This is a genomic window from Winogradskyella sp. 4-2091, assembly GCF_045765065.1.
Classification (GTDB): domain Bacteria; phylum Bacteroidota; class Bacteroidia; order Flavobacteriales; family Flavobacteriaceae; genus Winogradskyella.
The window spans coordinates 1-230686 of sequence record NZ_JBJKOD010000005.1 but is presented as its reverse complement, the minus strand read 5'-3'; the positions used below and the strand labels follow the sequence as shown (position 1 = coordinate 230686).

At 31.8% G+C, this 230686-nt stretch carries 225 protein-coding genes and 1 other RNA gene (1 of these 226 cut by a window edge); 121 read left to right on the top strand and 105 right to left on the bottom strand.

Features of this window, described 5'->3' with window-relative positions; all coding sequences use genetic code 11:
* From ACJBCC_RS08895 to ACJBCC_RS08875, 5 genes are all read right to left on the bottom strand, one after another.
* Window positions 1-317 carry the start of a GIN domain-containing protein gene (locus ACJBCC_RS08895; protein WP_407556984.1) on the bottom strand. Its footprint begins 520 nt before the window's first position, so only the first 317 of its 837 coding nucleotides appear in the window; it begins with the start codon at window positions 315-317; its stop codon lies beyond the left edge, outside the window.
* A 255-nt stretch (window positions 318-572) separates the two neighbouring features.
* Window positions 573-1301: a head GIN domain-containing protein gene (locus ACJBCC_RS08890; RefSeq protein WP_299101416.1), complete on the bottom strand. Its 729-nt coding sequence runs from the start codon at window positions 1299-1301 to the stop codon at window positions 573-575.
* 131 nt (window positions 1302-1432) lie between these two features.
* Window positions 1433-3244, bottom strand: coding sequence for a PspC domain-containing protein (locus tag ACJBCC_RS08885; protein WP_407556983.1), 1812 nt, complete (start codon window positions 3242-3244; stop codon window positions 1433-1435).
* Complete coding sequence (locus ACJBCC_RS08880; protein ID WP_020896132.1) at window positions 3241-3582, bottom strand: PadR family transcriptional regulator; 342 nt, start codon at window positions 3580-3582, stop codon at window positions 3241-3243. The genes ACJBCC_RS08885 and ACJBCC_RS08880 overlap by 4 nt, the downstream gene beginning before the upstream one ends.
* A gap of 90 nt (window positions 3583-3672) precedes the next feature.
* Window positions 3673-4119, bottom strand: a complete 447-nt coding sequence (locus tag ACJBCC_RS08875; RefSeq protein ID WP_407556982.1) for a DUF4870 domain-containing protein — start codon at window positions 4117-4119, stop codon at window positions 3673-3675.
* Between the two features lie 147 nt (window positions 4120-4266).
* Here ACJBCC_RS08875 and ACJBCC_RS08870 point away from each other — a divergent pair, with 147 nt between their 5' ends.
* From ACJBCC_RS08870 to ACJBCC_RS08840, 7 genes are all read left to right on the top strand, one after another.
* Window positions 4267-4722 (top strand): DUF4442 domain-containing protein, encoded by a 456-nt coding sequence (locus ACJBCC_RS08870; protein WP_299101421.1) that lies wholly within the window; start codon window positions 4267-4269, stop codon window positions 4720-4722.
* Between the two features lie 85 nt (window positions 4723-4807).
* Window positions 4808-5632 carry a TIGR00266 family protein gene (locus ACJBCC_RS08865; RefSeq protein WP_407556981.1) on the top strand — a complete coding sequence of 275 codons (825 nt, stop codon included), beginning with the start codon at window positions 4808-4810 and terminating at the stop codon, window positions 5630-5632.
* 222 nt (window positions 5633-5854) lie between these two features.
* Window positions 5855-6052, top strand: a complete 198-nt coding sequence (locus tag ACJBCC_RS08860) for a hypothetical protein (RefSeq protein WP_299101425.1) — start codon at window positions 5855-5857, stop codon at window positions 6050-6052.
* A gap of 91 nt (window positions 6053-6143) precedes the next feature.
* Window positions 6144-6521, top strand: coding sequence for a hypothetical protein (locus ACJBCC_RS08855; RefSeq protein ID WP_299101427.1), 378 nt, complete (start codon window positions 6144-6146; stop codon window positions 6519-6521).
* 65 nt (window positions 6522-6586) lie between these two features.
* On the top strand, window positions 6587-7387 hold the full coding sequence (locus ACJBCC_RS08850; RefSeq protein ID WP_407556980.1) for an MbnP family protein: 801 nt from the start codon (window positions 6587-6589) through the stop codon (window positions 7385-7387).
* A gap of 61 nt (window positions 7388-7448) precedes the next feature.
* Window positions 7449-8495 carry a cytochrome-c peroxidase gene (locus tag ACJBCC_RS08845; protein ID WP_407556979.1) on the top strand — a complete coding sequence of 349 codons (1047 nt, stop codon included), beginning with the start codon at window positions 7449-7451 and terminating at the stop codon, window positions 8493-8495.
* On the top strand, window positions 8473-9471 hold the full coding sequence (locus ACJBCC_RS08840; protein ID WP_407556978.1) for a hypothetical protein: 999 nt from the start codon (window positions 8473-8475) through the stop codon (window positions 9469-9471). The genes ACJBCC_RS08845 and ACJBCC_RS08840 overlap by 23 nt, the downstream gene beginning before the upstream one ends.
* A gap of 68 nt (window positions 9472-9539) precedes the next feature.
* Here the strand turns inward: ACJBCC_RS08840 and ACJBCC_RS08835 are convergent, their stop codons facing one another.
* Window positions 9540-10478, bottom strand: a complete 939-nt coding sequence (locus tag ACJBCC_RS08835; protein WP_299101435.1) for a LysR substrate-binding domain-containing protein — start codon at window positions 10476-10478, stop codon at window positions 9540-9542.
* A gap of 102 nt (window positions 10479-10580) precedes the next feature.
* On the opposite strand from ACJBCC_RS08835, the gene ACJBCC_RS08830 reads away from it, so the two are divergent.
* The gene (locus ACJBCC_RS08830) at window positions 10581-11060 is read left to right on the top strand and encodes a Dps family protein (protein ID WP_407556977.1); all 480 of its coding nucleotides are present in this window, start codon (window positions 10581-10583) and stop codon (window positions 11058-11060) included.
* 70 nt (window positions 11061-11130) lie between these two features.
* Here the strand turns inward: ACJBCC_RS08830 and ACJBCC_RS08825 are convergent, their stop codons facing one another.
* The gene (locus tag ACJBCC_RS08825) at window positions 11131-12450 is read right to left on the bottom strand and encodes a hypothetical protein (protein WP_407556976.1); all 1320 of its coding nucleotides are present in this window, start codon (window positions 12448-12450) and stop codon (window positions 11131-11133) included.
* Window positions 12451-12581: 131 nt separating this feature from the next.
* Here ACJBCC_RS08825 and ACJBCC_RS08820 point away from each other — a divergent pair, with 131 nt between their 5' ends.
* Genes ACJBCC_RS08820 through ACJBCC_RS08810 form a run of 3 tightly spaced genes read left to right on the top strand, consistent with a single transcriptional unit; the run spans window position 12582 to window position 16369 of the window.
* The gene (locus ACJBCC_RS08820) at window positions 12582-13094 is read left to right on the top strand and encodes an RNA polymerase sigma factor (protein ID WP_407556975.1); all 513 of its coding nucleotides are present in this window, start codon (window positions 12582-12584) and stop codon (window positions 13092-13094) included.
* A 57-nt stretch (window positions 13095-13151) separates the two neighbouring features.
* Window positions 13152-14066, top strand: a complete 915-nt coding sequence (locus ACJBCC_RS08815) for a FecR family protein (protein ID WP_407556974.1) — start codon at window positions 13152-13154, stop codon at window positions 14064-14066.
* A 29-nt stretch (window positions 14067-14095) separates the two neighbouring features.
* The gene (locus tag ACJBCC_RS08810) at window positions 14096-16369 is read left to right on the top strand and encodes a FecR domain-containing protein (protein ID WP_407556973.1); all 2274 of its coding nucleotides are present in this window, start codon (window positions 14096-14098) and stop codon (window positions 16367-16369) included.
* A gap of 71 nt (window positions 16370-16440) precedes the next feature.
* Here ACJBCC_RS08810 and ACJBCC_RS08805 read toward each other — a convergent pair whose 3' ends face one another.
* The 7 genes from ACJBCC_RS08805 to ACJBCC_RS08775 all read right to left on the bottom strand — a co-directional run bounded on the left by ACJBCC_RS08805 (window position 16441) and on the right by ACJBCC_RS08775 (window position 23275).
* Window positions 16441-16857 carry a DUF2141 domain-containing protein gene (locus ACJBCC_RS08805; RefSeq protein ID WP_407556972.1) on the bottom strand — a complete coding sequence of 139 codons (417 nt, stop codon included), beginning with the start codon at window positions 16855-16857 and terminating at the stop codon, window positions 16441-16443.
* Between the two features lie 163 nt (window positions 16858-17020).
* A complete protein-coding gene (locus ACJBCC_RS08800; RefSeq protein ID WP_407556971.1) occupies window positions 17021-18292 on the bottom strand; it encodes a DUF58 domain-containing protein in 1272 nt (423 codons plus the stop codon).
* A gap of 59 nt (window positions 18293-18351) precedes the next feature.
* Window positions 18352-19443, bottom strand: a complete 1092-nt coding sequence (locus ACJBCC_RS08795) for an AAA family ATPase (RefSeq protein ID WP_407556970.1) — start codon at window positions 19441-19443, stop codon at window positions 18352-18354.
* Between the two features lie 6 nt (window positions 19444-19449).
* Window positions 19450-20649: a DUF4350 domain-containing protein gene (locus ACJBCC_RS08790; protein ID WP_299101456.1), complete on the bottom strand. Its 1200-nt coding sequence runs from the start codon at window positions 20647-20649 to the stop codon at window positions 19450-19452.
* Window positions 20642-21370: a hypothetical protein gene (locus ACJBCC_RS08785; protein WP_407556969.1), complete on the bottom strand. Its 729-nt coding sequence runs from the start codon at window positions 21368-21370 to the stop codon at window positions 20642-20644. The genes ACJBCC_RS08790 and ACJBCC_RS08785 overlap by 8 nt, the downstream gene beginning before the upstream one ends.
* The gene (locus ACJBCC_RS08780; RefSeq protein ID WP_299101460.1) at window positions 21363-22283 is read right to left on the bottom strand and encodes a hypothetical protein; all 921 of its coding nucleotides are present in this window, start codon (window positions 22281-22283) and stop codon (window positions 21363-21365) included. The genes ACJBCC_RS08785 and ACJBCC_RS08780 overlap by 8 nt, the downstream gene beginning before the upstream one ends.
* On the bottom strand, window positions 22280-23275 hold the full coding sequence (locus ACJBCC_RS08775; protein WP_299101462.1) for a stage II sporulation protein M: 996 nt from the start codon (window positions 23273-23275) through the stop codon (window positions 22280-22282). Before ACJBCC_RS08775 ends, ACJBCC_RS08780 begins: the two co-directional genes overlap by 4 nt.
* Before the next feature lie 35 nt (window positions 23276-23310).
* Between ACJBCC_RS08775 and ACJBCC_RS08770 the strand changes: the two genes are divergently transcribed.
* Window positions 23311-24036: an RDD family protein gene (locus tag ACJBCC_RS08770; protein WP_407556968.1), complete on the top strand. Its 726-nt coding sequence runs from the start codon at window positions 23311-23313 to the stop codon at window positions 24034-24036.
* 94 nt (window positions 24037-24130) lie between these two features.
* On the top strand, window positions 24131-24739 hold the full coding sequence (locus ACJBCC_RS08765) for a trimeric intracellular cation channel family protein (protein ID WP_407556967.1): 609 nt from the start codon (window positions 24131-24133) through the stop codon (window positions 24737-24739).
* A 4-nt stretch (window positions 24740-24743) separates the two neighbouring features.
* Here the strand turns inward: ACJBCC_RS08765 and ACJBCC_RS08760 are convergent, their stop codons facing one another.
* The 3 genes from ACJBCC_RS08760 to ACJBCC_RS08750 form a co-directional block, all read right to left on the bottom strand.
* Entirely contained in the window at window positions 24744-25949 is a 1206-nt protein-coding gene (locus ACJBCC_RS08760; RefSeq protein ID WP_407556966.1) for an alpha/beta hydrolase-fold protein, read from the bottom strand.
* Between the two features lie 18 nt (window positions 25950-25967).
* The gene (locus ACJBCC_RS08755; RefSeq protein ID WP_407556965.1) at window positions 25968-26420 is read right to left on the bottom strand and encodes a DUF1569 domain-containing protein; all 453 of its coding nucleotides are present in this window, start codon (window positions 26418-26420) and stop codon (window positions 25968-25970) included.
* A gap of 268 nt (window positions 26421-26688) precedes the next feature.
* Window positions 26689-27243, bottom strand: a complete 555-nt coding sequence (locus ACJBCC_RS08750; protein WP_299101474.1) for a thioredoxin family protein — start codon at window positions 27241-27243, stop codon at window positions 26689-26691.
* Between the two features lie 34 nt (window positions 27244-27277).
* Here ACJBCC_RS08750 and ACJBCC_RS08745 point away from each other — a divergent pair, with 34 nt between their 5' ends.
* Window positions 27278-27613 carry a tRNA-binding protein gene (locus ACJBCC_RS08745; protein WP_299101476.1) on the top strand — a complete coding sequence of 112 codons (336 nt, stop codon included), beginning with the start codon at window positions 27278-27280 and terminating at the stop codon, window positions 27611-27613.
* Window positions 27614-27712: 99 nt separating this feature from the next.
* Here ACJBCC_RS08745 and ACJBCC_RS08740 read toward each other — a convergent pair whose 3' ends face one another.
* Together ACJBCC_RS08740 and ACJBCC_RS08735 are read right to left on the bottom strand one after the other, a co-directional pair.
* Entirely contained in the window at window positions 27713-28099 is a 387-nt protein-coding gene (locus tag ACJBCC_RS08740; RefSeq protein ID WP_407556964.1) for a PUR family DNA/RNA-binding protein, read from the bottom strand.
* 65 nt (window positions 28100-28164) lie between these two features.
* A complete protein-coding gene (locus ACJBCC_RS08735; protein WP_299101480.1) occupies window positions 28165-29919 on the bottom strand; it encodes an ABC transporter ATP-binding protein in 1755 nt (584 codons plus the stop codon).
* Window positions 29920-30053: 134 nt separating this feature from the next.
* Between ACJBCC_RS08735 and ACJBCC_RS08730 the strand changes: the two genes are divergently transcribed.
* The 4 genes from ACJBCC_RS08730 (at window position 30054) to yajC (ending at window position 33313) form a co-directional block, all read left to right on the top strand.
* Window positions 30054-31157, top strand: coding sequence for a Glu/Leu/Phe/Val dehydrogenase (locus ACJBCC_RS08730; RefSeq protein WP_299101482.1), 1104 nt, complete (start codon window positions 30054-30056; stop codon window positions 31155-31157).
* Between the two features lie 104 nt (window positions 31158-31261).
* Complete coding sequence (gene nusB / locus ACJBCC_RS08725) at window positions 31262-32206, top strand: transcription antitermination factor NusB (protein ID WP_407556963.1); 945 nt, start codon at window positions 31262-31264, stop codon at window positions 32204-32206.
* Window positions 32207-32420: 214 nt separating this feature from the next.
* Window positions 32421-32999, top strand: a complete 579-nt coding sequence (locus ACJBCC_RS08720; RefSeq protein ID WP_299101486.1) for a DUF1573 domain-containing protein — start codon at window positions 32421-32423, stop codon at window positions 32997-32999.
* Between the two features lie 23 nt (window positions 33000-33022).
* A complete protein-coding gene (yajC, locus tag ACJBCC_RS08715; protein ID WP_299101488.1) occupies window positions 33023-33313 on the top strand; it encodes a preprotein translocase subunit YajC in 291 nt (96 codons plus the stop codon).
* Window positions 33314-33392: 79 nt separating this feature from the next.
* Here yajC and ACJBCC_RS08710 read toward each other — a convergent pair whose 3' ends face one another.
* From ACJBCC_RS08710 to ACJBCC_RS08690, 5 genes are all read right to left on the bottom strand, one after another.
* Window positions 33393-33992: a YdeI family protein gene (locus ACJBCC_RS08710; RefSeq protein WP_299101489.1), complete on the bottom strand. Its 600-nt coding sequence runs from the start codon at window positions 33990-33992 to the stop codon at window positions 33393-33395.
* A gap of 18 nt (window positions 33993-34010) precedes the next feature.
* Window positions 34011-35612, bottom strand: a complete 1602-nt coding sequence (locus tag ACJBCC_RS08705) for a T9SS type A sorting domain-containing protein (protein ID WP_299101490.1) — start codon at window positions 35610-35612, stop codon at window positions 34011-34013.
* Window positions 35613-35683: 71 nt separating this feature from the next.
* Window positions 35684-36049, bottom strand: coding sequence for a DUF2200 domain-containing protein (locus ACJBCC_RS08700; RefSeq protein WP_299101491.1), 366 nt, complete (start codon window positions 36047-36049; stop codon window positions 35684-35686).
* 116 nt (window positions 36050-36165) lie between these two features.
* On the bottom strand, window positions 36166-37395 hold the full coding sequence (gene pepT, locus ACJBCC_RS08695) for a peptidase T (RefSeq protein WP_407556962.1): 1230 nt from the start codon (window positions 37393-37395) through the stop codon (window positions 36166-36168).
* 12 nt (window positions 37396-37407) lie between these two features.
* Entirely contained in the window at window positions 37408-38238 is an 831-nt protein-coding gene (locus tag ACJBCC_RS08690; RefSeq protein WP_299101493.1) for a universal stress protein, read from the bottom strand.
* A 137-nt stretch (window positions 38239-38375) separates the two neighbouring features.
* Here ACJBCC_RS08690 and ACJBCC_RS08685 point away from each other — a divergent pair, with 137 nt between their 5' ends.
* The 4 genes from ACJBCC_RS08685 (at window position 38376) to ACJBCC_RS08670 (ending at window position 41763) form a co-directional block, all read left to right on the top strand.
* Window positions 38376-39404 (top strand): quinone-dependent dihydroorotate dehydrogenase, encoded by a 1029-nt coding sequence (locus tag ACJBCC_RS08685; protein WP_299101494.1) that lies wholly within the window; start codon window positions 38376-38378, stop codon window positions 39402-39404.
* Window positions 39405-39482: 78 nt separating this feature from the next.
* Window positions 39483-40100, top strand: coding sequence for a LysE family translocator (locus tag ACJBCC_RS08680; RefSeq protein WP_299101495.1), 618 nt, complete (start codon window positions 39483-39485; stop codon window positions 40098-40100).
* A 4-nt stretch (window positions 40101-40104) separates the two neighbouring features.
* On the top strand, window positions 40105-40869 hold the full coding sequence (locus tag ACJBCC_RS08675) for a hypothetical protein (protein WP_299101496.1): 765 nt from the start codon (window positions 40105-40107) through the stop codon (window positions 40867-40869).
* A 30-nt stretch (window positions 40870-40899) separates the two neighbouring features.
* On the top strand, window positions 40900-41763 hold the full coding sequence (locus tag ACJBCC_RS08670; RefSeq protein ID WP_299101497.1) for a hydroxymethylglutaryl-CoA lyase: 864 nt from the start codon (window positions 40900-40902) through the stop codon (window positions 41761-41763).
* 59 nt (window positions 41764-41822) lie between these two features.
* Here ACJBCC_RS08670 and ACJBCC_RS08665 read toward each other — a convergent pair whose 3' ends face one another.
* The 3 genes from ACJBCC_RS08665 to ACJBCC_RS08655 all read right to left on the bottom strand — a co-directional run bounded on the left by ACJBCC_RS08665 (window position 41823) and on the right by ACJBCC_RS08655 (window position 46392).
* A complete protein-coding gene (locus tag ACJBCC_RS08665; RefSeq protein ID WP_407556961.1) occupies window positions 41823-43076 on the bottom strand; it encodes a T9SS type A sorting domain-containing protein in 1254 nt (417 codons plus the stop codon).
* 82 nt (window positions 43077-43158) lie between these two features.
* Window positions 43159-44241 (bottom strand): HmuY family protein, encoded by a 1083-nt coding sequence (locus tag ACJBCC_RS08660; RefSeq protein ID WP_407556960.1) that lies wholly within the window; start codon window positions 44239-44241, stop codon window positions 43159-43161.
* Window positions 44242-44253: 12 nt separating this feature from the next.
* The gene (locus ACJBCC_RS08655; protein WP_407556959.1) at window positions 44254-46392 is read right to left on the bottom strand and encodes a TonB-dependent receptor plug domain-containing protein; all 2139 of its coding nucleotides are present in this window, start codon (window positions 46390-46392) and stop codon (window positions 44254-44256) included.
* Window positions 46393-46495: 103 nt separating this feature from the next.
* On the opposite strand from ACJBCC_RS08655, the gene ACJBCC_RS08650 reads away from it, so the two are divergent.
* The 10 genes from ACJBCC_RS08650 to guaB all read left to right on the top strand — a co-directional run bounded on the left by ACJBCC_RS08650 (window position 46496) and on the right by guaB (window position 59995).
* Window positions 46496-47398 carry a DUF6607 family protein gene (locus ACJBCC_RS08650; RefSeq protein WP_299101501.1) on the top strand — a complete coding sequence of 301 codons (903 nt, stop codon included), beginning with the start codon at window positions 46496-46498 and terminating at the stop codon, window positions 47396-47398.
* 1 nt (window position 47399) lies between these two features.
* Window positions 47400-48878 carry an ankyrin repeat domain-containing protein gene (locus ACJBCC_RS08645; RefSeq protein WP_407556958.1) on the top strand — a complete coding sequence of 493 codons (1479 nt, stop codon included), beginning with the start codon at window positions 47400-47402 and terminating at the stop codon, window positions 48876-48878.
* Between the two features lie 13 nt (window positions 48879-48891).
* Complete coding sequence (locus tag ACJBCC_RS08640; RefSeq protein WP_407556957.1) at window positions 48892-49377, top strand: DUF2271 domain-containing protein; 486 nt, start codon at window positions 48892-48894, stop codon at window positions 49375-49377.
* Window positions 49378-49388: 11 nt separating this feature from the next.
* The gene (locus ACJBCC_RS08635) at window positions 49389-51572 is read left to right on the top strand and encodes a PepSY domain-containing protein (protein ID WP_407556956.1); all 2184 of its coding nucleotides are present in this window, start codon (window positions 49389-49391) and stop codon (window positions 51570-51572) included.
* An 11-nt stretch (window positions 51573-51583) separates the two neighbouring features.
* The gene (locus ACJBCC_RS08630; RefSeq protein ID WP_407556955.1) at window positions 51584-51946 is read left to right on the top strand and encodes a DUF6686 family protein; all 363 of its coding nucleotides are present in this window, start codon (window positions 51584-51586) and stop codon (window positions 51944-51946) included.
* 195 nt (window positions 51947-52141) lie between these two features.
* Window positions 52142-53335 carry a DUF4856 domain-containing protein gene (locus tag ACJBCC_RS08625; protein WP_407556954.1) on the top strand — a complete coding sequence of 398 codons (1194 nt, stop codon included), beginning with the start codon at window positions 52142-52144 and terminating at the stop codon, window positions 53333-53335.
* A gap of 97 nt (window positions 53336-53432) precedes the next feature.
* Complete coding sequence (locus ACJBCC_RS08620) at window positions 53433-54560, top strand: imelysin family protein (RefSeq protein WP_299101508.1); 1128 nt, start codon at window positions 53433-53435, stop codon at window positions 54558-54560.
* 59 nt (window positions 54561-54619) lie between these two features.
* Window positions 54620-55984, top strand: a complete 1365-nt coding sequence (locus ACJBCC_RS08615) for an HTTM domain-containing protein (RefSeq protein WP_407556953.1) — start codon at window positions 54620-54622, stop codon at window positions 55982-55984.
* Window positions 55965-58394: a TonB-dependent receptor domain-containing protein gene (locus tag ACJBCC_RS08610; RefSeq protein WP_407556952.1), complete on the top strand. Its 2430-nt coding sequence runs from the start codon at window positions 55965-55967 to the stop codon at window positions 58392-58394. Before ACJBCC_RS08615 ends, ACJBCC_RS08610 begins: the two co-directional genes overlap by 20 nt.
* Before the next feature lie 128 nt (window positions 58395-58522).
* Entirely contained in the window at window positions 58523-59995 is a 1473-nt protein-coding gene (gene guaB, locus ACJBCC_RS08605; RefSeq protein ID WP_407556951.1) for an IMP dehydrogenase, read from the top strand.
* A 136-nt stretch (window positions 59996-60131) separates the two neighbouring features.
* On the opposite strand, the gene folE is transcribed toward guaB, so the two are convergent.
* Genes folE through ACJBCC_RS08590 form a run of 3 tightly spaced genes read right to left on the bottom strand, consistent with a single transcriptional unit; the run spans window position 60132 to window position 62440 of the window.
* A complete protein-coding gene (gene folE / locus ACJBCC_RS08600) occupies window positions 60132-60785 on the bottom strand; it encodes a GTP cyclohydrolase I FolE (RefSeq protein ID WP_407556950.1) in 654 nt (217 codons plus the stop codon).
* Between the two features lie 34 nt (window positions 60786-60819).
* The gene (locus ACJBCC_RS08595) at window positions 60820-61170 is read right to left on the bottom strand and encodes a MerC domain-containing protein (protein ID WP_299101514.1); all 351 of its coding nucleotides are present in this window, start codon (window positions 61168-61170) and stop codon (window positions 60820-60822) included.
* Between the two features lie 43 nt (window positions 61171-61213).
* On the bottom strand, window positions 61214-62440 hold the full coding sequence (locus ACJBCC_RS08590; RefSeq protein WP_407556949.1) for a GTP-binding protein: 1227 nt from the start codon (window positions 62438-62440) through the stop codon (window positions 61214-61216).
* Window positions 62441-62531: 91 nt separating this feature from the next.
* Here ACJBCC_RS08590 and ACJBCC_RS08585 point away from each other — a divergent pair, with 91 nt between their 5' ends.
* Window positions 62532-62915, top strand: a complete 384-nt coding sequence (locus ACJBCC_RS08585) for a Fur family transcriptional regulator (RefSeq protein ID WP_407556948.1) — start codon at window positions 62532-62534, stop codon at window positions 62913-62915.
* Between the two features lie 9 nt (window positions 62916-62924).
* On the opposite strand, the gene ACJBCC_RS08580 is transcribed toward ACJBCC_RS08585, so the two are convergent.
* The 3 genes from ACJBCC_RS08580 to ACJBCC_RS08570 are packed head-to-tail and all read right to left on the bottom strand — an operon-like array spanning window position 62925 to window position 64773.
* Complete coding sequence (locus ACJBCC_RS08580; protein ID WP_407556947.1) at window positions 62925-63353, bottom strand: DUF4268 domain-containing protein; 429 nt, start codon at window positions 63351-63353, stop codon at window positions 62925-62927.
* Window position 63354: 1 nt separating this feature from the next.
* Window positions 63355-64032, bottom strand: a complete 678-nt coding sequence (locus ACJBCC_RS08575) for a ZIP family metal transporter (RefSeq protein ID WP_407556946.1) — start codon at window positions 64030-64032, stop codon at window positions 63355-63357.
* Window positions 64033-64041: 9 nt separating this feature from the next.
* Window positions 64042-64773, bottom strand: a complete 732-nt coding sequence (locus ACJBCC_RS08570) for a bifunctional 2-polyprenyl-6-hydroxyphenol methylase/3-demethylubiquinol 3-O-methyltransferase UbiG (protein WP_299101520.1) — start codon at window positions 64771-64773, stop codon at window positions 64042-64044.
* A 55-nt stretch (window positions 64774-64828) separates the two neighbouring features.
* On the opposite strand from ACJBCC_RS08570, the gene ACJBCC_RS08565 reads away from it, so the two are divergent.
* Window positions 64829-65989 carry a class I SAM-dependent RNA methyltransferase gene (locus ACJBCC_RS08565; RefSeq protein ID WP_407556945.1) on the top strand — a complete coding sequence of 387 codons (1161 nt, stop codon included), beginning with the start codon at window positions 64829-64831 and terminating at the stop codon, window positions 65987-65989.
* On the opposite strand, the gene ACJBCC_RS08560 is transcribed toward ACJBCC_RS08565, so the two are convergent.
* From ACJBCC_RS08560 to ACJBCC_RS08515, 10 genes are all read right to left on the bottom strand, one after another.
* On the bottom strand, window positions 65986-66462 hold the full coding sequence (locus ACJBCC_RS08560) for a hypothetical protein (RefSeq protein WP_299101522.1): 477 nt from the start codon (window positions 66460-66462) through the stop codon (window positions 65986-65988). The two genes, ACJBCC_RS08565 and ACJBCC_RS08560, sit on opposite strands and share 4 nt — an antisense overlap.
* Before the next feature lie 79 nt (window positions 66463-66541).
* Complete coding sequence (locus tag ACJBCC_RS08555) at window positions 66542-67990, bottom strand: hypothetical protein (protein WP_407556944.1); 1449 nt, start codon at window positions 67988-67990, stop codon at window positions 66542-66544.
* A gap of 5 nt (window positions 67991-67995) precedes the next feature.
* Complete coding sequence (locus tag ACJBCC_RS08550) at window positions 67996-69186, bottom strand: hypothetical protein (protein ID WP_407556943.1); 1191 nt, start codon at window positions 69184-69186, stop codon at window positions 67996-67998.
* 360 nt (window positions 69187-69546) lie between these two features.
* Window positions 69547-71958, bottom strand: a complete 2412-nt coding sequence (locus ACJBCC_RS08545) for a thiamine pyrophosphate-dependent enzyme (protein WP_407556942.1) — start codon at window positions 71956-71958, stop codon at window positions 69547-69549.
* A gap of 154 nt (window positions 71959-72112) precedes the next feature.
* Window positions 72113-74956 (bottom strand): metalloprotease, encoded by a 2844-nt coding sequence (locus ACJBCC_RS08540; RefSeq protein WP_407556941.1) that lies wholly within the window; start codon window positions 74954-74956, stop codon window positions 72113-72115.
* Window positions 74953-76227 carry an endonuclease/exonuclease/phosphatase family protein gene (locus ACJBCC_RS08535; protein ID WP_299101528.1) on the bottom strand — a complete coding sequence of 425 codons (1275 nt, stop codon included), beginning with the start codon at window positions 76225-76227 and terminating at the stop codon, window positions 74953-74955. The genes ACJBCC_RS08540 and ACJBCC_RS08535 overlap by 4 nt, the downstream gene beginning before the upstream one ends.
* Window positions 76228-76253: 26 nt before the next feature.
* Window positions 76254-76940: a TIGR00730 family Rossman fold protein gene (locus ACJBCC_RS08530; protein ID WP_407557022.1), complete on the bottom strand. Its 687-nt coding sequence runs from the start codon at window positions 76938-76940 to the stop codon at window positions 76254-76256.
* A gap of 91 nt (window positions 76941-77031) precedes the next feature.
* Entirely contained in the window at window positions 77032-79860 is a 2829-nt protein-coding gene (gene uvrA / locus ACJBCC_RS08525; RefSeq protein WP_407556940.1) for an excinuclease ABC subunit UvrA, read from the bottom strand.
* A gap of 112 nt (window positions 79861-79972) precedes the next feature.
* Window positions 79973-81697 carry a T9SS type A sorting domain-containing protein gene (locus ACJBCC_RS08520; RefSeq protein ID WP_407556939.1) on the bottom strand — a complete coding sequence of 575 codons (1725 nt, stop codon included), beginning with the start codon at window positions 81695-81697 and terminating at the stop codon, window positions 79973-79975.
* Between the two features lie 164 nt (window positions 81698-81861).
* Window positions 81862-82749, bottom strand: coding sequence for a phospholipase A (locus ACJBCC_RS08515; RefSeq protein ID WP_407556938.1), 888 nt, complete (start codon window positions 82747-82749; stop codon window positions 81862-81864).
* Window positions 82750-82907: 158 nt separating this feature from the next.
* On the opposite strand from ACJBCC_RS08515, the gene ACJBCC_RS08510 reads away from it, so the two are divergent.
* Window positions 82908-83522, top strand: coding sequence for a fumarylacetoacetate hydrolase family protein (locus tag ACJBCC_RS08510; protein WP_407556937.1), 615 nt, complete (start codon window positions 82908-82910; stop codon window positions 83520-83522).
* 164 nt (window positions 83523-83686) lie between these two features.
* Here ACJBCC_RS08510 and ACJBCC_RS08505 read toward each other — a convergent pair whose 3' ends face one another.
* A complete protein-coding gene (locus ACJBCC_RS08505; protein ID WP_407556936.1) occupies window positions 83687-83875 on the bottom strand; it encodes a hypothetical protein in 189 nt (62 codons plus the stop codon).
* Between the two features lie 98 nt (window positions 83876-83973).
* On the opposite strand from ACJBCC_RS08505, the gene ACJBCC_RS08500 reads away from it, so the two are divergent.
* Window positions 83974-84381: a DUF2452 domain-containing protein gene (locus ACJBCC_RS08500; protein ID WP_407556935.1), complete on the top strand. Its 408-nt coding sequence runs from the start codon at window positions 83974-83976 to the stop codon at window positions 84379-84381.
* Window positions 84382-84487: 106 nt separating this feature from the next.
* The gene (locus ACJBCC_RS08495) at window positions 84488-85249 is read left to right on the top strand and encodes an NYN domain-containing protein (RefSeq protein WP_299101537.1); all 762 of its coding nucleotides are present in this window, start codon (window positions 84488-84490) and stop codon (window positions 85247-85249) included.
* A gap of 86 nt (window positions 85250-85335) precedes the next feature.
* On the opposite strand, the gene ACJBCC_RS08490 is transcribed toward ACJBCC_RS08495, so the two are convergent.
* On the bottom strand, window positions 85336-85686 hold the full coding sequence (locus ACJBCC_RS08490; RefSeq protein ID WP_299101538.1) for a hypothetical protein: 351 nt from the start codon (window positions 85684-85686) through the stop codon (window positions 85336-85338).
* A 162-nt stretch (window positions 85687-85848) separates the two neighbouring features.
* Here ACJBCC_RS08490 and ACJBCC_RS08485 point away from each other — a divergent pair, with 162 nt between their 5' ends.
* Window positions 85849-86370 (top strand): hypothetical protein, encoded by a 522-nt coding sequence (locus tag ACJBCC_RS08485; protein WP_299101540.1) that lies wholly within the window; start codon window positions 85849-85851, stop codon window positions 86368-86370.
* A 90-nt stretch (window positions 86371-86460) separates the two neighbouring features.
* Here ACJBCC_RS08485 and ACJBCC_RS08480 read toward each other — a convergent pair whose 3' ends face one another.
* Both ACJBCC_RS08480 and ACJBCC_RS08475 read right to left on the bottom strand, forming a co-directional pair.
* Window positions 86461-87093, bottom strand: a complete 633-nt coding sequence (locus tag ACJBCC_RS08480) for a hypothetical protein (protein WP_407556934.1) — start codon at window positions 87091-87093, stop codon at window positions 86461-86463.
* Window positions 87094-87097: 4 nt separating this feature from the next.
* Window positions 87098-87592, bottom strand: a complete 495-nt coding sequence (locus ACJBCC_RS08475) for an RNA polymerase sigma factor (protein WP_299101542.1) — start codon at window positions 87590-87592, stop codon at window positions 87098-87100.
* A 136-nt stretch (window positions 87593-87728) separates the two neighbouring features.
* Between ACJBCC_RS08475 and ACJBCC_RS08470 the strand changes: the two genes are divergently transcribed.
* The 3 genes from ACJBCC_RS08470 to ACJBCC_RS08460 all read left to right on the top strand — a co-directional run bounded on the left by ACJBCC_RS08470 (window position 87729) and on the right by ACJBCC_RS08460 (window position 92155).
* Entirely contained in the window at window positions 87729-89000 is a 1272-nt protein-coding gene (locus ACJBCC_RS08470; RefSeq protein ID WP_407556933.1) for an NAD(P)/FAD-dependent oxidoreductase, read from the top strand.
* 193 nt (window positions 89001-89193) lie between these two features.
* Complete coding sequence (locus ACJBCC_RS08465; RefSeq protein WP_407556932.1) at window positions 89194-91344, top strand: TonB-dependent receptor; 2151 nt, start codon at window positions 89194-89196, stop codon at window positions 91342-91344.
* An 82-nt stretch (window positions 91345-91426) separates the two neighbouring features.
* Window positions 91427-92155, top strand: coding sequence for an energy transducer TonB (locus tag ACJBCC_RS08460; RefSeq protein ID WP_299101547.1), 729 nt, complete (start codon window positions 91427-91429; stop codon window positions 92153-92155).
* Between the two features lie 106 nt (window positions 92156-92261).
* On the opposite strand, the gene ACJBCC_RS08455 is transcribed toward ACJBCC_RS08460, so the two are convergent.
* Together ACJBCC_RS08455 and ACJBCC_RS08450 are read right to left on the bottom strand one after the other, a co-directional pair.
* Complete coding sequence (locus ACJBCC_RS08455) at window positions 92262-92786, bottom strand: GNAT family N-acetyltransferase (protein ID WP_407556931.1); 525 nt, start codon at window positions 92784-92786, stop codon at window positions 92262-92264.
* Window positions 92787-93737, bottom strand: a complete 951-nt coding sequence (locus ACJBCC_RS08450; RefSeq protein ID WP_299101549.1) for a hypothetical protein — start codon at window positions 93735-93737, stop codon at window positions 92787-92789.
* Between the two features lie 134 nt (window positions 93738-93871).
* Between ACJBCC_RS08450 and ACJBCC_RS08445 the strand changes: the two genes are divergently transcribed.
* Window positions 93872-94876, top strand: a complete 1005-nt coding sequence (locus ACJBCC_RS08445; RefSeq protein ID WP_407556930.1) for a sugar kinase — start codon at window positions 93872-93874, stop codon at window positions 94874-94876.
* Window positions 94877-94931: 55 nt separating this feature from the next.
* On the opposite strand, the gene ACJBCC_RS08440 is transcribed toward ACJBCC_RS08445, so the two are convergent.
* Window positions 94932-95456, bottom strand: coding sequence for a hypothetical protein (locus ACJBCC_RS08440; RefSeq protein ID WP_299101551.1), 525 nt, complete (start codon window positions 95454-95456; stop codon window positions 94932-94934).
* Between ACJBCC_RS08440 and ACJBCC_RS08435 the strand changes: the two genes are divergently transcribed.
* Window positions 95446-95610, top strand: coding sequence for a hypothetical protein (locus ACJBCC_RS08435; protein WP_407556929.1), 165 nt, complete (start codon window positions 95446-95448; stop codon window positions 95608-95610). The two genes, ACJBCC_RS08440 and ACJBCC_RS08435, sit on opposite strands and share 11 nt — an antisense overlap.
* A gap of 35 nt (window positions 95611-95645) precedes the next feature.
* Here the strand turns inward: ACJBCC_RS08435 and ACJBCC_RS08430 are convergent, their stop codons facing one another.
* The 6 genes from ACJBCC_RS08430 to ACJBCC_RS08405 all read right to left on the bottom strand — a co-directional run bounded on the left by ACJBCC_RS08430 (window position 95646) and on the right by ACJBCC_RS08405 (window position 102093).
* On the bottom strand, window positions 95646-96077 hold the full coding sequence (locus tag ACJBCC_RS08430; protein ID WP_299101552.1) for a DUF3995 domain-containing protein: 432 nt from the start codon (window positions 96075-96077) through the stop codon (window positions 95646-95648).
* Entirely contained in the window at window positions 96074-97207 is a 1134-nt protein-coding gene (locus ACJBCC_RS08425) for an FAD-dependent monooxygenase (RefSeq protein WP_299101553.1), read from the bottom strand. The genes ACJBCC_RS08430 and ACJBCC_RS08425 overlap by 4 nt, the downstream gene beginning before the upstream one ends.
* 163 nt (window positions 97208-97370) lie before the next feature.
* Window positions 97371-98138: a DUF4272 domain-containing protein gene (locus ACJBCC_RS08420; protein ID WP_299101554.1), complete on the bottom strand. Its 768-nt coding sequence runs from the start codon at window positions 98136-98138 to the stop codon at window positions 97371-97373.
* Between the two features lie 244 nt (window positions 98139-98382).
* On the bottom strand, window positions 98383-101052 hold the full coding sequence (locus tag ACJBCC_RS08415) for a BspA family leucine-rich repeat surface protein (RefSeq protein ID WP_407556928.1): 2670 nt from the start codon (window positions 101050-101052) through the stop codon (window positions 98383-98385).
* 190 nt (window positions 101053-101242) lie between these two features.
* Window positions 101243-101569, bottom strand: coding sequence for a hypothetical protein (locus ACJBCC_RS08410; RefSeq protein WP_299101558.1), 327 nt, complete (start codon window positions 101567-101569; stop codon window positions 101243-101245).
* 179 nt (window positions 101570-101748) lie between these two features.
* Window positions 101749-102093 (bottom strand): helix-turn-helix domain-containing protein, encoded by a 345-nt coding sequence (locus ACJBCC_RS08405; RefSeq protein WP_299101560.1) that lies wholly within the window; start codon window positions 102091-102093, stop codon window positions 101749-101751.
* 98 nt (window positions 102094-102191) lie between these two features.
* Between ACJBCC_RS08405 and ACJBCC_RS08400 the strand changes: the two genes are divergently transcribed.
* Window positions 102192-102929, top strand: coding sequence for an SDR family oxidoreductase (locus ACJBCC_RS08400; RefSeq protein WP_407556927.1), 738 nt, complete (start codon window positions 102192-102194; stop codon window positions 102927-102929).
* Window positions 102930-103084: 155 nt separating this feature from the next.
* On the opposite strand, the gene ACJBCC_RS08395 is transcribed toward ACJBCC_RS08400, so the two are convergent.
* The 11 genes from ACJBCC_RS08395 to ACJBCC_RS08345 form a co-directional block, all read right to left on the bottom strand.
* The gene (locus tag ACJBCC_RS08395) at window positions 103085-103459 is read right to left on the bottom strand and encodes a VOC family protein (protein WP_299101564.1); all 375 of its coding nucleotides are present in this window, start codon (window positions 103457-103459) and stop codon (window positions 103085-103087) included.
* Window positions 103460-103544: 85 nt separating this feature from the next.
* Entirely contained in the window at window positions 103545-104360 is an 816-nt protein-coding gene (locus ACJBCC_RS08390; RefSeq protein ID WP_407556926.1) for a DUF6597 domain-containing transcriptional factor, read from the bottom strand.
* Window positions 104361-104531: 171 nt separating this feature from the next.
* Window positions 104532-105050: a GNAT family N-acetyltransferase gene (locus tag ACJBCC_RS08385; RefSeq protein WP_407556925.1), complete on the bottom strand. Its 519-nt coding sequence runs from the start codon at window positions 105048-105050 to the stop codon at window positions 104532-104534.
* Window positions 105051-105238: 188 nt separating this feature from the next.
* On the bottom strand, window positions 105239-105409 hold the full coding sequence (locus ACJBCC_RS08380; protein WP_299101568.1) for a hypothetical protein: 171 nt from the start codon (window positions 105407-105409) through the stop codon (window positions 105239-105241).
* A gap of 140 nt (window positions 105410-105549) precedes the next feature.
* On the bottom strand, window positions 105550-105870 hold the full coding sequence (locus ACJBCC_RS08375; protein WP_407556924.1) for a hypothetical protein: 321 nt from the start codon (window positions 105868-105870) through the stop codon (window positions 105550-105552).
* A gap of 162 nt (window positions 105871-106032) precedes the next feature.
* On the bottom strand, window positions 106033-106614 hold the full coding sequence (locus ACJBCC_RS08370) for a YdeI/OmpD-associated family protein (protein WP_407556923.1): 582 nt from the start codon (window positions 106612-106614) through the stop codon (window positions 106033-106035).
* Window positions 106607-107569: an alpha/beta fold hydrolase gene (locus ACJBCC_RS08365; RefSeq protein ID WP_407556922.1), complete on the bottom strand. Its 963-nt coding sequence runs from the start codon at window positions 107567-107569 to the stop codon at window positions 106607-106609. The genes ACJBCC_RS08370 and ACJBCC_RS08365 overlap by 8 nt, the downstream gene beginning before the upstream one ends.
* A gap of 74 nt (window positions 107570-107643) precedes the next feature.
* On the bottom strand, window positions 107644-108333 hold the full coding sequence (locus ACJBCC_RS08360; protein WP_407556921.1) for a helix-turn-helix transcriptional regulator: 690 nt from the start codon (window positions 108331-108333) through the stop codon (window positions 107644-107646).
* A 172-nt stretch (window positions 108334-108505) separates the two neighbouring features.
* Window positions 108506-109339: a hypothetical protein gene (locus tag ACJBCC_RS08355; protein ID WP_407556920.1), complete on the bottom strand. Its 834-nt coding sequence runs from the start codon at window positions 109337-109339 to the stop codon at window positions 108506-108508.
* A 104-nt stretch (window positions 109340-109443) separates the two neighbouring features.
* The gene (locus ACJBCC_RS08350) at window positions 109444-111597 is read right to left on the bottom strand and encodes a M3 family metallopeptidase (RefSeq protein WP_299101572.1); all 2154 of its coding nucleotides are present in this window, start codon (window positions 111595-111597) and stop codon (window positions 109444-109446) included.
* Window positions 111598-111766: 169 nt separating this feature from the next.
* Window positions 111767-112480, bottom strand: coding sequence for a peptidylprolyl isomerase (locus tag ACJBCC_RS08345; RefSeq protein ID WP_407556919.1), 714 nt, complete (start codon window positions 112478-112480; stop codon window positions 111767-111769).
* A 2-nt stretch (window positions 112481-112482) separates the two neighbouring features.
* Here ACJBCC_RS08345 and ACJBCC_RS08340 point away from each other — a divergent pair, with 2 nt between their 5' ends.
* Both ACJBCC_RS08340 and ACJBCC_RS08335 read left to right on the top strand, forming a co-directional pair.
* Window positions 112483-113127 carry an NUDIX hydrolase gene (locus ACJBCC_RS08340; RefSeq protein ID WP_407556918.1) on the top strand — a complete coding sequence of 215 codons (645 nt, stop codon included), beginning with the start codon at window positions 112483-112485 and terminating at the stop codon, window positions 113125-113127.
* A gap of 49 nt (window positions 113128-113176) precedes the next feature.
* A complete protein-coding gene (locus tag ACJBCC_RS08335) occupies window positions 113177-113977 on the top strand; it encodes a 1-acyl-sn-glycerol-3-phosphate acyltransferase (protein WP_299101576.1) in 801 nt (266 codons plus the stop codon).
* A gap of 44 nt (window positions 113978-114021) precedes the next feature.
* On the opposite strand, the gene ACJBCC_RS08330 is transcribed toward ACJBCC_RS08335, so the two are convergent.
* Together ACJBCC_RS08330 and ACJBCC_RS08325 are read right to left on the bottom strand one after the other, a co-directional pair.
* Window positions 114022-114756, bottom strand: a complete 735-nt coding sequence (locus ACJBCC_RS08330) for a hypothetical protein (protein WP_407556917.1) — start codon at window positions 114754-114756, stop codon at window positions 114022-114024.
* Between the two features lie 14 nt (window positions 114757-114770).
* Window positions 114771-115373, bottom strand: coding sequence for an ACP phosphodiesterase (locus ACJBCC_RS08325; protein ID WP_407556916.1), 603 nt, complete (start codon window positions 115371-115373; stop codon window positions 114771-114773).
* Between the two features lie 182 nt (window positions 115374-115555).
* Between ACJBCC_RS08325 and glmM the strand changes: the two genes are divergently transcribed.
* From glmM to ACJBCC_RS08305, 4 genes are all read left to right on the top strand, one after another.
* Window positions 115556-116944, top strand: coding sequence for a phosphoglucosamine mutase (glmM, locus tag ACJBCC_RS08320; protein ID WP_407556915.1), 1389 nt, complete (start codon window positions 115556-115558; stop codon window positions 116942-116944).
* Between the two features lie 52 nt (window positions 116945-116996).
* Complete coding sequence (locus ACJBCC_RS08315; protein WP_299101580.1) at window positions 116997-118544, top strand: T9SS type A sorting domain-containing protein; 1548 nt, start codon at window positions 116997-116999, stop codon at window positions 118542-118544.
* A 68-nt stretch (window positions 118545-118612) separates the two neighbouring features.
* The gene (locus tag ACJBCC_RS08310) at window positions 118613-120121 is read left to right on the top strand and encodes an aminotransferase class V-fold PLP-dependent enzyme (protein WP_407557021.1); all 1509 of its coding nucleotides are present in this window, start codon (window positions 118613-118615) and stop codon (window positions 120119-120121) included.
* A 22-nt stretch (window positions 120122-120143) separates the two neighbouring features.
* On the top strand, window positions 120144-120593 hold the full coding sequence (locus tag ACJBCC_RS08305; protein ID WP_407556914.1) for a DUF1569 domain-containing protein: 450 nt from the start codon (window positions 120144-120146) through the stop codon (window positions 120591-120593).
* Window positions 120594-120597: 4 nt separating this feature from the next.
* Here ACJBCC_RS08305 and ACJBCC_RS08300 read toward each other — a convergent pair whose 3' ends face one another.
* Entirely contained in the window at window positions 120598-121488 is an 891-nt protein-coding gene (locus ACJBCC_RS08300) for a lysophospholipid acyltransferase family protein (RefSeq protein ID WP_407556913.1), read from the bottom strand.
* Between the two features lie 58 nt (window positions 121489-121546).
* On the opposite strand from ACJBCC_RS08300, the gene ACJBCC_RS08295 reads away from it, so the two are divergent.
* The 13 genes from ACJBCC_RS08295 to ACJBCC_RS08235 all read left to right on the top strand — a co-directional run bounded on the left by ACJBCC_RS08295 (window position 121547) and on the right by ACJBCC_RS08235 (window position 141807).
* Window positions 121547-122206, top strand: a complete 660-nt coding sequence (locus ACJBCC_RS08295; RefSeq protein WP_407556911.1) for a rhomboid family intramembrane serine protease — start codon at window positions 121547-121549, stop codon at window positions 122204-122206.
* A 76-nt stretch (window positions 122207-122282) separates the two neighbouring features.
* A complete protein-coding gene (gene mnmE, locus ACJBCC_RS08290) occupies window positions 122283-123689 on the top strand; it encodes a tRNA uridine-5-carboxymethylaminomethyl(34) synthesis GTPase MnmE (protein WP_407556910.1) in 1407 nt (468 codons plus the stop codon).
* Window positions 123690-123840: 151 nt separating this feature from the next.
* Window positions 123841-124779: a sterol desaturase family protein gene (locus ACJBCC_RS08285; RefSeq protein WP_407556909.1), complete on the top strand. Its 939-nt coding sequence runs from the start codon at window positions 123841-123843 to the stop codon at window positions 124777-124779.
* Between the two features lie 219 nt (window positions 124780-124998).
* On the top strand, window positions 124999-129711 hold the full coding sequence (locus tag ACJBCC_RS08280; protein WP_407556908.1) for a PAS domain S-box protein: 4713 nt from the start codon (window positions 124999-125001) through the stop codon (window positions 129709-129711).
* 42 nt (window positions 129712-129753) lie between these two features.
* Window positions 129754-131895, top strand: coding sequence for an ATP-binding protein (locus ACJBCC_RS08275; RefSeq protein WP_299101586.1), 2142 nt, complete (start codon window positions 129754-129756; stop codon window positions 131893-131895).
* A gap of 73 nt (window positions 131896-131968) precedes the next feature.
* Complete coding sequence (locus ACJBCC_RS08270) at window positions 131969-132349, top strand: response regulator (RefSeq protein WP_299101587.1); 381 nt, start codon at window positions 131969-131971, stop codon at window positions 132347-132349.
* Between the two features lie 2 nt (window positions 132350-132351).
* Window positions 132352-136068, top strand: a complete 3717-nt coding sequence (locus tag ACJBCC_RS08265) for a sigma 54-interacting transcriptional regulator (protein ID WP_407556907.1) — start codon at window positions 132352-132354, stop codon at window positions 136066-136068.
* 176 nt (window positions 136069-136244) lie between these two features.
* Window positions 136245-136673, top strand: a complete 429-nt coding sequence (locus tag ACJBCC_RS08260) for a hypothetical protein (protein ID WP_299101589.1) — start codon at window positions 136245-136247, stop codon at window positions 136671-136673.
* A 638-nt stretch (window positions 136674-137311) separates the two neighbouring features.
* Window positions 137312-137725, top strand: coding sequence for a hypothetical protein (locus tag ACJBCC_RS08255; RefSeq protein ID WP_299101590.1), 414 nt, complete (start codon window positions 137312-137314; stop codon window positions 137723-137725).
* Between the two features lie 471 nt (window positions 137726-138196).
* Entirely contained in the window at window positions 138197-138658 is a 462-nt protein-coding gene (gene msrB, locus ACJBCC_RS08250; protein WP_299101591.1) for a peptide-methionine (R)-S-oxide reductase MsrB, read from the top strand.
* Window positions 138659-138678: 20 nt separating this feature from the next.
* The gene (locus tag ACJBCC_RS08245) at window positions 138679-140241 is read left to right on the top strand and encodes a YdiU family protein (protein WP_299101771.1); all 1563 of its coding nucleotides are present in this window, start codon (window positions 138679-138681) and stop codon (window positions 140239-140241) included.
* A 92-nt stretch (window positions 140242-140333) separates the two neighbouring features.
* Window positions 140334-140828 carry a peptide-methionine (S)-S-oxide reductase MsrA gene (gene msrA / locus ACJBCC_RS08240; RefSeq protein ID WP_299101592.1) on the top strand — a complete coding sequence of 165 codons (495 nt, stop codon included), beginning with the start codon at window positions 140334-140336 and terminating at the stop codon, window positions 140826-140828.
* Window positions 140829-140850: 22 nt separating this feature from the next.
* Window positions 140851-141807 carry an aldo/keto reductase gene (locus ACJBCC_RS08235; protein WP_299101593.1) on the top strand — a complete coding sequence of 319 codons (957 nt, stop codon included), beginning with the start codon at window positions 140851-140853 and terminating at the stop codon, window positions 141805-141807.
* Here ACJBCC_RS08235 and ACJBCC_RS08230 read toward each other — a convergent pair.
* A complete protein-coding gene (locus tag ACJBCC_RS08230) occupies window positions 141804-142802 on the bottom strand; it encodes a metal-dependent hydrolase (protein ID WP_299101594.1) in 999 nt (332 codons plus the stop codon). The two genes, ACJBCC_RS08235 and ACJBCC_RS08230, sit on opposite strands and share 4 nt — an antisense overlap.
* Window positions 142803-142935: 133 nt before the next feature.
* Here ACJBCC_RS08230 and ACJBCC_RS08225 point away from each other — a divergent pair, with 133 nt between their 5' ends.
* From ACJBCC_RS08225 to ACJBCC_RS08160, 14 genes are all read left to right on the top strand, one after another.
* A complete protein-coding gene (locus ACJBCC_RS08225) occupies window positions 142936-143940 on the top strand; it encodes a DUF3365 domain-containing protein (protein WP_407556906.1) in 1005 nt (334 codons plus the stop codon).
* 12 nt (window positions 143941-143952) lie between these two features.
* Window positions 143953-144249: a thioredoxin gene (gene trxA / locus ACJBCC_RS08220; protein WP_299101596.1), complete on the top strand. Its 297-nt coding sequence runs from the start codon at window positions 143953-143955 to the stop codon at window positions 144247-144249.
* Window positions 144250-144599: 350 nt separating this feature from the next.
* A complete protein-coding gene (locus ACJBCC_RS08215) occupies window positions 144600-145931 on the top strand; it encodes a cytochrome ubiquinol oxidase subunit I (protein ID WP_299101597.1) in 1332 nt (443 codons plus the stop codon).
* Window positions 145932-145933: 2 nt separating this feature from the next.
* A complete protein-coding gene (gene cydB / locus ACJBCC_RS08210) occupies window positions 145934-147007 on the top strand; it encodes a cytochrome d ubiquinol oxidase subunit II (protein WP_299101598.1) in 1074 nt (357 codons plus the stop codon).
* Between the two features lie 10 nt (window positions 147008-147017).
* Window positions 147018-147329 carry a hypothetical protein gene (locus ACJBCC_RS08205; RefSeq protein WP_299101599.1) on the top strand — a complete coding sequence of 104 codons (312 nt, stop codon included), beginning with the start codon at window positions 147018-147020 and terminating at the stop codon, window positions 147327-147329.
* A gap of 70 nt (window positions 147330-147399) precedes the next feature.
* Window positions 147400-148857 carry an NAD(P)/FAD-dependent oxidoreductase gene (locus ACJBCC_RS08200; protein ID WP_407556905.1) on the top strand — a complete coding sequence of 486 codons (1458 nt, stop codon included), beginning with the start codon at window positions 147400-147402 and terminating at the stop codon, window positions 148855-148857.
* A 149-nt stretch (window positions 148858-149006) separates the two neighbouring features.
* Window positions 149007-149144, top strand: a complete 138-nt coding sequence (locus ACJBCC_RS08195) for a hypothetical protein (RefSeq protein WP_299101603.1) — start codon at window positions 149007-149009, stop codon at window positions 149142-149144.
* 3 nt (window positions 149145-149147) lie between these two features.
* Entirely contained in the window at window positions 149148-149618 is a 471-nt protein-coding gene (locus tag ACJBCC_RS08190) for a hypothetical protein (RefSeq protein ID WP_299101604.1), read from the top strand.
* A 180-nt stretch (window positions 149619-149798) separates the two neighbouring features.
* A complete protein-coding gene (locus tag ACJBCC_RS08185; protein WP_299101606.1) occupies window positions 149799-151106 on the top strand; it encodes a TolC family protein in 1308 nt (435 codons plus the stop codon).
* Window positions 151107-151160: 54 nt separating this feature from the next.
* On the top strand, window positions 151161-152240 hold the full coding sequence (locus ACJBCC_RS08180) for an efflux RND transporter periplasmic adaptor subunit (RefSeq protein WP_299101608.1): 1080 nt from the start codon (window positions 151161-151163) through the stop codon (window positions 152238-152240).
* A gap of 56 nt (window positions 152241-152296) precedes the next feature.
* Window positions 152297-155491: an efflux RND transporter permease subunit gene (locus ACJBCC_RS08175; protein WP_407556904.1), complete on the top strand. Its 3195-nt coding sequence runs from the start codon at window positions 152297-152299 to the stop codon at window positions 155489-155491.
* Between the two features lie 41 nt (window positions 155492-155532).
* Window positions 155533-155838 carry a hypothetical protein gene (locus tag ACJBCC_RS08170; protein ID WP_299101611.1) on the top strand — a complete coding sequence of 102 codons (306 nt, stop codon included), beginning with the start codon at window positions 155533-155535 and terminating at the stop codon, window positions 155836-155838.
* A gap of 17 nt (window positions 155839-155855) precedes the next feature.
* Window positions 155856-156065, top strand: coding sequence for a DUF2892 domain-containing protein (locus ACJBCC_RS08165; RefSeq protein WP_407556903.1), 210 nt, complete (start codon window positions 155856-155858; stop codon window positions 156063-156065).
* A 64-nt stretch (window positions 156066-156129) separates the two neighbouring features.
* Window positions 156130-156492 carry a DUF4870 domain-containing protein gene (locus tag ACJBCC_RS08160; protein WP_299101613.1) on the top strand — a complete coding sequence of 121 codons (363 nt, stop codon included), beginning with the start codon at window positions 156130-156132 and terminating at the stop codon, window positions 156490-156492.
* A gap of 186 nt (window positions 156493-156678) precedes the next feature.
* On the opposite strand, the gene dnaN is transcribed toward ACJBCC_RS08160, so the two are convergent.
* The 6 genes from dnaN to ACJBCC_RS08130 all read right to left on the bottom strand — a co-directional run bounded on the left by dnaN (window position 156679) and on the right by ACJBCC_RS08130 (window position 162046).
* Complete coding sequence (gene dnaN, locus ACJBCC_RS08155) at window positions 156679-157797, bottom strand: DNA polymerase III subunit beta (protein WP_299101616.1); 1119 nt, start codon at window positions 157795-157797, stop codon at window positions 156679-156681.
* A gap of 130 nt (window positions 157798-157927) precedes the next feature.
* Window positions 157928-159598 carry a gliding motility-associated ABC transporter substrate-binding protein GldG gene (gldG, locus tag ACJBCC_RS08150; protein ID WP_299101618.1) on the bottom strand — a complete coding sequence of 557 codons (1671 nt, stop codon included), beginning with the start codon at window positions 159596-159598 and terminating at the stop codon, window positions 157928-157930.
* On the bottom strand, window positions 159585-160082 hold the full coding sequence (locus ACJBCC_RS08145; protein ID WP_299101620.1) for a hypothetical protein: 498 nt from the start codon (window positions 160080-160082) through the stop codon (window positions 159585-159587). The genes gldG and ACJBCC_RS08145 overlap by 14 nt, the downstream gene beginning before the upstream one ends.
* 1 nt (window position 160083) lies before the next feature.
* Window positions 160084-160806, bottom strand: coding sequence for a gliding motility-associated ABC transporter permease subunit GldF (gldF, locus tag ACJBCC_RS08140; RefSeq protein WP_299101622.1), 723 nt, complete (start codon window positions 160804-160806; stop codon window positions 160084-160086).
* Window positions 160807-160885: 79 nt separating this feature from the next.
* The gene (locus ACJBCC_RS08135; RefSeq protein ID WP_299101624.1) at window positions 160886-161182 is read right to left on the bottom strand and encodes a putative quinol monooxygenase; all 297 of its coding nucleotides are present in this window, start codon (window positions 161180-161182) and stop codon (window positions 160886-160888) included.
* Between the two features lie 12 nt (window positions 161183-161194).
* Window positions 161195-162046: an S-adenosyl-l-methionine hydroxide adenosyltransferase family protein gene (locus ACJBCC_RS08130; protein WP_299101626.1), complete on the bottom strand. Its 852-nt coding sequence runs from the start codon at window positions 162044-162046 to the stop codon at window positions 161195-161197.
* A 122-nt stretch (window positions 162047-162168) separates the two neighbouring features.
* Here ACJBCC_RS08130 and ACJBCC_RS08125 point away from each other — a divergent pair, with 122 nt between their 5' ends.
* Entirely contained in the window at window positions 162169-163122 is a 954-nt protein-coding gene (locus ACJBCC_RS08125; RefSeq protein ID WP_299101628.1) for a PhoH family protein, read from the top strand.
* 140 nt (window positions 163123-163262) lie between these two features.
* Window positions 163263-164210, top strand: coding sequence for a phosphoribosylaminoimidazolesuccinocarboxamide synthase (locus tag ACJBCC_RS08120; RefSeq protein ID WP_299101630.1), 948 nt, complete (start codon window positions 163263-163265; stop codon window positions 164208-164210).
* A 124-nt stretch (window positions 164211-164334) separates the two neighbouring features.
* On the opposite strand, the gene ACJBCC_RS08115 is transcribed toward ACJBCC_RS08120, so the two are convergent.
* From ACJBCC_RS08115 to ACJBCC_RS08100, 4 genes are all read right to left on the bottom strand, one after another.
* Complete coding sequence (locus tag ACJBCC_RS08115) at window positions 164335-165093, bottom strand: DUF6048 family protein (protein ID WP_299101632.1); 759 nt, start codon at window positions 165091-165093, stop codon at window positions 164335-164337.
* The gene (locus tag ACJBCC_RS08110; protein WP_299101634.1) at window positions 165059-165661 is read right to left on the bottom strand and encodes a DUF6452 family protein; all 603 of its coding nucleotides are present in this window, start codon (window positions 165659-165661) and stop codon (window positions 165059-165061) included. Before ACJBCC_RS08110 ends, ACJBCC_RS08115 begins: the two co-directional genes overlap by 35 nt.
* A complete protein-coding gene (gene rlmD, locus ACJBCC_RS08105; RefSeq protein WP_407556902.1) occupies window positions 165661-167115 on the bottom strand; it encodes a 23S rRNA (uracil(1939)-C(5))-methyltransferase RlmD in 1455 nt (484 codons plus the stop codon). Before rlmD ends, ACJBCC_RS08110 begins: the two co-directional genes overlap by 1 nt.
* A 143-nt stretch (window positions 167116-167258) precedes the next feature.
* On the bottom strand, window positions 167259-168425 hold the full coding sequence (locus ACJBCC_RS08100) for a mechanosensitive ion channel (RefSeq protein ID WP_299101638.1): 1167 nt from the start codon (window positions 168423-168425) through the stop codon (window positions 167259-167261).
* Between the two features lie 165 nt (window positions 168426-168590).
* Here ACJBCC_RS08100 and ACJBCC_RS08095 point away from each other — a divergent pair, with 165 nt between their 5' ends.
* The 4 genes from ACJBCC_RS08095 (at window position 168591) to rocD (ending at window position 171542) form a co-directional block, all read left to right on the top strand.
* Window positions 168591-169097 (top strand): hypothetical protein, encoded by a 507-nt coding sequence (locus tag ACJBCC_RS08095; RefSeq protein ID WP_407556901.1) that lies wholly within the window; start codon window positions 168591-168593, stop codon window positions 169095-169097.
* The gene (locus ACJBCC_RS08090; protein WP_299101642.1) at window positions 169098-169640 is read left to right on the top strand and encodes an RNA polymerase sigma factor; all 543 of its coding nucleotides are present in this window, start codon (window positions 169098-169100) and stop codon (window positions 169638-169640) included.
* Between the two features lie 41 nt (window positions 169641-169681).
* A complete protein-coding gene (locus ACJBCC_RS08085; RefSeq protein ID WP_407556900.1) occupies window positions 169682-170074 on the top strand; it encodes a DUF6768 family protein in 393 nt (130 codons plus the stop codon).
* 190 nt (window positions 170075-170264) lie between these two features.
* The gene (rocD, locus tag ACJBCC_RS08080) at window positions 170265-171542 is read left to right on the top strand and encodes an ornithine--oxo-acid transaminase (protein WP_407556898.1); all 1278 of its coding nucleotides are present in this window, start codon (window positions 170265-170267) and stop codon (window positions 171540-171542) included.
* Window positions 171543-171623: 81 nt separating this feature from the next.
* Here the strand turns inward: rocD and ACJBCC_RS08075 are convergent, their stop codons facing one another.
* On the bottom strand, window positions 171624-171968 hold the full coding sequence (locus ACJBCC_RS08075; RefSeq protein WP_407556896.1) for a CCC motif membrane protein: 345 nt from the start codon (window positions 171966-171968) through the stop codon (window positions 171624-171626).
* A gap of 2 nt (window positions 171969-171970) precedes the next feature.
* The gene (locus ACJBCC_RS08070; protein WP_407557020.1) at window positions 171971-172243 is read right to left on the bottom strand and encodes a DUF2752 domain-containing protein; all 273 of its coding nucleotides are present in this window, start codon (window positions 172241-172243) and stop codon (window positions 171971-171973) included.
* A gap of 120 nt (window positions 172244-172363) precedes the next feature.
* Here ACJBCC_RS08070 and ACJBCC_RS08065 point away from each other — a divergent pair, with 120 nt between their 5' ends.
* Together ACJBCC_RS08065 and ACJBCC_RS08060 are read left to right on the top strand one after the other, a co-directional pair.
* Complete coding sequence (locus ACJBCC_RS08065; protein WP_299101651.1) at window positions 172364-172579, top strand: hypothetical protein; 216 nt, start codon at window positions 172364-172366, stop codon at window positions 172577-172579.
* Window positions 172569-173126 carry a Smr/MutS family protein gene (locus tag ACJBCC_RS08060; RefSeq protein WP_299101653.1) on the top strand — a complete coding sequence of 186 codons (558 nt, stop codon included), beginning with the start codon at window positions 172569-172571 and terminating at the stop codon, window positions 173124-173126. Before ACJBCC_RS08065 ends, ACJBCC_RS08060 begins: the two co-directional genes overlap by 11 nt.
* Here ACJBCC_RS08060 and ACJBCC_RS08055 read toward each other — a convergent pair.
* On the bottom strand, window positions 173123-174106 hold the full coding sequence (locus tag ACJBCC_RS08055; RefSeq protein ID WP_407556895.1) for a hypothetical protein: 984 nt from the start codon (window positions 174104-174106) through the stop codon (window positions 173123-173125). The two genes, ACJBCC_RS08060 and ACJBCC_RS08055, sit on opposite strands and share 4 nt — an antisense overlap.
* A gap of 35 nt (window positions 174107-174141) precedes the next feature.
* Here ACJBCC_RS08055 and ACJBCC_RS08050 point away from each other — a divergent pair, with 35 nt between their 5' ends.
* A complete protein-coding gene (locus ACJBCC_RS08050) occupies window positions 174142-175287 on the top strand; it encodes a cysteine desulfurase family protein (protein ID WP_407556894.1) in 1146 nt (381 codons plus the stop codon).
* Here ACJBCC_RS08050 and ACJBCC_RS08045 read toward each other — a convergent pair.
* From ACJBCC_RS08045 to ACJBCC_RS08035, 3 genes are all read right to left on the bottom strand, one after another.
* Window positions 175277-177076: a T9SS type A sorting domain-containing protein gene (locus tag ACJBCC_RS08045; RefSeq protein WP_407556893.1), complete on the bottom strand. Its 1800-nt coding sequence runs from the start codon at window positions 177074-177076 to the stop codon at window positions 175277-175279. The genes ACJBCC_RS08050 and ACJBCC_RS08045 overlap by 11 nt on opposite strands.
* Before the next feature lie 158 nt (window positions 177077-177234).
* A complete protein-coding gene (locus ACJBCC_RS08040; protein WP_407556892.1) occupies window positions 177235-179700 on the bottom strand; it encodes a carboxypeptidase-like regulatory domain-containing protein in 2466 nt (821 codons plus the stop codon).
* A gap of 11 nt (window positions 179701-179711) precedes the next feature.
* On the bottom strand, window positions 179712-181400 hold the full coding sequence (locus tag ACJBCC_RS08035) for a M23 family metallopeptidase (RefSeq protein ID WP_407556891.1): 1689 nt from the start codon (window positions 181398-181400) through the stop codon (window positions 179712-179714).
* 281 nt (window positions 181401-181681) lie between these two features.
* Here ACJBCC_RS08035 and ACJBCC_RS08030 point away from each other — a divergent pair, with 281 nt between their 5' ends.
* The 6 genes from ACJBCC_RS08030 to ACJBCC_RS08005 all read left to right on the top strand — a co-directional run bounded on the left by ACJBCC_RS08030 (window position 181682) and on the right by ACJBCC_RS08005 (window position 186560).
* The gene (locus ACJBCC_RS08030; RefSeq protein ID WP_299101665.1) at window positions 181682-181972 is read left to right on the top strand and encodes a hypothetical protein; all 291 of its coding nucleotides are present in this window, start codon (window positions 181682-181684) and stop codon (window positions 181970-181972) included.
* A 19-nt stretch (window positions 181973-181991) separates the two neighbouring features.
* Window positions 181992-182279, top strand: a complete 288-nt coding sequence (locus ACJBCC_RS08025; protein WP_186846899.1) for a cell division protein ZapA — start codon at window positions 181992-181994, stop codon at window positions 182277-182279.
* Between the two features lie 60 nt (window positions 182280-182339).
* Window positions 182340-182470: non-coding RNA, 6S RNA (gene ssrS, locus ACJBCC_RS08020), on the top strand.
* 57 nt (window positions 182471-182527) lie between these two features.
* Window positions 182528-184105: a ribonuclease Y gene (rny, locus tag ACJBCC_RS08015; protein ID WP_299101666.1), complete on the top strand. Its 1578-nt coding sequence runs from the start codon at window positions 182528-182530 to the stop codon at window positions 184103-184105.
* A 366-nt stretch (window positions 184106-184471) separates the two neighbouring features.
* Entirely contained in the window at window positions 184472-185839 is a 1368-nt protein-coding gene (gene tagD, locus ACJBCC_RS08010; RefSeq protein ID WP_367179569.1) for a glycerol-3-phosphate cytidylyltransferase, read from the top strand.
* A complete protein-coding gene (locus tag ACJBCC_RS08005; protein WP_299101668.1) occupies window positions 185832-186560 on the top strand; it encodes a phosphorylcholine transferase LicD in 729 nt (242 codons plus the stop codon). The genes tagD and ACJBCC_RS08005 overlap by 8 nt, the downstream gene beginning before the upstream one ends.
* Window positions 186561-186572: 12 nt before the next feature.
* Here the strand turns inward: ACJBCC_RS08005 and ACJBCC_RS08000 are convergent, their stop codons facing one another.
* From ACJBCC_RS08000 to ACJBCC_RS07980, 5 genes are all read right to left on the bottom strand, one after another.
* A complete protein-coding gene (locus ACJBCC_RS08000) occupies window positions 186573-187748 on the bottom strand; it encodes a PAS domain-containing protein (protein ID WP_407556890.1) in 1176 nt (391 codons plus the stop codon).
* Between the two features lie 67 nt (window positions 187749-187815).
* Window positions 187816-188724: a site-specific tyrosine recombinase/integron integrase gene (gene xerA / locus ACJBCC_RS07995; protein WP_407556889.1), complete on the bottom strand. Its 909-nt coding sequence runs from the start codon at window positions 188722-188724 to the stop codon at window positions 187816-187818.
* Window positions 188725-188993: 269 nt separating this feature from the next.
* Window positions 188994-189536, bottom strand: a complete 543-nt coding sequence (locus tag ACJBCC_RS07990; RefSeq protein ID WP_407556888.1) for a hypothetical protein — start codon at window positions 189534-189536, stop codon at window positions 188994-188996.
* Window positions 189520-190020, bottom strand: a complete 501-nt coding sequence (locus ACJBCC_RS07985) for a hypothetical protein (protein ID WP_407556887.1) — start codon at window positions 190018-190020, stop codon at window positions 189520-189522. Before ACJBCC_RS07985 ends, ACJBCC_RS07990 begins: the two co-directional genes overlap by 17 nt.
* Window positions 189995-190276 carry a TRL-like family protein gene (locus ACJBCC_RS07980; protein ID WP_299101680.1) on the bottom strand — a complete coding sequence of 94 codons (282 nt, stop codon included), beginning with the start codon at window positions 190274-190276 and terminating at the stop codon, window positions 189995-189997. The genes ACJBCC_RS07985 and ACJBCC_RS07980 overlap by 26 nt, the downstream gene beginning before the upstream one ends.
* Window positions 190277-190465: 189 nt before the next feature.
* On the opposite strand from ACJBCC_RS07980, the gene aroQ reads away from it, so the two are divergent.
* The 4 genes from aroQ to ACJBCC_RS07960 all read left to right on the top strand — a co-directional run bounded on the left by aroQ (window position 190466) and on the right by ACJBCC_RS07960 (window position 192628).
* The gene (gene aroQ / locus ACJBCC_RS07975; protein ID WP_299101682.1) at window positions 190466-190882 is read left to right on the top strand and encodes a type II 3-dehydroquinate dehydratase; all 417 of its coding nucleotides are present in this window, start codon (window positions 190466-190468) and stop codon (window positions 190880-190882) included.
* Between the two features lie 57 nt (window positions 190883-190939).
* The gene (locus ACJBCC_RS07970; RefSeq protein ID WP_407556886.1) at window positions 190940-191422 is read left to right on the top strand and encodes a hypothetical protein; all 483 of its coding nucleotides are present in this window, start codon (window positions 190940-190942) and stop codon (window positions 191420-191422) included.
* A gap of 220 nt (window positions 191423-191642) precedes the next feature.
* Entirely contained in the window at window positions 191643-192146 is a 504-nt protein-coding gene (locus ACJBCC_RS07965) for an outer membrane beta-barrel protein (protein WP_407556885.1), read from the top strand.
* A gap of 5 nt (window positions 192147-192151) precedes the next feature.
* Window positions 192152-192628, top strand: a complete 477-nt coding sequence (locus tag ACJBCC_RS07960) for a hypothetical protein (protein ID WP_407556884.1) — start codon at window positions 192152-192154, stop codon at window positions 192626-192628.
* 90 nt (window positions 192629-192718) lie between these two features.
* Here the strand turns inward: ACJBCC_RS07960 and lpdA are convergent, their stop codons facing one another.
* The 3 genes from lpdA to msrB (ACJBCC_RS07945) all read right to left on the bottom strand — a co-directional run bounded on the left by lpdA (window position 192719) and on the right by msrB (ACJBCC_RS07945) (window position 195363).
* Entirely contained in the window at window positions 192719-194095 is a 1377-nt protein-coding gene (gene lpdA, locus ACJBCC_RS07955) for a dihydrolipoyl dehydrogenase (protein WP_407556883.1), read from the bottom strand.
* Between the two features lie 131 nt (window positions 194096-194226).
* Window positions 194227-194781, bottom strand: a complete 555-nt coding sequence (locus ACJBCC_RS07950; protein ID WP_407556882.1) for a DinB family protein — start codon at window positions 194779-194781, stop codon at window positions 194227-194229.
* A 93-nt stretch (window positions 194782-194874) separates the two neighbouring features.
* Window positions 194875-195363, bottom strand: coding sequence for a peptide-methionine (R)-S-oxide reductase MsrB (gene msrB / locus ACJBCC_RS07945; protein ID WP_407556881.1), 489 nt, complete (start codon window positions 195361-195363; stop codon window positions 194875-194877).
* A gap of 165 nt (window positions 195364-195528) precedes the next feature.
* Here msrB (ACJBCC_RS07945) and ACJBCC_RS07940 point away from each other — a divergent pair, with 165 nt between their 5' ends.
* The 10 genes from ACJBCC_RS07940 (at window position 195529) to speD (ending at window position 207592) form a co-directional block, all read left to right on the top strand.
* Window positions 195529-196932 carry a glycogen synthase gene (locus tag ACJBCC_RS07940; protein WP_299101697.1) on the top strand — a complete coding sequence of 468 codons (1404 nt, stop codon included), beginning with the start codon at window positions 195529-195531 and terminating at the stop codon, window positions 196930-196932.
* Window positions 196933-197002: 70 nt separating this feature from the next.
* A complete protein-coding gene (locus ACJBCC_RS07935; protein ID WP_299101699.1) occupies window positions 197003-198268 on the top strand; it encodes a glucose-1-phosphate adenylyltransferase in 1266 nt (421 codons plus the stop codon).
* Window positions 198269-198271: 3 nt separating this feature from the next.
* Complete coding sequence (gene glgB / locus ACJBCC_RS07930) at window positions 198272-200269, top strand: 1,4-alpha-glucan branching protein GlgB (protein ID WP_407556880.1); 1998 nt, start codon at window positions 198272-198274, stop codon at window positions 200267-200269.
* A 78-nt stretch (window positions 200270-200347) separates the two neighbouring features.
* Window positions 200348-200755 (top strand): hypothetical protein, encoded by a 408-nt coding sequence (locus tag ACJBCC_RS07925; RefSeq protein WP_407556879.1) that lies wholly within the window; start codon window positions 200348-200350, stop codon window positions 200753-200755.
* Window positions 200752-201606 (top strand): hypothetical protein, encoded by an 855-nt coding sequence (locus ACJBCC_RS07920; RefSeq protein WP_299101705.1) that lies wholly within the window; start codon window positions 200752-200754, stop codon window positions 201604-201606. The genes ACJBCC_RS07925 and ACJBCC_RS07920 overlap by 4 nt, the downstream gene beginning before the upstream one ends.
* 220 nt (window positions 201607-201826) lie before the next feature.
* A complete protein-coding gene (locus tag ACJBCC_RS07915) occupies window positions 201827-204244 on the top strand; it encodes a glycoside hydrolase family 31 protein (protein WP_407556877.1) in 2418 nt (805 codons plus the stop codon).
* An 87-nt stretch (window positions 204245-204331) separates the two neighbouring features.
* Complete coding sequence (locus ACJBCC_RS07910) at window positions 204332-205159, top strand: M48 family metallopeptidase (RefSeq protein WP_407556876.1); 828 nt, start codon at window positions 204332-204334, stop codon at window positions 205157-205159.
* A gap of 67 nt (window positions 205160-205226) precedes the next feature.
* Window positions 205227-206570: an MFS transporter gene (locus tag ACJBCC_RS07905; RefSeq protein WP_407556875.1), complete on the top strand. Its 1344-nt coding sequence runs from the start codon at window positions 205227-205229 to the stop codon at window positions 206568-206570.
* An 89-nt stretch (window positions 206571-206659) separates the two neighbouring features.
* Window positions 206660-207199 carry a hypothetical protein gene (locus ACJBCC_RS07900; RefSeq protein WP_407556874.1) on the top strand — a complete coding sequence of 180 codons (540 nt, stop codon included), beginning with the start codon at window positions 206660-206662 and terminating at the stop codon, window positions 207197-207199.
* Window positions 207200-207226: 27 nt separating this feature from the next.
* Window positions 207227-207592, top strand: coding sequence for an adenosylmethionine decarboxylase (gene speD, locus ACJBCC_RS07895; RefSeq protein ID WP_407556873.1), 366 nt, complete (start codon window positions 207227-207229; stop codon window positions 207590-207592).
* 459 nt (window positions 207593-208051) lie between these two features.
* Here speD and ACJBCC_RS07890 read toward each other — a convergent pair whose 3' ends face one another.
* Both ACJBCC_RS07890 and ACJBCC_RS07885 read right to left on the bottom strand, forming a co-directional pair.
* Window positions 208052-209233, bottom strand: a complete 1182-nt coding sequence (locus ACJBCC_RS07890) for a glutathionylspermidine synthase family protein (RefSeq protein WP_407556872.1) — start codon at window positions 209231-209233, stop codon at window positions 208052-208054.
* Window positions 209196-209756 (bottom strand): hypothetical protein, encoded by a 561-nt coding sequence (locus tag ACJBCC_RS07885; protein WP_299101719.1) that lies wholly within the window; start codon window positions 209754-209756, stop codon window positions 209196-209198. Before ACJBCC_RS07885 ends, ACJBCC_RS07890 begins: the two co-directional genes overlap by 38 nt.
* Between ACJBCC_RS07885 and ACJBCC_RS07880 the strand changes: the two genes are divergently transcribed.
* A complete protein-coding gene (locus tag ACJBCC_RS07880) occupies window positions 209641-211323 on the top strand; it encodes a polyamine aminopropyltransferase (RefSeq protein ID WP_407557019.1) in 1683 nt (560 codons plus the stop codon). The genes ACJBCC_RS07885 and ACJBCC_RS07880 overlap by 116 nt on opposite strands.
* Window positions 211324-211334: 11 nt before the next feature.
* Window positions 211335-211724, top strand: a complete 390-nt coding sequence (locus ACJBCC_RS07875) for a DUF2750 domain-containing protein (RefSeq protein WP_407556871.1) — start codon at window positions 211335-211337, stop codon at window positions 211722-211724.
* 55 nt (window positions 211725-211779) lie between these two features.
* Here the strand turns inward: ACJBCC_RS07875 and ACJBCC_RS07870 are convergent, their stop codons facing one another.
* The 4 genes from ACJBCC_RS07870 to ACJBCC_RS07855 are packed head-to-tail and all read right to left on the bottom strand — an operon-like array spanning window position 211780 to window position 214746.
* Window positions 211780-212505 carry a head GIN domain-containing protein gene (locus ACJBCC_RS07870; RefSeq protein ID WP_299101721.1) on the bottom strand — a complete coding sequence of 242 codons (726 nt, stop codon included), beginning with the start codon at window positions 212503-212505 and terminating at the stop codon, window positions 211780-211782.
* A 49-nt stretch (window positions 212506-212554) separates the two neighbouring features.
* Window positions 212555-213643 carry a hypothetical protein gene (locus tag ACJBCC_RS07865; protein ID WP_407556870.1) on the bottom strand — a complete coding sequence of 363 codons (1089 nt, stop codon included), beginning with the start codon at window positions 213641-213643 and terminating at the stop codon, window positions 212555-212557.
* A complete protein-coding gene (locus ACJBCC_RS07860; RefSeq protein WP_299101725.1) occupies window positions 213621-214184 on the bottom strand; it encodes a hypothetical protein in 564 nt (187 codons plus the stop codon). Before ACJBCC_RS07860 ends, ACJBCC_RS07865 begins: the two co-directional genes overlap by 23 nt.
* 7 nt (window positions 214185-214191) lie before the next feature.
* Window positions 214192-214746, bottom strand: coding sequence for an RNA polymerase sigma factor (locus ACJBCC_RS07855; RefSeq protein WP_407556869.1), 555 nt, complete (start codon window positions 214744-214746; stop codon window positions 214192-214194).
* A gap of 229 nt (window positions 214747-214975) precedes the next feature.
* Here ACJBCC_RS07855 and lon point away from each other — a divergent pair, with 229 nt between their 5' ends.
* The 4 genes from lon to cmk all read left to right on the top strand — a co-directional run bounded on the left by lon (window position 214976) and on the right by cmk (window position 220009).
* The gene (gene lon, locus ACJBCC_RS07850) at window positions 214976-217429 is read left to right on the top strand and encodes an endopeptidase La (RefSeq protein ID WP_299101729.1); all 2454 of its coding nucleotides are present in this window, start codon (window positions 214976-214978) and stop codon (window positions 217427-217429) included.
* Window positions 217413-218198 carry a LysM peptidoglycan-binding domain-containing protein gene (locus ACJBCC_RS07845; protein ID WP_407556868.1) on the top strand — a complete coding sequence of 262 codons (786 nt, stop codon included), beginning with the start codon at window positions 217413-217415 and terminating at the stop codon, window positions 218196-218198. The genes lon and ACJBCC_RS07845 overlap by 17 nt, the downstream gene beginning before the upstream one ends.
* 73 nt (window positions 218199-218271) lie before the next feature.
* Entirely contained in the window at window positions 218272-219303 is a 1032-nt protein-coding gene (porQ, locus tag ACJBCC_RS07840; RefSeq protein ID WP_299101732.1) for a type IX secretion system protein PorQ, read from the top strand.
* A gap of 16 nt (window positions 219304-219319) precedes the next feature.
* Window positions 219320-220009, top strand: a complete 690-nt coding sequence (gene cmk / locus ACJBCC_RS07835; RefSeq protein ID WP_299101734.1) for a (d)CMP kinase — start codon at window positions 219320-219322, stop codon at window positions 220007-220009.
* 73 nt (window positions 220010-220082) lie between these two features.
* Here the strand turns inward: cmk and ACJBCC_RS07830 are convergent, their stop codons facing one another.
* Window positions 220083-220460, bottom strand: coding sequence for a LysM peptidoglycan-binding domain-containing protein (locus ACJBCC_RS07830; protein ID WP_299101736.1), 378 nt, complete (start codon window positions 220458-220460; stop codon window positions 220083-220085).
* Window positions 220461-220870: 410 nt separating this feature from the next.
* Between ACJBCC_RS07830 and rpsA the strand changes: the two genes are divergently transcribed.
* The 6 genes from rpsA to ACJBCC_RS07800 all read left to right on the top strand — a co-directional run bounded on the left by rpsA (window position 220871) and on the right by ACJBCC_RS07800 (window position 226197).
* Window positions 220871-222700 carry a 30S ribosomal protein S1 gene (gene rpsA / locus ACJBCC_RS07825; protein ID WP_299101737.1) on the top strand — a complete coding sequence of 610 codons (1830 nt, stop codon included), beginning with the start codon at window positions 220871-220873 and terminating at the stop codon, window positions 222698-222700.
* An 86-nt stretch (window positions 222701-222786) separates the two neighbouring features.
* Window positions 222787-223263, top strand: coding sequence for a hypothetical protein (locus ACJBCC_RS07820; protein ID WP_299101739.1), 477 nt, complete (start codon window positions 222787-222789; stop codon window positions 223261-223263).
* A 100-nt stretch (window positions 223264-223363) separates the two neighbouring features.
* Window positions 223364-223903 carry a bifunctional pyr operon transcriptional regulator/uracil phosphoribosyltransferase PyrR gene (pyrR, locus tag ACJBCC_RS07815; RefSeq protein ID WP_299101741.1) on the top strand — a complete coding sequence of 180 codons (540 nt, stop codon included), beginning with the start codon at window positions 223364-223366 and terminating at the stop codon, window positions 223901-223903.
* Window positions 223904-223969: 66 nt separating this feature from the next.
* A complete protein-coding gene (locus tag ACJBCC_RS07810; RefSeq protein ID WP_407556867.1) occupies window positions 223970-224899 on the top strand; it encodes an aspartate carbamoyltransferase catalytic subunit in 930 nt (309 codons plus the stop codon).
* Between the two features lie 3 nt (window positions 224900-224902).
* Complete coding sequence (locus ACJBCC_RS07805) at window positions 224903-225235, top strand: ribonuclease Z (protein WP_407556866.1); 333 nt, start codon at window positions 224903-224905, stop codon at window positions 225233-225235.
* A 56-nt stretch (window positions 225236-225291) separates the two neighbouring features.
* Window positions 225292-226197, top strand: a complete 906-nt coding sequence (locus tag ACJBCC_RS07800) for a ribonuclease Z (protein ID WP_407556865.1) — start codon at window positions 225292-225294, stop codon at window positions 226195-226197.
* Here the strand turns inward: ACJBCC_RS07800 and ACJBCC_RS07795 are convergent.
* Entirely contained in the window at window positions 226194-226607 is a 414-nt protein-coding gene (locus tag ACJBCC_RS07795; RefSeq protein ID WP_299101748.1) for a hypothetical protein, read from the bottom strand. The two genes, ACJBCC_RS07800 and ACJBCC_RS07795, sit on opposite strands and share 4 nt — an antisense overlap.
* Before the next feature lie 89 nt (window positions 226608-226696).
* On the opposite strand from ACJBCC_RS07795, the gene pdxH reads away from it, so the two are divergent.
* The 3 genes from pdxH to ACJBCC_RS07780 all read left to right on the top strand — a co-directional run bounded on the left by pdxH (window position 226697) and on the right by ACJBCC_RS07780 (window position 229076).
* Entirely contained in the window at window positions 226697-227344 is a 648-nt protein-coding gene (gene pdxH, locus ACJBCC_RS07790; RefSeq protein ID WP_407556864.1) for a pyridoxamine 5'-phosphate oxidase, read from the top strand.
* A 276-nt stretch (window positions 227345-227620) separates the two neighbouring features.
* Window positions 227621-228115, top strand: coding sequence for a CAP domain-containing protein (locus ACJBCC_RS07785; protein WP_299101752.1), 495 nt, complete (start codon window positions 227621-227623; stop codon window positions 228113-228115).
* Between the two features lie 109 nt (window positions 228116-228224).
* Complete coding sequence (locus ACJBCC_RS07780; protein WP_407556863.1) at window positions 228225-229076, top strand: T9SS type A sorting domain-containing protein; 852 nt, start codon at window positions 228225-228227, stop codon at window positions 229074-229076.
* Between the two features lie 80 nt (window positions 229077-229156).
* On the opposite strand, the gene ACJBCC_RS07775 is transcribed toward ACJBCC_RS07780, so the two are convergent.
* Window positions 229157-230059, bottom strand: a complete 903-nt coding sequence (locus ACJBCC_RS07775; protein ID WP_299101757.1) for a carboxypeptidase-like regulatory domain-containing protein — start codon at window positions 230057-230059, stop codon at window positions 229157-229159.
* Between the two features lie 105 nt (window positions 230060-230164).
* On the bottom strand, window positions 230165-230686 hold a 522-nt coding region (locus ACJBCC_RS07770; RefSeq protein WP_407556861.1), incomplete at its 5' end, for an OmpA family protein.

Genomic DNA, 230686 nt, shown 5'->3' with positions numbered 1-230686 from the left:
TCAGCGTAATTAACCGTAATATTCAGTTTCTTTTTAGATGAAATTCGCATTTTTTCAATAAAGGTAAGCACACCATCTACTACGTTAAAATCTATAACGTCATGCAGATTGTCGTCAGCTTCTACATTTACAGAAGGTTTACTGTTATAAACAATCTCTATAGAAAAATCGCCTTCAACTACAATGGAATGAAAATCGTCTATATAGGTTTGCCTTAGTGTAACATTTCTGTTACCCTTTATTTTTTCTTCAGATTGGGCTGTAATATTCGGTACTACAGTGATAAATAAAAGAAGAATGAGTAGTAATTTTTTCATATCTTAAAGTTTATTGTCATTTAAAAGACACAAAACATAGCGTAATAGTCACTCTTTATTGGTTTTGACTACTAAAAAAAGTTCTGAATGTCAATATTAACAATTTCTAATTAATATTGGTCAATTAAAATCTATTAAACTAAGATAAGCAAAAACCATCCCAAACTCTACAAAGAATTTGAAATGGCCTACAATTGATTGGTTATTAGTCTTTTGTTAAGATTGTTTTGTTCTACTTTATCAGTAAAACTAAATTTAGTCTTGTCGCACACGACCTGCCGACGAGTCTGCTGTTTCTATTTTTTCTGGGTTTCCTGAATATCTAATATCGCCACCACTTGTTGCTTTAGCAATTAACGTCTTGGAAGTGTTAACAGAAATATCAGCACCACTAGTGGCTCTAACATCTGAGGATTCAGCTTGTAAATCTGATGCATCAATATCACTTCCACTTGTTGCATTGGCATAAAGTGTTTCAGTAATTCCACTAACTTCTATTTCGCTTCCACTGGTCGTGCTACATTCTAACTTCTTAGTTTTTACATCTACTTTAATATGCGTGCCACTAGTTGTATGAAGCTCTAATTTATCCACTTCTAATGTATTCTTAGAATAAACACTGCTTCCGCTTGTACCTTTAATAGAAGATATGGTTTCAATATTTAATAATACTTTTTTTGAAGTTGCTCGTCTAATGTTTTCTGTAGAATAAATTCTTAATGTTCCGTCTACGACTTCAGTCATTATAAGATCCATAAGGTTTTCATCTGCCTCAACAGTTAATGCTATATTATTAGATTGTGTAATGTAAAGGTCTATACCTTGGCTAATTTTAATCGATTCGAAATCGTTAGAGATGCTACGCTCTACATTAATAACATTGCCATTGCCATCTACTCCTGGTCCTAAATTCATAGAAAAGTTGCAAGATAGAAGCATTAAACTAATAACACTTGTCACGATAATTTTGGTTAGTGTACTCATAATGATTGATTGTTTTTCTATATCATTTTGTAATTGATATAGATGATTGATGATTTTTATTTTTTTTGTAAATTTAAATGGATTAATATGTGCTATAAATTTTAATATGATGAATTGTAGATTGTTGATACTCAATTGTCAATAACTTCAATGTTAACACCATCGGTATCATTTATTTTATAATCTACTTTAGCTTTTTTACTTATTGCAGTTGTGTCCATTACAGCTGTAGTTGTTTCTGATTGGTCTTCTGTTTTTTCAGCTTCATTAGTCTCTTCTTCAGATTCAGTAAAGCAGTCTAAACATTCTACATCGTCTTCAATAACTTTTAGATATTGATTTCTCATATCTCTTTTAAGAATGTTGTTTGTAGATCTGTAATTTCTATAAAAGTTATGTGTATTATTATTAGCAAAAAACACTGAACCTTCAGGTAAATAAATGATGACTTCTATATGCTGATCGCTAAATTTATTTACGGCATCTGTAATTAAATAAGAATCTAGCTTCAATTCATTATTATCAATAGTATAATTATAATTAATGTCTTGAGCACGTTCTCTCGCTAAATCGTAATTACTTCCTCTTGCAAATCCATTTATTTTAATGCGAGCTATTGAATCTGTTGTTGATTTAACTATTAATCTAATATCAGTTGTAGATATAATACTATTATCATTATCAGTTGGCATAATTTTATAGCCGTTATAATCGCTGTACAAATGCTTGTTGTAGTCGTCATGACTTACCATTTTTATTTTTAATGTGTCGCCAGAAGTAATATTAAGAGGTGCTTCAACTTGTGTAAAATTGGCATCATAGGCATGTTCAGTTGCTTGCTTAACACCTGTAATGACTAAACCTATAATTGCCATAATCCAAAGTCCTAACAATGTAAATTTGGCAATGCTACCTATAGATTTTAGGTTGTTTACTAGAATTTTGAGACCTAAATAGAAGACAAAGAAAAACGGTATTCCTATTACAAAAAACAATAATAAGGACATTAACCAAATAGGAATATTCGCGGTATTAGATGCATGAATAAAATCCATACCAGGAAAATGAACTGCATTTGTTACACCTACCGTAAAAAAGGCTACGATTAAAGCAATAATTGCACTAAGCCCAATAATGATTAAGAGAACACCAATAAACTTGGCTATCACTTTTAGAAAAAACATAATTATTGTGCCTATAGTTTCAAAAAATGATTGAGAACTCGATTTTAGTTTATTACTCTGTTTCTGAAAATCGACACTTTTTACGGTTTCGGAAATATTATCAGAAACATGGTCAAAACCTTCCTTTAATTTGTCGCCATGTTTCTTTAAATCAACATTTTTTACGGTTTCTGAGACTGTATCAATGCCGTCTTTAATTTTTTTTTCAATGTTACTGATGTTAACCGGATCACCAGTCATGGTCAGTTTTTCTGCAGTAGACTTGGCTTCGGGTATTAAAGCCCATAAAATAATGTAAAGTAAAACACCTGTACCAGCACTAAAGAAAAGAATAACCCAAATAAGTCTAATCCATAATGCGTCAATACCAAAATAATGACCTAAACCTGCAGCAACTCCACCAACATAAGAATTGTCTGTATCTCTAAATAAACGCCTAGTTGAGGCAGATTTTTGTCTATATTGTTGTTTTGGTTCATCTTCAAAGATTTCATCATCTACGAGATAATCTTCTGGTTGTCCCATTATAGCAATAACCTCGTCAACGAGTTTAATACCAACCACTTGTTTTTCGTTTTGTATGCGTTCTGAAAATAGTTCAGCAATTCTTGCTTCAATATCTGCAATAATTTCTGAACGACCTTGAGAGTCTGTAAATGAACGTTTTATAGCCTCAAGATAGCGCGATAACTTAAGGTATGCATCCTCATCTATATGGAAGAATATACCTGCTAAATTTATATTGACTGTTTTATTCATTTCTTTGGTGTTTTTGTATTGGTGACTAGGTTAACGGCATTTTGTAAATCGCTCCATGTGGAGTTTAATTCATTTAGAAACAGTTTGCCTGTTTCCGTAAGACCATAATATTTTCTTGGTGGTCCTGATGTAGATTCTTCCCAACGGTAATTGAGTAATCCAGCATTTTTTAATCTTGTTAATAGTGGATAAATAGTACCTTCTACAACAAGCATTTTTGCATCTTTTAAAGTGCCCAGAATTTCTGCTACGTAAGCATCTTCATCTTTTAAGATTGATAGTATGCAATACTCCAGAACACCTTTACGCATTTGTGCTTTTGTGTTTTCTATTTTCATGTGTTATGAGTCTTTAATTCTATTAAACTGTTCATTTTTTGATTGATGATTTATTTTGATTTATTCAGCGAGTGATGAAGTCGCAAATTGTTATTTTAAAAAATTAATTGTGAGTGGATAGGTAAATTCTTGTCCATCTCTAGCAGATAAACTAGCTTTTACAATAAGTGCTAATTCAATTATAAAAGCAATAACTGCTAAAGCGCCTAAACCGCCTCCTATATATAATAGAGGTGAAGGTTCTCCTATGTTGATATGGAAATTGTTGAAACCATGAAAATCTAAGACATCCATATTTCTAAATACTTTGAATATAAAAAAGGGTACACTTATGGTTCCTATAATTATTGCATATAGTAAAACACTAATCTGAAAATTTATCGCCTGCTTTCCATGTTGATCAATAAAGGTTGATTTGTCTTTATTTGCTGCCCATAAAATTATAGGTCCTATAAAATTTCCAAAAGGAATAAAAAACCTTGAAAAGGTAGATAAATGAATAAATGTGGCTAAATTTTTATGATGTGTGTCTAACATAATATAAAAGTATATAATAGTTGCTTATACAAATATATGTCTTTAAAAAGGTATTATGTTACGCATAGTACTAAAAATTAACATTTTATTAACATTAGCGAAGTCGTTAATTTTAAATTATTTTAGTGCTAAATTTTAACTATATATATGAAAATTACACCATCAAAACTTAATAGCTATCTAATGTTTAAACTTCCTGCGGCTTATTTTACAGGTGTAAGAACTAAACAATTAGATGATAATACTTGTGTGGTAACGGTAAAACATCGTTGGGTAAATCAAAATCCTTTTAAATCTATGTTTTGGGCAGTGCAAGGTATGGCTGCCGAATTAACAACTGGTGCTTTGGTAATGAATAAAATAAGAGATAGTGGTAAAAAAGTATCGATGCTTGTGGCATCTAATAATGCGTCATTCTCAAAAAAAGCTACAGGAAGAATAACGTTTAGCTGTACTGAGGGAAACTTAATTGATGATGCCATTAATAAAGCCATTGAAACTGGAGAAGGGCAAACAGTTTGGTTAAATTCTAAAGGGATTAATGAAGAAGGTGTAGAAGTATCTACCTTCAATTTTCAATGGACGCTAAAAGTAAAAGCTTAAATTAATTAATACCTAAGGTGTTGTAACAAAGTTTAGAAAATATCTACATATAACTGAATCAATTAAATCATTTTAATAATTAGCTATGGAAAGATTACCAGACAATAATAATAGACAAGCACACGAAATAGATTATCGTATTTACGGAGAAGAAATGCAATACGTGGAAATAGAACTAGATCCACAAGAAGGTGTTGTAGCAGAGTCAGGAAGTTTTATGATGATGGATGATGGTATAAAAATGGATACCATATTTGGTGATGGATCTCAAAAGGATACTGGTTTTTTAGGTAAAATTTTAGGTGCAGGGAAAAGAATTCTAACAGGTGAAAGCTTGTTTATGACAGCGTTCTATAATGACTTAACGGGTAAACGAAACGTGTCTTTCGCCTCGCCTTATCCTGGAAAAATTATTCCAATAGATTTAACAGAGTTTGGAGGTAAATTTATTTGCCAGAAAGATGCATTTTTATGTGCAGCAAAAGGTGTTAGTATTGGTGTAGAGTTTTCTAAAAAATTAGGTCGTGGACTTTTTGGTGGAGAAGGCTTTATAATGCAAAAACTGGAAGGTGATGGTATGGCTTTTGTGCATGCAGGTGGCACTACAGCTGTTAAAACTTTAGCAGCAGGTGAAACACTGCGAGTAGATACTGGCTGTATAATTGGTTTTACTCAAAGCATAGATTACGATATAGAATTTGTTGGCGGAATTAAAAACTCCATATTTGGTGGAGAAGGGTTGTTTTTTGCAAAATTACAAGGGCCAGGAAAAGTGTATATTCAATCGTTACCATTTAGCAGATTGGCTGGTAGAGTTTTAGCGTCTGTTCCTAGAGGCGGAAAATCTAAAGGTGAAGGGAGTATTTTAGGCGGTATTGGAGATTTATTAGATGGTGATAATCGATTTTAATCACGGTGTAGATTGCTTTATATTAGCTATTTAAATTGTAAAAGTTCTCTTTTAAAATTTGAAGATTTAGTTGATAAATTCGAATAGTTTAACATAAAAAGCTGTTAAACTTTTTATGAACTAAATTCGATTCCATTTTTTTTGCTACCTTTAAAGTGAATTAAAAATCAAAGCCTATATTTAGAAATCTACTTTTGTTAAACCTAAAACTTAAAATATCCTATGGCAAGAGCAATGTATGAGTACACTAAGACAGTACTTGGCAAAGTCAGTTTTGATGCTGCTTTATTCTGCAAGGAAGTTCAAAAAGCAGTGAGACGATTATTACCTCACGAGCTTGAAGAACTTAGAATTTATATTCAGTCCCTAATCAATCAAAACCCAGAATTAGATCAATGTTTAATTTATTTGAAAGCATAACGAAAAAAGCGACTTACGAGTCACTTTTTTTATGATTTCTTTTTTTGCTTTCGTTGATTTTAAATCTACCTTTGTAAAAAAAATATTACACTTGAGACAAGTAGTAATCTTCATATTATTTTTATCTTTTGCTTTAAGACCATTATACTTTGTTGGTAACGTTATGTATTACCAACTAAATATCGATTACATCATTGAGACGTATTGTGTTAATACAGATAAGCCAGAATTACAATGTAACGGTAAATGTCATTTAGCAAAGCAACTTACTGCGCTAGACACTACAGACGATAGTGGTAAAGCTGTTTTAAGTTTGTTCGATTCGTTTTTTCCTGTATTTTCAGAAAATATAAGTCCTTTTGAATTTAATAGTCATAATTTATATATGGCTAAACAAAAAATAGCATTTAGCACTCAGAATTATATGTTTAATTTTGAATACTTCCACTTTAAACCACCTATGGTATAGTTTTATTTTTCGACTAGGATTTTCAATCCTAAACATCCTTAAATTATAAAATAAAACATATACAAATGAAATTACTAAAATATACATTTGCACTATTGGCGTGCGCAATACTGACTAATTGTTCTACAGACAATGATGATAATGAAGAAAATTTATCGGGTCAGAGTGGAGACTTAATACTTAAATTTGATAATTCTGTTGGAGATCAGGATTTTATCTTTGGTACAACGTATTCTAAATCTAATAGCGAAACATTTCAATTATCAAATCTAAAATACATTATCAGTAATGTAAGAGTAACGGATAATGAAGGCAATACGTTTTATTATCCTGAAGAAGACAACGTGTTTATAGTTAGTGAATCAAATGGTAACAATGCAGGCGAGATTTATGTTACTTTAAATGATGTTGATGCAGCCAACTACACTCAAATAACGTTTGGGATTGGTATAGATCAAGATCGTTTTGCATTAGGTGCTGATGGTCAAGGAGCGTTCTTAGAGTTAGCTTCAGACGAAGGTATGATGTGGAGTTGGGCTTCTGGCTACAAATTTGTTCGTATCGATGGCACATTTTCTACACCATCTGTTACTGATGAGCCGTTAAATGTTCATATGGGAAGTGTTGGTACATCTTTAGATAATTATAAGGAAGTAACATTAAATTTTCCCAATACTGTTTTAGTGAGAGAGGATAGCTCTCCAGAGGTTCATATTGTAGCAGATATTTCTAAGGTTTTTGATGGTGTGACGACTGCAAACTTCGCAGATGGTTATGATCAAGTACATACTGATGCTACCGAAACACCTATAATTGCTACAAATATTCAATCAATGTTTGAGGTTCATCACATACATAACGATTAATCAATATCGAATCATTGAGAGTTTTATTTAGCTCTCAATGATTTAATAAATTTTATTGATTATGAAAAAAGTAACCTTATTAATTGTTGCTATTGTCACTGTATTTTCTTGTTCAGAATCTTCAGAAATAGCAACATACGAACCTGTCAATTTAGATGTACAAGTGCCTTCAAATTTTCCTGATATTGTTTATAATTTAGACAATAATCAGGTTACAGAAGCGGGTTTTGAACTAGGTAAAGATCTGTTTTATGAAGGTAAACTATCTTCTAACAACGCCATAGCATGTGCATTTTGTCACGAGCAAGCTTTTGCATTTACACACCATGGTCATAACTTAAGTCATGGTGTTAATGGAGGAGTAGGTTTTAGAAATGCTCAACCTATTCAAAATTTAGCATACCAAACCTCATTTATGTGGGATGGTGCAGCCTCGCATTTAGATTTACAACCAATTATTCCTCTAACAAGTGAGGTAGAAATGGGAGAAACGTTAAGTAACGTTATTTCAAAATTAGAAGCGGATTCCTATTATCAAGAGCAATTTGCAAGAGCATTCGAAGGTGGTGAGGTAAACACCGAGAACATGCTGAAGGCCTTATCTCAGTTTATGATTATGATGGTGTCTTCTAATTCTAAATATGATAAATATGTGAGAAATGAGGACAACATCACTTTTACTCAATTAGAATCTGATGGCCTGAATACGTTTCAGAATAAATGTGCCACATGCCATGCAACTGATTTATTTACGGACCAAAGTTTTAGAAATAATGGTTTGTCTATAAATCCGCAACTAAATGATTTAGGACGTTACGATATATTAGAGAACACCGAAGATTTATACAAATTTAAAGTGCCTAGCTTAAGAAATGTAGAAGTAACGTATCCATACATGCATGATGGTAGATTTGCTACGCTAGAAGTTGTTTTAGATTTTTACGATTCTGCGATGGTCGACAACGGAAATGTAGATGATGAATTATTGAGAGGAGATGGCAGCTATGGTATAACACTTAGTGATTACGAGAAAGAAAGTTTAATCGCTTTTTTACAAACTTTAACTGATTATGAATTTTTAGAAGATGAACGATTTGCCGAATTTTAATTTTAGATATGCAATACTTGGTTTGTTATTGCTTTGTAATACAATGATGTACGCTCATCATCCCAATACCATTTGTAATAACCATAATCCTGAAGCTTGGTTTTGTGATTTATGCGGTTGCTCAACAAGTAGTGGGAGTTTTGGGTATGGTACACTAAGCAATGCAAATTTTGTAGGTTTACGATACATTTATCAAAACTTTGAATCGAAAGCTGGTATTTTTAGTAATTCACCAATTAGTAAAGAAACCTTCAATACCGTACAATTATGGGCTCAAGTACCCATTAGTGATTCGTTTTATGTTACGGCGAATGTGCCATATCAAGATTTGACTAGAAATTTTGAAGGCGAACGAGAAAACCTAAATGGATTAGGAGATATTAGCGCTATTGGTTGGTATAAAATTATGTTTTATAAGAAAAAGACAACCGACAGCACAGCTATTGATTATAATCTCACAAAAGAACCTTCTGGTCACTCTATTCAATTTGGCATTGGTGTTAAGCTGCCTACAGGCAAATTTGAAGAACGACTGGCAGATAATGTAAATCCAGGATTTCAAGTTGGTACAGGCAGTGTAGATGGTGTTTTCTCTGTTGGTTATAACTACGGAAGTGATAGAATAGGTGTAAATACATTATTCAGTTATTACCTAAAAGGTGAGAATAAAAATAATTACCAGTTTGGTAATCAATTCAGTTATTCAACTAACGTTTATACTGTTTTCTCAGGAGAAAAAATGAATGTTATGCCTTTTATAGGCTTGTCTGGTGATGTGTATAATTCAATAAAGCAGTACGACGAAACCTTGCAAGATACAGATGGTAGTATTCTAAATGCTTCGTTGGGTTCAGAGTTAGCAATAGATAAATTTATCTTTGGTGCTAATTATACCTTACCACTAAGTCAGAGTTTGTTTGGAGATAATGTAAAATCGAAACAACGATTTTCCGTTTACGTCAACTTTGCACTATAAGTAATGACGTTTTAATAGAATAAACCTCGTAATATGTATTTCTTATTACGAGGTTTTTTATTGATAGATTATTTAGCCTTAGGACTAATAATTTCTACATTCTGAAAAGCAATTGCACCACGAATAACACCAGAAATGACATCATGTAATGCATTAATTATTTGCATTTTTAGTTCACTTTTATGATAAATGATACTCACTTCTCTTGCAGGTGAAGGTTCTGTAAAATGCCTTAAATTAGAATTCATTTTTTCTTTTACATCTAATGTGTGCAGATAAGGCAATAATGTCATTCCCATACCTTCATCAGATAATTTTATTAAAGTTTCTATACTACCACTTTCTAATTGAAAGTTTTCATCCACTTGATTTTTAAATACCTTACAAAGATTAATAACACCATCTCTAAAACAGTGACCATCCTCTAAGAGCAGCATATCTTCAATATCTAAGTCTCTTACTTCAATTGTTTTCATATCCCTTAACCTGTGATTATTTGGAATGTAAGCAACAAATGGTTCGTAATATAAAACACGTTCTTTAATATTATCACTTTCTAAAGGTGTTGCGGCAATGGCAGCATCTAAATGTCCGTCACTAAGACGCGCTAAAATTTCTTCAGTGGTTAATTCTTCAATTTTTAATTTAACTTTAGGAAATTTCTTTATAAAATTCTTCAAGAACATTGGCAATAAGGTAGGCATCACTGTTGGTATAATACCTAATCTAAACTCGCCTCCAATAAACCCTTTTTGTTGATCTACAATATCTTGTATTCTATCAGCTTCATTTACAATATTTCTTGCTTGAAAAACTATTTTACGTCCAACATCTGTCAATTCAATAGGTTTTTTTCCTCTATCAAAAATTATAATGTCTAATTCATCTTCAAGCTTCTGAATTTGAGTACTTAGTGTAGGTTGAGTCACAAAACAATGTTCAGCTGCTTTTGTGAAGTTCTTATGTTCTGCAATGGCTAATGCATATTTAAGTTGTGTAATGGTCATAACTATTAATTTTGGCTATAAAAGTATTAAAAGTATTCATAAAAACTATACTATTTGTTGCTTATTTCAACCGTAAATTTGTGTAAACAAAAGAAATATATCATGACACTAAATAGCATAGGTTTAGATACCAAAAAAACAGAAAAATTAGCTGAAGAATTAAATCAGTTATTAGCAAATTTTCAATTGTATTATCAAAATTTGAGAGGTATTCATTGGAATATTAAAGGACGAGGGTTTTTTGATCTTCATGTTAAATTTGAAGAATTATACACAGATACCAACGTTAAGGTAGATGAAATCGCAGAGCGTATTTTAACTTTGGGAGCAACACCTTTACATACGTTTGACGATTATACAAAAGCAGCAAAAGTTCCTGTAGGAAAAAATATTTCTAAGGATGAAAAAGCAGTGCAGCTCATAGTAGACTCTTTAAGTCAGTTGTTAGAAATGGAGCGATCTATTTTAGAAATGGCAGGCGATGCTAATGATGAAGGAACAAACTCAATGATGAGCGATTTTATTACCGAACAAGAAAAAACAGTTTGGATGATGAAAGCGTGGTTAGGTGAAACTGTATAGAAATATACAATTAGAATTAAAAATCCCTTCAAATTTATGTTTGAAGGGATTTTTTTTGATATTATTTTAATTAATTACAAGATCTGCTTAGTTCCATTACGTCTCCATTGGTTAGTAGCAGAGAAATTGAGCAAGGTAAATCGCAATCTACAACCATCCATTGACCTGTTGCTTGTTGCAAGTCTGGGCCAGAAAAACTCAATGACAACATATTACCAGAAATAGGATTTTCTACTGCAGACCATGTGCCTGAAAACGTATTTCCATCAGATGTCCATTGTAAAGAGCCGTCAGCATTAAATGAAATTTCATAACCATTCAAATCTTGAGAACCATTAATATTACTTACTGTCCAACCTGAATTTTCTACTAGAGCAGTTGTGATTGCACTTGGTAAACATAATGGATTTCCAGAATTACAGGCCACAAAATCAGCTTCCGTATAACCATCACAAAGTGCTAAACAAGCATTGTTATATGAAATTGTTAGAATATTACCACTTGTATCGATTACTTCTACACATACAGGATCTACATTTGCAGGACAAGGACATCCAAAACAATTTGTTATAATATTTTCTAATTCTTCAGAACTTGTCACATCTACTATATTTCCGTTTTCTAAAGTAACTGAAATAGGATATATAAAATCAAAATCATAAACGTCATAAAGCGCAGTGTTCAATTCTGCTTCAGAGTTAACTTCAACTGTGGTATTGCCATCAATAATTATTGAAACCGGGAAATTTAAGCTAAAACACTGATTATTTGTGCTATTGTAGTCTTCTTCACAGTTTTCAACAAAATCATCTGAAGTAAAGCCATCACAAGCAGCAAAACATTCATTAGAATAAGTTACAATAAAAGTATCTCCATTAGGATTCGTGATTTCTACGCAAACAGGATCGTAAACTTCAAAACATTCACAAGGACCAGTTGTGTTAAAATCGCATGATTCAATTAATGATGTAAATTCACTTTCATTAGTTATTGTTGCAATCTCTATGCTATTGGTAGACTCATTATAAATTTCAACATTAAAAGGAAATGCAATACCGTTTATAAATAAATTATCATTAGAATTTAGCATTATATCTATTAAGCCATCTAAATCTGAAATTGAAACGGTAGTTCCATTATTATAGGCTAAGGTTAAAGGGTAGACAAAATCGAAACAAAAATCTAAGACAATATTTCCAGCCGGATTATTAAATTGAGAAACGTTGCCGTTATCATCAAATTGTGCTCGTAATTGATCTAGTGTAGTGGTAATTGACTCACTTTCTTCAGTGGTTTGTTGTTCCTCGATTACAGGTTCATTGTTGGTACAAGCTGTGAATACAAAAAGTATCATCGCAAGACTCAAAATAGTAAGTTTAAACGTTTTCATTGGTGTTAGAATTAAAAAGTTAAAATAAATTATCGAGGTCAATCAACCGTAAGACAACTCAAATTTTAAAAACCCTACTTTTTTCTAAAACTATTTTTTTTATAGTTTTGACACAGAATTAATTGTTTGCAATGTCTAAAAATAACTGTAATATTTGTCTTTCTAAAACCTTTGAGTTAATATACAATACGTATGCTAAATCCATTAGGCGATTTTTATTTTTTAAAACACAAGATGCAGACAAGGCAGAAGATATATTACAAGAAACCTTTGTGAAATTATGGAGCAATTGTAGTAATGTTAATTATGACAAGGTAAAAAGTTACCTTTTCAGTACTGCACATAATATGTTTTTAAATGACATAAAACATCAAAAAGTAAAAGACAATTACACAAAGCAATTTAATAAAATAGATAACAATGAGTCTCCTGAGTTTATACTGTTAGAAAAAGAGTTTATGGAGAAATTAGAAGCAACCATAGCAGCTCTACCAGATAAACAACGCGAAGTTTTTTTACTAAATAGAATTGAAAAGAAAAAATATAAAGACATAGCAGAGCAACTTAATATTTCGGTAAAGGCTGTTGAGAAAAGAATGCATCTTGCTTTAGTTGTAATGCGCGAAAAAATAGGAAATGTTTAATTTTTAATAATAGAAGTAGGGTTTTAGTTTTTAGAGTTGTCTTAGTTATAGAATATCATGGAAAAAGAAAATACAAATAAAGATGTTTATTTAGCAAAATGGTTAGCTGGTGATTTATCAGACAATCAGCTAAAAGAATTAGTTAGTAGTGTTGATTTTGATGCCTTTTCTAAAATTAGAAAAGGTATTGAAGTCTATGAGCAACTAGTAGCACCAACTGAAGCTTCTTTTTCTAAAATTCAACAACGTATAAATGCTAACTCACCTAAAGTAAAACCATTATATAAATATTGGTCAATTGCTGCAGCTGCATCTGTTATATTGTTTTTTGGTTTATTCTTCTTATTAGACAGTGGTAATGTGTCTATAGAAACAGGATTTGGCGAGCAAAAAACGATAGCATTATTAGATGGCTCTGAAGTGATTATTAACTCCAGATCAAAAGTATCTTACAATAAGGAAAGTTGGGCAGAACAAAGAATTGTCAACCTAGAAGGCGAAGCGTATTTTAAGGTAGAAAAAGGAAACACGTTTACAGTAAAAACAATAAATGGTAATGTAACTGTTTTAGGAACACAATTTAATGTTATATCTGATGGATCTTATTTTGATGTCGTGTGTTACGAAGGTAAGGTTGCTGTTAAAATTGATGTGTCAGAGCATGTGTTATTGCCATCGCAAACTGTACAGAAATTAAATGGGCTTCCTGCTACATCTAATTTTGTTCAACATATAAAACCAACATGGATAGAAGGCGAGAGTACATTTAGAAGTGTACCAGTAAAATATGTCATTTCAGCTTTAGAAAAGCAATATAATATAACTTTCAATACAATAGAAATTGACGATTCTGTAGTGTTTACAGGCGGTTTTCCACACAATAATCTTAAAGTAGCATTACAAACTGTTTTTGAAACTCTAGACATAAAATATTCTGAAAAAGAAAACCGTAACATTAATCTTAGATATTAAATATGAGGTTAATCAATATCTTTGTTTTAATGTTACTCCCATTACTAGCCTTTTCTCAAGAAGAGGCTTTTTATATAGCTTGTAATAACGAAGATGTTGCGGAGACGTTTACTAGAATTGAAGACACTTATAATGTTTTGTTATCCTATAAAGACGATGATTTCATAGGGAAACGAATAACAATTACCAGAAAAAAGCGAACGCTTTTAGAAGTTTTAGATGCTTTAAAAGAACACGTCGGTTTTGATTATAAGATTATTAATGATCGCTATATAATTATCAATCAGGTGGCAGAAGAAGATTTAAAATTTAATGCCCTAGATAAAGTATTAATTCGGAGTTATTTAACGCGAGGCATAGAAAAACGCAGTGATGGCTCATATATTATTAAACCTATAAAATTAGGTATTTTACCAGGTCTTACTGAGCCAGATGTTTTGGAAAGTATTCAATTATTACCAGGTGTTTTAAGTCCTAATGAAACCGCAACAAGCTTTTTTGTTCGTGGAGGTGCTTCCGACCAAAATAGACTTATTTGGGATGGCATTACCATTTATCACAGAGGTCATTTTTTTGGAATGATTTCGCCATTAAACCCAAATGTAACCTCTAATATAAAATTTATAAATAAAGGCAGTCATGCACGTTATGGCGAACGATTATCTAGCGTTATTGATATTACGTCTCTTTCTGAAATTCCAAAAAAGTTAAAAGCCGAAATTGGTTTTAATGGTATTGCTGGTGATGTTTTGATAGATATTCCTGTGGTTAAAGAGAAAATGAATATACAAGCGTCATTTAGGCGCAATTATACAAACGTTTATGAGACGTTTACATTCCGTCAATTAACAGACAAAGTTTTTGATGGTACTAAAATTGAAGATTCTAACAACGGAATTAATATGTTTTCCTTTTTAGATTATAACTTAAAACTGAACTATAAACCAAATAGAACTAATGCCTTTTATGCCAGTCTTATTTCAATTGAAAATGAACTTGATTACAGGTTTAATGATGCTGAAAATAATACCACATACAGTGATAAATTAAAAACGAGTAACTATGGTTATAGTTTAGGCTGGACAATACACTGGAAGAAAAAATTATCGCAAACCACAACCGCTTTCTTTTCTGATTATCAGTTCAACTATAATTACATAACAAGAGAAGATAGTGAGCAAGTGTCAGATTTTGATAAACGAAATATTATTTTCGATTCTGGTATCGCTTCAGAATTGAACTTAGACTTATCTCGTAAAAGTGCGATTTCTATAGGTTTTCAATATACTTTAAAGGATGTTGCTTTTGCTTTTTTAAATACCACAAATGTAGCCTTTATACTAGATGAAGAAAAAAGTGTTATCGAATCTCATAGTTTATATGGTAGCTACGCGTATAAAAACCCAAAACTTTTTGATGTCACTGTTGGTTTACGTTCTAGCTATTTTAAGCAATTAGATGCGGTAAGGTTAGAACCAAGATTACAGTTGGTAAAACCCATTTTTAAACATCTGAAATTACAAGCAACAGCCGAAATTAAAAACCAGATTATAAGCGAAATTGATGAAACGATTTTAAGTGATTTGTCATTAGAGAATAGACTTTGGCGATTAGCAGATGGCGATGAATTTCCAATAATTAATAGCAAACATATCTCTGCAGGATTAGTTTATAATAAAAGTGATTTCAGCATTGATGTAGATGCTTATTTTAAGAAACTTAAAAACATAACTGCGTTGTCTTTAGGATTTTTAAATCCAGAAAATAGTAATTTTAATATTGGTAAACAACGTGTTTTTGGTGTTGATATGTTTGCTAAAAAGCGCCTTAATAATTTTAATACTTGGTTGAGTTATTCTTATAATAGATCTCTAAGTAATTTTGAAAATCTAAACGATAGTCGAGATTTTAAGTCCAAATCTAATGTCACACACGCAGTCTCAACAGCTTTGAGTTATAATTTAAATAAGTTTCAATTGGCTTTAGGTTGGAAATGGCAAACTGGTAAACCATATACCAAATCAGAAGAAAGTGATGATGATTTAGTATTTAATGATGGTATTAATACAGGTGAATTGCCAAATTATCATCGTTTAGATTTTTCTTCAACGTATAGTTTTAAATTTTCAGAATACAATAATTTAAGAGGAAAAGTAGGTTTGTCAATTAGGAATGTTTACAATCACAAGAACCTTATTAGTAGAGAATACAGAGGGAATAATAGTTTAGATGATTCTATTGAACGTATTGACAAATATGCATTGGGTATCACGCCAAATTTAATGTTTAGATTGTATTGGTAGTAAGATTTAAAAAAAGCCATTAATTGCTTAATGACTTTTCCTTAAATTTTGATTGAATGATGTTGTGATTGTTAGAATCTAATATTTAACTCTAAATCTTTGTCTGCAACTTTAAATTTTGCGTCATCATAATTTGGTGGCCCAAAAGACATAGAGTTATTAGAAACGCCGTAAGATTCTAAAGGCATTCCATTATCTCTAAAATCCATTTTATCATTACTATTAGCATCATGAAATGCAATAATAGCATAATCTCCAGCTTCAACATTTTCAAAAGTAACTGAAATTTTTCCGTCTTTTATTTCAGATTCTGCGGTCATTAAACCTTTACCTTTCATAAATGTGTCAGCCGTATGTAACGATAATTTTACGGTTCCTTTATCACTTGTAACGTTATCTATGGTTACTGTGATAGTAGAACTGTTATCTTGAGCAAAACTGAATAATGTAGTTAATACTAGTGCGAATGTTAAAAGTAAATTTTTCATAATAAAATTGATTTGATGGTTAATGTGCAACTGTTCTTTTTCGTTGATGGTTCAAATGTCTAAAAAACATCTCAGTTTCTAAATTTCAAGTTACTGAATTGTATTTTTAATGGGATGAGATGTCATTTATTTTAAATCAAAACAATTTCAACCAACAAATGTTCTACAACAATCCTCTTGCCTTAATCTCTAAATACTTATTGATAGTATTAATTGTTAAATGTTCTGGTGCAGTTAAAATAGATTGAATACCATGTTTTTGAAGCTCGTTGACAATGAGTTTCTTCTCGTACATAAACTTTTCAGCAATGGTTTTCTGAAAAATATCAAACGTATTATCAGCTTCAACTTTAGTTAATTTTTGTAATTCGGTGTTCTCAAAAAAGATAACTACTAAGAGATGATTCTTCGCTATTGCTTTTAAATAAGGCAACTGTCGATGTAGTGCGTCTAAAGTTTCAAAATTAGTGTAGAGTAGAAGCAGACCACGTTGCGTAAGGCTTCGTTTTACATCAATATATAATCTTGAAAAGTCAGATTCTGAAAAATCTGTGTTTACGTTATATAAAGTTTCTAAAATTTTATTCATCTGCGATGGTCGTCTTTCCGCAGCTACTTTATTCTCAACCTTGCGCGAAAAAGTAAACATACCGGCTTTGTCTTGCTTTTTTAATGCCACATTACTAATAACTAATGTGGCGTTAATTGCATAATCCAATAAACTTAATCCATCAAACGGCATTTTCATAGCGCGACCTTTATCTATAACCGAATAAATAGGTTGTGAACGTTCGTCTTGAAACTGATTAACCATGAGTTGGTTGCGCTTAGCTGTCGCTTTCCAGTTAATATTTCTAATATCATCACCATTAACATAATCCTTAATTTGCTCAAACTCCATGGTGTGGCCAATTCTGCGAATTTTCTTCAAGCCGTATTCAAACAGTTTATTAGAAAACGCTAAGAGCATATATTTTCGCAATTGTAAAAACGATGGATAGTTAGGCACCATAGCATCTTTTGCAAACTGAAAACGTCGTGTTACTAAACTAATTGGCGAATTAACGTAAACGTTGAGATTGCCAAAGTAATATTCGCCACGTTCTAATGGTCTTAAAGTGTAGGTTATTTTCTTTTTATTGTGTTTACTGAGTTGTGTGTTAATTTCGAAATCGCGCTTTTGATACTGAAAAGGCATTTCGTCAATTAATTGTAAATCTGCTTTAAAATTATAGTCATTCTGAATGGTTAATTCTATAGGATTATCATCACCATTACTTAATTTTTCGGGCAGAATTCTAGACGCTGAAATCCCTTTCTGCTTGAATAACAAGATTAAATCAATAATGACTAAGCCTATAGCAATAAAAAATAGAAAAGTTACAACACTTAATAAACCAGGATATATATAAGCAAGGATGAAAAGTGCTACCATAATCATGGCAACAACAAAAAACCGAAAGGTTAAATAAGTATGTTTAAAAAAGCGTTTCACTATCTCGGAATCTCTATGGTTTCAAGGATTTGATCTACAACTTTATCTACGGTAAATGCTTCCATTTCGCGTTCTGGTGTTAGTACCAATCTGTGTTTTAAAACCGCTTTAGTACAACGTTTTATGTCATCTGGTGTTACAAAATCTCTACCATTAATTGCGGCATTTGCTTTTGCTGCATTTAAAATTGCAATAGACGCTCTTGGTGAAGCACCTAAATAAAGGTTTGCATTTGTTCTGGTATTATTTACAATTGCAGCGATGTAATTTATGAGGTTATCTTCAACAACTATTTGCTTAATTAGGTTCTGATAATTCTTTATGGCTTCAGCAGACAATACGGCTTTTATTGAATCAAAATCCATTTTGTCTTGACGTGAATGATTATCTACCAAAATCTGAATTTCATCCTCTAAAGATGGGTAATTCACTTCAATTTTAAATAGAAAACGGTCTAGTTGCGCTTCTGGTAAACGGTAAGTTCCTTCTTGCTCAATTGGGTTTTGCGTTGCGAAAACTAAGAATGGCAATTCCATGTCATAACGCGTACCATCCATGGTAATTTGTCGTTCAGCCATGACTTCAAACAAAGCTGCTTGCGTTTTTGCAGGTGCTCTGTTAATTTCATCAATTAATACAATGTTAGAAAAAATTGGTCCCTTTTTATATTCAAATTCACTCGACTTTACATTAAAAATAGAGGTTCCGAGAATATCACTAGGCATTAAATCTGGTGTAAATTGAATTCTGCTAAAATCTACAGCCATCGTTTTGGCCAACATTTTAGCTGTAACTGTTTTTGCAACACCAGGAACACCTTCAATTAAAGAATGCCCATTAGTTAAAATAGAAATGATTAAAAGCTCAATCATTTCATTTTGACCAACTATGAATTTTGCGATTTCTCTTTTAATATCTTCAACACTGGTTTGAAGCGGTTGCAAATCTATTCGGCTTTGAAAACCTTCAGAAACTGGTGCTGTTGTTTCTTCTTTTACATCGTTAATAGCATTAGTATCGTTAACTGCGTTTTCTTCACTTGGTACGTTGTCATCTAAATGTTCTGATGATGGTGTATTTTGATCTTCCATAATAACTTATGTTCGTTTAAAATGTTCTATTTTTTTATTCAATTCTATGAGCTCTTGCTCTGTATGCTGTTTTTTCGATTTTAAAAAGACAAGGTAATCTACCAATGCTTTTGTGTCTTCTTTTGAGTTGCTAGATTTTGCGGCCAATTTATCAATAAAACCAGAGTTAAATTGATTGGTTTCTAAGTAGTAATTGGTTCTTACAAAATCTAAAAAGTATTGAATTTTCTTTTCTATAATATTCGTAAAATCGCCATGTTGGTAATACAATTCGCCAATAGTTCTTGTAAAATCTACAGTTGCATTATCTAGTTTTTTAATCACAGGAATGATGCGTTGTGTGCGTTTTCCTCTAAAAACAACAAAAAGTATTAGTCCAAACATGCTAATATAAAATGCCCATTTTAAAGCCGTATTATTTAAAATATAACGCAACGGACTTGTAATTACCTTTCGACCAGATTTATAGTTGTTATCCCAAATAATTTGCTGTTTTGGTAAGTAAGATAAAACGGTTGCGGCATAATCTTCCTTATCGTTTAAAAGGTGATAATTGGTAAAAGCAAATGGATTAGTGTGTAAAATAAATTGACCATTATTTTCTCCGTAATCAACTTTTACGAAGTTTGGATGCGTTTCTCCAATATCGTCTTCGTTTTGCGTTGTCAATGTCCCTAAGACTGTAGTTTTTAATGTATCTATAGATTCAAAAAAACTATTTTCAATAACATCTTTGAATCTTCTGTTATTAGCTTGTAAACTTGGGCTTGTAAATTTATTATCGCCTTCTTTCTTATAAATATTGGTGTACTGACGCTGTACACTAACATTTAACGTATCTAATACATTACCATAGAAATAGATGCTACTTATAAAAACGGTATTACCATCTTCTACAAATTTTAATAAGGTTTTAGATTCTTCTCTTCCAAAATTGATGTGGTTATTGATAAAGATTAAAGACTTAGGTTGGGAGAATTCTTCGGTTTTTAGATATTCATAAATCGTATTTTTTGAAACCAGAACGTCATCTTCAGAAAATGTGTCTAATTCATTAAAAATCACATAACAACCTAATGGAATTTTATCTGCAGCCGAAAATGAATCTTGCCAATTTAATGCTTTTGGTTTGGTAATTTCTGCAATCATCATAAAAACAATCACAGCGCCAATGATATATAGCGCAATTTTAGAACGCTTATCCATGTTTTGTTGTTTTTATAAGTTGATTAAAATCGGCTTTGTTTTTATTATAACTAACCTCGTCAATAGGAAATTCTCCATACCAAACATAATCGTATATATAAGATACACGTTTAAATAATGATTTGAGTTGATTATCCTTTATTTCATTTAAATAATCGGTGTTTGTTTTCTCGTAATGCCATTCTATCACTTTTTTATTGCCTAGAGATTTTAATGATTTTAAGTACAGGTAACGTGTTGCAAGTCTATAATTATTGTTTTTTAATGCCTTTGAAATGAGCAGGTCAAAATCTATTTGTTCAATATTTTCTTCCACATAACTAAATCCATCTATGGCTGCAGTTTCTGTTTTAAATACGGAACGCACTGGGTTTTCTAGCAAGAATTTTATGAGAAGATACAATACAATGATGCCTAATAATCCGTAAACTATATATTCTAAGGTTTGATAATCGATAAAGTCAATATCAAATCCGAAGACATCACCTAACCAGTTGAAAAATTTTCTTAAAACACGTTGCATTAAATTAATACCACCTGTATCATTTATGGCATAGTTAAAATCATCACCAGTGTAATTTTCTTTGAAATTCTCCTTAAAATAGGTCACATCTATATTTGAAGAATCCTTTTTAACAACAGCGTCTTGAGCCCACAATAAAGTAGAACCAAAAGCGGATATTATAAATGTGCTAATATGTCTAAATTGATGTTTATTCATTAACACCAATTTGATCGATTTTCTTTTGAAGAAATAGGTTGTATTTTACTTCGTTAAGATTGTAGTATAAAACACCATAAGACAACTGTGATAAGGCTTGCGTATATATAAATGATAATAGAAATGCAGCAAAACCTAAAGTGAACACTAAAGTTGCAAATGTGCTTGTCATTAAATCTACATTGCTTTCTACTGTGAAATAGACGTATATACCAATTATAACACTAGGAATTGAGATGATAAGCATAGTAATCATAGTATTAAGAATACCAATTACCAAACCGTATAAAACAATACGCCAAAAATTAGACATGGTAAAACTAAATCCTTCAGATAATGCTTCACCAACACCTTTTCCTGTAGAAAATATAGACATAAATGTTAAGCCAAAAACGGCAGAAAGCGTAAAGTTTAAGCCATATTGAGCTAACATTCCAAGAAGTGGAATAAATGCTAATACCATAGAAATAATAAAATAGGCAAGGACAATGAGTCCTCCTATTAAAATAAAAACTATGATGGTTCCAATACTGTTTATTATACTTTTCCAGATGCGACTAGATTCTACTACACCATCGTTTTTAACGTAATCTGCTACGTAGGCACTAGAAAAACTATAATTAATTAAAGAGGTTATAAAAATGATTAAAAATAGAATAACTGCACCAGCAATTAAATAACTATCAGTGGCCACATTTGATCCCATACCAAATCTAAAATCTTGACTAGCCAATCCCATAAAGCCAGTCACTAATAAATAAGAGCTAATTAGTGTAAGTATGATGCTAATGGCATTATATCTTAAATAAAGATTAGTGTATGATTTAAAATTATGTTTTAGAAATAAAAAGTAAGTATTAATAATATCACCAAACGTACTTCTTGTTCTTAGTTCAATATATTTTTCGTTCACATTATTTGGGATTTGGGATTAAAATTAACAGATTTTATTCTACTAGCTTTGTTCAGCGCAATTGGATAAATTATATAATAATAAACGATTAAGAATAAAGATGAAAATATAATACCATAGGCAATATACCAAGGCATTTGTTCTCCATAGCGCGTTATAAAACCTTCAATAAAACCAGCGATGATAAAAAATGGAATGGTGCTAACTACTATTTTTAAGCCGTCTTTAGCACCTTTCATAAAAGCGACACGTCTGGCATAAGTTTTAGGAAATAAAAAACTATTGCCCATAACTAAACCAGCGCAGCCGGCAATTACAATTACAGAAATCTCTATAGTTCCGTGTAACCAAACAGTAGATGTTTTTTCTAAAATACCATGGTTGTAAAAAAAGGTAATAAATGCACCAAGCATAATTCCATTACTAAATAAAACATAAACAGTACCAACACTAAAAATGGCGCCACAGGCAAATGCTATTATGGCAACTCTAATATTGTTTATGGTAATACCCAAAAACGATCCTATATTACTTCCGCTTTTATAAACAGCCATTGGTTCGCCTTTTTCAATATTTTCTAAAGTCATATTTACGTAACCATCACCTAATATGAGTCTAATAAATGAATCGTCATTTAAGGTAGAAACAGCACCAATAGTAACGGCTGCCATAAAAATTAGAAACGTATATAATAACGTTTTATGATATTGATAAAAGAATAAAGGAAACTCATCGCGCCAAAACGCAATGATCTTATTTTTAGATTCTTTCTTGGTAATATATATTTTTTGATGCGCTTGTGAGGCTAATGAGTTTAAATACAATAAGGTCTTACTCCCAGGATAGTACGTCTGAGCATAAGACAAATCATTAGTAAGTTGAATATAGTAAGAAGCTAAGTCATCCGGATTTATTTTTGCATTATTTTCTAATGCGTTTTCAAAACCAATCCATTTTTCCTTATTTTGCTTCACGAAAGACGCTTCGCGCATAAATCATTTTTAATTAGAAACGAATATACATTTCCATGAGCAAATTAGCAATTAACACGGCACAAAATGTTAACTTAGATTATAAGTTAATTGGTTTAGGAGAACGTGTAGTCGCTTTCTTAATAGATGGCATCATTTTAATTACTTATATGACCATTATTGAGAATTTAATCTCAGTATCCGAAATCTTTGATGCAGATAGTTGGACAAGACGTGGTTTTCTTGGCTTATTTACTTTGCCAGCTTTATTTTATTCGGTGCTTTGCAATATATTTTTTGGAGGACAAACGGTCGGTAAAATGATTCTTAAAATTAAAGTGGTAAGTGTAGATGGTTCACCAACACAATGGTATAATTTTTTTGTTCGTTGGATGCTTAGAATTGTAGATTTGTGGATTTTTTCGCCATCTATAGGTGTATTAAGTATTCTATTATCAGATAAAAAGCAGCGTGTTGGCGATGCGGCCGCAGGTACTGTGGTTATTAGCGTAAAGAAAAAACACAGAATTACAAGCACAATTCTTGAAGATGTTAATGACGACTACGAGCCTGTTTTTAGTAATGTAACGCAGTTAACCGATAAGGATGTTAGAATAATTAAAGATGCGTTTACAATCTCTAAAAAGAATAATGATTTTAAAACGCTAACTATTTTAAAGAATAAGATTTGTGATACGCTTCAGATAGAATCTAAGTTGTATGATGTTCAGTTTATAGATACAATTTTAAAAGATTACAATTATTACACTCAAAATATGTAGTTAGACAATCACTTTTTCTATTTGTGAATTAGAGTTGAGTAAATATAATTCATTGCTAACAATGATAGAATAGTCTTAGTTAAATTTATAATTCATGTTTTTTCAAACCATAGACATTTTAGGAACCATAGCTTTTGCAATTTCGGGCGTTTTAATTGCTATGAATAAACGTATGGATCCGTTTGGTGTATTAATTATAGCATTTGTTACTGCAGCAGGAGGAGGCACGTTACGTGATGTAATGATTGGTATTGAGCCTGTCTCTTGGATGAAGAACATGACCTTTGTATATGTAATATTTGGCTCAGTTGTTTTTGCAGTGATCTTTAGAAAACAGATAGGCTATCTGCGTAAATCACTATTTTTATTTGATACTATTGGTATTGCACTTTATACTGTTGTTGGTATAGAAACAGGGCTCATTGCTGGTTTGCACCCTATAATATGTATAGCGCTAGGAACTATGACAGCTTGTTTTGGAGGTGTGCTTAGAGATATATTATGTAATGAAATCCCAGTGGTTTTTAGAAAAGAAATATATGCTACGGCTTGTATTTTGGGAGGATTAACCTATTTTATTTTAAGACGTGTTTTAGGGGATGAAAATTACTCTTTTATCATTGCAGGTTTGGTGGTCATTATTGTGAGATTAATTGCAGTAAAATTTAAAATAAGTTTACCAAGTTTATACAGAAAAGAGTAACGTATTATTCCTTTTCCAATTCTAATAATTTAGCTTTAGAATAGGATTTTTCATTTAGAGATACTGACTTTTTGAAATTCTCAATCGCTTTTTCTTTATTACCAATAGCCATGTATAAATCACCTATTGAATCGTAAACATTAAAACTATCTGGATAGTTTTTAATATTTAATTTAAAGATTTCTTCAGATTTTTTAAAGGCATTATTTTCCAATAATTGGTAGCCTAAGTTATTCACGTATTCCTCATCTGGTTTCATTTCTAGTCCAAAGCCTTCAGATAATGATTTGTAATATTCTTCGACTTTAGCAACGAGATCAATTTCAGGATTTAAGTAATCTGAACGATGAAGTTTAAATCTATGAAACTTAAAAATAAAACGTAATGCATCGTATTCTGTAATTAGTGGCACAGAACCATGATCATCATCTTCATAATATTTGCTTTTAAAAGTCAGGTTCTTTTCTGAATCCTTATTTAAAAACGTATTAAGTTTTAGAATAGCACGTATATGTCTAGTGGAAGTGGTTGTATCCTTTTTTACGAGAATAGTATCCATGTCTTTTTGCATTGTATTTGCAATGCCTAAAAAAAGCGTTTTGCTCTGGTAATTAGAATCAAATGGAGATGTTTTAATTTTATGAAGTAAGTTTTCATTGTTATACCACATGGAAGGATCAATAGCGACATAAGCATTGAACAATTCAGGTTGATGTAGTAAAGTATTCATTACGGTTAATCCGCCTAATGAATGCCCAATAATAGTTCGGTAATCAATGGTTGGATAATTTGAATCTATATAAGGTATTAATTCGTTTTTAATGAAAGACATAAAGTTTTCTCCACCTCCAGAATTTGGGCGTTCTCCTTTTGTAGGCGTTAGGTCTCTCATTCTATTGGTGTTTGAGATACCAACAATAATCATTCTAGGCAAAACGGTGTTTCCATTGACAGAGCTTAGTTGTTTAATCATACCAACCAAAGAATAAAAATGTGCATCACCATCTAAAAGATATACAACAGGATAAGATTTTTCTTTATAATTAGGATGTGTAAGGTCTTCTGGCACATGAACCAAGATTCTTCTTTGTTCATTTAAAATTTTAGATTCTATTATATCAATTTTACCAATGACAATATCATTTTTGCTTTGTCCATTTATATGAGAAGTAGAAAAGCAAAGAATAAAGATGATAATTAAATATTTCATTGGTTTTTATTAATTCCTTTAAACTCCAAATTGGGTTAAATGATGATCTAAATGTTTGTAAAACATATTGTTCCATTCTGTAACTGATAATTTCCCAAAGGAATGACTTTCTTTCTGGTCATAATGATTACTCCCTAAAGCTTGAACTTTAGTAATATAGCCTGTTAATCGTTCTTTCTCTGTATTAAACTCTTTTTCACTAGTGATAATAAATTCAGGAGCTGTACGGCTATTTTTCTTATATGGCTTTTCACTAACCACAACTTTTTTGATAAAGGTTTTTAGTACCCATTTCATCAGGCCTTTTGGTTTTGGGTGCTTGTCTTCAAAGTCTAACTCGTAAGTCACAGAACAGTGTGCTAACATTTGATCTACAGACATCTTTCCCCAATTGGGTTGAGTTTCTGGGCTAAGTTTATTTATTCGTTCAATTACTTCGTCTGTAACGGATTTGTCAAAAATATTCTTCATAATTGTGTTTGGTTTTCAGTGAGTTAAAATTAAAAAATATATCGAATACTATAGCTTAAAATTGGAATTTAAAAGGATGAGTTAATTAAAAATTAGAATAAAGAATCATTGTTAATTATTGAATCTAAACTATTTGAAGATATGTGTTTTTCGTTTGTTCCAAAGTATATTTCAGATTCATGATAGAACAATAATGCCCAATTAAGAGATTCATCTATTTGAAAAAAAAATTATTTTTAAAACAGACAGTATTTATTTTGTTTGGTCGTTATTTCCACTTAATGCCACAACCCATACTTGGTTTTTGGTTAGTGTCTACACTGTGATTATTTATTAAAGCTTCTATTGCGTTTCTAATGCCTTTTCCTGTTACAGGAATTCCGTTTCCTGGTCTTGAGTCGTCTAACTGACCTGTGTAAACGAGCTTTAAATCGTTATCAAACAAGAAGAAATCTGGAGTACAAGCGGCATCATAGGCTTTAGCGACAGCTTGAGTTTCATCATATAAATATGGAAAGATAAAATCGTTGTCTATGGCATTTTTTTGCATTAATTCCGGTCTGTCTTGCGGATAGTTTACAATATCATTACTAGAAATTGCGATACAGTTTACACCTTTAGAAATGTAGTCTTTAGCTAATTGAGCAAGTTCTCCGTTGATATGAATGACAAATGGGCAATGATTGCATATAAAAAACACCAAAGTTCCGTTAAGTCCTTTTAATTCATTTAATGATTTTTTGGAATTATCAACCGTATCTATAAGGGTAAAATCTGGTGCTTTTGTGCCAAGTGGTAACATATTGGATTCTGTACGAGCCATTTTTTTTATCAGTTATATTTATTAATTTTAAAGAATGGAAAAGATAATAACTTATGAAGACTTTACAAAGGTAGATTTGCGTATTGGCACAATTGTAGAAATCAAAGATTTCCCTGAAGCACATAGGCCTGCTTACCAATTGAGTATAGATTTTGGTGCATTAGGTGTAAAAAAATCTTCAGCACAGATTACATCACTTTACACAAAGGAAGACTTACTAAATAGGCAAGTTGTTGCGGTCGTTAATTTCCCTAAAAAGCAGATTGCAAAGTTTATGAGCGAATGTTTAGTGGTTGGAGCAGTGAAGGAAAATGATGTGTTTTTATTACATCCTGAAAATAAGGTTAAAAATGGAGCAGTCGTTTCTTAGTGATTACAAATTAATTTGAATGAAATATAGAAAGCTTAAAAACAAAAAAAACCTTAACTAAAGGAGCTAAGGTTTAATACTATTTATAAAGATTGTCTTCTAGATATCGTCAAAACTAATATCTGTAAAACTATCTGTATTTGTGTCTGCTGGAGTTTTAGCTTCTTGTGCTACAAAATCATCTTCACGTTTAAAGTCTTTTTGGTGACGTTCGCTAATGACTTCCTGACCTTTTTCGTTTATAATATAATCCGTCATTTCGGCTAAGATATCTCTAAACTCATTAAAATCTTCTTTGTATAAGTAGATTTTGTGCTTTTTATAATGGAATGAACCATCATCATTTGTGAACTTTTTACTTTCAGTAATTGTTAAATAATAATCACCAGCTTTTGTAGCTCTTACATCAAAGAAATAGGTTCTTCTTCCAGCACGTAATACTTTAGAATAAATTTCTTCTTTGTCCATCATTTCATAACCACTCATAACTCAATATTTTTTATAATTTCAATCCAAAAATCTAAAAAAAAAGTAACCTAAGCAACAAATAATTACATTTCTTTTTCTGAGCGTTGTTTGGTGTATATTTCTTTGTAGTATCCATTAGAACTGATAAGGCTTTCATGGTTACCAGACTCAATAATTTTTCCATCATCTAATACAATTATGTGATCAGCGTTTTTAGCTGAAGATACACGATGACTCACAATAATTGTAGTTTTATCCTTTGTGAGCTTTTTAAGATTTTTGAGAATCTTTTCTTCGGTTTCAGTGTCTACAGCAGATAGGCAATCATCAAACAAAAGTATATCTGGTTTCTTTATAATTGCTCTTGCAATAGATACACGTTGCTTTTGTCCTCCAGAAAGCGTTATTCCGCGTTCGCCCAAAATAGTATCATAACCTTTAGTAAAGCCAATAATGTTTTTATGGACTTTGGCGTTTTTGGCTGCTTCTATAACTTCAACATCGGTAGCATCTTCTTTACCAAATTTAATATTGTTTTTTATTGTATCTGAAAATAAAAAGGCATCTTGTGGCACATAACCAATATGCTCTCTTAAACTAAACACGTTTAATTCTGAAATAAGTGTATCATCTACCAGAATAGATCCTTTATCAATATCATATAATCGACCTATTAAGTCTAGAATTGTAGATTTTCCTGAACCTGTTTTTCCTAAAATGGCTAAGGTATTACCAGATTTTAAAGTAAAACTAACATCTTTTAAAGCCTGTATATTGGTGTCTGGATATGTAAATGACACATTTTTAAATTCAATATCGCCCTTTATCGGTGTGAGTGCTTCAGTATTGTTCTTAATTTCTGGTTCTGTTTTTAAAAACTCATTGATGCGTTCTTGAGATGCTTCCGCTTGTTGCACTAAAGATGTTACCCAACCTACAGTTGCAACTGGCCAAGTTAACATATTCACGTATATAATAAATTCAGCAATGGTTCCTATGTTTTCAATTTCCCCATTCATATATTTCATTCCACCAATGTAAATCACAATTAGATTACTAATACCAATAAGTAAAATCATCATTGGGAAGAACAATGCTTGCACTTTCGTTAAATTTATTTGTTTCTCACGGTTTTCAATAGACAGTTTCTCAAATTCATTATTCGTAGGGTTTTCTATGCCATAAGACTTTATAACAGATACACCACTAAATGTTTCTTGAGAATAGGTAGAAAGTGTAGAAAGTGATTGTTGTACAATAGTGCTTCGCTTATTTATTAATCGACTCAATTTATATATCGCAATAGATAGAATTGGTAGAGGTAGTAAGGTATATAACGTTAACGAAGGCGATCGGTCTACCATGTAGATTATTGCAACAGCAAATAAAGTAATGGTATTAATAGTGTACATTAATGCAGGACCTACATACATTCTTACTTTACCAACATCTTCACTGATTCTATTCATTAAATCACCAGTTCTATTAGACTTGTAAAAGTTTAGGGAAAGGATTTGGTAATGCTTATAGATTTCGTTTTTAAGGTCATATTCTATATAACGAGATACATTAATTATGGTCTGGCGCATTAAAAATGTAAAAATACCAGCCATAATTGCTGCGCCAACAATGTATAAAACGTTTGTTAAAATTTCGGTTTTAAAAACCTCTTGCGTAAGTTTTCCGTCTAAACGATCAGAAACAATATTGATGGAGGCTCCAACCAAACGAGGTGTAAAAAGCGCGAAAATCTTTGAAACTATGGTTATTATGACACCAATTATTAAGCGCGATCTGTATTTGTAAAAGTATTTATTGAGGTGTTTTAGTGCTTTCATGTTGTATTTAGTAGGTCAAAAGTATTACGATAATCGTATTTATTAGTTAATATTTTGCTAATCCTCTATTAATAATTTATTTTTGCACGCTGTTTTTAGAATATCTTGAAACACCCTTAAATCTAAATATCAAAATGACATCAGAAATTATAAATTCGAAAGATTTAAAGAAAATGGATCCTGTTTTTGGACAACATTCTTTTGACGATCATGAGCAAATTGTTTTTTGCAATGACAAAGATACTGGTTTAAAAGCTATAATCGGAATTCATAATACAGTTTTAGGTCCTGCTTTAGGTGGAACTAGAATGTGGAATTATGCCAACGAATGGGAAGCTCTCAATGATGTATTGCGTTTGTCGCGTGGTATGACGTTTAAGTCTGCAATAACGGGTTTAAATCTAGGTGGAGGTAAAGCCGTAATTATTGGTGATGCCAAAACTCAGAAAACTCCAGAATTAATGAGACGTTTTGGTGAGTTTGTTCATTCTTTAAGCGGACGTTATATTACAGCAGAAGATGTTGGGATGGCTACGGAAGATATGGATACGGTTAGAGAAGTAACACCATACGTAACAGGAATATCAGAAAGTAAAGGTGGTGCAGGTAATCCATCTCCAATTACTGCTTATGGTGTTTTTATGGGAATGAAAGCGGCTGCCAAATTTCAATTTGGATCAGATGTTTTAGAAGACAAGAAAATTATTGTTCAAGGCATAGGGAATGTAGGTGAAGGGCTTGTAGAGCATTTAATGAATGAAGGCGCAAACGTAATCATTGATGATATCAGCATGGAGCGTTTAGAGGAGGTTAGAGATAGATATGGTGTGTCTATATACAACGGAAACGATATTTACAGTGAAGATATGGATATCTACGCACCTTGTGCATTAGGAGCTACCATTAATGATGATACCATTTATAAGTTAAAAGCCAAAATAGTAGCAGGTGCTGCAAATAACCAATTGGCAGAAGAAAAGAAGCATGGCTTAATTTTAAAAGAAAGAGGTATTGTTTATGCGCCAGATTTTTTAATCAATGCTGGTGGAATTATTAATGTATATGCTGAATTAGAGAATTACGGTAGACAGGAAATAATGCGTAAAACGGAGAATATTTACAATACCACATTAGAGATATTAGATAATGCTAAAATTAATGACATTACTACTCATAATGCCGCATTTAATATTGCCAAAGACAGAATTGAAACAAGAAAGCAAGAAAATTCAAAATAGTCTTATTTTAATTCTGAAATAAAAATTAATTAATAGTACTTTTGCAAGGTGAATCTTAATAGGTTCACCTTTTTTAACAACCAAAATCAAGTAAGTTCTTACACATGCTAAACCGAAGACATATAAGAATAAAAGTTATGCAATCTATGTATGCTTTTAAAGGCACTGAAAGTGATAATTTATTAAAGGAACAAAAGTTTTTGCTTCACAGTTTAGATAGCATGTATGATTTATACCTTGCGCAATTAGCTTTATTTACTGAGTTACATAAAAAGAGTAAAGATTATAACGAAAAAATTAAAAATAAACTCGTTAAGACAGAAGCTGACAAGAACTTAAATTACAAGTTTCAAGAAAACCAATTATTACATCTTATAAGTAGTAACACTATGTTACAAGAAGCAATTGCTAATAGTAAACTCAATTATTGGCATTTGGATTTTGAATATGTAGACATTCTATTTAAAGAAATTTTAAAGAGTGAATTATATAGAGATTACTGTATTGATGAAGACAGTAGTTTTAAAAAAGACAAACACTTTGTTATTGATATTTTCACAGATATTATAGCACCCAATGAAAAACTTTTTGATTTTTTTGAAGATAAAAAGTTGACTTGGGTAGATGATATGCCAGTTGTAAATACTGCAATTCTTAGAATTTTGAGAAAGTTAAAGCTTACTTCACCAGAAACAGCTTTGTTACCAGACTTGTATAAAGATGACGAGGATTTAGAATTTGCAAAGGAATTATTTCAAAAAACATTTTTAAATAATACCAAATTTGCAGAAGAAATCTCTACCAAAACAACGAATTGGGATAGTGAGCGTTTAGCTAGTATTGACGGTTTATTACTGAAAATGGCTATTTGCGAGTTTCAGAAGTTCCCATCTATACCAACTAAAGTAACCATAAATGAATATTTAGAAATTGCTAAGGAGTATTCTACCCCAAAAAGTAGTTTGTTTATCAATGGTATTTTGGATAAAATCGTGAAGGAATATCAAGCAGATAACATTCATCTTAAATCAGGAAGAGGCTTAATGTAGTCTTTACAATGAATAATAGGGTTGGCTAATTGATGAGAATCTGATAAAAAAATTAAATAATTAAGCAATTTTTGAAGATTTCTAGGTTAAAATCACTTTTAAAGTAAGTTATTACGTACAAAATATTGTTAAGTAATACCTAAAAATTTTAATTGATTAAATTATTCATTAACTTCGCGTGCTTAAAATAAATTTTAATTTAAAAAATAAAATAATGAAAAAAGTAATCTTAGGACTTAGTGCATTATGTATGGTCGCTTTTACATCTTGTAAAGAAGATGCAGCAAGTAAAATTAAAACTGAAAATATTGCTGTTGCAGCAGAAAGAGATGCTAATGCAGGAGATTTTCCGGTAATATCATTAGATAAAAAGGAACATGACTTTGGTTCTATTGAAAACGGAACACCAGTTGAAACAACTTTTAAGTACACTAATACAGGTAATTCATTATTAGTTGTAAGTAATATAAAAAGTACATGTGGATGTACAGTACCATCTAACTGGACAAAAGAAGTTGCGCCAGGAGAAACAGGTGAGTTTGCTGTAAAATTCAACGGAAAAGGTAATGGTAAAGTATCTAAGTCAATTACAATGACTACCAATACAGAAAGTGGTAAAGAGATTGTAAAGATTTCTGCATCTGTACAAGCAGATCCAAATGCACCAGCTAAAGCAGCTACACCAGCTCAAAAAGCAGGTAAGGCAACTATTAACCCTTTGTCTACTGATGCATCTGCCGCTCCAAGAAAGTCGTCTACGCAGCCAGGTCACGAAGGTCATAACCACGATTAATAATTATTACTGATAATAACTAAATGGAATCATTAGGATCATTTTTACCAATCATAGGCATTTTTGCTGTCATGTATTTTTTTATGATAGCACCACAAATGAAACGTTCTAAACAAGAAAAAAAGTTCGCAGCTGAATTAAAAAGAGGCGATCGCGTCATAACAAAAAGTGGGATGCACGGAAAAGTTGTAGAGCTTAATGATAAAGATAACAGTTGTGTTATTGAAACATTAGCAGGAAAGATTAAATTTGATCGTTCTGCAATTTCTATGGAAATGAGTAATAAATTAAATGCACCAGCTTCTAAGAAGTAAGAGCGCATAACATATAATATATAAAAAAGACTGTTCGTTTAGAACAGTCTTTTTTTTTATAAAAACGTATTTCTGTAGTCTAACTCTTTTTATACTTATCATTCAATCCAGACCCATTAACAATCATAGGTATAATTTTCTCTAGACGTCTAAGCTTTGTTGCCTCGCGTTTAGCTTCAATTATATAGTTACAATATTCACGTTGATGCGAGAGCGAAAAAGCTTTGAATGCTCTTTCTAATCTAGGATCTTTATTAAAAGTTACTTTTAATTCTTCCGGAAGCACAATGGGTTTAATTTGGCGTTGTGGTTTCAGTTCTTTTCCCATTCTTTGGTTTTCTATAGCTTCTTTAATATAAGCCAAAACAGCCATCTCATTAATGTCTTCTCTTTTATTAAACCGCATTTGCCGCATTGCTTTCGTTTTTTCTTCTTGGGCATTATAAAGTAATTGATGTTTATCATTTAAGAACACACCTTGATGAAACCAAATGCAAAAATGATGTTTAAATGCTCCAATCCCTAAGACGTTCTTTCCGTTTAAACAGTAGGTTGGCATGCTCCATTTTACGGTTTCCTCTAATGGTGTTTTAATAATGATATTTCTAAGAATATTAATTTCTTCTGAGAACTGCGAATTCACTTCTATGTATTCTTCTACTGAGCTTACTTTTTTCATTTTATAAAATACTAGAAATTAATGTTTAACAACTTTTTTGGTTACTGTCGTTTCAGATGTTGTGACTTCAACAATGTAGTTGCCCGCAGGATAATCCTCAATATTTATCACTACAGTATTAGAATTGTCGTTATTCCTTATCGAATTAATTTCTTTACCAGCTAAATCATAAATTACTACTTTTTTTAAGGTATTACTCTCAACAAATATCTTAGAAGTTGCAGGATTAGGGTAAACAAAAATATCTGGCACATCTTCTGAAGAAATTTGACTTACAGATAATAGTGTACCATCTGTTGCCATACGTTGAAACCAAATATTTAGTTCGCCATCTCTGGTATCTCCCCAAGTTGCATATAAAATATCATTTTGGGTTTTAATAGACATAAAATCATTTCCGGCATATTCTAAATCTGTATTATGTATTGCAGATTGATTTGTGATTTGAAAATTAGAAGAGAATTCTGTTGCCGTGCTACTTCTATAAGCAGCCCAAATTTCTGTTGGGTTTTGAAAAGTGCCATCAGTTCCGTTTCTTCGATCTCTCCAACTGATTATTATATCGCCATCAGAGTCAAAATCTGCCCAAACTAAATCTTGCATTCGGTCATTACCAATAGGATCGTCATTTATTCTCGTAGGAGTAGACCAAGTGCTACCAGCATCGGTAGTTTCTATCATAAATACATCTAAATCGCCATTTTCTGCACTGAGATATATGTAAACCAGATGATTTTCATTTGATGGATTACAAAGTAAAAGACTAGCCTTTTTCGCATAAGTAAAGCTAGCATTATTGGTTGGTGTGCTATGCGTTATAACAGTATTATATGAAAAATTTGTACCAGCATCAATCGATGAAGCTAAAAACACTTGTGCATAGGCACTTTGTGATAAAACATAAGATGGATATGCACCATAAAAAGTACCTGTAGAACTAATAGTGGGTGAACATAAAGGTAAAGGATTGATACTGCCAGCTAACCAATTAGCTGAATCGATATAGGTAGTTGTAAAACTATTGCCAGAGTCATTGGAAACAGATAAATAAGGATTATAACTTGGGTTATCTCTATTCAAATTCATGCTAGTAACATAAATATGTCCTTGATTTACACTTGATGATTTATCAATAACCATCCAAGGCCTATCAATTGGCCATTTTGTACCATCGTAGTTACTATTTATAACTTCTAAAGGTGCATTCCAAGTTAAGCCACCATCTGTTGATTTACAGATATAAACACCACCAGTTACAGGCGCTTCTGTTCCGGTAAAATCAATATAACAAAGATAGACATCGCCATTATGGTCAAAATCTATAGATGGATCTGCAGATGTATAACCGCTAATGGTATGAGGTAATTCTGAAACAGCGCTCCAAGTTTCTCCACCATCGAAACTAGTCTTTGTTTTTATTTTAAATTGGTTAGATAAATTTACCCAACCCATCCAAGCTACAACGATATGTTGAGTATCTGATGGATCAATAGATAGGTAAGGTTCGCCATCAAAAACAGTTCCACTAGACAAGTTTTGATTTTGACTATACAAACCTATACTCAATAAAATAAGTAAGCTAAATAATGCTTTATTAAGTTTTGATGAGCTAATTATCATAATGTTAAAATTATTATCAGTTTAAAATACCTACCAGATTTGTTAAGTGCTACCGTGTAAGTTTACATGAATTAACTGCGTAAAATCTTTTCCATTTTTCTACCTCTAGCTAATTCTTCTACAAGTTTATCTAAGTATCTTGCCTCACGCGTTAATTGAGTTTCAATATCTTCTATTCTATAGCCGCAAATTACGCCTTTGATAAGGTGTGCATTAGGATTAAGTTTTGCGTTTTCAAAAAAAGTTTTAAACGTTACTTTGGTATTTATAAGTTTTGTTAGATGTGCTTCATCATAACCTGTTAACCATTCGATTACTTGATGCAATTCTGCAACAGTTCTCCCTTTTTTTTCAATTTTAGTGACATAATGAGGATAAACGCCTGCAAATGTTAATTTGGCAACGCGAGCGTCGTGAGCTGGTGTTGTGGTACTCATGTATTAATTTTTAGAAGAATGAAATATTATTTTTAAAATTAAGCACAAAAAAATAAGCAGCAAACTAAAACTATTTTTAATTCACTGCTTATTAAGAATATATACTTATGCTGTAGTTACTTTTTCACAGCTGTTAGTTCTGCAATTTTCACGATAACTTCTACTGCTTTTTGAATACTTTCTACTGGTACATACTCATAACGACCATGAAAATTATGGCCTCCTGCAAAAATATTAGGACAAGGTAAACCCATATAAGAAAGCTGAGAACCATCCGTTCCACCTCTAATAGCTTTTATTAATGGTGTAACACCAACCGCTTTCATGGCTTCTTCCGCAATATCTACTATATGCATTACAGGTTCTACTTTTTCTTTCATGTTGAAGTATTGATCTTTTACTTCTATTTTAAAAACTTCACTTTCATATTTAGTGTTTAAGTCTTCAACAATCTTAACCATTAAAGCTTTTCTTGCTTCAAATTTATCCTTATCATGATCACGAATTATATATTGAAGTATTGTTTCTTCAACTTCCCCTTCCATATTATGTAAATGGAAAAAACCTTCATAACCTTCAGTATGTTCAGGAGTTTCTAGTCGTGGTAAAATATTAATAAACTCAGTGGCATAATACATAGAGTTTATCATTTTGCCTTTTGCATAACCAGGATGTACAATCTTTCCTTTTACAGTGATTTTTGCACCTGCGGCATTAAAATTTTCATATTCTAACTCACCAACTTGGCTACCATCCATAGTATAAGCCCATTCAGCACCAAATTTTTCAACATCAAATTTATGAGCGCCTCGTCCTATTTCTTCATCTGGAGTAAAACCAACTTTAATCGTTCCGTGTTTAATTTCAGGATGATTAATAAGGTATTCCATCGCAGTTACAATTTCGGTAATTCCGGCTTTGTCATCTGCGCCCAAAAGGGTAGTGCCATCTGTTGTAATCAACGTCTGACCTTTGTACATCAATAGATCTTCAAAATAATCTGGAGATAAAACGATGTCTTGTTCAGCATTAAGAATGATGTCTTTACCGTCATAATTTTCAACAATTTGAGGCTTAATATTTGCACCTGTAAAATCTGGAGACGTATCAAAATGTGAAATAAAACCTATTGTAGGTACCTCATGGTCTACATTACTAGGCAAAGTAGCCATAATGTAAGCATTATCGTCTATAGTGACATCACTTAGACCAATAGCTTTTAGTTCTGCAACTAATTTATTAGCCAAATCCCATTGTTTTTCTGTACTTGGTGTTGTTTCAGAATTAGGATCAGACTCTGTATCTATTGTAATGTAACTAATAAAGCGATCTATAATATGCTGCATATTTTAATTTTATTAAAGTTTAAAAGTAATTACTGGTAATTTACTATGATTAACAACATCCTCAGAAATACTTCCACCAAAGAAATGGCTTAAACCTTTTCTTCCGTGAGTAATCATTGAAACTGCATCGGCTTGCTCTCTTCTTGCAAAACTTAAAACACCGTCTTCTACGTTGTGATCAGATATAATACCAATGTTTACCTCATTGGCATTTAATTTTGCTAATTCTAAAAAGTTAGCAATCTTATCATCTACTTCATCAGAACTTAAAAATCCTAAAGTAGGTGCATTAATATACAGTAATGTAGTTTTCTTTCCTAATTTTCCTAATAATTCTATAGCATGTTTAGCAGCAGCAATACTGTTTTCAGAGAAATCACATCCTAATACAATATGATTAAAGTCTACTGTTTTTAATTGAGATTTTACAACTAAAACAGGAGTTTCGCTATAGCGAACAACTTTCTCAGTGTTAGAACCTGTAAAAATACCATCGTGATCACTATGACCTCGAGAACCCATTATAATAAGATCTGCACGCTCTTCAGAGGCAACTTCAGCAACTTCTTTTAAAACTTTATGGTATTTTACTAAAGGTGTAACATTTACATCTTCTAAATAGGGTTTATCTAAAAACTCTTCAAATTTTTTGTTAGCAACCATAAGCATAAATGCATTTTCTTCGCCACGTTTATCGCTACTTGCAGATATAATTGACTCAGACATTTCTAACATATGCATTACAATCAATTCTGATTGATGTTGTTTTGCTAATGAAGCTGCTGTTTCTAGAGCATACTCAGAATACTCAGAGAAATCTACTGGGACTATAATTTTTTTCATGATTATTTTATTTTGATTCGTTGGTCAAAGTTAATCAAATAAGAAAGTACAAATAATGATAATGGACAGTTTATGATAAAATTAATACTTCGGTAATACGGAAGAGATGTGTATTTTTGCATTGCAAAATCCGAGCTATGTACAAAGCATTAATTAGACCTATTTTATTCCGTTTTGATCCTGAAAAAATCCATTATTTTACATTTTCATTAATTCGGAATTTATCTAAGTTACCCGGAATTAAAAGCTTGTTTAAAGCCATGTATGTCGTTGAAGACAAACGATTAGAACGAGAAGTTTTTGGATTAAAATTTAAAAACCCAGTAGGATTAGCAGCAGGTTTCGATAAGAATGCCGTGTTATATAATGAATTAGCTAATTTTGGTTTTGGTTTTATTGAAATAGGAACCGTAACACCTAAAGCCCAAGAAGGAAATCCTAAGCAACGTCTTTTTAGACTTAAAGAAGATAAAGGCATTATTAACCGAATGGGTTTTAATAATGAAGGATTAGAAGCGGCAATTTCTCAACTTAAAAAGAACAAAGGGAAAGTAATTATTGGTGGGAATATTGGTAAAAATACACAAACACGTCCAGAAGATTACACTAAAGATTATCTAGAATGTTTTAATGCATTACATCCATATGTAGATTATTTTGTGCTTAATGTAAGTTGTCCAAATGTTGGAAGCCATGCAAAACTGAATGATAAAGATTACTTATTAGAACTCATTTCTTCTGTACAAAATGCGAATTCAAACTTCGCAAAACAAAAACCAATAGTATTAAAAATTGCACCAGATTTAAACAACGTACAACTAGATGAAATTATAGAAATTATTGCCGAAACAAATCTCGATGGTGTCATTGCAAGTAACACCTCTATTGACAGAACAGGTTTGAAAACAACAGATACAAGACTTGAAGACATAGGAAATGGAGGTTTAAGCGGACAACCAATAAAGGCAAAATCTACAAAAGTTATTAAATATTTATCGGATAAGAGTAACAAAGCATTTCCTATTATAGGAGTAGGAGGTATTCATTCTGCAGCTGATGCTTTAGAGAAATTTGAAGCTGGTGCTACGCTGGTACAAGTGTATACAGGTTTTATTTATGAAGGACCTAGTCTTATTAAAAAAATAAACAAGGCCCTGTTAAATTAGAATTGAAAAAGATATTCTTGTTAAAAGGCACTAATTGATTATATGTTATATTGTGCCTTAATTGACTCATTTTTTCGTTTGAATTACGACATCTTAATATCATTTGCACTAGCAACAATAGCGTTGGCAATTTCGCCAGGACCAGACAATATCTATGTTTTGGTACAAAGTATAAGTAATGGTAAATCTTACGGAATGGCTACAGTATGTGGCTTAATTACAGGTTGCTTAATTCATACCACGTTATTGGCATTTGGTGTTTCGGCAATAATAGCGGCAAATGAGAATTTGTTTTTTAGCATTAAATTATTAGGTGCTATTTATCTTTTATATCTCGCTTTTAAAGTTTTTAAATCTGATAGTCAGTTAAATTTAGAATCTAACGTAGCATCTAAAAAAAGTTTAAGAGGTTTGTTTGTTCAGGGTTTTTTTATGAATGTTCTAAATCCAAAAGTTACTATTTTCTTTTTAGCATTCTTTCCTGGGTTTCTATTTAGTGAATCGTTAAGTCATATTATTCAGTTTTACATTTTGGGAGGCATTTTTATGCTGGTTTCGTTTTTAGTATTTTCCTCAATTGCTTTGTTAGCAGGTCAAATTAAAAGTTATACGATGAATCATAATAATTCTGGATTAGTCTTAAAGTGGCTGCAGATAGTTGTATTTATTGGAATTGCGATTTTTATTTTAACTTAGTAGAATGCTGAAATTTAATTTTCTACCCAAATTTTCATTTATTATAATTACCGCTTTTATTCTTTTTACAATAATTGGAACACTCACTCATGAATTTGGACACATCGCAGTAGCAAAATATTTTGGTTACGATACTACATTAGACTATGGTAGTATGAATTATTATAGAAATGGGTACTTGGAAGATGAAAATTTAAAAGAGATTAATCGGTTTGTAGATAAGTATGATTATAATAATTACGATAATTGGCCAGATGATGTAAAGTTTAAAGTTGAAGAATTAAGCCAAATATTAGAAGAAAAATACCCTCCAATAAAAGAAGATCATACTATTTGGATAACTATTGGTGGACCAGCGCAAACACTTATAACAAGTTGTATAGGATTGCTCATTTTATTTGTGAGACGAAAAAAAGGGATAAAAGCTTTTCAATTAATTGATTGGCTTGCCGTTTTTACTGCATTATTTGCTTTACGTGAGGTGTTTAATTTTGTAAGTGCTTCTTACAGTTCATTACTTTATGATAAGTTGAATTTTCATGGTGATGAATTTAGAATTTCGAGATATTTTGGATATAATGAATGGCTAATACCAGTAATAACTTTAATAATAGGGCTTGTAATCTCGTGTTACGTGATTTTTAAGACTATTCCAACGAAATTTAGATTTACCTTTATTATTTCTGGATTAATAGGTGGAGTTTTAGGTTTTGCTATCTGGTTTGGGTTTTTAGGAGCTGCACTTTTCAATTCAAAAATTTGCTTTTAAACTATTATACTTAACCGTATATTTGAAACGATGAATAAAGCTGTTAAAATAATAGAATGTCCAAGAGATGCTATGCAAGGCATTAGGGATTTTATACCTACAGAAAAGAAGGTGCAATACATTCAATCGCTATTACGCGTAGGTTTTGATACTATTGATTTTGGAAGTTTTGTATCTCCAAAAGCCATTCCGCAAATGGTAGATACGGCAGAGGTTTTAGCACAATTAGATTTAAGTAAAACCGAAAGTAAACTATTAGCTATTATTGCTAATACTCGAGGAGCAACAGACGCTTCAAAACATTCTGAAATTGACTATTTAGGCTTTCCGTTTTCCATTTCTGAGAACTTTCAAATGCGTAACACGCACAAAACGATTGCACAATCAGTGGTTACATTATCTGAAATTTTAGAAATAGCCGATAAAAACAATAAACAAGTTGTGGTATATATTTCTATGGGATTTGGAAACCCGTATGGAGATCCATGGAATGTAGATATCGTAGGCGAGTGGACGGAACGTTTATCTAACATGGGTGTAAAAATTCTGTCATTGAGTGATACCATTGGTAGTTCTGATGCAGAGAATATTAACTATTTGTTTTCAAATTTAATTCCTCAATATTCTAATATAGAATTTGGAGCGCATTTGCATACAACACCAAGTTCTTGGTTTGAAAAAATTGATGCAGCCTACAAAGCAGGATGCCGTAGATTTGATGGCGCTATACAAGGTTATGGCGGTTGTCCAATGGCAAAAGATGACTTAACAGGTAATATGCCAACTGAAAAAATGTTGTCTTACTTCACACAGAAAAAAGCGCATAACTTAAATGCGATGTGTTTTGAAAGTTCGCATAATGAAGCGACTAAGATTTTTAGCGTATATCATTAAAGAGAAAGCCTTCACAAATAAATTGCAAAGGCTTTCAGTGTTAACAAGGGTTAGGGTTGTTAATTTAAAATCAACTTCCTTGAAACACTATGATTTCCTGATGTGAATTGTAAAACGTATACACCATTGACTAAAGATGATAAATCTAGAGCTGTGTTGTAAAAACCTGAGTTTGAATTTAAGTTCGTTTCAAATACTTTTTTTCCTGTCATAGAAAAAATTGAAACGTTATTTTTATTTGAAGATAAAGCATTAACATCATAGATTAAATTCACTTTCTTATCTGATGAAGGGTTTGGGTATATACCAAAAGAAACCGAATCATTAATATCCTCAATACTTAATGCATTGGTTACGTTTTCAAAATTTAAAGTGATATCTCCAGTACTACTTCCTCCAAACGCTGTAAAATAAAATCTATAAACTGTGTCATCAGCGTATTTTAAATAATAAGCTTGGTTAGAGTTAACATCGTATGTATAAGAAGCATTTAAAGTTTTCCAATCAGAGCCAATTGTATTGATGTCATCAGAATAAGTTAACGTTAGGTTAGATGGCATACCAGAGGCTTCATCATTTTGTGCAATAGAAACCTCATCACTATGTAAGGCTCCTGTTACAGGATAATATAAACTACCATCTCCATAATAATCTGTTGCATACTTAGTAAAAACAAAATCCCAATCGCTAATAGCTGGTTCAGCTACAACTTCAGCATCATTTTGTAAAGAGTAGTAGTTAAATTGATTATCTGGATTGTTTGTATTTGGTATATTTACAGTTTGATTTGCACTCCAGGTAGATGTATTAGCATCCCAAGTTGCATATTTAAAAGTATAACCTGCAGCATAATCTTCGTTGATAAACTTTCTGTAAGTTCCATCTGCATATTTTAAAACAAATACAATGGTTCCTTCCACACCATGCGTTATAGGATTGTATTCACCAAATCCATATGTTGCAGATCCTTTTTCAAAAGCACCATCGCTCCAAGTCGTTTCACTATTATAAAGTGGTGTCCAGTTAGCTTCATTGGCAACATCTATTGTAGAGTAATCAGCAGCTGTGTTTGCCGCTTCAAAAACTTCAATACCAATACCACTGTTAACACGCATTCCAAAACTATAAGCACTAGTTCTTAAAAATGCAATATCCCATGAGTCTCTTGGAAAAGTAGTTGCTGTTTCTGTACTTAATTTATAATACACTTGGTCAGCGTAAGTAGGTTGCATAGATAAGTTGACTACTGTTTCTTGAGCGAATGCTGCAGTGCTTATTAATATTAAAGCTAAAAATTGTAAAGTTGTTTTCATTGGTTTGTTATTTATAGTGATTTTAAAGTTTGAATTAATCGGTTAAAAAAGAGTAGCGAACTACTCTTTTTTAGTTGTGTTTTTATTGTAATAAGCTATATACAAATTTTGGATGACCACGTTCACCATCTTCACTATACATGGCTAAGAATTGTATTTTATAATAGTTGCCTGCTGTATCATTTACAATGTAGAAAACGGTATCTATTATGGCTGGTGAACTACTTGGTCCGCCACCAACTCTCCAAGAACTACCAATGTTTCTTTGGTCGTTATCAAAAGCAATAGATAAAGCATCCGTTAAACTAAAATCTTCATAAGTATAAGATTCTGTTTCTGTATCAATCTTATATGAAACCGCACCTCCTTTAGTGTTAGTCACAACGAAATCTGAATAACCATAAGAGCCATAATTTTCAATCTCATTTGTAAAAACGGTAAAGTTTAAGTCCCAATCTGATTTTTCTGGTTCAACACTTACTTCTGTTTCCGTGTTGAAACTAAAGAATATAAAATTGTATGAATTGTTTTTTGAAATTGTAATTTCTTGATGTACAGTATCATCCAGGTCTGCATATTGAAGCACGTAATCATTACCATTTCGTAGAACCCTAATTTTTTTCCAACCTCGAGCATCACCTGCAACGGCAACACTCCCTGTAGTTGCTTCTTCTGTTCCAACTTCATAACCTAAATTCACTAAATAAACTGGATTTTCGGCTTCAGTAGAAGAAATAGCTTCAATAGCAGTTTCTGTAATTTGACCAAATGGTGCATCAATAAATTCCATATTATCAGCATCAAAAGTTCCGATTGCAACTTGTGATTGTAATTCTTGTACTTCTGCAGTTGAAGAATTTATAGCATCGATATCTGTAGATGATAATTCTGCAGTCGCCATATAAATAGAACCGTTAATTGCGACTCTAAAATCTGATCCAGAATAAAAACCTAAATCCCAAGAATCTCTCTGTACGGCAGTTGAAGTATCAGTACTTAAATCAATATAAACTTGGTTTTCTTCATTAGAGCCTCCAACATCTGGAGTGACAGTTGCACCTTCAATAATAATATTTATTGGTCCTGATGTATCGTCATCGCTACTGCAGCTATTAAAAGCGATAATACCCAAGCATAGCGCTAGTTTTAAAAATGTATTTTTCATATTTGTTAGTGTTTAAAAATTTAAATTATATAATAGTTTTAGATAAAATGAACGTCCATAGCCCAATAAAAGAGCGTTGTTAGATGCGTTGTGTGTGCCTCCTGTAGAAGAATTACTAACATTAACATTGGTAACATCAAATAGGTTACGTGCACCAATTGTAACATCTAGTTTATGATCTATAAACGATTTTTTTACAGAGGCATCTACCCAACTATAGGCTTCAGTTTTTGCCAAAGTGAATGTAGAGTTACCATCTGTGTCTGTGCCAGAAGCATAATATTGTTCTTGTTCTCCATTGTATTTTAAAAGAAGTGTGAAGGCTGTTTTCAATGGTTGTACATAGTATGATGCACTAGTATTTAGCTGAAGATTGTATAGAAATTTGTCATTACTATTTTCTTCACTATTATTTATTCTAGAAATACCTTGAAGGGTTGCACCTAAATTGAAAGAGAAGTCTTCCATTTTCAATGTGTTTTCAAACGTAAAACCAATCAATTTATAGTTGTCGATATTTATATATTGGTATTGTAATGGTGTGGTATTTACAATAGCAAGGTCAATTTTATCGGAAACGTCTAGGTAGCTTACTTTTAAATTATTGACAAGTGAGATATTATTAAACCAACTTCTTTTCTTTAGATTTAAAAAGGCAGAATAACCATTTTCGGGTTTTAGGTTTTCATTGCCTTGCACATCATGGTTAGAATCTACAAAGTAGTAGTACAGTTCTTCAAAATTAGGAACTCTATAAGATGTCCCAATATTTCCACGAAGCTCAAAACCTTTGTTCATTAAATATCTTGCACTTAATGAGCCTAAAAACTTAGAATCAAAAAGCGAATTATATTCATATCTAAAGCCAGGACGTAGCGAGAAGTTTTTAGATAAGTTAAATTCAGACGTCGTAAAGAAAGCTAAATTGGTTTGAGTATTCGTTTTATCTTGTTGTGTGATACTTCCCGAAGCCTGTGTATCAAAACCTTCCATGTAGTGTGCTTCATAGCCTAATTGAAAATTAAATGCATCGCTTTTTATTAAATTACCAATTGTTCCTTTAGAGAATAAAACCTTACTAGATTGGTATGTTTCATCTGTTTCGCTGCTACGTTCTCTACTTAATATATAGTAGTTAAATTCATTTAAATCGCGCTCTTGTTGCTGATAAGATATTGAGGTATTATAGTTAGCACCAGAGTTTAGTCTACCATCGATATTAATATTGTTTACAAACCGATTGGTGGTAAATATTTTATCTGTTGCTGAAGGATTGCTTGTTTGGTTTTCAGTATCAATATTTGCTCTAACTGAAGAATCGTAAAAATTAATGATCTCGTTGAAGTATTCAAACTTATAAACGAGTCTAAAATTATTTCCTTTATAATTTATTAAGGCATTAGTGGTTAGTTGTTCTTTTGGTAGCCATTCATAACCTCTAAGACCGTCATTTTCATAGTAATTTTCGCCTTCTCTATTATTTAAAAATCCGGCGAAGCCATTTCGGTTGGCGCCAATTTTTGCCATCCATTTTTCATTTATATTGTGAGCAATACTTAAGGATTGTATATGTCTACCTTTATTAAACCAAGCATATTCATCGCTAACGGTTTCTTCCTGTAAATAAGCATTTATATGCCATGAATCATCAATAGATTTTTTAGTGATAATGTTAATTACGCCAGAAACAGCATTAGCACCGTATTCAACGCCCATTGCACCTTCAACGATCTCGATACGTTCTATATTATCGAGATTAATCTGAGTTAAATCGATATTGTTACCAAACCCATTATCGCTAACCATTGGTATATTATCAATTAAAATATTGAAGTATTGTGAGTCTAAACCAAAAAACGAAATCGTAGAACGTCCTGTCTGTGCGTTAGGAATAATATTAAGGTTAAGATTAAAATTTAATAGATCAGCTAAGTTGTTTGCAGCAACTTGTTCAATCTGTTTTCTATTTATTACAATAACATTATGTACCGATTTTTTAATTGAAGTAGGGTTAATTTGGCCAGTGACAACAACTTCATCTAATGATTCTGTTTTAGTACTATCAACAATAGTCGTTCTTTCTTGAGCGAAAGTGTACGAAAAGAAAAAAAGTAAAAAATAAATTGATGTTTTATTTTTATTTAGACTCATTCTATTTAAATTTGTCGCAAATATATAATCTTATTTTAATTCATTCCAAATAAGAATAAGATATTTTCAATTTTTTTAAAACACATTAATAAATTATTTAAAAATGAAGAGAGTAGTCGTTTTAACCTTTGTATTAGCATTTGCATTTAGCCTTAACGCGCAAAAAAAGAAAACACAAGATCAAGAAGCCATTAAAGACATGTGTGGTTGCTATGAAGTAACCTTTAATTTTGCTGAGACATTTTCTTATAGCGAAGATTCATTATATAGACCATCTAAAACTAAAGTAGATAAAGGATTAGAGTGGGCCCAATTGGTAACTGATGAGGACGATAAAATTTCTATCCAACATTTATTACAAGTTGGTAGACCAGATAGTCCAATGATCATAAAGCACTGGAGACAAGATTGGTTGTTTGAAAACAAAGAATTTTACATGTACAATGGCGATAACGAATGGGTTTTTGAAAACAAATCTAAAGAAGAGGTAAAAGGCCAGTGGACTCAAAAAGTATATCAAGTAGATGATAGTCCGCGTTACGAAGGGTCTTCAACTTGGGTGCACGTTGATGGCAAAAGCTATTGGGAAAACGAAACTACAGCACCTTTGCCAAGAAGAGAGTATACAAAACGTAGCGATTATAATGTTACATTGAGAGGTAATCGTCAAGAAATCACTAAATATGGTTGGTTACATGACCAAGATAATGCTAAAATAATAAGAGAAGATAGTAAAGAAGATATTATTTTAGCCAAAGAAAAAGGGTATAATACCTATGAGAAAGTAGATGATAGTAAATGCCAGGCAGCACAAGATTGGTGGAAAGAGCATCAAGAAAAATGGGCTTTGGTTAGAAGTAAATGGGATGAAGTGTACGCAAGAAATAAAGATTTGGAATTAGAAACCAAAGTAGACAATAAACCATTATATAAGCATTTGTTTAATGACGAGGTTGTTGAGCAAAAAGAAATTGAAACCACTATAGAATCGTTTGTAAAAAAATAATATGAAGCAATTAAAGACCTATTTAGCATTTTTAGTATTAGCTCTAAGTTTTCAGGCTTTTTCTCAAAGCAATGTTTTTTTAAACAGAGAATTTTGGGATTCTAAACCAAGTGTTGAAACCATAGAAGAAAGAATTAAGGATGGTAATAATCCATCAGAAGCAAATAGTAATAATTTTGATGGCGTTGTATATGCCATTTTACAAAATGCACCTTTTAAGTCTATTGTTTATTTAATGACACAAAAAGGAAATGATGTTAATAAACTAACCCACGATGGTAGAACTTACATCTTTTGGGCGGCTTATAAAGGTAATACAGAAATTGTAGCGTACTTATTAGAAAATGGTGCCAAAACTGATCTTACAGATGATAAAGGCAATACAATTATCAATTTTGCGGCAGGAGCAGGACAAGCAAATACTAAAGTCTATGATCTCATTTTAGAAAAGAATGTGGATCTCATAAAAAAGACAAACCCTAATGGAGCTAATGCCTTGTTATTAGGTGCACCGACCGATACAGATTTTAAATTAACAAGCTATTTTCAGTCTAAAGGATTAAGCATTAAAAGTTTAGATAACGATGGTAACGGCATCTTTAATTATGTTGCGAAGGCTGGCAATATAGAATTAATGAATTCACTTCTAGAGAAAGGACTTAAAGGCACAGACCAAGCCTTTTTATTTGCAGCGACTGGCACCCGTGGAAATTCTAATGGTATTGAGGTTTATAAATATCTTGAAAGTGTTGGTTTAAATCCTAATGTTACCAATAACGAAGGTGTAAACCCATTACACGTTTTAGCAGCAAGAAGTAAAGATGAGACAGTAATCAACCATTTATTGGAAAAAGGAATTGATGTTTTCGCTACAGACAATAAAGGTAATTCTGCTTTTATGAATGCGGCTTCAAGAAATAATTTAGCTATTGTAAAGTTGTTATCTCAAAAGTTAAAATTGGTCGATTCGAAAAACAAAAAAGGCCAATCTGCTTTAACGTTAGCTGTTGGTAGCAATGTTGCTGATGTTGTCGAATTTTTACTTAATAATGATGCTGATGCCACAATAATTGATGAAAAAGGAAATGATCTAACCTATTACTTAATCAATTCTTATTCGAGCAGAAATAAAGAGCAATTTTCTAAAAAACTGGCCTTATTGAAAAGTAGAAATGTCAATTTGTCTAAAGTGCAAGAATCCGGAAATACTTGGTATCATCTAGCTGTTGAAAAAAATAGTTTAGAGTTATTAAAGTTGGCAACGGAAATGAAGCAAGATATCAATGCTAAAAATAAGGAAGGCAATACAGCATTGCATTTGGCGGCATTAAAAGCTAAAGATGATAAAATTCTTAAATTTTTAATAGAACAAAGAGCAGATAAAAAAGTGGTTACAGATTTCGAAGAATCTGCTTACGATTTAGCAAAAGAGAACGAATTACTTACGGAGAAAAAGATTTCAATTAAATTTTTAAAGTAATACAATATTGAATATGAAAAACATAAAATTAATAACCTTATTGTCAATTCTTGTTTTAGGATTAGTGTCATTTACAAATTTCGCAGCATCTAGCAAATACAAATGCATGATTCAAATGACTAATTACAATGGAGAAGGCGCATACATCGTTATTTCATTGCTAAATGCGGAAGGCGAATATGTGGAAACCTTAAATGTAAAAGGTGATGATGATGAGTGGTATAATACTGTAGAATCTTGGTGGCAGTTTTACGGCAAACGTAGACCAAATATTGATGCCATTACAGGAGCTACAATTAGTGGAGGAGAACGCGCCATTAGCGTTATAGAAATTGATGATGATAAACTAGATAAAGGGTACAAATTAAGATTTGAAACTGCAGTAGAAGATCAAGAATATTACGAAAGCGATGTAGAGTTAGAATTAACATCTGCACACGTAAAAAGTAAAGTAGAAGGTATAGGATTTATACGCTACATACGTATGATGCCACAATAAACTAGTGTAAAATGACCATTTCTATCTGGAGATTTAGTCATCTTATGTTGGCTTTGGTGTCTTCTCTTTTTATTGTTTTAGCATCAGTAACTGGTACAATTTTGGCTTTTGAGCCAATATCTAATCAGTTACAACCTTATAAGATTAATAGCAATATATCTTTAAGTACGACTATTAATAGTCTATCAGAACGCTATGACGAAATTATTACCATCGCAACAGATGAGAATGATTTTGTTGTAGCTTCTGTAATTACAAAAGAAGGTAATAGCGAAACATTTTACGTCAATCCAGAAACTGGAGAAAAGCTTGGTCAGCTGATTGAGAAAGCGCCTATTTTTAAATTCACAACCAATCTACATCGTTCTTTATTTTTAAAATCAACTGGTCGTTTTATCGTTGGTTTAGTGTCTTTCTTTTTAATTCTAATGGCCATAACAGGATTAGTTTTAATAGCCAAAAGGCAAGGCGGAGTAACACGCTTTTTTTCAAAGATTATAAATGAAAATTTTGAGCAATATTATCACGTTGTTTTAGGACGCTGGTTTTTAGTACCTGTAATTATTGTTGCGCTTACAGGTGTTTATTTGTCTTTAGAAAAATTTTCATTGTTACCCGAAACAAAAAATTCTCACACATATCCTGAAGCTGAATTGGGAGCGATTGAGCGAATTCCTGTTTCCGATTTTGAGCTTTTCAACTCCTTAGATATTTCAGAAATTAAAAACGTAGAATTCCCATTTTCAGAGGATGTTGAAGATTATTTCTTCATAAAATTAAAGGATAAGGAATTATTGGTTAATCAATTTAATGGAGATGTTGTTAGTGAGCAAGATTATCCTTTAGTGAAGCTATTATCAGATTGGAGTTTGTTTTTACATACAGGTCAAGGAAGTGTTTTGTGGTCTATAGTTTTAGCGTTGGTAAGTTTGGCGTTGCTATTCTTTATTTATTCTGGTTTTACCATGACTTCAAAACGTCGTAAATCGGCTGATAAAATTAAAAACAGATACACTATAGACGAAGCTGAACATATTATTCTAGTAGGTTCTGAAACAGGAAGCACCTTCAAATTCGCAAACCTCTTTTTTAAAGCGTTGTTAGCTGAAGGTAAAAAAGCTTTTATTACAGATTTAAATAATTACACAACGTTCAATACAGCCAAGCAATTAACAATTCTTACATCGACTTATGGCGAAGGCGAAGCACCAATTAATGCTAATAAATTTATAAAATTATTAGAAAGCACAAATCAAAATAAGGAAATTGATTACGCTGTTGTGGGCTTCGGATCATTGTTATATCCAGATTATTGCAAATATGCTGAAGCGGTAGATCACTTATTAAATAAACATATAAATTTCAATAGAAAACAGGAGCTTTTCAAAATTAATAATCAGTCATTTCAAGCTTTTAAAAATTGGGTTTCACAATGGAATTCAATCAATAATTGTCATCTAAAAATTCAACAACCCGTTGAAAAACTAAGTACAAAATATACAAGAGAATTTGAAGTTATAAAACGCACTGAATTAAATGTTGATGACACGTTTTTAATTGAACTAAAACCACTTAAAAAAATTAAGTTTCAGTCAGGCGATTTATTAGCGTTTCAACCGAATAAAGATGAAGCCGCCAGACAGTATTCTATAGCTAAAGTAGGTAATGATATTTTGCTAAGTATTAAAAAACATGATAAAGGTGTGTGTTCAACCTTTTTTAGCCAATTGAATCCGTCAGATATAATTACAGCCACTATTGAACCAAACCCAAATTTTCATTTACCAAAAGTAGCAAAAGATGTTATTCTCATTGCTAACGGAACAGGTATTGCACCATTCTTAGGCATGATTAAAGAAAACCAAAACCAGAAAAATATACATCTATTTTGGGGCGGACGAACTAAAGCGTCTTTAAACTTATATGCAGATCATTTAAATGAAAATAATCTAAAACAACTTCATGTTTCATATTCGCAAGAACAAGAGGAAAAGGTTTATGTTCAAGATATAATACATCAAAATAAAACACTTATTGCTAGACATCTAATAGTAGATGGAATAATAATGATTTGTGGTTCTGTTGCCATGCAGAATGGTGTTTTAGAGATGTTAAATGAGATTACTACCAATGAATTAAACAAACCATTAAGCACGTTTGAAAATAACGATCAGTTGCGAATGGATTGTTACTAAAATTAATAATTATGTGCCAAAATATAAAAGTACTTTCTAAAGTAAATGGTGGAGAGTTATTGTTTTGCAAAGACTGTAAACTCTATCATCTAGCATTTAATAATTTGTTTTTTGCTATAAACGAAGATGAATTAGAACGTCTTAAACATTACATGAATAACATAGATCCTGAATATTGGGAACAAAAGTATAATAGTTGTTCTGTGAGAAGAAAAATACCATTACCATCTACGCAAGAAAATTTGGTTATTATGTTTAGTAGGCAAGAGTTAACGGAAATAAAAACACTCTTAAATTATAAAATGTATAAAGAGAACAACTCTATTGAGTTTTTAAATGTTGATGATATAGATTATAATTTAATTCTTAATTAAATCGATAAAATTTTACGAATTCTGTAAAAGTCATTATTATTTTAATTTATTCTAAATAAGCTTTTGGTTTAATATATTTCTATATTAAATTTGCGACTTCAATATAATATTATTTTTATCAAATCTAAATAAAGGATAAAAGTCCATAAAATTAAATCTATGAATTTTAATTTCAACCAAAAAAACCAAATAAAAATGACTAAAAGATTTGCATTAAGTTTATTTGCTGTAGGTGCATTGTTTACGTCTTGTTCTAGTGATGATGACAATGGGACCTCAGGACCACAAGTAGAAGAACCAGCAACCTATCAATTTGAAAGAAATGGAACTACAACAGTAAGTTACGATGGTCAAACGACACGTATAGAAATGGCTGAAGAATTTGTGTCGTCTCTTACAGATACTAGTAAATCAGAAGCAGAATTAGATGGTATGTTTACGAATACTGGTAATTACTTTTCGACTTCAGATTTAAATGAGTCTACTAAAAATATTAGAAGTAAAACTGCAGCATCTACAGATTATTACTCTGCAAATACTACAGATGCTACAGCTATAAAAGCACAATTTGATACTTGGATAGAAAGTCAAGTAACCGAAGTTTTCCCTAATTGGAATACTGATGCTGTTTCTGGTACTGCCGGAAAAATTCAAGAAGCAGGTGGTGGTTCTACACGTTATGTAAATGCAAAAGGTGTAGAGTATAACCAAGTTGTTGCTAAAGGATTAATTGGTGGTTTAATGGCAGATCAAATCCTTAATAATTATTTAAGTCCTGCGGTTTTAGATGCTGGCAATAATGTAGAAGACAATGACAACGATGTTTTAGATGGCTCTAGTAATTACACATCAATGGAGCATAAATGGGACGAAGCTTTTGGTTATTTATATGGTACTGACGATGTTTTGGCTCCACAATTAGGAGCAGATAGTTTTTTAAATAAATACTTATCTCGTGTAGAAGGCGATGAAGATTTTGCTGGTATTGCTCAAGATATCTATGACGCCTTTAAATTAGGAAGAGCAGCAATCGTTGCTAAAAATTATACGGTTAGAGATCAGCAAGCTGATATTATCAAAGAAAAATTATCTATAGTTATTGGTGTTAGAGCTGTTCATTATTTACAAGCTGGAAAAAGTGGATTAGGATCTGATTATGCATCGTCATTCCATGATTTATCAGAAGGTTTAGGTTTTGTTTATAGTTTACAATTTACACGTCAGCCAGGAACTGATATTCCATATTTATCAAAAACTGAGGTTGATGCTTTTGTATCAGAATTATTAGAAGGTAACGGATTTTGGGATGTAACAACAGATACGTTAGATGATATATCTGAAGATATTGCAGACCGTTTTAGCTTTACTGTTGCAGAGACAGCAAGCTAAAAAGTTATAAAACTAAAATAATCAAAGCATAAGCATTCATTAGGTTGAACGCTTATGCTTATTTATCTTTGCACCCGGAAAAAGAAAAAATAAAGTGATGTTAAAAAAAATAATTCTTTTTGTAATAGTAGTTGTTGCTATTTCTTGTAGTTCATCAGATGATAATGGTGGCTCTAATAACAATGATGGTTTTGACAGAACAGCGCTACTAACCAATGTTGCTGATAATATTATTATACCTGCATTTCAAGATTTGCAAGCAAAACTCTTAGTTTTAGATATAGCTAAAGACAATTTTGTTAGCGATAAATCTAATGCCAATTTAGAGGCTTTAAGTGATGCTTGGTTAGAAGCATATAAAGTTTGGCAGCATGTACAAATATATAATTTAGGAGAAGCAGATAACTTTGGTGGAGGAGAAAGAGGTTTTGTAAGTTTCTTCAATATTTACCCAGTAACAGTAGCTGATATAGAAAATGGAGCAAACACTGGTAGCTATGATTTAAATACAGCTAACTATCATGATGCACAAGGTTTTCCTGCCTTAGATTTTTTAATTCATGGTGTTGCAACAGGAGATACATTACCAATAGATAAATTCACAACACATACCGATTTTAATGGTTTCACTACCTATTTGGAAGATGTTGTTGATCAGATGATAACTTTAAATGATGCTATTGTTAATAATTGGGAATCTAGTTTCAGAAATACGTTTATTGCTAATACAAATAGTGGATTAAATGGTTCATTTAATATGTTAGCAAATGATATAGTATATTCTTACGAGAAAGATTTTAGAGCTCAGAAAATAGGAATTCCAGCTGGTATCTTTTCAAATGGAGGTACACTTCCTGAAACCGTTGAAGGGTTTTATAAAAGAGATGTTTCAAAAGAATTAAGCTTAGAAGCATTAGCAGGAATTGAAAATCTGTTTAACGGTGTATCTTATAGTAGTTTAAGTTCAATTAGTGGTTCTTCTTTTAGTGCATATTTAGAGTTCTTAGATCGAGAAGATTTAGTCACTGAAATTAATAATCAATTTGCCGCAGCTAGAAATGCTATTGATGGTCTTAATGATGATTATTTCCAACAGATTAATGATAACAGTATACAAATGACTGCAGCTTATGATATTATACAGGCAGCAGTACCAAAACTAAAGGTTGATATGAAACAAGCTTTAAATTTTGTTATTGATTATGTAGATGGCGATGGCGATTAATTAATCTTGAAAAATAAACCAAAGAGGTTGTCTACAGGCAACCTCTTTTTGTATATAATATGCTTACGAAACTAAATTCATATTTAAACCAAACCGCTAGCGCAGCACCTTTAGCTGTTTTTAGAATAGGTTTTGGTACTATGATGTTAGCTAGCATCATTAGATTTTGGAGCTTGGGTTGGATAGAGAAATTGTACTTGCAACCAAAATTTCAGTTTTCTTATTATGGTTTTGAGTGGATAAAACCTATTGGAAACTACACTTATTTATTGTTTGCCTTATGTGGTTTAACTGCATTTTTTATCCTCATTGGCTTTAAATACAGAATTGCAATTATTACCTTTTTTCTGAGTTTTACGTATATAGAGTTAATGGATAAAACCACGTACCTTAACCATTATTATTTTATAAGTGTGCTCAGTTTTTTAATGTGTTTTTTACCTGCAAATGCCTACTTTTCTTTAGATGCCTTTTTCAATAAAACCCATTACAAGCAAATCCCAAAATGGACTATTGATGCCATCAAATTATTACTCGGAACGGTTTATATATATGCAGGGTTAGCAAAACTTAATAGCGATTGGTTGTTTAAAGCCATGCCGTTAAAAATTTGGTTACCATCTAAATACGATATTCCTATTATTGGCCAAACCCTAATGCACAAAAATTGGTTTCACTTTGCAATGAGCTGGTCTGGTATGTTATACGATTTAGCAATTCCGTTTTTATTACTATACAAGAAAACAAGAACATTGGCCTTTGTATTGGTCGTAGTATTTCATGTGTTTACAAGGATTTTATTTCCTATAGGCATGTTTCCTTATATAATGATTGTATCTACATTAATATTCTTTGATGCTAATGTTCATGAAAAAATTCTGAATGTATTTAGACATGTATTAAAACTTTTAAAGTTGAAATCGCATACGTTAAAAACTCAGGTGTATTCTTATTCAAATAGAAAAATTATCATTCCTTTATTAGCTTTATTTTTTGCAGTGCAACTTGTGTTTCCATGGCGATATGTATTGTATCCAAACGAGTTGTTTTGGACAGAAGAAGGCTATAGATTTTCTTGGCGCGTAATGCTCATGGAGAAAGCGGGTTATGCTAATTTTAAAATTGTAAATAGTGAAACAAAAGATTTCTTTTATGTAGATAATTTAGATTTTTTAACACCATTTCAAGAAAAACAGATGAGCTTTCAACCCGATTTCATTTTGGAATACGCCCATTATTTAGGAGACCATTTTAAAAGTCAAGGTCATAAAAACATTCAGGTCTTTGTAGATTGCCATGTGGCACTTAACGGAAGAATGAGTCAACCATATATCGATCCAAAAGTAGATTTATACCAAGAAAAGGAATCATTTAAACATAAAAGCTGGATATTGCCATTCAATTATGAAATTAAAGGTTTATAACACATTATTACTTGTATTAATTACGGTTTCTGCGGCTTTAGCTCAAGGAAAAGTTTCAGGAATTGTAACCTCTCAAGAATCCAACACAGCATTATCTAATGTTGAAATATTTGAAAAAGCTTCTGGCTTATTGGCTAAGACGAATGATAAAGGCTATTTTGAATTTACCACAACCAAAAAAATATTAACCTTAGTATTCTTTTCTTATGAATATCAAGTTGTAGAAATAATGATTGCGGTAAATGGAGATACAACCGTAAATCAATCTCTTGAATCTTTGGGAGAACAATTAACTGAAGTAGAAATTACAGCAAGAAAAGCTAAAGTTTTTGAATTAAGCCGATTAAATGATGTTGAGGAAACAGCCATTTACGCAGGCAAGAAAACTGAGGTTATTTTGGTAGATCAGTCTATGGCAAATTTGGCGACCAATAATGCCAGACAAATTTATAGTCAAGTTGCAGGATTGAATATCTTTCAGAATGATGATGCAGGATTACAACTAAATATTGGAGGTCGCGGTTTAGACCCAAACCGCACGTCTAATTTTAATACACGCCAAAATGGTTACGATATTAGTGCAGATGTTTTAGGATATCCTGAGAGTTATTACACACCAGCATCAGAAGCTTTAGAACAGATACAAGTGGTTAGAGGTGCAGCATCTTTGCAGTACGGAACACAATTTGGAGGCTTAATTAATTTTAAATTAAAATCGCCGAATCCAAATAAGACTATAGAATTTTTAACTCGAAATACGTTAGGAAGCAACGGATTATATACCAATTTTACAAGTCTGAGTGGGACTAAAGAAAAGTTTAGTTATTACACTTATTTCAACTATAAAAAAGGCGATGGATTTAGACCAAATTCTGAATTTGAATCCAAGAATGCTTTCATGCATTTGGGCTATCAATTGTCGGAAAAGACAAAGCTTTCTGGCGAATTAACTTATATGCGATATTTAGCTCAGCAAGCTGGTGGCATAAGTGATGCTATGTTTAACGAGGACGCATTTCAAAGCAACAGAACCCGAAATTGGTTTCAAGTCGATTGGTTGTTGTATAATGTTAAACTAGCACATGAGTTTTCAGACAACACCAATTTTACATTCAACTTTTTTGGATTAAACGCAGAACGAAATGCTTTAGGTTTTAGAACCAACAGACAAGATATTCCTGATAACTTTGAAGAGCGCGATTTAATAAAAGGCGAGTACAATAATTTTGGTTTTGAAGCACGATTATTAAATAAATATAAACTCTTTGGAAAAGAAGCAACAGGTCTTATTGGTACTAAATTCTACAAAGCAGATAATACCTCTATTCAAGGGCCAGGAAGTGATGGCATAGGACCAAATTTTGAGTTACAAACCGAAGATTATCCTAACTACGGAAACCAGTCTAACTTTGATAATCCAAATCTAAATGTGGCTATTTTTGGGGAAAACATTATCTACCTTAATGATAAATGGTCGGTTACACCAGGTGTTAGATTTGAATATATAAAAACAGAAAGTGATGGTTTTTCTAAGCGAATTAACTTAGATGCTGCTGGCAATGTTATATTAAATGAAACCGAATTTTCAGACGATGCTAACGAACGTTCTTTTGTGTTGTTTGGTTTAGGTACAAGTTTTAAACCTAATGACAGCGTAGAGTTTTATGCTAATGCCTCTCAGAATTATAGGTCAGTAACGTTTTCAGATATTAATTTAGTAAATCCTAACTTTAGTGTAAGACCTTTAGTTGACGAAACAGGGTTAACAGCCGATTTAGGATTTAGAGGAACATATAAAAAAGTGGTTTCATTCGATGTTAGCGCGTTTAGTCTATTTTACAATGATAGAATTGGCATTACACTAGAAGTGCAAAACGACAATAGTGTTAGAAAAGTAAGAGACAATATAGGAGATGCTTTTATTTTTGGATTAGAATCTTTAGTTGATATCGATTTGAATAAACTATTTATTCAAGATAGTAAATATAGATTCAACTATTTTATAAATACGTCTGTGATTCATTCAGAATATACAAAGTCAGACGAAACAGGCATAGAAGGCAACCAAGTAGAATTTGTACCACAACTTAATTTAAAAACAGGCTTACGTTTTGCTTATAAGAATCTACAAGCAAGCCTGCAATACACGTATATCTCAGAGCAATATTCTGATGCACCAAACTCAGGCAATGATCCTTTAGGAAGTTCTGGGATTATAGGGTTAATTCCGGCTTATGATATTTTAGATTTTTCACTGTCTTATAAATACAAGCAGTTTAAACTAGAAACAGGTATCAATAACGTTTTAGATAACACCTATTTTACAAGACGAGCAACCGGTTATCCAGGTCCTGGAATATTACCATCACCACCAAGAAATTGGTATGCTACATTAGAGATTAAAATCTAGAGAATTTTTATTTAGGTTAGCTTGAGTTGTTATATTACTAATTTTAAAGAGTATTACATTTTAAATTCAGTTTTCTATTATAGTGCAAAAAAAAGCGTAAATTTGTACGCAATTATATCTTAATTGCCATGAAAGCACACGAAAGCAAAATTGTTGGAGAAGGTCTTACTTATGATGACGTACTCTTAGTTCCTGCATTTTCAGAAATACTTCCTCGAGAAGTAAATATTCAAACAAAATTCACACGTAATATTACTATTAACGTTCCTGTTATTTCAGCAGCAATGGATACCGTTACTGAGAGTAAAATGGCTATAGCTATGGCTCAAGAAGGTGGTATTGGTGTTTTACATAAAAACATGACCATTGATCAACAAGCTGATAAAGTGCGTAAAGTAAAACGTGCCGAAAGCGGAATGATTATCGATCCTGTTACGTTACCATTAACTGCAACAGTTTTTGATGCGAAGTCTAATATGGCTGAGCATAGCATTGGAGGCATACCAATTGTAGATGAAAATGGTACTCTAAAAGGTATTGTAACGAACAGGGATTTACGTTTTGAACATGAAAACGCTAAACCAATTGTAGATGTTATGACTTCTGAGAATTTAATTACGGCTGCCGTTGGCACGTCTTTAAAGGATGCAGAAAAAATTCTTCAGCAAAATAAAATTGAAAAATTACTTATTGTAGACGATAACTTTATTCTAAAAGGTCTTATTACATTTAGAGATATAACTAAGGTAACACAAAAGCCAAATGCAAATAAGGATTCTTATGGTAGATTACGTGTTGCGGCCGCAATTGGAGTTACTGGTGATGCCGTAGATAGAGCATCTGCTTTAGTAAAAGCTGGTGTTGATGCTGTTATTATAGATACAGCTCACGGACATACCAAAGGTGTTGTTTCTGTATTAAAAGACATTAAAAAACTATATCCAAAATTAGAAGTTATTGTAGGTAACATTGCAACTGGTGAAGCTGCAAAATATTTAGTTGAAGCTGGTGCAGATGCTGTAAAAGTTGGTATAGGACCAGGTTCTATATGTACAACTAGAGTAGTGGCAGGTGTTGGTTTTCCTCAATTTTCTGCTGTACTAGAAGTGGCTGCAGCGATAAAGGGAACAGGAGTGCCTGTAATTGCTGATGGAGGAATAAGATATACAGGAGATATACCTAAAGCGATTGCAGCTGGTGCAGATACTGTAATGTTAGGATCACTTTTAGCAGGTACAAAAGAAAGTCCAGGAGAAACGATTATTTATGAAGGCCGTAAATTCAAATCTTATCGTGGAATGGGTTCGGTAGAAGCTATGAAGCAAGGGAGTAAAGATCGTTATTTTCAAGATGTTGAAGATGATATTAAAAAGCTTGTACCCGAAGGAATTGTAGGTCGTGTACCATATAAAGGAGAGTTATTTGAAAGTATTCATCAATTCATAGGTGGACTTAGAGCAGGAATGGGTTATTGTGGAGCAAAAGATATTGCAACTTTAAAAGAAACAGGTCGCTTTGTGAAAATTACAAGTTCTGGTATTAATGAAAGTCATCCACATGACGTAACCATAACTAAAGAAGCACCTAATTACTCGAGATAATTAAAATTATAGGGTTTAAAACAGCATTTATTTGTGTTTTAAACTTTAGCTTGTATAAATTAAAACAGCATCTTTTAGATGCTGTTTTTTTTAAACTTTAATATATGATACTTAGAAATTCTCATTATAGCTTCTATTATGATATAATTTTTAAAAATTCATTTCTAAGGGCTGTGTCCGAAAAGCAACCACCATATTCTAATGTCGTAGTAGAACTATTTTGGTCTTTTATACCTCTAGAAGATACGCAAAGGTGTTTTGCAGTTACAGAAACAATCACATCTTTGGTGTCTAAAACATCTTGCAAATCGTTTAAAATTTGAAGCACTAAACGTTCTTGAACTTGTGGTCTGCGTGCATAATAATCTACCAAACGATTAATTTTAGAGAGACCAATTACTTTATCTTTTGGAATATATGCCACATGAGCATGGCCAACTATTGGTAGAAAATGATGTTCGCAAGCAGAGTCTATAGTTATATTTTGTTCTACTAGCATTTTATTATAACCATACTTATTATTGAACGTTGAAAGTTTTGGTTTATTCGCAGGATTTAATCCATAGAATAACTCTTTTACATACATTTTTGCAAAGCGATATGGTGTGCCAGACAAACTATCATCAGTTAAATCCAATCCCATTTCTTCCATTATCATTTTAAAATGATGCTGAATATTTTCAATTTTTTCGTCATCAGATTTATCAAATGCATCAGCTCGTAAAGGCGTTTTAATACTTGTAGCAAAATGATTGTCTCCTTCTATTTCAATTTGTTTTTTGTCTTTCATTTTTAAATCAAATTTCGTTTAAGACTGTACCTGTTTATTTAGAGCAATATTTAATGTTATATAAATGCCCAAGAATAATTAATCCAGAGAAAAGAAACATGGTATATTCAAAAACTTCTGCTTGATCTTCTAATAGCATAGACGTTACAAAGCCAATAAATGAAACCCATAAAAAGATACTAATAGGTTTTAAAAATCGTCCATTTGTAGCTTTGTATATTGAGATAAAGGCAACTGCAATAAAAAGGTAGGCTATTATTGGGTTGCTTATAAAACCAACTCCCATTGCGAGTAGTGCTGGTACAGCTAAACAATGCAGAATGCAAAGAAATGCACTAAAAGCTCCTAATTTATCTGCCCAATTTATTTGTTTTGTTTGAATCATTTTATTTGTAATTTATTATTCTAATTGTTGTGTTTTTATTTTTTTACATACCTATTGGGCACGCTCTTTCTACTGGCCAATTATCTTGAAACCCTTTTTGCCAATCTATAGTTTCAAGCTCTGCTGCCGTAAGTAGACAACTTTCTAATTGTTTTCTAATTGAAGCTTCTTCTAAATCTTGACCAATAAAGACAATCTCATTTTTTCTATCACCAAACACGCTGTGCCAATCGGCTTCAATGGTTTGTTGGTTTTCTACAAATGCCATTTGCTCAAAACGTTCTTGAAACGTCATGCTGCTCCACCAAACACCAGCACTGTCTGCTCTGAGCGAACCACCAGCTTGTCCCCAAACCAAAGCTTGATCTGGTCTAGAGGCTATCCAAAATAACCCTTTACTTCGTAAAATGTTTTGAGGGAATTCTTGCTGCGCATAATGCCAAAAACGCTCCGGATGAAATGGTCTTTTAGTCCTGAAAACAAAAGAGCCAATACCATATTCTTCAGTTTCTGGTGTGTGTTCGTCCTTTTTTAATTCTTCAATCCAGCCTGCACTTTCTTCGGCTTCTTCAAAATTGAAGAGTTTGGTATTTAAAATTTCTTTTGGGTTCACTTTACAAAAGGATGATTCTATAATTTTAGCCGTTGGATTTAACTTTTGAATCGTAGCCTTTAAAATGCCTAAATGTTCTTTTGAAACTAAATCGGTTTTATTGAGAATAATGACATTACAAAACTCAATTTGATCCGTCAATAAATTAACAATGGTTCTAAAATCATTTTCTATATCTGTAAGTTCTCGATCTACTAAACGTTCTGGACTCCCAAAATCTTTAAAGAAGTTAAAGGCATCAACAACAGTAACCATAGTGTCTACATAGCTAAATCTAGAGAGGTCTATATTGTTTTCTTCGTCTATAAACGAGAAGGTTTGAGCCACAGGTACAGGCTCGCTAATACCTGTGCTTTCTATGAGTAAATAGTCGAAGCGGTTTTCTTTGGCTAATCGTTCTACCTCAATCATTAAATCTTCTCGCAGTGTGCAACAGATACAACCATTACTCATTTCTACGAGTGTTTCTTCGGTTCTAGATAAGGTGTTCTCGCTTTTAACCAAATTGGCATCTACATTAACTTCACTCATGTCATTAACAATAACGGCAACTTTTAAACCTTCTTTATTGTGCAATACATGGTTGAGTAATGTGGTTTTTCCTGCGCCTAAAAAACCGCTTAAAACGGTTACTGGAAGTTTGTTTATGTTATTCATTTTAAGAAATAATTCTAATTTAATGCAACTGAGTTGCAAAACTATAGAATAAAGTTTGTAATTGCAACGTAGTTGCATTAAATTTGTACTCATGGGAATCATTAGAAAAACAAAAGCCGTAACCACTGTACTCAACATTTTTGAAGCACAAAATGAAGCTAAATCTGTAGTGCGCCTCGTTGAACTTTTAAAAGGCGATATGAATAAAACTACTGTTTACCGTGTGTTAGATAGACTAGAACAAGAAGGTGTTATACATTCCTTTAATGGTAAAGATGGTTTAAAGTGGTATGCAAAATGTGAAGAAAGCTGTACTTCTTATAAACATTTAGATTCGCATCCGCATTTTCAATGTACGGAATGTGATAAGGTTGAGTGTATGTCTGTTGAGGTTAAAATTCCTAATATAAAAAACCACAGAGTAGATTCTACAGATATTCTATTACTTGGTCAATGCGAAGAATGTTGTGCTTAAAAGGTTGTTTTAGCCTTTAATAATGTCCTTGTATTCCTCAAAAAAGGCTTCGAATAAAGTCATGTTAACATTAAAGAATTCCATGACATCTCTCCACGAATTTTTATTGTGAATAGATACTTTTTGCTCCAATGGTAAATAGATGCGCGAAATTTCTTTTCCGTTTTCTAAATAGAATTCTTCTTCAAAAATAGCGTCTGGTAAATAGTCGTTTTTCAATATACTTTTTAGAGCCACTAATTTTTCCCAATAATTAATTCTGTTTTCTAAATCGTCTTCTAAGTCTAATGCTATAAGTGCCGATTTTGTATCAAAATGAAATTTAAAGGATACACCTTTTGCTTTAGTATCGTACAAAAGCCATTTTCTAGGAAATGATTTTCCGAAGCTGGTCCAAAATTCTTGTCTTAATTGTCTAGATTCTTCCTTTGAAAACATGTTATAAAAAATATGCAATTAAGATTCCCAAGCAAATGGCAACTAGTTTAGATAAGTTGAATTTATGACCTTCGCTAGCTTCAAATAATATAGTTGTAGAAATATGTAAAAATATACCAATAACAAAGGCATTGATAACATCTACGTAATTGGCTACAAAAGGAATTGTATTAGAAATAAAAGTACCTAAAGGTGTCATAGCAGCAAAAGCAATTAAGAAACCTGTAATCTGAAGTTTTGTATAATTAGATTGTAATAGAAAAGCACCAATTAAGGCTGCAATAGGAATTTTATGAATCAATACACCATAAACCATATCGTTATGCTCATGGATTGGGAAGCCTTCTAAAAAACTATGGATACATAAGCTTATAAAAAGTAACCATGGAAATTGGGTGTCTTCCTTGTGTAAGTGCACGTGACCATGCTCTGCGCCTTTAGATAAAAATTCTAAAATAATTTGTAATAAAATACCGCACATTATAAAAAGTCCGGTTTGTTTAGCATTATCGATGTGATGGTATACTTCTGGTAATAAATCGAAAAGTGTAAGTGCGAGCAAGAATGCACCACTAAAAGACAACAGTAATTTGGTGCTAATGGATTTTTCTTTTTTAGTAAAAAAAGCAATACCAACACCAATAATTATGGCCAATATAGGAAGCAGATATTTGTTCATATGCCTGAGTTACTTAAAAATCATAATTAAGCGATCTGACGTTTTAGAGTGGTATTTACGTAATTTAAAATCCCCAAAAACATCTAAGAGATGAACATCTGCTTTATCGAATAGTAATTGAAAATCTTCTAAAGTGAAAGCTTTTACACGTTCTTGAAATTCAAAATGTTCGCCATCAGCTTCAAAATTTATATCCTTAATGATATAACCATCTTTTACGTATCGCTTTTGATGAAAATCAATGCCTTCAACGGTTTTAGTATCTTCAGCAACTAAGTTTTCTATGACGTAATTGGTATTCATAAAGTCAATTACACCGAAACCAAACTCATTTAATTCGGCTTTAATAGCTTTTATGGTTTTAAGATTACATTTTTCATCTTCAAAATAGCCAAAACTTGTAAATAGATTAAAAACGGCATCAAACGTATCTGGATATGGTTTACTCATATCATGTACGTTAAATTTTAAAGTATCGTTTTCAAATTGTTTGGCGTGTGTTATGCTTTTTTCTGATAAATCTACACCAGTTACATTATAACCCAACGAATTTAGATACACTGAATGTCTGCCTTTACCACAAGCTAAATCTAAAATTTTACCATGCTCAGGTAGATTGAGATAATTAGAAAGATTATCCATAAAGCCTTGTGCTTCCGTATAATCTCTGTCTTTATACAAAATATGGTAGTATGGTGTATCAAACCACGAAGCGTACCATTGTTTTTTTGATTTAGTCATAACGTTAAATGTCCTGCAAAAATAGTGTAAATTTGCAATCTATTTAAGGTAGTATATGGAAGATAATTTCAAAATGTTAGCCAAGACGTTATTTGGCTTCGAAGATATTTTAGCAAAAGAACTCACTCAACTTGGCGCAATGCAAGTAGAAAAAGGAGTTAGAAATGTAAGTTTTGTAGGAGACAAAGGCTTTATGTATAAGGCTAACCTTGGGATTAGAACTGCCATTAAAATCTTGAAACCTATTCATTCTTTTAGAGTTACCAAAGAAGAGGATCTTTATAAAAATGTAAAGAACATGAAATGGGAAAACTACTTGAAAGCAACAGGTTCTTTGGCTGTTGATGCTACAGTACATAATAGTGTTTTTACACATTCGCTATATACAGCATTAAAAACAAAGGATGCCATTGTAGACCGTTTTAGAGATATAGAAGGCGTACGACCTGATGTAGATTTGCGTTTTCCAGATTTAAAAATTAATGTTCATATAGATCGTCAACGTTGTACGATTTCTTTAGATACTTCGGGAGAATCTCTGCATAGAAGAGGCTACAAGTCAGCCACTAACATTGCACCAATTAATGAAGTTTTAGCTGCTGGCTTAATAATGATGAGTGGTTGGGACGGTCAAAGTGATTTTATGGACCCAATGTGTGGTAGTGGAACTATGCTCGCAGAAGCAGCAATGATTGCCTGTAATATTCCACCAAATTTAATGCGAAAAGAATTCGCTTTTGAGCGTTGGGAAGATTGGGATGTGGATTTGTTTGAAAAAATTGAGGAATCACTTTTAAAGAAAACAAGAGATTTTCATCATAAAATATTGGGCTATGATAAATCGCCTTCTGCTGTAGCCAAAGCAAAGGAGAATATGAAAAATGCGCATTTAGATGAATTTATTCATATACAACATGAAGATTTCTTTAAGACTAGAAAGTCTGGAGATGCAAAATTACATATGGTTTTTAATCCGCCTTATGGAGAGCGTTTAGAGAACTTAAATATTGAAGAATTTTATGGTGATATTGGTACAACCTTAAAACATGGTTATCCTGGTACTAATGCTTGGTTAATAACCTCTAATCTTGAAGCTTTAAAGTTTGTTGGGTTAAGACCTTCTAGAAAAATTAAAGTCTTTAATGCAAAACTTGAAGCTAGATTGGTAAAATATGAAATGTACGAAGGAAGTAAGAAGACAAAGAAGAATCTTTAGTGTTCTAATTCTTCTAATTGTAAATTATAGTCGTACTGTAAATCTTCATGTAATATACTTACCTTTTTCTTTATAGATAAAATTTGGCGCTCATATAAGTTACTGAGTGTTGTGTTTCTATGTATTGAAGGTTTTAATTCATTAAGTCGTTCGCAGAAATAGAGTAGGAGTTCTACCTCTGTTGTTTTCTTTAAAGAATATCTGCTGTAAACTCTAATTTGTCTTAGAATCTTTCTAATCGTTTTCTTCATATAGAAATAGCTATCTGTGTTGATACCTTCAAACAATTCATCTAATGTAGATTTAACGCTTGCGATGTAACCATCTTCATCGTGAGATTCAAACAAAAGGTAAGTTAATAATGCTTTATTCTCTTTTTTAAACTTTCCTAAGCGTAAGCATAATTCTAGAAGTTCTTCCTGAGATAAATGTTTTAATTCTTTTTTTATAGTAACGATAGATTCAATCTTCATAATACAAAGTTATGAAACAAAAATGACAGCCTTAGTAGACTGTCATTTCTTATATTCTTAAAACAGTAATTAAATTTAATTACCAAGTCATTTTATTTAACCAATAATGGTCACCATATTTAGTTATATAGTAAACAATTCCATAATTTTTTACAGCAACTACGGTTTTTGGTAAAATATGAGGTGTAGTTGGCATGCTGTTTTCAGTTGGTCTAACTCTAGGCTTATTAAAAGTTCCTTCGTTATCAGTAAAAAATGAATTAAATGAAGATTTGCCGTTATAATTAGAAAATACTCGTAAACCGTTTTCTAAATTTAAAGCTGTGAACGATCCAATTTCCTTTTGCTGATTCTTTAATTTCATAGAATTAAATAAGGGTTTAAAACTTTTTAAGGTGCCTTTGGCGTCCATATTTACGATAACGCTAGAGCCATAAGTATAGAAATAATCTAATTCTGTAGTCATTGTTCCTCCAGTTTTTCTAAATTCACTGTCCTTTAATTGTTTTTCTCCAAATACATAGATGTCATCACCTAAAACTTTTACATCAACTATAGCCAAACTTTTTAAATCTTCAGCATTTAGTGTAGAACTCCATTTATGTATACCAATTAATTTGTTAGCGCTTAAATCATATAAAAAAGCACCATCATTGTCTTGACCTTCTTTACTGTTAATCTTTAACATAGCTTTTTTACCAGACCAGAAAAAACCGGTTAACATAGGTTTTCCATTGACATCAATTAGTTGAGAAGCCATTGGCATAAATCCTATATCTGATAAGGTTTGTGTATCTACTGAATTGCCATCAAATGAAAGTAGTTCTGATTTTCTTGTTTTTTTATACTCATCTGTCACTTTTATGATAGTAACTTTACCAGAGTTATCAATATAAACCTCCTCGTTATAAGCTCTTTCACTGTCATAATTTAAAGTTTCGCTTTGTTCCCATAGAAGTTTCAGGGTTGAATCATATACCCAAACTTTAACTTTTTCATTCGATTTTTTTTCGAATGGCATATTGGCAAATATTGCGAATTTAGATTGATCAGGAGATATAGCAACATTGAAAAAACCAGATTTAGAATAACCATCTATGGCAAAAGATGCTAAAATGTTATTATCACTTACCGTATTTTGCGCTTGCGTATATACTTGCGCATTTAGTTGATGTTTTTTTGATTTTTTGTCCATAACTGTAGACAGGAAAATAAGTTGATCGTTCGTCTCAATTACTTGCTTAAGATCTGAGGCACGTAGGCCTAGTTTTGGCAAATTAAATGTTTTATTCTCGACGGCTTGCATGGATTGATCGTACTTAGTCAAAACCATAGCTTTAGTATTATCCATCATTACATTATCTAAATGATGTAAGGTCATAAAACCGTAAGGTGAAGGGAATACAATGCTATAGATATCCTTTTCACTTTCTTTTTTAAATGACTTGCCATGTTCCGTATTGAATGTTTGCGAAAATCCAAACAAAAATGTAAAACAAGCCGTAATGGTAATTATAATATGTCTCATAGTATTTATAGTTTATAAATTCTTTCTTCAAGTCTAGTGAATCTTATCTTCTCATCATAACTTAAATCTAAATCAATACGTTTTTCTTGCATTAGGCTCAATGTTTCCTCTGCCTGATTTTTATCTTTTAAACTAATATCCACATTCATTAAATTAAAGAAAATTATTTTTGCGACTTCCTTATTCATAATGGCCTTTTTATCCTTATAATCAATTTTATTGAGTTCAGATTTCCAAATTTCTCGGATGCTCATAATATCTTCACGGACTTTGTCTCTAGTCTCAGAACTAGAGTCTTCTTTTAATTTTCTATAGGCAGAGATCGCCTTAATTTTTGCATTCTCTAAAATATCGTATTCTCTTTTTTTGTTTTTTGGGTACCCAATTTTAATAGCTGTAGAAAAAGGTACAAATCCAAATTCAGTATTAATATATTTATTAATGTCATTCATTATTTTATTGACATTGTTTTTTTCATAACGATCTAAATTAATTGTATTACTAGAGGAAGATGTTAAAAATTTAAATTCTTCATCAAAAGATTTTTCATCAATTACGGTAGCACCATTTAGAACAGTTAGTTTAGTAGGTTGACTATAAAATGTTTGACCACCATTAGTTTGAAATACCATTTTAGAAATATTTATAGCAAATATAACACCATCACCACGCTCATAACCAGATAATTTTATGCCATCAGCTAAAACTTGACTATCAAATATAAGATGGTCGTTTAGGTTAGGTTCGTAATATACAGGTTCTCTAGGTTCTACATATCTTGGCTTTGCAGGCACAATAAGTTTCGGTTTTTTACCTTGATCTGTAAGAGATAAACGCTCAATAAGACTGAGCTCTTTAAAGTCCTTCATTTCCTTGTCATAACGTGCTTCAGATTTTTTTACTTCATCGTCATAACCTGCTAATTTTGCCTCGTACTCTTCTTTACTTTCCTTAAGAACATTATCAAAATTGGCTTTTTTTACTTCAAATTCTTCCAAAGATTGAGCTCTAACCTCTTCTTCAGTTAAAGTATAAGGAATTTCTACTATCACTTTGTATGCATTTATTGATTCATCTAATGCATTTTGTGGTGTTTTTACATCGTAGTAACTTACGGTTTCATACATTGCTCTCTGAGAAAACCCAACAGTATATACCATTAAAGCAGTAAGCGTTAGTAAAAGATAATTTTTCATTTTATTAGTTTTAATTTGAGATTTTTAAGGGCTTAAAAGTACATAAATTAATAAATTATATCTAAATCTATAGATAATTGGTTAATTGTCTGTATAACAGTTGATAAGCTGTATTTTTTTTATTTTTTTGAAAGAAAAGTGAATTTGCTGTTAAATCTAGAAGTGGTAGTGGAGCAAACGTCCGTTATAATTATTGAATCTTGAAATATATAAATATGCCAAATTATTGAGGTGTTTGTTTTAATTAGAAAGAGAAAATCTATTAGAGTCTAATTGAAAACAATACCGATACGACTTAACTAATTAGGCCATTAAAATAGTTAAGCCAATAATAATTTCTAAAATTTTAGATAAATTTAATTATCGTAATTTCGGAAAATTAGCTGGATTTAATTCATGCATTACGTCGTAAATCGCTTCAAAAATATCTTCTACAGAAGGCTTTGAAAAATAATCACCATCAGTACCATAAGCTGGTCTGTGTGGTTGAGCAGCTAAAGTTTTTGGTTTACTGTCTAAATACTCAAAAGCATTTTGTTCATTAAGTATTTGATCTAAAATATATGCTGAAGCACCTCCTTTTACATCTTCATCAATAACCATAACACGATTAGTTTTCGTGATACTTTTAACAATATCATGATTTAAATCAAATGGTAATAAGGACTGTACGTCAATAATTTCAGCATCGATACCAACAGCTTGCAATTCTTTAGCAGCTTGTTCTACTAAACGTAACGTAGAACCGTAAGAAACTAAGGTAATATCGTCTCCTTTTCTTATAGTTTCAACAACACCAATTGGCGTTTTAAATTCTCCTATATTGTTTGGTAATTTTTCTTTTAATCTATAACCATTTAAGCATTCTACAACTAAAGCAGGTTCATCACTAGCTAATAAAGTGTTATAAAAACCAGCAGCTTTAGTCATATTTCTTGGAACTAATACATGTATACCTCTCACTAAATTAAGAACGCCTCCCATTTGAGAACCAGAATGCCAAATACCTTCTAAACGGTGGCCACGAGTTCTAACAATTAATGGTGCTTTTTGGCGACCTTTAGTTCTATACTGAACGGTTGCCAAATCGTCACTCATTATTTGTAAAGCGTACATAATATAATCGAGGTACTGAATTTCTGCAATAGGACGTAAGCCACGCATTGCCATACCAATACCTTGGCCAATAATTGTAGCTTCTCTAATTCCGGTATCTGATACTCTTAATTCGCCATATTTTTCTTGTAAACCTTCTAAGCCTTGATTAACATCACCAATGTAGCCTGCATCTTCTCCAAAAATTAGACTTTCGGGATATTTGCTAAAAAGAGCATCAAAATTTTCTCTTAACACTAAACGTCCATCAACTTCTTCTGCTGGTTCATTATAGGTTGGTAAAACTTCCGTTTGATTTAGTGCGCTATGTTGCGATTCACTATATAAATGTGAACTATATTTAGGTTGTATATTAGCTATATAATTGTTAATCCAATTTTGAACAGCCACTTTTGCGCTAGAAGTTTCTGATACCACATAGCGTAATGATTTACGTGCTGCAGATAAAATATCTTTTCTCAAAGGCTCATCAATAGCCTCTAATTCACTTATTAATTTTTTGATAAAAACGCCGTTAGGACTTGTAGTAGCTAATTTATCTAATAAACGTATGGCTTGTTTGCTCTCTGCAACAATTGGGTTGATGAATGCAAGCCATGCATCTTTCTTAGCGGCTCTAACTTCTCTTTTTATAGCACGTTCAAGGACTAATAATTCTTCGTCAGTAGCAATATTATTAGATACAATCCATTTACGCATTTGTACATTACAATCGTATTCTGCTTCCCAATTAAGGCGATCTGAATCTTTGTAACGCTCATGAGATCCTGATGTAGAATGCCCTTGAGGTTGGGTTAATTCTTGAACATGAATCATAACAGGAACATGTTCCTTTCTAGAAATTTGAGCTGCTCGTTGGTAGGTATCCATTAATTCTGGATAATTCCATCCATCAACTCTAAAAATCTCGTATCCTTTTTGATCTTCGTCGCGTTGAAAACCTTTTAATATTTCAGAAATATTTTCTTTAGTCGTTTGGTGTCTTGCATGTACAGAAATACCATAATGATCATCCCAAATACTTATTACCATTGGTACTTGTAAAACACCAGCAGCATTAATAGTCTCGAAGAATAGTCCTTCACTAGTACTAGCATTACCAATAGTTCCCCAAGCAATTTCATTTCCAGACCTTGAGAAATTAGTAGTATCAATACCTTCAACTTGTCGATATATTCTAGATGCTTGAGCTAAACCTAAAAGTCTTGGCATTTGGCCAGCAGTAGGAGATATATCTGCGCTAGAGTTTTTTTGCTCTGTTAAGTTTTTCCAATTGCCTTGTTCGTCTAAACTGTGTGTGGCAAAATGACCACCCATTTGTCTACCTGCAGACATTGGTTCTTCATTTATATCTGTATTGGCATATAAACCTGCAAAAAATTGCTCGATGGTTAATTCTCCAATGGCCATCATAAAGGTTTGGTCTCTGTAATAACCAGATCTAAAATCGCCATTTTCAAACGCTTTTGCCCATGCTATTTGTGGTATTTCTTTACCATCGCCAAAAATTCCGAATTTTGCTTTTCCTGTTAAAACTTCCCTACGACCCAACAGGCTACATTCTCTGCTGGTAACAGCAAGCTTATAGTCATTTAAAACTTCTGTTTTAAAATCTTCAAAAGTAATCTCTGTTTTGGTATTAAGGTTTGTCTTCATGTAGGTATAGCTAATATCTAACAAAAGTACGAAATTTTGAAGTTTTATACAACACTACATAATGTTATAATATTATATAATTGCCAGTATAACCACGTTTTTATTGATGATTATTTAATTACATGTGGTAATTTAACATTTTAGTAAGAATTTATTAATACCACTTTCTTCTAAAAAGACCTAGAAGTACATTTGGGTCTACAGTAAACATAAACCTAATGCTTTGATCATAGTTGGGTTGGGCAATTTCCCAACCAAGATTAGAGTATATAGGTAAGAATATTTCGAAGTAATCTTCTACTAAATTTAATCTTATACCAGAATCATAAACGAATTTAGCATTCTGAAACTTATTTTTCACTAAACCTACATCGCCATATGCTTGTATATATCGCCATATGGATGTGCTAAAATTTGCTGTTGTCATCCATTGATTTGCAAATTCCTGCTCTAATTGAGATTTAAAACCACCTTCTGTAATAATAATTTGTTGACTGAATAAACCTGCTGCTTCTGAGCGACCTAAATAATTGAGGTCAAACAAGTAATCTGTTGGTCTATCTAAAGCAAAGCTAAAGTAGTTAGAACCTGGATCTGAATCATTATCGAGGAAGAACCCAGCATAAAATCTAAAATTAATATTTCGATTACTCTTTGTTAGTTTCCTGAATTCGTAATTAAATGACAGTTTACTAAACTTATCTGCAATTTGAATGTCAGTATTAAAGCTAGAGAAATTTATTCTTCCAGGATTATGGTGTGTATATCGTAAGTTAAAGACACCATAGTCAGGTTCGTCTAAAACAATTGTTGCGTCATCACCTAATTCTCTTTTTATACTTACATATCTAGCTGTGATTTGATCAGTTTGGTTTGATCTAAAGTCTGAATCATCTCTAAATACAAACGAGATTGACGGACGAATTCTTGTGAAAAAGGCATCATCTGCAAATGATTTATAGCCTGCAGCAATACCATATGTTATATTATATAAATTCTGATTTTCTAAATTATGCGTGTAGAATATCGAGGTAGAACCTGTTAATGATCTCGATTTTGTAGCATACTGAGGAGAAAATCTATAATTAAGTCGTTTTCTCAAAATGGTTTTATTGTACACCTTGGTACCTAGTGTCAAGCCATCGTAGATATTGTTAAACTCAACCAGTGGCATAAAGAAAATTTGATTATAGTTTGGGTCCTCGACATCCTTAAATAGTCTAAATTGTAAGGGTTTGTTTTTTAGAAAATTACCATCTACCGCTTTAATGTTATCACGTTGATTGAACTCTGGAATAACATTATCATAACCCAAAGCAAATTTTTCAGTACTATCCTTAGCTAGCGTGATTGTTTGTTTCCCCTTTATATTTTCAACCCAAAATTGATCTATAATGGAATCATTTTTCAGTTTGAACAATGAAATAGGCATTCTGTTTTCCCGCTTATTTTTTATGGTAACTTTTAACGAATCTTGAATATCTACAATAGACTCTATTTTAAAATCAATTTTCTTTCTTGTGTTAATGTAGTCTGTAAAAAACCAATCAATATCTTTTTTAGTTTTTGATTTTAAAAACTTTTCAAAATCATTTATTTCTATAGCTTTTAATTGATTTTCTTTTAAGAAGTCTGTTATATTTTTGCTGAGGTTAATATCGTTTGTAAAATGATCTAAGTAATTAAGACCAACGCCTGCCTTATATTTGCCTGCAATATTAGCATTAAATTTAGTAAGTGAATCTTTTGGAGTAGTAATGGGTTGATCTCTATTTTTTCTTGCAATTTCCATTGAATAAAGAAAATACTGAAAATTAAAATCGAGATCAGAGGCATGGAATGATCTAATTCCCCATACGTCTGCAAGAGTTCCTAAAAGTTTTTGGTCAGAATAATTTTCTTCAACATATTTGATTAAAAAATAGATTTGAAGTCCTTCACTTAACCAATGTTCTTTTCTTGGATTAAGTAAAAGAACGTTATCCAAATATTTTTTTAAAGCTGTTTTTAGAACTTTTAATTCATATTGAAATTCAGCCGGAAAAGGTCTAAAAAAACTAGGAAGTTGATTTAAACCGTAAAGTGGGTTTTTCTGATAATCTATATTTGAAACTAATAATTTTTGATGCGGATAATTTCCTAAATGTTGAGTCAAGAATCTAGTAATTTTATCAGTAATTACTGCTTTAGCTGGACCTGAGGACAGTCCTTTTTCATTAATGTTAGTGACTAAAACAAAATCATCTGTTTGTACAGAATTGAATGTTGGAAACTTATTTAACGATAAGTAAGTATCTGTTCTGTCTCTACCAATTAATGTGGTGGTTTGCGTCGGTTCTTTTGAATTGCTTTTTATATCATAAAAATCTAATTCTGAAGTAACCCTATAATTTCTAGGATGCGTTATCGATAAAGTTATATCCGCTTTTGGAATAAATAAATCATCGAGGTTTTTATTACTATAATATTGCCATTTCCCGTTGTAGACTACAGGAGTTATATACCAGTATTTCAGTTCAAAATCTTCGGTTTTGGTAACACCATAATCTGTAAATGTAGCATCAGGTATTAAGAGGTTATATTTGAGATTTATTTGGTAATATTCACCAGGTTTTAAAGATTTGTTTAGTGCAACTTTAATAACGTCTGGATGTGTTTTTAGCCTGGTAAACTTTAGGATATTAGTAGTTGTATCAACTATTGAGGTTACAACAGTGTAACCACGTTGGTCACTCTTGGCTAAATGAAATTTAGTGCTAAATTCTTCTTCAAATCGTTTAGCTAAAGGAGTAGATTTTGTTGAATAACTATTATTCCAATCACTCAAATATATTTCATCGAGAACGTCATCAGACTCGTTTTTGTATATGATTGTTTGATTAATTGAAATAGTCTTAGTTTCTACATTTACTTTAGCATCAATATCTAGTTTGTTTTGAGCTACACTAGGTACGCTAAAAACAAATAATAGAAAAGATATGACTAACGCGTACTTCAATTTGAAACAATAAATTTTAAGGGATTACTATTGCCGTGTGAAAGTACTAAATAGTATAAGCCATTTTGTAATTCTGAAACATTGAAAAATTGTTTTGTATCTGAATTTAAATTAAAGGTCTTAACCGATTGACCTAATGCATTGTAAGCAATTAGTTGTTGATTAATGTTATTTGATTCATTCATGTTAACAATAAGCGTGTCGTTTATTAATGTTTGCTCTAAACTAAATGCAGTTACAGTTTTAAAATCGTCAATACTTAAAAATGATTCATCCGTTTCTAATGATAATGTTACGGGAAGGTGATCGCTAAAGTTATGTAATGCATTTCGTAATGTATACGAAAATTGTGAGCCTGTGGTTTCACAGTCATTAGAATTAATAGATTTATTCCAACAAGATGCTAAACCGTTATTGCCATAAACTTTATAAGAATTAGGTACATAAGTTATGTTGGCTGTATTAATCATGTTTTCTGATGTTAGGATAAAATCAAAACGATCATCAAAACCACCAGTAGAACCTCCCATTCCTGTTTGGGTTCTTGTAGATTGTGTAAATACATCTACATAACTGGAGTTGTTATGCCAACTGCCAATTCGGTTAGCAGGATCTGCAAAAGTAATGTTGTTACTCGCGTTTATCAGTGATTGGAAAGCAGCTTCGCTAGAAGTGTACACGTTTAAATCGCCTCCTAACAGTACATTTGTGTCTGTTGGTAAAGTATCTAAATAGGATTCTAGGTCTAAAATCATTTCATAACGTTTTTGAGCGTTAGAAGTTCCACTAGAAGCCTTTAAATGCCCAATAATTATATAAATCTCTATTGGGTTGGTATCTTGATTTACTGAATTTAATTGCACACGATATACATTAAAATCTCTTAAATATGTTGGTACAATAATTTCTTCTTCAACTGAAAACTTAGTACTATCATAATACAATAGGTTTTGTAAATCGTTTTGGTCGCCATAATTATCATCTGATGAATTAGAGACGTAACTCGCCATTTCAAAATTAGAGTTAATGGCGGATTTTGCAGTATTTAAAACATTTGTTGCACCAGTGATATTATTTAGTTCGCAAACTAAAAATAAATCTGGTTGATAATCATTAAGAATGTATTCTAAGTCATTAATTCTATTTGAAACGGCATCTTCTAACGGATAATTAAGTAAATTATAAAACATCACTTTAAAGGTTTCTTGTGCAGAAACATTTGAATATGCGAATAGAATTATTGTAAAAAAACCAATGATTTTCTTTTTCATAGCATTGAATTAAAAAAATGGTTTTCTTAGAAATTTGGACTAAGATCGTATTCTTTATAGAAATTATTAAGAATTTCAATTACTTCATCTCCTGTATCTACAAGATGAATAAGGTCTAAATCCTTTTCACTTATATTTCCAGCTCCTAATAAAGTAGATTTAACCCAATCCATTAATCCGCCCCAAAATTCTTTGCCAACTAAAATAATTGGAAAGGTTTCTATTTTATGAGTTTGTATTAGGGTAATGGCTTCAAATAATTCATCTAAAGTTCCAAATCCTCCTGGCATTACTACAAAACCTTGAGAGTACTTAACGAACATAACCTTTCGTACAAAAAAGTAGTCAAAGTCTAAGCTTTTGTCATTGTCGATGTACGGATTGTCATGTTGTTCAAATGGTAGTTCAATATTTAAACCAACAGATGTTCCTCCTGCAATGTGAGCGCCTTTATTTCCTGCTTCCATAATACCTGGTCCACCACCTGTAATAACTCCATAGCCTTGATCTACTATTTTAGAAGCAACTTCTTCTGCTAACTTATAGTACTTATGGTCTGGTTTTGTTCTTGCTGATCCAAATATTGAAACACAAGGTCCTATTTTACTTAGTTTTTCATAGCCGTTAACAAATTCACCCATGATTTTAAAAATAGCCCAAGAGTCATTTGTTTTTATTTCATTCCAACCTTTATTTTTCACTTCGTTTCTCATATATAAGTCTTCTGTATTTTTTTTAAATTGACAACTCGCTAAAGTACTTATTTTCTCTATACTATCGCTCTCTACAATTGTCAATATATTGTTAATTCATTTCTTTCTTTAAAAACTTAGCTGTAAAGCTCTTTTTGTCTTTAATAATCTGTTCTGGTGTACCTTTTGCTACCACTTGGCCACCACCTTTTCCGCCTTCGTAGCCAATATCTATAATATAGTCCACAGTTTTAATAACATCTAGATTATGCTCAATTATTAAAACGGTATTACCTTTGTCTGCTAATTTATTCAGTACTTTCATAAGTACTCTAATATCTTCAAAATGTAAACCAGTGGTTGGCTCATCTAAAATATAAAATGTATTACCAGTATCACGCTTGCTCAATTCTGTAGCTAGCTTAATTCGTTGTGCCTCACCACCAGAAAGTGTAGTACTTTGTTGGCCAAGTGTTATATAGCCTAATCCTACATCTTTAATAGTTTTGAGTTTTCTGTGAATTTTAGGAATGTGCTCAAAGAAACCAACAGCTTCTTCGATAGTCATATTTAAAACATCGCTAATCGATTTGCCTTTGTAACGTATTTCTAGCGTTTCGCGATTAAAGCGTTTACCTTGACACGTTTCGCACTCAACGTACACATCTGGCAAGAAATTCATTTCAATTACTCGTAAACCACCTCCTTGGCAAGTTTCACATCTACCACCTTTTACATTAAAGCTAAAACGACCAGGTTTGTACCCTCTAATCATAGCTTCTGGTATCATGGCAAAAAGTTTTCTTATTTCATCAAAAGTTTTTGTGTATGTTGCCGGATTACTTCTTGGTGTTCTTCCAATTGGAGATTGATTAATATCAATAACCTTATCTAAATGCTCTAATCCTTTTATGCTTTTGTAAGGCATAGGTTTCTTTACACCATTAAAATAATGTGCATTAAGAATAGGGTAGAGGGTTTCGTTTATTAAGGTAGATTTACCACTACCAGAAACACCAGTGATACCAATCATTTTACCTAAAGGAAATTCTACATCTACATTTTTAAGGTTGTTACCTGTACAGCCTTTTAAAATCAACTTTTTTCCGTTGCCCTTACGCCTAGTTTTTGGTATTGTAATTTCTTTTTCGCCGTTTAAATAAGCAGCAGTAAGAGTTTGTTGTTGCAGCAATTCTTCAGGCGTTCCTTCACTTATTATTTCACCACCATACTTACCAGCAAATGGTCCAATATCAATGACATGATCTGCACGTTCTATCATGTCTTTATCATGTTCTACGACGATAACAGAATTACCAACATCACGCAAGGATACTAATGAATTAATTAGTTTTTCATTGTCGCGTTGATGCAAACCAATACTTGGTTCATCTAATATATAGAGTACACCAACCAGCTGAGAACCTATTTGTGTGGCTAAACGAATACGCTGCGCTTCACCACCAGATAATGACTTAGAACTTCTGTTAAGTGATAAATAAGTTAAGCCAACATCTAATAAAAATTGTACTCTGCTTCTTATTTCCTTAATAATTTCTGCTGAAATTTTTTGTTGTTTATTAGTGAGTCGTTCTGTTAAACCATCTAACCACACACCAAGTTCAACAACATCCATTTTTACCAATTCAGCAATACTTTTGCCATCTACTTTAAAATAAAGTGATTCTTTACGTAAGCGCGATCCTTCGCAAACAGGACATTCTATTTTGTCCATATATTCTTTTGCCCAACGCACTAAAGATGATGAATCTGAATTGTATTGACTTTCTATAAAATTGGCAACACCTTCAAAATCTATTTTATAATCTCGTGAAACGCCAAGTAATTTACTTTCTACAGTGAACTTATCCTTTCCACCATGCAGAATAACTTGTTTGGCTTCATTTGGAATATCTTTCCAAGGCGTATTTAACGAAAACTCAAAGCGTTGTGCAATGGTTTCAAACTGTTTAAAAATCCAACTCTTTTTTTGTGGACCATGTGGTGCTAATGCACCATTTTTTATAGATAAAGATTCATCTGGAACTAATTTTTGGTCATTGACTACGTACAATTCGCCAATACCATTACAATTAGAACACGCACCTTTTGGAGAATTAAACGAAAAATTGTTTGGTTCAGGGTTTGGATATGAAATACCAGAAGATGGACACATTAAATTACGACTAAAAAAACGAGGTTCGTTAGTATCTTGGTCAATTACTAAAAGCACATCTTCGCCATGATACATTGCTGTATTAATAGACTCCATAAGACGTTTTTCATTATCTAGTGAATCGTCAATCTTTAATCTGTCAATTACAATCTCAATGTCATGTGTTTTGTATCGGTCTAATTTCATACCTTTTTCAAGGTCTACAATTTTGCCATCTGTTCTTACTTTTACAAAACCTTGTTTCGCAATTTGTTCAAACAGTTCGCGATAATGCCCTTTACGAGAACGAATTACAGGCGATAAAATATTAATTCGTTTACCATTGTAAGACTCTAATATTAAATCTTTTATCTGCTCGTCATTGTAGCTAACCATTTGTTCACCAGTCTCATAACTATAGGCGTCTGCCGCTCTTGCATAAAGTAAACGTAAAAAGTCATAAATTTCTGTTATGGTCCCAACAGTTGAACGTGGCGACTTACTCGTTGTTTTTTGTTCAATGGCAATAACAGGAGATAATCCATCAATCTTATCTACATCTGGTCGTTCTAAACTTCCCAAAAATTGACGAGCGTAAGCCGAAAAAGTTTCTATATAGCGACGCTGTCCTTCAGCATAAATAGTATCGAAAGCTAATGAAGATTTACCACTACCAGATAAGCCTGTAATTACAACTAGCTTTTCTCTCGGAATGGTAACGTCAATATTTTTTAAGTTGTGCACACGTGCACCTTTTACTTCAATGGAATCGTTGAATTGGCTCATAAATGGTTTAAATTCTTCCTTTTTTAGCAGAAACGCAAAGTTACAATTTTAGTTGTTAATTTTAAGTGAAGATTTATACTTGAGATTTAATAGAGTTTGAAATTAAATTTATTTATTTTTTTATTAGTTTCTGGCTGATTTTTTGGCCTTCAGTATTTTGTATTGATACTACATAAAATCCTGATGGCAGTGATTCAAGATTTAGTACTGCAGATTTAGAATTTATAGAGGTTGTCATTAAAACGTTACCTATTGAATTTATTACTTGTATTTGATAGTTATTGGCAATTTTTAGATCTATGTATACTAAAGAATTTACAGGATTTGGAGATATATTAATATTTGCTAGATTGAATTGATTTGAGTTTAAGCTTTCATTAATGGAAAAATCAGTTACCACAGGGAAGTGGTCTGATGCAATAGACGTATCGAGTGCATTTAAATTATATTGCCATAACCTATCGATTGGCATTACTTCAGTTTGTAAAACGAAAGATTTTTGAGCAGTTAGCGTATAATCTGAGAAAATTATAAAATCTAATTTTCCAGGAGGAAAGCCTTGACCATCTGACCGCCATGTGTAACCCATTCTTAAATCGGTTTGCAAACAGTTTTCCTCCTTTAGGTCGGTATCATCCCAATCTAAAGCGGCACCAAGCCCATAAGTGGACGTATTTTGTATATCTCCAGTTTTTAAAGTGGTTAGTTGCTGGGAATAGCCTACTAAATTTAAATCTCCAGAATACATAAAAGGTGTGTTTTCTTCTAAAGTTATAAGACCTCCAGGAGATTTTGCATCTAGAATAAAGGCCGCATATTGATCGGCTTGCTCTTGTCTTAGATCATCGGCATCACAACAATTAAGATGAGCATTTGTAAACAGTATATCTTTAGAGTAGGTACTCGGTAAGTCAATTAAAACAGGAAATTGTCTTGAAAGACTCGTCCATTGTTGTATAATTTCCCATCTCGAAACCGTAATTAATCCGCCAAGTTTTGCTGTATTCCAACCATTAGCGGTACCTAAAGGAAACCAAGCATCAAAAAGAGATTTTACTTGTGCAGCATTGATATCCCAACATTCCGTTAATCCTATAATATCTGGTGCAATAGCTTTTATAATCTGTTCAAAATTATCAACTCTATTAGGATCATCTAATCCGCTTGCAAGTGTATTGTATGCTAATAATCGAATATCTGAAAAATTAGATTTATTAATATCAATAGGAGTGTAAGGTGTTACTGGTGTTTCATCAAATGTATATGAAAATGTTAGTCCGTCGTTGGGGATTTTATCAAAATTATCATCATTCTTAATTAATATTTTAATCGTGGATGACGTAAATAGCGGATTTACACCATCTGGTATTTGATGTCTACCTATAGCAATTTCAAATTCGTTAGAAGTTACTGTAGGCGCAGCTCTTAATTTTAAGTCTGAAAAGTCTATTTCAGCATATGGTGAGACATTATAATGTGCAAATAATTCTTTAAAAATAATACCAACTTCAGAGCCATAACCATTTTGAATGTTATAACCAGTGCTGGCATCGTTATCTGTATCTAGAAAGAGGCGAACTTGCTGTGAAACTAAATTGTCAGTTAAATCAAACTCTATGTTAGATTTAATTTTTATAAATAGAAACTCATCATCGTTGGTAACCTGAAGTTCTAAAATATCAATACCATTTAAAGATTCGCTTGTATCAGTATATGTGGTTAGGCTAGAATCCCAATCATTAAAAACGCCATCAATAGTGATCTCTGCGGATTGAGAAGCCAAGTTAATGGTAAATAGTAATAGGATTTTATATAGGTTTTTACTTATTGAAGACATAGGAAATTATTATTTTAACAGTTTACCAGTTGAGTCTAGTTTTAAAGTGTTTTTAAAATTAATGTTTTTATATTCTTTCCGAATCCTTAAATGGTAAAATATTGTATTACTAGCCTCACTTTTTTAGACATTAAGACCTAGTTAAGTGATTCTATAGGTTGAGTCTACCAATTAGAAAAAGAAACACCTAAACCAACTGTGTTTTGGTAATGGTTGTAATCAATTAAAGTTTCTCCATAACCTGTAAAAAGTTGCGCGTGGACATTTAAATTATCATTAAGTGGGTAGAGGTAATTAAATTGAAGACTACCATGATTATCTTTCAATGAAAATGAATTTGTAGCAATAGCATAAAAGGTGTGCTTTTTTAATTTATAAATGGCAGTTACTCTACCATTACCAATATAATTAGTAATTAAAGGATTTTCGTCCTCATCATCTGGTAATCTTATCCATGGAGAAAGATACAGTGTAAGGTTTTTGCTTTCCATAGCGAGATTAAAAATTACCCGATTCCAACTACGAGATCTCGGTAAATCTCTTCCATTAGATTGATGATTGAGACTTACACTTGCCATTTTAATATTAAAGCCTGCAAAGGTTAAATTTAAAGGATAGGTCAATATTAATTCGGGTTCGTAATTGAGTTCTCTAAAGGCGCGAGAAATATCAGTATTAAATATTTGCCAATGCGCTATTTGTGTATAGCCAGCCCATAAATCGCCTTCTCCAAATAAAATAGATTCGGCCAATTTAGTTTTAAAACTAAGTTGAAATTTAGCTTCAAAACTATTATAATTAGTTTCCTCTGATAAGGAGTAATCTGAGTTTTCACTATAAGGCATGGTGTTAGGACTATCAGACCATCTTGAAGCAGCAATATAAATGGGTTTGTAGGCTGTAATCTTAAAAGTCCCTTGTTTATTGGCTTTGTCTAAATCCCAAACTGTGGCAATTGATTTTAGAGGTGTGGTTTTCTTAATAATTTCTTGCGCATTAATATTAAAACATAAAAGCAGTAGTAGTATTAAGCTTGGTTTTGTTTTAAACATAAATCGCAGTTTTGGCATATAATAACAAAGCTATTTCATAATTTTTAATTGTAAGAAGTATTCTCTTGTTTTTAACAACTAAAATATTGATAATGCAGTTTTGTGGCTCATCTGCTTTAATTATCTTTACATACTTAAAACTAAAATAATTATTACGGATGAAAATAATAGGAATTGGTAAAAACTATATTAACGATATTTCTGAACTTAGTGCAGCAAAAACCGGAAGTCAAACTATATTTACAAAACCAGAGTCTACTTTGGTTACAGATAATAAAGATGTTGAATTCCCTAAAGTAACTAACCAACTTGTTTATGAAGTAGAATTAGTTGCAAAAATTGGTAAACAAGGCAAGGATATCACACTTGAAGATGCTAACTCTTATATCTCAGAAATTGGTATTGGTATAGATTATACTGCTGCAGATGTATTGGCAGCAAGTAGAGAAAATAAAGGACCTTGGGCTTTAGCTAAAGGTTTTGATGGTGCTTCACCAATGTCTAAATTTAAGTTGGTTTCAGAATTTCCTGATTTGGCTGCGATAAATTTTGATTTAAAAATTAACGGAGAACAAAAGCAAGTAGGTCATACAAGTTTAATGATTTATAACTTTGCCGAAATCATTTCGTATGTGTCTTCATTTATGACTTTAGAAGAAGGTGATCTTATTTTTACAGGAACACCAGCTGCTGGTAAAGGTTCTAATGTAATTGGTGATCATTTACAGGCCTCTATTGAAGGCGAATTATTACTAGATTTTAAATTGGTGTAATTCCCAATAATTTAAAACATATGTGCAGTCTTTAATTATATTATAGGCTGCTTTTTTTTACCGTAAATCAATCTTCCCGTCCAATCTTGTTATAAGCACGTATCACTAAGATTGCCCATATAATGACGCAAACAGATACAAATACCGAAAATGAGATTATGATATCATTTGCTTCCATTTAGAATCTGTTTTATAAAAATTAAAATTCCAAGTAAAGTTGGTGCCCAAAGCCCTATAAATATAGCATGTAGATGATCGCCTCTTAAAAATAGATATTCTGCTATACCAATAATTAAAGCACATAATACCAACATAAAGATGTTTAAAGGCCCAATTTTTTTCAATAAGTTCATGTTATAGTATTTATTGTTTTAAAGTTAACAAAAAAATACAATCAATTCATTTTTACGAAACATGATTGCGCTTTATCTTTGCTAAAAGCCTACGCTCTATGTCTAAAGAAAAAAAGCCAGATCAAATTGTTTTTAATGAGAAAACCCAGCGCTACGATGCATCATTAAAACCATATGCCACAAATGTTGGAGCGCCTTCTATACAAGTAACGGATAATTCTACATGGAAAACTAGAAATATTAATAAGGCTAATAAAAAAATAAAAGCAAAGTATTTAGAACTCAAGGCTGAGTATGATAAGATGATGCAGGAGTTAGAATATAATACACTTGTATATAATTCTCGCTATACCTTTGAACCTCTTATTGGAGAAACGTACCATTTATATCGTGATAAAAAGAGTGAACCATTCTTGTCAATAATAAGTCCTGAGAGTTGTAATTTTGATTACATAGGAAGCTTTATACTGAATAGCGAGCTTATTTGGAAAAAAACAGAAGACTAATCAGATCTTAATTCTACACTATTAATTCTGTAAAATTGAAAGAGGAGACGTTGCTTTTAAAAATGCTATACCTTTAAAAGTTGAAATAATAAATTTATTTAAAAAAATGGATATAAAATTAGCAGTGTTAATTGATGGTGATAACATTCCGTCTGCATATGTAAAGGAAATGATGGAGGAAATTGCGAAGTATGGCAATCCAACTATTAAACGAATTTATGGTGATTGGACCAAGCCGCATCTGTCCAAATGGAAAAATATGTTGTTAGAGAATGCCATTACACCCATTCAGCAATATGGCTATACCACAGGGAAAAATGCAACAGACTCTGCAATGATTATTGATGCCATGGATATTTTGTATTCAGAAAAAGTAGATGGGTTTTGTTTAGTATCTAGTGATAGCGATTTTACACGTTTAGCAACCCGATTGAGAGAAGCTGGTATGGCAGTTTACGGCATAGGCGAAAAGAAAACGCCAAATCCTTTTATAGTAGCTTGTGACAAGTTTATATATATTGAAATTCTTAAAAACAAAGACTCTGAGAGTGAGTCTGAATCTGCTGAAACCACAAAATCTGCTAAGAATGATTTCGATAAAATAACCCAAAAGGAAATTAGATTTATTTCTGCAACTATAGATGATGTGGCTGATGATGATGGCTGGGCATTTTTAGGAGATGTTGGAAGTTTATTGCAAAAGAAGCAGCCCAATTTTGATTCTCGAAATTATGGATTTCAGAAGCTCACACCTTTAATAAAATCAATAAATAATTTTGAAATTGAAAGACGCGAAGACTCCAGAGGGCATAAGAAGCTTATTTATGTAAAGATTAAACAAGTCAACACTAAGCGCAAAAAGAAATAAAGTGCAGCGATTAATTTCTTTTCAAACATAAAAAAAAGTATACAGAATAAACAGTATACTTTTTTTTTGACTTATATGGTAAGATATTAGTCAAAGGTTTCAATTTCATTGGCTTCTAAGGCCTTTTTATAATTGGCTTTAACATTGCTTAAATAACCAAAAAACTTACTACCGTCTTTTTTAGTTAAAACAACCTTTAAGTCGCCATCATTTTCTGTAATAACTTCTTTAACAATGACTACATTATTCTTTACACTTTTATAACCTGTTACAGTTCCTCGCTTAATTAAAATGTTCGGTTTCGGAAAGTAAATATGGCTATAAGCTTGAGAGGTAGGGTTTTTTATTATCAATTCATCTCCAACTTTAGGTTGATTATTAGCATTAGCTAAAAAACAGATTCCAAAAAATAAAAAGGCAAAAAATAGTTTTTTCATAATTATTTAGGTTTAAATTGTTAATATCGCAAAAATAAGGCATTGTAAGAGATTATTAAACAGCTTTAAATAATTATTAACAATTTAAATTATATAATCTTTTTAGGTTTTAATTTTTGTTTATTTTAGTTTTAGATATTAATGTAATTCGAAAATTTAAAAATGAAAATATTAGGTATTGGATCTCGAATAATCCATCAAGAATACGGAAAAGGTGTTGTTACCAACGTCACTTCAAAACACTATTGGGTAACATTTATAGAAAATGGTTTAGAAACCATAGATATTGATTCAGAATTTGAAGTCATAGAGGCTGCAGAAGATGAAGTAGATAGTATCAGCTTTTTTGAAGTAGAACAAAGTTTAAAGTCGATTTTAAAAAAATGGTCTGATGTTTCTGAAGTTGTAACCATTGCAGACAAATGGAAAGGTGGAAAATTAATTATGGAACCTGGAGATACTAATTTACAAGGTAAAGAATTACCAATTGATACGTTTTTTCATAAAATAACCATGGTAAGAGATCGCTTAAGAGTTATGGAACAGAAAATCAATTCTAGTAATTTAGAAGAACAAGAGAAGATAGATTTACAACAATACATAACCAGAAGTTATGGTAGTTTAACCAGCTTTAATGTATTATTTAAATTGAAGAGCCAGCAATTTGTTGGTCAGAGAAAATAAAGAATAATTTTAACTAGAAAAAAAAACAGCATCTAATTCAATTAATGAAATTTGATGCTGTTTTTTTTAAGTTGTTGAAATAATATTAATTTACACTTCTAACTTTTTCAATTCGTTATAATTTCTATTAAGGCGTTTTATAAGTATGCCGTAAATTAATTTATAGAATAACCAAAAGAACAATAAAAAAATAGCGAAAGTACCTATAGAAACTGCAGCCATGACAAATAATTGTGTAGAAGAGGCAGCACTCAATTGCTCCTGAATTTCCGGATGTTCGCGTAATGATAAATAAAATACAATTGGAAAACTTATTAAGGCTAGTATGATATTAAAAAGTACATAGTATTTAATTATTTTACGAGTCTTAAGAATGCTTTTCATGAGTTTTCTAGCATTATCAGTTACTGATATAGCACTCTGTGCTTTCCAAAGTAGATAAACAAATAAGATAATAACTGCATAACTAATAATATTCATTGTATTATAAATCCAACTATGACTCATTTCTGAGAGCTGTGATTTCATACGGTCAGAAAGAACAAAGGGTAAAAAGTTGATTAAAATCCAAAACACCAATTCAGCCAAACTAATGTAAAATAATGTTTTTACAATAGATGATGATTTTCTGTGGCTCATCTTATATATATCGCTATCCGAAAATGTTTGAAACTGATTTTCGTTTTGCTTCCAGTCTTTCTTCAATAATTCTAATTCATCCATAATTTTACGGATTTAGTATGGTTCTTAATTTCTTTTTTACACGGTTCATCTTAACACGTGCATTGACTTCAGTAATACCTAAGGTTTCACTGATTTCCCTATAATCTTTATCTTCTAAATATAATAGGACCAAAGCTTTCTCAATATCATTTAATTGATGTACAGCTTGGTATAAAAGTTTTAACTGTTGTTCTTCAGTATCATCATAGTCTTCCGCTTTAATTTTAAATTCTACAGCATCAAACCCTTGCGTTGTTATTCGTCTTTTCGATTTTCTGTATAACGTTATTGCTGTGTTTAATCCTACACGATACATCCAAGTACTAAATTTGGCATCACCTCTAAATTTAGGGTAAGCTCGCCATAATTGTATAGTAATTTCTTGAAACAAATCGTTATGAGCATCTACATTATTAGTGTACAAGCGGCACACCTTATGCACAATGTTCTGATGTTTCTGCAACTGTTCTACAAAACTTTTTTCTAGTTCTTTATTCAATTGATGAGTTAGGTTGGTTATCTAATTAGTAGTGTAAGTTTCTGTTTTGTTACAAATTTATTTAACTAAAGTTAAAAAGCCATTCTTTTACCTGTATTATTCGTAAATTTACTGTAGTAAATTCCTCTATTATTTTATGAATATCCCAGATACAAATAATTCAAGAATCGTCATCATAGGAGGCGGTTTTGCAGGTGTTAATTTAGCTAAGTCTTTGGCAAACAAAAATGTTCAGGTTGTCCTTGTAGATAAACATAATTACCACACATTTCAGCCCTTATTATATCAGGTTTCTAGTTCTGGTTTAGAGCCAGATTCTATTGCTTATCCACTTCGTAAAATAATTAAAAAACATAAAAATTCATTTTTCAGACTTGCTGAGGTAGAACAAATTTTACCTGAGTCTAATGAAATTATAACCTCAATTGGTCATTTAACGTATGATTATTTAGTAATTGCTACTGGTACAAAAACAAACTATTTTGGTAATAAAGCTATTGAATCTAATAGTATGCCAATGAAATCGGTACCTCAAGCTTTAGATATTAGAAGTTTAATATTAGAGAATTTTGAGAAAGCGGCAATTGCCAATTCAGAAGCAGAAAGAGAAGCTTTTCTAAATTTCGTAATTGTAGGCGCTGGACCAACAGGAGTAGAGTTGGCTGGTGCTATAGCAGAACTTAAGAATAATATACTACCTAGGGATTACCACGATTTAAACCCAGAGGACATGCACATTCATTTATTAGAAGGCGCAGACCGTGTTTTGCCACCAATGAGTGAACATGCTTCTAAGAAAGCAGAAATGTTTTTAAAGCGTTTAGGTGTAAAAGTAAGTTGCAATACAATTGTAAAACATTACGACGGAACAACAGTAACTACAAATGCTGGTTTAGCTATGGAATCTGAAACCTTAATTTGGGCAGCTGGTGTTACAGGTGCTCCAATTCATGGTTTAAAACCAGAAGCTATAATGGAAAGAGTAAACCGTTATAATGTCAATCGATTTAATCAAGTGGACGAATATGCCAATATTTTTGCCATTGGAGATATCGCCCTAATGCCAACGGAAGCATATCCTAAAGGTCATCCGCAAGTGGCACAACCAGCTATTCAACAAGGTAATTTATTAGGTAAAAACCTATTGCGTTTAATAGATAATAAACCTTTGAAACCTTTTGTATATAAAGACAAAGGATCAATGGCAACAATAGGTAGAAATAAAGCTGTTGTAGATTTAAAGCATTATAAATTTGGTGGTTTTTTTGCTTGGTTTATATGGATGTTTGTGCATCTCATGTCTTTAGTTGGATTTAGAAATCGAGTGATTGTGCTTTTCAACTGGACGTACAATTACATTAATTTTGATAAAGCTGCACGTCTAATTATTCGTCCTTTTAAGAAATAAGTATTTTGATTGTTGGTTTATAGTTATTGTTTTGATGATTATAACTTAAACTATTGTTTTTCTTTCTAACCATTTATAATATTCAATTCGTCATTTAAAAGTTACAGTTGAGTAACTTAGAATTCTGAGTACATGTAAAATTGTAGAAGTTTGTCTCATCAATTAAAAAACGAACTTTTAATCAATCAAAATCATGAGCAAGCTAATCACTATTCTAATTTTATTAATCTTCGGAGCTGTCAATGCGCAAACTACCATTTCAGGTAAAGTAATCGATACAAAAAATGAGCCTATTTTTGGAGCTAACGTTTATTTAGAAGGAACTTATGATGGCGCAACAACCAATGAAGTAGGCGAGTTTACCTTTTCAACAGAAGAAACAGGAACACTAACTTTAGTGATTTCATTTTTATCGTTTGAAACAAAAACGATACAGAAGGACGTTTCAGAAATGAAGCAACTTCTTATCAAGTTAAGAGAAGATGTAGAATCTTTAGATGCTGTAGTTTTAAGTGCTGGTACGTTTGAAGCCAATGATAATAGCAAGGTTTCTGTTCTTAAACCGTTAGATGTAGTTACCACAGCAAGTGCCTTAGGCGATTTTGTTGGCGCATTACAAACCTTACCTGGTACATCTAATGTATCGGAAGATGGTCGTCTGTTTGTAAGAGGTGGAAATGCAGACGAGACTCAAATTTTTATAGATGGTATAAGAGTTTTTACACCATATACACCTTCTCCTAACAATTCGCCTACACGTGGACGATATTCGCCATTTTTATTTGATGGTATTACGTTCTCAACTGGTGGATATTCTTCAGAATATGGTCAAGCTTTGTCTAGTGTACTGCTTTTAAATACTGTAGATGAACCCGTTCAAGAAAAAACTGATATTGGTATTATGAGTGTAGGTGCTACCTTAGGAAACACCCAAAAATGGGATAACTCTTCACTTAGTTTCAATGTGTATTACATAAATTTAGGACCATATTTAGAAGTTTTTAAAGATCGAAACGATTGGGAAACACCTTATAGTGGCGCACAAGGCGAAACAGTTTTTAGACAAAAATTAAACAATGGTATGCTAAAGTTTTATGCTGCTTTTGATACTTCAAAATTTAAACTTACCCAAGAGGATATCAATTACGAGGATGGTATAGATTTTAAATTAAACAATAGCAATTTCTACGTAAATACATCTTACAAAGGTGTTTTAGGATCAAACTGGACTATGACTACAGGCTTAAGTTACACGTACGCAAAAAATAAATTAGGAATTGAAGCTAGTGATATTGATGGTGCTGAAAACTCAGCACATATTAAGATGAAACTAAAAAAACGTTTCCATAGTAGATTCAAACTTAATTTTGGAGTAGAACAATTTGTTACAGATTACAAAGAGAATTATAGTGATGATACATTAGATGAGACTTATGGTTACGATAATAATATCACAGCAGGTTTTGCAGAAGCAGATTTTATTTTTTCAAAAGATTTGGCCTTAAAAATTGGTATGCGAGCGGATTATAGTTCTGTATTTAAAACAACTGAAGTTGCGCCAAGAGCTGCATTGGCTTACAAAACCTCAAAAAACGGTCAGTTTTCTCTAGCTTATGGAAACTTTTTTCAAAACCCAAATAGGGACGTGCTAAAGTTTAGTCAAGATTTAAGAGCAGAAAAAACGTCGCATTACATTTTAAACTATCAATACGTGAACAACGGTAAAATATTTAGAGCTGAAGCTTACAGAAAGGATTATGATAACTTAATTAAATACAATACTGATTTTGTGCAATTTGATAGTGATTTTAACAGCTCAGGTGATGGCTATGCACAAGGTTTAGATTTTTTCTGGAGAGACAACACAAGTATTAAAAATGTAGACTACTGGTTAAGCTATTCATACTTAGATACAGAACGTAATTATCAAAATTTTGAAACATCAGCTCAACCCAATTATGCTACTAATCATAACTTATCAATAGTTGGTAAATATTGGATTGATAGCTGGAAAAGTCAAGTTGGTTTATCGTATAGTTTTTCATCTGGTCGTCCGTTTACAAATCCTAACACTAATCAATTATTGAGCGAGCGTACAAAATCGTATAATAGCTTAAGTCTTAATTGGGCTTATTTACTAGATCAGCAAAAGATATTATACTTCTCCGTGAATAATGTTTTAGGGTTTAGAAATATTAATGGCTATCAATATTCTAATACGCCTGATTTTAATGGTCAATTTAACAGAAGAGCATTAACACCAGCTGCAGATCAATTCTTTTTTGTAGGTTTCTTTTGGACGATTAGTGAAGATAAAACGGATAATCAGCTAGATAATTTATAAAAATGTTAGGGTTTTAAACATGATGAATGTCATAATTCTAAAGGATTATGATAAGTAAATTTACATTATAAAATTAAACGTCATGGAACTCAAAAAAAACCCAAAAGCCAATGTAGGTCGAAACAGCAGTTTATACTTTGCTGTTGGCTTAAACGTAATGTTACTCCTTACATATATAGGACTAGAACATAAGACTTACGAAAAAGATAATATTACAGCAGATGTATTAATGTTAGATGAGCAATTTGATGAGGACATTCCTATTACAACAATTAATATTCCGCCTCCTCCACCTCCTGCTCAAAAACCTATTATCACAGAGTTGATTACTATTGTTGAAGATGTAGAAGATGTTGAAGAAACTGTTGTGAAAAGTACAGAAATAGGGCAAGATGATATTATAGACGATAGAGAAATAGGTATAGAAGAAGTAGAGGTTGTAGAAGTAGAGGAAGATATAGAAGTTCCATTCTCAGTGATTGAGAAAGTGCCAACATTTCCAGGTTGTAAAGGGACAAATGCACAATTGAGAAAATGTTTTGAAGAGAAAATGCAAGCACATTTATTGAAAAATTTTAAGTATCCGCAAGCAGCAGCAGAGCTGAATATTCAAGGAAGAGTATTTGTGTTTTTTATCATAGATAGAACAGGTAGAATTACCAAAATTAAAAGTAGAGGTCCTAATCCATTGTTAGAAGCCGAAGCACAACGAATTATGAGTTTACTACCAAAAATGGAACCAGGTAAGCAGAGAGATAGAACTGTTAGCGTTCCTTATAGTATTCCTATAAACTTTAAATTACAAATATAAATAGACAACTAATTTATTAAGCTGACACAGTCAAAATCATTGAATCTAAATATTCATTGTGTTTTGGCTGTGTTTTTTTGCATAAAATAATATCAGTAACTATTATTTATAACTCCGGATTCTGCAATACATACCAATTGCATAATTCATCATCACAAGTAAAAGTGCCTGATGGTATTAATCCTATTTTCTTTAAAATTTTATTAGAAACCGTATGATTTACAAGCGCAGCTGCACCAATTTCTTTTAGTTTTAAATCCTTAAAACCATAATCTAATGAGGCTATAGCGGCTTCTGTGGCAAAACCTTTTCCCCAAAATTGTTCTTTGAGTCTATAGCCAATGTCGTAATAGTTAAATTCTTTTCTTACATAATCTTCATATTTCAAACCTGACCAACCTACAAATTTGTTCGACGATTTTTCAATCATAGCCAATCGACCCAATCCATTAGTTTTATACTGTTGTAAGATATTTAATATCATGGCTTCAGATTGTTCTAGGGTTTTAACTGGTTTGTTTCCTAAAAACAAATGCACTTTTGGGTTAGAATCTAATTCAAAAAAATCGTGTTTATCAGCAATTGTAATTGGTCTTAAAATTAGACGTTCCGTTTCTATAATTGTATCCATTTAATTTTTTTTATCGTATTCAATGATAGTTTGTTTCAGTTTTTTAGCTGCAGAGTGGTTAAATTTAAAATCCATTATATTTAAATTATGATGTTCTGAAGCCCATTTAAAAAATAATTGATAGGACTGTTGCCTTTCTTGGTATTCAGTTTCAAAATCTGGAATTTCAGATTCATATATTCGGTATATTTTAGAATCTTTAATTTCAAACCTTCTAATTGACTTATAGGGTGTAACATTTAATAAACGATCTCTATCACAATGATAAGTTGAGAGTACTTCAATTTCGCTATCGTCAACGAGTACAATGATATAATTCATTTTATCATTCATAACATTTCCCCAAGCATAGTTACTGGCATAATTCGTTTTACTACTTATGGTTTTATCTTTATTAAAATACTCTGCAAAATCTTTATGAAGTAATTGAAAAGTCGCAATAGAATCCTTTTTATTATAGGCACTAATAAAATCTTTTACAATTACAGATGCGCTTGTTTTAGGATATATCGCTAAACTGTCCATAGAAGACGTATAAAATGTTTTTAAGTTTTCTAAACTATCTATTTCGCGTTGTAATTGTAAATTGAGTTTATTAAATTTTTCTTGCCTTTCCACTGACTGATAATAGGAGTAAATCAACATATTTATAGCATCGTTTCCATAAGCGTCAATAGCTTCAGGATAAGAATTATTTATAATTGATAAAAAATCTTTTAGATGATTATTACCATTTGAAGACTTGTTTTTAACAATCTCTAATAGTTCTTTATTTTGCTTGAAATATGATGTCATTTTATTAAAATCTGATTCAGAATAATCTAAATTTTCTATAATTTCTAGAGTGTCTTCAAAAATTAATGGCTCTGCTGATTTTGTTTTTATTTGACTATAACCAAAGGCCGAAATAAAAAGACAGATGAGTAGTATGACGTTTATTTTTTTTAACATTAGTAGAATTTTGGCCTTGAGTAGTATTAATTTCAAACAAAATATAACAAAAATTTAGTCATATAGATTTAAGTCTGTATCTTTTATCTCTAATTTACTTTATAAATCCATAATTAGCAAAAAAAATCAATTAGATGAAACAAATTATAACATTTGGAGAGGTTTTAATGCGTATATCACCAAGAGGAAATAAAAAGTTTATGCAATCTAATATTGTTGAATTTTATTTTGGTGGTACAGAGTTAAATGTAGGTATTTCTATTGCTAATTTTGGTGGTAATGTAAAACACATTAGTGCAGTTTCTGAAGATTTTATTGGAGATACAGCCATTTCTTATATTAGAAAATTTGGTGTAAGTACATCTTCTGTTGTACGATCTAGGCGACCTTTGGGTGTTTATTTTTTAGAAGTAGGTGCTGTAATGCGACCAAGTCAAATTTCTTATAACAGATCGCACTCTTCGTTTTCTGAAATTTTACCATCTATGGTAGATTGGGAAAAGGCCTTGAAAAAAGGAAATTGGATGCATTGGACAGGTATTACACCAGCGCTAACGCAAGGTGCTTATGATACTTTAAAAGAAGGTTTAAAATTAGCAAAGGAAAAAGGGATAACAATATCTGCAGATCCTACATACAGAAGTGGTTTATGGAAATACGGACAAGATCCTAAAGAAGCTTTAATAGAATTACTTGGCTATTCTACTATTTTTATTGGTGGAATCAACGAAATTAATGAGGTTTTAGGAACAGATTACAGCTATTCTAACGACGATTTTAAAAAGGCGAGTCAGCAGCTTATGGAAACATTTCCATCCATAGAGAAAGTGTTTGATAAAATACGAACTTCATTAAATGCGTCTTGGCATAAAATTAGAGCTCGTATGTGGAATGGCACAGAATTTAGAGAAACTGAAGATTTAGATATTACACATATTGTAGATAGAATTGGTACTGGTGATGCCTTTGCAGGTGGCTTAATTCATGGTTTACAACATTACGATGATTATAAAGCCATGTTATTTGCATGTGCTGCTTGTGCATTAAAACATACTTATGAAGGTGATGTGAATTATAGCAATGTCGATGACGTAATTAAAATAATTGAAGGAAATATTTCTGGTCGTTTTGTGAGGTAAGATTCAAGTATCGTGAAGATTAAAGGGTTTTAAAAACTCTTTACTGTTATGCAAATTACCATTCGCGCCAAAGGTCTGCAATTCCTTCGCCATCTGCATAGTCTATAGGGTTTAAGCCAGAAGCTATTGTAATCTGGTCAATTAGTTCGCAAAGATCTTCTCTTTCTCCTGTTTCTATAAGTGATTCATCTGTTGCACTTAAGTGATTTAGTTTATTAATAGCATTTTTAAACAAGCCTAGTTTCTTTTTTTCAGTTGCATGTTCTCCAAAATTAATTAATTTATTAATGAGATCATCAAATATTTGTTTTGCAGCGTCACAATTTTCTTGAGTATATTGCTCCATGTCGTACTCAAAATAATTTTCCCTCCAACTTTTAAAGGGATAGATTGCTTTTGTTTTATTTAACTTTTCAGAATAAGACAAACTATCATCTAACTTTAGATTTAAATTTTCATTTGAAATATTCTTTTCTGAAACAGTATTTTTTGGAGGAATTTTTAATGATTTTTTATTTTGATTTGTATATAGGTATATCGCACCACGTATTACTAAATAACCAATAAATATGTACAGCATTTTATTCATATCACAAATGAGAATTAATTTTAACAACTACAAAACCAAAGAAGAAATCGCTAACAGTAGTAGACTATATTTCGTTTTGAGCTTCAAATTAGTTAAAATGTTTTTGTTTTACAGAAACTGTTGTTATAAGAACAGTTGTCACTAAGATACTAATAAATCAAAAATGTAGGAGAAATACATCTATAAACTTACAACTTGTATAATGAGTCCAAACACACCAAGGATTAAGCATAGCGGAATAAATAATTTAGAATCGGCTTTAGCGAAATTAGTGTGTTTCACTTTTTTAAATAATCCTACGTAATTGAAATCTCCAATCGCTCTAATTATAAAAAGTGAAGGAATTATCCAACATGCATAAATAAGAAATGCATTTGGAATATTCAATTGCAGAAAACCAGCTTTTATAACATAAACAAGAGCAAATAAAGCTAGAATTAAGGCAACTAGTAATGTTGCAAACTTTGGGATAGAAGGTGAATTGGTTTCATTCTCATGGGTTGGAATAACACTTTTTAATGCCCATTTACCACCAAAAAGCCAGTAAAAATGTACTAATGATAAAAATGAAAATATAAGAATTAAGATTAATGATAGTATTGAGATCATCATACTTCCGCTAATTGAAAAATTTGTTCATTTTGTTTTCTATTAATAGAAGATGGTGTTAATTTTAAAACCTGATTTCGGAAACCAATTAACAACGGATTTTTAAGATGCGCTATTTTGCCAACTCGCCAACTCGTTTTAACAACTTGGTGTGCTTTTGGTAATCTTAACTTTTGAAACACAGAAAATGCTTTTTCTGTGTTATACTTCGCTAGACATTCTGAAAGTACGTAAGCGTCTTCTATAGCTTGGCATGCACCTTGTCCCATATTTGGAGTGGCAGCATGTGCCGCATCACCAATTAAACATGCATTGCCCTTATACCAAATATCTGTAGGTTTTAAATCTGAAATTTCTGCAGTATTTATATATGCTTTATTAGTAGCCTTTATAATGTTTTTAATTAATGAATGATAGGTATAAAAATATCGATCTAATTGACCAACAGAGAATTCATCTTTATTTTGTTTAAAAGCTTTTAAGGCATACCAATACACTTTATTTTCTGCTATTTGAACAAACCCAAAACGCTCAGATTTTCCCCAAGCTTCATTTAATTCATTTTGAAAGTTTAATGGTAATTGATATTCTGTAACACCTCGCCAACAAATTTGCTTTGCATTTCTAATGTTGTTATTTGGTAATATATTTTCCCTAACTACAGAATTTAGTCCATCTGCACCAATAAGCGTCGTAGATTTAATTTGTTTTCCGTTTTCAAAATTTAAAGTGTAACCATTTGCAGTTTTCTCTAATGCGGTAAGCTTATGGTTAAGCTTAATTTCTGTAGATTTTAATTGTTTAATTAGTAACTGTTGTAAAGTACCTCTATGAATAGCAATACTTTTAGTTTGGTGCTTTTTTTCAAAGTATGAGAAGTCAATTTTAGAAAGTGGCTTCAAATTAGATTTAGTAATATTCATTGAAGACATAACGTTACCATTGGCTTCAATTATTGGTCTTAGACCTAGCTTGTCAAAAACTTGCATAGCATTATTAGCCAAAATGATACCAGCACCAACTGGTTTTATGCTTTCTGCTTGTTCAAAAATTCTTGTTTTTATGCCTTTTTGTTCAAGTGCAATTGCAGTGGTTAGTCCTCCAATGCCTGCGCCAATAATGTCGATGCTCATATTTTTTTAGTTGTTGACAATTGTTTTTATCTAACTCCCTTTAAAACAACTAATTTAATAAATATATGATGAAAAACACCTCGCAAACTCGTAAGATTTTTTATCTACAAAATAGGGTAGAAGCTCATATTAAAACGCAAAGATTGCTGCTGTAGATTATGATTTAAGTGCTTAAATCTGTTTCGTCCCAAGCTACATCTTTAGAGAGCATCCAGGTTAATGAATGTCTGCGCTCGTGAATTACGCCTCCATTTCCCATAGGATCAAAACCTTGTGGTACTGTGTCTCTGCCTAATTGTGCACTTCTAATAGCATTATGTAAGCAATAGAATAAATCTTCTTTTTGTTTTAAAGTTTCCATTGAGAGTGTTTCTTTTTCTTCTATCCAACGTTCTACACTTTGATCTAGGGGACAGCTAAAATTCATTAATATATCTTGCATTTGTTCGCTAGACATCATTTCTCCTATAATTTCAGGTTCCTTGTATCCAAAAAACCAAGCTAATGGCCAAGCGTTTTCAAATTTCCATCCTATGGCATTTCTGGCCTGTTCATTGTCTCGTGTTTCGATAAGAATTCCCATCTCATTGGTATCCATAAAATCTTTGAGACCATTTTTATCTATAAATTCTAGGATTTTATCACTTTCTAAATTGTCTTCAGGAATCATTAACCAAAGCACTAATGCTTTTATGGCATTGAGCCGTTTTGCAATTTCAATAGGAGGTCTTAATTCACGTTCTAATTCTGTAGGCAATGAACTTGCTGGTCTAAAGCCAGCATTAAGACAAATAGTTAAATTATTTAGCCTTAAATCTGTCATCCAAGGCACCTTTTTATACGTTTCTAAAGTGGCTTTATTATTAGTGTCATTTTGGTTGTTACTATTGTTGTTATCTTTTGAACCAAATAATTTTTTTAGAAAACTCATGTTATTAGTTTGTGTTTTAGGTATTGTTAAATGTTATTGAAGCTCTTAATCACAGCCACCACAGCTACTGCAACCGCTATCACATGATGATCAGCGAGAAATGTCGTATTCAGAATCAAAATGAGAAAATACACCTGATGTTACAACTAATAATAGAATAATAAATGTGTGTTTCATAATAATATAGATTTTGGTCAATGTGTTTGATTAAAGTTTTAAAATCTATGATACCTAATACCTAACCTTATGATTTTATCAACTTCTTCACAATATCATTTTGGTCGGTTTTTATTTTTAAGATATAGAATCCAGGATTTAAATCTTTTACATTATAACTTGCAGATTCTGAAAATGTCTTCAGTAATTTTCCCGAAATGGTATATATTTCTACTGAGTCTACATGTGCGTTATTTGATAGATCTAGCTTAAAAAACTCAAGTATTGGATAAGGGTACACTGTTAGATAACTATCAAATTCATAGTCATCTGTACTTAAATTTTGAACCACTTCAGTAAAAACTGTATTTGTTATTATTGGAGAATTATAATCAAAATAAATACTTGCGTTGCCACTCATTATATCTCCTATTTGTGTTGTTGCTATAGGTTTAATTTTATAAGCAATGTAGCCTTTGCTGTTTGGTTCATCTACAGCTTCATATGGTAAATTAATGTTGTCGAACAGAAATTGCACCTCATTATTGTTGGTAATACTCACTTGATAATCGTGACTAGAACTTACTATTTGTAAAGTACTCCAATCTAATTCTGAATCTAATACATCTTCTATAATCACAAAAGTTGCATTTGCGCTACCAGTATTCTGAAATCTTATAATATAATCCAAGTATTCACTTGTTTCATTTGCAGTAATAGTTTCGCCTTGTAACACCCTTTTATCATTAGGATCAAAGGCATTCACAACTATTTGATCTAGATAATACGTGTTATCATTTGGTGTATAATCGTTTGCATTTGGCATCACAACCGCTGTAAAGTTTAAAACATCATCTGCATTTAGAGTTGGAGGGACAACATTTTGCATAGTAATGTCTATTGCCTTGCTTTGAAATGGTTGTAATGTTCCTAGACTAAAATCTATACTGCTTGATAAAGCAGTGGATTCACTAGGATTTGCAGAAACGAAGGATTGTTTAGTGTCATCAAAAGTAAATGTTGAAGAAACGTTGTTCATAATTTCTGTACCCATATTTTTAATTACTAAACTGTAAGTAGATACAAAACCTGGTCTTGCGTCATTTATTGGTAGAATAGTAATATTTAAATCTTCCACATTTTGATTTGCAGTTAAGCAAAAATCTATAATCTCTGTGGCATTTGTGCTATTTAAAGTTGAGGTTTCTGTTGCAGGATTAGCAGTAAAATAATCAGGAAGATTGACAACGTTAAGATTAAAATTACCTTCATTTGCTGCAATAGAATACGAACCATTTAAAACAGTTACTCCATAAATAAAGTTGTTACCAGTGGCATTTACTAAAAGATCTTCTACAGGTATATCATTGTCATCACAACCATTATTATCAATGTCGTATAGAAAAGTTCCAGAAATTGAATACTCAATACAACTAGAGCTTAAATTATCTCCTATAATCCACCAATCTAATTCATTTTCTAAATAAGACCTTACTTGGCTATCACAATATTCTATATCATAAGCTTGAAGTGTTTTATTTTGTAAACCAGACTGAACCAAAGCTAAAAGTAAAGCATCATAGTTATCAGTATTCATTGATGTATAGCCAACAAAAGATAAACTAGTAGAACCACTAGAAAAATCAGATACGTTTTCAAAATTCCAACTTGAAATATCTTGGTTAAACATCGTGGCATTATGAAAAACCCCTTTCATGCTAATCACGTTGGTTGTGTTCCAATTATCTACCGGTTGATTAAATGACGTGGCATCCTTAAACATTTCCCTAATACTAAGATTATTAGATAAATCCCAATCATTTAAAGGCTCGTTAAATGAGGAAGCACCTTGAAACATACCTCTCATAGATATGGCACTTGAGGTATTCCAATCATTGAGGTTCTGATTAAACGAAGATGCATTATAAAACATAAAACCAAACTCCACTACATTAGATACATTCCAGTTATTTAAAGGTTGATTAAAGCTATATGCGTTTCTAAACATCCAATACATATCTGTGACATTAGATACATTCCAATTATTTAAAGGCTGATTAAAAACACCATTATCCTCGGGAAAAAAGCCAAACATACCAACCATATTGGTAACATTAGAAACATCCCAAGAATTAATGTTTTGATTGAATGATAAGGCTCTACCAAACATAGACTGCATATCAGTTACATTAGAAACATCCCAAGTATCTAAAGGTTGATTAAAAGCGAATGCTTCATTAAATAAACTAGACATATCAGTGACATTAGAAACATCCCAATCATTCATTGGTGAATTAAGAGAATGACAACCATTAAACATATTAATCATAGTTGTTACCAAACTTAAATCAGGTATGTCAGCTGCATTAATCACTAAATTTTTTAAGCCATAAAAGGCATTTTCCATTGTAATCCATTGCGCAGAACCCCATTGTTCAATTGATTTTACTTTATCCTTCATATAATATCCAGACGCACCATTGTAGTGAACTCTGTTAATATCCCCAGAAACTACTATGGTGTATATTCCTGGCGCACTATAGGTGTGATGTATTGAGGAATTAGCAACATCATCATCCGTTAAGATAGTTCCATCTCCTACATCTATGGTAAAATCGCCTCCACTAAATGGATATTTAACACCTAAACCTGTATCATAGTCTACCTCGTAAGTCATAATAAAATCATTTTCATTTTGGCTATAACTGATAAGAAAAAGGAATATGGCTAATAATGTGGTGGTATATTTTAACATCATAGATTTAGTGGTTTTTATGAACTTGATTAAAACTTATGTGCAACCTAAAAGCGCAGGTCTAGCTGATTGGTTAAAGCATTAAAGTTAGTAAATAAATCGGAATATAATTTCTCAAATTACTGACGTAATTTGAAATTGTGGTTAGTAGGCTGGGACTTTTATAAAGAACATGAATTGTTAATCATAGTTCTCAGTTTTTCAAAAGCTTTTCACTTCTGTTCAGTTTGGGATATTTTGCAATAAACTTGATTAAAACAGAATCCGTTAATTTAATTTTTTTAAATGCTTTGGAGTCTGTTATAGATAGGTTAGATGTATAATTAATTCCGTTATAATTAAAATTTGCTGTGAGTGATGGCGAGCTTTTAGCGCCATAGTACGTTTTCACAATTACACCTTTAATATAAATGCCTTCACTATCAATTTTGTTATTTATTTTGGATGCGTTAAGGTAGATTAACAAGGAAAACAGGGCGAAAATGCCTAATGATAAATAATACAGTGTTTTCCTTTTCATTTTCGGCTGTATTTATGTCATATTTCCGAAAAATATAGCCGTGTTTGCAAAATGACAAAGCCCAACTAATATAAAAAACTCAATATGGTATAATTCCTTATACCAAAATGTATTAATGGTAATTTCTAAACTAACTATTATGGCTCCTAGAACAATTAAGACTTTTTTTAATTAGTTTTTTATTTTAAGTTCTTGTTGCTCCATTCCATTATTTTAGTCAAATTCTCTTTTAATGATTTTCCTTTTTCTGTTAGTCGGTATTCAACTTTGGGCGGAATTACAGGATATGCTTTTCGGTCTATTATTTTTAATTTTTCTAAATCTTTAAGTTGTTGGGATAACATTTTTTGACTTATTCCGTCTATTGCTTTGTCTAATTCGTTAAAACGCATTACCTCATTTAAGAGCAAAAGCCAAACGATTACAGGTTTCCATTTTCCGCCAATTTGCTCCATAAATAGCGTAATAGGACATTCGTTGGCTTTTTGGTATTTTTTTTCAATTATTTTTTCGTCTTGTTTCATATATAACTACACTTTTACAACGTAATGGTTAGTTACTTACTAAGAGGTAAGTACTTGTTAAATATAAAGTTATTTGTCAAATTTGCTTAAAAAAATAAATGAAAACTAAAACAATTTTAATAACTGGTGGAACTACAGGAATTGGTTTTGCTTGCGCAAAATATCTTTTAAATTTAAAATATCAGGTCATAATTACAGGAAGAACTAAAGAGAATTTGGATAAAGCGATTTTAGATTTAGGTAATAATGTTATCGGAATTTTATCAGACACATCATCTTTAAAAGATATTGATAATTTAGTTTTACAAGTGAAAAAGCAATTCGGAACTATTGATGGATTATTTGTAAATGCTGGTATTTTTAAAGCATCTCGTTTTGAAAGCACTTCTGAAGCAGTATTTGATGAAACAATAAACGTTAATTTTAAAGGAGCTTTTTTTACAGTTCAAAAATTTGTTCCTATTTTAAAAAATCCGTCGAGTATTGTGTTAAATACTTCTATCGTAGTTTTTAAAGCATTTGCTGATACAAGTATATACACAGCCAGTAAAGCTGCTCTAGAAAGTATTGCTAAGGTTTTAAATATTGAACTTTCTAGTAAAGGGATTAGAGTAAATATTGTAAGTCCTGGTGTTACGGAAAGTCCTATTCAAAAAAAATCAGGAATGAGTGATGAAGCTATTTCTAATCTTCTAGAGCATTTCTCATCAACTTCTCCAATAGGAAGAATTGTTCAGCCTGCAGATATAGCTCCAATAGTAGAGTTCTTACTATCAGATAAATCTATGGTTTTAAGAAATGAAAAAATCGTTGTAGATGGTGGCACAACACTGTAAAGCGTGTCATCATTCTAGATGTGTAAGATCTATAATGTGGTTTATACATTAAAGTTAGCAAATAAAAACCGAATATAAAATCTGGAAGGATTTTAAGAGTAATATAGAACAAGTGATAATTAAGATGGAGTTGAACTTGCTAACTTTTAAATACATTAATTTCTTGAGTGAAGCCCAATTGTGTTTCCATCTCTATCCATTAAAATAGAAACAAAACCAAACTCTCCAATAGACATTTTTGGTCTTATAATTTTTCCTCCTGCTTTTTCAACTAAATTTTCTTCAGTTGTACAATCTAAAGATTCAAAGTAGATAATGGTATTGTTGCTGTTGGGTACAAAATTTTCTTTTTCTACTAATGCACCAGTAATATTTAGCCCTTTAGGATCAAATGGGAAACCGGATTGTTTACCAAATTCAATAGGAAAATCAACGAGTTTAATATTAAAAACAGTTTCATAAAACGCTTTTGCATTGTTTAAGTTAGATACATGGATGTCGAACCAGTTTACAGGATTTACGTTTTTCATTTTAATTACATTTATATTTTGTTGCGTTATTGCATTGCAAAGATGCTACGACTTTAAAATATAAAATTGTAAAAATGGGACAAGGCTAATCTTTGCTGTCAAAAATTAAAGACATCTTTAAATCGTTTCCGTAAAACGCTTTAGGTGTGAGACCTGTAAACTCCTTAAAGTCTTTTATAAAATGTGCTTGGTCAAAGTATTCATTTTTATACGCTAAATCTGTGAGACTTGTAACTTCGTTGTTTAACAACGATTTTAATGCATTTTGAATGCGAATAGTTTTAGAAAGTTGTTTTGGACTTAACCCAATTGTTGATGAGAATTTCCGCGTTAATTGTCTTCGATTAATATTATTTTTCTCTGATAATTCATTTACAGAGAATTGTCCATTGGCTTCTATAATTGTATCAATTGTGGCATTTACAATGCTGTCTATAACGTTCTTTTCTGTCAATCTTTCTAACAAAAAAGTTTCAATTAATGTAATTCGCTGAGACGTAGAATTAGCATTTAAAATTTGCTCTCCAATTTTGTCTCCATCGTTCCCAAATAGTTGATGTAATGGTACAGCAGTGTTTTGAATTTCCTTTATCGCTATGTTAGCAAAAGGTAAGAATCCATTTGGTTGAAATCTAACCACAAAAGAGCCTGTGGTTCCTAACGGTTCTACAACATACGGTTTAGTTAATTGCCCTATTAAAAAACATCTTGGTAGCACTATACTTTCTTTATCATTGATATGATGTTTATAAGTATCTCCATAATGAAAGATAAGTTTCATTGTTCCATCTGGCACAATTGTGTTTTTTCTAGGAGTGTTTTCTAAATCACTTTCTAAATTCCAGTAGCATTTAACCCACTGTTTTAAACTTTCTTGTGGTTCAAATATGTTGTGATTCATTTTGAGTTTTTATTTTTGCTAAGATTGCTACACGTGTTTTTATATGAAAGCGAAACTTTTTTAAACACTAAAGTTAGCAAATATATCATAGTTAGATTGTCTATAAGGACTTTCTTAAATTGGCTCTGACTTGCAATAAATTATATAGGGTTGTCGTGCGTATGTGTTTTTTCAATTCAGTATTTTATTCATTACTAAATTCTCGTAAGTATTTGATTCCATTGGGAAGTCCACATTACCTATTGAGGTGTAACCTTGTCTTTTGTAAAAGGCTATTGCTCTATCATTTTTAATATAAACCTCCAGATTAAATTCGGCAAATCCATTTTGACGAACTTCTTTCTCCGTTTCATTTATAAGTCCGTACCCAATTCCTTTTCCGTAAAATCTTTCCAAGACATATAATTTACTCAATTCAGGAACAGATGTTTTTCTAATCGGACAAGTGCTGTCATAGATAATTTCAGCAACTCCAATAGGATTTCCATTCTGATAAGCAATTATTAATCGGCTTGGTTTTTCTTTTATTGTACTTATAATATTTTCAGTAGAGAACCTTTTTGTAATAAAGTTCGCAAATTCAAAAGTTACTCCGTCAACTGCGTATGTCTGAATATAGACAGTTTTAAGTAATACTGATATTCTCAAAGAGTCTGAAAGTTTTGCTTTTCCGAATGAAATTTCGCCCATTTTTAGTTTAAATTAATATTATTTCGTGGGTTTACCGTAAGATGTACAACGGTTTTGTGTACGATATCGTTGTTGTTTATGCAACTAATTTAGCAAATAAAATCGAATGGAAAACGTGTAAGGATTTTATTATGTAGGTAATACTATAAATGAATTATACAAAATGTTATCTACTGGCTTTTTTCTCTTTATTCAATTGTATCAGTTTCGTTTTCTTCATCTGAATTTCTGCTCAATCTAATTCCGATAATTATCATTTGAATAATTCCAATTACCCAATAAGTAGGAAATCGTAAAAAAGTATAAACAACTTCGAAACTATCCATCCATTCTCCAACGATTTGCAGTTCGATAATCATTGAAATAAATGGAAGTACGAACCCAAACAAAATAATAACCAATAAATAACCTATTTTTTTTCAAAATTTGTCTTCCAATACTTAATATTTAGGAAGATTAAAATCGCAATAATTAAATAGTCAAAATATCCTATTAACATCTATTTATTTGATTCGTGAAAATATTCGTAAGCATAACCTTCTATTTCTCCGCTCAATTGATTTCCGTTTTCGTCTTTCAGCTCATACATTTCTTGTATTCCGCCAATCGAAGCGCAACCATCTAAACCTAAAAGTATCGAGTAAAAAACATCAGTCAACGTATTATTCATAACTTTTTCCATTATTGCATTCTGTTCGTCAGTCAGATTAAGTGATTTAATTAATTGTCCAACTTCAGTATCTGGATTTTTAGATAAATATTCTTTTAGGAAATTCTGTTTTTCGGTATAAAATGCCTTTACTAATTCTTCTGTGTTCATCGGTTTTTTTTAGCTTGCAGGTAACGCATCTTTAGATGATTTCGTTGCCTGGTTTAGCACCTAATTTAGCAAATAAAAACCGAATAGAAAATACGCGAGGATTTTTGTAAGTAGGCTTTTACCAGCAATTTTTTATACACGGTGTTGTAAGCCGTTTTTATTTTATCGGAATTGTTTTGGTTTTGTGTTTTTACGAGCATTTTCGGCTATTTCGATAATTCTTTTTAGTCTAGTTTCATCTCTTTTGGCAAGAACAACCCAACTTAATAGAATTTTCTTTGCTGATTTACTTAAACTCTCGTAATATTCTAAAGCACCTTCTCTTTTGTCAAATTCTTTTTTTAAATCTTTCGGAAGTATAAGAGCTTCTACATCATCTAGTATAAACCAAGAACCATTTGCCTTTGCCGTTTCAATAGCTTTATAGCCAGCTTCTCGAATAAGTTTTTTTGAAGTTAAATATTCTACTTTATCTTTATTTACCTTAGACCAAATACTGTTAGGTTTTCTTTTGCTAAAATATTGGATGTACCTTTCTGAGTCAATTGTTTTTTTAGTACTATCTATCCATCCAAAACAGAGTGCTTCATCAACTGATTCACTCCAACTAATAGAGGCAACTTTTGTTGATTTTTTATAAAAAACAAGCCAAACAGACTGTTTCAACTGATGATTTACTTCTAACCAGTTTCTCCAATCTGTTTGACTTTTAGGATAATATGTTTCTATTTCCTCTTTATTCATTATGCTGTTCTAACCATTTTAATATGGCTTGATTAGTTTCTTCAGGTTTTTCTTGTTGGATACAATGACCACAATCTAAACTAACTACTTCTACATTAGGAACAAAATCTGTTAAATTTTCAGATTTAGGAATCATATCTTGGTCTCCATATATCATAAGTGCAGCGTGTTTAATGATTGGATTCACGTCTGCCAATAAATGCCAATTTTGGTCAAGGTTTCTATACCAATTTATACCTCCTGTAAATCCTGATGTTTCGAAAGCAGAAACATAAACAGCCAATTCACTTTCACTCATTATAGGGTCTCCAAGTGATTTCTCTGCTTTTGCAAGATTAATCATCATCATACCTGGTTCAGGCATTGTAAGTGGTACATTTTTTCGGAACAAATTACCAAGAAATTGAGATTTGTTTTCATCCAAAATAGCATCTGCGACTCCTACTTGTCTATTAAAGTGAACAAAATAATTATCTGGTCCAAATATTTCTTCCATAAACTCTATCCAAGGTTTTTCTCCTCTTTGCATATATGGTAAAGCCAAATTTATTATTTTATTTACTTTCTCAGGATTTAATAAAGCTAGACTCCAAACAATATTTGCTCCCCAATCGTGACCAATAAAGGTAGCTTTTTCATATCCGTAGTGGTCAAGTAGAGCAACTAAATCTCCAGTTAAATGTTCAATGCCATAAGCTGTTATTTCAGTTGGGCAAGATGATTTACCATAACCTCTTTGATTTGGAACAATAACGTGATATCCAGCTTTTACAAGTTCTGGAATTTGGAAACGCCAAGAAAACGCATTTTCTGGAAATCCATGACAAAGTACAATAGGTTTACCTTTATTCTCTTTACCTGCTTCAAATACTTCAAGTTCAATACCATTGACTGAAATCATAGTTGGACTTGGAAATTCAATTGAATTAATACTTTCGTTCATTTTTGATGTCATTTTTTGTTTTACAATAATTATACTACAAAAGTAAATAAGGTCGATGACAACCTTATGGCAAGGGTCAAAAAGAGTTATTGATATTTGTCAAAATATTCTTGTAAAGTCATATTATGAGGTTCGAAATTTTCTGTTAGAATTTCTATTTTTTGAATTCTGTCTGGTCTAAAAAACCTAAACTCGTTACGTAAACGACAAAATGCAACTAAATACCAATTTTCAGAATTTAATATAGCAAATGGTTCTATTATTCTAATTGATGCAGAATTTTCCTTATTGATATATTCTATTTTAACAAGGTTATAATTAGTTAATGCATTTTGTAAATCTGATAAATTATTACTATTCCTTTCTCGATTTATGTTTTCGTCATAACGTGTACGTTCAAGAAGTATATTAGCTTTATCTTTTGTTGTATATTTTAGAATTGATTTTATTTTATCTATTGCTTCCGAATAGTCCTTTACAAATGATGCATCCTTACTATTTAGCACTAATTGTTCTGCAAGTATTAAAGCATTTGCTTGTTTTTCGGTAAACATTACAGGTGGGATTTTATATCCTTCCATTAATGTATAGCCTTTTCCTTCTTTTGTTAATACAGGAACACCAGATTGTTCCAATGCCTTAATGTCTCTGTATATAGTTCTTTTGCTAATATTAAATTTATTAGCTAATTCCGAAGCAGTTACAATTCGTTTGGTCTGTAATTGAATTAAGATTGCTGTTAATCTTGATAGTCTATTTGTTTCGGAATAATCCATTTTTCAATGTAGTTATTAGTTTTTTCAAATGGCTTACAACGTGTTTGTATATGGTTTGTTGCGTGGTTTAAGCACCTAATTTAGCAAATAAAAACCGAATAGAAAATCCGCGAGGATTTTCGTAAGTAGGCTAGAACCAGCAATAAATTATATACGGTGTTAGCCATAGTTTTTATTCCGTTAAATTGTTCAATTCATTTTCCAATTCCGAAGTTCCATTTTTAAGTTTACAGGTTTTAATCAGTTTTGAGTTACTTTTAAAATATTCAAATAGGAATTTGGATTTATGGTAACACTTGTTGTCATTTGTTATAAATGCTTTACAGATTGAACCATAAGCCGAATGTTTTGAATCATTTAGTAAATTACTAAAATCTCCTTTTTCATTCATTGAGTCTGGAAAAAAACCAATCAAATCTAAATTCATATACGCAGTTGTATAGTAATCAATATAAGTCAAAGGATTTGTTGAAGTATCTCCTCGCAATGATAGTCCAAATTCAACGAATTCTTTTAAAGAACCACTTATACCTATCATTTTAATTAGTTCGTCCAATTGTGAAACTGAAAAGTTACAAATACTCTTTGGGTCTAATTTAAAATGTGTTTTTATTATGTCATCTCTTAAATGACCATAATTATCTGTCATTTGTTTTACAATAGTTTGCCATTGAACCAAAGGTGCTGTTGAATTATCATAAACATTTTGTTCATAGAATTCGAGAGCATTTCTATTTTCAACGTCAACATAATCACGTCCAAAATATTTAACGATTACTAAATCCTTTGTCTTTGCAGAAAGATAATTTAAGTCATTTATTCGTGTGCTTGATAATTCGTCTGAAGTTCTTGCTAAATCTCCTAAATGTGCATCTGAATAAACCAATGTTATTTTATCAGATTGTCTTTTTAGAAAGTCATCCAGAACGATATGAGGATTCAATTTCGGCTCTTTGAGTATAGAAAATAAATTCCAATCTATGTATGTTAAGTCCTCTGTTTTCAATGTTTGGGCAAATTATGGCTAACTCCTTATATATTAAACTTTATATTCCATAACCCGTAAATTTAACAAGTTATGGAAAGTTGTTTTAATAAAAAATAGTGCCATTAATTATTACTCTTAGCTATTGGAAATCCACGATCTTTCATTAACGCTTCAATCTTAGCATCTCGTCCTCTAAATTTTCTATAAGCTTCTGCTGGTTCCATAGCATTACGTGGTGCAAACAAAAACTCCACTAATTTTTTTGCTACTTCCTTGTCGTAGAAACCGTCTTTCGCTTCTCTAAAAGCTTCAGATGCATCGCTTGTTAACACATCTGCCCACATATAACCATAGTACGCAGTAGCATAACCTTCACCAGCAAACACATGGCCAAATTGAGGTGTTCTGTGACGCATAGGTAATTCTTTAGGCATTCCTAATGCGTCTAAAGTTTCTCTTTCAAATTTATCAATGTCAATATCAGTAGGATCTGCAAGGTGTAATTTCATGTCAACTAAGGCTGAGGCTAAATATTCCGTAGTGCCAAATCCTTGATTAAAGGTTGATGCTTTTTTAATTTTTTCTACTAAAGCAGCAGGCATCGGTTTCCCAGTTTTATAATGTACTAAGTAGTTATTAATAACTTGGTCTGTAGATAACCAGCGCTCTAATAATTGCGATTGAAACTCTGTATAATCTCTTACACCTCCATTTAAGGTTGGGTATTTTACATCTGCAGAAAAGAAATGTAATGCATGCCCAAACTCGTGGAAAAATGTAGTTGCATCATCCCAAGATACTAAAACAGCTTCGCCTGGTGCTGGTTTTACAAAATTAGAGTTGTTAGAGGCTAAAACATTTTTGTCACCTTCAAAAGAATCTGAACTTCTATACGTGGTTGCCCAAGCGCCAGATCGTTTACCTTGACGTGCGTATGGATCTAAATACCATAACCCAATGTTTTTTCCTGTGGTTTTATCGGAGACTTCCCAAACTTTTACATCGCCATGAAACACAGGTACTGAACCCTCTGCAACTGGTGTAAAATTGTAATTAAATAGTTCTCCTGCCACATAAAACATGGCTTCTGTAAGCTTGTCTAGTTGCAAATATTGTTTCACTTCATCGCTGTCTAAGTCGTATTTCTTTTTACGTACTTTTTCTGCATAATATCTATAATCCCATGGTTCTATGGTAATATTATCACCTAACTCATTAGCTACGCTTTGCATATCTGCAACTTCTTCTTTTACTCTTGCTGTTGCAGCAGGCCAAACAGCCATCATTAAATCCATGGCATTTTCTGGTGTTTTAGCCATACGGTTTTGTAAGCGCCATTCTGCAAAGTTTTTGTAACCCATTAACCCAACACGCTCTTTACGTAGTTTTAAAATTTCAGCAATAATTTTATTGTTATCATATTCGTCGCCATTGTCGCCTCTAGAGTAGTAGTTTCCCCAAACTTGTTTGCGTAACTCACGTTCTGTAGAGTAGGTTAAAAACGGATCCATAGAAGACCTTGTATTGGTAATGGCGTATTTTCCTTCTTTACCTTTTTCTTTAGCTATGTTTGCTGCAGATTTAATAAAACCAGGAGACAAACCACCTAATTGATTTTCGTCTAAAAAAGTGATGTAATTTTCTTCGTCATGTAATACGTTGTTTGAAAAATCGGTATACAATGAAGATAATTCCTTATTTATTGCTGCATAACGCTTTTTCTTGTCGGCATCTAAATTAGCGCCATTCATTTCAAACTGTTTATAGATTAAATCTACAACACGTTGTGCTTGTGGTTCTAAAGGTGTTTTTTGTGAAGCATTATAAACCGTTTTTATACGTTGAAAAAGGTTTTCGTTTTGAGAGATTTCTGATCTAAAATCCGAAAGCTTTGGTGCTAGTTCTGATTGAATTTCTCTAAATTCTGGCGTAGACATATTACTACCCATTATTCCATAATATGTAAACACACGATCTAAGGCTTTACCAGCACTTTCCATGGCAACAATAGTGTTTTCAAAAGTAGCAGGTTCAGTATTATTTGCTATGATTTCTATTTCAGCCAAATGAAGCTGCATCGCTTCTTCTACGGCAGGTTTTATGGCATCTATAGAAATTTTATCAAAAGATGGAACACCTTCGTAAGGGCCTGTCCATTCTTGTATTAGTACGTTATTGCTCATTGCGGTTTTTGGTGTTTTAGTCGTTTCTTCCTTACAGCTTGCAAATAATACAATACTGAAAATTAATGTGGTTTTTAAAGACTTAGAAATCATAGTTGTTGGTTTTTGTTGTAAAGATGGTATTGCATTAACAATAAGCAAACAAGGTACTTAAATTTAGTAGGATGATTCTTAAAAATATTATAATTCTTGCTATTTTTAGGTAATTGGTATATAATCAAAACCTTGAGATTGGTTAATAATTAAAACTAATCATTTAGTATTAATCTAATAGCTCTATTTTTCTAATGTATACATTATTTAAAGGCCAATCACCTTCATCTGTTTTTACATTAGCAATTTTATCTACAACGTCCATACCAGAAGTGACCTCACCAAAAACAGTATAGTCTTTATCTAAATAATCTGCACCACCTTCGCGCTGAATAATAAAAAATTGAAATGGCGAAGCTAATTTATAAGCATTTTCAATTTCGCTACTTGGCATAGAAATAGCACCTCTTTTGTGTGTGTAACCTCTTTTAGTATCTGGCAACAATAAATATTTTCCTATTTTTTGTCGTCTTTTGGCAATATTATAATCATCACTACTGCCACCTTGAATCACAAAGTTTTTTACGACTCTATAAAATTGTGTATTATCAAAATAGTTTCGCTTTGTGAGGTATACAAAATTAGCTCTATGAAACTTTGTTTTGTTGTAGAGCTTAATGTCTATAATTCCAAAATCTGTTGTAATCCTCGCTTTGTTTTCTGTATGTTCTTTTTCGTATTCTAAAAAGAACTCCATGGCATTGGCATCAGTAAGAAGTGGATAGTCTTTAACTGGTTTATTCTCTTGAATTATTTTAGTTTCCGTTACAATAGAATCTTTTACAACGGAATTATTTGTTTTTTTTGAAGTTTGTTTATCTTCACAATTCTGTAGTAGTAACACAATTCCGATGGCCACGGGAAACATAAATCTAATTTTCATAAATGCTATTTAGTACGTTTTTAGAATCTGTAGTAAAAATAAAACATCTTGCGCTTTTAGGCGAAGACTCTCATGCTAAAATGTCGCCTCCATATCGTTTAGAATTAGCAGAAAAGAATAAAGAGAAATCAAAATTAGCAAGAAAAGCTGGTGTTATGGCTTTGTTTTATCCAGATGAGAATAATGAAACTAATTTAGTTCTCATTTTACGAAAAACTTACAAAGGCGTACATTCTGCGCAGGTTGGTTTTCCCGGTGGTAAGTATGAAGATATTGACAACCATGACTTAATGGAAACCGCAATTAGAGAAACGGAAGAAGAAATTGGTGTGGCTAGAGAAGATATTGAAGTATTGAAGACTATGTCGCCATTGTATATTCCGCCAAGTAATTTTATGGTTCATCCATTTATTGGTGTTTCAGAAAAGCAATTAAAATTTTTAAAACAAGATGAAGAAGTAGAGGCTATTATTGAAATCAAATTTGCAGATTTTGTAGACCAAAAAAACTGTATTACTACAATAGTACCAACGTCTTTTAATTTAGAAGTAGAGGTGCCAGCCTTTAAATTGAATGGTTATATTGTATGGGGAGCAACAGCAATGATGCTATCAGAAATAAAAGACTTGTTAAAACAAGTTTTATAAGTTAACTTAATGGTTACATTTGTAAACGACTAAAAATTAAGAATTATATATGGGATTATTCAAAAAAAATCCTTTTGGGCATATACTTTGGGTTAAAAAATGGTTAATTAGAATACTTGGTTTATTTACGCATAGACGTTTTAGAGGTTTTAATGAACTGCAAATTGAAGGCTCTGAGATTTTAAAAAATCTTCCTGATACTAACGTGTTATTTATCTCTAATCATCAAACTTATTTTGCAGATGTAATTGCGATGTTTCATGTTTTTAACGCTAGTCTTAGTGGTCGTTTAGATAATATTAAAAATGTAGGTTATCTCTGGAATCCTAAATTAAATATGTACTACGTCGCAGCTAAGGAAACTATGAAGTCTGGACTGCTGCCAAAAATATTTGCATATACAGGTTCTATCAGTATTGAAAGAACGTGGCGTTCACAAGGAAAAAATATTAATCGTCAAGTGAAGATGAGTGATATTACCATGATTAAAACAGCACTTAATGATGGTTGGGTTGTTACATTTCCACAAGGGACTACAACACCATTTAAACCTATTAGAAAAGGAACTGCTCACATTATAAAAACCTATCAACCTATTGTTGTGCCCATTGTAATTGACGGATTTAGAAGATCTTTTGATAAAAAAGGATTAAGAATAAAGAAGAAAAATATTTTTCAATCTTTTGAAGTTAAGGAGCCTTTAAAAATTGATTACGAAAATGAATCTATTGCAGATATCGTTGAAAAAATTGAATACGCCATAGAACAGCATCCTTCATTCTTAAAAGTAATTCCTCAGGCAGTATTAGAAGAAAACGAAAGGTTAAATCGTGAATTGCGAGATATGTAATTGCTGTTGGCTTAGATTTTATCGTCATTAAGATAAATAATCGATTAGTTTAAGCTTATTCCTTTAATATCCGTTAATTCTATGCCAAGAAATAGCAATTTATGAAATGTTGGTAATTGTGCACCAGTTTCTGTGAAGGTCCAGTTCTCCCAAGTTGCTTCTAATCCATCAATGGGTAAAATATCTACCCACATTTGATAGCTTTTTGGTTTTCCATTACTGTCTAAATGCCATAAATAAGAATCTCCAGGTGTTGTACCACCAGACTTATAAGTAATTAACAGAGCATCATTTTTATCTTCTGTTTTTACTAATCTGCGTTCTACACCAGCATCAAACACTTTATAAGGTGCAACAAGCCAAAATGAATCATTATTAAAATAATTAGTTGCTTTTGTAATATAATCTTGCTTTTCAATCCCATTATACGGTTGTTCCATAAAAAATACCTTAGAGTTATTGGCATTGTTAAAATCTAAGATAACACCTAAGTCATCCCAATAAACTTCACATGTATTATCTGTTTTATACCATTTATAGTGATGTATGCCTTTAAAAGTCCATTCTAAATAGTCAGTATTGAGGTATGCAACTTCATTTAAGGATTCTAGCATTTTAGTAGCAAGCTGATCTGCTTCAGGACCTTGCTGTCCTTTTGGCAATTCTTCATTATACTTTAGATATAAAAAACCAAAAAGTAGAAGTGTAGGTAATGTGAAGAACACTATAAGTCCTCCAATTATTTTTAAAGTTTTTTTTAGTCTGTTCTTTTTTGCCATTAAATCAATAAGTTTTAGGTATTAAATTCCTTTTCAATTTCTACACGTTTTATATAACTAAAAGAAATTAGTTCATCAAAAAACAAAGTAAAATCTTTTTCAAAAGAATTGTAATGTTCTTTTAGTTCTATTATGGCTTCATTCATTTTAGATTTACCTTTGGTTCTCTGATTCATACCATTCAACACTTTTTGTATTCCATCTATAGAAGCATAACTTAAAAGCCAATTACCTTCAATCATAGTTGGAGTGAATTTTTGAAAACGATTAGGAAGTATCTCAAAATTTTCTTCTAATGTTTTGTAGAATTTTTGAATAAATGATTCTAAAGGTTCATCAGAATAGTTAGACCAATTTTTGGCTAAAAAATGATCAAAAAAGATATCTACAATTACACCACTGTAATGACCATAATTTTTATGAAGTCGTTTTGTGCATTGTCTAAAAATAGGATGAGCATCAGTGAAAGTGTCAATATGTCGATGTAATTTAATACCAATCTGTATTTCCGTAGGATACGATTTGTATTTATTACCTCTAACACCATCGCCAACAAAATTACCTATTGTGATTATTTTATTGTCGCCAGAAAGATAAATATGAGCTAGAAAATTCATAGTTCGAAATTACAAATTCATATTGAACCATTCATGCTTTTCGTTAATTAACTATTCACTGTTTTTTTTCATGAATTTCAAAAGTTAGTTTTAATGTTTTTTCGGTCAAAAGACAAAAGTCAAGATAAGTTAAAGACCAAAATAAGATTAAGATATTATATTTGCTAAAAATTAAAATACACATGACATTAATAAAATCAATTTCAGGAATTAGAGGAACCATTGGAGGACCAGTAGATGACAACTTAACACCTATCGATGCAGTTAAATTTGCTGCAGCTTATGGGACTTGGTTAAAATCACAACGTGATAAAGATAACTACATCGTTGTTGTTGGACGTGATGCACGTATTTCTGGCGAGATGATTCAGAACCTAGTAATGAATACTTTAGTTGGTTTAGGGATACATGTCATTGATTTAGGTTTATCTACTACACCAACTGTAGAAATTGCAGTGCCATTAGAGCATGCAGATGGTGGTATTATTTTAACAGCGAGTCATAACCCAAAACAATGGAATGCTTTAAAATTATTAAATGCTAAAGGCGAATTTTTGAATGGTGCTGAAGGTCAGAAAATTTTAGAGATTGCTGAGTCTAACTCAATGAATTTTGCAGAAGTAGACGATTTAGGAAAAATAACTGTTAACGAAGCATATATAGATATCCATATCGACGAGGTTTTAGACTTAGAACTCGTTAATGTAAATGCTATAAAAGATGCTAATTTTAAAGTAGTTGTAGATGGTGTAAACTCAACAGGAGGTATTGCAATTCCATTACTATTAGAACGCTTAGGTGTAGAACCTGTAAAGTTATATTGTGACCCAACAGGTCATTTTCCGCATAATCCAGAACCGCTTAAAGAACATTTAGGAGATTTGGCAGATGCAGTTGTGAAGGCACATGCAGATTTTGGTATCGTTGTAGATCCAGATGTAGATCGCTTAGCTTTTATGGACGAAACAGGAGAGATGTTTGGTGAAGAGTACACATTAGTAGCTTGTGCTGATTACGTATTAAGTAAAACACCAGGAAATACGGTTAGTAACATGAGTTCTACACGAGCTTTACGCGACGTTACTGAAAAACATGGCGGAACTTATGAAGCGAGTGCAGTAGGTGAAGTTAATGTGGTTACTTTAATGAAAAAGAACAATGTAGTTATTGGAGGAGAAGGCAATGGAGGTATTATCTATCCAGATTCTCATTATGGAAGAGATGCTTTAGTTGGTGTGGCTTTATTTTTAAGTTTATTGGCTGAAAAGCAAATGAAAGTGAGTGAACTGAGAGCGTCTTATCCAAATTACTTTATGAGTAAAAAGAAAATTCAGTTAACACCAGGTTTAGATGTTGACGGTATTTTATCTACAATGGAATCTAATTATAGTCATGAAAACTTAACGACCATAGATGGTGTAAAAATAGATTTTGCAGATAGTTGGGTGCATTTACGTAAGAGTAATACAGAGCCAATTATAAGAATTTATACAGAAGCGCCTTCCCAAGAAGCAGCAGATACTTTAGCTGATCGTTTTATTGCAGAAATCAAAGCAGTTGCTAATATTTAATAACTAAAAACAACTTAATAACTAATCAATACTTTAACCTAAATTTAAAATAATGACTAAAACTTTACAATTACTTATATTTTTTTGCACCTTAAATATTTTTGCACAATCAGGAACCTTAGATTCTAGTTTTGGTACAGGTGGAAAGGTATTAACAACAGTCAATGGAACGGAAGATAGAGCAAGAGGTGTGGTGTTGCAAGATGATGGAAAAATTGTGGTTGCTGGTTATACATATAGTAATGTGTTTGGTTATGATTTCTTATGTATACGATATAATACTGATGGTTCATTAGATTCAACCTTCGGAACAAATGGAATTGCCACCTTTGATTTACAAATTGGAAGTGATGATAGAGCCTATTCTATAGATATACAATTAGATGGGAAACTTGTATTAGCTGGTTTCTCAGACGACGGAAGTGATAGAAATGGTGCGGTGTTAAGATTAAACACTGACGGCACTTTAGATACTAGTTTCGGTACGTCTGGAATAGCTATTACAGATGTATTTGAATCTGATATCTATAAGGTGGTAAAAATTCATCATGTAACTGGAAACATCGTTGTTGGAGGAACATCTTATGAAGATACTAATGAGTCTAATGGAATTTTAGCACGATATACTTCAGATGGTGCATTAGATACTAGCTTTAATGGTTCAGGAAAAATATCAGCATTAGAACCTGTAATTGGAAGTAATGCAGAAGTTATTGAGCTAATAATTGAAGATTTGGCTATAAAATCTAACGGAAGAATTACAGCTGTTGGTTGGGTCAATAATTTGGCATCATCATTCCCAAGAAGTGATCATTACCAATGTAGAATAAATAGTGATGGTACTCCAGATGAAACGTTTTCAGAAGATGGTTATGATTTTGATGTTTACACTACAGGTTGGGATAGAACCTTTTCTGTATTGATGTATCCGAACGACTCATTTATAGTTTCTGGTTATACTGAGTATACAGCGACGGACTATAGAACTTATATTGCAGATACACCATCAGACGGTGAAAGTGGAAACAGTGTAGATAATTGGTTGCAATTATCTACAAGTACACAAGAAGTAGGCTATGGAATGGAGTTTGATAATTCTGGAAATGTTATAATTGGTGGCGTATCTGCTGATGGTAATGCTGGTACTGCCTCTTTCTTTCTTACAAGCGTTGATAATAGTAATGATTATGTAATTAACTCATCTTTTGGAAACTCAGGATTTGTAACTACAGATTTTGGTACAGTATCTTTTGCGTATGATTTAAAAGTACAATCAGATGATAAAATAGTATTAGCTGGTTTTAGTGATAACCAAGTAGCTTTAGCTAGATATAATGGAAATACACTTTCTACAACTGATTTTGAGAAAGCGAATAACTTTTCGATTTATCCTAATCCAGTGGAAAACACTTTATATTTCAAAATGCTAAATAATGAGTTTGATAGCGAAAAGTATGATATTTATAATGTCCTTGGAAAAAATGTTTTAACTGGATCTATACATAACACTGAAAATGTAGTTAATGTTGAAAATTTAGCAGCTGGATTTTATTTTATTAGAATAGGAAATGAAGTTATAAAATTCGTTAAAAACGATTAATCTTTAAGTAGCATTTTTATAATGTCTTAAGTTAATGTAAATTAGATAAATTGAAAATATTAAAAGGTATGATTTCTTCTGAATCTTATAAGTCTAAACCATTAGAGCTCGAACAATATTTTCAACAATTTAGACAACATATAATTGGCCAAAATCAAACTTTTGTGTCGCCATATGGTGAGCAAAAAATCATTTATACAGATTGGACAGCTTCTGGTCGCTTATACAGACCTATAGAAGAAAAGATTTGTAATGATATTGGCCCTTTTGTTGCGAACACACATACCGAAACGACGGTGTCTGGCACAGCAATGACAAAGGCTTACCATAAAGCAAGGCATATTATTAAGGACCATGTAAATGCCAATGAAGATGATATTCTCATTGTCTCTGGCAATGGAATGACAGGTGTAGTCAATAAGTTTCAACGTATACTTGGATTAAAAGTACCTGAGAATTTAAAGGAGTTTACAACCATTCCGGATGAAATGAGGCCTGTGGTTTTTATTTCGCACATGGAACATCACTCTAACCAAACAACTTGGTTAGAAACGATGGCAAAAGTTGAAGTGGTTCCGCCTAATGAAGAGGGTTTGTTTTGTTTAAAGAATTTAGAAAAGTTGTTAGTGCAATATAAAGATTGTACTATTAAAATTGCATCTATTGTAGGCGGTTCTAATGTAACAGGGATTCAAATTCCGCATCATGATGTTGCTAAATTAATGCATAAACATGGAGGTGTTTGTTTTGTGGATTTTGCCTGTTCTGCGCCTTATGTTACTATGGATATGCATCCAGAAAATAAGGAATCACAGTTAGATGCTATATTCTTTTCACCACACAAATTTTTAGGAGGTCCTGGTACGTCTGGAGTTTTAGTTTTTAATAAAAAGCTTTACAAAAACATGGTTCCAGATTGTCCTGGAGGAGGCACGGTTAGCTGGACGAATCCTTGGGGAGAACACAAATATATTGATAATATTGAAGATAGAGAAGATGGTGGGACACCAGGATTTCTTCAAACTATAAAAACGGCCTTATCTATTCGATTAAAAGAACAAATGGGTGTTGAGAACATGTTACAACGTGAACATGAATTGGTCAATATTATTTTTACTAAGCTTGATAGTATCTCAAACATAAATATTCTCGCTGGTCAGCATAAAGATAGATTAGGTGTCATTTCATTCTATATTGATGATCTGCATTTTAATTTAGCTGTAAAATTGCTTAATGATAAATTCGGTATTCAAACTAGAGGAGGCTGCAGTTGTGCCGGAACTTATGGTCATTTTTTATTGCATGTAGATCAACAAATGTCACACGAGTTAACCAACGAAATATCAATAGGTGATTTGGTAAGAAAACCAGGTTGGATACGTATGTCTATTCATCCCACAACTACAAATGCTGAAATTAATTTTGTTTGTGATAGTATAATTGACTTAGCCAAAAATCATAAATCTTGGTCTGATGATTATGAGTATTTTAAATCTAATAATGAGTTTGTACATAAAACTTTAGTAGATAAATCCTCTGATTACTCTGATGTGAATGAATGGTTTAATTTGTTTTAAATCATGAGTATAACCAATAGCAATGAACAATTTATATAATCAGTCTGATTTAAATAGTATTCTAGAACGACTAGAAAAACTCTCTCCTAATGCAGATAGAAAATGGGGAAAAATGAATATTGGACAAATGCTTGCGCATTTAAACGTATCTCTTGAAACGGCTATGGGATTAAATTTTCCTGATCGCATATTTATAGGAAGATTAATAGGAGGCTTTATGAAACGAAGGTTTTTAAATGAACAACCATTAACCAAAAACTCTCCCACTGATCATAGTTATGTATTTACTGATGTTAGAGAATTTGAAAAAGAAAAAATTAAGGCTATAACATTAGTAAAAGCGTTTCATAAAAATGGACCAGACAAATGTACTACACATCCTCATTCATTTTTTGGAAAATTTACACCAGAAGAATGGGCCATTTTACAATGGAAGCATTTTGACCATCATTTAAGACAATTTGATTCTTAAGTTTTTAAGAAAACTCTGCAGGCACTTTATCACGATGTTTCCAACGCTTATGCGTCCAAAGGTAAAATTGAGGTGCTTCTAGTATTTGTTCTTCAAGAAGTTTGAAAAAAATATCTGTGATTTCGTAATTTTTAAGGTCTTTTGGGTTTTCTGCTATCGTTTTAAACGTTGTCTCATAGTATCCACGCTTTATTCGTTTTACACTAAAAAACACAACAGCCATATCCAGTTTCTTTGCCAAAACTTCAGCGCCAACATACATAGGTACTTTTATGCCCATAAAATTATTCCAATATAATGCTTTATGCGCTTTTGGTGATTGGTCTGATACAAAGCCGTTAATTGTTAATTCCTCATTTTTCTTACTGTCTAGCAATACACTAAAAGTTTCTTTAGTGGTAATAAGGTGAGAATTGTATTTAGCTCTAATACGCTTTACCAATTTATCAAAATGCTTGTTAGCAAGACGTTTATAAACTGCATAACCGTTGTGTTTTACGTATTTTTGTAGAATAAAAATCCATTCCCAACTACCATAATGACCACACATAAGAATGATGCTGCGCTGTTTTTTTTCTAAGTCATTTAATAGCTCAACATTAGTAAACTTAAAACGTTTCTTCATTTGAGCTTCACTAATGGTTAAAGATTTTATAGCTTCTACCATCATATCACAAAAATGGTGATAAAATTGGCTAGTTATTGTAGCGATTTCTTTCTCTGATTTATCAGGAAAAACTAAGCGTAGATTTTCTTTTACAACCGCTTTTCGGTATCCAAAAACACGATACATAAAAAGGTAAATTAAATCCGAAAAACCATAGAGTAATCTAAATGGCAAGATTGAAATTAACCAAAGAATTGGGTAAACTAAGATGTAAGCAATAAGTTGCATTAAAGTATGATTGCATTTAAGCACAAATATATATATTTGATTTCTAAGAATAGAGTTTATGGACAATTTAGGAATAAGTATAGTAACCATAGTCATTATTGCAGCGAACGGCATTATTTCGTTTAAGGGATTTGATGATCGCGGTTTCTTTGAAAAATTTAAATTTAATGTTGGCAGTATAAGACGTGGAGAACAGATAAGAATGTTAAGTTCAGGGTTTCTTCATGCAGATATGACACACCTGTTCTTTAACATGTTTACACTTTATTTCTTTGCAGATTTTGTAGTAGCAAGATTAGGGTCATTACATTTTTTAATCATTTATTTTGCAAGTTTAATCTTTGGAAATCTATTATCACTATATTTTCATAAAGATGAATATTGGTACAGTGCCATTGGTGCAAGTGGTGCAGTTACAGGAATTTTGTATTCGGCCATTCTATTAGAACCAGGCATGAGTTTGTACATGTATTTTATTCCTATCCCAATTCCTGGTTATATGTTTGGAATCGGCTATTTATTGTACTCTATATATGGTATGAAAAAAAGTATTGGTAACATTGGTCACGACGCGCATTTTGGAGGTGCAATTGGTGGTTATGTGATTACTTTAATACTATATCCAAGTATATTTGAAACTAATCTAGGTTATGTAGGTTTGTTAGCCATTCCAATAATTATTCTGTTTGTTTTACATAAAACAGGAAAATTGAATTAAGTCTCAATTCAATTAGGATCCTTTTCTGAATTTAAATCATATATTTTGCAATACTTTTGCAATAAAGAATTGAAAAATGCATAACGATACTATTGTAGCTTTAGCAACACCTTCAGGAAGTGGTGCAATAGCAGTTATAAGATTGTCAGGAAATGATGCTATAGCCATAGCTTCTAAATATTTTAAATCTATATCAGGTAAAAAATTAAGTCAGCAAGCAACCCATACTATTCATTTAGGTCATATAATAGAAGGAGACAAAACTATAGATGAGGTATTAATTTCAATTTTTAAAGATCCTAATTCTTATACAGGTGAAAATGTAATTGAAATATCTTGTCATGGATCATCATATATTCAACAAGAAATTATTCAACTCTTTTTGCGACATGGTTGCAGAATGGCAACGGCTGGAGAATTTACCTTAAGAGCATTTTTAAATGGAAAACTTGATTTAAGCCAAGCAGAAGCTGTAGCTGATTTAATTTCAAGTGATAACGAAGCATCACATCAAATTGCTATGCAACAAATGCGTGGTGGTTTTTCATCTGAAATTGCCAAACTTCGTGAGGAACTCTTAAACTTTGCATCATTAATAGAGTTAGAATTAGACTTTGCAGAAGAAGATGTTGAGTTTGCAGACCGAACACAATTTAAACAACTTATAGAACGTATCAACTTTGTATTGAAACGTTTAATTGATTCTTTCGCAGTAGGAAACGTCATCAAAAACGGAATACCTGTTGCTATTGTTGGCGAGCCAAATGTTGGGAAGTCTACATTACTCAATGCTTTACTAAATGAAGATAGAGCTATAGTGTCTGAAATTGCAGGAACAACAAGAGATACCATTGAAGACGAAATCTCAATAGGAGGCATAGGGTTTAGATTTATAGATACAGCAGGTATTAGAGAAACTGAAGATGTTGTAGAATCTATAGGTATTAAGAAAACTTTTGAAAAAATAGAGCAAGCCCAAGTAGTCATGTTCTTAATTGGCAGTCCTCAATTAATAGCGAGCAAAGATGCAATAGATGCTTTTAAAATAGAAATAGAAAAAATAAAAAATAAGTTTCCGCAAAAGCAACTTTTAGTTGTTCTTAATAAAATTGATCAGATTACAGATTCTAAATTAGCAAATATTACTAGTACATTAGAATCAAAATCTACACAATTAATTCCTATTTCAGCAAAAACTGGTATCGGAGTAGAGCAATTAACAAATGCCTTACTTAATTTAATTAATACAGGAGCGCTTAGAAATAATGAGACTATTGTTACTAATTCACGTCATTATGATGCATTGTTAAAAGCTTTCGAAGAAATTCAGAAAGTGAAACATGGACTAGAAACAGGATTGTCTGGCGACTTATTAGCAATAGATATTAGACAAGCGTTATATCATTTTGGTGAAATAACAGGCGAAATTACTAATGATGACCTTTTAGGTAATATATTTGCTAATTTCTGTATTGGAAAATAAAATTACAGCCTTATTTCTTTATAGATTCTGAACAAGGTAAATAAAAAATTATTGAATCTTAATTACGTATTCATTTCTCTTAGATTAATTGGAGTTGAGACATCGTTTTTTACTAATAATAACATCAACTTGCATTAATTTTTATAATTAAATGGACATTACAAATCCCTTAGTTTACGGCGTGCCTTGCTTTTTAGGTTTTATAGCTTTAGAACTTTCTTATAGTAAAGCTTTTGATAACAAAAAGTTATATAAACGAAAAGATTTAATATCTAGTTTGTCACTTGGAGTAGGTTCAGCAATTTTAGGAGCGTTGTTAAAAACGGTTTCTGTAATGCTGATTTTTAATTTTGCTTACGACGTTTTTAATCCTCTCGTAGATGGTGTGCGTACTAACATTATGGGGTGGAAATCTTTTGGTTATGCTTGGTATATTTGGGTGATTTGTATGCTTTTAGATGATTTTGCATATTACTGGTTTCACAGGCAAAACCATATGGTTAGGATTTTTTGGGCAGCACATATTGTTCATCATTCATCAGATAATTTTAATTTAGGAACTGCGGTAAGAAACGGTTGGTTCACCTTATTTTATAAGCCTTTTTTCTACGTATGGATTGTTATGATAGGTTTTCCGCCAGAAATGCTCGTTGTATGTTTGGGTATAGAGTCTTTATGGCAGTTTCAATTGCACACACAGTATGTGAAAAAACTAGGTGTTTTTGAAAAGTTTCTAAATACACATACCATGCATCAAGTACATCATGCACAGAATATAGAATACATGGATAAAAATCATGGCGGCATACTAAATGTTTTTGATAGGATTTTTGGAACATGGAGAGAATTAGATGAAACTATAGATATTAAATATGGTGTTTCTACACCACCTGAATCTTATAACATTTTTATAATTCTGACACATGAGTATAAGAATATTTGGAATGACTTAAAAAAGTCTAAGAATTGGAAACATAAGTTTATGTATGTGTTCGGACCTCCTGGTTGGAGCCATGATAATAGTACAAAAACGATTAAGCAAATAAGGTTAGAGATTTTAGAGTCTTCAAAAAATAAGACGCGGTCTTAAGATAATAGAGCAGTTTTTAATAGAATCAGTTGATTATAATAGGTGGTTATTATAAATAACTGTTTTGTAGTAGATTATGTTTTTACTGATTATAAATATGGATTTAATAACATTGGTTTTTTGAAAAAGTTCTAATAATTTTGTATATTATGCTAGCATAGTTTATTTGGTGAATTAGCCCTTAACTTCTTTCCCTTTTTTAACTAACTAAACCGCTGTATGACTACTTTTTTCTTATTGTTACTAGGGTTGCTCTTTGCGTCTTTTAGTTTCCTGGCCTTATATGAGTTAAGAACTAAAGTTGGTTTGGCACCTTTATTTATGATTCTTGCTGCTGTTCTATTTTTCTCTGCTTATTTAGGTAATAAGTTAGGTGTAGAAATTATTGACGATAGTACTATAGAACTCATATCTATAGTTTTGTATAGTGGATTTTTATTCGCAGTCTTGTTGATTTATATAAACGAAGGCGTAAAGTGTACAAGAGCTCTTATAATTGGTTCTATATTGTCTGCTGTGTTTATGGCTACAATATTGCCAATTCTTCAAACCACTCAGTATTTAGGTAATAGTAGTGCTGCTTTTTTAGATAATGCAATGTTTCCTAGCTTTAAAATGCTACTATTCAGTAGTATTATTATGGCTGCAGAACTATTATTATTAGTTATTATTTATCAATATATAGTGCAAGCATTTAGAAGCGTGCCATATTATCTTGTTTTAATCCTTTCTATAGTATCTGTTTTAATTTTTGATGCACTAATTTATAATTTGGTCTCCGCTAAGTTATCAAGCTTGTTTACTAAATCATTTACAATAGAAATCCTTTTTAGATCTATATCAGGAATTTCGTATGCTCTTATACTATTCTTCTACCTAAAAATCAAGAATAGTGAACAAACATGCTTAGATTTCATGCGAACGCAAAGAAAAGATGTGTTATCTATTTTTAAATCTAGTACAGAAATATTAGATATAAATTATGAAAAATCTGTATTAGCACAAAAACCTGCGTTCAAAATAGAAAGCGCTTTAAATCATATTTCTGATGGTTTTGTAACCTTAGATAATGATTGGCGTTTTACATACGCTAATGTAAAAACTGGAGAGTTTTTAAGAGAAAACCCTAAGGATTTAATAGGTAAGCAAATTTGGACTGTTTTCCCGGACAATGAAGATTTATACTTCTCTAAACAATATCATAAAGCAAAGCAGACATTAAAAATTTTAACATTAGAAGGTTATTATGAGCGTTTAGATCGTTGGTTTGAAAATAGAATATATCCTACAGAAGATGGTGTTACAATCTATTTTAGAGATATTACGGAAAGGAAAAAACGCGAGAACTCAAATCAGATGTTGGGTTCTTTAATAGAAACAAGTAACCAGTTTATTGGTTTGGCTTCGTTAGAGGGAAAACCATTTTATCTAAATACCAATGGTAGGTCGTTGGTAGGTTTAGGGGAAAAAGACGAGTTGCCAAATTCTATTTCTGACTTCTTTTCAGATGATTATAAGAACGAAACAGAAGAAGATCACTTAACAAATCTTCTTAGCAAAGGGAGTTGGAGTGGTAAGGTTCAATTTAAAAACTTTAAAACAGATCAGTTAATCTCTGTTGAAATATCTGGCTTTTTAATTACAGATACAAATACAAATGAACCCATATCATTAGGTATTGTAGCTAATGATATTACAGAGCGAAAACGCACCGAAGAGAACCTAATTAATAGTGAAAGTCTTTTTAAAAGACTGTCATCAGAAGCACCTTCTGGTATATTTCAAACTGATCAAAAAGGTTATTGTAATTACGTTAATGAGAAATGGTTACAATACGCTGGTATTACATATGATGACGCTATGGGATACGGTTGGGCTAAAGCCATACACCCAGAGGATAGAACAAGAATAGAGATAGAATGGCAAGATTATATCTCCTCCGATAGAGAAGAATTGGAGACTCAGTTTAGATTTTTACATAAAAATGACATAGTGGTTTGGGTTACAGTTAAGACTGTTGCAACCTATGATGCTGACCAAAACCTTAGTGGTTATATAGGAATGGCAATTGATGTTACTGAGAGAAAGCAAGCAGAAGAAAAATTAATTAATAGTGAGTTACTTTTTAGAAGTTTAACATCTAAAGCTCCTGTCGGTATTTTTCAAACGGACGCTAATGGCTCCTGTAGTTTTGTAAACAACCAATGGATCAAATATTCTGGTATATCTTATGAAGATGCTATGGGCTTTGGTTGGTCTAATGCTTTGCATCCTGATGATAAAGAACGAATATTAAAAATTTGGGAAAATGCAATCACTAATAATGAAGAATATAACGCTGATTTAAGGTTCTTCAATAAGAAAGAAAATAAAACTTATTGGCTAACTGTAAAATCAGAGAGTTTATATGACGTAAATAATAATGTAACAGGTTTCATTGGAGTTTGTATTGACATTACAGAAAGACAAATCGCGATTCAGCAACTTAGAGAAAGTGAAAAATACCTCGATAATATCTTAAATAATATTGGTGATCCAGTTTTTGTAAAAGATGACCAAAGTAGAATTGTTTTAGCTACAGACGCTTTCTGTTCAATTTTTAATATTACAAAAGAAAAAATTCTAGGACAAACTTTAGCTGAGTATTTTCCGGAAGATGCAAGACACCGTTTTTTACAAAATGATAGAATGGTATTAGACACAGGGTTGGTTAATATACAAGAGGAAACGCTCAATTTAGATAATAAAAACACTAAATCTATATCCACAAAGAAAACCCGCTTTATAGACAGTAATGGCAATAAGTTTATTATAGGCGTTATTAGAGATGTTACGGAACGTAAAAAAGTGAATAGTGAAATAGCGGAAGTTAAAAATAAACTCGAAGCGGCTGTAAGAATTGGGGGAATAGGCTATTGGAGTTGGGATAGGGTAAAAGATGAAGTGTTTTGGTCAGATATTATATACGACATATATGATGTAGATAAAGACACGCCTCTTACTTATAGTACAGTATTTAGCAGAATACATCCTGAGGATAGAGCTTTTCATAATAAGATTATTAAAGAAAATGCCTCTACTGGAAATACAGATCCATATGAATTTAGAGTGTTAAGGCGAGATAAGTCCATAAGATATGTTATTTCGCATATGGAAGTCCTCAAGGATGAACATGGTAACCTTACAAGGTATCAAGGTACTGTCATGGATATTACAGATAGAAAGAAAGCTGAGTTAGACTTAATAGACAGTGAAAAACTATTTAAGCGTATAATATCTAATGCACCAGTTGCTATTTTTCAAGCAGATATTGAAGGAAAGTGTAATTACGTAAATAATGAATGGCTAGCTTATACAGGTCAAACTTTTGAAAACGTAATGGGTTATGGTTGGTTAAACGCAATTCATCCTGAGGACCAGGTTACAGCAGCAAATTTATGGGAACAAGGTATAAAGGCTAAAACGGATATTTTATTAGAATTTAGACTTATTAATCCTCACGGAAAAACAATATGGCTTTCTAATAAAGCAATTAAAACATTTGATACTAATAATCAATTTAATGGTTACATAGGTATATCATTAGATATTACAGATAGGAAATTGGCTGAAGAGAATGAATTAAAAAATAAGCATTACCTTAATAATATTTTAAATAATATTGGTGATCCTATTTTTGTAAAAGATGAACAAAGTAGGTTAATACTAGTTAATAATGCTCTATGTGATGTGTTTGGTTTACCAAGAGAAGAGATATTAGGTAAAACTATGGCAGAAAGGTTGCCACAAAAAGAGCGTGATACGTTTTTAAGAATTGATAAAGAGGTCATTGAAACAGGTATCGAAAATACTAATGAAGAAACGGTTAATCTAAATGGTAAAGAACTGAGAACATTCTCCATTAAAAAAACAAGGTATATCCAAGAAGGTAATTTTCTTCTTTTAGGTGTGCTAAGAGATGTAACTGAACGTAAAAAAGCAGAAGAAGAAATTAGAAAAACGCACCAAAGACTTACCACGCATTTAAATAATTCTCCTTTAGCGGTTATAGAGTGGGACAATAAATTTAAAATTACAAATTGGTCACCGCAAGCTAAAACTATTTTTGGTTGGTACGAGGAGGAGGTTATTGGCAAGAATTACAACGACTTAAATTTGGCATTTCAAGACGATAAAGAGATAATTGAAACTACTTATAACGAGTTGCTCAGTGGAACTGTAAATCGCAATAGGTCACTAAATCGTAATTACACTAAGCACAAAAAAATAATTTATTGCGAATGGTATAATTCTGTGTTGTTGTCGCCAACTGGAGAAATTGAATCATTTTTTTCAATGGTACAAGATGTTACAGAACGTATAGAAATTGAAAAAGGTATAGCGGAAAGTGAAGAGAAATTTTCTAAAGTATTTAATTCTAGTCTAATAGGGTATTCAATCGTAAATACAGATCAGATTAGAGTAGATGTCAATGAAGCTATGGCAACTATGTTAGAGTCTACAAGAGAACATTTAATTGGTAAAACAATGGAAGGTGCTATGGTAGATGTACTAGACGAGTCTTACTATATCCAAAAAGAACGGTTGTTTCAAAAGCTCATGAAAAACGGTTATTTGCATAATGAAACCATAGATAGAACCTTGGTCAGTGGAAAAAAAATAAGTATTTTATGTTCTGTAGAAGCCATAGAGATTGCAGGTGAAACGCATGCACTTTTTGCTGTTGTAGATAATACAGATAAGAAAATTACTGAGTTGGAGCTTGAAACTTATAGAAATAATCTTGAAGAATTAGTTGCGTTGAGAACAGAAGAAGTGAATACTAAAAATATTCAATTAGAACGAATGAATAAACTATTTGTTGGTAGAGAATTAAAAATGAGAGAATTAAAAGAAATTGTAAAAGAATTAAAAAATAAGTATGAGAAGTAGCTGTAATGGGCAGAATTTAGGGTATAATCAATTGGTAATTATATGATAATAAATAAATTATACCAATTTTTAAAAAAACCATTAGTTGCTGGGGTTTCAACTTTTATTGTACTACTTATAATAACGCAATTTATTGCATACCAAAAGTATCGAATTAATAATAGCGAACAACAACAAATATTAAATCAGGAAATAAGTTTTATAAAAGAAAAGCTTCAGTTCTTAATAATGTTTAATTATTCTGCAACAAAATCCCTGGCTTATATTGTAGAGCGTAATGGGATACCTGATGATTTTGACGCAATCGCGATAGATTTATTAGAACATCAAAGTTATTTTGATGCCGTGGAATTGGTGGATAGTACTGGTGTGATTACGCATGTATACCCTAAGGAAGGCAATCCTGTTTTAGGTTTTAATATATTATCTAGTAAAGAAGGTGGCACAGGCGCTCATGCTACTATACAAAGAAAGGATTTTTTTATTGCTGGTCCTGTTAACTTAAAACAAGGTGGTGTAGGCATTATTAGTAGGCAGCCGATTTATATAGAAGATAAATTTCATGGTTTTACAGCTGTGGTTACTAAACTTTCTACATTTTTCAATGATTTAGAAATAAATCATTTGAATGATAGCCAATTTGAATATCAATTGTCTAAAGTAAACGGAATGACTGGTGAAGAAAGTTACTTTTTAGATAGCAACTTAGCGGCATTAGAAGATTATGCAGTACCAATTAAAATACCTTCTGGTGAGTGGAAGTTGTATATTATGCCAAAAGGGAATAGAACCAATTCAGCTTACTGGTTTAGTGTCTTAGGATTTTTATTAGCAGGTTTTGCCGGTTGGGGAACTTGGTATTTTATTGGAACATCTGATAGGTTCAATAGGTTAATCAAAATTAAACTAGATAGCCAAGAAGCGCAGTTGAAATTTATACACGAAACGACTAAACATCAAATCAGAAAAAGTGAAGCGAGTTTAAACAAAGCCCAAGAAATTGCGAGTTTAGGAAGTTGGGAGTTAGATCTAAAAACAAATAAAATTACGTGGTCCGAAGAAATGTATCGCATATTTGAAAAAGACCTAGATAGTTATAACGTTACTCGCAAAGGTGTATATGATACTGTGCATCCAGAGGATAGAATTATGGTACGCAATATTGTTGATGAGGCCATAGAAAACAAACACAATTACCAAGTTACATATCGTTTATTATTATCAGATGAGCGCATAAAGTACATAGATGAGCAATGTGAGTTGTATTATGATGAAGATAATATACCAATAAAACTATTTGGGACTATACAAGATATAACGGAAAGAATAATAAGAGAAAAGGAATTATTAAATTTTAAAATCAACCTAGAGAATATTGTAAGTAAACGTACTGAAGAGTTAAATGATAGTAAAGAAGCTTTATTAAATTTAGTTGAGGATATCAATGAGCAAACTATTGAACTAGAGAAGGAAAAAATGAAAGCACAATCCGCAGATTTAATGAAGTCTGCGTTTTTAGCGACTATGTCTCATGAGTTAAGAACACCAATGAATTCAATAATTGGTTTTACTGGTATCCTTTTAAAAGAATTAGCAGGTCCGTTAAATAAAGAGCAAAAAAAACAGCTTTCTATGGTAGAAAGAAGCGGGCAAAATTTGCTGAGACTAATTAACGATGTTTTAGATATTTCTAAAATAGAAGCCGGTAAATTAAATGTTTCGTACGAGCCATTTAATTATCTTGTATCAATACATAAAACAATAGATTTTTTAAAACCTCAAGTGGATAAAAAAGGGTTGACAATAATTACCCAGATTGAAGATAAAGACATTGTCATAGATAGTGACGAAAGACGGATTGAACAGGTGTTGTTAAACTTAATTTCTAATGCTATTAAATTTTCAGATAAAGGAATTATCACAGTAAAAGTAGACGTTAAAGACAGTAATGTTGTTACTCAAGTAATTGATGAAGGAATCGGTGTTTCGGCGAAAGATATTGATAAGTTATTTGAACCCTTTACTCAATTAGAAGATGGATTAAATAGAAAACAAGAAGGTACAGGTTTAGGCTTAACAATAAGTAAAAGTTTAATAGAGAAACTAGGAGGCACTATCTTTGTGTGTAGTGAGTTAGATACGGGAAGTAAATTTACGTTTTCATTACCATTAAAAAAAAAATAACTAAGAAATAAATGTTTCAATAATAAAAAGAATGATTTTGCAGTACTGAAGTTAATTTTTAAATTAATAAGATATGAAACCATCTATTTTAATAATAGAAGATAATGAACAAAACATGTATATGTTATCATATCTTCTAAAAGGTAATGATTATCATGTAATTGAAGCATACAATGGAAATGATGGAATAAATTTAGCACTTAAATACAATCCAGAAATAATATTGTTAGATATTCAATTGCCAGACATGGATGGTTATGAAATCTGTGTTAAACTACGTAATGATAAATTACCTAAAGCAACAACAATAATTGCTGTAACATCTTATGCGATGGGTGGAGATAGAGAAAAGGCACTAAGAGCAGGAGCAGATGGTTATATAGAAAAGCCAATAAATACTGAAACATTTGTAAGTGAAATGATTAGAATTTTTAACAAAAAACAACAAAAATAGATATGAGTACTGTATTGATCGTCGATGATATATATGAAAACCTCTATTTGCTAAGAGTAATATTAGAGAAATCTGGTTTTGATGTCATAGAAGCTTATGATGGTAAAGAAGGGTTAGAGCAATTGTCTAAAAATAGAGTAGATATTATTGTTTCTGATATTTTAATGCCAGTAATGGATGGCTATATGTTCTGCCAAGCTTGTAAAAAAGAGGAGGCATATAAAAGCATTCCTTTCTTATTTTATACATCTACATATACAGAAAAACTAGATGAGGAATTAGCTCTAAAATTAGGCGCTGTGAAGTTTTTACGAAAGCCAACTGATTATGATAAAATAGTTCCAATAATTCAAAATGTATTAAAACAAGAAATCGTTAAACCCAATAAAGTAGTAGATGAAGATTTCTCTGAGAAAGAAGTTTTAAGATTTTACAGCAAACGATTAATTAGCAAGTTAGAACAAAAAAATCTAGAACTAGAAAAGGAAATTCTAGAGAGAAAAAAAATTGAAAAATCATTGATTCAAAAAAATGAGATACTAGATTTATTTGCATCTAATATACCATTGAATAAAATTTTAGAGCAATTAATTTTAAATTATGAATCTGAAAATCTTGGTTATTTTGGAAGTATAAACTTGGTAAATAAAGAAGGGACACATTTAAAATTGAGCGCAGGACCATCGCTACCAGAGTCATATCTTGAAGGCGTAAAAATTATTAAAATTGAGAAAGATCGAGGCTCATGTGGTACTGCTGCATTTGCTAAGCAAACGGTAATTGTTTCAGATGTTGCTACAGATAAGTTGTGGAAAAATGACAAAGAATTGGCTTTAAAACATAATTTAAAGTCATGTTGGTCTGTACCTGTGCTTTCTAAAGACAACGAGCTCTTAGGAACATTTGCTATATACAGTAGTGCTATTAATGCACCAACGGAAGAAGAAATAAAAGATTTGAATTTCGCCGTAGGGCTCGCAGTAATTGCTATAGAAAAAAGTATAATAACTGAAGAAATTAAGAAAAAAGATGAATCATATAAGGCATTAGTAAATCAAGCGATAGATGCTATTATTGCTTACGATTTTGAAGGGAATATCTATGAGTTTAATAGAGCGACTTATTTAATGTTGGGCTATACTAAAAACGAGTTTTCAAATATGAAACTTCAAGATTTTTTAGTAGGTAATATTATTAGAGACTTAGATCTTCATCAAGATATTTTAGATGGTAAATCAGTAGTCTTTCAAAGGCAATTAAGACATAAAAATGGAAATATAATAGAAGGAGAAGTCTCTGCAAAAATTAAAGGTGATGGTAAAGTTGTTAGTATTGTAAGGGATATAACGGAAAGAGAAAAAATTTTAAGAGCAATAAAGCAAGAGAAAGAGTTTTCATCTGGTCTTTTAGAAGCTATGCAAGAGGGCTTATATGCTATTAATACAGAATCAGAGATTATAAGTGTTAATCCTGCGTTTTGCAGAATGACAGGGTTTTCACAAGAGGAATTGCTTGGAGTTAAACGCCCTTATCCGTTTTCTCCACCAGAATTGTCTGAAGCAAATGACATTCGTTATAAGCTTTTAACAGAGAACAAAAACGAAACAAGTTACGAGAATACTTATTTAAGAAAAAATGGAGAACGATTTCCGGTACAACTAATAGTTTCACGAATTAATGATGCAGATGGTAATAAGATTGCCAATTTTGCCACCATACAAGATATTACAGAACGACGAAAGGCTGAAATAGAACTTAAGTTATCCAAAGAATTTAATGATAAATTAATAATGTCTATGCAAGAAGGCTTAATGATAGCTTCATTGGATACAAAACTTATTTTAGTAAACGATTCTTTATGTAAAATAACAGGTTATACCAAGACAGAACTATTAAGTCATGGTCATCCATACCCTTTTTGGAAGAAACAAGACCATGATAGTGTACTTGGTAGATACCAAGAAGTAGCTGAAGAAAAAGCAAAAGAAGTATACTACGACATCGTTAAAAAAAATGGTGAAATAATAAAAGCATCATTTTTTACTGGTACAATTAAAAATAACAAGGAGGAAGTAATAGCGGTTTTTGCGACTATTAAGGATATTTCAGAAGAAGAGAAAGCAAAACAATTATTAATAGAAAAAGAAAAAAGGTCTAACCAAAAAAAGCAAGTAATACTTGAGTTGGCTGAATTAGTTGGTGAAGATTTAGAATTGTCATTAAAAAGAATAACGGAACTATCTGCGATAACTTTAAATGTAGAGCGCGTAAGTATCTGGAGCTTCAGTGAAGATAGAAGTAGCGTTGTTTGTAAAAATTATTATACTTTAGAAAAAGGTTATGTCAATGAAAAGTATGAATTAAATTACTCAGAAAATTCAAATTATTTTGAAACCTTAAAAAGAAATCAATCCATATTAATTAAAGATGCAAGAAATAATGAGCTTACTAAACCATTTGCAGAATCTTATTTAATACCTAATAACATTATTTCTTTAATGGATGTTTCAATTAATAGTGCAATTGGGAGTTATGGTTTAATTTGTTTTGCCCATTCCGGAGAAAATTTAAGAGATTGGACAGCAGAAGAGCTGGAGTTCGCTACATCCATAGCAAGTATTGTATCACTGATGGTAGAAAGTTCAGAACGTAGGCATGTTGAAGAGGAACTAGTTTTAACGAATTCAGAATTATTTAAGGCAAATAATGAGTTAAATAGTCTTCGTGAAAAATTAGAAAGAGAAAACATTTACCTTAGAAATGAAATAGACCTTGTATTTAATTATGAAGAAATGGTTTATGGCAGTGAAATATTTAGCAATGTCTTAAACGAAATAGAACAGGTAGCACCAACTAACGCAACAGTATTATTATTAGGTGAATCTGGCACAGGTAAAGAGCTATTGGCAAGGGCTATTCATAATATTGGGCATCGTAATAACGATCCTTTAATAAAAGTAAACTGTTCAGCAATACCCAGAGAACTGATAGAAAGCGAATTGTTTGGGCATAAAAAAGGGTCTTTTACTGGAGCCTTTAGTGATAAGATTGGTAAGTTTGAGTTGGCAGATAACGGTACACTGTTTTTAGATGAAATTGGAGAATTACCCTTAGATATGCAACCAAAAATTCTTAGATTTCTGCAAGAAGGCGAAATTGAAGTCGTTGGTGGTGCTCATGTAAAAAAGTTAAATGTTAGGGTAATTGCAGCCACAAACCGTAATCTAGTAGAAGAGATTAGAAAAAAGCAGTTTAGAGAAGATTTATATTTTAGACTTAATGTATTCCCTATTAATGTTCCGGCTTTAAGAGAGCGAAAAGATGATATACCTTTGCTGGTAGAGCATTTTGTAGAGAAGTTTAACAAAGCGTATAATAAAAATATAGAGTTTATAAGTGATGAGGCTATGACTAAGCTTAAAGCTTATAATTGGCCAGGAAATATTAGAGAATTAGAAAATTTAATTGAGCGTGCTTCAATTCTATCATCAGATAAAACATTGATAATTCCAGGTTTTGAATCTTCGAGCCAAAAAACAAAACCTATAAATAATATAGACTTGTCATTAGATGCTGTTCAGCGTAATCATATTCTTCAAATTTTAGAACAATGTAATTGGAAAATTACTGGCTCAAATGGTGCTGCCGAATTATTAGAACTAAAGCCAAGTACGCTTAGAGATAGAATGGCTAAATTAGGGTTGAAACGATTAGTTTAATGTAACGGTATTTCGCTAACGGTAAAGATTTTTTAAATACCACTCACGGAATACCGTTAGTTTTTTGTAAATACACATTAGCGAGTTAATATCTAAATCATTGACAATCAATATTTTGTGATTTTAAATTTGATTTTGGCATAGGTATTGGAATAAGTTTCATAAATAATTTAATTATGAGAAACGTTTTTCAATTCGATGGTATTGTATTTTGGGTTAACCAAGATATAATTCATTGTAAACTTGATTCTCAATTTTTTACAAAGTACAATAGCGAAACTACTGTTGCCTTGTTAAAGGATACCATTCCATCATTATCACACGGCAGTTATTTACCATTATTAATTAATGTAGAGAATCTTGAGCGTCCATGTGCTTTAAAATTATTTAATATCATATCAAATAGTTCTGATATTAAAAAGTTAGTGCTTTCAAGAATTTTCGTAGTCAACTCGTTCGGGTTAAAGATCATTTTAACATTAAACAATTTGATTGTAAAACAAGCTGTTCCAAATAAGATTTTTAGAAATTATAATTCGGCAATAACATTTTGTAAAAATGATTATTTGAGTTTTAACAGAGTTACCAATCATAATTTTTCCTAATTAAGTGGAATTTAGAATATAAAATAATAGAACTACATAAAAAGACTTGCATATAAACGCTTTAGCATTATTTATTTAGGTGACGTTCAGAATAAAATAGCAATCACTATAAACTATCTAAAGGTTAGTAATAATTCTTTTTTTTGGATAGTTGTTTATACTAGAATAGCCATTTCTGTCCATAGATATATGAGCTTATTCAATGCCAAGTATATTCTTTTAGTGAATTATAATGACAATTTAACGTTAAAGGTGTTTAAGCAAGTCTTCTTTTTTCTAGCTCCAGTTGTCGAGTTTATTGTATAAGTGAATACATCGTGTAGTCTCAACTACATAGTATTAGGTTTTTAAATCTTATATAATTTAGCTGAAATTAGATTATTTTTTATTGTGTTCTGGTTGAAACAATCACATTATCAAATGATTACATCTTAAAAATTAAGACTGTAAATAATAACGGTATGCCGTTTGTTACCCGTTTATTTTCGTAAAAGTCACGGTATTCCGTGCTTTAAATTATTCTTTATTGATATGTTAATGTTTTTTAAATAACTGAATATCAGGTTATTGAGTGGCTTTGGAGACCACAAAAACTGTTTTGGCACATCAATTGGTATTATATTTATAAATAACGACATATGAGAAACGTAATACAATATGAGGGAATTAAAATATGGGTGGAAGACGATATAATGCACTGTAAACTTCATCCAGATTTTTTTAAGAGTTATAATAGAATCAGAACAGAGAAGACACTAGTTAACGCTATTACTTTTCTAAACGATAAAAAGTATATGCCTTTTCATATTGATTTAAAGCAACTTAGAGGCACGCATGCGGTTGAGATATTCATGCTTATTTCTAAGAGCGTTTCTATTAATACATTAATAGTGTCGAGAGTTTTCTTAGTGCGTTCAACTAGTTTAAATGATTTACATGCGCTTAATAGTATTACTAGTAAAACAGGTCTGCCTAATGGAATTTATGCGGATAACAATTTAGCTCTAAGATATTGTCAAAATGATTATCAATTTTTGTATAACGTTGGTTAATAGTTATTTGTTGTTGGAGAATAATAATTTAAGTGCATAGTATTAACTATTAAAAATAATAAAAGGAAACATATTGTTAACTTGTATAATTACGCCTTAATAACATTAATTAAGGATACGTTCGGAATAAATAGCAATCACTTACACCATTGGATCCCTATTAACAATCCATCCAATGTAAGTGTTTTTAAAAGCAGAGTATGTTCTTATACCCTAACTAAGAAGTATAATTTCTACTTTCAAAAAACATGTTAAGTGAATTATCGGTAACTATTTCATTTAAGGCGTTTAAGCGAGTTCAATATATAATAAGGAAAGAGAGCTAATTTGCTCTCTTTTTTTGTTCCATAAATTCATACCATTTTTTTTCACTCTAATTTCAAAAACGATTAATTGCTTTTTGTTTAATACCTTTGTTAAAAGACGTAATTAATGAGATGAATTTGCGTCTAAACAATAAAAAATAGAGCTATGTTAACTTGGAAAGATATTATCAGTTTTTCAGTAAATGGAAACCCAAAGCCAGACCGAAGAGTTGAGAAAACAGAAGAAGAATGGAAAGCAATTTTAACATCAGAACAATTTAGAATTACCAGAAAAGCAGGTACAGAAGCACCACATTCTGGTGGTTTATGTACAAGTTATGAAGCTGGTAAATACAACTGTGTTTGTTGTAACACACCATTATTCGATTCTACAATTAAATTTAACTCTGGCACAGGTTGGCCAAGTTTCTCACAACCTATTAAAGAAAACGCCATAAAATATTTAAAAGATACAGCCTTTGGTATGGTTAGAGTAGAAGTGCAATGCAATACGTGCGATGCGCACCAAGGCCATGTATTTCCAGATGGACCAGAACCAAGTGGATTAAGGTATTGCATCAATTCAGAATCTATGGTGCTTCAAACGGAAGAACAAGTTTCAGAATAAGGATTACTTATATTATGGCAATTCAATTCAACATAAAAGATAGATTTAACCAAGAACTTCCTGCAGATAAAATTCTAGAGAATTCTAGAAGACAGGTAAAGGAAGCGTGTTTTTCTTACGTTACACCAAAAATTCCTAGTAAGCCGTCATTAATTCATGTTTCACCAGAAATGTTAGCAAATTTAGGTCTAACGGAAGCAGATAGTAAAACACAAGAATTTTTAAACGTAGTTACAGGTGCTGAGCTTATACCCAATACAAAACCGTATGCTATGTGTTATGCTGGTCATCAATTTGGTAATTGGGCTGGGCAGTTAGGCGATGGTCGTGCGATAAATTTAACGGAAATAGAGCACAATGATAAACATTGGGCTTTGCAGTTAAAAGGTGCTGGCGAAACACCATACTCGCGCTCAGCAGATGGTTTGGCAGTTTTAAGGTCTTCCATAAGAGAATACTTGTGTAGTGAAGCCATGTTTCATTTAGGCGTGCCAACTACAAGAGCTTTATCGTTAAGTTTATCTGGCGATGAGGTGCTACGAGATGTTATGTATAATGGCAATGCAGCTTACGAAAAAGGAGCCATTGTAAGTAGAGTAGCAGAATCGTTTTTAAGATTTGGAAGCTATGAGATTTTTGCGTCAAAAGGCGATGCTAAAACACTAAAAACTTTGGTAGATTATACCATAAAGTATCATTATGCGGAATTAGGAGAACCGTCTAAAGAAACCTATATCGCTTTTCTAAAAGCAGTTACAAAACGAAGTTTAGATATGGTTGTGCATTGGCAACGTGTTGGTTTTGTGCATGGTGTAATGAATACAGATAACATGTCTATTCTCGGATTAACCATAGATTACGGACCATATGGTTGGTTAGAAGGTTACGACCAAGGTTGGACGCCAAATACCACTGATAATACACACAAAAGATATCGCTTTGGCACACAACCACATATTGTACTTTGGAATTTAATTCAACTCGCTAACGCACTGTATCCATTAGTAGAAGAGGCAGAACCTTTAGAAGAGATTCTTAATAATTACCAAATTGAAGTTCAATTAGAGCTTCAAAATATGATGTGTTCTAAATTAGGTTTAAAAGTGGAAGACCGAAATGATATTCAACTTATTGAAGTCTTAGAAGACGTATTGCAGCGTTCGGAAACAGATATGACTATCTTCTTCAGGAATTTAGCAAATTTAGAAAAAGAAAATACAGAAAATTGGTACGCTACAATTGAAGATGCCTTTTATAATCCAGAAGAAATTTCAAAGGAAATTAAACAACAATGGTCAGCTTGGTTTAAAAGCTATGAAGAGCGTTTAACGCTTGAAACATTGTCAGATGCTGAAAGAAAATCTGAAATGAATAACATAAATCCTAAATATGTGCTTCGTAATTATATGGCGCAACTAGCTATAGATGATGCAAATAAAGGTAATTATGATTTAATAGATGAATTATTCAATCTATTAAAAAAACCATATGATGAGCAACCAAATTTAGAAAAATGGTTTGCAAAACGACCAGAATGGGCAAGAGATAAAGTGGGTTGTTCTATGTTATCTTGTAGCTCTTAAAAACATAAAATTTTTTACTTAAACACTGTAATTTATTTTAAAAATAGAGACTAAGTTTAATGTCATTTAAATTAAAAAATAGAAATAAAAAAATGTCAGAATATAAAAAAGCATATATAGCAGGAGGTTGTTTTTGGGGAATGGAAGATTTGTTTAGAACACGTCCCGGAATTATAGATACAGAAGTAGGTTACCAAGGTGGCGAAAATGAGAATCCGAGTTATAAATATCATCCTGGTCATGCGGAAGGTTTAGAGTTAACTTACGATCCAAATATAACCTCATTTAAAGAAATTTTAGACTACTTTTTTAGAATGCACAATCCTACAACGGTAGACCAACAAGGCAATGATAAAGGCTCTAGTTACCGTTCTGCTATTTTTTATCAGAATGAAGAAGAGAAGCAAATTGCAGAAGAAATGATTGCTATTGTTGATGCTTCTGGTAAATGGGATAGTAAAGTGGTTACTACGTTAGAGCCTTTTGCACCATTTTGGCAAGCCGAAGAAAATCATCAAGATTATTTAGTAAAAAATCCAAATGGCTACACGTGTCATTACCTCAGATTTGAAGAACCTTATATCTAAAAGAACTTAATTTTAAGACGTATTGAAACTAAAAGATTTAGGCTTAGGCACAGCCGCAATTGGCAGACCAGTTTACATTAATATAAAAGAAAATGCTGATGAGAAACCGTTTAATTTGCCAGCATTTAAAACTGATGGATTAAAGGTTTTAGACGAGGCTTATAACAAAGGCATTCGGTTTTTTGATACGTCGCCTGGTTACGGTTTAGCGGAAGATTTATTGGTAGATTGGTTAAAGCAAAAAAACGACCCAACCATCAAAGTCTCTACAAAATGGGGTTATACCTATGTGGCAAATTTTAAATCAGATGCAACGGTACATGAAGTTAAAGAGCATTCGCTTAAAAAATTAAATGAGCAGTGGGAACAGTCTAAATTACTGTTGCCAAATTTAGGATTGTATCAAATACATTCTGCAACTTTAGATACTGGTGTGTTAGATAATTTAGACGTACTAAAACGCTTGCACCACATAAAGAAAACATATAATATTACCATTGGTTTATCTACAACAGGTAATAACCAAACAGCGGTTTTAGAAAATGCGTTATCTATTGAAGTTGAGAATGAAAGCTTGTTTCAATCGTATCAGAGTACTTTCAATATTTTAGACCAAAGTTTAGCACCATATAAAAACGAATTACAAAAATTGTCTGGTCCATTTATTATTAAGGAAGCTCTGGCAAATGGACGATTAATTCCTAACTCAAATTATTTTGACTATAAAAATCTTTATACGTTTATAAGTCAATTGGCTGATAAATACAATGTAGGTGCAGATGCTATTGCTTTAAATTATTGCGAATCTGTTTTTCCTGAAGCTATAGTTTTAAGCGGTGCTAATAATAGTAAACATTTAGAGGCTAATCTAAAAGCAGCTGAGTTTTCTCTAACCAATTCTGAAGTAGAACAATTAAGTGCTTTCGGAATTTCTAGCGAAAAATATTGGCAAGAACGAAAACAACTAAAATGGCATTAATTACCTTTAATACGTTTCCATAAACTGAATAATAAAGCCTTTCCGTCTGTTGTTTTTTTCTCTTGTTCTATAAAATTAACGTTGCCAGAAGCATCCACATCTATTAAATATTTAAACACAAAATCTTGAGAATTGGGTTTTAAATTCATCAAACCAAAACGCAAATCATTGTAATACAATTTGTCGTCTACTTGGTTAATAGTGTACCAACCTTTAGAAATAGCAATCATTTGTTTTACCTTCTCGTTTTCTATAAGATTACCTAATAAATGATGATTTTTAGGATAGGTTTCAAATGAAATTTCTTGGGTGTCAAAAAAGGAATAATCCGCAATAAGATAGTGGTCTTTAGTGTCTACGTTAGCATTCCAAAGTATTGTATTTAAGGCAGAAGGTCTAGTATCTAACTGTTGGTATGGAATATTTTGAAGTGTTAAGGCGTATTCAAATTTAGTAAATGCTAAACTTTTAAGTAGAAATGTAAGTGCTAAATAAGTAGTGCTTAAGGTAAGACCTATCGTATTATAGACCTGTCTTTTTTTAGAGGCACGTTTTTGAAATAGTACTAAAATAACACAAATTAAAAACGGTAAGGTGTACATTGGGTCTACAACAAAAATGGTTTTAAAAGCTAATCTTAAATCTAATGGCCAAAATAATTGCGTTCCCCAAGTGGTATGTGCATCTAAAATAGGATGGGTAATAAATGCCCAGAAAAACAGCCAAGACCAACCTTTAAAATCTTTGTATTTCTCATATTTAGAAACCAACCAACCAAAAACAGGCGCAAAGAGCACTGAAAATAGTACAGAATGTGTAAACCCACGATGCATAGCTAGTGCAGAAACCGTATCTGTAAAATAAGAAGCAAACACATCTAAATCTGGAATTGTACCAGCAATAGCACCATACAAAAGTGCTTTGTTTCCTACTTTTTTTCCTAAAACAGCTTCGCCAACGGCTGCACCTAAAACAATTTGAGTGAGTGAATCCATAATTGGTGGTAAAAATACGCTTTCTCTAATAGAAATGAGATATGAGAAACTTGGTAATCTCAATGTTCTTATTGTAACAAAAGTTACGTTAAAGACAAGTTGAACTCAGTATCTTTATTCAAACTTATTCGGTATGAAAAATAGTCTATTATTACTTGTTTTGGTTGTGTTTTTAGTGAGTTGTAACTCAAATAAAAAAGACCCTTATAGTGCAGCGAATAAAGAGGTCGCAGCCAAAGAACATCCTGGTAAAAAACTAATGGAAACTAATTGTAATATATGTCATAGTCCTGCAGCTACGCAACAGAATAGAATTGGACCACCAATGATTGCTATAAAAAGACATTATATAGATAGTGGAACCACAAAAGAAGAGTTCGTTTCTGCCATACAAGCTTGGATTAAGAATCCTAATGCCAAAGACGCAAAAATGTTTGGTGCTGTAAAACGATTTGGAGTTATGCCAAAACAGGCTTATCCAGAGAAAACAATAGAACAAATTTCAGAGTATTTGTACGATTTTGAAATTGAACAACCAGATTGGTTTGAGGCGCATTACAATGAAGAAATGGGAAACCGAAAAGGGACAGGTAATGGTAAAGCCATGCAGAACAAAGAGAATAAACAACAGGTAGAAGTGAATTTTGAAGATTTGCCGTATGGCGAACGTGGTTTAAAATATGCCTTAACGACTAAAGCTGTTTTAGGCAAAAACTTAATGGGTACCATTCAACAAAAAGGTGTTTTAGAAGCTTTAAAGTTTTGTAATGTGCAAGCGTATCCTTTAACAGATAGTATGGCTGTTGTGCATGATGCGAAAATAAAACGTGTTTCAGAGCAACCAAGAAATCCAAATAATAAAGCCAATAGAGAAGAGCTAAAATATATTGAAGACTTTAAACAAACCATCGCTAACAATGAAGAACCCAAGCCACTTGTTAAAGAGTTTGATAATAATGTTAAGGTTTATTACCCAATTACGACCAATACAATGTGTCTACAATGTCACGGAAAACCAAATGAAACAATAGATAAATTAACCTTAACTAAAATTAAAACGTTATACCCAATGGATAAAGCTATTGGCTATGGCGAAAATGAAGTAAGAGGTATATGGAGTATTTCTTTTGATAAATAAATAATGTCAGGTATGAGTAAATTTTCAGAAATAATAAATAAAGACCAACCCGTTTTAGTCGATTTTTTTGCGGATTGGTGCGGACCATGTAAAATGTTGAGTCCTATTTTAAAACAGGTAAAAGACGAGTTAGGTAATGATGTGGCTATCATTAAAATTGATGTAGATAAAAATCAATCTTTAGCAACAAAATACCAAGTAAGAGGTGTGCCAACAATGTTACTTTTTAAAAACGGTAAGCAAGTTTGGCGACAGTCTGGCGTTTTGCAAAAAGATGAAATAATAAAGATAATATCAAGTACTAATTAAGTTTTTTTAATACATGATAAATGTCATATTTCAAGATGATGTAAGTTCTTAATTTTACATCAAGAAATAATAACAATAACATGATTAAATCTTCAATAGCTCTATATAGCTGGACAAATGGCGTTATAATGATTGCAATTTTCGCTGTAGTATGTATTACCTTGGTTGGAATATTAATTAATTTTATGTCTAAGGGAAAGCCTAAAGACGAAGAAACAAAAGAACTTTAATAACAACAAATTTATATAAAATAAGAAAGGTTGTCTATTAATTTAGATGACCTTTCTTTGTATCAAAAGTTACGTAATTTTCTTTTTTTCTGTCGTATTTTTATAGCTCAAAATCAGGCTATGGAGGATATGCTTTTTTACGATAGATTGCAGTTTGCTTTTACTATCACTTTTCACTACATTTTTCCGCAATTAACCATGGGACTTTCATTAATGATTGTCTATTTTAAATGGAAATATCTCAGGAATAAAATCGAAAAATATAACAATGCAGCGAAGTTTTTCATGAAAATTTTTGCTGTTAACTTTACAATGGGAGTTGTAACTGGTATTCCTATGGAATTTCAGTTTGGTACCAATTGGGCAAAGTTTTCTGAGTTGACAGGTGGCATTATTGGTCAGACTTTAGCCATGGAAGGTATGTTCTCTTTCTTTTTAGAATCCTCATTTTTGGCGCTCTTTATTTTTGGAGAAAAATTAATGGGTCAGAAATTACATTTCTTAACTGGCCTTTTTGTGTTTATAGGTTCGTGGGCAAGTGGTTGGTTTATTTTGGCTACCAATGCTTGGATGCAGCATCCTGTAGGACATGAGGTTTTAGAAAATGGAAAATTTGTTTTAGATAATTTTTCAGAACTATTTACAAACCCTTGGTTAATTCCTGCTTTTTTACATAATCAAATGGCTTCTGTAGTTACGTCTGCTTTTGTGGTAGCCAGTATAGGTGCATTTTATATTTTAAGAAATAAACAAACCGAGTATGGTAAGTTGTTCTTAAAAACAGGTGTCATTTTCGGATTGATTTCTAGTCTGTTGGTGGCTTTTCCAACAGGCGACTGGAATGCTAAAAACGTCGCAAAATATCAGCCTGGGACTTTTGCAGCGATGGAAGGTATTTTTGAAACCGAACATGCAGGCGCAGAAATTGTTCTTATTGGGCAGCCAAACATGTTAGATAAGAAATTAGATAATAAAATTGCAGTGCCAAACATATTAAGCTTTTTAACTTATCAAGATTGGGATAGGCAAATTGCTGGTATGGACCAATTTAAAGCCGAAGAATTACCAGATAACATTCCTGCATTATATTATTCATACCATATTATGGTTGGCTTGGGTACTATTTTTATTGGTGTAATGTTTGTAGCGTTGTTCTTTTTATGGCGAAAAAAATTGTTTACCATGAAGCCATTACTTTGGATGATTATGTTTCTAGTTCCATTTCCTTACATCGCTAATATTACAGGTTGGTACACGGCAGAATTGGGTAGACAACCGTATTTGGTCTATGGTTTATTAAAAACTAGCGATGGTATTTCGCCAACAGTCTCATCAGGAAATACACTTTTTACTTTACTTGGTTTTGTAGCTTTATATATGCTTCTTGGACTCTTGTTTTTGGTCTTAGTTGGTAAAACTATAAATGAAGGTCCAAATCATCAAAAACATTAATTATGGAAATATTTTGGTACATCGCAATTGCAATTGTTTTAGCAATATTTTTTGTTTTAGATGGATATGATTTTGGCGCAGGAATTGTTCATTTATTCTTTGCTAAAGAAGAAAAGGATAAGGAGGTCATTACTAAATCTGCTGGTTTATTTTGGGATTCTAATGAAGTGTGGTTAGTCGCAGCAGGAGGCATGCTTTTTATGGCCTTTCCAACCTTTTATGCATCTGTGTTTAGTGGCTTCTATTTACCATTAATAATTGTATTATGGTTGATTGTTTTTAGAGCAATAGGTTTAGAATTTAGAGGGCAATTTAAATACCAAATGTGGAAAGATATTTGGGATAAATCATTCGGTGTTTCTAGTTTATTATTGGCTTTATTCTTTGGAATTGCGCTAGGAAACATCGTAAGAGGTGTAAATTTAGGTATTGTAGATAATGGAGTTGCTGCGCATGAAGGGCATTATTTTTTCTTACCATTATGGGATAGTAGTTTTAGTCCTTTAACAGAGCATCCAGGTGTAATTGATTGGTTTACGGTGTTAATCGGCATCATTTCTGTCGTAACCTTAACAATTCATGGTGCTAATTGGGTTATACTAAAAACCAATTCTTCAATTAATAATAAACTCAAAGGCGTAATTTTTAAATTGAATATTACGCTCGCAGTCCTTACAGCTCTTTCATTGATATTGTGGCAAAATGTGAATCCTAACTCGTTAGATAATTTTGCAGACAAACCTTATTTACTAGTTTTTCCTATTGTTTATTTAGCAGGTTTGGTTGGTTTGTTTTTTATTAAAAAAATAAAGAAAGATAGTCATGCTTTTCTGTTTTCAACCTTATTGATTTTAGGCGGAATTACATCGTCTTTAGCATCGCTTTTTCCTGTGATATTACCTTCAGTTAATGATGTGCACGAGCATCTTACTATTTATAATACGTCTGCATCACAATATGGCTTATCTGTTGCTTTAACTTGGGGAATTCTTGGATTTATTCTCATTGTTGTTTATATGATTGTTCAAAAACGATTAACAAGCGGGAAGATTGATAACATGGATTATGGTCATTAATTTTATTTAAATGACAGGCACTCTAATTTCATTAATAAGTATCATAATTGGCATTATTTCGGCTAATACCTTTGGTTCTATCTTTAAGAAATATTCATTAGGCTTTAAAGGCAACACTTTAATTGGTGTTTTTGGAAGTATCTTACTAATTAAAACGTTTGGACGCTTAGGTTTTGACCCATGGTCTATTATGAACAATGGCGATTTTGATACGTTCCGTTTAATAATCAATATCTTGTTTTCTGCCTTAGGCGGAATTCTAGGACTTGTAGTTTCAAAATTTATTGTTTCTAAAATGAATAGAAATTCATCAAATAATTAATCTTTCTTGTGTAACTAAAGTTACTATCGAGCTCATTAAAGCAGAGTACCTTTAATGAAAACTAATAGTCATGTCTAAAATTGTCATTTTAGGAGCAGGTATTTCTGGTCATGTTGCTGCAACACATTTACGTAGAAAATTATCTAAACAACACGACGTTGTCGTTGTATCACCTAACAGTAATTATCAATGGATTCCATCCAATATTTGGGTTGGTATTGGTAGAATGAAGTCTGAAAAAATCTTGTTTCCACTTGCACCTTTATATAAAAAGAAAGGTATAAGCTATAAACAAGCTAAGGCCATTTCGTTTCACCCAGAAGGCAATAAAACAGAGCTAAAACCATATGTTTTGTCAGAATATGTTGCAGGAAATAACAAAGGACAACAAGAAAAAATAACATACGATTACTTAATAAATGCGACAGGGCCAAAATTAAATTTTGAAGCTACAGAGGGCTTAATACCAGGAAAGAATAAAACCTATTCAGTTTGTACTTATACACATGCAGACCACGCTTGGGAAGGGTTGAATGAAGTCATTCAACAAATGAAAAAAGGAATAAAAGCAAAAATTTTAATAGGTACAGGTCACGCTAAGTCCACATGTCAAGGAGCGGCGTTTGAGTACATATTAAATGTGGAGCAAGAACTTAGAAAGCATAATGTTCGAGATATGGCAGAAATCACTTGGATTTCTAATGAGTATGAGCTAGGTGATTTTGGAATGGATGGCATGTTAATGAGTTATGGAGACATGATAATGAAATCTAGTGAGCTTGTTGAAATGATTTTTGAAGACAGAGACATTAAATGGATTTTAGGTTCAGGCGTAAATAAAATCGAAGATGGATTAGCACATTATGAAACTTTAGATGGCGATTATAAAACAGAATCTTATGATTTTGCGATGTTAATTCCTGCATTTTCTGGCCATGGGTTTAAGGCATATGGTAAAAACAACGAGGACATTACAGAAAAACTTTTTAATGGGTTTATGATCGTTGATGCAGATTATACGGCAAAACCTTATGAAGAATGGAGAGTACAAGATTGGCCAGAAACCTATCAAAATCCAAGTTATAAAAATGTTTTTGCGCCAGGAATTGCGTTTGCGCCACCACATACGATCTCTAAACCTAGACTAAGTAAAAATGGAACAGCTATTTTTCCGGCACCACCTAGAACAGGAATGCCATCAGGAATTACAGCAAAATTAGTAGCTGATAATATTATCGATAGTATTAAAAACGGCAAAGAAAATTTACATCATAAAGGGTCAATGGGGAATATGGGAGCCGCTTGTATAGCTTCAGCAGGATTTGGTTTTTGGAAAGGAAGTGGCGTAAGCATTACCACATATCCTATAGTTCCAGATTTTGAAAAATATCCTGATTCTCATGGAAGACATTTGGGTAAAACTTTCGGATCTATTGGTCTTGCTGGTCATTGGCTAAAATTAATGTTGCATTACGCCTTTATTTACAAGGCAAAAATGAAACCATTTTGGTGGTTGATTCCAGAGTAGTTTTTATCCTAAGAGTTTAGATATAGGAATAATTTTAACAATGATTAATCACATAGGAGTAGTGTCCCCTTATAGGGACTTTAGAGGTGTTTTTCTAGTATTTAAAACGAATAAACAACAATTAATTAGTAATTACATATTATATTATCATGAAAAGAATATCACCAAGAATGCGTTTTAGAATGATGAATCCGTTTCTCCAGTTTTTCAAATTTATAATTTTAAGTATAAAAATTATGGTTATTGTAGCTGGTGGACATGGTGGAACAAGAGAAAATTCAAAATAATATATGAGAAAGATAATTATAGCAATTTTAGGGTTAAGTTTTATAGGGATTCATTCTTGTAAAAATGAAACTTCGAAGGAAATACCAGTAAAGGTTGAAACGATATTTGTAGAACCAACACCAATTGATGATGGCCGTATATCGCTAGATCTAAATCCAATGCAGAAAAACCATCAACTCTCTAATATGAGGAGTCATTTAGAAGCTGTGCAAGAAATTACACTTTTGTTGTCTAGAGAAGATTACGATAAAGCTTCAGAAATAGCATACACAAAGTTAGGATCTACTACCGAAATGAAATTGATGTGTGCCTCATTTGGAGATAAAGGTTTCGAAAATATGGGTTTAGAATTTCATAAAAGTGCAGATAAAATGAGTGAAATTTTTAAAGAAAGAAATAGAGAAAAAGCATTAGTTGCTTTATCAAATACAATAAATTACTGTGTGCAGTGTCATGCAACATATAAGCAGTAATATAAAAATTAACTGATGTGGTTATCAGTTTTTGGTTGGTTATTGAAGAGCGTTTATTTTTTTAATGAACGCTCTTCTTTGTTATACCCAGTAGTAATGGAAGAAATGGCATTAGGTAACCTTTGTTACTAACTATTATTTTTCTTCAATCTATTTTTGTCAGAACAAATAATAACACTGATGAAAATATCACATTTATTAATGATTTCTTTTTTGCTTTTAGGTATTTTAATTAATGCACAAGAATCAGTTACAATTACTAAATCAGAAGTCTTAACGAAAGTTTCAGAAAATAACACAAGCATTAAGATTTCTGAAGAAGATTTTAATCAAGCTAAAGCAGATTTTAGACAAACAAACGCAGTGTTTTTACCAAACATAACGGCTAGTCATACAGCACTGGCAACAACTAATCCGTTAATGGCTTTTGGTTCTAAATTGAATCAGGAAATTTTAACAGCAAGCGATTTTAATCCGGCTTTGTTAAACGACCCATCGCAAATTGAAAATTATGCGACTAAATTCGAAATTCAACAGCCATTAATCAACATGGATGGTATGTTTCAGCGTAAAGCAGCCAAATCTAAAATGGAGGCGATGGCTTTAAAAACTGAACGCATACAAGATTATTTAGCGTTTGAAGTAGAAAAAGCATATATGCAATTACAATTAGCTTACAAAGCGGTTGATGTTTTGGAAACAGCATTAGAAGCTGCAAATGCAAATAAAAGATTAGCAGATAATAGTCTAAAACAAGGGTATTTGCAACGTGCAGATGTGTTGAATGTTGAAGTTAGAGTTACAGAAGTACTAAACCAGTTACAGTCAGCAAAAAGTAATCTGCAAAACGCTTCCAATTACTTATCATTTTTAATGAATGATGACACCTATGTAGTTTATACGCCAACTGATGAATTAGTTGTTTCTGCAACTACAGTTGAAGATCAATCAATTTCTAAAAACCGTTCGGATATAAAGGCAATGCAATTAGCTTCTAATGCATATGAAGCAATGAGCAAAGCAGATAAAATGGCATTCTTACCAAGATTAAATGCTTTTGGAAGCTACGAGCTATACGACGACCAAATTTTTCAAGGTGATGCTAATGGCTATTTATTTGGTGCACAATTGAGTTGGGATATTTTTCAAGGATCTAAACGATTTGGAAAATCACAAAAAAGTAAATCGGAATTCGAAAAATCGAAATTAGAATACAAACAATATGTATCACAAAGTAATCTAGAATTGAATAAAGCAAAACGTGCTTTTATTGATGCTGAAAACAAATTGAAATTAAACAGTTTAGCTTTAGAGCAGTCCGAAGAATCTCTTAGAATTAGAACCAACAGATTTAAAGAAGGCTTAGAAAAAACATCGGATTTACTGATTGCTGAGACTCAGTTTGCTCAGAAGCAATTAGAATATTACCAAACCATTTTCGAATATAATTACGCGCAAGCGTACTTACAATTTTTAACAAAAGAATAATTTTTCCTGCAAGGTTTCCGAAACCTTGTAGGTACCAACATAAAAACAATCAAAATGAAAAAATATATTTATTTACTAACGCTTACAGCAACAGCATTTTTTGTAACCAGCTGCGGAAGTGAAGACAAGAAAACCGTTGAAGATAATTCGCCAGCAATTGTTGTAAAAACAAGTCAGGTGGAAGCCAATAGTAATAGTCCATTTTTAGCGGTTAGTGGTAAAATTCAAGCTACAAATAGTGCAGATTTAAGTACTAGAATGATGGGTTACGTTAATATAGTTCACGTAAATGTAGGCGATATAGTACATAAAGGGCAATTATTAGTGTCTATTAATAATAGCGATTTACAAGCCAAAAGAGCGCAAGTTAGCGCAGGAATCACTGAAGCAACAGCTGCTTTTAATAATGCACAAAAAGATTACAACCGTTTTAAAAATTTGTTTGCAGACAATAGTGCATCACAAAAAGAAATGGATGATATGACGGCAAATTTTGAAATGGCAAAAGCAAGATTAGAATCTGCTAACCAAATGAAAAACGAAGTGAACGCACAGTTTACTTACAGTAATATCACGGCGCCTTTTAGCGGAACAGTTACTAGTAAAAATGTAGAAGCTGGAAACATGGCGAATCCAGGAGTTCCATTAATTAGTATTGAAACACCAGGTGCTTTTGAAGTCATGGCGATGGTACCAGAGTCTGAAATTTCTGAAATTAAAAAAGGAACAACTGTAGATGTTTTGGTAAAATCTATTAACCAAACTATCAAAGGAAAAGTGACAGAAATAAGTACATCTGCGAAAAATACAGGTGGACAATATTTGGTAAAAATAGATTTAGATAAAACAGAAGCCAAAATTTTATCAGGCATGTTTACAACAGTTCAATTTCCGGTGGAAAGAAAAGCAAAAACTGCAATGGTTTTAGTACCAACTGAAGCTATTGTAACCAACGGACAATTATCTGGCATATATACACCAAGCCAAAGTAATACAGCCATGTTACGTTGGTTACGTTTGGGTAGAACTTTTGGAAATCAAGTAGAAGTATTATCTGGTTTAAATGCAGATGAAGCTTATATCGTTTCTGCAGAAGGAAAACTATATAACGGAGCTAAAATTTCAATTCAATAACTAAAAAATAACTCGTAACAGTTTTTCTCCTCTGGGGAAATTAAAAGGGGCCAATTATGAAAGAAGGTATCGCAGGAAAAATCGCCAAAGTCTTTATGCAGTCTAAGTTAACCGTGTTGTTAATGATTGTGTTTATGGTGGTTGGTGTTTATAGTTCGTTTTTAATTCCGCGTGAGGAAGAGCCGCAAATTGATGTGCCAATGGCAGATATTTTTGTTGGTTATCCTGGAGCTAGTCCTACGGAAGTGGAGTCGCGAGTGATTAAGCCGTTAGAGCAATTAATTTCGAATATTAAAGGTGTAGAATATGTGTATTCAACGTCGATGAAAGAGCAAGGTATGGTTATCGTGCAATTTTATGTTGGCGAAGATATTGAACGTTCGTTTGTAAAAATGTACAACGAAATTAATAAACACATGGACCAAATGCCTGCTGGTGTTACGTTTCCGTTAGTGAAAACGAGAGCGATTGACGATGTGCCAATGTTGGGTTTAACCTTGTGGAGTGAGAATTACGACGATTACCAATTAAACCAAATGGCTCAAGAGTTAGAGGCCGAAATTAAAAAGGTAAACGATGTTGCGATTACGCATAAAATTGGAGGAAGAGACCGTCAGTTGCGAGTGGTTTTAGATAAAGATAAATTAGCAGCAAGCGGATTAGATTTTCTGTCGGTTTCTGAAATGATTAAAGCCAACAACAGTCAATTAAGTGCTGGAAGTTTTGATAAAAGTGATACGGAATTCCTTGTAAATACTGGGAAGTTTTTAGCCTCAGTGACAGATGTCGAAAACTTAGTAGTTGGTGTGCAACAAAGTCAGCCTATTTATTTAAAGCAAGTGGCGAAGATTATTGATGGACCAGAAGTGCCTCAAAATTATGTGAGTTTAGGCTTTGGAAAAGGGAGTGAAGCTTCTGCCAAATATAAGTCTGAATATCCTGCTGTTACTATTTCTGTTGCTAAGCGAAAAGGTGCAGATGCAATGAAAATTGCAGAAGTTATTATAGATAAGTTAGAGCATTTGCGAAGCAGTTTAATTCCGGATGATGTTCATGTAGAAATTACAAGAAACTATGGAGAAACAGCGTCTCATAAAGTATCAGAATTATTGTTACACCTTATAGGTTCTATTGTTGCGGTTACAATTGTAGTGATGTTAGCTATGGGATGGCGAGGTGGATTAGTGGTGTTTTTATCTGTACCAATTACGTTTGCACTAACTCTGTTGAGTTATTATATGATGGATTACACGCTTAACCGAATCACACTTTTCGCGTTAGTATTTGTAACAGGAATCGTCGTCGATGATTCCATTATTATTGCCGAAAATATGCATAGGCATTTTAAAATGAAACGCTTGCCGTTTAAACAAGCGGCTTTATATGCCATTAACGAAGTGGGAAACCCAACCATTTTAGCAACATTTACAGTAATTGCTTCGGTATTACCAATGGCTTTTGTTTCTGGTTTAATGGGACCATATATGGCACCAATGCCAATTGGAGCTTCTATTGCGATGATTTTATCTTTATTTGTCGCCTTAACCATTACACCATATTTGGGTTATATTTTCTTAAGAGAAAAAGACAAAAAAGGTGCTGAAGAAAAACCAGAAAAAGCAGTAGAAGACACGTTTATTTACAGAGTTTACAACAAGTTTGAAAGACCACTTTTAGAAAGTAAAGGAAAGCGTTGGTTATTTTTATTAGGAACTTTTGCCGTATTAATGGGAACTATGGTATTGTTTTTTACAAATTCGGTAGCTGTAAAAATGTTGCCTTTTGATAATAAGAATGAATTCCAGGTGGTTATTGATATGCCTGAAGGAACAACGCTTGAAAGAACAGGAGTTGTTGCTCAAGAGATTTCACAGTATTTATCTAACAGACCAGAAGTTGTTAATTATCAAAACTATGTTGGGACGTCTGCACCAATAACCTTTAACGGTTTGGTTCGTCATTTCGATTTGCGTGGTGGAAGCAATATGGCTGATATTCAAGTGAATTTATTGTCTAAAGAAGACCGTTCTGCGCAGAGTCATGATATTGCAAAATTACTTCGTCCAGATATTCAGAAAATTGCAGCAAAATACAACGCGAATGTGAAGTTGGTGGAAGTGCCACCAGGACCACCAGTGTTATCGACTATTGTTGCTGAAGTTTATGGACCAGATTACGATGAGCAAATTAAAGTTGCAAACCATGTTCAAGACATTCTGAAAAACACAGATGATGTGGTAGATATTGATTGGATGGTTGAAGATGACCAAACCGAATATCAATTTGACATTAACAAAGAAAAAGCAATGTTATATGGTGTGGCACCGCAGCAAATTGCCTACACTATGAATATGGCTTTATCTAACAGAGCGATTACCAACATTTATGATGAAGATGCAGTAAACCAAATTGGTTTGGTGTTGGCTTTAGACGAAAAGGAAAAATCTACGATTACAGATATTTCACAATTGAAGGTTAAATCTAAAATGGGAAATATGGTTCCTATTTCAGATTTGGTAGATATTTCTGAAACAACAGCAGCAAAAAGTATTTATCACAAAAACCAGAAACGTGTGGTTTATGTCATGGCAGATATGGCTGGAGAATTAGAAAGTCCTGCGTATGCAATTTTAGGAATGGAGAAAAAGTTGAAAGAAATTCCATTACCAAAAGGTTACGAGATGAACGAAATGTATTTAGGTCAGCCCGAATTTGAAGATGATTATACTGTAAAATGGGATGGCGAATGGCAAATTACATTAGAAGTCTTTAGAGATTTAGGAATCGCCTTTTTAGGAGCCATTATCTTAATCTATATTTTAATTGTTGGATGGTTTCAAAACTTTAAAGCACCAGTGGTTATGATGGTGGCAATTCCGTTGTCATTAATCGGAATTATTCTAGGGCACTGGATTATGGGAGCGTTTTTTACGGCAACATCCTTTATAGGAATGATTGCATTAGCCGGAATTATGGTTAGAAATTCAGTTTTATTAATTGACTTTATCAACTTAAGAATAGAAGAAGGCGTGCCAATTAAACAAGCAGCAATTGAAGCTGGAGCGGTTAGAACTACACCAATATTACTTACGGCAGGAACGGTTGTTATTGGAGCATTTGTGATTTTGTTTGACCCCATTTTCCAAGGATTAGCTATCTCATTAATGGGAGGAACTATTGTATCTACTGTATTGACTTTGTTAGTTGTACCATTGGTTTATTACATGATAGAGAAAAAGAATTATAAATAATGAGATTCTGAAGCAAGTTCAGAATGACAAAAAACAAAGAAATGAAATTAGTCATAGTTACAGCAGTAGAAGAATATCAAAAAGAAGTGTTGAAGCTTTTTAAGAAAGCCAATATTCAGAATCTAAGTAGTTCTGATATTGATGGTCATAAAAATAGGCCATCAATAACGATGGCTTCAAGTTGGTTTCCTGGCGAGCAATTTGGTAACGAATCACGTTTGTTTTTTTCGTTTGCTGAGGATGGAAACATTGATGCGTTATTCGAATTGTTAAAAGTGTTTAATGAAAATTTAGAATCGAACAATCCTATTAAAGCGGTTGTGGTTCCTATTGAGACATATATATAATTTAAAAATTAATTAAAATGTTAAATACTTATTTCAGAGTCATCGTTGGTACAATGGTATTATTAAGTGTAGTATTTTCTGTTTATGTAAGTCCGTATTGGATGTGGTTTACAGTATTTATTGGTGTCAACTTAATACAGTCCGCATTTACCAAATGGTGCTTACTAGAAACTATTTTAGTGAGGCTAGGAGTTAAGAAAGAAGGTGGAAGTTGTTCCTCTTGTTAATTTTATGTTATAGAATGTAACAAATTATATTTGGTTGCGTCCTATAGGTGTAAAATCATCAATTATGGAATCAAATTACCACACGCTTAAACGCACAGACAATCAATTATTAGTCATAACACATTTATCTCAGTTACTAACGTATGTCACAGGTTTTGGTGGACTAATTGCCCCATTAATTCTGTGGGTAACACAGAAAGAACAGGTAGAGGGTATGGATGAGCACGGGAAATCTATTTTAAACTTTCAATTAAGTCTTGTTGTTTATTCATTAATAAGTATTCCTTTAATCTTTGCTCTTGGATTGGGAATTTTAATCTTAATATTAGTCGCAATCTTAGCATTTGTAATGCCGATTGTAAATGCTATAAAAGCTAGTAATGGAGAATTACCTAGCTATCCATTGTCTATTAATTTTGTTAGTTAGTTATTAAAAGAAATGGAAATAGAAAGGCTCATCGTTTGATGAGCCTTTTTTATTCCAGTATAGGCCAGAATCTCTTTTAATAATGATTATTATTAACGCAAAAAAAAACACTCAATCAAATGAGTGTTTTTTTTATATAATTTATTCATCTCTTTGTTAGAGATTTCTGCCTTCGCAGTAATTAGATTATGAGTTAAGCATCACTGGCATAACAAGCATAGTTACATGCTCACCTTCATCTAAACCATCAATTGGTGTTAAGATTCCTGCTCTGTTTGGTAAGCTCATTTCTAACTGTACGTTATCTGAACTTAAATTGTTAATCATTTCAGTAAGGAAACGTGAGTTAAAACCAATTTGCATATCGTCACCTTGATAATCACAAGTTAAACGTTCTTCAGCCTTGTTAGAGTAATCGATATCTTCAGCAGAGATATTTAATTCAGCACCAGCAATTTTAAGTCTAATTTGGTGTGTTGTTTTGTTAGAGAAAATACTAACACGACGAACAGAGTTTAAAAATTGTGTTCTGTCTATTACTAATTTATTTGGATTCTCTTTAGGTATTACGGCTTCGTAATTAGGGTATTTCCCATCAATTAAACGACAAATTAATACTGAGTTTTCAAAAGTAAACTTAGCATTAGATTCATTATATTCCACCAAGACATCATCATCACTTCCTGCTAAAATACCTTTTAAAAGATTTAAAGGTTTCTTAGGCATAATGAATTCTGCCGTTTCGGTAGCACTAACATCGTTTCTAGTATACTTTACCAACTTGTGAGCATCTGTAGCTACAAATGTTAAGTTATCTTGAGAAAATTGAAAGAATACACCACTCATTACAGGTCTTAAATCATCATTACCAGCTGCAAAAATAGTTTTACTAATTGCTGTGGCTAAAATGTCTCCCATTATCGTTGTTGTACTTGCATCTTCAATAGAAACTGCATTTGGGAATTCTGCACCATCAGCATAAGCTAAAGCATATTTACCATGATTAGAGCTAATTTCAACAGTATTGTTTTCTTCAACTACAAACGTTAAAGGTTGCTCAGGAAATGTCTTCAACGTATCTAATAGTAAACGTGCTGGTAAAGCAATGCTACCTTCAGAATCACTTTCTACATCAATCGTTGCAGACATTGTTGTTTCTAAATCACTCGCCGAAATCGTTAATTTCGATTGGCTCAGTTCAAATAGAAAATTATCTAAAATAGGAAGTGTATTACTGTTATTAATAACGCCTCCTAATACTTGGAGTTGCTTTAATAAATATGTGCTTGAAACAATAAATTTCATACTAAATATATGTGTTTAATACTTTTAATTGGTCTTACAAATATATCTTAATAGATGGGTTTTATAAAACAAACTTATTAACAAATTAGGCTTAAGAATACACAATTCGTAACAAACCTTCGCTAGAATTTTAAGATGCGTATTTTCGTTTTCTTAAATAGTTGAAGGCAAAACCAAATAAACCTAAAAGTATGAGTGGCAAGGCTATATTAATAAATTGCCAAGTACCCTTACTTTCCTTTACTTCATCTGCATTTAAAAATGCGACTGTAATTTCCTTGGCTCTTATGTTTATAAGTCCTGTGTCATCTAAAAGATAGTTCACTGTATTAAGAAGAAATTCCTTGTTACCAAACGATTTTCCTGTCATTTGATCAAAGCCTAATTCAAGAGGTCTATTCTTTATAACTTCATTTTTAGCAACGTTTCCGTCAGAAATTACAACCATTTTAGTTGCTGTACTTTTAGATTTATAGTTCTTAACCTTGAAGGGTAATACACGTTTGTCGTACACAGACGTAAATTCTCCTTCTAATAAAACTGCTAAATTCTGAGGGCCTAAATTGTAATTTTCTTCATCGGGTGCTAGCGTGACGTTTGCCAATGAAATTGTTGTTGGTGCACCTTCCGTTTTAGATTTAGGAGAACTTTGTAATAATATGGATTTTTTAATGCCATTTTTTAAGGTGTCAATCGGACTGGCAAAATCGAACTTTACTAAGTTTAAATTCTTGGTAATAGGATGATTTGGATTAGAGGCAGCCAATGGCGAGTATTGCCATTGTATGGGTTGCATTTGTGCCTGACTACCTTCACCAATAGATAACATAATAGGAGCAGAGTATAGGTCTTTTACTAAAGTAGGGTTAACACGAACACCGTATTTAAAGAAGAAATCATTCAACTTTAAATCGCGCATAATAGAAACACCAGTTCCTGTGGCATTGTACAAACTATCTTTATCCATCACAACAGATTCTGTAAGCCAAAGACTTTTTCCACCATTCATGGTATATTGGTCTAACACTAGTTTTTCATTTTCAGAAAAAGCAATACTTGGTTTCGCAGAAACAATTAAATCGTATTGTTCTAACTTCTCGAGAGTCCCTTGTGGATTGGTAGCCACACTATCTAAAGTGAATTGCGCCAAGTTGTAATAAGGCTTTATTGTTTTTAGAAAATCTGCAATGTAAATATCGCCTAACTGACCATTTCCTTTTAAGATGGCAATCTTCTTTTCTTTTGCTTTAACCAATTTACTAAATCCGTCCGCAAAAGCATATTCTAAAGATTGTACTGAATTATTAATCTGTTCTGGCAAACCAAGTGTAATGCTTCGTTTTAAAAGCGGAATTTTTAAAGTTTGGTCTTTGTAGCTTGCAAAAGCCCAAGGAAAAATAATATCTTGCGTCACTTTCCCAGTGCTATTATCGGTATTTATATATGGTTCTAAACCAGCATTTGTAAGTTCTTCGATGTATTGCTGTCGTGTGGCTTCATCCTTTACAGGATCAATGTAATTGACAAAAATCTGTTTAGATTCTAATTGAAATTCTTCAACCATCTGTTTCACTTCCGTTTGAAGCAATCTAAATTCTGAAGGAAAATCGCCTTCTAAAAACACATCGATTACTAAAGGCGAATCTAAATCACTAATTAATGATTTTGAAACATCCGAAAGTGTGTAACGATGGTCTTTAGTTAAATCGAAGCGTTGATACACTGAGCTCGATATTGCATTTACAATTACGAGTCCGATGATAATGGCTACGATATATAGTATAGTTTTATTTTTTTTCATTCTCGAAGGTTATTTCTTCTTGATAAGGTTTTATAGCGATGACTTTATCATCTTTAAATATAATTTCTACGCGTTCTTGTTGGTCGTTAAAAGCACCAGGTTCTATTCCAATGCCATAGTTCCACTTATTAGAATCGTGTCTTTTATTAGCTTCATCCCAACTAAGCCATTCTGCATTGCCTAAAAGTGTGGCTATGTCTTGTTTTGAAACACCAATGAGTGTATCAGATTCAATGGTGTGATCTATCATTTCGTAACGTAGCGCAGGATTTTCGACCCAAGCTTCTCTATCAAAATATTTTTGATGATGGTAATTACTAATAATATTTAAAAATGGATAAAACATATAGAAAAAAACAAATGGCGTAGCCACTAAACTGATAATAGCTGTGAGCCATTTACGCTTGTCTACAGTATTAAAAAACAAAAACAATAAGACAAAAACGAAGACTAAAAATATAACTAAAAGTGGAGTAATTATCATACTATTGTTTTTGGATTCTAAGTTTTGTAAACAATAAGAAGGCTAAAGCAATACTAATAAAATAGATTAAATCTCTAGTATCTATAACACCACGACTCATGCTGTTGTAATGCGCAGACATACCAAGGTTTTCCATATAAATAAGGTCTCCAAAAACGTTATAATTAGATAATCCTTCAAAACCAAAATAGAAAAAGAAACATATAAAAACAGCTATAATAAATGCTACAATTTGATTGTCTGATAGTGTAGAAGCAAAGACACCAATCGCTGTGTAAGCACCAACTAAAAACAAAAGCCCAAAGTAAGACCCAATGGTACTTCCCATATCTAAATTACCTTTAGGATTTCCTAATTGAGAAACCGTGTATACATAGAGCAAGGTTGGTATCAAAGCCATAATAATCAATACAAATGCACCAAAATATTTACCAAGTACAATTTGAAAATGTGAAATAGGCTTGGTTACTAATAGCTCTAAAGTCCCTTGTTTTTTCTCATCACTAAAACTACGCATGGTTACTGCAGGTACTAGGAAAATAAGAATCCATGGTGCTAATAAAAAGAACGATGATAAACTCGCTTGTCCACTATCTAAAATATTGAATTCGCCTTTAAAAACCCAAAGGAATAAACCATTGAGTAATAAAAATACACCAATCACTAAATAGCCAATTGGCGAGGCGAAAAAGGTGTTTATTTCTTTTTTAAGTATTGCTAACATATTTTAAATTCAGTATTCAGTATTCAGTATTCAGTATTCAGTATTCAGTATTCAGTGTTTTTTAACTTTTTTCTAACAGCTATTCAAGCGAAGCTAATTTATCCACACTCCAAGCTTCAGGTTTTCCGTTAAACAAAGGTTTAGTTTTAGACCAAACGGTTTTAAATAAATCAGAATGTCTGTAATTATTTAAATCGTTTTCAGAATTCCAATAACTATACGTAAAAAAGATGTTGGTATTATTCTGGTCTCTGTATAATTCTAAAAAATTACAACCTTCAAAATTCCTAATCTTATCCTTTACAGTTTCAAAATTAGCCAAGAATTCTTCAATTTTTGTCGGTTCAAAACTCAGTTTTACAATTCTTACTAACATATCTCAATTTACTTATTGTAGAATAGAAGGTCTTTTTATAAAATTAATGGTTACGGTATCCATAGATTTTAATCCCATTAAAGTAGATGCGCCACCTACGGTTGTGCAATTGCTTTTATAAACTGCTATTTCAATATAACCCGAAGAATTAAAAACAACCAAGCCATTACCTTCTACATCGCGTTTAGATTCTTCAATATCAAAATTTACTATATCGCTAAATTTGTTGTGTATTTTTTTAAATTTATGATTACGAGCAAACACTTCGTAAGTTCTTCCTTTTTGAATATTTTCAAAAAATTGCCGCTTTATATTAGTCACTACATTTCCGTAATTGTCAATATAAATAACACTGCCTATAATTTGGTTTTGTTCGTCGTTTACAAACGGAATTAAATTTTTAATTGGTTTAATAGTGTTAATAACTTTTCCTATCACATCTAAGGTTCCACCACGAGCAATATGGCAGGCAACCTTTACAAAGATATCTAAAACAGGGAAGTTGGTTTCAACCCTATCATGGATGTTTATTTCTACCAATTTCTCAGGTACAATTTCGTTACAAATCATACTCATAATACCATTATTGGCGCATATAAAGTAATGGTCGTCTAATTTAATTGCAATATGCTTGTTTTCAGGGCTTAACTCAGAATCTATTCCTATTAAATGAATCGTTCCTTTAGGAAAACTACTGTACGCATTTTGTATTATATAAGCTGCTTCAGAAATATTAAAAGGCGAAATAGAATGCGAAATATCTACAATATTTATCTGCTCAAGTTCACTAAAAATAGCACCTTTTATAGCGCCAACAAAGTGATCTTTTTCTCCAAAATCAGTCGTTAAAGTGATTATTGCCATGGATTGATTGTTGATATTTTTTTAAGAATTGTGATTGTAAAATTATTAGCTTTGTGTGTACACACCTTGTTGTACAAAATTAAGAAAAGAAAAGAGATTAACGCATTAAATAAAGCACGCTTTTGAACGAACTTATACTAGAACTCGAAGAAATCACACCAAAAGAATTCTTCGGTGCACAAAATGCAAATATTGCACTACTTAAAAAGTATTTTCCAAAACTAAAAATTGTAGCCAGAGGCAATAAAATAAAAGCCTATGGTGACGAAGATTTATTAGAAGAGTTTGATCGCAGAATGACCATGCTAATTAAGCACTTTGCAAAGTATAATAAGTTAGATGAGAATGTAATAGAGCGCGTCCTCACAAGTCAAAGCAGTGATGATTACGCAACATCCGCAAAAAGTGGCGAAGTTATAGTACATGGTGTTGGTGGAAAACTCATAAAAGCACAAACTGCAAATCAGCGCAAGTTGGTAGAAAGCATGCGTAAAAGCGATATGGTTTTTGCTATAGGACCAGCAGGTACGGGTAAGACTTATACAGGTGTTGCATTGGCCGTAAAAGCATTAAAAAATAAAGAAGTAAAGCGAATTATTTTAACACGTCCTGCAGTAGAAGCAGGCGAGAATTTAGGATTTTTACCTGGCGATTTAAAAGAAAAACTAGATCCATACATGCAACCTTTGTATGATGCCTTGCGTGATATGATTCCGGCAGAAAAACTAGACAGCTATATAGAAAAAGGTGTCATTCAAATCGCACCATTAGCCTTTATGCGTGGTCGTACCTTAGATAATGCCTTTGTTATTTTAGACGAAGGGCAGAACACCACACACGCCCAAATGAAGATGTTTTTAACACGTATGGGCAAAAACGCAAAGTTCCTTTTAACAGGTGATCCAGGCCAAGTAGATTTACCGCGTCGTTCTATTTCTGGACTAAAAGAAGCACTTTTGGTACTAAAAGATGTCGAAGGTATTGGCATGATTTATTTAGATGATAAAGACGTCATTCGTCATAAACTCGTTAAAAAAGTCATTGCAGCCTATAAAAGTATAGAAAACAGAGATTAATTTTTTTAGAAGCTATTTCCAGCTTTCCGCTATATCTTTTTTGCTTTTAATGGCAAAAAAGGATGCCGCTTCAATCTGGGCTAGGGCTTAACCCAACTATTAATAATCAAAACACACTAGTAGCTAAAAGCTAACAGAAAATGAACAATACTATAACAGATACCAATTTCAATTTTCCAAATCAAAAAAGTCTTTACAAAGGAAAAGTAAGAGCCGTTTATAATATTAACAATGAGCAATTAGTAATGGTTGCCACAGACCGTTTAAGTGCTTTCGATGTGGTTATGCCAAAAGGAATTCCGTACAAAGGGCAAATTCTAAACCAAATTGCAACCAAAATGATGAAGGAAACCGAAGATTTGGTGCCAAATTGGCTAGTAGCCACACCAGACCCAAATGTAGCTGTAGGTCATCTATGCGAACCTTTTAAAGTAGAAATGGTTATACGTGGTTATATGTCTGGCCATGCAGCAAGAGAATATAAAGCAGGTAAACGCATGCTTTGTGGTGTGCCAATGCCAGAAGGTATGAAGGAAAACGATAAATTTCCATCGCCAATAATTACGCCAGCTACCAAGGCAGAAATGGGTGATCATGATGAGGATATTTCTAGAGAAGACATTCTTAAAAAAGGAATCGTTTCTGAAGAAGATTACTTAGTATTAGAAGATTATACAAAAAAACTCTTTCAACGCGGAACAGAAATCGCAGCAGCAAGAGGATTAATTTTAGTAGATACTAAATATGAATTTGGTAAAACTAAAGACGGAAAAATTGTGTTGATAGATGAAATACATACACCAGATTCCTCGCGTTATTTCTATGCAGACGGTTACCAAGAACGTCAAGATAAAGGTGAATCACAAAAGCAATTGTCAAAAGAATTTGTTAGGCAATGGTTAATTGCCAATGATTTTCAAGGATTAGAAGGGCAAACAGTACCTTTCATGAGTGATGAATATATAGAATCTGTGAGTGAACGCTATATAGAATTATACGAAAACATCACAGGCGATAAGTTTGTAAAAGCAGATGTTTCAGATATTCAGAGTAGAATAGAAGCTAATGTTTTAGAGTATTTAAAGTAGAGGAGTTTAGTCATGTTGAACGGTAGTGAGATATCACATAATATTTTTGGTTGATAATTGTTGAATTATTGGTAGAATGCGATTTCTCGTCGCTCATTCTTCGCTCTGTCGAAAAGAGTTTAAGTTACTCCTCAACTTCTTTTTCTTGAATAACGACTTTGTCCTTTTTGAAAATTGGAACTAAATAAGAAAGATTAAAACCATATCCACCACCAAAAGCACTACTGTCGTACGTTCTGTTGTATCCTGGAATATAAAGGTTTTCATAATTATTTATTTCCTTATCACTAATTAATATTTTAAGTTGAAGATTAATACCAGCATAAAAGTTATTAAAAAGTTCTGTTTTTAAACCTATTTGAAACTCTGTCCAAAGTGCTGTTAAACCAGTGAATTCTTGCCCTTCTGTAATTGAATATTGTTCATCCCAATATTGGTTGTATACATTGTAAACTGTAAAATTATTTAAAGTTTGACTAAAAGTACTTGCGCCAACTCTAATTCCGGCAAAAATCATGTTCTCCATGTCTAACCAGTTTTTGTAGAAATTAATATCAATTCCACCTTTAAAATAACTCCCTTTAGTAGTATTATTTAAGTAATCGGTTTCTAATGTTTTTTCTTCATTCCCAAGTTCTCCTGCGATATAAATTTGTTTAGATAGCCTATAATCGCCCATAATTTCAAAACCAGTATAGCTGTCATCAAAGTAGGTTCGTCCTAATTTACTGATATCAGCACCAAGTCTTAGACCATATTTTTGTTTGTAAACTAAGGTGTCATTTATAGTTTTTTTATCTTCTTGAGCAAAAGCCATTGCAGAAAACAACAGCAATATTATTGCACTTCTAATGATAGATGCGTACATGTGTTGTGTTTTCATTTTCAACAGAGTTTTCAATACTGTCTTCGATTATTATATTAGCAATCCAAGGATTATCATCCAAAATTCTAGCCACATTTAATTGCGTAAAAATTGTTTTATAACCACATGCTCTAGAAACGTAACTAAAATCAATTTGATACGTAATTTCTAGAATATCAATATTAGACTCTGTATTAACATCTTCGTCTAATCTAAAGCTCGTATCCTTTTCTAAAATATAGCGAGATGTTACAAAGTTGTTTCCTAATTCATCTGAGATCCTTAAAGGTAATGCTACAATACTCGTATTAGTGTCAAAGACATATAAATCGTCATCTTCAAAATCTACTACAATACTATCAGAAGACGCTGTTGGTTGGGTAACCTCTCCATTTTCATCTACTACCAATCCTTCACCATAAACGGTAAGTCTGGGAACATCTTTTGTTTCTGTCGTATCCAGATTGTCGTAAAACTCTATTACTAATCTTGGTGTTGTAGTTGTAGATGCTGCGCAAATATCATCTCGCTCACAATTGATAAGCGAGATAGCAATACACAGTACAAAGTATTTTATCTTTTTCATTAATATTTTTCAAATAATACAACCGTTTCAATGTGCGCAGTATGTGGAAATTGGTCAATTAAACTCAATTTTTTAATAGTATAACCTGCCTCCATTAATTGCTCAGTATCTCTAGCCTGAGTTGCAGGATTACAAGATACATAAACCAAACGTTCTGCTTTTAGGTTTATTATTTTTTTAAGAGTTTTTGGCGCAATACCAGCTCTTGCAGGATCTAAGATAATTGTTCTTATTTTATTGGTGTATTCTGGGTGTTCGGTTAAGAATTTACCAACATCTGCTGCATAAAATTTTAGGCCCTCTATATTATTGCGTTTTGCATTTTCTTTTGCATCTTCAATAGCCGCAGCAACAATATCTACACCAACTATTTTAGTGTTTTCGGCTTTGTTAGCTATAATTTGCCCAATAGTCCCAGTGCCACAGAATAAATCTAAAACAACCGTGTTATCAACAGCTTCTTTGTTTTCTAGAGCATAATCAACAACTTTAGTATAGAGTTTCTCAGCACATTTTGGGTTGGTTTGAAAAAAGCTCTTCATGCTAATTTCAAAATTTAAGTCTAATAATTCTTCTACAATTTTGTCATCGCCATAAACCAAAGAAATGCTTCCGGTAGTTGCAATAGTTCTATCTCCTGTTTCGTCATTTATGGTATGCAATAAACCTGCAACTCGGTCGCCAAATAATTCAACTAAATAATTAGCAAATTTATCTAAATCAAATTTTGGTAAATCATAAGATGTGGTTACCAAATTGAATAATAGCTGATTGGTTTTAAAAGATTTTCTAACTACAAAATATCTAAAGAAACCTTCCCTTTTTGGTGGATGCCAAGGTGGTAACCCTGTATTTACGCAGTAAGTTTTAATCTCTTTAAGTTGATTTTCAAATTCGGCATCAAATAAACCAGAATCTTTCTTAAGGTCATCGCCACACCACCAAGTACCACGTTTTTTAAAACCTAATGTGAATTCGTCGACATCGGTTTTTTTCTCATGGTTATATCCAATAGAAGAAAAACCATATTCCATTTTATTTCTATAATGGAAGGTGTTTGGAGAGGTTACAAATTCATCAAATTTATCTTCAATATCTGCAACTTTACCAATTCGTTTAAACAGTTCTAAAGTACTTTGCTGCTTGTATTGGTGTTGTTTTTCAATAGGTAAATTAATATAAGGTGCGCCAGGAATACTTTGGTAAGGCATATCAATTTCATCCTCAGAAGGTTTTAAAACCTCAAAAAGTTTGCCTTCGGCATATTTTTTACTACTCTTTTTAATTTGTGTTTTTACTAACTGACCAGGTAATGTATTCGGTACAAAAACAACAAATTCGCCATGCTCATTTCTAATACGACCAATGCCTTTACCACCAAACGCATAATCTTCTATTAGGATGTCTATAATCTGTCCACGTTTTACAAATTTGTTTCGTTCTCTTCTTGGCATTTCTTAATATTAATTAAGCTGCAAAGATAGGTGCAATTTTGCGAATAGTAAAGTTGAAAATGATGCTAATACATCTGAGTTTTATACAAATAAAAAACGGCTCAGATTTCTCTAAGCCGTTTTAGTTAATTAAGGGTGAAAAATTAGTTCTTATTAAATTTTTCCAAGATTTTTCCCATTTGTTTTCCTGCTGCTTCTCTGCCACCAAGTCCAAATGACAATACTACGGTAAGTGCTACGGTTCCTAATGTTATACCGAAAGCTAGGTTTACAATTTCGTCTGCAATGCCCATAGAACGTAGGCCTATTGCTAAGAATATAGCAATAATGCTAATTTTTACAATAGAGACAACAAACGGATTGTTTTTACTGTTTAAAGCCTTAGTAAATAGATTAGAAATAATTAAACCTAAGCCAATGATTACTATTCCAAATAGTATCTTACCAGCATAAGCTAAAACGGTATCGATTATTTCCGTAAGTTGTGTGAATTCTAATTTTTCGAAAGCCGTAAGCATTCCAAATACAACAATCAGAGCATAAGCAATGTTAGATATCAGTTTAGCTACGCTTTTGGTGCCAACATATTCCGTCATATTCATTTTTGCAACCAAGCCATCTACATTAAGACTTTGTAGTAATTCTTTTAAAAGTTGTGCTACAAAGCGTCCTACAAATACAAACACTAAAATGATAATTGCTGCAACAATTATTCTAGGGATAGCTTCAAAAAATGCGCTTAACATAGTTGTTGCTGGTTCGGAAATGGCTTTCATATCTAAAATATGAAACGCTGAGATTAATAAAGGAATGAATATGAATATAAATACAACCTTCTTTAAAATTGATACCACATTGATGTTTTCTGGTAACCTTAATTTTGGTGTGAATTTCTGAATGGTATCTCCAGATAATTCTACTAATTCTGAGACTATAGTCGCTAGCATATAGCCAATATATGCGACTAAACCTGCACCAATAATGTTGGGAATGTAATTTGTAAATCCATTTAATAGGTTTTTAATTGGATCTAGCACGTCTGTTAAACCTAGTTTTCCTAAAGCCAACATAAATACAAATATCATTACTAAGAAGTAAAGAAGTTTACCGATAAAAGAGGATAGCTTTAATTTTGAGTTTTTAAGCTGGTCATCTACACCAGTTTTTTTAATAAGTTTTGTTGTCATACGTTTTACAAAACCAGCAATAAACCAGCCGATAATTAGTATTAAAATAGCTGCAATTACACCAGAAAGGTTTTCACCAAATGATGCCGTAAATTTGTTAAATAAATCTGCTAAATAGTCCATGGATAATTAAAGTTGAATAGTTAATATTATATAATTGAGACACTTATTATTTTAAAAAGACACATTAATCTAATTTATTAGGTAAATATGGATTCGGTTTTTATGGTCGCTGAAAAGATTTCTAAATAAAAATGAACCTTTTCTAAAATCTTTCGTCTTTAAGATATGAGAGTAATAAATATACATACCAGACAAATTAATGAGCCAAAAGAAAATGTGTCTAAATTGTTTAAAACATTAGCAACTTCTAATGATTTAATTTGGCCTTATGAGAACTGGCCAGCAATTCGTTTTAAAAATGGAATAAGTATTGGAAGCAAAGGTGGACACGGAACTATTAGATATACAATTATAGACTATAGCGCAGACGATTTTATTAAATTTGAGTTTTCTAAACCTAAAGGATTTGTTGGTACACATGAATTTAGAATTAAAGCTACAAACAATACTTCAACAGAAATTAGTCATGAGATAACAACAGTTACTACCTTTAAAACAGCATTACTATGGGTTTTTGTAATACGTTGGCTTCATGATGCATTAATAGAAGATGCTTTTGATAAAGTGGAAAATTATTTTTCAGGAAATCACAAGAAAACTAAATATAATTTATGGGTTAAGTTGTTGAGAGAAATCTATAAACGTAAGGCTAATACAACCAAAACAGCATAATTGAAAACCGACCAAAGTATAGATAAAAAATTAGTAGAAGCTTATAAAAGTGGAGACAAAAGAGCATTGGCAGCTTTGGTAAAGCGATGGCATAAATTGTTTTGTGATAAAGCTTATTGGTTAGTTAAGGATAAAGAGGCAGCTAAAGACATTGCACAAGACAGCTGGACCATTATAATTAATAAAATCGAAACTTTAAAGGACCCAAAACAATTCAAATTTTGGGCCTATAGAATAGTCTGTAATAAGGCAACAGATTGGTTGAGGTTACAATCAAAAAATCAAAAACAAACGGTTAGGAATAATTTTGAAACTAAAACTGAAGACAACGTTTATTCTGAGAATGAACAGTTAAAACTTAAATTATCTAAAGCTATAAATGAATTACCAAATGCTCAGAAAATAGTAATAGAGCTATTTTATATTGAAAGTTGTACTTTAAATCAGATTAGCAACTTGTTAAATATCTCTATCGGAACAGCTAAATCAAGACTGTTTCATGCTAGAGAAAAATTAAAAAAAGAATTACAAGATAAAAAATAACATATTCTCGAATTCAAGAGAACTAAAAAATAAATTTTAAGATGAAAACTAAAATAGAAGAAATAGATCAATTAATAAAAGAGACATTAACTGAAGAAGAAGCAAAATTCTATGATGATCTGGAGGAGCAAAGCGTATTCGCTATGATTGCAGGTCTATATAAAGGTAAAAACTTATGGTTTACTGTGGTAATGCATATAGTAAATTTAGTGGCTTTTGGCTTTTTAATTTACTGTGCAATTGAAGCGTTTAAGACAGAATCAACCAATGAACTTATACTTTGGATTGCCGGATTTTTTATATGTTTTACAACCATGTGCATGATAAAAATATATGCTTGGTTGCAAATTCATAGAAATGCATTACAACGAGAATTAAAACGGTTAGAACTGCAAGTATCGTCACTGTCGTCAAAAATTTCGGAGGAGGTTTAATTTAAAAAAGATTCTTTGTAAATTGCAGCCTCTAGGGATGATTTCTTTCCCACGCTGAATTTTCGACTTCTCGAAAGGATAAAGGTAGATAAGGAACTCGCATAGCGAGATTTAATTATTAATGTTTGCATTGTGTATCAATGTTAAACGATGCCTTTTAAAGAGGCATAAACCTTAAATTATTTTTAAAATGGCTGTTATAGACCAAGTAACATCGCAAGAAGCGATAGATTTAGAAAACAAGTATGGTGCTCACAATTACCATCCACTTCCTGTAGTATTGAGTAGAGGAGAAGGTGTCTTTGTTTGGGATGTAGAAGGAAAGAAATATTACGATTTTCTTTCTGCATATTCTGCTGTAAACCAAGGACATTGTCATCCAAAAATTGTTGCTGCAATGACTTCGCAAGCACAAACTTTAACCTTAACATCAAGAGCTTTTTATAATGATATGTTAGGGAAATATGAAAAGTACGCAACTGAAACTTTTCATTTTGACAAACTGTTACCAATGAATACAGGAGCAGAAGCTGTAGAAACAGCTTTAAAACTCTGTAGAAAATGGGCTTATGAAGTAAAAGGAATTGATGAGAATGAAGCCGAAATTGTAGTTTGTGAAAATAACTTCCATGGAAGAACAACAACTATTATTTCTTTTAGTAATGACCCTGTTGCTCGCAAAAACTTTGGACCATATACTAATGGATTCATTAAAATTGAATATGATAATCTTGAAGTATTAGAAGAGACATTAAAGAATAATGCTAATGTTGCTGGTTTCTTAGTAGAACCTATTCAAGGTGAAGCTGGTGTTTATGTGCCAAGCGAAGGATATTTATCTAAAGCAAAAGCACTATGTGAAAAATATAATGTTTTATTTATTGCAGATGAAGTACAAACAGGAATAGCAAGAACAGGTCGTTTGTTAGCAACATGTGGTAATTGCAATTGTTCTGATAAACACTGCTCTGGCGAACCAGAAGTGAAACCAGATGTATTAATCTTAGGTAAAGCATTATCTGGAGGTGCTTATCCGGTTTCTGCAGTTTTAGCAAACAACAATGTGATGGATGTTATAAAACCAGGAAATCACGGTAGTACATTTGGAGGAAATCCTATTGCAGCAGCTGTCGGTATTGCGGCTTTAGATGTTGTAAGAGATGAGGACTTAGCTAATAATGCTGAAGAATTAGGGCAACTATTTAGAAGTGAATTATCTAAATTTATTGAAACAAGTCCTATTGTAAACGCAGTAAGAGGAAAAGGGTTGTTAAACGCTATTTTAATTAATGATACAGAAGAAAGCGATACCGCTTGGAATATCTGTTTGAAATTAAGAGATAACGGTTTATTAGCAAAACCAACGCATGGTAACATTATCCGTTTTGCGCCACCTTTAGTGATGACTAAAGAGCAATTGTTAGATTGTGTTTCTATTATAACAAAGACTTTAAAAGAATTTGAATAATAATTTCATTAGAATTCAAGATAAAAAAAGCGATTTTCATTTAAGAAAATCGCTTTTTTAATATTATAAAATAGAAACTATTTATTCTCCAGCATCTTCCATACCTTGCTGGTAGCCTTCCATAAATTCATTCATCATTTCTTGTCTAGCTTCCCATCCTCCTGTAGAAAGATCGTAAATGTTATAAATTAATGTTATAGCACATATAATAGTAATGACTAAAGCTACAGTTTTAGCAGTAGTCATTGCCTTTACACTTGTTGGATCATAATCATCAGGACTAATACTAGCTTTTTTTAATCCGCTCTGTGCTATAAAAAAAGCAGGAGCAGAAAGCAATATACCAAGGCCACCAAAGCAGCAGCATAATAGGCCAATTATTGATAAAACGTATACGACTGCAGTATTTAATTTTTGTTGTTCCATGGTTAAATTTTATTTAAATATAGTTTGATTAGATAACTTCCAACGATTATAATAACATTAGATATCGCTAATATAAATATAATTTTATTGCTGTTTTTAAAATTCTTAAAACTGTTTACAATTAGAAATCCAAAAAAGCCCAATAATGTGTAGATTGCAGGATACATAAAAAAAGCATCAATTAATTTACCTTCCAAGATTAACGCGATAGAGCGTTGAATACCACAACCCATGCACTCATAACCAAAAATTTTTTTGTTTAAGCAAGGAATCATGTAGTCTTCAAGACCGTTAATCAATATTAGCATAGCGCTAAATTAAGATTTTACTAAATACTTTTACAAATGAATTTATTATTTTTCTAAAGTGTACTTTTGTGTTTTAATTTTTTAATTATGAATATTTCTAGAACAGTAAATTTAATTTGCATTGTAGTTGGTGGCTTAATTGCATTCTATGCAAATGCAGAAGAAGAGCAAAATCTATATTTATTAATTGGTGGTATTGCCTTATTGATGTTTGGTATTTATAGAACTTCAAGAAATATTCCTAGCAAAAATGATAAACCAGAAGAGTCTTTTATAAAAACTGAGAAGGAAGATGAAGTTTAAAATTGGCGATTCGGTTGAAACTATAGACGACGATATTTCAGGAACTGTAACTAAGATTTCTGAAAACACTATTACAGTTGAAGATAATAATGGTTTTGATTTTCAGTTTGAAGCTAACGAACTCATTATCAGAGCAGCTGGTAATTCTTTAAAAAGTGCTGTTTACAATGCAGACTTTGAGGCTGTTAAAAAAGAAAAAGCATTTAAAAAAAGAAAACAAACACTAACGGTTAAACCAAAAGAACGACATGCACCAAAGTTTGAGGTTGATTTACATATTCATCATTTAACTAAATCGTCTAGAGGCATGACTAACTATGACATGCTAAATCTTCAATTAGATACTGCAAGAGGACAACTAGAGTTTGCAATTCGTAAACGAATCCCAAAAATTGTATTTATACATGGTGTTGGCGAAGGCGTACTTCGTCAAGAATTAGAAACCTTATTTAGCCGTTATAATAACGTAAAATTTTATGATGCTGACTATAAAACTTATGGATTAGGTGCAACTGAAGTTAGAATATTACAAAATATAGCGCCTTAATCATCATCTGTTTCCGGTTCGACAGTAATGATATAAGAAATATCAAAATCTCCATAATCTATATACGTAGAATTGATAATGTCAAATCCAGCATTTTCAATTATGAAATTAGTAGTCACAGATCTTGTATAAGTACTCGCTATAAAACCAGAGTCTTCAAATTCTTCTTGCGCAGAAATGTGATTGTATAAATAACGATAAATATCTAATCCTTCTTCATCCGCAACAATATTTACCTGTGCTCTAGGGTTTTGATTTACAGAGATATCTTCTAGGCGAGTGGGAACACCGTCATCATCGTCATCATCGTCTAAGTAATCTAATGTACCATCAGTATCAGTATCTAGCCCATTGGTTAACGGATCGTCATCACCATCAGCATTTAAAATATCAATTTCTTGTGAAGTTTTTACATTATCGTTGTCATCATCGTCGTCTTTGTAATCTGGTAAGCCATCACCATCCCAATCTTGTGGGTCATCAATTCCACCAGGTCCATACTCATCTTCACTTGGTATACCATCTCCATCATCATCAATAATTGTTGAGGTAGCATAAACCGTTCCGCTATCTGCTTCGTAATCCTCAATTACACTTAAATCACCAGGTGGAATATCATCACATAATTCATCGTCTTCTATAGATCTGTTATATGACCTTAGTATAAAGCGCGTTTCGCCTCCTTCTACAATAGTGAATTCTGCCGACGTAGCTGTTGTAAAAATTAATTCATTTTCTTCATCCTTATTTATTATTAATAATAACGCTTCACTAGGACTTTCACGAGTGTCATATAACAAATATGAGTTAACTGCATTATCACAACGTTCCAATTCACCTTCAAATTCTAGGTCAATTGTTAAAATATCGCCATCATCACAAGCGACTAAAAAAGCAAAACAAAAAAGGAAATAAAAACGACGGATCATAGATTCAATTTTAAACAAAAATAAAGGATTTGTAAAATTATAACGCTCCATTATCTAAATAATTTTATTTGCAATATTTTTGTGAAATGAAACACGTTTATTTAGATAATGCGGCAACCACAGCAATTCGTAAAGAAGTTATAGAACGTATGACTACAGTATTACAAGAAAACTATGGTAATGCGTCGTCTACCCACAGTTTTGGACGCTCATCTAAGGCTCTTTTAGAACAATGTAGAAAGAATATTGCATCTTATTTTAATGTTTCTGCATCAGAAATAGTTTTCACATCTGGTGGAACTGAAGCGGATAATTTAGCTTTACGCAGTGCTGTTAGAGATTTAGGTTATACAGAAATTATAACCTCTAAAATAGAGCATCATGCGGTTTTGCATACTGCGGAACAGCTGCAAAAAGAATATAATGTAAAGCTTACTTATGTAAACGTTGACCAATGTGGACAAGTTGACTATGAGCATTTAGAACAATTATTAAAATCTAGTGATAAAGCAATAGTTAGCTTAATGCATATTAACAACGAAATAGGAAATATCTTAGATATAAAGAAAGTAGCTGATTTATGTAAATCGAATTATGCATTGTTTCATACGGACACTGTTCAATCTGTTGGTCATTATAAAATTGACCTACAAGCTATACCTATAGATTTTTTGGCTGCTAGCGCGCATAAATTTCATGGGCCTAAAGGTGTTGGTTTTTGTTTTATTAGAAGAGAATCTGGTCTTAAACCATTAATTTTTGGAGGCGAGCAGGAGAGAGGTTATAGAGCAGGTACGGAGTCTATTCATAATATTGTTGGTTTAGATGAAGCTTTAAAGATCGCTTATTCTAATCTTGAAGATGATAAAAAGTATGTTTCAGGTTTAAAGACTTACTTTATAGAGCAACTAAAAAACGAGATTCCAGAAGCAAGTTTTAATGGTCGTTGTGAAGATAATACTAACAGTACTTACACTTTAGTTAATGTTTGTCTACCAATTGCTGCAGAAAAAACAGCAATGCTACAATTTCAGCTCGATTTAAAAGGAATTGCTTGTTCTAAAGGAAGTGCTTGCCAAAGTGGTAGTAGCCAACAATCTCACGTATTGACTGAAATATTATCGGAAAACAAACTGAAACAACCATCTGTTCGATTTTCTTTTAGTATTTATAATACAAAAGACGAATTAGATTACGTAATTAGTGTTTTAAAAGCGTTTGTTAATTCTTAACAATAATTTTTTGCGATTTTACCGTTGAAGAATTAGTGCTCACTTTTACAACATACACACCATCACTGATCGCAGCTGTAGATACATTATAAAGTTCTGAAACCGAATTATATGGTAAATTATAAATACGTTTACCTGCGACATCAAATATCTCAATTGTTTTAATATCTATCGCATTAGGATTAAAAACTGAAAGCTCATTATTATCATTGTTTTGACGCATGGTTAAAGACGTTGCCTCATAATCTTCAATACCTAATGTACTGTTTGTTGTAAATACAATTTCAAAACGATTTGTGTAGTTTCCAGGTTCAATATTTAGTTCATAATCTACATTTCTTAAGTTAATGTATGTGTCGTTTTCATTATCATGAATATAAATACCTTGAGATTCGTCAAAATTTTGAATATCAAAAATTCGGAATCTTAAGGGTTGTTGTTCCTCAATATCAATTACAAATGGGATTGTTAACTCTTGCGCAAATGGGTAAGCCAAACCAGAATAGACATCATTTTCTTGTTCAAAATAAGCATCTGAACTTAAATTTTGAGAACGATGTAATTCTAAACCTCTATCATGTCCAAAGGTTGCCGTATCATGAAAATTCAATAAGAGTTGACGTGTGTATTGTGCTTCATTGACACTAAAATCAACATTTAGTCGAAACCTTTTATAATCATTAGGAACTATGGAAAGTCCATTTTCTTGATATTGAATCCCAGTATTTGGAGTTGTTTCAGTAGCATTATTATCGTTAGTATTACTACTTCTAAAAAAGTAACTATCTGTACCAATTTTTTCAAAAACACGATGCGTATTTTTTACAGATACAGTATTTGTAGTTGCACCAGCTTGTCCTTCAACCATGAAACCTTGTCCAATTGGTATATAACGACGTGCTTGTTTAGTGCCACCTGGAGGTCCAGGAGGTATTCCGGTAGAAATTCCTTGAGAATTATAAGTTTCGAATTGAGCAAATGTATTAGATACTATTGTGCCAGCTGCATTGATGGTAAACTCATGATAACCACCAATATAATCTGCAACGTAATGTGAATTAATATATCCTGCTTGTTCCCAATAAAAAAGTGTACCAACGATTTCGTTTACATTATCAGCGTCATGAATAAAAGCTGCAGAGTCTATAGCACTTGGATAAGGATTACCAACCAATGTAAATTCGCCAACTGCAATAGGATTAGACATGGTTCCATTGTTTGGTTTTCCTCTAAAATCATATTCTTGATTATTAGAAACACCTGTACCGTTTCCTTTCATTGTAAATCCTAAACCAGGAGCAATAGCGCCTGCGTCTCCAACAAAAAACCAATCTGAATAAAGACTAGAAGTTTGGTACGTCCATAGCCACCTTGTAGAAATTGTTAATGGACTTGCGCTACCATCGTAGCCTGTTGTAAATAATGCTGGTGTTGAGTTTTCGAGATCAATAACATCATTAAGTAGGGCGACTCTAGCATCTTCATTTCCATTTGCTAGAGAGGTATTACCTACTGGAGAACACCAATAATTATAACTCCATTGGTTAGCTGTACCAGTTTGGTAAACACTTAGCTCTCCCAATCCAGAATTACCTGTAGTACCTGTTCCTTGAATTAGTTGAGATTCATCTCTTAAATAAATTTTTGCGGTTGATTCTTCTAAATTAACATCATCGTTAACAAAGAGTACTTCATCAGAAACAAATACATAAGCATTGTTTCGTACGCTTAGTTGAGCGAATGAAAAAGAAAAACACAGTATTGCGCATGCAAATAAAGAAAGTTTCATATTCTTAAATTTTTGCACTTGTGTTTAGTAGGGTAACCAAAAGTGAATTAAATAGTTACAAATTTAAACATTTTATAGTTGAATTAATGTTCGGTCATCGGTAATATTGGTATTTCCACTAAAAATAAGATTGGTTTTTCTAATTCAACAAGAAAAAATTAGAATCGGGCAGATAATCTTAAATTAAAAACGCGAGGCGTTAAGTAGTTTGGAATTGCATATTGCCCTTTGCTATACACGTCTCTTACCCAAGTATTAGTTATGGAATTTTGGTTATTAAACATGTTGTAAATTTCAAAACCAATAGACAATTCTTTTACCGACTTTTTCCATTTGGCCTTGTACTTGCTTTCTGGGTTAACAATTTGGTATGAAATTCCTAAATCTGCACGTCTATAATCTCTAAGTCTAAGTTGGTAAACGTAGGGATCGGCATAACTAGGCGAACCTCCAGGAACACCAGTATTATAAACTAAATTAAGGTACATTTTTAGATCAGGCATATTGGGTACATAATCTTGAAAAAGTACACCAAATTTTAAACGTTGGTCTGTTGGTCTTGCAATGTAACCACGATCGTCAATGTTTTCTTCTGTTTTTAGATAACCAAAACTAAACCATGACTCAGTACCAGGAACAAATTCTCCATTTAGTCTTAAATCTAAACCATAAGCATACGCTTTTGCATTGTTTTTTGCTGCATACCGAATTCTCACATTTTCTAATGTGTAAGGATTAACGTCACTCATACCTTTATAATAGGCTTCTACTACCAATTTAAATGGTCGTTTCCAAAGTTGAAAACTTTGCTCATTACCAAGTACCACATGAAATGATTTTTGAGCCTTAACATCTGGTTGTACAGTTCCTACAGAATCTCTTAACTCTCTGTAAAAAGGCGGTTGATGGTATAAACCACCTGCAACTCTAAAAAGCACATCTTTTTCCCAGTTAGGCTTAATTGCAAATTGAGCTCTTGGACTAAATACAGTGTGGGATTTAGTTTCAACATCTTCGCCAGAAACGGACCAACTATGAGTTCTTACACCTGCATTATAAAAGACTTCGTGTCCATTCCAATCCGTTTTTTTACTGTACTGACCAAAAGCTTGAAATCTATTTATGGTTATTCGGTTTAAAGCTCTTACTTCTTCAAAGGCTGTTAATGGTCCTGAGAAAGATTCATAAGGTTGGTAATTTGGTTCGCTAAAACGTGGAGGTCTTATAGAGAAACCAGCAGAGTCAATAACTTCATATTCTACAAGTCTATCTCTAATATCTTCATTGGTATATTTTACAGACCACTCAATAGTACTTTCTTCATCAATTTTATAATCGCCTCTGTGTTCTGCATTTATAATAAAAGCATCTAAATCATTACGAGCATGTGTTAATTGAGAACCAATACCTTCACTAAATTCTACTTCGCCTAAATTTTCGTCGCCAATACTAGTATTAACTTGACCTAATCGATACTGTGCTAATATGTCAAAATATTCTTGTTCCGTAGTGTGATATGCTGATGCAATTAATTTTAAAGTTAGGTCTTCATTTACAAAATAGTTAGCCTTTAATGCTCCAAACGCTGTTTGGTATTGATCTTTTTCTTGACCTTCATAGAAAACCAAAAGCGCTACTGGGTCTTGAAGTGTACCAAAATTTGTTTGTCTGTTTTCTGGTTGAAAATTGTACTTGTTTAAAGAAAGATTCCCTAAAAAGTTTAAGTGAAATTTACTCGAAAAACGATAGGTTAAATAGGTTTGAGCATCTGCAAAAACAGGTTCAACATTGCCTTCAGTCTCTAAGCTGTTGAGCAGTAAACTATTATCTCTGTAGCGTACACCTGCGATACCTGAAAACTTTCCATCCTTGGAAACGGTTTCTGCTGCGATACTTCCGCCAAGTAAACTTAAATCTGCCCTTATCCCAAAATCAACTGGGTTACGATATGTAATATCTAGTACGGAAGATAATTTATCTCCATATTTAGCTTGAAAACCACCAGCTGAAAAATCTACATTCTGCACTAAATCTGTATTCACAAAGCTTAAACCTTCTTGATTTCCAGATCTAATAAGAAAAGGTCTGTAAACTTCAATTTCATTTACATAAACTAAATTTTCATCAAAATTCCCACCTCTAACAGAATACTGCGTACTTAACTCATTAGAAATATTAACGCCAGGTAATGTTTTTAAAATGTTCTCTACACCTGGTTGTGCGCCTTTTATGGTTCTTAGCGTTGCAGGATCAATTGACACAACGCCTTCCGTTGTTAATCTTGTATTACTATTAATAACAACGGTTGTAATCTGTTCAAATTCTACGAGCATAACAGGATTGAATTCTAATTCCTGTCCATTTTTTAAGTTAAAGGTTTGTTCTATTCGTTCATGAGATAAATGTGTAAAAACCACAGTGACTTCTTTACCATAAGGTATTTTTAATTCGTAGAATCCATTACTATTGGTCGCTGTACCTTCTCCAGTACTCGCTTTTATATTTACGTTTTCAATAGGTGTATTGGTTTCGTTTAAAATGACACCTCTTATGATTGAAGATTGCGCAAAGGATAGCAAACTAAATAGTAAGCTAATTAAAATAATAAAGTGTAAGCGTTTCAAATAGTTTGGTTTTATTTTCTATAAAAGGTGGCTTCAAATGTAGAACTATTTCCTACATTATCTGTTACTATAATCTTTAATTCGTTCTTAGTATTTTTAACGATGTTATCATTAAAATCGTGTATTAAGGTTTTGGTTTTATAATCATATTCCATTAATATCCATTGGCCATTTACAGTTGCTCTGTATTTACTAATACCAGATAAGTCATCTTCAATCTTCACTTTTAGATATCTGTATTTGCTTAACCACTTCTTATCTTGAAAATTAATTGGTTTTATGGTAGGGGAAATGGTATCCATAGCTAATGCAAACGTACCAAATGTTTTACTTCTAGCACTTAGTACATTACCTTTTCTGGTAGTTTTAATGTAATTGGGTCTTTTATAGTAGCCGTATAACTTTGAAATAAAAATTTTATCTTGATGTTCTGATTTATACTTTGTTAAATCATAATTGATGTAAAAATTCTTTTGAAGTGGTATTTTATCTTCATGCAGAAAAAGCGTATCAGAATTGACTTCAAAATCTACAAATTCGTCATCATATAAAGTGTTTTCATAAAAATTAACGGTAATTAAACCTGAAGTTAAGGTTGTCGATTGATCACTATATATTAAGGTTTTATTAGATTCATCTATAAGACTGTCTTTTTTTACAACTAACGGTTTACCTTCAATTGGCACAGTAACCCATGTTTCATTGTTATGATAATCTCTAATTCTTATTTTATAAACAGTGGCTGTGCTGTCTTCTACAGATACATATCCATTGTCATGTACATCTTTATATAAGCTTAACGGATTGTTTTGTTCTATAAATAACTTTTGAATTTTCGATTTTTTCGTTTTATAGTAATTGTAATCAACATAGCGTTTAATATGTTTAGTCTCTTCAAAACTAAATCGTTTAAAATCTACTTCAATACTTTTGTTCCCGTTAAATATGGTTTGAATATTACTAACACCATTATTATTAGGAGCTAAATCTTGCTTATCATAAGAGGTTACGCCAAAACCAATGTCACCATAAGCCGTTATTTTTTCAACGGTATAATCTCCAGATTTTTGAGGAATTAATCGTAATTGAGTACGTTCGTTTTTTCCGTTTATTGAAGCGTTTTCATCTTTAGGGTAAGCAAAAACTGCAGAAACATAAGGCTGTTTAGAATCCTTAACCTTCATGCCAAAAAGTAATGGATTTATTGGTCGCTCTTGGTTGTCTCTTATTTCGAAATGCAAATGAGGTCCACCAGAACTACCTGTATTTCCGGAGAATGCTATGACTTCGTTTGCGGCAACTAATAATTCTTCTGAATGTGGAAAAACTTCAACCTCATAACTTTCTTTATCGTATTGACATTGTTTTATATACTCCTCAAACCGGTCAGATAATTTTTTTAAATGACCATATACTGTTGTATAACCATTAGGGTGAGTGATATAAATAGCTTTACCATACCCAAAGTGCGAAATTTTAATTCGGCTTACATAGCCTTCTGCAGCGGTATATACTTTTAGACCTTGTTTACGCTGTGTTTTAATATCTAATCCGCCATGAAAATGCGAAGAACGTAACTCTGCAAACGTACCAGAAAGCACTAAAGGAATGTCTAATGGATGCCTAAAATAGTCTTGAGGATATTCAGATTGCCCATAAATAGAGCAAGAAAATAAGATAAAAAATAAGAGTGGTTTCATATATAAAACTAGAATAGCTAAAATATTAATTTGATAACGAAATACAAATGTTAAAAGTGTATTATTTTTAATACCGTGAGTTTTTACTTTAAAATTTTGAATTCATTTTTAATATTTCATAAATGTTATTTAATTTTTAACACTTATTAAAGCTTTTAATTTTAGTCTATTAGTTAAAGTATTAATCTTATAGACATTAGGTTTATAAAAAATAATCACAAAAGAATTGCGTTTTTTCATTTGGTATGTTAACTTTGTTTCAATAGTATTGAATTGCTTTAATGAGTAAAATAGAAGACATTGTTGATGCGTTAGAAAATAAAATCAGTAAGATTTTACATAAGCAGGAAGCATTAAAACAAACTAATGCACGGCTATCTAATGAAATAGAGCAGCAGCAATTGAAGCTTAAAGCGCAGCAAGAAGAAATTGCGGATTGGGCAGATAAACATAATACGCTCAAAATGGCAAATTCAATGCTTGGTAGTGACGAAAATAAACGAGAAACGAAGCTCAAAATAAATGCACTTATAAGAGATATAGACCATTGTATAGGTCAACTCTCAGAATAAAGTTGTAAATTTAAATGATATGCCAGAACAATTAAAGATTAAACTTTCTATTGCGAATAGAGTTTATCCGTTAACGATAAATCCTAGTCAAGAAGAAGGTTTACGCAAGGCCACAAAAAAAATTGAGGCTATGATTGGGCAATTTGAGCAGAATTATTCTGTAAGAGATAAGCAAGATGTATTAGCCATGTGTGCTTTACAGTTTGCGGCTCAAGTAGAGCAAAAGTCAATAGATAAAGAGTATGTAAATGAAGAAGTTCAAGAGAAGTTAGAAGCTTTAAACGAACTATTAAATCAACATATTTAACTCGTACGTTCTTTAAAATAAAATAAGGTTACTGCCTATATTAGTTACATTTTTTGATAAACTCAACGATCAATTCTTTAAAAAGGGTGAGTTTAAGTTGTAAAATCGTGCTGTTAGTGCTGAACTCGTTTCAGTATCTTAGACAGATTTTTAATCATCTTGTTAGCCCTAAACTTGTTTTTAAGGAGTTTATACAAAACCGATAGCTGATATAGGCTTTTTTTATATACTAAACTAAACAATAAACAATGGACAGTAACACAATTATATATATAGTTGGAGGTGTAGTATTAGGCGTAATACTAGGATATATTATAGCAAAATCTTTAGAGAAAGGAAAAGCATCAAAGCTTATTTCTAATGCAGAAGCCGAATCTAAAACAATTTTAAAACAGGCTAAATCTGACGGAGAATCTATTAAAAAAGATAAAATTCTTCAGGCAAAGGAAAAATTTATTGAGTTAAAGGCAGAACACGAAAAAGTAATTTTATCTCGTGATAAAAAAATGGCTGAAGCCGAAAAACGTATTAGAGATAAAGAATCTCAAATCTCTAATGAACTTAATAAAGCAAAGAAATCTAATCAATCTTTAGAATCTAAAATAAAGGATTACGATTATAGAACTGAGTTTCTTGAGAAAAAACAAGACGAAGTTGAAAAGGCTCATAAGAGCCAAATAAAACAATTAGAAGTGATCTCTGCGTTATCTGCAGAAGAAGCTAAGTCTCAATTGGTAGAATCTTTAAAAGAAGAAGCTAAGACAGATGCCATGGCATTTGTACAAGATAGAGTAGAAGAAGCAAAACTTACCGCTCAGCAAGAAGCTAAAAAGATTATTATTAACACCATTCAGCGTATTGGTACAGAAGAAGCAGTAGATAATTGTGTATCTGTATTTAATATAGAGTCTGATGATGTTAAAGGTCGTATTATCGGTAGAGAAGGTAGAAATATTAGAGCTATTGAAGCAGCAACTGGAGTAGAGATTATTGTAGATGATACACCTGAGGCGATTATTTTATCTTGTTTTGATTCTGTAAGACGAGAAATTGCACGTTTATCTTTACATAAGTTAGTGACGGATGGAAGAATACATCCTGCACGTATTGAAGAAGTTGTTAGAAAGACTGAAAAGCAAATAGAGCAAGAAATTATTGAGGTTGGAAAACGCACTGTGATTGACTTAGGAATTCATGGTTTGCATCCAGAATTAATTAAGATGGTTGGTCGTATGAAATACAGATCTTCTTACGGACAAAACTTATTGCAACACTCACGTGAAGTTGCAAAACTATGTGGTGTAATGGCTGCGGAGTTAGGTTTAAACCCAAAGCTAGCTAAAAGAGCAGGTTTGTTACATGATATCGGTAAAGTACCATCATCTGAAACAGATGTAGAAACACCTCACGCTATTTTAGGTATGCAATGGGCAGAGAAACATGGCGAAAAACCAGAAGTATGTAATGCTATTGGTGCTCACCACGATGAGATAGAAATGACGACATTATTATCACCAATTATTCAGGTTTGTGATGCTATATCAGGAGCAAGACCAGGAGCAAGACGCCAAGTATTAGATTCTTACATACAGCGTCTTAAAGATTTAGAAGATGTTGCTTTTGGATTTACAGGTGTTAAGAAAGCATACGCTATTCAAGCTGGTAGAGAATTACGTGTTATTGTAGAAAGTGAAAAAGTATCAGATGAGAAAGCCGCAAGCTTATCTTTTGAGATTTCTCAAAAAATACAAACAGATATGACGTATCCAGGACAAGTAAAAGTTACTGTAATAAGGGAAACAAGAGCAGTGAATATTGCTAAATAATTAAATCAAATTTTCATCAAAAAAGACTGTCAGTTTGTGACAGTCTTTTTTTTATTGTAATGTGTAAAAAATTGTAAAACTTATTAATATTTCAGTTTACAGAGGGCGGAAAAGATTAAAGTTATTGTAATGATTTAATCGGATAAATCTTGTATTCTGTCAACTTTAAAGTAAAAATATGTTGGTTGACCTAGTAATTTAAATGAGAAACGTTAAATGATTATATTGCAGCTGTAAATTATTAGACCTAACCTTATAATAATGATTCACGTCTTGTTATTAGTAATTTATTAAGCCATCTATTGATCGATTGAAATATTAAGAAAAGGAAGTTTCAAACATCAATTTTAGAGTATTAAAATAATTATGAATAACATTGCAATTATTGGATCAGCTACTACAGGAACTGCTGTCGCTCAACAATTATCTCTTAACAAAAAGAACAACGTTTCTTTATTTGTGCGAAGTGAAAAACAAAGCAAACGCATTAATAAAAAAAATAGGAATAAAAAGTATTTTCAAAACTTTAGATTAAGTAAAAGAGTCAAATCAGAATTTGATTTTGAATTATTAAAGAATTTTGAAATTATAATTATTACCATTCCGACCAATCGATTTAACGACTATCACAAAATATTTTCAGAAAACATAGATAAGAATTCTCTTATTATCAATATGTCTCGAGGCTTACTTAAGGATGGGATGACTATACATGATCACTTCAAACTAAATCTAAAATTTGAAAAATTTATTAGTTTAAAAGGTCCCGTTTTTAATGTTGAAGTAATTAGAAATGCACCTACACTTTTAACGATGAGTTATACTGATCGAATGGATGTTGTTAAAGTGAAGGAGATTTTTAAAAATACTATTTTCCATTTCGATTTTACAACAGACAATAACGGAGTAGAATATTTAAGTGCTCTAAATAATATCTATGCCGTTTATATGGGTAATATTGATGGTAAATTTAACTCTAATAACACACGGTATTTTATACTAACACAATGTTTTAAAGAAATAAAAATTTTATTAAAATACCTTAAGTGTGATACGAGGACCGCAAATCTTGGTGCTGGCATAGGAGGCCTTTGTATAACTTCATTATCTGAATTAAGTAGAAATAGAACTTTAGGTTCTATTATAGGTAAAGGATTTTTCAATGTAGAAGATAATACAAGTAATGTTGTCTTAGAGGATATTAAAACATTAAAACTTTTAAATAATATTATTGAACCAAGTTTAATTAAAAGCTTACCAATTTTAAATACCCTTTTTAAGTTTTTCATATACAAAACTGCTAAAAAATTGAATGTAGATTTTTCAATGATACTGCAGAATAAGTTTAAAACCGTGTTAACCTATGGAACTTTTGACTTGCTTCATTATGGGCATTTAGAAATTTTAAAACGTGCAAAAGATTATGGTCACAAGCTTATCGTTGGTTTATCTACAGATGAATTTAATAAGGTAAAAGGCAAGACTTGTAAGTTTAATTACAACAAAAGAAAGCGCTATTTAGAATCTTTAGATTTTGTAGATCTCGTAATACCAGAAGATAATTGGGAACAAAAATCACAAGATGTCATTGAGCATAGAGTAGACTTCTTTGTTATGGGAGATGATTGGAAAGACAAATTTAATTATTTAGAGGAATTCTGTGATGTCATTTACCTACCTCGAACTAAAGGTGTCTCTACGTCTCAATTAAAACAATTACTTAATAATGGGTAGTATAAAAGATCTTCATAATGAGTTGTTGGACTTACTAAAAGCGTTAGATGATGTTTGTTCTAAACATAATTTAAAATACAGTTTGTTTGCTGGTACAATGATTGGCGCTATACGTCACAAAGGATTTATACCTTGGGATGATGATGCAGATGTTGTGTTTGAAAGAAGTGAGTATGATAAATTTCTTAAAGTAATTCCAGATGGTTTTGCGATTTCTAGTAATAATCTATGGGTAACACGATTTGTTTCAGTTGATAACCCAAAAATCTGTATTGATATTTTTGTTTTTGATAATATATCAAGTTCTAAGATTTCTCAAAAATTGCAACTATTTGGTTTAATGGCTATTCAAGGAACTTTAAAAGGCCAAGTAACCAAAGATAAAGGCGTATTTGGATTTGTTTTTACTGGAGTATTATATGTGATAGGATTAATATTTAGCAAAAGTATTAAACTAAAGGCTTATGATAAGCTTGCTACATTTTTTAAAAATAAGGATACTGATTATATGTTTTCATCTCTAGATAAGTTTGCCTACCTAGGAAAGATATTACCTAAATCAATATTAAAATCTTATTCTAAAGTTAATTTTGAAGGTGTAGAGTTAATGATATTAGATGGCTACGATTTATATCTAAATAAATTTTATGGCGATTATATGCAATTGCCACCGACTGAAATGCAGGTACCAGAACATGGTAATTTGCAACACATAAGTTAGGATAATTTCAGATTATTTATGTTTATTAAAAGTAATTGAAAATGCTGTTCCTTTACCTAAATCACTTTCAATTTCAATACGTCCTTGTAGTGCTTCGACTTGGGTTTTTGTGATATATAAACCAACTCCTCTGCTATCTTTTCTATCTGTACCATGAAATGTTTGGTACATTTCAAATATTTGACCCTTAAATTTATTGAGGTCAATACCAATACCATTATCAGATATAAGAATTTTTATGATATCCTTAGTATGTATAGATTGAATAATTATCTGCGAATTTTTTTTAGGATCAGAATACTTAATACCATTAGAAATTAGATTGTAAAAAATACTATCTAAATAAGAGGTATTAGATAGAATGACTTCATCCTTCCTTAAAGCATTATGAATTGTAACGCTATGTTTTTCGCATTCGGATTTTAAACTGTCTATGATTTTATTACAACAATTATGAAGGTAAACGCGCTCTTTTATTTGGCTGGTTTGAGCTTTAGATTTTATACTTATTATATCGTCTAAATCTACAATTGTCGTAGTTAATGAATTAGAAATTGTTTTTAAATGATCTATTAAGTCGTCTCTTTCTTTTTCAGATTTGGCTTCATCATAGAATTCTAAAAGATTTCTAAAGTTACCTATATGCGTTTTTAAATTGTGTGAAACTATATGCGTAAAGCTATATAATCGCTTATTTTGGTTTGTAATTAACTGTAAGTTTTGGTTAAGCTTATCTTCAGTGTTTTTTAAATTAGTAATATCTGTGTGAGTACCAATGATGCGAGAGGGTTTTCCTGTGTTATCACTCTCTATAACTTTTCCTTTATGTAATATCCATTTATAGCTTCCGTTTTTACATTGAATTCTATATTCGTTTTCATAGAAATCAATTTCGCCTTTTATATGAGATTTAAAACCACTAAAATACGCTTCTTTGTCATCAGGATGAATTTTGTCATTCCAAGCAGATGAAGTATTTTTAAGATCATCACTAGAGTAGCCAATAATTTCCTTAGATTCCTTTGAGTAAGTTACTTTGTTAGTTTTTACGTCCCAATCCCAAATGCCAACTTTAGAGATTTCTAAGGCAATTTGATGTTTTTGATCTTCAAAGGACTCGTTAGATAACTTGTTTTTCTCGTAAAATTTTGACTTGTAATTGGTTAGATTAAAATTAGAGAGTTTCATAGTTTATTTCTTTGTGATAAGACACTTTTATAAAGTATTTGTCACTGTTAAGTTAAGTAAAATAAAATTATTTTCTTGGATGAAATTTATTCAAAACTTCACTTAAATGAGAACGATCTACATGCATATATATTTCAGTTGTTGTAATACTTTCATGACCTAACATCATTTGTATAGCTCTTAAGTCTGCTCCGTTTTCTAATAAGTGCGTTGCAAAGGAATGCCTAAAGGTGTGAGGCGAAACTGTTTTTTTTAAACCGGTAATTTCTACCAATTTTTTTATGATGGTAAATATCATAGCTCGCGTTAGTTGTTTGCCCTTATAATTTAAGAAAAGTACATCTTTGGAACTCGTTTGAACGTCAATGTGATTTCTAATGCTAATCCATATATTAATGAATTTTTGAGTTGCAAGGCCAATGGGTACAAAACGTTGTTTGTTACCTTTTCCTGTTACTTTAATAAAGCCTTCTTCAAAAAACAAATCAGAAATTTTTAATTCAATAAGCTCACTAACTCTTAAACCACAACTATATAATGTTTCAATGATAGCTCTATTTCGCTCACCAAGATTAACACCATTATATTGGTAACTAAGATCAATGGCATTAATTAAATTATCAATATCTTCTATTGATAGTGTATCAGGTAATTTTCGGCCAATTCTAGGTGATTCTATTAAATCTAATGGATTGGTGGTTCTGTAATTTTCAAAAATTAGATAATCAAAAAAATTTCGAAGACCAGAAATTAAACGTGCTTGAGATCTTGGATTTATAGATTTTGAAACCGAATATATAAAGTCTTTTACGATGCTGTTATCTATTGAAATAGGAGAGTCCTTTATGGCATGTTCTTCCAAAAATGAAACAAGCTTTTTAATATCATAGCTATAATTCTCAATTGAATTTTTAGATAATCCACGTTCAATTTGAAGATAATGTTTATAATCCGTAATGGCTTGTTTCCATTTCATAATTAAAGTTAAGAATAATAGAGTAGAAGTAACAAAATAACTATATTCAATTCTGTTTTATAAAGAAATTAAAACTTACCATATTGTTGCAAACTTGTTTCGGTATGCAAACAGGTTAAGAATAATGTATGGTCTCAAATAGTATTGGTGATGAGAAAGGAATATGCGTATGTCTAGTTTAATATTTTTGCTTTAATTTAAAGATGTATTTCAACAACCATGCTATTTATTGCATATAAAAGCTTTTTCAGTCTATGGGTTGAAACTCGTTATAGTAAATCTGATAAGATTGCCACGATATTCTCTAGTTTTTGTTTAGACTTCTCTGTGAGAGAAATTGTAGCAGATTCGTCTTCGGTTGTTACCGTAATAAAATGTATTTGATTTAGTAAAAAGTTTTGGTAATCGGCATAAGTGGTTTTTATACTTAATCTATGCGAAATCTTTTCATCTTCCTTTTGAGTATAAAATGTTTTAACGGATTCTGTGATGTATTCAGTTTCCCCATTATTAATAACAACTTTATTTACTGTATTGTTTTTGTTTAGTAAAACTGAAAAGTTAACTGTAACAGAATCATTTTTTTTGTCAGCTCTTCTAAAAGTAGCGTCTAGAGTTGCTTTATCTTCGGTTGTACTTATGTAATCTATTGGTTTTACAAAGTATTGCATTTTACCATCGCCAAGAAAAAAATCTTCAACGTATTTAGATATTTTTCCTGTTGCAGCTGGTTTTATACCACCACAACTATAAGTGCTAAGTGCAATGAATGTAATAAATATTACAATAGGAAGCTTATTTAGTTTTAACATCTGTATCAATTGAAATTATAAATCGTTGTTGAGATAAAGAGTCTTTAGAAAATCTATTATTAAATTTATCATTCTTTAAAATCGTAATTCCTGTAATCTCACTTAAAGAATCTACCATGTGTTGATAAAGAATAATTTTGCTCGTATTTATAGATTTGGTTTTGTAAATGTTTTCTTTTACAATAGTAGAGTCTAGGTCTATAAAAAGATAAGTATTGTAATCTTTATGTTTTATTGCTTTATATAAGACTAAGTCATTTTTCGCAAAAAGTGTCTTTAACTCTCCAGACTCATTGACCTCCACACCAGTTTTGGTAATTTCTATTTCCCCATCTTTTAATAAATAAACGTGACCATCGAAAAGCGTAATTTCTTTTTGAGAAACTTGGCTACAATTAAAAAAGAAATAAAAAAAAATGGGTAAAGAAACTCTACCCATTTTTAATATGTACTTATAATTACTCACCTGTAATGATAGTTTCATAAGTTACAATAAGACCTAAAACGTTTTTGATTTTAATGTCTACTGTAGAAATTTTAGAAATACCACCTTGCTTAGCAGCAGTTTTGATACTAGCATCTTCGTCAAAAGCGAAACCTAAGACAACAGTTGCAGAAGATTTACCAACTTTAGAACCTACAGAGTTACTAGTTGCAGTAACTGGCATAGTGATTGAACAAGCTGTTAATGATAATGCTGCGAATGCTACGAAAGCACCTTTTAATAAGTTTTTTTTCATAATTATAATTAATTTGATTAGATTTCAAATATAGAATATATTTATAAATATTAAGATGGATTTAAGGCAAAAAAGTTATCAACTCTTGCCTTAATAAACTAATCAATATTAACTCTAAATTAGAATTTTGAGATTTAATTGAGCGAAATCTTATATTTCTGATATGTAGCATGTTATTTTTTTTGTTGTATGAAAAAACTTATTATTATTAATGGCCCAAATCTCAATCTTTTAGGTAAGCGTGAACCAGAAATATATGGACACCAAACCTTTAAAGATTACTTAGAAATTTTAAAAGAAAAATTCTCTAATGCCGAGCTCCTTTACTTTCAATCTAACATAGAAGGTGAGCTAATATCAAAAATACAAGAGGTTGGTTTTGATTACGATGGTATCATTTTAAATGCAGCTGCTTATACGCATACTTCTGTAGGTATTGGTGATGCAATTAAAGCGATTTCTACACCTGTAGTAGAAGTGCATATTTCTAATACGTTTTCTAGAGAAGAATTTAGACATCAATCTTATATTTCTCCAAACGCTAAAGGTGTAATTTTAGGTTTTGGTATGCAGAGTTACGATTTAGCTATAGAGAGCTTTATATAAGTATTAAGTAATGCGCTAGTAATTAAGATTCATAATTTGATTCATAGTTTAGGTTGTATGAAGTATCAATTTCAAGTTTTCATAATTGTTTTGTTATTTGGCGGTTTGTACAAATCGTTTGCACAAACGGATTTTGGTATAAAAGGCGGAATTAATAAAACCTTTTTTAAAACGGATAGTGGTGTATTTGGAGATTTTTCATCTGCAGAAACTGGTTATTATGGTGGCATTTTTGCCGACTTTTATTTGGAAGATAACTTCAATCTGCAAGTAGAATTGCTTTATATTGGGCTTAATGATTTTAAGTTTTTAAATGCTCCAATTTATTTAAAATACCAAATTGCTTATAATTTTAATATTCTTGTCGGCCCAAGTTTAAATTATTTCTTCGATTTCTTTAATGCTAAACTCAAAGTGAGAGCAGACTTAGGATTGGCTTTTAATCTAACCTCAGATGTAGATATTCATATGAAATACGTCATAGGTTTTCAGGAAATTTCACCTAATGGTGTGTTTTTAGGGATGGGACTTAAACTATAGTCTTAAGATTGTATCCAAGCCATTATTCTACCCCTTTTAAGTCTGTTAATTATGATTTTTTACCATAAAAATTTAAGAATTTTCACAAGGATTTAACTGTTATTTTCAATTTGATTGTGATTTAGTTAGGATTAATTAACAATTTACCAAGTTAGGTTTGTAATTATTAATTTCTAACAATCAATTAATTATGAGAATTTTTACTTTTATAACAGTGTTTTTGATTTCCACTTTTATTAGTTCGGCACAAGATGAAATCATAACCTCTAAGAACAAATTTCATTTTGGAATTAGGCATGGTTATAGCGAATTGAATATTTCAAACAATTATACTTCTAGAGGAAGAACAAGTGTTTACGCAGGTTTGTTTTTAAGCAAAAGTTTATCTGAAAAGTTTAGTTTACAATTGGAGGCTAATTACTCGCAATCAGTGCTTTTAGATATTCCGTTGCTTTTAAAATATAAGTTGACCAATAAATTTGATTTGTTTACAGGACCTCAATTAAATTTGTCTATTGATAATGGGAGTTTACGAGGTTTTGAAGATGAAAAATATGGATCTTCATTTTTACTAGGAGCTCAATATAACATAAATTCTCATTGGTTTATTGACGCAAGGTATACTTACGGATTAACTGATCAGTTCTTAATTGATGTCTATGATGAAACACCACATTATGGAAGTAAAAACAGTTTTAATTTTGGAATAGGTTATAAATTTTAAGTTGTATGAGAGTTTTTAAAAAGAAATCTAGAAATACTTTTATGTTTTTTATTTTGACTTCCTCATTTTGTTTTGGTCAATATAAATTTCAATTTAAAAAATTACAGGAGGATTTTGCTTCACAAAATTGGAATTTAACGGTTAATGGAATTTTTTTGAAGGAAGATGTTTCTTTTACAGCAAGCCAGTTTGAGTTTGTTGGTGCAGAGGCTGGATTAATTGAAGTGCCTTTATTACTTAAAATAAAAGTAACCGATAAATTGAGTTTACTGTCTGGTGCCAAATTAGATTTTTACAGATTAGAGAATGGTATTTCTACGGATGTTGGTGTGTCTATTTCAAGCGGCTTGCAATATGATTTTAAAGAGAATGCCTTTCTTCGTGCAGGATTTAATTATCAATTAAACAATTCTGGTTCCCAGTACAATTATAACTTTGGAAACAGATCGAGTCTTTTTTTTAAATCTGGAATTAAGTTCTAAAAAAAAATGCGATTCGTAAGAATCGCATTTTTATATTATATATTACTAAAATGAATTTTGTTTCATTTAGTAATGATTATGAATTGTTAATTATAAATGAATTACTTCATCATAAGCATCAGCTACAGCTTCCATAACAGCTTCACTCATTGTTGGGTGAGGGTGAACCGCTTTTAATACTTCATGGCCAGTAGTTTCTAATTTTCTACCTAATACAGCTTCAGCAATCATATCTGTAACACCTGCACCTACCATATGGCATCCTAACCATTCTCCGTATTTAGCGTCAAATATTACTTTTACAAAACCTTCTTTTGCACCACTAGCACTTGCTTTACCAGAAGCAGAGAAAGGAAATTTACCAATCTTTACGTCTAATCCTTGTTCTTTAGCTTGCGCTTCTGTTAAACCTACACTCGCAATTTCTGGTGTACAGTATGTACAACCAGGAATGTTTCCGTAGTCTAATTTGTCTACATGTTGACCAGCAATTTTTTCAACACATATAATTCCTTCAGCAGAAGCAACGTGCGCTAAAGCTTGACCTGGAGTTACATCACCAATAGCATAATAACCAGGAATATTAGTTTGATAAAAATCATTAACTAAGATCTTATCTCTATCAACAACAATACCTACATCTTCTAATCCAATATTTTCAATATTAGATTTTATACCAACGGCAGATAATACTAAGTCCGCTTCTAATATTTCTTCTCCTTTTTTAGTTTTTACTGTTGCTTTTACACCTTTTCCAGATGTATCAACAGAAGTTACCTCTGAAGACGTCATTATTTTAATCCCAGATTTCTTAAAACTACGTTCTAATTGTTTAGATACGTCAGCATCTTCAACTGGTACTATTTTATCTAAATATTCTACAATTGTCACTTCAGTTCCCATAGAATTGTAGAAGTAAGCAAACTCAACACCAATGGCACCAGAGCCTACAACTATCATTTTCTTAGGTTGTTTCTTTAAGGTCATTGCTTGTCTGTAGCCAATTACTTTTTCGCCATCTTGTGGTAAACTTGGTAATTCTCTAGAGCGTGCTCCTGTAGCAATAATAATATGGTCAGCAGAATAATCTTTACCATCAACTTCGATCTTCTTTCCGGCTTTTAGCTTTCCATAACCTTCAATTACATCGATTTTATTTTTTTTCATCAAAAACTTAACGCCACCACTCATACCTTCAGCAACACCACGACTTCTTTTTACTACGGCATCAAAATCATGTTCGTAATCTTTTACTTTTAATCCGTAATCTTCAGCATGTTTAAGGTATTCAAAAACTTGAGCAGACTTTAAAAGCGCTTTAGTTGGAATACAACCCCAATTTAAACACACACCACCAAGGCTTTCTTTTTCTACAATAGCAGTTTTAAATCCTAATTGTGATGCTCTAATTGCAGTTACGTAGCCTCCAGGACCACTTCCTAATACTATAATATCGTATTTACTCATGGATAAGTTTTTTTATTTAAGTTCTATGAAATACAAAAATATGAAATTCCGAATAGTAAATGGCAAATTACATTTCAAAAAACACTTTGATATGTATGGTTATATAAAGTTTTAACCTTTTATGGCTTTCGCTAAACATCATCTGTAAAATGTTTACGGCTTTTTTCTTGTTTAAATTTTGAGATATTAAACTGTTTTGATTCTCCTTTAGGAATAGATAATGATTGCCAATCACTGCCTTTTGTTAGTTTTCCAATAAATACAATTTGCCCAACATGATAGGCGTAATGCATCATTTGTCTATTAATTGCTTCAGTTACAGAATGGCCTTGATTTCTTATGTAGATAATAGTGTTTAAATTGTTGTTTTTGAGTTCTTTAATTTCTGATAATAAACAGTTCCAACCATTGTTCCATGTTAGAATTAATTGTTCTTTTGAGTTAAAATCGTCAATGAATTCTTCGTCCCTTTTACGCCATGCTTTTTCGCCATCTTCAGTTAAAAAATTGGTCCATCGACTTTGCATATTTCCAGCAAGATGTTTTACAACGATGGCTATAGAATTAGAATCTTCAGCATACTCTTTTTTGAGCTCATCAATGGAGAGTTGCTCAATTGTTCTGTCTCCAAGATTCTTGTAGTACTCAAATTGTTTAATAACACTAGGTAAATAGGTTTCTTCCATAGCTAAAAGTTTAGTTCTATAAATTTAATCATAGAATTTTTAAAACTCAGCAAATTGGATAGTTAGATGAAATATAAGTATTGCGGTTTTGAATTATTCATCCTCATCAGCAACAAATTTTAGTGCCACGCCATTTATGCAATGACGTTTTCCTGTAGTCTCTTGTGGTCCATCATTAAAAACATGGCCAAGGTGTCCTCCACAGGTAGCGCAATGTTCTTCATCTCTAGTATAACCTATTTTGGTATCTGTACCATAAGCTACATTACCTTTAATTTCTTTGTCAAAACTTGGCCAGCCAGTTCCGGAGTCAAATTTATGCTCACTTTTAAATAAAGGTGTATTACAAGCAGCACAATGATAAACGCCTTTTTTATAATTTTTATTAAGTGCACTAGAAAACGGTCGCTCAGTGCCCGCTTCTCTTAAAACGTAGTATTGTTGTTCTGTGAGTATCTCCTTCCACTCAGCCTCAGTCTTTGTTACAGTGAACGTTTCTTTTTCTTTAGTTTCATTTTTTTGAGCAGAACTATTACAACTAAAAAATAGACTAATTACTGTTATTATTACGATCTTTTTCATATCTTAGAATTACAAAATTTCATTTTGGTTATTCGTCGTAATTAGCTTTCATTAATTACAAAATTGATTTAATATTTTTTTTACGTTAACATATGCCATTATATGTTAGTCTTTGTCTTTTTTATTGTTAATTTAACAGCATAAACAATTAGATATTCCTTGTCAATGAAAATTATACACATAAGTGCAGAGTGTTATCCAATCGCCAAAGTAGGTGGTTTAGCTGATGTTGTAGGAGCTTTGCCTAAGTACCAAAATGAAATTGGAGCTGATAGTTCAGTGATAATGCCGTTCTATAATAATAAATTTACTCAGGCAAATAAATTTACGTCAATATATCAATCTGAAATATTCTTAGGGAATCAAAATGTTAGTTTTAATATTTTAAAAGTAGAGGGTTCAGTTTTAGAATTCGATGTTTTTTTTGTTCATATTGAGTCTTTATTGTATAAAGAATATGTGTATTCAGATGATGACGTAGATCGTTTTTTAGCTTTTCAGATTGCCGCATTAGATTGGATTCTAACTTTAGAAAAGAAACCAAATTATATTCATTGTCACGATCATCATACTGGGCTAATTCCTTTTATGGCTCAAGAGAGTTATAAGTATGAAAGTTTAAATAAAATACCAGTTATAACAACTATCCATAATGCACAATATCAAGGTTGGATGACTTATGATAACTTGTACAAACTTCCTAGATTTAATATTGAAAAAGTGGGCTTAATGCTTTGGGATGGTATGATTAATCCTTTGGCTGCAGCTATAAAATGTGCGTGGCGAGTTACAACTGTTTCGCCTAGTTATATGGAAGAATTAAAGTATAATGCCAATGGTCTTGAATCTTTATTAAGTGCAGAAAGTTCTAAAACTATTGGGATTTTAAATGGTATTGATTCTGAAGTTTGGAACCCAAGTACAGATGATTTTATTATTAAAAACTACAAAAAAACATCAGTCGAAGCAGGGAAAAAAGGAAATAAAAAATGGTTGTGCAAAGAGTTTAATTTAGATGAAAACAAACCTTTATTTGCCTTTATAGGTCGTTTAGTTGGCGAGAAAGGAGCTGAACTCCTGCCTTATGCAATAGATTATGCATTGCGCTCCAATGATATATCAGTGCTAGTATTAGGTTCTGGAAATAAAGACACCGAAAAACAATTATTTGATTTAATACCAAAGTATGCGGGAAGTTATAATGCGTTTATTGGGTACGATGAAAGGTTGTCCCATATTATCTACGCAGGAGCAGACTTTTTATTAATGCCTTCTCGTGTAGAACCATGTGGATTAAACCAAATGTATTCACTGAGATATGGAACAGTTCCTATCGTTAGACGAATAGGCGGATTAAAAGATACTGTTGTAGATATTGGCGATAATGGATTTGGAATTTGTCATAACGATGTTTCAGTTCAGGATATTTTAATTTCCATCAATAGAGGAAAAGAATTTTACAACGATAAGAAAGCATTTAAAGTAAATAGGAAGCAAATAATGAGTATTGATCACTCATGGAAAGTTTCTGCAAAAGCATATATAGATTTATATAATTCAATAAGTTAAACTTAAATATTGCGATATAAAATAAATGAATAACTAAAATAATAAATAACTAACTAACTAAATAAATGGTATGATAAACAATGAAGTATTGTCAATTATTCTTGGTGGAGGTCAAGGATCACGTTTATATCCTCTAACTGCAGACAGATCTAAACCTGCTGTACCAATCGCTGGTAAATATAGATTAGTGGATATTCCTATTTCAAATTGTATTAATTCAGATATAAAAAGGATTTACGTTTTAACTCAATTTAATTCTGCTTCTTTAAATCAACATATCAAAAACACATACCACTTTAGCTTTTTTAGTAGTGCATTTGTAGATGTTTTAGCAGCTGAACAAACGATGCATAGTGATAAGTGGTTTCAAGGAACTGCTGATGCTGTGAGACAAAGTATGCACCATTTTTTGCAAAATGATTTTGAGTATGCTCTCATACTATCTGGAGATCAATTGTATAATATGGATTTGGAAGACATGATTGCGAAGCATAAGGCTAGTAATGCAGAAATTACCATTGCAACCTATCCTGTAAACGCAAAAGACGCCACAGGTTTTGGACTTTTAAAAACAAATGAAGAAAATGTAATTACATCATTTATTGAAAAACCAGATGCTTCTTTGTTACCAGATTGGACATCTGATGTTGGAGATGAAATGAGAAGTGAAGGTAGAAATTATCTCGCATCAATGGGGATTTATATTTTTAATAGAGATTTGTTAGCAGAATTAATGAATAACCCAGACACTATTGATTTTGGTAAAGAAATTATTCCGCAATCTATACACAAGCACAAAACCTTAAGTTATCAATACGAAGGCTATTGGACTGATATCGGAACCATTGATTCCTTCTTTGAAGCCAATTTAGGATTAACTGATGATATTCCTAAATTTAATCTGTATGATGAAAATAGAGTATATACTAGAGCAAGAATTCTACCAACATCTAAAATTACTAATACGGTTATAAATAAATCAGTAATTTCTGATGGCTGTATAATACATGCGGATAAAATTGATAGATGCGTTATTGGTATTAGATCTAGAATTGGAAAAAACTCAGTTGTTCAAAATACTTATATGATGGGGAATGACTCTTATGAATCTCTAGCAGATATGGAAGCAAATCATATTGAAAACCTATTAGGTATAGGAAATGATTGTAACATCAATTATTGTATCGTTGATAAAAACTGTAGAATAGGAGATAATGTGATAATTGAAGGCGGTAAGCATCTTGAAGATAAGGAAACGGAAAATTATTTCATAAGAGATGGTATCGTGGTTATAAAGAAAGGCGCAACTATTCCTAAAGGTTCAGTAATTAAATAATAAATGGCAGAAGTAATAACACACAGTTTTTTTACCGATTTTGACATTAATCTTTTTAAATCAGGAAAGCATTATCGCTTATACGAAAAATTTGGGTCTCACATCACCACTATAGATGGCGTGGAAGGCGTTTATTTTGCAGTTTGGGCACCTAGTGCTAAGATGGTATCTGTTGTTGGCGATTTTAATTTTTGGTCTGAAGGTGAGCACAAATTAAATGTTCGATGGGATTCTAGTGGAATTTGGGAAGGCTTTATTCCTGGATTAGGAAAAGGAACTAAGTATAAATTTAAGATTCTTAGTAGTAATAATGATATCACTACAGAGAAAGCAGATCCTTACGCTAGACGTGCTGAGCATAACCCTAATACAGCTTCAATTGTTTGGGATGATGATTATAAATGGAGCGATGCTAAATGGTTAAAAAAACGAAAAAAGAACAATGCTTTAGACGCACCGTTTTCTATATATGAAGTTCATTTAGGATCTTGGAAAAAGCAAGTAGAAGAAAATAGATTCATGTCTTACGTGGAGTTGGCTGATGATTTAGTCAATTATGTAAAAGAAATGAATTTTACCCATGTAGAATTAATGCCTGTAATGGAGTTCCCTTATGATCCATCTTGGGGTTATCAAGTTACTGGATATTTTGCACCTACGTCGCGTTTTGGATACCCAGAAGAATTCAAATTATTAGTAGATAAATTACACCAAAACGATATTGGTATTATCCTAGATTGGGTACCTTCTCATTTTCCAGAAGATGCTCATGGTTTGGGCTTTTTTGATGGTTCTGCATTATATGAACATCCAGATCCTCGTAAAGGCTATCATAACGATTGGAAAAGTTTAATTTTCAATTATGGTAGAAACGAAGTAAAATCATTTTTAATTAGTAATGCTATATTTTGGTTAGATCAATTCCATGCAGATGGTTTACGAGTAGATGCCGTTGCTTCTATGCTATTTTTAGATTACAGTAGAGAAGATGGTCAATGGGAACCAAATATGTTTGGAGGACGAGAAAATCTTGAAGCGATGTCATTCTTAAGAGAAATGAATGAAGCCGTTTATTCTGCTTTTCCAGATGTGCAAACTATCGCTGAAGAATCTACGGCTTTCCCAATGGTATCTAAACCTACATATATGGGAGGTTTGGGCTTTGGTATGAAATGGATGATGGGATGGATGCATGATACACTTCAATATTTTGCAAAAGAACCTGTTTACAGACAATACCATCAGAACGACTTAACGTTTTCAATGACCTATGCGTTTACAGAAAATTTTATGTTACCCTTAAGTCATGATGAAGTTGTTTATGGTAAGAAATCGATCTTAGGAAGAATGCCTGGAGATGAGTGGCAACGCTTTGCTAATTTAAGATTATTGTATTGTTATATGTTTACGCATCCAGGAACTAATTTGTTGTTTCAAGGTGCTGAATTTGGTCAAAGTGGCGAATGGGATTTTGAAAACAGTCTCGATTGGCATTTATTACAATATGATCCACATAAAGGTGTTCAAGAGTTAATTAAAGACTTAAATAAGCTATATAAGAAAGAACCTGCCTTATTTCAAAAACAATTTTCGGCTGACGGATTTGAGTGGATAGATTATAACGATTCTCAAAATTCTGTTTTTACCTACATTAGAAAAGGAAATGAATCTCAAGATGATTTAATTGTAGCTTGCAATATGACACCTGTTCCTAAAGAAAACTATAAATTGGGCTTACCTAAAAAAGGAAAGCTAAAAGAAGTTTTTAATAGTGATTTAAAGAAGTACTTCGGTAGTGGAGAATTTACAAATAAATTAAAAACAACCAAGGAAGAAGCTTGGCATTTTAGAGACCATTCTATAGATATCAATATTCCTCCATTAGGTATGGTAGTTTTTAAATATGAAAAGCAAGTAAAAGCTAAAAAGAAAGCTCAGCCAAAAGTTAAAGCTAAACCTATTAAAAAAGCGAAGGCAAAACCCAAGAAGATTAAAAAATAAATTAAATAAAAAATGACCTCAAGTGTTTTATAACTATTGAGGTCTTTTGTTAATAGAAAAATTGAAACCATATAAAATATGTCTTCTAGAAGAAATGTTATTTTCTTTAAATACAGTATACCATGTCTAGCAATTATTGTAATTGTAATACAATTGGTTGTTGTAAAAACTCAAAATCTAAGTAAATGGAAAGGTGGAGGTTATGGTATGTACTCAGAAATTCATTATTTCTATAATCAAATTCATATTCCCAATTTATCTGTGGATTCATTGGTGAATGTCAATTCAAATTTAAAAAATTCTTTGGGCTATTTAATGCTAATGCCTAATGATAATAGAATTAAAGAATCAGCACAGCTTATTTTAGAAACAACTAAAAATGATAGTATTTCTGTTCAATTATGGAAGCCAGTAGTAGATTCTAAAAAACAAAGTCTCACGAGGGTTTTGGTCAATGAAATTCAACTAAATAACGGTGATCTTTGAAGTATTGGCAGAACATAAAAGAGCGGTTAGAAAATCATTGGCAGTTAACAGAACAACTATTAATGTTGTTTGCCTTTATCTACATTGTAGTTTTAGCTAATGACTTTAAAATATGGAAATTATGCATACTTTTTAGTGGTTTTTTAGTTTGGTTTTTAATAGGAAAAAATGCGAAGCATCCTATTTCTTGGATAGTAATTTTACTTCTTTTAATCATAGATCTTGTTGGTTCATATTTTTGGGTTGCTAACCATCATTTTTTGCTATTATTTGTAGTGCTATCAATGGTGTTCTATGGTTATCATCAAAGCAACGTTATTCTATATAAAAATGTTCAAGCACTTCTAATCATTGTTTTATGTGCTTCTGTTATTCATAAGTTGTTTTCTTATCAATTTATTAGCGGTAATTTCTATTATCATTCCATTAATCAAGGCACAATTTTTAAATCTTTATTTTATTTCTTTCCAGATAGTTTGGAAATAGCGAATAGTAATGCTGAAAGCATTAAGGAATTGAATGAAACCGATCCAAATTTATTAGGTAAAATTAAATTAGTTGATGTGTTTCCAAACCTGAGAATCATTACTATTGTATTTGCTTGGATGACTATTATAGTAGAATTTCTAGCAGCAGTGGCTTTATTGAGCAAACCAAAAAGTAAGTGGACTCATTTAGTTTTAATTGCAATGATATTAGGTATTCTCTTCACTAAGCTAGAAACAGGGTTTATGTCTTTACTTTCCATTTGTGGTTTGCTATTATGTAATCATTTAAAACTAAAGATCGTTTATCTCATCGTAGCTATAGCATGCTTAACCATGATTATTACAAAAATTGGGTATCACTAATCGAAATTTTGATATTTGGGTGACTCGTAGATTATTAATATTTGAATTCAGCGTTCTACTATTGCGAATAATAATAAATAACACCTAATTTTTCCTATTATCGTAAAAACACAACCCTAAAACGATATAGTTGGTGACAATTTTTAATAAGGCGATTGAACCCTTTTAAATGTTGGATTTTTTCCGTTTTTTTGTACCTGACTTTTGATAAAAAAGACCTATGATTGTAAATACTGAATTAGAAAATAAAGGAAATTTATTTCCTTCAAATATAATAGATTTTAAAAAGGATGTTGATAAACTATATTTCACTGCAGCAAATGATGTTATCCTAGAGTTAACAGTTGTTAGAGATAGTTTATTAAGATTTAGATATACCACAGTTGGAAATTTTGATAATGATTTTTCCTATGCTATAACTAAGTACGCTAGTATTGGTTATAATAAATTAGAAATTGAGGAGCATAAAGAGTATTTTGAAATAACAACATCAAAGTTGCGATGCGAAATTTCAAAAGATGATATGAGAGTATCTATCTATGATGCAAAAGATGGTGTGTTGATTAACCAAGATGAAGGTGGTTTTCATTGGGAAGAAAGCTATCAATATGGTGGCAACATCGTTAAAATGAGTAAAACTTCTAACGATGGAGAAAGTTATTATGGTCTTGGAGATAAACCAAACCATTTAAACCTAAAAGGAAAACGCTATAGTAATTGGGCAACAGATTCTTATGCTTATGGCAAGGATACAGATCCTATTTACAAAGCTATTCCATTTTACACGGGTTTACATCATGGTAAAGCTTATGGAATTTTCTTTGATAATACATTTAAGTCTTCTTTTGATTTTGCACAAGAACGTAGAAATGTGACGAGCTTTTGGGCACAAGGAGGTGAAATGAATTATTATTTCTTCTATGGTCCTAAAATGAACGATGTTGTAGAAAGTTATACAGATTTAACTGGTAAGCCTCATCATTTGCCGCCACTTTGGGCATTAGGTTTTCACCAATGCAAATGGAGTTATTACCCAGAAAGTAAAATAAAAGAAATTACATCGACTTTTAGAAAATTACAAATTCCATGTGACGCTATTTATTTAGATATCGATTATATGGAAGGATTTCGTTGTTTTACTTGGAACAAAGAATACTTTCCAGATCCAAAACGAATGGTAAAAGAATTAATGGATGACGGTTTTAAAACGGTTGCCATTATTGATCCAGGGATTAAAATTGATAAGGAGTACTCTGTATTTAAAGAAGCTTTAGAAAAAGATTATTTCTGTAAACGCGCAGATGGAGACTATATGAAAGGAAAAGTATGGCCAGGAGAATGTTATTTTCCAGATTATACAAATCCAGAAGTAAGAGAATGGTGGTCTGGTTTATTTCAAGAGTTAATTGAAGATATTGGCGTAAAAGGTGTGTGGAATGACATGAATGAACCTGCCGTTATGGAGGTTCCAAATAAAACATTCCCAGATGATGTACGTCATGATTATGATGGTAATCCGTGTAGTCATAGAAAAGCGCATAACATCTATGGAATGCAAATGGCGAGAGCTACATATCAAGGTTTAAAGAAATACTCATACCCAAAACGTCCTTTTGTAATTACACGTTCTGCATATTCTGGTACGCAACGTTATACATCGACATGGACTGGAGATAATGTTGCCACTTGGGAACATTTATGGATTGCAAACATACAAGCGCAGCGTATGGCAATGTCTGGCTTTTCTTTTGCAGGTAGTGATATTGGAGGCTTTGCAGAACAACCACAAGGCGAATTGTTTACGCGTTGGATTCAATTAGGTATTTTTCATCCATTCTTTAGAGTGCATTCTTCAGGAGATCATGGTGATCAAGAACCTTGGGCTTTTGATGAAGATGTTACCGATATCGTCAGAAAGTTTATTGAAATTCGTTATCAAATATTACCGTATTTGTACACAGCCTTTTGGAATTATGTACAAAATGGAACACCGCTTCTAAAATCATTAGTTCTATACGATCAAGACGATGTACAAACGCATTATAGAACTGATGAATTTGTGTTTGGTGAGCAAATATTAGCATGCCCAGTTTTAGAGCCAAATGCCAAAGGCAGAAGAATGTATATTCCGCATGGCTATTGGTATAATTACTGGAATGATGAAATAATAAAAGGAGGTAAAGAAATGTGGGTAGATGCAGATATTGATAGCATGCCTATATTTGTTAAAGAAGGTGCTATAATTCCTAAATATCCAATTCAACAATACGTTGGCGAAAAAGAAATTACTGAGATTACCTTAGACGTTTACTATAAGGAAGGTAAAGAGGAAAGCGAACTTTACAGTGACGCTAATGATGGGTTTGATTATACGAAAGGACGTTACAGTTTAAGAAACTTTACGTTAACAGGTAAAACAAATGAGCTTATTATTAATCAATATAAAGAAGGAAAGTTTGTAACACCTTACGAAACCTTTAAAATAAAGTTTCACGGATTACCTTTTGATGTTGTAGAAATACAAATAGACAATGAAAAGATCAATCTTAAGAGTTTAAAAGTGAATGGTGTAACCTCCATAGTTGTAGATAAGAATTTTTCTGAGTTACATATCATTGGTAGCAAGGATCAATCCTAAACTTTTAAGTGACTATTATTTTGATTTAGTGTCCTATCAATGCAAATTCATTTTTGTAATTTAGTAATTCGAAATAATCTATATAATATGAAACATAGTAAAATACTTTTAGGTTTATTAATATTAGGCATTGTATATGCATGTGCTACGAATCCTTTTACAGGAAAAAAGACGATGGCATTTGTTGGAAATGATCAATTGTTCCCATCAGCTTTTGCACAATACAATCAAGTAAAATCTGAAAGTAAAGTAATAACGGGTACTTCAGATGCCGAAATGATTACTAGAGTTGGTCAAAGAATAGCTGCTGCTGCTGAACGTTGGTTAGTAGCGAATGGTCATCATAGTTATTTAGATGATTACCAATGGGAATATACTTTAATTCAAGATGATCAAGTAAATGCATGGTGTATGCCAGGTGGAAAAATTGCATTTTATACTGGGATTTTGCCAATTGCGGCAAATGAAACAGGTGTAGCAGCAATTATGGGGCATGAGGTTGTTCATGCCTTGGCAAATCATGGTCAGCAACGTATGAGTGCTGCATATTTGCAACAAGGTTTAGCCGTAGCAGGTAATGTTGCTTTAGCAAATGATCAACAAGCTTTAGGTATATTTAATCAATCGTTTGGAGTGGTTTCTAATGTAGCAGGAATGTTGCCTTTTAGTAGAAGTCATGAAACTGAAGCCGATAAAGTTGGCTTAATAATTATGGCAATTGCTGGCTATAATCCAGATGAAGCTGCTGAATTATGGAAACGTATGAAAGCAAATAGCGGAGCATCGTCTACTCCAGAGTTTTTAAGTACGCATCCAAGTAATGATAATAGAATTGAAACATTGGAAGCTTTAGCTCCCAAAGCAAAAGCCGAAGCCGCTAAATTTGGAACTACATCATTTAGACCAATAAATTAAGATTTAAATAATATTTGACTATTTTAGAAGCTGCTCAATTTGAGCAGCTTTTTTTATATAAAAAATTATGATAAAACTTGAAAAAGGGAGTAAGAAACTTTTAAATGCTTGGGCTTTTTACGATTGGGCTAATTCAGTTTACACCCTTACGATTGCATCGTCTATCTTTCCAATTTTTTATTCAGCCTTATTTTTGGGACAAGCAGAAAAAACGGTTTCTGCATTTGGAATGGATTTTAAAAGTACTGCATTAATTACCTACGTTACCGCATTTACCTTTGGTGTAGTTGCAATTTCTTCGCCTATCCTCTCCGGTATTGCAGATTATGTTGGTAATAAAAAGAATTTCATGAAATTCTTTTGTTATGTTGGTAGTGTAGGTTGTGTAGGTTTGTATTGGTTTAGCTTAGATAGTATTCATCTAAGTTTACTGTTTTATTTTATGGGATTGATTGGGTATTGGGGAAGTTTGGTATTCTATAACTCGTATTTGCCAGATATTGCTTTTCCAGAACAACAAGATAGTATTAGTGCTAAAGGATTTAGTATGGGTTACGTTGGTAGTGTTATTTTACTCGTAATTAATCTTGCAATGGTTATGTTTCCTGATGTTTTTTATATTTCAGATCATATAGCGGAAGATGGAGAGGTTATAGAAACTGCCGCCCAAGTTGGTATGCGCTATTCTTTTATAATGGTAGGTTTATGGTGGATATTATTTAGCCAATATTCCTTTTATATTTTACCAGCTGGTGTTTCTAACGGTCATAAAGTAACTAAAGATGTTGTTTTTAATGGCTTAAAAGAATTGAAACAAGTCTGGATTCAATTAAAGCAAAATTTAAGATTAAAACGTTATTTAGTAGCCTTTTTTGTTTTCAGTATGGCAGTTCAAACAATAATGTTAGTTGCTGTTTATTTTGGTGAGGAGGAAATTGCTTGGGGAGATGATGACGCTAAAACCTTTGGTCTTATAGTTAGTATATTAATTATTCAATTAGTGGCCATTTTAGGTGCCTATTTAACGTCTCGTGCATCGTCAAAGTTTGGAAATGTAAAAACCTTAATCGTAATTAATTTCTTTTGGATGGCACTGTGTTTGTATGCTTATTTTATGGAAACTCCATTGCAATTTTATATTGCAGCAGGTTTGGTAGGTTTAGTAATGGGTGGTGTTCAATCCTTAGCAAGATCTACTTATTCTAAGTTTTTACCAGAAACGGAAGACACAACATCATATTTTAGTTTTTATGATGTGGCAGAAAAAATAGGTATTGTAATTGGGATGGGAATATTTGCTACAATAGACCAAATTACAGGCAGTATGCGTAACGCTATTTTGTTCCTAGTAATCTTCTTTTTAGTAGGTATTGTACTCTTATTTAGAGTTCCGAAGTATGATGAAAAATAACAGGAACTTTTCAATATTTAAAAATACAATGTATTCAATCTAAATAATTCTTAAATATTCTTATATTGCGTTTAACTAATTTTATTATTATGAAAAAGCTTATTATTCTTTCTGTTTTAGCTACTGTATTTTTTACATCATGTAGTAGTGGTGTAGATTTAGCGATAGATAATCCAACTGATTTTTCTGTTGAGGTTGTAGTTGATACCCTTAGAGTTGTAGTGCCACCAAAAGAAGTGGTTTGGGTAGAAATGGGCTTAGGAGAGCATCAATTGACATTAGAAAACGATAGTATTATTAAATTTAATTTTACAGAATCTGTTTATATGATTAATCCGTCTTTATCAGAGTACTTATTATCTGACGAATATTACGGACCAGAAATGTATCAAGACAGTTATGCTGCTAATCTAACTAACAAGGAAGTAACATTTTTAGGTATTCCTATGAATGGAAACTATGATGTTATTAGTGATGTCATTAATGAAGTAACTTGGGATTATGGACCAAGGGAATCTTTACCAGAAATGGTTGAGGTAGATTCTGACGAGTCTTACACAAGTTTAGTAAAGGCCTATGATCCACAAGAATTTATGGCTTTAATGATGAGTTCATACTCTGGCGAATAATAAATTAGTCCCAATAATCTATCTATTTTGAAAACTTCGCTTGGTACACACATCACTTGGGATGTATACAACTGTAATTCAGATTCTCTATCTTTTATTCCAAAAGTTAAGGAGGTATTAAATGCTATTGTAATGGAGTTGCAACTCTCTAAAGTCAACGAGTCATTTAAACAGTTCGAACCAATAGGAGTCACTGGGTTTATATTATTAGAAGAAAGTCACGTTAGTATTCATACATGGCCAGAACATCAATTTGCTGCGGTAGATATATTTTCTTGTAAGCCATTTAATGCCGAAAAAATTCAGAAGTTATTAATGTTTTCTTTCAGTTCAGATAAAGTTATTATTAAACAGATTGAAAGGGGAGAAGCAATAGGTGTAATCACAAATTAAACCATTTAGCCTTTAGCGAATTACACCAAAAGAATTTTCATCTAACCAAACGATCTTCCAGTTTTGGTTAGTTCTTGAATTATTATCATACAATTCTAAATAGTTTTTATTATTATAGATATGAAAAGTCCCTAATTGGTTCCTTGGACAAATTTTATTTCCACATTTTCTTATATATCTATTACGTCTTTTATAATTTACTAAACTATATGTGCCGTTTTCTTTAAAATGATAAAGTGTGGTTTCTTCATCGCTTTGCGCTCTCGTAAATATATGTATTCTATCGTCCGAGTCTGAATTAATGTGATCAAACTATCAATAACCAAATATTTCTGATGAGGTCATTTTATCATCTTGACAAAAGCCAAAAGAGAGCCAAAAAATAAATAATAATAGTATGGCCTGTTTCATTTCAAAATGAAATGAGGATTTGTGCCAATACTTAAATAAAATGATTCTTTAAATTATAAAATGTGACATAAATTCACAATCATCCGTAATGATTTGTGACTCTTGCGCTCGTAAGTTAATTGCGGAAGCCTTTGTCGTGAAAAACATACCAATTTGATAATAGTATTTTTCCATATCTTGATTTAAAGGGTAATATTTTTGAAAAATCATATCCTGATTTCCAAAATCGCCTTTAGATTCTTGTCTTGCTTTTGTTGCTGTCTCTATAGCAATATTTTCACCTAACCTTCCGTAAACTGGCTTTTTAACGTATTCACCCAATCGTGCTTCTTGTTGTAAATAGGTTTCGGCTAATATATTGTTAGGAAAGTTTTGAGTAATATACGCTAGGAATTTTTTATTCTGCCAAATGGCTGTATATGGTGGATTTAAAACAACGACTTTGTCATTAATAATTAATTCAGAAAGGGTTTGCGCCAATTCTGGCTCATCATTGAACATCCAATCCCATGGTACCATTTTAAAAAGTACATCTATCTCTTCAAACTCACCACCAATTTCATAAAATACACCTTCATCTGAAAAAACTACATTCTCAAGATTAGAATATAAAGGTTTAAAACCTGCTTGGTAAGCTATATCGATAATGCAATTTACGTTTTCTACATCTTCAACATAACCAAATGAGGTTCCTAAAAAAGTTGGGTTGGGTTTATTTAATGTCGCTTTTAAATTAGAAAGCGTCATTTTTATATCGTCACTGAGCGTATTAAAACTTTGAGGATTGCCTTTTAATTCAGCTAACTGAAGTGGCTGCCACAAAAGTGTTTCTGGGATTGTACTGCATGTATCAGCATTGAATTCTATAATTCTGCCGTAATCAGATTTTAATCCGCCATTAATATCAAATCGTCCGTAAAGAAAAGAATGCTTAGATTTATTTTTCCAGCTATGAATAATACATTTTTGAAATGATAAAGGAATACCTAAATCACCTAATTTATTATCTGCAATTATTTTGTCTGTTGCACGTTGAAATAAGTAGAAGGCTTCATCAGAAATACGACGCAATTGCTCTACCTCAGAACGGTAAATACCAAGTAATTCTTGAGAAAAATAATCTTCCCCTAAAAACCAATGTAAACGATTAGGTGTGTGTTTCTTTTTAAGGCGTTTAATTTCCTTAAACCGACTATCCTCCAAATGATCTAAACGACTTTCCACTGCCATAACCTTTTGATGATGAACCAGGAACACTCACACGACGTGAAGTCGCAGAACTCTTTAAATCATTTTTTAAACCTGTAGACTTGTTGTAAGCTGACGCATTTTTGTAATTACCTTGCTTAGGTGTAACATTACCCATGTTTCTGTTAAAATAAGAAGCAGCTAAAGAGTAGTATAAGATACTTCTAAGACCAGAGTGACGGTAAGACGAAGATTCGTCATTTTTTAGTTTTCTTAAAGATAAAGTATCTACTGTACCTTCCAAAGTGTGAACAATAGCAATAGACTTTTCTTTCTCGTCTATAATACGCTCATCAAGAATTTTATAATCATTTCCAGGTTCAACTTCTTCAACTTCAGTAATTACACCTTTAGTAGATTCGTAAATCGTTTCTTCTTGTGCATCTTTAATTCTTGGGCTCCCGTCTTCTTCCCCACAACTTTGCAGAGTTAAAGCAGCAGTTACCGCAGCTATTAAAGTTATTTTTTTAGTTAAAGCAAGACCTGTTATAAAATTTTTCTTCATCTTTGAGCAGTTATTATACACCAAACATAGTCAAATTTTTATGAAAAAAAAAGCCATAATTCCTTTTGCTGTATTTATTGCAGGATTATGTTCTATAATCTATGAATTATTAATTAGTACAACTGCTACGTATTTTTTAGGTGATGGCGTTAGACAGTTTTCTATAATTATAGGTGTTTACCTTTTTTCAATGGGAATTGGTGCGTTCTTAACTAAATTTCTTAAACATAAACCGCTCATTTTTTTTATTAATGTAGAATATCTTTTAGGATTCATAGGAGGTATTTCGGTGCCGTTACTTTACATGCTTTTTGTATATGTTTCTCCAACGGTTTTACAAATAAGCTGTTTGGCCATTATTTTTATAATTGGATTGTTAACAGGTATGGAAGTGCCATTACTAACATTTGCATTAGAGGATAGTAATATAAAAAATAACTTATCTAATATATTGTCGTTAGATTATATAGGAGGCTTGATAGCTACACTTATTTTTCCGTTCATTATTCTTCCTTTTGTTGGGTTATACTATTCCTCGTTAATCTTTGGTATTGTTAATATTTTATTGGGCATTGTTTTGAATTACACAATTCTAAAAGACAAAAAACGAAATAGTATTTACGGTTTTCTTGTGATTGCAGTTTTATTGGTATTGGTCATATTTGGAGGACGATTCTTAGAGGTTTGGGACCAAAAAATTTACAAGAGACCTATTGTTTTAAATGAACAGACCCCTTACCAAAAAATTGTTATGACTAAAAATAGTGATGATGTCAGGCTTTACTTAAACCGCGTGATTCAGTTTGCATCTTCTGATGAGTATCGTTATCACGAATCCTTAGTGCATGTACCATTGGCAATGCATAATAATCCTAAGCGTGTTTTAATTTTAGGTGGTGGCGAAAATTTAGCAAGCAGAGAAGTGCTAAAAAATAAAAAAGTACAACAAATTGATGTTGTTGATATTGATAGTACAATGTTTTATTTGGCAAAAGAGAATCAATATTTAAAAGAAATAAATGAAAATGCAGCATTAAATGAAAAAGTAAATCTTATTGCTCAAGATGCTTTTACGTTTTTGTTTAATAATGATGAGAGATACGATATTATAATCGCAGATTTACCAGATCCAACCAATCAAGCAATTGCTAGACTATACAGTAAGCAGTTTTTTTTAATGGCGAAAAGAAATCTGAAAAGGGATGGTGTATTTGTAACACAGGCAGGAGAAATATACTTTTCTAACACCGTTTTTAGTTGTATTAATAATACTTTAAAATCTGTTTTTGAAACCGTAGAGCCTTACCATACTTATATTCCATCATTTGGAGATTGGGGATTTATTATTGCTAAAAACAGTAATAATACAAATAGTTTAAGTCCAAATGCGTTACCAAAAGACTTGAAATTTTTAAATCCAAACCAAGTTGAGCAAACTTTTGTCTTCCCTTTAGATATTAAAATCGCAGATACAAAGCTAAATACTTTAGACAACCCAATAATACTAAATTACTTTTTGGATGATTGGGGAAAATGGAAAGCTGATTTTCAAACTGGGACTAAGTAAAGAATAGTTAAATGGGGCTACATCCAAAGAAAATTGAAAATATATTAAAGTTAGATTCTTTTTCTAGATACAAATATTTTTTAAAAAAGGTTGCAGATTTTGAATGCTTCTGGTCTATTATGGATAAAAACGAAGAATATGTAATTTCTAATATAGAGAACAATCAACTTATTTCATTTTGGTCAAATGATAGTTTTATTAAGGTTAATTCAAAAGCCATGTGGCAGAATTGTACGCCTGTAAAAATTGATTTAGATAATTTTGAAGATGTCTTAATTCCGCTTATAAAGAGACACAATTTGCTTATAAATGTATTTCCGGTAAACCATAAGTCTGGATTTGTTGTTAATATAGATGAATTTATAAGAGACTTAAATGACGAATTAGAGTTTTATATATAGTTAAACAAAAAAAGGATAAGCAAAGCTTATCCTTTTTTTGTTTATTTATAACAGTTTAATTGCTCACACTACCAGAACCCGTAATTTTAGTGTCTTTATTTGTTGGATTACCTGAGTAGTTAACATCACCAGAACCTGTGATTCTAACTACCAATTCGCCATCGCAAACGACATCAGCACTTCCTGACCCTGTTATTTTAGCTGTAACATTTGTACTATCTAAATCATCGCCTTCAAAATCTCCCGAACCAGCTACTTTTACAATTAAATCTGTTGTGTTTCCTTCTAATTTAATATCGCCAGAACCAGCGATACTACTTTCGGTTATTTTAGAATCTATACTTAATTCAATGTCTCCTGAACCAGCTAAAGAAACTTTTAATTTATCTGCTTCTATAGTTCCCGAATTTTTTACATCTCCCGAACCTGCAAGTGATACAGAATTAATAGATTTATAAGGTATAGTTACGACAATAGTAGAACTTGGCTTTAAATTATAACCATCTTTAACGCGCACAGAAAGTGTGTTGTTTTTAACTTCTACCAAGATATATTCCATAAGGTTGTCATCGCCTTTAACAGTAATGTTACCTTCTTTTCCTGGTACTAAATTAAAGTCCATTGATCCTGCTGTTTTAACACCATCATAAGATGTTGTAGAAAAGGTTTCTGTGGTAATATTGCCATTTCCTTTAATTTTTTTCCATTTTCCCCATTGCGCATGAGATAAACTTGTACTTAATAAAATGGCAAGAACTGTGATTGATTGTAATAGTTTCATAATAGTTAATGTTTTATTGATTTATAATTGATGATGTCTTAAACTAAATTTAATTCTTCTTAAAAGTTACACTTCCATATTCAGAATTTATTTTAATCAAGTTACCAGAATCTTTAGAGCCATAGTAACCGCTGTATTTTTTTTCGGTGTGATCAATTTCTTTATTGGTAAAATTAAAACTATCAGATTCTCGCAAGGATGCAAACTCTAAGTCTATATCGAAGTTGAAATTATAATTAGCGTCATGGCCAATTGTAATACCAGTAAAATCTGCTGTAATATCTATATCGCCAGCTTTAGAAGCCATTCGGTCTATTTTTAACGAACCATAATTAGCGTTTAGTCTTACGTTCTTGTATACATTGCCTAGTCGCAGAGTGAGATAATCACCTTTGCCCTCAAAATTATTAACATTATCTACTTTTAAAGATCCATAATCACAGTTGTACTCTACATGCTCTGCAACTTCCACAATAGATTTTGTATAGTCTGCTTTTATCATTAAATCTTTAGTTTTTGCAACGGTAAAGCCACTATAATCCGCTATTATCTCGCCACTTTTTATATATTCAAAATAACAATTAGAACTATAATCAAAACGGATTTCGTTATTGTCTGCCATTAATTCTTTAGTGGTAATTTTACCATAATCACAACTTAATTTTGCGACGCCATTTAATCGGTCTAAGTTAATGGATCCGTAATCTTGTGATAAGTCTACATTTCCAGAAATAGGCATTTTAATAACATAATTAACTTCAATCTGAAGATTCATGTTTTTTCCCCAATTCCACCAGCTACTTTTGTTTTTGCTAATGTGTGTGATGGCTGAAACCAAATCATTTGTAGATGAGAAATCTATATTAATACCTTCAATTTTTTCTTCAACCTTATCGGCATTATTACCTGTAACTTTAATAAGGATATCAAAATCAATACGATTTTCTTCCCAGGTAATTACATCTACACTTCCAAAGCTATTATCTACTTTTAGTGTGGCATTAGATGAGACATTAAACGTCTTTTTTATGCTGCGTTCTTTTGAAGATTTCTTGAGGTCTTCGCCAGTATTTGCGAATACAATACTCGGTAAGAGTAAAAGTAAAAAGGCAATTTTATAATGTATTTTTAGGTTCATTTGTATTTGTTTTAAGTTCTTTAATTACTTCAATCTGTTCTAATACAGTATTTAAAATATCTATTCGGTTTTGAAAATTTGAAATCATCGCATATATAACACGTTGGTTTTTTCCACTTTCGGTTAAATCTGTTTTTAATTTTTGATAATCGTTCTCTAAAAGTTTAATTTGCGCTAAAGCATCACTAATAATCTGCTCCGTTAAAGGTGAGCGTTCTTCGTTTAGTTTTTTTAATTCGTTTTCAATTGTTACTGTAAAGAAGTCTTGTGTTTCAGACATTTCAGGTGATACACTTGCTAAATCTAAATCTTCAGAATCATTTTGTAACGTTGTAAAAAGACCTAAACATATTATTATAGAAGCTGCAATGGCTAAAAAAGGTTTCCAGTTAAAACCAGATGATTTTTTAACTTCTATTGAAGCTATATCGTTAGATTTCAATTTATCTAAAAATCGTTGTTCATGATTGGTTTGTGGGGTTTCAATATCAAATTGACCCTTCAAATTATCAAATAAACTATCTAAATTATCTTTTTCCATAATTAAATTAAGATGCTTTTAGTACTAATTTTTTTCTCAAACTTTCTTTTGCTCTCGATATTAAAGTTCTGCAATTGGCATAAGAGATATTCATAATCTCGCAGATTTCTTCGTAATCGTAACCTTCTATTAAATGTAGTGTTAGGCTTAAACTGTAATTGGGTTTTAAAGTTCTCATAACGTCTAAAATTTGTTTTACTTTCTCATTATTTTGGTCTGGTTCAACAATGCCGTCGTTATCTTCTACTTTATAAATCACAGCGTCTAAGGGCACTTCATTTTGTCTTACTTTTTTATTGTAATAGCCAATACTATTGTTTATTACAATACGTTTTAACCATGCACCAAACATGTTGGTGTCTTCTAAGGACTTCAATTTTGTAAAAGCGGTTAAAAACGACTCTTGCATAATGTCCTCAGCTTTAAAAGAATCTTTTACAATTCTTATGGCTGTGTTATACATCGCTTTGTTATATCTGTTGTAAATTTCCAACTGTGCACGTTGGTTACCAGATTGACAAAGGATTAATAACTGTTCGATATTTTGATTGGTTGATGTCAAAAAACAATTGCTTTTACTTATAGATGACGTCTTTTTTGAAGTGTTACAGTTTTAATGAAAAAAAAATTAAACTGTGATAAAGGTAATGGCATAACAATTGGAATTACTATAGTGTGAATAACTTTGAATATCTTATAAGTATTTGATATTCAGTATAAAGTTAAATTTTAATACATTTAAAATAATGTTATTCTGTTTGGTTTTATGACAGAATGACCATAATATATATATGAAAAAATCAAAATTTTTAAATTTAGACAATCTGTCATTTCAGGATTTCGATGAGAATTCAGAATTAATTCCATTAATGACTCCTGAAGATGAAGAATTAATAAACAGCGAATCTTTGCCAGAATCGTTACCAATTTTGCCTTTAAGAAATACGGTATTGTTTCCTGGTGTTGTAATTCCTATCACAGCAGGTCGTGATGCGTCTATTAAATTAATTAATGATGCCAATAAAGGCGGAAAAGTCATTGGTGTTGTATCTCAAATAGACGAAACTGTAGAAAACCCAACAGCAAAAGATATCTATAAAACAGGTACAGTGGCACGTATTTTAAAAGTGCTAAAAATGCCAGATGGTAACACAACTGTGGTTATACAAGGTAAAAAGCGGTTTGCTATAAATGAGGTAACTTCAGAGAAACCGTATTTAACAGCAACAATTTCTGATATTCCTGAGGCTAAACCTGCAGCAGATAATGAGGAATTTAAGGCTATTATAGATTCTATAAAAGATTTGTCTTTAGAGATTATTAAGGAAAGTCCAAACATTCCGTCTGAAGCGAGTTTTGCGATTAAGAATATTGAAAGTAATTCGTTTTTAATCAATTTTGTGTCTTCTAACATGAATCTTAAAGTAGAGGAGAAGCAAGAATTATTAAAGATTAACGATTTAAAAGAACGTGCGCTTCAAACATTGAAGTTTATGAATCTAGAATATCAGAAGCTTGAGCTTAAAAATGATATTCAGTCTAAGGTTCAGAGCGATATGAATCAGCAACAACGTGAGTATTTCTTGCATCAACAGATGAAAACTATCCAAGAAGAATTGGGTGGAGGCGTTTCTTCTGGTGAAGAGATTGAAGATATGCGTGCACGTGCTAAAGACAAAAAATGGGACGATAAAGTAAAGGAACATTTTGAAAAAGAATTAGCCAAAATGCAACGTATGAATCCTCAGGTGGCTGAGTATTCTATTCAACGTAACTATTTAGACTTGTTTTTAGATTTACCTTGGAACGAATTTAGCAAGGATAAATTTGACCTTAAACGTGCTCAGAAAATTTTAGATAGAGACCATTTTGGTTTAGAAGATGTAAAGAAAAGAATTATAGAATATTTGGCCGTTTTAAAACTTAGAAACGACATGAAATCGCCAATTCTGTGTTTATATGGACCTCCTGGTGTTGGTAAAACCTCTTTAGGGAAATCTGTAGCTGAAGCTTTGGGTAGAGAATATGTTAGAATTTCTTTGGGTGGTTTAAGAGACGAAGCCGAAATTAGAGGACATAGAAAAACGTACATTGGTGCAATGCCAGGACGTATTATTCAGAGTTTAAAAAAGGCACAGACATCTAACCCAGTTTTTGTATTAGATGAGATAGATAAATTATCTTCAGGTCATCAAGGTGACCCATCGTCTGCTTTATTAGAAGTTTTAGACCCAGAACAAAACAGTGAGTTTTATGATAATTTCCTAGAAATGGGATACGATTTATCTAAAGTTATGTTCATTGCGACCTCTAATAGTTTAAATACAATTCAGCCTGCATTAAGAGACCGAATGGAAATCATTAATGTTACAGGTTATACTATTGAAGAAAAAGTAGAGATTGCTAAACGTCATTTATTACCAAAGCAATTAAAAGAGCATGGTTTAGATGACAAAGCGTTAAAAATTGCTAAACCACAATTAGAAAAAATAGTTGAAGGATATACAAGAGAATCTGGAGTTAGAGGCTTAGAGAAGCAAATTGCAAAAATGGTACGCTATGCTGCCAAGAATATTGCAATGGAAGAAGATTACAATATCAAAATCTCTAATGATGATGTTATTGAAGTTTTAGGAAGCCCTCGATTAGAACGTGATAAGTACGAAAATAATGATGTTGCAGGTGTAGTAACAGGCTTAGCTTGGACAAGTGTTGGTGGAGATATTTTATTTATAGAATCTATTTTATCTAAAGGTAAAGGCGCTTTGTCTATTACTGGTAACTTAGGGAAAGTGATGAAAGAGTCTGCGACTATAGCTATGGAATACATTAAAGCCAATGCAGAAGAGTTTGGTATTAATCCAGAAATATTTGCCAAATACAATGTGCATATTCACGTGCCAGAAGGAGCAACACCAAAAGATGGACCAAGTGCAGGTGTTACTATGTTAACTTCTTTAGTATCTTTGTTTACGCAACGTAAAGTTAAGAAGAGCTTGGCAATGACAGGCGAAATTACATTACGTGGTAAAGTATTACCTGTTGGTGGAATTAAAGAAAAAATCTTAGCAGCTAAACGTGCTCGTATTAAAGAGATTTTGCTTTGTGAAGACAACAGAAGAGATATTGAAGAAATTAAACCTGAATATTTAAAAGGCCTAACGTTTCATTACGTAACAGATATGAGTGATGTGTTAAAGCTGGCTCTTACCAAGCAAAAAGTAAAAAATGCAAAAAAATTATAGATTAATTATATCCATTATTACCCTCGGATTTTCTAGTATATGTGCATTTGCACAAGACTCAATAGTTGCACAAAATACTATTGAGTATAAAGATGTTTTTTTAGACGGGAAACCAGCTAAACTAAATGTTGCAACTGGAGAAGTAAAGCTAGTGCAGCCAAAAGATAAAGTAGAAACAGTTGTAAAAGAATCAGTAGTTAATGCTGCTGATTCTAGCAACAATAATCAAACTGAAAATAGCGTAAGTAATACAGTAAAGGAGTCAGATTTTTATATAGTAAAAGAAGGCGAATCGTTGTTTGATGTTTCTAAAAAGTATAATGTTTCTTTAAGTGAGTTAAAGGCAGCAAATAATTTAGAAACAACTTTAATTAATGTGGGTCAAAAATTAAGAGTAGGTAATTTTGATGCTGTTGAAGCTATCACTAATACTAGTAATTCTAGCTCAGAAAACGCAAATTCAGATTATTATATTGTTGAACGCGGTAATACCTTATTCAGTTTGGCCAATCGATTTAATTTAAGTGTTAATGAGCTGAAGCGAATGAATAATTTAAATTCAAATGTGATTAGGGTTGGTCAAAGACTTCGTGTTAATGGATCGGAAACATCTAATATAACTAATGGTGCTTCATATTATGTAGTAAAAAATGGAGATAATTTATATCGAATTGCACTCAATAATGGTACAACGGTTAACGAAATAAAGCGTTTAAATGGATTAACGAGTAATCTTATTACAGTTGGTCAAGAATTACAGTTACGATAGAAATATTTTCTACTCAAAAAATAAAAAAATCATATCATCGTTTTAAGATAGATTTAGTTATTTTGCAAAATCTATGATTAAAAGGATTCTCACCTTATTTTTAATGCTATTGGCATTGCCTGTGTTCGCACAATTAGGTGGAGAATCAACTTATCAATTTCTTAACTTAGTATCGTCTCCGAGACAGGCAGCATTAGGAGGGAAAATTATTACTAATTTCGATCATGATGTTACTGAAGCACTATACAATCCGGCTTCAATAAATTATCAAATGAATAATCAGTTGGCCGTGAATTACTCAAATTACTTAGGAGGAATCAGCTACGGAACTGCAGCATATGCTTATACTTGGGATAGACATGTGCAAACTTTTCATTTTGGTGTAACCTATATTAATTATGGCTCGTTTGATGGTTATGATTTAAATGGGAATTCTACAGGAACGTTTAGTGGCAATGAAACAGCAATTTCATTTGGGTATAATTATCAAATTCCATATTCAGATTTTTATGTAGGTGCTAATATTAAGTTTATTACATCTTTATTAGAACAATATAATTCGGTTGGTGGAGCCTTAGATTTTGGCGTAATGTATATTAATGAAAAGTTAGATTTTCATGCGGCATTAACAGTAAGAAATGTTGGGACGCAGTTTTCTACTTATGCTGGTCAACACGAGCCTTTACCATTTGAGATTAATTTTGGCATGTCTCAAACCTTAGAGAATATGCCGTTGCGTTGGCATGTCACTCTAGAGAACTTGCAACAATGGCCAATTTCTGTAGAAAATCCGGCAAGAGCAACCACAGATTTAGATGGTAACCAAACGGAAGAAAAATTAAGCTTTTTTAATAAAGGGTTACGACATCTTATTTTAGGAGCAGAATTATTTCCTGAAGGAGGTTTTAATTTAAGATTTGGTTATAACTTTAGACGCGCAGAAGAATTACGAATAGTTGATCAGAGAAACTTTTCTGGTTTATCGTTTGGCGTAGGTATTAAGCTCAATAAAATGCGTTTAAGTTATACACATGCGAGATATACAGGAGCTTCTAATACGAGTTTTCTAGGACTTCAAATTGATTTAGATGGTAGAAGAAGATAAAACAAACAACACGTCAATGAAAAAAATTGTCATTGCTATAGATGGATTTTCATCTACAGGAAAAAGTACAATTGCTAAACAATTAGCTAAACAACTCAACTATATTTATGTAGATACAGGAGCGATGTATAGAGCTGTTACCTATTTTGCATTAGAAAACGAATGTATTGGAGATAGCTTTTTTAAAGAGGATGATCTTATTAATAAATTAAGTGAAATTACTATTACATTTAAGTTTAATGAAAAAGCGGGATTCGCTGAAGTGTATTTAAACGGAAAAAATATTGAATCAGATATTAGGACACTTAAAGTTTCAAAATATGTAAGTCCTGTGGCTACATTATCTGAGGTAAGACGAAAATTAGTTGAGCAACAACAACTCATGGGCAAAGATAAAGGGATTGTAATGGATGGCAGAGATATTGGAACTGTTGTTTTTCCTGACGCAGAATTAAAAATCTTTATGACGGCCTCTGCAGAAACTAGAGCAAAACGTCGTTATAAAGAATTACTAGATCGTGGTCATAACCTAAGTTACGAAGATGTTTTAGAAAATGTAACAACAAGAGATCATATAGATTCCACAAGAGAGGATTCTCCTCTAGTGAAAGCAAATGATGCTATTGAGATTGATAATTCTAATTTAACTATAGAAAGTCAACTGAATCGATTGATACAATTAGCAGATGACATCATATCGAAATAAAGTATTTTACTATTTTATTGTAATAAAAAAGCGACCCTTAGGTCGCTTTTTCTATAATTATATTTATTCCAAATTATAGGTTAGGAATAATTAATTCTTGATCTGGGTGAATAACATCCGGATTTTTAAGTAAATCAGAGTTAGCAGCAAAAATCTCTTTGTACTTCATTGCATCACCATAGTAGTGCTTAGCAATTTTTCCTAAAGTTTCACCAGAAGCAACAGTATGTCTAGCATATACAGACTCATCTGCAACTTTAATATTTGCCATAATATCAGCTGGATTGTCTCCACCTGCTTCTTTAATCTTATCCCAAATTAGGTTTTTTTCGTACTGAGTTGCTGCAGTTCCAGTTACCTGTAATACACCATCTTTTTCGCTAACATCACCATTCTGAATGTTCAATTTTTCTCCTAAGTCTAATACGCCTTGGTATTTTGCTTTAACCATTGTTTAAATATTTTAATTGTTAATAGTATTGTAAAGATACCAAAATATGTGCCAAGTTTTGTGCTAATTTCATCATTTTGATATTCTATTTAATATGAAACAATAAATAGACTTAGGTCACTTATTTTTAAAATAAAGTTATAGAATGAAATGTATGATTCACTTGTGTTTATCAGTAAAATGTCATTCAAAAGCTAAAAAGACTAAATTTTTTATAAATCATTGTGGCTCAGTGATACTTTTACTTTAATTTGTCTTGTGATAAACTTATAAATGTTGTACTTTTGCGCACCTTTTTAGTGGATAATAGAAAATAAAAAGGATTTGATATAATTTTAATTAATATCTTCTGTAGATTTTTCCACTATTGTTTTCAAAATATACAGAATACAAATTTTAATTCAGCACACATGTCTGAAAAAGAAACAAATCAAGCTGAGGTTGAAGCAACTGAAGCAGTTCAAGCTCCAGTAATCTCTGAAGCTCAAGCAAATCCAGAAAAATTCTTAAAAGAGTTCGATTGGCACAATTACGAAGAAGGAATTGAGCAAGTTGCGGACACTAAATTAGAAGAGTTTGAAAAATTAGTATCAGAAAATTTCGTTGACACTTTAGATGACGAAGTAGTAGAAGGTACTGTTATTACAATCACAGATCGTGATGCAATTATTGATATTAACGCAAAGTCAGAAGGTGTAATTTCTCTTAACGAGTTCCGTTACAACCCTAATTTAGCTGTTGGTGACAAAGTTGAAGTATTAATTGATGTGCGTGAAGATGCAACTGGTCAATTAGTATTATCTCACAGAAAAGCGAGAGTAATTAAAGCATGGGATCGTGTAAACAATGCACATGATACTGGCGAAATCGTTAACGGTTTTGTGAAATGTAGAACTAAAGGTGGTATGATCGTAGATGTATTTGGTATAGAAGCTTTCTTACCAGGTTCTCAAATCGATGTGAAGCCTATTAGAGATTACGATCAGTACGTAAATAAAACTATGGAATTTAAAGTTGTGAAAATCAACCATGAATTCAAAAACATAGTTGTTTCTCATAAAGCTTTAATTGAAGCTGATATTGAAGAACAAAAGAAAGAAATCATTGGTCAACTAGAAAAAGGACAAGTATTAGAAGGTATTGTGAAAAACATTACTTCTTATGGTGTGTTTATCGATCTAGGTGGTGTAGATGGTTTAGTTCATATTACAGATTTATCTTGGTCTCGTATCAACCATCCAAATGAGATTGTTGAGTTAGATCAGAAATTAAATGTTGTAATACTTGATTTTGATGAAAACAAATCAAGAATTCAATTAGGTCTTAAGCAGTTATCTAAGCATCCTTGGGAAGCTTTAGGTGAAACTGTAAAAGTTGGAGATAAAGTAAAAGGTAAAGTTGTAGTTATCGCTGATTACGGTGCTTTTGTTGAAGTAGAAGAAGGTGTAGAAGGATTAGTTCACGTAAGTGAAATGTCTTGGTCAACACATTTACGTTCAGCTCAAGATTTCGTTTCAGTAGGTGATGAAATCGATGCTGTTATCTTAACTTTAGATAGAGAAGATCGTAAAATGTCTCTTGGTATTAAGCAATTAACGCCAGATCCATGGACAGATATTACTACTAAGTATCCTGTAGGTTCTAAGCACACAGGTATTGTACGTAACTTTACAAACTTTGGTGTTTTTGTTGAATTAGAAGAAGGTATTGATGGATTAATTTACATCTCAGATTTATCTTGGACTAAGAAAATTAAGCATCCATCTGAGTTCTGTAACGTAGGTGATAACTTAGACGTAGTGGTATTAGAATTAGACGTAGATGGACGTAAATTATCTTTAGGTCATAAACAAACTACTGATAACCCTTGGGATAAGTACGAAACTGAATTTGCTTTAGGTACTACACATACTGCAGCAATTACAGAAATGGTAGACAAAGGCGCAACTATTGACTTTAACGAAGATATCGTTGCATTTGTACCAGCACGTCACTTAGAGAAAGAAGATGGTTCTAAACTTGGTAAAGGTGAAGAAGCAGAATTCAAGATCATTGAATTTAATAAAGAATTCAAACGTGTTGTAGCATCTCATACAGCAGTATTTAGAGAAGAAGAAGCTAAAATCGTTAAGCAAGCTGTTAGAAAACAGGAAGCTCAAGCGGCAGAAGCTAAGCCAACTTTAGGTGATGCAAATGATGCTTTACAAGCGCTTAAAGATAAAATGGACGGGAAGAAATAATCCCAATTCCTTTGAAAAAAGGAATCACATTAATCTATATGATAAAAGCCTCTCAATTTTTGAGAGGCTTTTTTATATTTAATGATATGAAAAATATATACTACGTTTTATCATCATTGTTACTATTTATAATTGGCTTTTTTTGCTACCAATCTTTTTTTGTAATTGTAATTAACATAGTTGGTCTTCATGATGTTGAATTGGTAAGTAACAGTATTAGTTCTAGGTTTGTTACACGGTTGGTTTTTGCTATAATTTTAAGTTGTATTCCTGCGCTATATTATAATATTCAAAAGATGTTCAAAATTAGCTTTTGGTTTGATGGTGCATATATATTAGTTATTATGGCCTTTTTTGGAAGCTTATTTTCAATTTTAAGAGGCGTATATATTTATGAGAAATTAATGGTTTTAACTAGTATAAAAACTCAAGATCGTTATAAACTATCGTATGCTCTAGATGACTTTAATTTTGAATACTATTTATTGTTTGGGTTTATTGTTGGCGGATTAATAAGTTCAGGACTGTTAAGTTTAAGACCTAGACTAAAAGATGAAAATTAGCTTTTATAAGTTCTAATCTACATTTTGTCTTTGCAAGAAAAACCATTGCAAACAAATATTTTTATCCTAACTTTGTAAACCAACAACGTTTGGAAACTATATGAGTCACAAAGTACTACTTAACTCTAAAGAAGTCAATATTACCCTTCACAGATTGGCTTGTCAACTCATTGAGAATCATGATGATTTTTCTGAAACAGTACTAATAGGTATTCAACCAAGAGGTAAATTTTTAGCTGATCGTTTAGCGGAAATTCTTACCGTAGATTATAAGATAAAAAATATTCAACTTGGCCATTTAGATATTACATTTTTTAGAGATGATTTTAGAAGAGGAGAAAAACCATTAGAAGCTAATACCACTATTATTGATTTTATAGTTGAAGATAAAAACGTGGTTTTTATTGATGATGTTTTATATACCGGTAGAAGTATTAGATCTGCACTAACAGCAATTCAGTCTTTTGGAAGGCCTAAGGATATTGAGTTGTTAACTTTAATTGATAGACGTTTTAGTAGACATTTACCAATACAACCTAATTATAGAGGACGACAAGTAGATGCTATTGATAACCAAAAGGTAATTGTTAAGTGGCTAGAAAATGAAGATGAAGATGCCGTATATTTGGTAAACAAGTAAAGTTATAGCATAATATATAAAGTGAAATGCCAAAGGCGAATAGCTAATAGTTAAAAGCAAATAAAAATGAGCGAATTAAGTGTTAATCACTTATTAGGAATTAAATATCTCACTAAAGAAGATATCAACCTTATTTTTGAAACTGCAGATCAGTTTAAAGAGGTAATCAATAGACCTATCAAAAAAGTGCCATCATTGAGAGATATCACTATTGCTAATCTGTTTTTTGAAAATTCAACCAGAACAAAACTTTCTTTTGAATTAGCAGAAAAACGATTGTCTGCAGATGTAATTAACTTTTCGGCTTCACAATCTTCAGTAAAAAAAGGAGAAACGCTTATAGATACTGTTAATAATATTTTGTCTATGAAAGTAGATATGGTAGTTATGCGTCATCCCAATCCAGGAGCTGGTGTATTTTTATCTAAACATGTTAACGCAAGTATTATTAATGCTGGTGATGGTGCACATGAGCATCCTACACAAGCATTATTAGATTCTTATTCTATACGAGAAAAATTAGGAAGTGTTAAAGGTAAAAATGTGGTTATTGTTGGTGATATTTTGCATAGTAGAGTCGCACTTTCAAATATATATGCTTTGCAATTACAAGGTGCAAACGTGATGGTTTGTGGACCAAAAACGTTATTGCCCAAATACATAAAAGACTTAGGAGTTAAAGTTGAAACCAATCTAAAAAAAGCATTAGAGTGGTGCGATGTCGCTAATATGTTGCGCGTACAAAATGAGCGTATGGATATTAGTTATTTTCCTTCTACTAGAGAATATACACAGCAATTTGGAGTTAATAAAGAACTGTTAGATAGTTTAGATAAAGAGTTTGTAATAATGCATCCTGGACCAATAAATAGAGGTGTAGAAATTACAAGTGATGTTGCAGATTCTAAACAAGCCATTATTTTAAATCAAGTTGAAAATGGTGTAGCCGTTAGGATGGCAGTGATTTATTTATTAGCTTCTAAAATTAAACAATAAATTATGATAATAGATAGAGACGGTAATACTACAATTATTGCTCAAGAAAAAGCTTCTGTAAAAGCTTTAGTAAATAATATTGAGCAAGCTTACGATAAATATAAAAATTACCACTTAATAGTAAGATTATCTAGTTTAGATAAAATTTCATTAGAAGATGTTATAGAATTTTTAAGATTAAGCAATAATCATCGTGCTGCGAAGAAAAGCTTTGTTGTTGTTTCTGCGCAAGTAGAAATAGATCAAATACCAGATGAGATTGTTGTAGTACCTACAATTGAAGAAGCATACGATATTATTGAAATGGAAGATATGGAACGCGATTTAGGGTTTTAAAAACCCTTGATCAGAATGGCAATAAACACTGCTATTCCTTACAATAAAAACATTAAATGAAATTAACCATATTAGGTTGCCATAGCGCAACACCACGTATTAATACTAATCCTACATCTCAAGTACTAGAGATCAAAAATCATATGTTTCTTATAGATTGTGGAGAAGGTACTCAAGTTGAGTTAAGACGTAATAAGGTTAAGTTTTCAAGAATTAAGCATATTTTTATTTCGCATCTTCATGGCGATCATTACTTTGGATTAATTGGTTTAGTGAACACATTTAGTTTATTAACCAGAGAAACCGAGCTTCATATATATGCACCCAAAGGCCTTAAAGAAGTCATAACACTGCAAATGAAATTAGCAGGTGGTTGGACAAGATATGAGCTTATTTTTCATGAATTAAGCGCTACTGATTCTCAATTAATTTACGAGGATGATAAAGTAGAAGTGCATACTATTCCTTTAAAACATAGAATTTATACTAATGGCTTCTTATTTAAGGAAAAAGATAATGAACGTAAGTTAGATATTAACTTGGTAAATGAAGCTAATATAAACAAAGCATATTTCAGGAAATTAAAACAAGGGTTTGATGTAGAAAATGAAGATGGTGTTTTAATCAGCAATGAAAAAGTAACTAAAGATCCAGCTGAGGCAAAAAGTTACGCCTATTGTAGTGATACCGTATATAATGAAGCTATCATTCCTATTATTAAAGAGGCAACAGTTTTGTATCATGAATCTACATTCTTAGAAAAAGATAAAGCGCGCTGCAGTCCAACAAAACACAGTACAGCAAGCCAAGCCGCTACAATTGCCGAGAAAGCAAATGTAGAAACTTTAATACTTGGCCATTATTCTACACGTTATAACGATTATAATTTGTTTAAAATGGAAGCTGAAACCGTTTTTGATAATGTATTGTTATCAAAAGATGGAAAATCCTTCGAGTTTTAATTCAACTCAGACAATCCTTGTACCCAACCAATAGCTTCTTCTAAGCTTGTAGCTCGTTTCATACTTATGGCTGCTAATTGCTTTTCAATTTTAGCATTCATAAAGGACCTATCCGAATAACTAACAATTGACACAGCGATTAATATGCTATCATCTTTATCAAAATAAGACCATAAAATAGGGTCAATTGAATAAGAATTAACGCGATTGGCAATATAGGCTAGTTTTTTATGATTGCCGTAATGGGCTCTAATTTCGGTTAGCAACTGATTAAGTTTAGATGAATTAAAATGAATACCTTCATTTACTTCCATTATGTAGTAATCTTCAAATAAGTAGATTATGCCAAAATCTAGGGTTAATTTTTCGTAATTAAGGGATTTGGATAAAAGGGAATTTTCAAAATGCATTTAAGGGAATTATATTTTTAAGGGTGGTTATTCGTTAAAGCTACACTTTTTTTGATAGAAACAAAATATTGAATTAACTTCGTATTACTATGGAAAAGGACTTAAGCAATTACAGAAAATCATACGAAAAGGGGGAATTATTATTAAATAATGTACCAGAAAATCCAATGGAATTATTCCGCGATTGGTTTGTAGAAGTAGATACACATTTTAATGTAGATGAAACTAATGCGATGACAATTTCTACCTTAGGATTAGATGGTTATCCTAAAAATAGAGTAGTACTACTTAAGAAATATACGCACGAAGGTTTTATTTTTTACACTAATTATAATAGCGAAAAAGGGAAAGCAATAGCAGCAAATCCTAACGTTTGTTTATCCTTCTTTTGGCATGCCGCAGAACGCCAAATTATAATAAAAGGTAAGGCAGAAAAAATTTTAGAAAATCTTAGTGATGGTTATTTTGAGTCTAGACCAAGAGGAAGTCAATTAGGTGCAATGGCATCTAATCAAAGTGAAGTAGTAATAAATAGATCTATATTAGAATCTAAGCTAAGAGAATTAGAAATTAAGTATGAAGGACAAACTATAGAGCGACCAAAAAATTGGGGAGGTTATATTATAAGACCAGAAGAACTAGAATTTTGGCAAGGAAGACCTAATCGGTTACATGATAGAATCAGATATAAACTTCAAAAAGATTATAATTGGAAGATTGAGCGCTTAGAACCATAATCATTGAATAATCTAATAAATGAATTATTATAAGGTCAATTTAAAATTAAGCGATTGTTATATCATTATATGTTGTTCTTCACTATTTAAAACATCGATGAAATACATTTAATCAATGTTGTTCTACGTTAAAATTAGAATCAAAAGTGCATTTCGTCGATGTTTTGCATTTTAATTCGACGAATAACATGTAGTTTGTCGTTTTTAACATTTCTTTAACATTTTAATATAAGTGTGAGGTTAATTTAGTATTCCCAAACCTAAATAACCTAGCTTATGAAAGCCCTTAAATTCTTTTCTTTATTGACATTATTTGTACTGTTTAGTTTAACATCTTGTTCATCAGAACCTCTAGAGGATGACTTAAATGCTATTGAAGTACCTGCAGTTCCTCAAGCTAAGCAAATAGAAATTGAGATTATGGAGCTAATTAATGCACATAGAATTTCTATAGGTTTAAATGCGTTAGAGAATCATGATACTGTTAAAGCAGTTGCATTAACTCATACTAATTACATGATTGAAGAAGATAATGTTTCTCATGATTATTTCTATTTAAGAAAGCAAAGTTTACAAGATAATGCAAGCGCAGCTGTTGTAACAGAAAATGTAGGTTATGGTTTTTATACAGCGCAAGGTGTTGTGACAGCATGGTTGAACAGTCCTGGTCATAGAGCTAATATAGAAGGTGATCATACAGATTTTGATGTTTCTGCTGAACAAAATTTAGAAGGCAAATGGTATTTCACTAATATGTTTATTAAGCGATAATACTTATACTTACACAATTAGATATTACTTATAATTTTTAGCATTCAAACAATAAAACAGGTTAGCACCCTAATCTGGTTAATATATATTCATTCCTTAATCTCAGACTATGAAACAAAAATTACTATTCAGTTTACTTTTTTCAATTTTATCTTTTCTGGCGTTTGCTCAGAGCGTAAAGATTACTACAATGGTAGAAGGAGATTGTCCTACAGGTGATGTAGCACCAAGATTTATAGAGTTATATGTTGACGGTACTGTAGATGTCACTAACTTAAAAATACAGTATCAATTTGCTTCGGCAGATAATTGGGTTACAAATAACTCTATTGGTGTTGGGCAATACACTGATACATATTTATATTTTGTTAATGATATTGATGCGTTCGATGTTAATTTTTCTGGTGTCAGAACAGCACAAAACACCACTACAGGTACGTTATTATCTAGCGTAGAAGGAGGTGATAAGATTAGACTCGTAGATTCGTCAAATAACGACCAAGTACTAGATATTTTTGGAATTGATGGAGAAAATGGAGAAACAAAATCTTGGAACTTTTCAAATTCTTATGTGCAAAGAAACAGTGATAGTGGACCTAGTTCTACATTCATTGAATCAGAATGGAATATAACCCCTAAAAATACGCTTTTATTTGCGGGTGTTTGTTGGGGAGAAGATCCTTTAGATACAATTGTTACTCTGCAAAGTAATGCACTTTCAGTAAATGATTTAACATTATCTACTAATAGAATTAAATGCTATCCAAATCCAGCAAAAAATTATATTAAGGTTTCAGGTTTAACTACAGCTGAAAATTTTTCGATGTATGATATATTGGGAAATCAAGTTTTTAAAGGAACATTAAAAAATAACGAAAGTTTAGATCTTTCTAACTTAACATCAGGAATCTACCTGCTAAAGACTGAAAATGGTCAAACTTTGAAAATTATTAAAGATTAAGCTCAAAATAGATTATCTATTTTAAATCTCTGGTTAAATTTTAATCGGAGATTTTTTTTGAAATAGATTTAGAATTTAATTCAATCAGCTTCGTATTTTACTTCTACTTTTATAAAAGGAATAGCGAATAATCTCTTTTTAAATACTGACTTTTTTGAATGTTTAACCCAATCTATTGATCGAGAACGTGAGTATTTTATTTTTTGGGTGGTATGTGTATATAGAATGCTAGGTGTTGTTAAATACATTGAACCTTCAATTTTAACTTTATCTGGCTTTATAGTTTCGATACCAACAAATATTCCTTTATCTAAAAAAGGTATATCCAAACCTTCTAAATCAATTTTAAAATTCTTTTGATCTTTTTCAGGTTTAATTATGATGTCTTCATAGTAGATAGGATCGCTAGGAAAGCCCAAGTCATTTACAGCGTAAAAGGCTAATCTATAATAGGTTTGATATGTTTTGAAATCTTTATCATTTATGGTTTTAAACTTTAATTGTAATGAAGTTAGTTTACCTCTTTTCTCTTTAGAATTCTCAATTAGAATTGCTGTCTCTGAGCCATAAGTTGAAGAAGTAGGGAAGGTTTGTTTTCTATTTCCAGTTTTAAGTTTAATTGTATTTTTATTATACTTAATGGCTTCACTTTTTATAAAAACTTCATCTAAAGCTTCATGAATAGTGCGCATTTTAAAATTTAATGTATTGTTGTCAGAATTGAGAAATTGTAACACGGCTATTTTTAGTTTTTTATAGCCTATTAAAGACACAACTAGTGTATCGTTTTTTGAAGACTGAGAAAAATCTATAGAATATTTACCTTTTTCATTGCTATACGTTCCTATGTTCTTACCTTTTACTGAAATGTTTACGTAGGCTAATTTTGCATTAGTAAGACTATCTATAACAGTCCCTTTTAAGGTTTGAGTATGTGCTGAAAAATTTGAAAAAAGAAAAGTTATGATTATTAAATATTTCATACTTATGTATTACTACAATATTACAATAATCTAATTTTAAACAAAAAAGAGCAAGTTCAATACGAACTCACTCTTTTTTCTTAGTAAAACTATGGTTTAGTTAATTTAAGGCTTCTGCTCTTCACCATCCACGATATAGAAGTAAGAACGTCTATTAACTTGGTGTTGTTCTTCCGAACATTTAACACCATTAGCACATTTATTTAACAATCTAGTTTCCCCAAAACCTCTAGCACTTTGTATTCTGCTAGGCTCAATACCACGCGATATGATGTATTCTCTAGTGGATTTAGCACGTCTGTCTGATAGTTTTAGGTTATACTTATCACGTCCTCTACTGTCGGTATGGGATTCAATTTTAATGACCATTTCTTTGTGCTTACGTAAAACGTTTACAATATTTTCGAGTTCGTATTGTGCATCGGTTCTAATTGCATCCTTATCATAGTCAAAGAAAATAGGATTAATAATAATCTGACTTTCTAAGATTAGTGGTTTAAGCACGAGATCTGCAGTTATGGTGTCTTCGTTTTTTCTAGAAGTTGTGATGATTTTCTTGTCCTCTTGGTAATCTTCTTTAGTTCCTAGTATGGTATAAGTTTGGTTACATTCAACCTCAAAGGTGTA

Bases quoted from the DNA above. Each gene is read 5' to 3' on its own strand.
- ACJBCC_RS08870 (WP_299101421.1), top strand. From the start codon at position 4,267: ATGAAAATTACACCATCAAAACTTAATAGCTATCTAATGTTTAAACTT.
- ACJBCC_RS08560 (WP_299101522.1), bottom strand. From the start codon at position 66,462: ATGAAGATTGAATCTATCGTTACTATAAAAAAAGAATTAAAACATTTA.
- ACJBCC_RS07795 (WP_299101748.1), bottom strand. From the start codon at position 226,607: ATGCATTTTGAAAATTCCCTTTTATCCAAATCCCTTAATTACGAAAAA.
- ACJBCC_RS07845 (WP_407556868.1), top strand. From the start codon at position 217,413: ATGCAAAAAAATTATAGATTAATTATATCCATTATTACCCTCGGATTT.
- ACJBCC_RS08465 (WP_407556932.1), top strand. From the start codon at position 89,194: ATGAGCAAGCTAATCACTATTCTAATTTTATTAATCTTCGGAGCTGTC.
- msrB (WP_299101591.1), top strand. From the start codon at position 138,197: ATGTTAACTTGGAAAGATATTATCAGTTTTTCAGTAAATGGAAACCCA.
- ACJBCC_RS08200 (WP_407556905.1), top strand. From the start codon at position 147,400: ATGTCTAAAATTGTCATTTTAGGAGCAGGTATTTCTGGTCATGTTGCT.
- ACJBCC_RS08785 (WP_407556969.1), bottom strand. From the start codon at position 21,370: ATGAATAAACATCAATTTAGACATATTAGCACATTTATAATATCCGCT.
- ACJBCC_RS08215 (WP_299101597.1), top strand. From the start codon at position 144,600: ATGGAGGATATGCTTTTTTACGATAGATTGCAGTTTGCTTTTACTATC.
- ACJBCC_RS08535 (WP_299101528.1), bottom strand. From the start codon at position 76,227: ATGAAAAAGAAAATCATTGGTTTTTTTACAATAATTCTATTCGCATAT.
- ACJBCC_RS08745 (WP_299101476.1), top strand. From the start codon at position 27,278: ATGGAAAAGATAATAACTTATGAAGACTTTACAAAGGTAGATTTGCGT.
- ACJBCC_RS08045 (WP_407556893.1), bottom strand. From the start codon at position 177,076: ATGAAACTTTCTTTATTTGCATGCGCAATACTGTGTTTTTCTTTTTCA.
- ACJBCC_RS08765 (WP_407556967.1), top strand. From the start codon at position 24,131: ATGTTTTTTCAAACCATAGACATTTTAGGAACCATAGCTTTTGCAATT.
- ACJBCC_RS08815 (WP_407556974.1), top strand. From the start codon at position 13,152: ATGGAAAAAGAAAATACAAATAAAGATGTTTATTTAGCAAAATGGTTA.
- ACJBCC_RS07950 (WP_407556882.1), bottom strand. From the start codon at position 194,781: ATGGAAGAAACCTATTTACCTAGTGTTATTAAACAATTTGAGTACTAC.
- ACJBCC_RS08030 (WP_299101665.1), top strand. From the start codon at position 181,682: ATGAGTAAAATAGAAGACATTGTTGATGCGTTAGAAAATAAAATCAGT.
- ACJBCC_RS07980 (WP_299101680.1), bottom strand. From the start codon at position 190,276: ATGAAAAAAAACTTATTAAAAGGTGCTTTCGTAGCATTCGCAGCATTA.
- ACJBCC_RS08110 (WP_299101634.1), bottom strand. From the start codon at position 165,661: ATGAAAAAGATAAAATACTTTGTACTGTGTATTGCTATCTCGCTTATC.
- ACJBCC_RS08470 (WP_407556933.1), top strand. From the start codon at position 87,729: ATGAATATCCCAGATACAAATAATTCAAGAATCGTCATCATAGGAGGC.
- ACJBCC_RS08650 (WP_299101501.1), top strand. From the start codon at position 46,496: ATGAAGAGAGTAGTCGTTTTAACCTTTGTATTAGCATTTGCATTTAGC.
- ACJBCC_RS07860 (WP_299101725.1), bottom strand. From the start codon at position 214,184: ATGGAAAAAGATAATTTAGATAGTTTATTTGATAATTTGAAGGGTCAA.
- ACJBCC_RS08625 (WP_407556954.1), top strand. From the start codon at position 52,142: ATGACTAAAAGATTTGCATTAAGTTTATTTGCTGTAGGTGCATTGTTT.
- ACJBCC_RS08690 (WP_299101493.1), bottom strand. From the start codon at position 38,238: ATGAAAAAAATTATAGTCCCAGTAGATTTCTCTGAGTATTCTGAGTAT.
- ACJBCC_RS08495 (WP_299101537.1), top strand. From the start codon at position 84,488: ATGGATATAAAATTAGCAGTGTTAATTGATGGTGATAACATTCCGTCT.
- ACJBCC_RS08325 (WP_407556916.1), bottom strand. From the start codon at position 115,373: ATGAATTTTCTAGCTCATATTTATCTTTCTGGCGACAATAAAATAATC.
- ACJBCC_RS08880 (WP_020896132.1), bottom strand. From the start codon at position 3,582: ATGAAAATAGAAAACACAAAAGCACAAATGCGTAAAGGTGTTCTGGAG.
- ACJBCC_RS08775 (WP_299101462.1), bottom strand. From the start codon at position 23,275: ATGCGCGAAGCGTCTTTCGTGAAGCAAAATAAGGAAAAATGGATTGGT.
- ACJBCC_RS08190 (WP_299101604.1), top strand. From the start codon at position 149,148: ATGAGAAAGATAATTATAGCAATTTTAGGGTTAAGTTTTATAGGGATT.
- ACJBCC_RS08515 (WP_407556938.1), bottom strand. From the start codon at position 82,749: ATGTTTAAAACAAAACCAAGCTTAATACTACTACTGCTTTTATGTTTT.
- ACJBCC_RS08530 (WP_407557022.1), bottom strand. From the start codon at position 76,940: ATGAGAAACGAAGTGAAAAATAAAGGTTGGAATGAAATAAAAACAAAT.
- aroQ (WP_299101682.1), top strand. From the start codon at position 190,466: ATGAAAAAACTTATTATTATTAATGGCCCAAATCTCAATCTTTTAGGT.
- ACJBCC_RS07905 (WP_407556875.1), top strand. From the start codon at position 205,227: ATGATAAAACTTGAAAAAGGGAGTAAGAAACTTTTAAATGCTTGGGCT.
- ACJBCC_RS08520 (WP_407556939.1), bottom strand. From the start codon at position 81,697: ATGTCTTCAATAAGTAAAAACCTATATAAAATCCTATTACTATTTACC.
- ACJBCC_RS08825 (WP_407556976.1), bottom strand. From the start codon at position 12,450: ATGAAAACGTTTAAACTTACTATTTTGAGTCTTGCGATGATACTTTTT.
- ACJBCC_RS08675 (WP_299101496.1), top strand. From the start codon at position 40,105: ATGCTGAAATTTAATTTTCTACCCAAATTTTCATTTATTATAATTACC.
- ACJBCC_RS08510 (WP_407556937.1), top strand. From the start codon at position 82,908: ATGAAAATAATAGGAATTGGTAAAAACTATATTAACGATATTTCTGAA.
- ACJBCC_RS08555 (WP_407556944.1), bottom strand. From the start codon at position 67,990: ATGAGACATATTATAATTACCATTACGGCTTGTTTTACATTTTTGTTT.
- rocD (WP_407556898.1), top strand. From the start codon at position 170,265: ATGGCTGTTATAGACCAAGTAACATCGCAAGAAGCGATAGATTTAGAA.
- ACJBCC_RS08255 (WP_299101590.1), top strand. From the start codon at position 137,312: ATGAGAAACGTAATACAATATGAGGGAATTAAAATATGGGTGGAAGAC.
- ACJBCC_RS08165 (WP_407556903.1), top strand. From the start codon at position 155,856: ATGTTAAATACTTATTTCAGAGTCATCGTTGGTACAATGGTATTATTA.
- ACJBCC_RS08420 (WP_299101554.1), bottom strand. From the start codon at position 98,138: ATGAGTTTTCTAAAAAAATTATTTGGTTCAAAAGATAACAACAATAGT.
- mnmE (WP_407556910.1), top strand. From the start codon at position 122,283: ATGCATAACGATACTATTGTAGCTTTAGCAACACCTTCAGGAAGTGGT.
- ACJBCC_RS07820 (WP_299101739.1), top strand. From the start codon at position 222,787: ATGAAAAATATATACTACGTTTTATCATCATTGTTACTATTTATAATT.
- ACJBCC_RS08345 (WP_407556919.1), bottom strand. From the start codon at position 112,480: ATGAAAATTAGATTTATGTTTCCCGTGGCCATCGGAATTGTGTTACTA.
- ACJBCC_RS07890 (WP_407556872.1), bottom strand. From the start codon at position 209,233: ATGGCAGTGGAAAGTCGTTTAGATCATTTGGAGGATAGTCGGTTTAAG.
- ACJBCC_RS08485 (WP_299101540.1), top strand. From the start codon at position 85,849: ATGAAAATATTAGGTATTGGATCTCGAATAATCCATCAAGAATACGGA.
- ACJBCC_RS07810 (WP_407556867.1), top strand. From the start codon at position 223,970: ATGAGCGAATTAAGTGTTAATCACTTATTAGGAATTAAATATCTCACT.
- ACJBCC_RS07775 (WP_299101757.1), bottom strand. From the start codon at position 230,059: ATGAAATATTTAATAATCATAACTTTTCTTTTTTCAAATTTTTCAGCA.
- ACJBCC_RS08670 (WP_299101497.1), top strand. From the start codon at position 40,900: ATGAATAAAGCTGTTAAAATAATAGAATGTCCAAGAGATGCTATGCAA.
- tagD (WP_367179569.1), top strand. From the start codon at position 184,472: ATGAATAACATTGCAATTATTGGATCAGCTACTACAGGAACTGCTGTC.
- ACJBCC_RS08425 (WP_299101553.1), bottom strand. From the start codon at position 97,207: ATGAGCATCGACATTATTGGCGCAGGCATTGGAGGACTAACCACTGCA.
- ACJBCC_RS08590 (WP_407556949.1), bottom strand. From the start codon at position 62,440: ATGAATAACATAAACAAACTTCCAGTAACCGTTTTAAGCGGTTTTTTA.
- ACJBCC_RS08720 (WP_299101486.1), top strand. From the start codon at position 32,421: ATGAAAAAAGTAATCTTAGGACTTAGTGCATTATGTATGGTCGCTTTT.
- ACJBCC_RS08095 (WP_407556901.1), top strand. From the start codon at position 168,591: ATGAGAGTAATAAATATACATACCAGACAAATTAATGAGCCAAAAGAA.
- ACJBCC_RS08640 (WP_407556957.1), top strand. From the start codon at position 48,892: ATGAAAAACATAAAATTAATAACCTTATTGTCAATTCTTGTTTTAGGA.
- ACJBCC_RS08055 (WP_407556895.1), bottom strand. From the start codon at position 174,106: ATGGAGCGTTATAATTTTACAAATCCTTTATTTTTGTTTAAAATTGAA.
- pdxH (WP_407556864.1), top strand. From the start codon at position 226,697: ATGGAAAAGGACTTAAGCAATTACAGAAAATCATACGAAAAGGGGGAA.
- ACJBCC_RS08445 (WP_407556930.1), top strand. From the start codon at position 93,872: ATGAAACAAATTATAACATTTGGAGAGGTTTTAATGCGTATATCACCA.
- ACJBCC_RS08050 (WP_407556894.1), top strand. From the start codon at position 174,142: ATGAAACACGTTTATTTAGATAATGCGGCAACCACAGCAATTCGTAAA.
- pyrR (WP_299101741.1), top strand. From the start codon at position 223,364: ATGAGTCACAAAGTACTACTTAACTCTAAAGAAGTCAATATTACCCTT.
- lpdA (WP_407556883.1), bottom strand. From the start codon at position 194,095: ATGAGTAAATACGATATTATAGTATTAGGAAGTGGTCCTGGAGGCTAC.
- ACJBCC_RS08755 (WP_407556965.1), bottom strand. From the start codon at position 26,420: ATGAAGAATATTTTTGACAAATCCGTTACAGACGAAGTAATTGAACGA.
- glgB (WP_407556880.1), top strand. From the start codon at position 198,272: ATGGCAGAAGTAATAACACACAGTTTTTTTACCGATTTTGACATTAAT.
- ACJBCC_RS08300 (WP_407556913.1), bottom strand. From the start codon at position 121,488: ATGCAACTTATTGCTTACATCTTAGTTTACCCAATTCTTTGGTTAATT.
- ACJBCC_RS08270 (WP_299101587.1), top strand. From the start codon at position 131,969: ATGAAACCATCTATTTTAATAATAGAAGATAATGAACAAAACATGTAT.
- ACJBCC_RS08580 (WP_407556947.1), bottom strand. From the start codon at position 63,353: ATGTTTTCAAAGGAAGAATCTAGACAATTAAGACAAGAATTTTGGACC.
- ACJBCC_RS07780 (WP_407556863.1), top strand. From the start codon at position 228,225: ATGAAACAAAAATTACTATTCAGTTTACTTTTTTCAATTTTATCTTTT.
- ACJBCC_RS08740 (WP_407556964.1), bottom strand. From the start codon at position 28,099: ATGAGTGGTTATGAAATGATGGACAAAGAAGAAATTTATTCTAAAGTA.
- ACJBCC_RS08730 (WP_299101482.1), top strand. From the start codon at position 30,054: ATGACATCAGAAATTATAAATTCGAAAGATTTAAAGAAAATGGATCCT.
- ACJBCC_RS08570 (WP_299101520.1), bottom strand. From the start codon at position 64,773: ATGACTAAATCAAAAAAACAATGGTACGCTTCGTGGTTTGATACACCA.
- ACJBCC_RS08890 (WP_299101416.1), bottom strand. From the start codon at position 1,301: ATGAGTACACTAACCAAAATTATCGTGACAAGTGTTATTAGTTTAATG.
- ACJBCC_RS07885 (WP_299101719.1), bottom strand. From the start codon at position 209,756: ATGAAGAAAAATTTTATAACAGGTCTTGCTTTAACTAAAAAAATAACT.
- ACJBCC_RS08065 (WP_299101651.1), top strand. From the start codon at position 172,364: ATGAATATTTCTAGAACAGTAAATTTAATTTGCATTGTAGTTGGTGGC.
- dnaN (WP_299101616.1), bottom strand. From the start codon at position 157,797: ATGAAATTTATTGTTTCAAGCACATATTTATTAAAGCAACTCCAAGTA.
- ACJBCC_RS08615 (WP_407556953.1), top strand. From the start codon at position 54,620: ATGCTTACGAAACTAAATTCATATTTAAACCAAACCGCTAGCGCAGCA.
- cmk (WP_299101734.1), top strand. From the start codon at position 219,320: ATGAAAAAAATTGTCATTGCTATAGATGGATTTTCATCTACAGGAAAA.
- ACJBCC_RS08865 (WP_407556981.1), top strand. From the start codon at position 4,808: ATGGAAAGATTACCAGACAATAATAATAGACAAGCACACGAAATAGAT.
- ACJBCC_RS08130 (WP_299101626.1), bottom strand. From the start codon at position 162,046: ATGGCAATAATCACTTTAACGACTGATTTTGGAGAAAAAGATCACTTT.
- ACJBCC_RS08430 (WP_299101552.1), bottom strand. From the start codon at position 96,077: ATGATGATCTCAATACTATCATTAATCTTAATTCTTATATTTTCATTT.
- ACJBCC_RS08230 (WP_299101594.1), bottom strand. From the start codon at position 142,802: ATGGATTCACTCACTCAAATTGTTTTAGGTGCAGCCGTTGGCGAAGCT.
- ACJBCC_RS08770 (WP_407556968.1), top strand. From the start codon at position 23,311: ATGAGCAAATTAGCAATTAACACGGCACAAAATGTTAACTTAGATTAT.
- ACJBCC_RS07830 (WP_299101736.1), bottom strand. From the start codon at position 220,460: ATGGTTAAAGCAAAATACCAAGGCGTATTAGACTTAGGAGAAAAATTG.
- ACJBCC_RS08795 (WP_407556970.1), bottom strand. From the start codon at position 19,443: ATGGAAGATCAAAATACACCATCATCAGAACATTTAGATGACAACGTA.
- ACJBCC_RS08160 (WP_299101613.1), top strand. From the start codon at position 156,130: ATGGAATCAAATTACCACACGCTTAAACGCACAGACAATCAATTATTA.
- ACJBCC_RS08275 (WP_299101586.1), top strand. From the start codon at position 129,754: ATGATAATAAATAAATTATACCAATTTTTAAAAAAACCATTAGTTGCT.
- msrA (WP_299101592.1), top strand. From the start codon at position 140,334: ATGTCAGAATATAAAAAAGCATATATAGCAGGAGGTTGTTTTTGGGGA.
- ACJBCC_RS08595 (WP_299101514.1), bottom strand. From the start codon at position 61,170: ATGATTCAAACAAAACAAATAAATTGGGCAGATAAATTAGGAGCTTTT.
- ACJBCC_RS07970 (WP_407556886.1), top strand. From the start codon at position 190,940: ATGAAGTATCAATTTCAAGTTTTCATAATTGTTTTGTTATTTGGCGGT.
- ACJBCC_RS08460 (WP_299101547.1), top strand. From the start codon at position 91,427: ATGGAACTCAAAAAAAACCCAAAAGCCAATGTAGGTCGAAACAGCAGT.
- ACJBCC_RS08655 (WP_407556959.1), bottom strand. From the start codon at position 46,392: ATGAGTCTAAATAAAAATAAAACATCAATTTATTTTTTACTTTTTTTC.
- glmM (WP_407556915.1), top strand. From the start codon at position 115,556: ATGACATTAATAAAATCAATTTCAGGAATTAGAGGAACCATTGGAGGA.
- ACJBCC_RS08390 (WP_407556926.1), bottom strand. From the start codon at position 104,360: ATGAATCACAACATATTTGAACCACAAGAAAGTTTAAAACAGTGGGTT.
- ACJBCC_RS08305 (WP_407556914.1), top strand. From the start codon at position 120,144: ATGAACAATTTATATAATCAGTCTGATTTAAATAGTATTCTAGAACGA.
- ACJBCC_RS08295 (WP_407556911.1), top strand. From the start codon at position 121,547: ATGGACAATTTAGGAATAAGTATAGTAACCATAGTCATTATTGCAGCG.
- ACJBCC_RS08805 (WP_407556972.1), bottom strand. From the start codon at position 16,857: ATGAAAAATTTACTTTTAACATTCGCACTAGTATTAACTACATTATTC.
- ACJBCC_RS08875 (WP_407556982.1), bottom strand. From the start codon at position 4,119: ATGTTAGACACACATCATAAAAATTTAGCCACATTTATTCATTTATCT.
- ACJBCC_RS07915 (WP_407556877.1), top strand. From the start codon at position 201,827: ATGATTGTAAATACTGAATTAGAAAATAAAGGAAATTTATTTCCTTCA.
- ACJBCC_RS08705 (WP_299101490.1), bottom strand. From the start codon at position 35,612: ATGATAATTAGCTCATCAAAACTTAATAAAGCATTATTTAGCTTACTT.
- ACJBCC_RS07925 (WP_407556879.1), top strand. From the start codon at position 200,348: ATGTCTTCTAGAAGAAATGTTATTTTCTTTAAATACAGTATACCATGT.
- ACJBCC_RS08370 (WP_407556923.1), bottom strand. From the start codon at position 106,614: ATGAATAAAGAGGAAATAGAAACATATTATCCTAAAAGTCAAACAGAT.
- ACJBCC_RS08810 (WP_407556973.1), top strand. From the start codon at position 14,096: ATGTTACTCCCATTACTAGCCTTTTCTCAAGAAGAGGCTTTTTATATA.
- ACJBCC_RS08000 (WP_407556890.1), bottom strand. From the start codon at position 187,748: ATGAAACTCTCTAATTTTAATCTAACCAATTACAAGTCAAAATTTTAC.
- ACJBCC_RS08665 (WP_407556961.1), bottom strand. From the start codon at position 43,076: ATGAAAACAACTTTACAATTTTTAGCTTTAATATTAATAAGCACTGCA.
- ACJBCC_RS08330 (WP_407556917.1), bottom strand. From the start codon at position 114,756: ATGGCAAAAAAGAACAGACTAAAAAAAACTTTAAAAATAATTGGAGGA.
- ACJBCC_RS08005 (WP_299101668.1), top strand. From the start codon at position 185,832: ATGGGTAGTATAAAAGATCTTCATAATGAGTTGTTGGACTTACTAAAA.
- ACJBCC_RS08395 (WP_299101564.1), bottom strand. From the start codon at position 103,459: ATGAAAAACGTAAATCCTGTAAACTGGTTCGACATCCATGTATCTAAC.
- ACJBCC_RS07805 (WP_407556866.1), top strand. From the start codon at position 224,903: ATGATAATAGATAGAGACGGTAATACTACAATTATTGCTCAAGAAAAA.
- ACJBCC_RS08085 (WP_407556900.1), top strand. From the start codon at position 169,682: ATGAAAACTAAAATAGAAGAAATAGATCAATTAATAAAAGAGACATTA.
- ACJBCC_RS08025 (WP_186846899.1), top strand. From the start codon at position 181,992: ATGCCAGAACAATTAAAGATTAAACTTTCTATTGCGAATAGAGTTTAT.
- ACJBCC_RS08710 (WP_299101489.1), bottom strand. From the start codon at position 33,992: ATGAAAAAAGTAAGCTCAGTAGAAGAATACATAGAAGTGAATTCGCAG.
- ACJBCC_RS08885 (WP_407556983.1), bottom strand. From the start codon at position 3,244: ATGAATAAAACAGTCAATATAAATTTAGCAGGTATATTCTTCCATATA.
- ACJBCC_RS07900 (WP_407556874.1), top strand. From the start codon at position 206,660: ATGAAAAAGCTTATTATTCTTTCTGTTTTAGCTACTGTATTTTTTACA.
- ACJBCC_RS08315 (WP_299101580.1), top strand. From the start codon at position 116,997: ATGACTAAAACTTTACAATTACTTATATTTTTTTGCACCTTAAATATT.
- porQ (WP_299101732.1), top strand. From the start codon at position 218,272: ATGATTAAAAGGATTCTCACCTTATTTTTAATGCTATTGGCATTGCCT.
- ACJBCC_RS08440 (WP_299101551.1), bottom strand. From the start codon at position 95,456: ATGCTGTACATATTTATTGGTTATTTAGTAATACGTGGTGCGATATAC.
- ACJBCC_RS08180 (WP_299101608.1), top strand. From the start codon at position 151,161: ATGAAAAAATATATTTATTTACTAACGCTTACAGCAACAGCATTTTTT.
- ACJBCC_RS07910 (WP_407556876.1), top strand. From the start codon at position 204,332: ATGAAACATAGTAAAATACTTTTAGGTTTATTAATATTAGGCATTGTA.
- ACJBCC_RS08120 (WP_299101630.1), top strand. From the start codon at position 163,263: ATGAACAATACTATAACAGATACCAATTTCAATTTTCCAAATCAAAAA.
- ACJBCC_RS08195 (WP_299101603.1), top strand. From the start codon at position 149,007: ATGAAAAGAATATCACCAAGAATGCGTTTTAGAATGATGAATCCGTTT.
- ACJBCC_RS08115 (WP_299101632.1), bottom strand. From the start codon at position 165,093: ATGAAAACACAACACATGTACGCATCTATCATTAGAAGTGCAATAATA.
- ACJBCC_RS08335 (WP_299101576.1), top strand. From the start codon at position 113,177: ATGGGATTATTCAAAAAAAATCCTTTTGGGCATATACTTTGGGTTAAA.
- ACJBCC_RS07785 (WP_299101752.1), top strand. From the start codon at position 227,621: ATGAAAGCCCTTAAATTCTTTTCTTTATTGACATTATTTGTACTGTTT.
- yajC (WP_299101488.1), top strand. From the start codon at position 33,023: ATGGAATCATTAGGATCATTTTTACCAATCATAGGCATTTTTGCTGTC.
- ACJBCC_RS08735 (WP_299101480.1), bottom strand. From the start codon at position 29,919: ATGAAAGCACTAAAACACCTCAATAAATACTTTTACAAATACAGATCG.
- ACJBCC_RS08375 (WP_407556924.1), bottom strand. From the start codon at position 105,870: ATGAACACAGAAGAATTAGTAAAGGCATTTTATACCGAAAAACAGAAT.
- ACJBCC_RS08585 (WP_407556948.1), top strand. From the start codon at position 62,532: ATGGGAATCATTAGAAAAACAAAAGCCGTAACCACTGTACTCAACATT.
- ACJBCC_RS08820 (WP_407556975.1), top strand. From the start codon at position 12,582: ATGTCTAAAAATAACTGTAATATTTGTCTTTCTAAAACCTTTGAGTTA.
- ACJBCC_RS08175 (WP_407556904.1), top strand. From the start codon at position 152,297: ATGAAAGAAGGTATCGCAGGAAAAATCGCCAAAGTCTTTATGCAGTCT.
- ACJBCC_RS08225 (WP_407556906.1), top strand. From the start codon at position 142,936: ATGAAAAATAGTCTATTATTACTTGTTTTGGTTGTGTTTTTAGTGAGT.
- ACJBCC_RS07865 (WP_407556870.1), bottom strand. From the start codon at position 213,643: ATGAACCTAAAAATACATTATAAAATTGCCTTTTTACTTTTACTCTTA.
- pepT (WP_407556962.1), bottom strand. From the start codon at position 37,395: ATGCAGCATATTATAGATCGCTTTATTAGTTACATTACAATAGATACA.
- ACJBCC_RS08385 (WP_407556925.1), bottom strand. From the start codon at position 105,050: ATGGGCGAAATTTCATTCGGAAAAGCAAAACTTTCAGACTCTTTGAGA.
- gldG (WP_299101618.1), bottom strand. From the start codon at position 159,598: ATGAAAAAAAATAAAACTATACTATATATCGTAGCCATTATCATCGGA.
- ACJBCC_RS07990 (WP_407556888.1), bottom strand. From the start codon at position 189,536: ATGTTAAAACTAAATAAGCTTCCTATTGTAATATTTATTACATTCATT.
- ACJBCC_RS08060 (WP_299101653.1), top strand. From the start codon at position 172,569: ATGAAGTTTAAAATTGGCGATTCGGTTGAAACTATAGACGACGATATT.
- ACJBCC_RS08835 (WP_299101435.1), bottom strand. From the start codon at position 10,478: ATGACCATTACACAACTTAAATATGCATTAGCCATTGCAGAACATAAG.
- ACJBCC_RS08760 (WP_407556966.1), bottom strand. From the start codon at position 25,949: ATGAAATATTTAATTATCATCTTTATTCTTTGCTTTTCTACTTCTCAT.
- ACJBCC_RS08260 (WP_299101589.1), top strand. From the start codon at position 136,245: ATGAGAAACGTTTTTCAATTCGATGGTATTGTATTTTGGGTTAACCAA.
- ACJBCC_RS08205 (WP_299101599.1), top strand. From the start codon at position 147,018: ATGACAGGCACTCTAATTTCATTAATAAGTATCATAATTGGCATTATT.
- ACJBCC_RS08135 (WP_299101624.1), bottom strand. From the start codon at position 161,182: ATGTTAGTAAGAATTGTAAAACTGAGTTTTGAACCGACAAAAATTGAA.
- ACJBCC_RS08830 (WP_407556977.1), top strand. From the start codon at position 10,581: ATGACACTAAATAGCATAGGTTTAGATACCAAAAAAACAGAAAAATTA.
- ACJBCC_RS08575 (WP_407556946.1), bottom strand. From the start codon at position 64,032: ATGAACAAATATCTGCTTCCTATATTGGCCATAATTATTGGTGTTGGT.
- ACJBCC_RS08620 (WP_299101508.1), top strand. From the start codon at position 53,433: ATGTTAAAAAAAATAATTCTTTTTGTAATAGTAGTTGTTGCTATTTCT.
- ACJBCC_RS08635 (WP_407556956.1), top strand. From the start codon at position 49,389: ATGACCATTTCTATCTGGAGATTTAGTCATCTTATGTTGGCTTTGGTG.
- ACJBCC_RS07800 (WP_407556865.1), top strand. From the start codon at position 225,292: ATGAAATTAACCATATTAGGTTGCCATAGCGCAACACCACGTATTAAT.
- ACJBCC_RS08685 (WP_299101494.1), top strand. From the start codon at position 38,376: ATGTACAAAGCATTAATTAGACCTATTTTATTCCGTTTTGATCCTGAA.
- ACJBCC_RS08490 (WP_299101538.1), bottom strand. From the start codon at position 85,686: ATGAAAAAACTATTTTTTGCCTTTTTATTTTTTGGAATCTGTTTTTTA.
- ACJBCC_RS07875 (WP_407556871.1), top strand. From the start codon at position 211,335: ATGGGGCTACATCCAAAGAAAATTGAAAATATATTAAAGTTAGATTCT.
- ACJBCC_RS08410 (WP_299101558.1), bottom strand. From the start codon at position 101,569: ATGAAAAGGAAAACACTGTATTATTTATCATTAGGCATTTTCGCCCTG.
- ACJBCC_RS08550 (WP_407556943.1), bottom strand. From the start codon at position 69,186: ATGAAAAATTATCTTTTACTAACGCTTACTGCTTTAATGGTATATACT.
- gldF (WP_299101622.1), bottom strand. From the start codon at position 160,806: ATGTTAGCAATACTTAAAAAAGAAATAAACACCTTTTTCGCCTCGCCA.
- ACJBCC_RS08185 (WP_299101606.1), top strand. From the start codon at position 149,799: ATGAAAATATCACATTTATTAATGATTTCTTTTTTGCTTTTAGGTATT.
- guaB (WP_407556951.1), top strand. From the start codon at position 58,523: ATGAAAGCACACGAAAGCAAAATTGTTGGAGAAGGTCTTACTTATGAT.
- ACJBCC_RS08035 (WP_407556891.1), bottom strand. From the start codon at position 181,400: ATGAAACCACTCTTATTTTTTATCTTATTTTCTTGCTCTATTTATGGG.
- ACJBCC_RS08100 (WP_299101638.1), bottom strand. From the start codon at position 168,425: ATGGACTATTTAGCAGATTTATTTAACAAATTTACGGCATCATTTGGT.
- ACJBCC_RS08360 (WP_407556921.1), bottom strand. From the start codon at position 108,333: ATGGATTATTCCGAAACAAATAGACTATCAAGATTAACAGCAATCTTA.
- ACJBCC_RS08850 (WP_407556980.1), top strand. From the start codon at position 6,587: ATGAAATTACTAAAATATACATTTGCACTATTGGCGTGCGCAATACTG.
- lon (WP_299101729.1), top strand. From the start codon at position 214,976: ATGAAAAAATCAAAATTTTTAAATTTAGACAATCTGTCATTTCAGGAT.
- ACJBCC_RS07960 (WP_407556884.1), top strand. From the start codon at position 192,152: ATGAGAGTTTTTAAAAAGAAATCTAGAAATACTTTTATGTTTTTTATT.
- ACJBCC_RS08545 (WP_407556942.1), bottom strand. From the start codon at position 71,958: ATGAAGACAAACCTTAATACCAAAACAGAGATTACTTTTGAAGATTTT.
- ACJBCC_RS08845 (WP_407556979.1), top strand. From the start codon at position 7,449: ATGAAAAAAGTAACCTTATTAATTGTTGCTATTGTCACTGTATTTTCT.
- ACJBCC_RS08480 (WP_407556934.1), bottom strand. From the start codon at position 87,093: ATGGATGAATTAGAATTATTGAAGAAAGACTGGAAGCAAAACGAAAAT.
- ACJBCC_RS08070 (WP_407557020.1), bottom strand. From the start codon at position 172,243: ATGATTCCTTGCTTAAACAAAAAAATTTTTGGTTATGAGTGCATGGGT.
- trxA (WP_299101596.1), top strand. From the start codon at position 143,953: ATGAGTAAATTTTCAGAAATAATAAATAAAGACCAACCCGTTTTAGTC.
- ACJBCC_RS08380 (WP_299101568.1), bottom strand. From the start codon at position 105,409: ATGATTATCGAACTGCAAATCGTTGGAGAATGGATGGATAGTTTCGAA.
- ACJBCC_RS08505 (WP_407556936.1), bottom strand. From the start codon at position 83,875: ATGAACTTATTGAAAAAAATTGGGCCTTTAAACATCTTTATGTTGGTA.
- ACJBCC_RS08365 (WP_407556922.1), bottom strand. From the start codon at position 107,569: ATGACATCAAAAATGAACGAAAGTATTAATTCAATTGAATTTCCAAGT.
- ACJBCC_RS07985 (WP_407556887.1), bottom strand. From the start codon at position 190,020: ATGAAACTATCATTACAGGTGAGTAATTATAAGTACATATTAAAAATG.
- ACJBCC_RS08435 (WP_407556929.1), top strand. From the start codon at position 95,446: ATGTACAGCATTTTATTCATATCACAAATGAGAATTAATTTTAACAAC.
- ACJBCC_RS08310 (WP_407557021.1), top strand. From the start codon at position 118,613: ATGATTTCTTCTGAATCTTATAAGTCTAAACCATTAGAGCTCGAACAA.
- ACJBCC_RS07935 (WP_299101699.1), top strand. From the start codon at position 197,003: ATGATAAACAATGAAGTATTGTCAATTATTCTTGGTGGAGGTCAAGGA.
- ACJBCC_RS08285 (WP_407556909.1), top strand. From the start codon at position 123,841: ATGGACATTACAAATCCCTTAGTTTACGGCGTGCCTTGCTTTTTAGGT.
- ACJBCC_RS08860 (WP_299101425.1), top strand. From the start codon at position 5,855: ATGGCAAGAGCAATGTATGAGTACACTAAGACAGTACTTGGCAAAGTC.
- ACJBCC_RS08145 (WP_299101620.1), bottom strand. From the start codon at position 160,082: ATGATAATTACTCCACTTTTAGTTATATTTTTAGTCTTCGTTTTTGTC.
- nusB (WP_407556963.1), top strand. From the start codon at position 31,262: ATGCTAAACCGAAGACATATAAGAATAAAAGTTATGCAATCTATGTAT.
- ACJBCC_RS08450 (WP_299101549.1), bottom strand. From the start codon at position 93,737: ATGTTAAAAAAAATAAACGTCATACTACTCATCTGTCTTTTTATTTCG.
- ACJBCC_RS07940 (WP_299101697.1), top strand. From the start codon at position 195,529: ATGAAAATTATACACATAAGTGCAGAGTGTTATCCAATCGCCAAAGTA.
- folE (WP_407556950.1), bottom strand. From the start codon at position 60,785: ATGAAAGACAAAAAACAAATTGAAATAGAAGGAGACAATCATTTTGCT.
- ACJBCC_RS08400 (WP_407556927.1), top strand. From the start codon at position 102,192: ATGAAAACTAAAACAATTTTAATAACTGGTGGAACTACAGGAATTGGT.
- rpsA (WP_299101737.1), top strand. From the start codon at position 220,871: ATGTCTGAAAAAGAAACAAATCAAGCTGAGGTTGAAGCAACTGAAGCA.
- xerA (WP_407556889.1), bottom strand. From the start codon at position 188,724: ATGAAATGGAAACAAGCCATTACGGATTATAAACATTATCTTCAAATT.
- rny (WP_299101666.1), top strand. From the start codon at position 182,528: ATGGACAGTAACACAATTATATATATAGTTGGAGGTGTAGTATTAGGC.
- ACJBCC_RS08565 (WP_407556945.1), top strand. From the start codon at position 64,829: ATGGAAGATAATTTCAAAATGTTAGCCAAGACGTTATTTGGCTTCGAA.
- ACJBCC_RS08340 (WP_407556918.1), top strand. From the start codon at position 112,483: ATGCTATTTAGTACGTTTTTAGAATCTGTAGTAAAAATAAAACATCTT.
- ACJBCC_RS08405 (WP_299101560.1), bottom strand. From the start codon at position 102,093: ATGAAACAAGACGAAAAAATAATTGAAAAAAAATACCAAAAAGCCAAC.
- ACJBCC_RS08630 (WP_407556955.1), top strand. From the start codon at position 51,584: ATGTGCCAAAATATAAAAGTACTTTCTAAAGTAAATGGTGGAGAGTTA.
- ACJBCC_RS08500 (WP_407556935.1), top strand. From the start codon at position 83,974: ATGTCTAAAGAAAAAAAGCCAGATCAAATTGTTTTTAATGAGAAAACC.
- ACJBCC_RS08750 (WP_299101474.1), bottom strand. From the start codon at position 27,243: ATGGCTCGTACAGAATCCAATATGTTACCACTTGGCACAAAAGCACCA.
- ACJBCC_RS08700 (WP_299101491.1), bottom strand. From the start codon at position 36,049: ATGAGTACCACAACACCAGCTCACGACGCTCGCGTTGCCAAATTAACA.
- uvrA (WP_407556940.1), bottom strand. From the start codon at position 79,860: ATGAGCCAATTCAACGATTCCATTGAAGTAAAAGGTGCACGTGTGCAC.
- ACJBCC_RS08075 (WP_407556896.1), bottom strand. From the start codon at position 171,968: ATGGAACAACAAAAATTAAATACTGCAGTCGTATACGTTTTATCAATA.
- ACJBCC_RS08350 (WP_299101572.1), bottom strand. From the start codon at position 111,597: ATGATTTCTAAGTCTTTAAAAACCACATTAATTTTCAGTATTGTATTA.
- cydB (WP_299101598.1), top strand. From the start codon at position 145,934: ATGGAAATATTTTGGTACATCGCAATTGCAATTGTTTTAGCAATATTT.
- ACJBCC_RS08800 (WP_407556971.1), bottom strand. From the start codon at position 18,292: ATGGTAGCACTTTTCATCCTTGCTTATATATATCCTGGTTTATTAAGT.
- ACJBCC_RS08660 (WP_407556960.1), bottom strand. From the start codon at position 44,241: ATGAAAAATACATTTTTAAAACTAGCGCTATGCTTGGGTATTATCGCT.
- ACJBCC_RS08415 (WP_407556928.1), bottom strand. From the start codon at position 101,052: ATGATGTTAAAATATACCACCACATTATTAGCCATATTCCTTTTTCTT.
- ACJBCC_RS08265 (WP_407556907.1), top strand. From the start codon at position 132,352: ATGAGTACTGTATTGATCGTCGATGATATATATGAAAACCTCTATTTG.
- rlmD (WP_407556902.1), bottom strand. From the start codon at position 167,115: ATGCCAAGAAGAGAACGAAACAAATTTGTAAAACGTGGACAGATTATA.
- ACJBCC_RS08840 (WP_407556978.1), top strand. From the start codon at position 8,473: ATGAACGATTTGCCGAATTTTAATTTTAGATATGCAATACTTGGTTTG.
- ACJBCC_RS08790 (WP_299101456.1), bottom strand. From the start codon at position 20,649: ATGGATAAGCGTTCTAAAATTGCGCTATATATCATTGGCGCTGTGATT.
- ACJBCC_RS08455 (WP_407556931.1), bottom strand. From the start codon at position 92,786: ATGGATACAATTATAGAAACGGAACGTCTAATTTTAAGACCAATTACA.
- ACJBCC_RS08610 (WP_407556952.1), top strand. From the start codon at position 55,965: ATGAAATTAAAGGTTTATAACACATTATTACTTGTATTAATTACGGTT.
- msrB (WP_407556881.1), bottom strand. From the start codon at position 195,363: ATGAAAAAGATCGTAATAATAACAGTAATTAGTCTATTTTTTAGTTGT.
- ACJBCC_RS08280 (WP_407556908.1), top strand. From the start codon at position 124,999: ATGACTACTTTTTTCTTATTGTTACTAGGGTTGCTCTTTGCGTCTTTT.
- ACJBCC_RS08645 (WP_407556958.1), top strand. From the start codon at position 47,400: ATGAAGCAATTAAAGACCTATTTAGCATTTTTAGTATTAGCTCTAAGT.
- ACJBCC_RS07870 (WP_299101721.1), bottom strand. From the start codon at position 212,505: ATGAAACTATTACAATCAATCACAGTTCTTGCCATTTTATTAAGTACA.
- ACJBCC_RS08170 (WP_299101611.1), top strand. From the start codon at position 155,533: ATGAAATTAGTCATAGTTACAGCAGTAGAAGAATATCAAAAAGAAGTG.